Origin of the sequence: Dietzia sp. oral taxon 368 (genome assembly GCF_002999155.1) — a bacterium.
Lineage (GTDB): Bacteria > Actinomycetota > Actinomycetes > Mycobacteriales > Mycobacteriaceae > Dietzia > Dietzia cinnamea.
Genome location: NZ_CP027238.1, coordinates 113441 through 339669 on the forward strand (window position 1 = coordinate 113441; position 226229 = coordinate 339669).

At 70.3% G+C, this 226229-nt stretch carries 219 protein-coding genes, 3 tRNA genes, 3 rRNA genes and 1 pseudogene (2 of these 226 running past the window's edge); 73 read left to right on the forward strand and 153 right to left on the reverse strand.

All coding sequences use genetic code 11. The annotated features are described in order from the left end of the window. On the reverse strand, positions 1-14 hold the 5' portion of the coding sequence (locus C3V38_RS17305) for a hypothetical protein (protein ID WP_129591144.1). 253 nt of this gene lie to the left of the window's left edge; only the first 14 of its 267 coding nucleotides appear in the window; its start codon is at positions 12-14; its stop codon lies beyond the left edge, outside the window. Between the two features lie 196 nt (positions 15-210). Between C3V38_RS17305 and C3V38_RS00605 the strand changes: the two genes are divergently transcribed. Continuing rightward, positions 211-597: a hypothetical protein gene (locus C3V38_RS00605; protein ID WP_106384874.1), complete on the forward strand. Its 387-nt coding sequence runs from the start codon at positions 211-213 to the stop codon at positions 595-597. Here C3V38_RS00605 and C3V38_RS00610 read toward each other — a convergent pair. After that, positions 573-1886 carry an ISL3 family transposase gene (locus C3V38_RS00610; protein WP_106384875.1) on the reverse strand — a complete coding sequence of 438 codons (1314 nt, stop codon included), beginning with the start codon at positions 1884-1886 and terminating at the stop codon, positions 573-575. The two genes, C3V38_RS00605 and C3V38_RS00610, sit on opposite strands and share 25 nt — an antisense overlap. A 130-nt stretch (positions 1887-2016) precedes the next feature. Continuing rightward, positions 2017-3330, reverse strand: a complete 1314-nt coding sequence (locus C3V38_RS00615) for an ISL3 family transposase (protein WP_063935045.1) — start codon at positions 3328-3330, stop codon at positions 2017-2019. A gap of 177 nt (positions 3331-3507) precedes the next feature. On the opposite strand from C3V38_RS00615, the gene C3V38_RS00620 reads away from it, so the two are divergent. Both C3V38_RS00620 and C3V38_RS00625 read left to right on the forward strand, forming a co-directional pair. Further along, on the forward strand, positions 3508-3702 hold the full coding sequence (locus C3V38_RS00620) for a hypothetical protein (protein WP_106384876.1): 195 nt from the start codon (positions 3508-3510) through the stop codon (positions 3700-3702). Next, positions 3686-4084: a DUF6114 domain-containing protein gene (locus C3V38_RS00625; RefSeq protein WP_106384877.1), complete on the forward strand. Its 399-nt coding sequence runs from the start codon at positions 3686-3688 to the stop codon at positions 4082-4084. Before C3V38_RS00620 ends, C3V38_RS00625 begins: the two co-directional genes overlap by 17 nt. 370 nt (positions 4085-4454) lie before the next feature. Here C3V38_RS00625 and rrf read toward each other — a convergent pair. The 9 genes from rrf to C3V38_RS00665 all read right to left on the reverse strand — a co-directional run bounded on the left by rrf (position 4455) and on the right by C3V38_RS00665 (position 18870). Then, positions 4455-4571: ribosomal RNA gene (gene rrf / locus C3V38_RS00630) — 5S ribosomal RNA — on the reverse strand. A gap of 104 nt (positions 4572-4675) precedes the next feature. Continuing rightward, a 23S ribosomal RNA gene (locus tag C3V38_RS00635) occupies positions 4676-7776 on the reverse strand. Positions 7777-8126: 350 nt separating this feature from the next. Next, positions 8127-9646: ribosomal RNA gene (locus C3V38_RS00640) — 16S ribosomal RNA — on the reverse strand. The 16S, 23S and 5S rRNA genes sit together here, the layout of an rRNA operon. Positions 9647-10164: 518 nt before the next feature. After that, complete coding sequence (locus C3V38_RS00645; protein WP_129591145.1) at positions 10165-10650, reverse strand: hypothetical protein; 486 nt, start codon at positions 10648-10650, stop codon at positions 10165-10167. Positions 10651-10726: 76 nt separating this feature from the next. After that, positions 10727-14131 carry an ATP-binding protein gene (locus tag C3V38_RS00650; RefSeq protein WP_106384879.1) on the reverse strand — a complete coding sequence of 1135 codons (3405 nt, stop codon included), beginning with the start codon at positions 14129-14131 and terminating at the stop codon, positions 10727-10729. After that, positions 14124-14789 carry a DUF4194 domain-containing protein gene (locus C3V38_RS00655; protein WP_106384880.1) on the reverse strand — a complete coding sequence of 222 codons (666 nt, stop codon included), beginning with the start codon at positions 14787-14789 and terminating at the stop codon, positions 14124-14126. Before C3V38_RS00655 ends, C3V38_RS00650 begins: the two co-directional genes overlap by 8 nt. Further along, positions 14786-16219, reverse strand: coding sequence for a DUF3375 domain-containing protein (locus tag C3V38_RS00660; protein WP_106384881.1), 1434 nt, complete (start codon positions 16217-16219; stop codon positions 14786-14788). The genes C3V38_RS00655 and C3V38_RS00660 overlap by 4 nt, the downstream gene beginning before the upstream one ends. 309 nt (positions 16220-16528) lie before the next feature. Further along, complete coding sequence (locus C3V38_RS17310) at positions 16529-17584, reverse strand: HEPN domain-containing protein (protein WP_129591146.1); 1056 nt, start codon at positions 17582-17584, stop codon at positions 16529-16531. Further along, positions 17581-18870, reverse strand: a complete 1290-nt coding sequence (locus tag C3V38_RS00665; RefSeq protein WP_217354155.1) for a DUF262 domain-containing protein — start codon at positions 18868-18870, stop codon at positions 17581-17583. Before C3V38_RS00665 ends, C3V38_RS17310 begins: the two co-directional genes overlap by 4 nt. 487 nt (positions 18871-19357) lie before the next feature. On the opposite strand from C3V38_RS00665, the gene C3V38_RS17315 reads away from it, so the two are divergent. The 3 genes from C3V38_RS17315 to C3V38_RS00675 all read left to right on the forward strand — a co-directional run bounded on the left by C3V38_RS17315 (position 19358) and on the right by C3V38_RS00675 (position 22405). Beyond that, on the forward strand, positions 19358-19576 hold the full coding sequence (locus C3V38_RS17315) for a hypothetical protein (RefSeq protein WP_129591147.1): 219 nt from the start codon (positions 19358-19360) through the stop codon (positions 19574-19576). 791 nt (positions 19577-20367) lie between these two features. Next, a complete protein-coding gene (locus tag C3V38_RS00670; RefSeq protein ID WP_106384883.1) occupies positions 20368-20700 on the forward strand; it encodes a nucleotide pyrophosphohydrolase in 333 nt (110 codons plus the stop codon). Further along, positions 20681-22405 carry a DUF2075 domain-containing protein gene (locus C3V38_RS00675; protein ID WP_106384884.1) on the forward strand — a complete coding sequence of 575 codons (1725 nt, stop codon included), beginning with the start codon at positions 20681-20683 and terminating at the stop codon, positions 22403-22405. Before C3V38_RS00670 ends, C3V38_RS00675 begins: the two co-directional genes overlap by 20 nt. Here the strand turns inward: C3V38_RS00675 and C3V38_RS00680 are convergent. From C3V38_RS00680 to C3V38_RS00705, 6 genes are all read right to left on the reverse strand, one after another. After that, positions 22406-22479, reverse strand: a tRNA-Leu gene (locus C3V38_RS00680). It lies immediately after the preceding gene. Between the two features lie 52 nt (positions 22480-22531). Then, positions 22532-23512 (reverse strand): Ppx/GppA phosphatase family protein, encoded by a 981-nt coding sequence (locus tag C3V38_RS00685; protein WP_106384885.1) that lies wholly within the window; start codon positions 23510-23512, stop codon positions 22532-22534. After that, positions 23509-24060 (reverse strand): DUF501 domain-containing protein, encoded by a 552-nt coding sequence (locus tag C3V38_RS00690; RefSeq protein WP_106384886.1) that lies wholly within the window; start codon positions 24058-24060, stop codon positions 23509-23511. Before C3V38_RS00690 ends, C3V38_RS00685 begins: the two co-directional genes overlap by 4 nt. Before the next feature lies 1 nt (position 24061). Then, positions 24062-24778, reverse strand: a complete 717-nt coding sequence (locus C3V38_RS00695; protein WP_254426035.1) for a septum formation initiator family protein — start codon at positions 24776-24778, stop codon at positions 24062-24064. Positions 24779-24989: 211 nt separating this feature from the next. Continuing rightward, positions 24990-26267, reverse strand: coding sequence for a phosphopyruvate hydratase (gene eno, locus C3V38_RS00700; protein WP_106384888.1), 1278 nt, complete (start codon positions 26265-26267; stop codon positions 24990-24992). Between the two features lie 188 nt (positions 26268-26455). After that, positions 26456-26917, reverse strand: coding sequence for an OsmC family protein (locus C3V38_RS00705; RefSeq protein WP_106384889.1), 462 nt, complete (start codon positions 26915-26917; stop codon positions 26456-26458). Positions 26918-27231: 314 nt separating this feature from the next. Here C3V38_RS00705 and C3V38_RS00710 point away from each other — a divergent pair, with 314 nt between their 5' ends. Continuing rightward, complete coding sequence (locus tag C3V38_RS00710) at positions 27232-29019, forward strand: DEAD/DEAH box helicase family protein (RefSeq protein WP_106384890.1); 1788 nt, start codon at positions 27232-27234, stop codon at positions 29017-29019. Between the two features lie 297 nt (positions 29020-29316). On the opposite strand, the gene C3V38_RS00715 is transcribed toward C3V38_RS00710, so the two are convergent. Then, complete coding sequence (locus C3V38_RS00715; RefSeq protein WP_017838546.1) at positions 29317-29628, reverse strand: putative quinol monooxygenase; 312 nt, start codon at positions 29626-29628, stop codon at positions 29317-29319. Positions 29629-29736: 108 nt separating this feature from the next. Here C3V38_RS00715 and C3V38_RS00720 point away from each other — a divergent pair, with 108 nt between their 5' ends. Next, positions 29737-30678, forward strand: a complete 942-nt coding sequence (locus tag C3V38_RS00720; RefSeq protein WP_106384891.1) for a GlxA family transcriptional regulator — start codon at positions 29737-29739, stop codon at positions 30676-30678. A 414-nt stretch (positions 30679-31092) separates the two neighbouring features. Here C3V38_RS00720 and C3V38_RS00725 read toward each other — a convergent pair whose 3' ends face one another. The 4 genes from C3V38_RS00725 to C3V38_RS00740 form a co-directional block, all read right to left on the reverse strand. Beyond that, positions 31093-32910: an ABC transporter ATP-binding protein gene (locus C3V38_RS00725; protein ID WP_106384892.1), complete on the reverse strand. Its 1818-nt coding sequence runs from the start codon at positions 32908-32910 to the stop codon at positions 31093-31095. Then, entirely contained in the window at positions 32907-34595 is a 1689-nt protein-coding gene (locus C3V38_RS00730; protein WP_254426036.1) for an ABC transporter ATP-binding protein, read from the reverse strand. Before C3V38_RS00730 ends, C3V38_RS00725 begins: the two co-directional genes overlap by 4 nt. Before the next feature lie 307 nt (positions 34596-34902). Continuing rightward, entirely contained in the window at positions 34903-35652 is a 750-nt protein-coding gene (locus tag C3V38_RS00735) for a lytic transglycosylase domain-containing protein (RefSeq protein ID WP_106384894.1), read from the reverse strand. Positions 35653-35734: 82 nt separating this feature from the next. Further along, on the reverse strand, positions 35735-36325 hold the full coding sequence (locus C3V38_RS00740) for a TetR/AcrR family transcriptional regulator (protein WP_254426037.1): 591 nt from the start codon (positions 36323-36325) through the stop codon (positions 35735-35737). A gap of 45 nt (positions 36326-36370) precedes the next feature. Here C3V38_RS00740 and C3V38_RS00745 point away from each other — a divergent pair, with 45 nt between their 5' ends. From C3V38_RS00745 to C3V38_RS00770, 6 genes are all read left to right on the forward strand, one after another. Further along, positions 36371-37627 (forward strand): oxygenase MpaB family protein, encoded by a 1257-nt coding sequence (locus C3V38_RS00745; RefSeq protein ID WP_106384896.1) that lies wholly within the window; start codon positions 36371-36373, stop codon positions 37625-37627. 82 nt (positions 37628-37709) lie between these two features. Beyond that, positions 37710-38414 carry a hypothetical protein gene (locus C3V38_RS00750; RefSeq protein WP_254426038.1) on the forward strand — a complete coding sequence of 235 codons (705 nt, stop codon included), beginning with the start codon at positions 37710-37712 and terminating at the stop codon, positions 38412-38414. Further along, positions 38411-38851 carry a hypothetical protein gene (locus C3V38_RS00755; protein ID WP_106384897.1) on the forward strand — a complete coding sequence of 147 codons (441 nt, stop codon included), beginning with the start codon at positions 38411-38413 and terminating at the stop codon, positions 38849-38851. The genes C3V38_RS00750 and C3V38_RS00755 overlap by 4 nt, the downstream gene beginning before the upstream one ends. A 101-nt stretch (positions 38852-38952) precedes the next feature. After that, complete coding sequence (locus tag C3V38_RS00760; protein ID WP_174705748.1) at positions 38953-39528, forward strand: CueP family metal-binding protein; 576 nt, start codon at positions 38953-38955, stop codon at positions 39526-39528. Between the two features lie 68 nt (positions 39529-39596). Next, entirely contained in the window at positions 39597-40193 is a 597-nt protein-coding gene (locus C3V38_RS00765; protein WP_106384898.1) for a GNAT family N-acetyltransferase, read from the forward strand. A 75-nt stretch (positions 40194-40268) separates the two neighbouring features. After that, on the forward strand, positions 40269-41606 hold the full coding sequence (locus C3V38_RS00770) for an alpha-hydroxy-acid oxidizing protein (RefSeq protein WP_061913886.1): 1338 nt from the start codon (positions 40269-40271) through the stop codon (positions 41604-41606). 16 nt (positions 41607-41622) lie between these two features. Here C3V38_RS00770 and C3V38_RS00775 read toward each other — a convergent pair whose 3' ends face one another. The 6 genes from C3V38_RS00775 to mfd form a co-directional block, all read right to left on the reverse strand. Next, a complete protein-coding gene (locus C3V38_RS00775; protein WP_106384899.1) occupies positions 41623-42822 on the reverse strand; it encodes a putative toxin-antitoxin system toxin component, PIN family in 1200 nt (399 codons plus the stop codon). Positions 42823-42834: 12 nt separating this feature from the next. Then, positions 42835-43293 carry a helix-turn-helix domain-containing protein gene (locus C3V38_RS00780; protein ID WP_083961550.1) on the reverse strand — a complete coding sequence of 153 codons (459 nt, stop codon included), beginning with the start codon at positions 43291-43293 and terminating at the stop codon, positions 42835-42837. 212 nt (positions 43294-43505) lie between these two features. Further along, a complete protein-coding gene (locus C3V38_RS17775; RefSeq protein ID WP_007631220.1) occupies positions 43506-43637 on the reverse strand; it encodes a putative transporter small subunit in 132 nt (43 codons plus the stop codon). Positions 43638-43655: 18 nt separating this feature from the next. After that, positions 43656-45428, reverse strand: a complete 1773-nt coding sequence (locus C3V38_RS00785) for a sodium:solute symporter family protein (RefSeq protein ID WP_217354156.1) — start codon at positions 45426-45428, stop codon at positions 43656-43658. A gap of 490 nt (positions 45429-45918) precedes the next feature. Beyond that, a complete protein-coding gene (locus tag C3V38_RS00790) occupies positions 45919-46842 on the reverse strand; it encodes a MazG nucleotide pyrophosphohydrolase domain-containing protein (protein WP_254426039.1) in 924 nt (307 codons plus the stop codon). Next, positions 46839-50507, reverse strand: coding sequence for a transcription-repair coupling factor (gene mfd / locus C3V38_RS00795; protein ID WP_106384900.1), 3669 nt, complete (start codon positions 50505-50507; stop codon positions 46839-46841). The genes C3V38_RS00790 and mfd overlap by 4 nt, the downstream gene beginning before the upstream one ends. A gap of 178 nt (positions 50508-50685) precedes the next feature. On the opposite strand from mfd, the gene C3V38_RS00800 reads away from it, so the two are divergent. Genes C3V38_RS00800 through C3V38_RS00820 form a run of 5 tightly spaced genes read left to right on the forward strand, consistent with a single transcriptional unit; the run spans position 50686 to position 54637 of the window. Next, entirely contained in the window at positions 50686-51390 is a 705-nt protein-coding gene (locus tag C3V38_RS00800; protein WP_106384901.1) for a vitamin K epoxide reductase family protein, read from the forward strand. Positions 51391-51396: 6 nt separating this feature from the next. Beyond that, the gene (locus C3V38_RS00805) at positions 51397-52218 is read left to right on the forward strand and encodes a glycosyltransferase family 2 protein (RefSeq protein ID WP_106384902.1); all 822 of its coding nucleotides are present in this window, start codon (positions 51397-51399) and stop codon (positions 52216-52218) included. Between the two features lie 27 nt (positions 52219-52245). After that, entirely contained in the window at positions 52246-53280 is a 1035-nt protein-coding gene (locus C3V38_RS00810) for an acyl-CoA dehydrogenase family protein (RefSeq protein ID WP_371412132.1), read from the forward strand. Next, positions 53277-54068 (forward strand): PIG-L deacetylase family protein, encoded by a 792-nt coding sequence (locus C3V38_RS00815; RefSeq protein ID WP_106384903.1) that lies wholly within the window; start codon positions 53277-53279, stop codon positions 54066-54068. The genes C3V38_RS00810 and C3V38_RS00815 overlap by 4 nt, the downstream gene beginning before the upstream one ends. Next, the gene (locus C3V38_RS00820; RefSeq protein WP_106384904.1) at positions 54065-54637 is read left to right on the forward strand and encodes a class I SAM-dependent methyltransferase; all 573 of its coding nucleotides are present in this window, start codon (positions 54065-54067) and stop codon (positions 54635-54637) included. The genes C3V38_RS00815 and C3V38_RS00820 overlap by 4 nt, the downstream gene beginning before the upstream one ends. 13 nt (positions 54638-54650) lie before the next feature. Here the strand turns inward: C3V38_RS00820 and C3V38_RS00825 are convergent, their stop codons facing one another. Beyond that, on the reverse strand, positions 54651-55340 hold the full coding sequence (locus tag C3V38_RS00825) for a TetR/AcrR family transcriptional regulator (RefSeq protein WP_106384905.1): 690 nt from the start codon (positions 55338-55340) through the stop codon (positions 54651-54653). A gap of 117 nt (positions 55341-55457) precedes the next feature. On the opposite strand from C3V38_RS00825, the gene C3V38_RS00830 reads away from it, so the two are divergent. After that, positions 55458-56024, forward strand: a complete 567-nt coding sequence (locus tag C3V38_RS00830; RefSeq protein ID WP_106384906.1) for an HdeD family acid-resistance protein — start codon at positions 55458-55460, stop codon at positions 56022-56024. Positions 56025-56068: 44 nt separating this feature from the next. On the opposite strand, the gene C3V38_RS00835 is transcribed toward C3V38_RS00830, so the two are convergent. Next, positions 56069-56740 (reverse strand): TetR/AcrR family transcriptional regulator, encoded by a 672-nt coding sequence (locus C3V38_RS00835; protein ID WP_254426040.1) that lies wholly within the window; start codon positions 56738-56740, stop codon positions 56069-56071. Between the two features lie 204 nt (positions 56741-56944). On the opposite strand from C3V38_RS00835, the gene C3V38_RS00840 reads away from it, so the two are divergent. Continuing rightward, a tRNA-Gln gene (locus C3V38_RS00840) sits at positions 56945-57016 on the forward strand. On the opposite strand, the gene C3V38_RS17485 is transcribed toward C3V38_RS00840, so the two are convergent. Both C3V38_RS17485 and C3V38_RS00845 read right to left on the reverse strand, forming a co-directional pair. Further along, positions 57017-57184 carry a hypothetical protein gene (locus C3V38_RS17485; RefSeq protein WP_165001051.1) on the reverse strand — a complete coding sequence of 56 codons (168 nt, stop codon included), beginning with the start codon at positions 57182-57184 and terminating at the stop codon, positions 57017-57019. Continuing rightward, on the reverse strand, positions 57181-58986 hold the full coding sequence (locus C3V38_RS00845; protein ID WP_106384908.1) for a thiamine pyrophosphate-requiring protein: 1806 nt from the start codon (positions 58984-58986) through the stop codon (positions 57181-57183). Before C3V38_RS00845 ends, C3V38_RS17485 begins: the two co-directional genes overlap by 4 nt. A 134-nt stretch (positions 58987-59120) precedes the next feature. Between C3V38_RS00845 and C3V38_RS00850 the strand changes: the two genes are divergently transcribed. Continuing rightward, positions 59121-59732 carry a flavodoxin family protein gene (locus tag C3V38_RS00850; RefSeq protein ID WP_061229828.1) on the forward strand — a complete coding sequence of 204 codons (612 nt, stop codon included), beginning with the start codon at positions 59121-59123 and terminating at the stop codon, positions 59730-59732. Here the strand turns inward: C3V38_RS00850 and C3V38_RS00855 are convergent. Then, positions 59729-61012 (reverse strand): MFS transporter, encoded by a 1284-nt coding sequence (locus C3V38_RS00855; RefSeq protein WP_106386309.1) that lies wholly within the window; start codon positions 61010-61012, stop codon positions 59729-59731. The genes C3V38_RS00850 and C3V38_RS00855 overlap by 4 nt on opposite strands. A gap of 158 nt (positions 61013-61170) precedes the next feature. Here C3V38_RS00855 and glmU point away from each other — a divergent pair, with 158 nt between their 5' ends. The 4 genes from glmU (at position 61171) to C3V38_RS00875 (ending at position 64904) form a co-directional block, all read left to right on the forward strand. Continuing rightward, the gene (gene glmU / locus C3V38_RS00860; protein ID WP_061230078.1) at positions 61171-62652 is read left to right on the forward strand and encodes a bifunctional UDP-N-acetylglucosamine diphosphorylase/glucosamine-1-phosphate N-acetyltransferase GlmU; all 1482 of its coding nucleotides are present in this window, start codon (positions 61171-61173) and stop codon (positions 62650-62652) included. Further along, positions 62649-63626, forward strand: a complete 978-nt coding sequence (locus C3V38_RS00865; RefSeq protein ID WP_061230077.1) for a ribose-phosphate diphosphokinase — start codon at positions 62649-62651, stop codon at positions 63624-63626. Before glmU ends, C3V38_RS00865 begins: the two co-directional genes overlap by 4 nt. A 7-nt stretch (positions 63627-63633) precedes the next feature. Next, positions 63634-63975, forward strand: a complete 342-nt coding sequence (gene arsC, locus C3V38_RS00870) for an arsenate reductase (glutaredoxin) (protein WP_061230076.1) — start codon at positions 63634-63636, stop codon at positions 63973-63975. 296 nt (positions 63976-64271) lie between these two features. Further along, positions 64272-64904, forward strand: a complete 633-nt coding sequence (locus C3V38_RS00875) for a 50S ribosomal protein L25/general stress protein Ctc (RefSeq protein WP_061230075.1) — start codon at positions 64272-64274, stop codon at positions 64902-64904. A 315-nt stretch (positions 64905-65219) separates the two neighbouring features. On the opposite strand, the gene C3V38_RS00880 is transcribed toward C3V38_RS00875, so the two are convergent. Further along, a complete protein-coding gene (locus tag C3V38_RS00880; RefSeq protein WP_061230074.1) occupies positions 65220-65837 on the reverse strand; it encodes a LysE/ArgO family amino acid transporter in 618 nt (205 codons plus the stop codon). A gap of 68 nt (positions 65838-65905) precedes the next feature. Between C3V38_RS00880 and C3V38_RS00885 the strand changes: the two genes are divergently transcribed. The 3 genes from C3V38_RS00885 to C3V38_RS00895 are packed head-to-tail and all read left to right on the forward strand — an operon-like array spanning position 65906 to position 67900. Next, the gene (locus C3V38_RS00885) at positions 65906-66802 is read left to right on the forward strand and encodes a LysR family transcriptional regulator ArgP (RefSeq protein ID WP_106384909.1); all 897 of its coding nucleotides are present in this window, start codon (positions 65906-65908) and stop codon (positions 66800-66802) included. Between the two features lie 31 nt (positions 66803-66833). Further along, positions 66834-67436, forward strand: coding sequence for an aminoacyl-tRNA hydrolase (gene pth, locus C3V38_RS00890; protein WP_061229843.1), 603 nt, complete (start codon positions 66834-66836; stop codon positions 67434-67436). Continuing rightward, entirely contained in the window at positions 67433-67900 is a 468-nt protein-coding gene (locus C3V38_RS00895) for a DUF1990 family protein (RefSeq protein WP_061229844.1), read from the forward strand. The genes pth and C3V38_RS00895 overlap by 4 nt, the downstream gene beginning before the upstream one ends. On the opposite strand, the gene C3V38_RS00900 is transcribed toward C3V38_RS00895, so the two are convergent. Next, positions 67888-68355, reverse strand: a complete 468-nt coding sequence (locus C3V38_RS00900) for a DUF6508 domain-containing protein (RefSeq protein WP_129591148.1) — start codon at positions 68353-68355, stop codon at positions 67888-67890. The genes C3V38_RS00895 and C3V38_RS00900 overlap by 13 nt on opposite strands. Positions 68356-68730: 375 nt before the next feature. Here C3V38_RS00900 and C3V38_RS00905 point away from each other — a divergent pair, with 375 nt between their 5' ends. From C3V38_RS00905 to C3V38_RS00920, 4 genes are all read left to right on the forward strand, one after another. Next, entirely contained in the window at positions 68731-70404 is a 1674-nt protein-coding gene (locus C3V38_RS00905) for a peptide chain release factor 3 (RefSeq protein WP_106384910.1), read from the forward strand. A 45-nt stretch (positions 70405-70449) separates the two neighbouring features. After that, positions 70450-71394, forward strand: a complete 945-nt coding sequence (locus C3V38_RS00910; RefSeq protein ID WP_082767842.1) for an LLM class F420-dependent oxidoreductase — start codon at positions 70450-70452, stop codon at positions 71392-71394. Positions 71395-71461: 67 nt separating this feature from the next. Beyond that, positions 71462-73183: a hypothetical protein gene (locus C3V38_RS00915; protein WP_232302973.1), complete on the forward strand. Its 1722-nt coding sequence runs from the start codon at positions 71462-71464 to the stop codon at positions 73181-73183. Positions 73184-73250: 67 nt separating this feature from the next. Next, positions 73251-74990 carry a serine hydrolase gene (locus C3V38_RS00920; protein ID WP_061229848.1) on the forward strand — a complete coding sequence of 580 codons (1740 nt, stop codon included), beginning with the start codon at positions 73251-73253 and terminating at the stop codon, positions 74988-74990. A gap of 277 nt (positions 74991-75267) precedes the next feature. On the opposite strand, the gene C3V38_RS00925 is transcribed toward C3V38_RS00920, so the two are convergent. From C3V38_RS00925 to ppk2, 3 genes are all read right to left on the reverse strand, one after another. Continuing rightward, complete coding sequence (locus tag C3V38_RS00925) at positions 75268-76398, reverse strand: AI-2E family transporter (RefSeq protein ID WP_061229849.1); 1131 nt, start codon at positions 76396-76398, stop codon at positions 75268-75270. A 54-nt stretch (positions 76399-76452) separates the two neighbouring features. Then, positions 76453-77496 (reverse strand): enoyl-CoA hydratase/isomerase family protein, encoded by a 1044-nt coding sequence (locus C3V38_RS00930; protein ID WP_061229850.1) that lies wholly within the window; start codon positions 77494-77496, stop codon positions 76453-76455. Positions 77497-77579: 83 nt separating this feature from the next. Next, entirely contained in the window at positions 77580-78440 is an 861-nt protein-coding gene (gene ppk2, locus C3V38_RS00935; protein WP_061229851.1) for a polyphosphate kinase 2, read from the reverse strand. Positions 78441-78561: 121 nt separating this feature from the next. Between ppk2 and C3V38_RS00940 the strand changes: the two genes are divergently transcribed. Both C3V38_RS00940 and C3V38_RS00945 read left to right on the forward strand, forming a co-directional pair. After that, positions 78562-79206 carry a TetR/AcrR family transcriptional regulator gene (locus tag C3V38_RS00940; RefSeq protein ID WP_061229852.1) on the forward strand — a complete coding sequence of 215 codons (645 nt, stop codon included), beginning with the start codon at positions 78562-78564 and terminating at the stop codon, positions 79204-79206. Continuing rightward, complete coding sequence (locus C3V38_RS00945) at positions 79203-79907, forward strand: HAD family hydrolase (RefSeq protein WP_070720761.1); 705 nt, start codon at positions 79203-79205, stop codon at positions 79905-79907. The genes C3V38_RS00940 and C3V38_RS00945 overlap by 4 nt, the downstream gene beginning before the upstream one ends. Before the next feature lie 221 nt (positions 79908-80128). On the opposite strand, the gene C3V38_RS00950 is transcribed toward C3V38_RS00945, so the two are convergent. The 8 genes from C3V38_RS00950 to C3V38_RS00985 all read right to left on the reverse strand — a co-directional run bounded on the left by C3V38_RS00950 (position 80129) and on the right by C3V38_RS00985 (position 91060). Then, a complete protein-coding gene (locus C3V38_RS00950) occupies positions 80129-80908 on the reverse strand; it encodes an endonuclease domain-containing protein (protein ID WP_165001052.1) in 780 nt (259 codons plus the stop codon). 347 nt (positions 80909-81255) lie between these two features. Continuing rightward, positions 81256-83214, reverse strand: a complete 1959-nt coding sequence (locus C3V38_RS00955) for an ABC-F family ATP-binding cassette domain-containing protein (RefSeq protein ID WP_106384912.1) — start codon at positions 83212-83214, stop codon at positions 81256-81258. Positions 83215-83216: 2 nt separating this feature from the next. Then, a complete protein-coding gene (locus C3V38_RS00960; protein ID WP_106386310.1) occupies positions 83217-84218 on the reverse strand; it encodes a 4-(cytidine 5'-diphospho)-2-C-methyl-D-erythritol kinase in 1002 nt (333 codons plus the stop codon). A gap of 10 nt (positions 84219-84228) precedes the next feature. Then, a complete protein-coding gene (gene rsmA / locus C3V38_RS00965; protein WP_061229792.1) occupies positions 84229-85149 on the reverse strand; it encodes a 16S rRNA (adenine(1518)-N(6)/adenine(1519)-N(6))-dimethyltransferase RsmA in 921 nt (306 codons plus the stop codon). After that, complete coding sequence (locus C3V38_RS18160; protein ID WP_106384913.1) at positions 85146-86336, reverse strand: resuscitation-promoting factor; 1191 nt, start codon at positions 86334-86336, stop codon at positions 85146-85148. The genes rsmA and C3V38_RS18160 overlap by 4 nt, the downstream gene beginning before the upstream one ends. A 341-nt stretch (positions 86337-86677) precedes the next feature. Then, on the reverse strand, positions 86678-87544 hold the full coding sequence (locus C3V38_RS00975; protein WP_061229785.1) for a TatD family hydrolase: 867 nt from the start codon (positions 87542-87544) through the stop codon (positions 86678-86680). A 9-nt stretch (positions 87545-87553) separates the two neighbouring features. Continuing rightward, on the reverse strand, positions 87554-89407 hold the full coding sequence (gene metG / locus C3V38_RS00980; RefSeq protein ID WP_106384914.1) for a methionine--tRNA ligase: 1854 nt from the start codon (positions 89405-89407) through the stop codon (positions 87554-87556). Positions 89408-89485: 78 nt separating this feature from the next. Next, complete coding sequence (locus C3V38_RS00985; protein WP_061913828.1) at positions 89486-91060, reverse strand: BCCT family transporter; 1575 nt, start codon at positions 91058-91060, stop codon at positions 89486-89488. Positions 91061-91159: 99 nt separating this feature from the next. Here C3V38_RS00985 and C3V38_RS00990 point away from each other — a divergent pair, with 99 nt between their 5' ends. Beyond that, positions 91160-92389: an aminodeoxychorismate synthase component I gene (locus C3V38_RS00990; RefSeq protein ID WP_165001054.1), complete on the forward strand. Its 1230-nt coding sequence runs from the start codon at positions 91160-91162 to the stop codon at positions 92387-92389. 13 nt (positions 92390-92402) lie between these two features. On the opposite strand, the gene rsmI is transcribed toward C3V38_RS00990, so the two are convergent. Beyond that, positions 92403-93242, reverse strand: coding sequence for a 16S rRNA (cytidine(1402)-2'-O)-methyltransferase (gene rsmI, locus C3V38_RS00995; RefSeq protein WP_106386312.1), 840 nt, complete (start codon positions 93240-93242; stop codon positions 92403-92405). A gap of 68 nt (positions 93243-93310) precedes the next feature. Between rsmI and C3V38_RS01000 the strand changes: the two genes are divergently transcribed. Together C3V38_RS01000 and C3V38_RS01005 are read left to right on the forward strand one after the other, a co-directional pair. Beyond that, positions 93311-94822, forward strand: a complete 1512-nt coding sequence (locus C3V38_RS01000) for a dolichyl-phosphate-mannose--protein mannosyltransferase (RefSeq protein ID WP_061229788.1) — start codon at positions 93311-93313, stop codon at positions 94820-94822. A gap of 143 nt (positions 94823-94965) precedes the next feature. Then, the gene (locus C3V38_RS01005) at positions 94966-95994 is read left to right on the forward strand and encodes a mechanosensitive ion channel family protein (RefSeq protein WP_165001133.1); all 1029 of its coding nucleotides are present in this window, start codon (positions 94966-94968) and stop codon (positions 95992-95994) included. A gap of 81 nt (positions 95995-96075) precedes the next feature. On the opposite strand, the gene C3V38_RS01010 is transcribed toward C3V38_RS01005, so the two are convergent. From C3V38_RS01010 to C3V38_RS01060, 11 genes are all read right to left on the reverse strand, one after another. Beyond that, the gene (locus tag C3V38_RS01010) at positions 96076-96474 is read right to left on the reverse strand and encodes a DoxX family protein (protein WP_106384916.1); all 399 of its coding nucleotides are present in this window, start codon (positions 96472-96474) and stop codon (positions 96076-96078) included. A gap of 5 nt (positions 96475-96479) precedes the next feature. Continuing rightward, entirely contained in the window at positions 96480-97343 is an 864-nt protein-coding gene (locus C3V38_RS01015) for an SDR family oxidoreductase (RefSeq protein WP_106384917.1), read from the reverse strand. A gap of 134 nt (positions 97344-97477) precedes the next feature. Beyond that, complete coding sequence (locus C3V38_RS01020; RefSeq protein ID WP_063972839.1) at positions 97478-98731, reverse strand: NADH:flavin oxidoreductase; 1254 nt, start codon at positions 98729-98731, stop codon at positions 97478-97480. 134 nt (positions 98732-98865) lie between these two features. Continuing rightward, positions 98866-99183: a multidrug efflux SMR transporter gene (locus C3V38_RS01025; RefSeq protein ID WP_106386313.1), complete on the reverse strand. Its 318-nt coding sequence runs from the start codon at positions 99181-99183 to the stop codon at positions 98866-98868. Next, the gene (locus tag C3V38_RS01030; RefSeq protein WP_106384918.1) at positions 99183-99566 is read right to left on the reverse strand and encodes a multidrug efflux SMR transporter; all 384 of its coding nucleotides are present in this window, start codon (positions 99564-99566) and stop codon (positions 99183-99185) included. The genes C3V38_RS01025 and C3V38_RS01030 overlap by 1 nt, the downstream gene beginning before the upstream one ends. Then, entirely contained in the window at positions 99523-100815 is a 1293-nt protein-coding gene (locus C3V38_RS01035) for an alpha/beta hydrolase fold domain-containing protein (protein WP_106384919.1), read from the reverse strand. Before C3V38_RS01035 ends, C3V38_RS01030 begins: the two co-directional genes overlap by 44 nt. Positions 100816-100890: 75 nt before the next feature. Next, positions 100891-100963: transfer RNA gene (locus C3V38_RS01040), tRNA-Ala, on the reverse strand. Positions 100964-101086: 123 nt separating this feature from the next. Continuing rightward, the gene (gene glpR / locus C3V38_RS01045; protein ID WP_106384920.1) at positions 101087-102334 is read right to left on the reverse strand and encodes a gephyrin-like molybdotransferase receptor GlpR; all 1248 of its coding nucleotides are present in this window, start codon (positions 102332-102334) and stop codon (positions 101087-101089) included. A gap of 120 nt (positions 102335-102454) precedes the next feature. After that, positions 102455-103114, reverse strand: coding sequence for a GNAT family N-acetyltransferase (locus tag C3V38_RS01050; protein WP_106386314.1), 660 nt, complete (start codon positions 103112-103114; stop codon positions 102455-102457). Between the two features lie 17 nt (positions 103115-103131). Next, on the reverse strand, positions 103132-104391 hold the full coding sequence (gene glp, locus C3V38_RS01055) for a gephyrin-like molybdotransferase Glp (protein ID WP_106384921.1): 1260 nt from the start codon (positions 104389-104391) through the stop codon (positions 103132-103134). A 64-nt stretch (positions 104392-104455) separates the two neighbouring features. After that, positions 104456-105355 (reverse strand): UTP--glucose-1-phosphate uridylyltransferase, encoded by a 900-nt coding sequence (locus tag C3V38_RS01060; RefSeq protein ID WP_106384922.1) that lies wholly within the window; start codon positions 105353-105355, stop codon positions 104456-104458. A 65-nt stretch (positions 105356-105420) separates the two neighbouring features. On the opposite strand from C3V38_RS01060, the gene C3V38_RS01065 reads away from it, so the two are divergent. The 4 genes from C3V38_RS01065 to mscL all read left to right on the forward strand — a co-directional run bounded on the left by C3V38_RS01065 (position 105421) and on the right by mscL (position 107973). After that, the gene (locus C3V38_RS01065; protein ID WP_106384923.1) at positions 105421-106047 is read left to right on the forward strand and encodes a 5-formyltetrahydrofolate cyclo-ligase; all 627 of its coding nucleotides are present in this window, start codon (positions 105421-105423) and stop codon (positions 106045-106047) included. A gap of 37 nt (positions 106048-106084) precedes the next feature. After that, on the forward strand, positions 106085-106474 hold the full coding sequence (locus C3V38_RS01070; protein ID WP_063935143.1) for an FmdB family zinc ribbon protein: 390 nt from the start codon (positions 106085-106087) through the stop codon (positions 106472-106474). A 499-nt stretch (positions 106475-106973) separates the two neighbouring features. Continuing rightward, complete coding sequence (locus C3V38_RS01075; RefSeq protein WP_061229035.1) at positions 106974-107450, forward strand: hypothetical protein; 477 nt, start codon at positions 106974-106976, stop codon at positions 107448-107450. Between the two features lie 94 nt (positions 107451-107544). Next, positions 107545-107973, forward strand: a complete 429-nt coding sequence (mscL, locus tag C3V38_RS01080) for a large conductance mechanosensitive channel protein MscL (protein WP_007632160.1) — start codon at positions 107545-107547, stop codon at positions 107971-107973. Between the two features lie 130 nt (positions 107974-108103). Here mscL and C3V38_RS01085 read toward each other — a convergent pair whose 3' ends face one another. From C3V38_RS01085 to C3V38_RS01115, 7 genes are all read right to left on the reverse strand, one after another. After that, positions 108104-108316, reverse strand: coding sequence for a hypothetical protein (locus C3V38_RS01085; RefSeq protein ID WP_061229036.1), 213 nt, complete (start codon positions 108314-108316; stop codon positions 108104-108106). Beyond that, entirely contained in the window at positions 108313-108888 is a 576-nt protein-coding gene (locus tag C3V38_RS01090; RefSeq protein WP_061229037.1) for a molybdenum cofactor biosynthesis protein B, read from the reverse strand. Before C3V38_RS01090 ends, C3V38_RS01085 begins: the two co-directional genes overlap by 4 nt. Further along, on the reverse strand, positions 108885-109976 hold the full coding sequence (locus C3V38_RS01095) for a S1C family serine protease (RefSeq protein WP_254426041.1): 1092 nt from the start codon (positions 109974-109976) through the stop codon (positions 108885-108887). Before C3V38_RS01095 ends, C3V38_RS01090 begins: the two co-directional genes overlap by 4 nt. A 437-nt stretch (positions 109977-110413) precedes the next feature. Continuing rightward, the gene (locus C3V38_RS01100) at positions 110414-111790 is read right to left on the reverse strand and encodes a HAMP domain-containing sensor histidine kinase (protein WP_232302968.1); all 1377 of its coding nucleotides are present in this window, start codon (positions 111788-111790) and stop codon (positions 110414-110416) included. Between the two features lie 14 nt (positions 111791-111804). Next, on the reverse strand, positions 111805-112488 hold the full coding sequence (locus C3V38_RS01105) for a response regulator transcription factor (protein ID WP_061229039.1): 684 nt from the start codon (positions 112486-112488) through the stop codon (positions 111805-111807). Positions 112489-112668: 180 nt separating this feature from the next. Beyond that, positions 112669-112839 (reverse strand): 50S ribosomal protein L32, encoded by a 171-nt coding sequence (gene rpmF / locus C3V38_RS01110; RefSeq protein ID WP_007632786.1) that lies wholly within the window; start codon positions 112837-112839, stop codon positions 112669-112671. A gap of 53 nt (positions 112840-112892) precedes the next feature. Next, positions 112893-113153: a type B 50S ribosomal protein L31 gene (locus C3V38_RS01115; RefSeq protein ID WP_007632787.1), complete on the reverse strand. Its 261-nt coding sequence runs from the start codon at positions 113151-113153 to the stop codon at positions 112893-112895. Between the two features lie 372 nt (positions 113154-113525). On the opposite strand from C3V38_RS01115, the gene rpmB reads away from it, so the two are divergent. The 5 genes from rpmB to C3V38_RS01140 all read left to right on the forward strand — a co-directional run bounded on the left by rpmB (position 113526) and on the right by C3V38_RS01140 (position 115606). Continuing rightward, positions 113526-113762, forward strand: a complete 237-nt coding sequence (gene rpmB / locus C3V38_RS01120) for a 50S ribosomal protein L28 (RefSeq protein ID WP_007632788.1) — start codon at positions 113526-113528, stop codon at positions 113760-113762. Between the two features lies 1 nt (position 113763). Continuing rightward, positions 113764-113928, forward strand: coding sequence for a 50S ribosomal protein L33 (gene rpmG, locus C3V38_RS01125; protein WP_007632789.1), 165 nt, complete (start codon positions 113764-113766; stop codon positions 113926-113928). 3 nt (positions 113929-113931) lie between these two features. Beyond that, complete coding sequence (gene rpsN / locus C3V38_RS01130) at positions 113932-114237, forward strand: 30S ribosomal protein S14 (protein WP_007632790.1); 306 nt, start codon at positions 113932-113934, stop codon at positions 114235-114237. Between the two features lie 10 nt (positions 114238-114247). Continuing rightward, positions 114248-114505, forward strand: coding sequence for a 30S ribosomal protein S18 (rpsR, locus tag C3V38_RS01135; RefSeq protein ID WP_007632792.1), 258 nt, complete (start codon positions 114248-114250; stop codon positions 114503-114505). A 162-nt stretch (positions 114506-114667) separates the two neighbouring features. Then, on the forward strand, positions 114668-115606 hold the full coding sequence (locus C3V38_RS01140; RefSeq protein ID WP_061229041.1) for an AEC family transporter: 939 nt from the start codon (positions 114668-114670) through the stop codon (positions 115604-115606). Positions 115607-115631: 25 nt separating this feature from the next. Here the strand turns inward: C3V38_RS01140 and C3V38_RS01145 are convergent, their stop codons facing one another. From C3V38_RS01145 to C3V38_RS01185, 9 genes are all read right to left on the reverse strand, one after another. Next, on the reverse strand, positions 115632-116327 hold the full coding sequence (locus C3V38_RS01145; protein ID WP_232302967.1) for a CPBP family intramembrane glutamic endopeptidase: 696 nt from the start codon (positions 116325-116327) through the stop codon (positions 115632-115634). A 101-nt stretch (positions 116328-116428) separates the two neighbouring features. Then, on the reverse strand, positions 116429-117112 hold the full coding sequence (locus C3V38_RS01150; RefSeq protein WP_007632798.1) for a 3-oxoacid CoA-transferase subunit B: 684 nt from the start codon (positions 117110-117112) through the stop codon (positions 116429-116431). Continuing rightward, complete coding sequence (locus C3V38_RS01155; RefSeq protein ID WP_106384924.1) at positions 117112-117888, reverse strand: CoA transferase subunit A; 777 nt, start codon at positions 117886-117888, stop codon at positions 117112-117114. Before C3V38_RS01155 ends, C3V38_RS01150 begins: the two co-directional genes overlap by 1 nt. A 32-nt stretch (positions 117889-117920) precedes the next feature. Beyond that, on the reverse strand, positions 117921-119570 hold the full coding sequence (locus C3V38_RS01160) for an AMP-binding protein (RefSeq protein WP_106384925.1): 1650 nt from the start codon (positions 119568-119570) through the stop codon (positions 117921-117923). Positions 119571-119656: 86 nt separating this feature from the next. Then, the gene (locus C3V38_RS01165; RefSeq protein WP_106384926.1) at positions 119657-120520 is read right to left on the reverse strand and encodes a CoA ester lyase; all 864 of its coding nucleotides are present in this window, start codon (positions 120518-120520) and stop codon (positions 119657-119659) included. Beyond that, a complete protein-coding gene (locus tag C3V38_RS01170) occupies positions 120517-121026 on the reverse strand; it encodes a MaoC family dehydratase (RefSeq protein ID WP_106384927.1) in 510 nt (169 codons plus the stop codon). Before C3V38_RS01170 ends, C3V38_RS01165 begins: the two co-directional genes overlap by 4 nt. Further along, complete coding sequence (locus tag C3V38_RS01175) at positions 121023-122168, reverse strand: acyl-CoA dehydrogenase family protein (protein WP_106384928.1); 1146 nt, start codon at positions 122166-122168, stop codon at positions 121023-121025. Before C3V38_RS01175 ends, C3V38_RS01170 begins: the two co-directional genes overlap by 4 nt. Then, positions 122161-124248: an acetyl/propionyl/methylcrotonyl-CoA carboxylase subunit alpha gene (locus C3V38_RS01180; protein WP_106384929.1), complete on the reverse strand. Its 2088-nt coding sequence runs from the start codon at positions 124246-124248 to the stop codon at positions 122161-122163. The genes C3V38_RS01175 and C3V38_RS01180 overlap by 8 nt, the downstream gene beginning before the upstream one ends. A gap of 8 nt (positions 124249-124256) precedes the next feature. Then, positions 124257-125831: a carboxyl transferase domain-containing protein gene (locus C3V38_RS01185; protein WP_106384930.1), complete on the reverse strand. Its 1575-nt coding sequence runs from the start codon at positions 125829-125831 to the stop codon at positions 124257-124259. Positions 125832-126585: 754 nt separating this feature from the next. Between C3V38_RS01185 and C3V38_RS01190 the strand changes: the two genes are divergently transcribed. After that, entirely contained in the window at positions 126586-126876 is a 291-nt protein-coding gene (locus C3V38_RS01190) for a DUF1540 domain-containing protein (RefSeq protein ID WP_007629396.1), read from the forward strand. Between the two features lie 31 nt (positions 126877-126907). On the opposite strand, the gene C3V38_RS01195 is transcribed toward C3V38_RS01190, so the two are convergent. Next, positions 126908-127585, reverse strand: coding sequence for a hypothetical protein (locus C3V38_RS01195; RefSeq protein ID WP_106386316.1), 678 nt, complete (start codon positions 127583-127585; stop codon positions 126908-126910). Between the two features lie 147 nt (positions 127586-127732). Here C3V38_RS01195 and C3V38_RS01200 point away from each other — a divergent pair, with 147 nt between their 5' ends. The 4 genes from C3V38_RS01200 to C3V38_RS01215 all read left to right on the forward strand — a co-directional run bounded on the left by C3V38_RS01200 (position 127733) and on the right by C3V38_RS01215 (position 131540). Beyond that, entirely contained in the window at positions 127733-129199 is a 1467-nt protein-coding gene (locus C3V38_RS01200) for an amidase (protein ID WP_106384931.1), read from the forward strand. Between the two features lie 123 nt (positions 129200-129322). Beyond that, positions 129323-129754 carry a GntR family transcriptional regulator gene (locus C3V38_RS01205; RefSeq protein WP_106384932.1) on the forward strand — a complete coding sequence of 144 codons (432 nt, stop codon included), beginning with the start codon at positions 129323-129325 and terminating at the stop codon, positions 129752-129754. Beyond that, complete coding sequence (locus tag C3V38_RS01210) at positions 129751-130767, forward strand: ATP-binding cassette domain-containing protein (RefSeq protein ID WP_106384933.1); 1017 nt, start codon at positions 129751-129753, stop codon at positions 130765-130767. The genes C3V38_RS01205 and C3V38_RS01210 overlap by 4 nt, the downstream gene beginning before the upstream one ends. Next, positions 130764-131540: a hypothetical protein gene (locus C3V38_RS01215; protein WP_129591150.1), complete on the forward strand. Its 777-nt coding sequence runs from the start codon at positions 130764-130766 to the stop codon at positions 131538-131540. Before C3V38_RS01210 ends, C3V38_RS01215 begins: the two co-directional genes overlap by 4 nt. A gap of 85 nt (positions 131541-131625) precedes the next feature. On the opposite strand, the gene C3V38_RS01220 is transcribed toward C3V38_RS01215, so the two are convergent. Then, on the reverse strand, positions 131626-132093 hold the full coding sequence (locus C3V38_RS01220; RefSeq protein ID WP_106384935.1) for an Lrp/AsnC family transcriptional regulator: 468 nt from the start codon (positions 132091-132093) through the stop codon (positions 131626-131628). A gap of 167 nt (positions 132094-132260) precedes the next feature. Here C3V38_RS01220 and C3V38_RS01225 point away from each other — a divergent pair, with 167 nt between their 5' ends. Continuing rightward, positions 132261-135878: an indolepyruvate ferredoxin oxidoreductase family protein gene (locus C3V38_RS01225; protein ID WP_106386317.1), complete on the forward strand. Its 3618-nt coding sequence runs from the start codon at positions 132261-132263 to the stop codon at positions 135876-135878. 32 nt (positions 135879-135910) lie between these two features. Here the strand turns inward: C3V38_RS01225 and C3V38_RS01230 are convergent, their stop codons facing one another. The 6 genes from C3V38_RS01230 to sucC form a co-directional block, all read right to left on the reverse strand. After that, a complete protein-coding gene (locus C3V38_RS01230; protein ID WP_254426042.1) occupies positions 135911-136555 on the reverse strand; it encodes a TetR/AcrR family transcriptional regulator in 645 nt (214 codons plus the stop codon). Position 136556: 1 nt separating this feature from the next. After that, on the reverse strand, positions 136557-138113 hold the full coding sequence (purH, locus tag C3V38_RS01235; RefSeq protein ID WP_106384936.1) for a bifunctional phosphoribosylaminoimidazolecarboxamide formyltransferase/IMP cyclohydrolase: 1557 nt from the start codon (positions 138111-138113) through the stop codon (positions 136557-136559). Then, positions 138110-138739, reverse strand: coding sequence for a phosphoribosylglycinamide formyltransferase (purN, locus tag C3V38_RS01240; protein ID WP_106384937.1), 630 nt, complete (start codon positions 138737-138739; stop codon positions 138110-138112). Before purN ends, purH begins: the two co-directional genes overlap by 4 nt. 62 nt (positions 138740-138801) lie before the next feature. Continuing rightward, entirely contained in the window at positions 138802-140409 is a 1608-nt protein-coding gene (locus C3V38_RS01245; protein ID WP_254426043.1) for a DUF6350 family protein, read from the reverse strand. Positions 140410-140538: 129 nt separating this feature from the next. Next, a complete protein-coding gene (sucD, locus tag C3V38_RS01250) occupies positions 140539-141441 on the reverse strand; it encodes a succinate--CoA ligase subunit alpha (RefSeq protein ID WP_106384939.1) in 903 nt (300 codons plus the stop codon). A 21-nt stretch (positions 141442-141462) separates the two neighbouring features. Continuing rightward, the gene (gene sucC / locus C3V38_RS01255; protein ID WP_106384940.1) at positions 141463-142629 is read right to left on the reverse strand and encodes an ADP-forming succinate--CoA ligase subunit beta; all 1167 of its coding nucleotides are present in this window, start codon (positions 142627-142629) and stop codon (positions 141463-141465) included. Between the two features lie 423 nt (positions 142630-143052). On the opposite strand from sucC, the gene C3V38_RS01260 reads away from it, so the two are divergent. Beyond that, positions 143053-143841 (forward strand): M23 family metallopeptidase, encoded by a 789-nt coding sequence (locus C3V38_RS01260; protein WP_061913794.1) that lies wholly within the window; start codon positions 143053-143055, stop codon positions 143839-143841. 23 nt (positions 143842-143864) lie between these two features. Here the strand turns inward: C3V38_RS01260 and C3V38_RS01265 are convergent, their stop codons facing one another. From C3V38_RS01265 to C3V38_RS01275, 5 genes are all read right to left on the reverse strand, one after another. Further along, entirely contained in the window at positions 143865-144263 is a 399-nt protein-coding gene (locus C3V38_RS01265) for a TetR-like C-terminal domain-containing protein (protein WP_106384941.1), read from the reverse strand. Positions 144264-144278: 15 nt separating this feature from the next. Next, on the reverse strand, positions 144279-144452 hold the full coding sequence (locus C3V38_RS17490; RefSeq protein WP_157076953.1) for a hypothetical protein: 174 nt from the start codon (positions 144450-144452) through the stop codon (positions 144279-144281). A 97-nt stretch (positions 144453-144549) separates the two neighbouring features. Beyond that, complete coding sequence (locus C3V38_RS17495) at positions 144550-144720, reverse strand: hypothetical protein (protein ID WP_156482573.1); 171 nt, start codon at positions 144718-144720, stop codon at positions 144550-144552. 77 nt (positions 144721-144797) lie between these two features. Next, complete coding sequence (locus tag C3V38_RS01270; RefSeq protein ID WP_106384942.1) at positions 144798-147251, reverse strand: UvrD-helicase domain-containing protein; 2454 nt, start codon at positions 147249-147251, stop codon at positions 144798-144800. A 41-nt stretch (positions 147252-147292) separates the two neighbouring features. After that, positions 147293-148729: a sodium:alanine symporter family protein gene (locus tag C3V38_RS01275; protein WP_106384943.1), complete on the reverse strand. Its 1437-nt coding sequence runs from the start codon at positions 148727-148729 to the stop codon at positions 147293-147295. Positions 148730-148776: 47 nt separating this feature from the next. Here C3V38_RS01275 and C3V38_RS01280 point away from each other — a divergent pair, with 47 nt between their 5' ends. After that, a complete protein-coding gene (locus C3V38_RS01280; protein ID WP_061229061.1) occupies positions 148777-149058 on the forward strand; it encodes a chorismate mutase in 282 nt (93 codons plus the stop codon). A gap of 9 nt (positions 149059-149067) precedes the next feature. Here C3V38_RS01280 and C3V38_RS01285 read toward each other — a convergent pair whose 3' ends face one another. Then, entirely contained in the window at positions 149068-149763 is a 696-nt protein-coding gene (locus C3V38_RS01285) for a DUF5701 family protein (RefSeq protein ID WP_254426044.1), read from the reverse strand. 51 nt (positions 149764-149814) lie between these two features. Here C3V38_RS01285 and pgi point away from each other — a divergent pair, with 51 nt between their 5' ends. Further along, the gene (gene pgi, locus C3V38_RS01290; RefSeq protein ID WP_061229063.1) at positions 149815-151473 is read left to right on the forward strand and encodes a glucose-6-phosphate isomerase; all 1659 of its coding nucleotides are present in this window, start codon (positions 149815-149817) and stop codon (positions 151471-151473) included. Between the two features lie 330 nt (positions 151474-151803). After that, complete coding sequence (locus C3V38_RS01295; RefSeq protein WP_254426045.1) at positions 151804-153696, forward strand: HNH endonuclease signature motif containing protein; 1893 nt, start codon at positions 151804-151806, stop codon at positions 153694-153696. A 41-nt stretch (positions 153697-153737) separates the two neighbouring features. On the opposite strand, the pseudogene C3V38_RS01300 reads toward C3V38_RS01295, so the two are convergent. The 4 genes and pseudogenes from C3V38_RS01300 to C3V38_RS01315 form a co-directional block, all read right to left on the reverse strand. Next, positions 153738-154493: pseudogene (locus C3V38_RS01300) on the reverse strand (SDR family oxidoreductase). Then, complete coding sequence (locus C3V38_RS01305; protein WP_061228334.1) at positions 154490-155365, reverse strand: DNA-formamidopyrimidine glycosylase family protein; 876 nt, start codon at positions 155363-155365, stop codon at positions 154490-154492. The pseudogene C3V38_RS01300 and the gene C3V38_RS01305 overlap by 4 nt, the downstream one beginning before the upstream one ends. A 3-nt stretch (positions 155366-155368) precedes the next feature. Continuing rightward, positions 155369-156307 (reverse strand): cation diffusion facilitator family transporter, encoded by a 939-nt coding sequence (locus tag C3V38_RS01310; protein ID WP_106384944.1) that lies wholly within the window; start codon positions 156305-156307, stop codon positions 155369-155371. Between the two features lie 70 nt (positions 156308-156377). Continuing rightward, positions 156378-161114 carry an ATP-dependent helicase gene (locus C3V38_RS01315; RefSeq protein WP_106384945.1) on the reverse strand — a complete coding sequence of 1579 codons (4737 nt, stop codon included), beginning with the start codon at positions 161112-161114 and terminating at the stop codon, positions 156378-156380. A 111-nt stretch (positions 161115-161225) separates the two neighbouring features. Between C3V38_RS01315 and C3V38_RS01320 the strand changes: the two genes are divergently transcribed. The 3 genes from C3V38_RS01320 to C3V38_RS01330 all read left to right on the forward strand — a co-directional run bounded on the left by C3V38_RS01320 (position 161226) and on the right by C3V38_RS01330 (position 163350). After that, a complete protein-coding gene (locus C3V38_RS01320) occupies positions 161226-161966 on the forward strand; it encodes an inositol monophosphatase family protein (protein WP_106384946.1) in 741 nt (246 codons plus the stop codon). Positions 161967-162027: 61 nt separating this feature from the next. After that, positions 162028-162828 (forward strand): thymidylate synthase, encoded by an 801-nt coding sequence (locus C3V38_RS01325; protein WP_106384947.1) that lies wholly within the window; start codon positions 162028-162030, stop codon positions 162826-162828. 9 nt (positions 162829-162837) lie between these two features. Beyond that, positions 162838-163350, forward strand: a complete 513-nt coding sequence (locus tag C3V38_RS01330; protein WP_061228329.1) for a dihydrofolate reductase — start codon at positions 162838-162840, stop codon at positions 163348-163350. Here C3V38_RS01330 and C3V38_RS01335 read toward each other — a convergent pair. The 12 genes from C3V38_RS01335 to mftA all read right to left on the reverse strand — a co-directional run bounded on the left by C3V38_RS01335 (position 163347) and on the right by mftA (position 174200). Then, entirely contained in the window at positions 163347-163967 is a 621-nt protein-coding gene (locus C3V38_RS01335; protein ID WP_106384948.1) for a DUF1707 domain-containing protein, read from the reverse strand. The genes C3V38_RS01330 and C3V38_RS01335 overlap by 4 nt on opposite strands. A gap of 62 nt (positions 163968-164029) precedes the next feature. After that, the gene (locus tag C3V38_RS01340; RefSeq protein ID WP_106384949.1) at positions 164030-165151 is read right to left on the reverse strand and encodes an NDMA-dependent alcohol dehydrogenase; all 1122 of its coding nucleotides are present in this window, start codon (positions 165149-165151) and stop codon (positions 164030-164032) included. A 161-nt stretch (positions 165152-165312) separates the two neighbouring features. After that, entirely contained in the window at positions 165313-165696 is a 384-nt protein-coding gene (gene trxA / locus C3V38_RS01345) for a thioredoxin (protein ID WP_061228326.1), read from the reverse strand. A gap of 194 nt (positions 165697-165890) precedes the next feature. Continuing rightward, entirely contained in the window at positions 165891-166802 is a 912-nt protein-coding gene (locus tag C3V38_RS01350; RefSeq protein WP_061228325.1) for an alpha/beta fold hydrolase, read from the reverse strand. A 55-nt stretch (positions 166803-166857) separates the two neighbouring features. Next, positions 166858-168165: a mycofactocin system GMC family oxidoreductase MftG gene (mftG, locus tag C3V38_RS01355; protein WP_083961774.1), complete on the reverse strand. Its 1308-nt coding sequence runs from the start codon at positions 168163-168165 to the stop codon at positions 166858-166860. Beyond that, positions 168162-169688 carry a mycofactocin biosynthesis glycosyltransferase MftF gene (gene mftF / locus C3V38_RS01360; protein WP_082767656.1) on the reverse strand — a complete coding sequence of 509 codons (1527 nt, stop codon included), beginning with the start codon at positions 169686-169688 and terminating at the stop codon, positions 168162-168164. The genes mftG and mftF overlap by 4 nt, the downstream gene beginning before the upstream one ends. Then, positions 169685-170410, reverse strand: coding sequence for a mycofactocin biosynthesis peptidyl-dipeptidase MftE (mftE, locus tag C3V38_RS01365; protein ID WP_106384950.1), 726 nt, complete (start codon positions 170408-170410; stop codon positions 169685-169687). Before mftE ends, mftF begins: the two co-directional genes overlap by 4 nt. Positions 170411-170416: 6 nt before the next feature. Then, positions 170417-171232: a mycofactocin-coupled SDR family oxidoreductase gene (locus tag C3V38_RS01370; RefSeq protein ID WP_061228323.1), complete on the reverse strand. Its 816-nt coding sequence runs from the start codon at positions 171230-171232 to the stop codon at positions 170417-170419. A gap of 34 nt (positions 171233-171266) precedes the next feature. Then, positions 171267-172490, reverse strand: a complete 1224-nt coding sequence (mftD, locus tag C3V38_RS01375) for a pre-mycofactocin synthase MftD (RefSeq protein WP_061228322.1) — start codon at positions 172488-172490, stop codon at positions 171267-171269. Between the two features lie 63 nt (positions 172491-172553). Next, the gene (mftC, locus tag C3V38_RS01380; protein WP_061228321.1) at positions 172554-173789 is read right to left on the reverse strand and encodes a mycofactocin radical SAM maturase; all 1236 of its coding nucleotides are present in this window, start codon (positions 173787-173789) and stop codon (positions 172554-172556) included. Next, positions 173786-174112 carry a mycofactocin biosynthesis chaperone MftB gene (gene mftB / locus C3V38_RS01385; protein WP_106384951.1) on the reverse strand — a complete coding sequence of 109 codons (327 nt, stop codon included), beginning with the start codon at positions 174110-174112 and terminating at the stop codon, positions 173786-173788. The genes mftC and mftB overlap by 4 nt, the downstream gene beginning before the upstream one ends. A gap of 1 nt (position 174113) precedes the next feature. After that, positions 174114-174200, reverse strand: coding sequence for a mycofactocin precursor MftA (gene mftA, locus C3V38_RS18255; RefSeq protein WP_063971908.1), 87 nt, complete (start codon positions 174198-174200; stop codon positions 174114-174116). Between the two features lie 113 nt (positions 174201-174313). On the opposite strand from mftA, the gene mftR reads away from it, so the two are divergent. The 4 genes from mftR to C3V38_RS01410 all read left to right on the forward strand — a co-directional run bounded on the left by mftR (position 174314) and on the right by C3V38_RS01410 (position 176444). Next, the gene (gene mftR / locus C3V38_RS01395; RefSeq protein ID WP_254426047.1) at positions 174314-174910 is read left to right on the forward strand and encodes a mycofactocin system transcriptional regulator; all 597 of its coding nucleotides are present in this window, start codon (positions 174314-174316) and stop codon (positions 174908-174910) included. 65 nt (positions 174911-174975) lie between these two features. Next, positions 174976-175482: a hotdog fold domain-containing protein gene (locus C3V38_RS01400; RefSeq protein WP_106384953.1), complete on the forward strand. Its 507-nt coding sequence runs from the start codon at positions 174976-174978 to the stop codon at positions 175480-175482. 60 nt (positions 175483-175542) lie between these two features. Further along, positions 175543-176037, forward strand: coding sequence for a hypothetical protein (locus tag C3V38_RS01405; RefSeq protein ID WP_106384954.1), 495 nt, complete (start codon positions 175543-175545; stop codon positions 176035-176037). After that, positions 176034-176444 (forward strand): transcriptional regulator, encoded by a 411-nt coding sequence (locus C3V38_RS01410; protein WP_106384955.1) that lies wholly within the window; start codon positions 176034-176036, stop codon positions 176442-176444. Before C3V38_RS01405 ends, C3V38_RS01410 begins: the two co-directional genes overlap by 4 nt. Here C3V38_RS01410 and C3V38_RS01415 read toward each other — a convergent pair. Both C3V38_RS01415 and C3V38_RS01420 read right to left on the reverse strand, forming a co-directional pair. Next, entirely contained in the window at positions 176364-177230 is an 867-nt protein-coding gene (locus C3V38_RS01415; protein WP_061228317.1) for an ABC transporter permease, read from the reverse strand. The two genes, C3V38_RS01410 and C3V38_RS01415, sit on opposite strands and share 81 nt — an antisense overlap. Next, positions 177227-178279 (reverse strand): ATP-binding cassette domain-containing protein, encoded by a 1053-nt coding sequence (locus C3V38_RS01420; RefSeq protein ID WP_106384956.1) that lies wholly within the window; start codon positions 178277-178279, stop codon positions 177227-177229. Before C3V38_RS01420 ends, C3V38_RS01415 begins: the two co-directional genes overlap by 4 nt. Before the next feature lie 131 nt (positions 178280-178410). Here C3V38_RS01420 and C3V38_RS01425 point away from each other — a divergent pair, with 131 nt between their 5' ends. Both C3V38_RS01425 and C3V38_RS01430 read left to right on the forward strand, forming a co-directional pair. After that, on the forward strand, positions 178411-178806 hold the full coding sequence (locus C3V38_RS01425; protein ID WP_061228315.1) for a VOC family protein: 396 nt from the start codon (positions 178411-178413) through the stop codon (positions 178804-178806). Between the two features lie 99 nt (positions 178807-178905). Continuing rightward, on the forward strand, positions 178906-179736 hold the full coding sequence (locus C3V38_RS01430; protein ID WP_061228314.1) for a CoA ester lyase: 831 nt from the start codon (positions 178906-178908) through the stop codon (positions 179734-179736). A 24-nt stretch (positions 179737-179760) separates the two neighbouring features. Here C3V38_RS01430 and C3V38_RS01435 read toward each other — a convergent pair whose 3' ends face one another. From C3V38_RS01435 to eccCa, 5 genes are all read right to left on the reverse strand, one after another. Continuing rightward, entirely contained in the window at positions 179761-181119 is a 1359-nt protein-coding gene (locus tag C3V38_RS01435) for an NAD-dependent succinate-semialdehyde dehydrogenase (protein WP_106384957.1), read from the reverse strand. Positions 181120-181285: 166 nt separating this feature from the next. Next, positions 181286-181579 carry a WXG100 family type VII secretion target gene (locus C3V38_RS01440; protein WP_007628507.1) on the reverse strand — a complete coding sequence of 98 codons (294 nt, stop codon included), beginning with the start codon at positions 181577-181579 and terminating at the stop codon, positions 181286-181288. Positions 181580-181612: 33 nt separating this feature from the next. Further along, positions 181613-181933, reverse strand: coding sequence for a WXG100 family type VII secretion target (locus C3V38_RS01445; RefSeq protein WP_007628508.1), 321 nt, complete (start codon positions 181931-181933; stop codon positions 181613-181615). A 112-nt stretch (positions 181934-182045) separates the two neighbouring features. Beyond that, entirely contained in the window at positions 182046-182891 is an 846-nt protein-coding gene (locus C3V38_RS01450; RefSeq protein ID WP_106384958.1) for a hypothetical protein, read from the reverse strand. Next, the gene (gene eccCa / locus C3V38_RS01455; RefSeq protein ID WP_106386321.1) at positions 182888-186985 is read right to left on the reverse strand and encodes a type VII secretion protein EccCa; all 4098 of its coding nucleotides are present in this window, start codon (positions 186983-186985) and stop codon (positions 182888-182890) included. Before eccCa ends, C3V38_RS01450 begins: the two co-directional genes overlap by 4 nt. 190 nt (positions 186986-187175) lie before the next feature. On the opposite strand from eccCa, the gene eccD reads away from it, so the two are divergent. Both eccD and mycP read left to right on the forward strand, forming a co-directional pair. Next, on the forward strand, positions 187176-188696 hold the full coding sequence (eccD, locus tag C3V38_RS01460) for a type VII secretion integral membrane protein EccD (protein WP_061228309.1): 1521 nt from the start codon (positions 187176-187178) through the stop codon (positions 188694-188696). Continuing rightward, positions 188693-190144: a type VII secretion-associated serine protease mycosin gene (gene mycP, locus C3V38_RS01465; protein ID WP_082767655.1), complete on the forward strand. Its 1452-nt coding sequence runs from the start codon at positions 188693-188695 to the stop codon at positions 190142-190144. Before eccD ends, mycP begins: the two co-directional genes overlap by 4 nt. Before the next feature lie 65 nt (positions 190145-190209). Here mycP and eccB read toward each other — a convergent pair whose 3' ends face one another. Continuing rightward, positions 190210-191664, reverse strand: a complete 1455-nt coding sequence (gene eccB / locus C3V38_RS01470; protein WP_061228308.1) for a type VII secretion protein EccB — start codon at positions 191662-191664, stop codon at positions 190210-190212. Between the two features lie 149 nt (positions 191665-191813). On the opposite strand from eccB, the gene C3V38_RS01475 reads away from it, so the two are divergent. Further along, a complete protein-coding gene (locus C3V38_RS01475; protein ID WP_106384959.1) occupies positions 191814-193445 on the forward strand; it encodes a type VII secretion protein EccE in 1632 nt (543 codons plus the stop codon). Here C3V38_RS01475 and C3V38_RS01480 read toward each other — a convergent pair. Then, positions 193399-194484, reverse strand: coding sequence for a DUF695 domain-containing protein (locus C3V38_RS01480; RefSeq protein ID WP_061228306.1), 1086 nt, complete (start codon positions 194482-194484; stop codon positions 193399-193401). The genes C3V38_RS01475 and C3V38_RS01480 overlap by 47 nt on opposite strands. 155 nt (positions 194485-194639) lie before the next feature. Here C3V38_RS01480 and C3V38_RS01485 point away from each other — a divergent pair, with 155 nt between their 5' ends. Both C3V38_RS01485 and C3V38_RS01490 read left to right on the forward strand, forming a co-directional pair. Beyond that, positions 194640-195740 carry an NAD(P)H-binding protein gene (locus C3V38_RS01485; RefSeq protein ID WP_061228342.1) on the forward strand — a complete coding sequence of 367 codons (1101 nt, stop codon included), beginning with the start codon at positions 194640-194642 and terminating at the stop codon, positions 195738-195740. Beyond that, positions 195737-196456, forward strand: coding sequence for a CPBP family intramembrane glutamic endopeptidase (locus C3V38_RS01490; RefSeq protein WP_232302948.1), 720 nt, complete (start codon positions 195737-195739; stop codon positions 196454-196456). Before C3V38_RS01485 ends, C3V38_RS01490 begins: the two co-directional genes overlap by 4 nt. A gap of 34 nt (positions 196457-196490) precedes the next feature. Here the strand turns inward: C3V38_RS01490 and truA are convergent, their stop codons facing one another. Continuing rightward, positions 196491-197378 (reverse strand): tRNA pseudouridine(38-40) synthase TruA, encoded by an 888-nt coding sequence (truA, locus tag C3V38_RS01495; RefSeq protein WP_061228305.1) that lies wholly within the window; start codon positions 197376-197378, stop codon positions 196491-196493. 77 nt (positions 197379-197455) lie between these two features. Between truA and C3V38_RS01500 the strand changes: the two genes are divergently transcribed. Continuing rightward, positions 197456-198436, forward strand: a complete 981-nt coding sequence (locus tag C3V38_RS01500) for an SGNH/GDSL hydrolase family protein (RefSeq protein WP_106384960.1) — start codon at positions 197456-197458, stop codon at positions 198434-198436. Positions 198437-198510: 74 nt separating this feature from the next. On the opposite strand, the gene rplQ is transcribed toward C3V38_RS01500, so the two are convergent. The 31 genes from rplQ to rpsJ all read right to left on the reverse strand — a co-directional run bounded on the left by rplQ (position 198511) and on the right by rpsJ (position 217926). Next, the gene (rplQ, locus tag C3V38_RS01505; RefSeq protein WP_061228304.1) at positions 198511-199101 is read right to left on the reverse strand and encodes a 50S ribosomal protein L17; all 591 of its coding nucleotides are present in this window, start codon (positions 199099-199101) and stop codon (positions 198511-198513) included. A gap of 34 nt (positions 199102-199135) precedes the next feature. After that, positions 199136-200170 (reverse strand): DNA-directed RNA polymerase subunit alpha, encoded by a 1035-nt coding sequence (locus C3V38_RS01510; RefSeq protein ID WP_007628082.1) that lies wholly within the window; start codon positions 200168-200170, stop codon positions 199136-199138. 106 nt (positions 200171-200276) lie between these two features. Next, positions 200277-200882, reverse strand: coding sequence for a 30S ribosomal protein S4 (gene rpsD / locus C3V38_RS01515; protein WP_007628084.1), 606 nt, complete (start codon positions 200880-200882; stop codon positions 200277-200279). Between the two features lie 22 nt (positions 200883-200904). Next, positions 200905-201312 (reverse strand): 30S ribosomal protein S11, encoded by a 408-nt coding sequence (gene rpsK / locus C3V38_RS01520; RefSeq protein ID WP_043566757.1) that lies wholly within the window; start codon positions 201310-201312, stop codon positions 200905-200907. Then, positions 201312-201680, reverse strand: a complete 369-nt coding sequence (gene rpsM, locus C3V38_RS01525) for a 30S ribosomal protein S13 (RefSeq protein WP_061228302.1) — start codon at positions 201678-201680, stop codon at positions 201312-201314. The genes rpsK and rpsM overlap by 1 nt, the downstream gene beginning before the upstream one ends. A 168-nt stretch (positions 201681-201848) precedes the next feature. Next, positions 201849-202070 (reverse strand): translation initiation factor IF-1, encoded by a 222-nt coding sequence (gene infA, locus C3V38_RS01530; RefSeq protein WP_010541191.1) that lies wholly within the window; start codon positions 202068-202070, stop codon positions 201849-201851. Between the two features lie 136 nt (positions 202071-202206). Next, entirely contained in the window at positions 202207-203487 is a 1281-nt protein-coding gene (locus C3V38_RS01535) for a lipase family protein (RefSeq protein ID WP_082767653.1), read from the reverse strand. 136 nt (positions 203488-203623) lie between these two features. Further along, positions 203624-204427 carry a type I methionyl aminopeptidase gene (map, locus tag C3V38_RS01540; RefSeq protein ID WP_061228301.1) on the reverse strand — a complete coding sequence of 268 codons (804 nt, stop codon included), beginning with the start codon at positions 204425-204427 and terminating at the stop codon, positions 203624-203626. 8 nt (positions 204428-204435) lie between these two features. After that, the gene (locus tag C3V38_RS01545) at positions 204436-204981 is read right to left on the reverse strand and encodes an adenylate kinase (protein WP_061228300.1); all 546 of its coding nucleotides are present in this window, start codon (positions 204979-204981) and stop codon (positions 204436-204438) included. Between the two features lie 48 nt (positions 204982-205029). Continuing rightward, the gene (gene secY, locus C3V38_RS01550) at positions 205030-206352 is read right to left on the reverse strand and encodes a preprotein translocase subunit SecY (protein WP_061228299.1); all 1323 of its coding nucleotides are present in this window, start codon (positions 206350-206352) and stop codon (positions 205030-205032) included. A 204-nt stretch (positions 206353-206556) separates the two neighbouring features. After that, a complete protein-coding gene (gene rplO / locus C3V38_RS01555; RefSeq protein ID WP_061228298.1) occupies positions 206557-207006 on the reverse strand; it encodes a 50S ribosomal protein L15 in 450 nt (149 codons plus the stop codon). Between the two features lie 2 nt (positions 207007-207008). Further along, complete coding sequence (rpmD, locus tag C3V38_RS01560; protein ID WP_007628098.1) at positions 207009-207191, reverse strand: 50S ribosomal protein L30; 183 nt, start codon at positions 207189-207191, stop codon at positions 207009-207011. A 2-nt stretch (positions 207192-207193) separates the two neighbouring features. Beyond that, a complete protein-coding gene (gene rpsE / locus C3V38_RS01565; protein ID WP_007628100.1) occupies positions 207194-207853 on the reverse strand; it encodes a 30S ribosomal protein S5 in 660 nt (219 codons plus the stop codon). A gap of 43 nt (positions 207854-207896) precedes the next feature. Continuing rightward, on the reverse strand, positions 207897-208292 hold the full coding sequence (rplR, locus tag C3V38_RS01570; protein ID WP_007628102.1) for a 50S ribosomal protein L18: 396 nt from the start codon (positions 208290-208292) through the stop codon (positions 207897-207899). Positions 208293-208294: 2 nt separating this feature from the next. Further along, positions 208295-208831 (reverse strand): 50S ribosomal protein L6, encoded by a 537-nt coding sequence (gene rplF, locus C3V38_RS01575; RefSeq protein WP_061228297.1) that lies wholly within the window; start codon positions 208829-208831, stop codon positions 208295-208297. A 12-nt stretch (positions 208832-208843) separates the two neighbouring features. Then, positions 208844-209242 (reverse strand): 30S ribosomal protein S8, encoded by a 399-nt coding sequence (gene rpsH, locus C3V38_RS01580; RefSeq protein WP_007628106.1) that lies wholly within the window; start codon positions 209240-209242, stop codon positions 208844-208846. 271 nt (positions 209243-209513) lie between these two features. After that, on the reverse strand, positions 209514-210086 hold the full coding sequence (rplE, locus tag C3V38_RS01585; protein ID WP_043566766.1) for a 50S ribosomal protein L5: 573 nt from the start codon (positions 210084-210086) through the stop codon (positions 209514-209516). Positions 210087-210088: 2 nt separating this feature from the next. Beyond that, positions 210089-210403 carry a 50S ribosomal protein L24 gene (gene rplX, locus C3V38_RS01590; RefSeq protein ID WP_007628110.1) on the reverse strand — a complete coding sequence of 105 codons (315 nt, stop codon included), beginning with the start codon at positions 210401-210403 and terminating at the stop codon, positions 210089-210091. Position 210404: 1 nt separating this feature from the next. Further along, positions 210405-210773 carry a 50S ribosomal protein L14 gene (rplN, locus tag C3V38_RS01595; protein ID WP_007628112.1) on the reverse strand — a complete coding sequence of 123 codons (369 nt, stop codon included), beginning with the start codon at positions 210771-210773 and terminating at the stop codon, positions 210405-210407. 144 nt (positions 210774-210917) lie between these two features. After that, on the reverse strand, positions 210918-212357 hold the full coding sequence (locus C3V38_RS01600; protein ID WP_254426048.1) for an alpha/beta hydrolase family protein: 1440 nt from the start codon (positions 212355-212357) through the stop codon (positions 210918-210920). A 210-nt stretch (positions 212358-212567) separates the two neighbouring features. Beyond that, a complete protein-coding gene (gene rpsQ / locus C3V38_RS01605; protein WP_174521529.1) occupies positions 212568-212864 on the reverse strand; it encodes a 30S ribosomal protein S17 in 297 nt (98 codons plus the stop codon). Next, the gene (gene rpmC, locus C3V38_RS01610) at positions 212861-213091 is read right to left on the reverse strand and encodes a 50S ribosomal protein L29 (protein WP_007628118.1); all 231 of its coding nucleotides are present in this window, start codon (positions 213089-213091) and stop codon (positions 212861-212863) included. Before rpmC ends, rpsQ begins: the two co-directional genes overlap by 4 nt. After that, a complete protein-coding gene (rplP, locus tag C3V38_RS01615; RefSeq protein WP_007628120.1) occupies positions 213091-213507 on the reverse strand; it encodes a 50S ribosomal protein L16 in 417 nt (138 codons plus the stop codon). Before rplP ends, rpmC begins: the two co-directional genes overlap by 1 nt. Positions 213508-213509: 2 nt before the next feature. Continuing rightward, a complete protein-coding gene (gene rpsC / locus C3V38_RS01620) occupies positions 213510-214328 on the reverse strand; it encodes a 30S ribosomal protein S3 (protein ID WP_007628122.1) in 819 nt (272 codons plus the stop codon). Next, positions 214329-214757 (reverse strand): 50S ribosomal protein L22, encoded by a 429-nt coding sequence (gene rplV / locus C3V38_RS01625; protein ID WP_061228296.1) that lies wholly within the window; start codon positions 214755-214757, stop codon positions 214329-214331. It abuts the gene before it with no gap. Beyond that, positions 214754-215035 carry a 30S ribosomal protein S19 gene (gene rpsS / locus C3V38_RS01630; RefSeq protein WP_007628126.1) on the reverse strand — a complete coding sequence of 94 codons (282 nt, stop codon included), beginning with the start codon at positions 215033-215035 and terminating at the stop codon, positions 214754-214756. Before rpsS ends, rplV begins: the two co-directional genes overlap by 4 nt. A 14-nt stretch (positions 215036-215049) precedes the next feature. Beyond that, positions 215050-215886, reverse strand: a complete 837-nt coding sequence (gene rplB / locus C3V38_RS01635) for a 50S ribosomal protein L2 (protein ID WP_061228295.1) — start codon at positions 215884-215886, stop codon at positions 215050-215052. Between the two features lie 31 nt (positions 215887-215917). Beyond that, on the reverse strand, positions 215918-216220 hold the full coding sequence (gene rplW / locus C3V38_RS01640; protein ID WP_007628130.1) for a 50S ribosomal protein L23: 303 nt from the start codon (positions 216218-216220) through the stop codon (positions 215918-215920). Then, complete coding sequence (gene rplD / locus C3V38_RS01645; RefSeq protein WP_061228294.1) at positions 216217-216906, reverse strand: 50S ribosomal protein L4; 690 nt, start codon at positions 216904-216906, stop codon at positions 216217-216219. The genes rplW and rplD overlap by 4 nt, the downstream gene beginning before the upstream one ends. Then, positions 216903-217568: a 50S ribosomal protein L3 gene (gene rplC, locus C3V38_RS01650; protein ID WP_061228293.1), complete on the reverse strand. Its 666-nt coding sequence runs from the start codon at positions 217566-217568 to the stop codon at positions 216903-216905. The genes rplD and rplC overlap by 4 nt, the downstream gene beginning before the upstream one ends. 52 nt (positions 217569-217620) lie before the next feature. Continuing rightward, positions 217621-217926, reverse strand: a complete 306-nt coding sequence (gene rpsJ, locus C3V38_RS01655) for a 30S ribosomal protein S10 (protein ID WP_003938093.1) — start codon at positions 217924-217926, stop codon at positions 217621-217623. 563 nt (positions 217927-218489) lie between these two features. Here rpsJ and C3V38_RS01660 point away from each other — a divergent pair. Continuing rightward, on the forward strand, positions 218490-218762 hold the full coding sequence (locus tag C3V38_RS01660) for a hypothetical protein (protein WP_061228292.1): 273 nt from the start codon (positions 218490-218492) through the stop codon (positions 218760-218762). A 110-nt stretch (positions 218763-218872) separates the two neighbouring features. Here C3V38_RS01660 and tuf read toward each other — a convergent pair whose 3' ends face one another. From tuf to C3V38_RS01695, 7 genes are all read right to left on the reverse strand, one after another. After that, positions 218873-220063, reverse strand: a complete 1191-nt coding sequence (gene tuf / locus C3V38_RS01665; protein WP_061228291.1) for an elongation factor Tu — start codon at positions 220061-220063, stop codon at positions 218873-218875. Positions 220064-220239: 176 nt separating this feature from the next. Next, a complete protein-coding gene (gene fusA, locus C3V38_RS01670; protein WP_061228290.1) occupies positions 220240-222351 on the reverse strand; it encodes an elongation factor G in 2112 nt (703 codons plus the stop codon). Positions 222352-222547: 196 nt separating this feature from the next. Continuing rightward, positions 222548-223018 (reverse strand): 30S ribosomal protein S7, encoded by a 471-nt coding sequence (gene rpsG / locus C3V38_RS01675; protein WP_061228289.1) that lies wholly within the window; start codon positions 223016-223018, stop codon positions 222548-222550. Further along, the gene (gene rpsL, locus C3V38_RS01680; RefSeq protein WP_007628148.1) at positions 223018-223389 is read right to left on the reverse strand and encodes a 30S ribosomal protein S12; all 372 of its coding nucleotides are present in this window, start codon (positions 223387-223389) and stop codon (positions 223018-223020) included. The genes rpsG and rpsL overlap by 1 nt, the downstream gene beginning before the upstream one ends. A gap of 200 nt (positions 223390-223589) precedes the next feature. Continuing rightward, positions 223590-224240, reverse strand: a complete 651-nt coding sequence (locus C3V38_RS01685; RefSeq protein WP_061228288.1) for a TetR/AcrR family transcriptional regulator — start codon at positions 224238-224240, stop codon at positions 223590-223592. A gap of 11 nt (positions 224241-224251) precedes the next feature. Beyond that, positions 224252-225385: an NDMA-dependent alcohol dehydrogenase gene (locus C3V38_RS01690; RefSeq protein ID WP_061228287.1), complete on the reverse strand. Its 1134-nt coding sequence runs from the start codon at positions 225383-225385 to the stop codon at positions 224252-224254. 79 nt (positions 225386-225464) lie between these two features. Further along, positions 225465-226229 carry the 3' portion of an enoyl-CoA hydratase family protein gene (locus C3V38_RS01695; RefSeq protein WP_061228286.1) on the reverse strand. The gene runs 18 nt beyond the window's last position, so only the last 765 of its 783 coding nucleotides appear in the window; the start codon falls outside the window, past its right edge; the stop codon is at positions 225465-225467.

Genomic DNA, 226229 nt, shown 5'->3' on the forward strand with positions numbered 1-226229 from the left:
ATCTGTGCAGTCATTGCGTCCCCTCTGCCAGTCGCTTCTAGCCCGGCCACCCAGTACGACGGGCCGGTTACGCATCTGGTTCCACTCGATAGGGAAACGCGCTCGCGGTGCAGACCCCCCCGGATGAGAAACGTATGAGTACGCTCGGTAAGGCCGCGGACTCGTCCGCTCCAATCGACAACGTGACGGTGCTGAAGGAACGAGGACCGGGTGGGCCACATCAGGTACGGCAGGTTCGCCGCGCTGTCCGCGGCGGGCCTGTTGGTCGCCAGCGCCGGCGCGGTCGTCACCGCGCAGACCGGCCTCAACATCTCCGCGGGCGAACTGGTCGCGAGTGCCCAGGTGAGAGGTCTGAACGCCGGCCACACCTCGATCCAGGCAGGACACGGAATCCTCGATGCTGCGGAAGATCCTGTCGCGATGGTGATCATGGAAGACGTCCGCATGAACTACGTATGCGCGCGGATGAAGAGCGTCAACGTCCCGTTCCTTGGCACCGTCACCATGACGGCCGTCCTCCCCGAGGACGCGGACATTACCGGCGCTTCCGGATTTAGAGGGCTCTTCCGGAATCAGAGTGCATTGATCCGATCCTGAAGCCGGCCGGAGTGAATGAGTGACCGCAAGATGTAGTGCTTGAGGTTCCGGAAGCCCAGGGCGATCCCGCGCAGGTGCTCGAGGCGGCCGTTGATGGCCTCGACGGGGCCGTTGGAGGCACCCACGTCGAAGTAAGCGAGGATCTCGCGATGCCGTTTCCACAGCGACCGGCCCAGCTGGGCGAGCTCGGGCAACTCCGTTGGCACACCGGCCCGGATCGACTTGAGGAGCTTGTACATCGCGATCTTGCCCTCCCGCTTGCCCGAGGCCTCGTAGGCGGCGATGAGTCGCTGGTAGACGCCGTAGGTGACCTCCACCGCCGCGTGCGCATCATGGGCGGTGAACGCCTTGAACAGGCGGACCTTCTGCTTGTCGGTCAACAGCTCAGCGCGGGTGCGCAGGATGCGACGGATGCCGTACAGCGGATCGCCGGTGCGGCCCCGGTGCCCGGTGGTGGCCTGCTGGATCCGCTGGCGGCACACGGTGAGCTTGTCCGCGGCCAGGTGCACGACGTGGAACGGGTCCATCACCGTCCGTGCTGCAGGAACAGCTTTCGCCGCAGCGGAATGGTAGCCGGCGAACCCGTCCATCGTGACAACCTTGACTCGATCCCGAAACACCTGGTCACGGGCGTCCAGCCACTCGGTGAGCACCTTCGCCGAACGCCCCGGGACCATGTCCAGCAGACGAGACGGGCCAGTGCCGTCCACGACCGGGGTGAGGTCGACCAGCACGGTGACGAACGCACTGCTGCCGTCGCCGCGCACGTGCTTCCACTTGTGCTCATCGACACCGAGAACGCGGACGCCATCGAAGTGTCCGGGCTGCTCGTAGACCATCGCGCGAACCTCCGAGACCGCCAGGTCATTGACCAAATCCCACCCCAGCCCGAGGGCCTTGGCCACCGCGGACACGCTGGTGCGGTCGATCGCCAAGCGCTGCAGGATCCAGCGGCTGCAGCGGCGGGTGGTCTTGGCCCGCGGCTCGGCCAACGCCGGCATCCGCTGCTGGAAGATCCTCGTAGCGCACTCGGTGTTGTCGCAGGTGAAGCGCGGTACCCGCACGTGCAGTCTGGTCGGGTGCCCGACGATCGGTAGATCCGTGACCTTCCGCTGGACGTGGTCCCGCAAACGGCCCGCCATCCCGCACTCGGCGCAGATCGGGTCGAGTGTGACCGGGGCGCAGAACAGGTGCGTGAGCTCGTCAGCCACAGCGGCGTCGGTGATGGTCACCCCGAGCTCGACGGTGCGGCAGATGGTGTCGGCGAGCAGGCTGGCGGTAGCGTTCAAAGCGGGTCCTGGGGATGCGAAGTGCTGGTGTAGGAACTTGCATCTTCACACGCCCCAGGACCCCTACATCTTGTGCCTCACCGCATCACCGGCGAACCCCAGCTATGCACTCCGGATCCGGAAGGGCCATTTAGAGTGCGTTGATCTGGTTCTGGAGCTGTCCGGAGTGGATGAGTGATCGCAAGATGTAGTGCTTGAGGTTCCGGAAGCCGAGGGCGATTCCGCGGAGGTGCTCGAGGCGTCCGTTGATGGCCTCGACCGGCCCGTTGGAAGCGCCCACGTCGAAGTAGGCCAGGATCTCTCGGTGCCGCTTCCACAGGGACCGGCCGAGCTGCGCCAACTCGGTGAGGTGCTTCGGCACGCCAGTCCGGATGGACTTGAGGAGCTTGTACATCGCGATCTTTCCGTCCCTTCGCCGCGGCTGCTCGTAGGCGTTGATCAGCCCCTGGTAGACGCGGTAGGTGACCTCCACCGCGACGTGGGCGTCGTGGGCGACGAACGCCTTGAACAGGCGAGCTTTCTGCTTGTCGGTGAGCAGCTCAGCGCGGGTGCGCAGGATGCGGCGGATCCCGTACAGGGGGTCGCCGGTGCGGCCCCGATGTCCGGTGGTGGTCTGCTGTATTCGTTGTCGGCACACGGTGAGCTTGTCGGCGGCCAGATGGACGACGTGGAACGGGTCCATCACCGTCCGTGCCTCGGGGACGGCTTTGGCGGCGGCGGTGTGGTATCCGGCGAACCCGTCCATCGTCACCACCTTGACGCGGTCTCGAAACATTTGGTCACGGGCATCGAGCCACTCGGTGAGCACCTTCGCTGAACGGCCCGGGACCATGTCCAGCAGCCGAGACGGGCCGGCGCCGTCCACGACCGGTGTGAGGTCGACCAGCACGGTGACGAACGAAGAGGAACCGTCGCCGCGCACGTGCTTCCACTTGTGCTCATCGACCCCGAGAACGCGGACGCCGTCGAAGTGTCCGGGCTGGTCGTAGACCATCGTGCGGATCTCCGAGACCGCGAGATCGTTGACCAGATCCCACCCCAGCCCGAGGGCCTTGGCCACGGCGGACACGCTGGTGCGATCGATCGCCAGACGCTGCAGAATCCAGCGGGTGCAACGGCGGGTGGTCTTGGCCCGCGGCTCGGCCAGATTCGGCATGCGTTGCTGGAAGATCCTCGTGGCGCACTCGGTGTTGTCGCAGATGAAGCGCGGTACCCGCACGTGCAGCCTCGTGGGGTGCCCGACGATCGGCAGATCGGTCACCCGCCGCTCGACGTGGTCCCGCAGTCGGCCCGCCATCCCGCACTCCGCGCAGATCGGGTCCAGTGCGACCGGGGCACAGAACAAGTGCGTGAGCTCGCCGGCCACGGCGGCGTCGGTGATGGTCACACCGAGTTCGACGGTGCGGCAGATGGTGTCGGCAAGCAGGCTGGCGGTAGCGTTCAAAGCGGGTCCTGGGTGGTTCTGGGTGCAGGTGTAGGAACCGCAATCCTCACACCCCCAGGACCCCCAAATTCTCCGCCACGCCCCGCCTCACGGAACCCCAGCTACGCACTCCGGATCCGGAAGAGCCACATTACCGCGGACAAGCTGACCATCGACTCCGCGCTGCTCTCCGGGCCGATGGCGCTCGACGAGATGATCATCGGCGCGGGCGCCGCCGAGCCCACCCCGCGGTCCGGAAGCGCAGCGGTCGGCCTGTCCTCGGGCAGCCTCACCGCAGGGCACCTCGACGTGGAGCTCGCCGGCCTCCACGCCACCCGACTCACTTCCTCGACCATCGAGCTGCGGGCGGAGCGCGGTGAAGCCAGCTGCTGAGGCACCCGGTCGAGAGATCCACCGGGCACAGAAGGGCGCGGATCGCCCCGTAGCTGCAGCCGTACTCCAGATCGCCTCCGGGGTCGTCGTCCTCGCGGTCGTCCTGGGAGTCGCCTCCCTCGACGGCCTGGCGATCAGCTTCTCTGCCACGTCCACGCCGATGGCTCTCTTCATCGGCTGCGGTCTCATCGCCTGCGGGGTGTCGACCTGGGCTCAGCCCACGACCCGCATCCTGACCGGCCTGCTGGGTTTCGCCTTCTCCCTCGTCGCACTCCCGGGCGCGAACCTCGGCGGGTTCATCGCCGGGACGGTGTTGGGAGTGCTCGGCTCCGCGGCGGCGTTGGCCTGGGCCCCGGGCGATCGACCGTCGAACATGAAGTAGCCGTCTGCACGTCCGGGGAACACGATCTGGGCCGCTGCGCTGAACGACGCGACGGAGACGACGACGGCAAGGGCATCGATCGCCCAACTGGGAATCGCCCTACTCCCCCGTACTCGGAGAAGACGACGCCGCGCAGCGATAGGCGGCGAGTTCGCGTCACGTGACGCTGCGTGCGTGAGCTCCTGAGGGAGCCATGGCTGCCGTTCTCAGCTGAGTGTCCGTCGCCCCTCGAACTGGATCGCTCTTCCCGCAGCCCGTCTCCCGAGTGCGATGACCTTTCCGCCCGTCCTGGGACGCCCTGTGACGGGTGGGTGAAATGGCGGGAACCCCGAACCGTGGGGTTCGGGGTTCCAGCGTTGTGTGAAGTTGTGTTCGGCGGTGTCCTACTCTCCCACACCCTCGCGAGTGCAGTACCATCGGCGCTGGCAGGCTTAGCTTCCGGGTTCGGAATGGGACCGGGCGTTTCCCTGCCGCTATGGCCGCCGTAACTCTATGAAACAAGGCCCGCGTGTCTCGTCGACTGGTCGTCGAGACACGGGTGTGTTGTTTCAGATACTGCACAGTGGACGCGTTCATTCTTGAAAGGTGTTTGTGTGTAAGTCCTCGGCCGATTAGTACCGGTCACCTGCACGCATTGCTGCGCTTCCAGTTCCGGCCTATCAACCCCATGGTCTGTGGGGGGCCTTAACCACGCGAAGGTGGTGAGAAACCTCATCTTGGAACAGGCTTCCCGCTTAGATGCTTTCAGCGGTTATCCCTTCCGAACGTAGCTAACCAGCGATGCTCCTGGTGGAACAACTGGCACACCAGAGGTTCGTCCGTCCCGGTCCTCTCGTACTAGGGACAGCCTTCCGCAAGTTTCTTACGCGCGCGGCGGATAGAGACCGAACTGTCTCACGACGTTCTAAACCCAGCTCGCGTGCCGCTTTAATGGGCGAACAGCCCAACCCTTGGGACCTACTCCAGCCCCAGGATGCGACGAGCCGACATCGAGGTGCCAAACCATCCCGTCGATATGGACTCTTGGGGAAGATCAGCCTGTTATCCCCGGGGTACCTTTTATCCGTTGAGCGACACCGCTTCCACATGCCGGTGCCGGATCACTAGTCCCGACTTTCGTCCCTGCTCGACGTGTCAGTCTCACAGTCAAGCTCCCTTGTGCACTTGCACTCAACACCTGATTGCCATCCAGGCTGAGGGAACCTTTGGGCGCCTCCGTTACTCTTTGGGAGGCAACCGCCCCAGTTAAACTACCCACCAGGCACTGTCCCTAACCCAGATCATGGGCCGAGGTTAGACGTCCAATACGATCAGAGTGGTATTTCAACAACGACTCCACACACACTGGCGTGCATGCTTCACAGTCTCCCACCTATCCTACACAAACCGAATCGAACGCCAATACCAAGCTATAGTAAAGGTCCCGGGGTCTTTTCGTCCTGCCGCGCGTAACGAGCATCTTTACTCGTAATGCAATTTCGCCGAGTCTGTGGTCGAGACAGCAGAGAAGTCGTTACGCCATTCGTGCAGGTCGGAACTTACCCGACAAGGAATTTCGCTACCTTAGGATGGTTATAGTTACCACCGCCGTTTACTGGGGCTTAAATTCTCAGCTTCGCCTTGCGGCTAACCGGTCCTCTTAACCTTCCAGCACCGGGCAGGCGTCAGTCCGTATACATCGACTTACGTCTTCGCACGGACCTGTGTTTTTAGTAAACAGTCGCTTCTCTCTGGTCTCTGCGACCACCCCCAGCTCCCACCGCAAAGGGTGTTCACCGGGCGTGGTCCCCCTTCTCCCGAAGTTACGGGGGCATTTTGCCGAGTTCCTTAACCACAGTTCTCTCGATCGCCTTGGTATTCTCTACCTGACCACCTGTGTTGGTTTGGGGTACGGGCCGTGTATGAACTCACTAGAGGCTTTTCTCGGCAGCATAGGATCACTGAATTCCCCACAACGGGTACGCATCAAGTCTCAGCCTTATGTGTGACACGGATTTGCCTGTTGTCACGGCCTACACTCTTACACCAGTACAACCACTGACTGGCCCAGCTACCTTCCTGCGTCACCCCATCGCTTGGCTACTACCAGATCAGGTCCCGCGCATCCCCACCACGCGGTCCGAAGACCGTCTAGGTGGTTCTGGGCGGTTAGTATCACTGATTCACCATGGGCGCGCATACACGGGTACGGGAATATCAACCCGTTGTCCATCGACTACGCCTGTCGGCCTCGCCTTAGGTCCCGACTCACCCTGGGCAGATTAGCTTGACCCAGGAACCCTTGGTCATCCGGCGGACGAGTTTCTCACTCGTCATTCGCTACTCATGCCTGCATTCTCACTCGTGTGGCCTCCACACCTGGATCACTCCGGCGCTTCTATGGCCACACGACGCTCCCCTACCCACCCACACACCTGCCCGGAGGAGGTTCAACGTGTGAGTGCCGCGGCTTCGGCGGTGTACTTGAGCCCCGCTACATTGTCGGCGCAGGACCACTTGACCAGTGAGCTATTACGCACTCTTTCAAGGGTGGCTGCTTCTAAGCCAACCTCCTGGCTGTCTCAGCGATCCCACATCCTTTTCCACTTAGTACACGCTTAGGGGCCTTAGCCGGCGATCTGGGCTGTTTCCCTCTCGACTATGAAGCTTATCCCCCACAGTCTCACTGCCGCACTCTCACACCTCGGCATTCGGAGTTTGGCTGACGTCAGTAACCTTGTAGGGCCCATCGGCCATCCAGTAGCTCTACCTCCGAGGTGAAACATGCGACGCTGCACCTAAATGCATTTCGGGGAGAACCAGCTATCACGGAGTTTGATTGGCCTTTCACCCCTACCCACAACTCATCCCCTCAGTTTTCAACCTAAGTGGGTTCGCGCCTCCACGACGTCTTACCGTCGCTTCACACTGGCCATGGGTAGATCACTCCGCTTCGGGTCTAGAGCATGCCACTAACAACGCCCTATTCGGACTCGCTTTCGCTACGGCTACCCCACACGGGTTAACCTCGCGACATACCACTAACTCGCAGGCTCATTCTTCAAAAGGCACGCCATCAGCCCAAAAGGCCTCTGACGGATTGTAAGCACACGGTTTCAGGTACTATTTCACTCCCCTCCCGGGGTACTTTTCACCATTCCCTCACGGTACTAATCCGCTATCGGTCACCAAGGAGTATTCAGGCTTACCGGGTGGTCCCGGCAGATTCACAGCAGATTTCACGGGCCCGCTGCTACTTGGGTACACAAATCGCCCCGCCGCAAGGTTTTCAGGTACGGGACTCTCACCCTCTCCGGCCGACCCTTCCAAGTCGTTCCCCTAACCCGCGAACAATCGGCGCCCGGTCCGGCAGAACCAAGGACATCGTGCCCCACAACACCACACACGCAACCCCTGCCGGGTATCACACGCATGCGGTTTAGCCTCCTCCGCGTTCGCTCGCCGCTACTGACGGAATCACTATTGTTTTCTCTTCCTGCGGGTACTGAGATGTTTCACTTCCCCGCGTTCCCTCCACACACCCTATGTATTCAGATGCGGGTAACACGCCATCACGCGTGCTGGGTTCCCCCATTCGGACACCCTCGGATCACAGCTCGTTTGGCAACTCCCCGAGGCTTATCGCAGCCTACTACGTCCTTCATCGGCTCTTGGTGCCAAGGCATCCACCGTGTGCTCTTACACACTTACATTCACAAACAATTAAAGATGCTCGCGTCCACTGTGCAGTTCTCAAACAACACACACCAACCCCACCCACACCCCGGCCACGCATGGCGCATCAGGTGTATCGGGAATCAGTGCCACCAGAAACAACCAAACCCCTCATCGAGGTTCGATGGTGTTGTTTCAGACACCCAACAGTGTGTTTCGTCCCGGACACTCACTCCCCCACCCGAGGCCGGCCCTGAGCCGGCGCCAGTGAGATCACGGCGAGTCCTTAAGCGATAGTGTTCCACCCAATTGAGCGGCCGACCGGCCCACGAACGGGACCGCTACCGGCACTAGACTCTGACCACCAAAAGTGGTGAGCGCTCCTTAGAAAGGAGGTGATCCAGCCGCACCTTCCGGTACGGCTACCTTGTTACGACTTCGTCCCAATCGCCGATCCCACCTTCGACGGCTCCCTCCCCACAAGGGGGTTAGGCCACCGGCTTCGGGTGTTACCGACTTTCATGACGTGACGGGCGGTGTGTACAAGGCCCGGGAACGTATTCACCGCAGCGTTGCTGATCTGCGATTACTAGCGACTCCGACTTCATGGGGTCGAGTTGCAGACCCCAATCCGAACTGAGACCAGCTTTAAGGGATTCGCTCCACCTCACGGTATCGCAGCCCTCTGTACTAGCCATTGTAGCATGTGTGAAGCCCTAGACATAAGGGGCATGATGATTTGACGTCATCCCCACCTTCCTCCGAGTTGACCCCGGCAGTCTCTCACGAGTCCCCACCATAACGTGCTGGCAACATGAGACAGGGGTTGCGCTCGTTGCGGGACTTAACCCAACATCTCACGACACGAGCTGACGACAACCATGCACCACCTGTATACAAGCCACAAGGGAAACGACATCTCTGCCGCCGTCCTGTATATGTCAAGCCTAGGTAAGGTTCTTCGCGTTGCATCGAATTAATCCACATGCTCCGCCGCTTGTGCGGGCCCCCGTCAATTCCTTTGAGTTTTAGCCTTGCGGCCGTACTCCCCAGGCGGGGCGCTTAATGCGTTAGCTACGGCACGGAATCCGTGGAAGGACCCCACACCTAGCGCCCACCGTTTACGGCATGGACTACCAGGGTATCTAATCCTGTTCGCTACCCATGCTTTCGCTCCTCAGCGTCAGTTACTACCCAGAGACCCGCCTTCGCCACCGGTGTTCCTCCTGATATCTGCGCATTTCACCGCTACACCAGGAATTCCAGTCTCCCCTGTAGTACTCAAGTCTGCCCGTATCGCCCGCAAGCTCGGAGTTAAGCTCCGAGTTTTCACGGACGACGCGACAAACCGCCTACGAGCTCTTTACGCCCAGTAATTCCGGACAACGCTCGCACCCTACGTATTACCGCGGCTGCTGGCACGTAGTTGGCCGGTGCTTCTTCTGCAGGTACCGTCACTTGCGCTTCGTCCCTACTGAAAGGGGTTTACAATCCGAAGACCGTCATCCCCCACGCGGCGTCGCTGCATCAGGCTTTCGCCCATTGTGCAATATTCCCCACTGCTGCCTCCCGTAGGAGTCTGGGCCGTGTCTCAGTCCCAGTGTGGCCGATCACCCTCTCAGGCCGGCTACCCGTCGTCGCCTTGGTAGGCCATTACCCCACCAACAAGCTGATAGGCCGCGGGCTCATCCTGCACCGAAAAACTTTCCAACCACCACCATGCGGTGAAAGCTGAATATCCGGTATTAGACCCAGTTTCCCAGGCTTATCCCGAAGTGCAGGGCAGATTACCCACGTGTTACTCACCCGTTCGCCACTCGTGTACCCCGAAGGGCCTTACCGTTCGACTTGCATGTGTTAAGCACGCCGCCAGCGTTCGTCCTGAGCCAGGATCAAACTCTCCATAAAAGCTTCTCAGCACTACGAAAAGCACAATCCCAACAACAGAACAACCAAAACTGGCTGTTCCAAAAAACGCGACCCCCACGACAGGGATGTGAAAGGGTCGCAACCAAACAAAAAATTTGGCACTATCACAAACAAAACACACTGTTGAGTTCTCAAACAACACCCACACACCGCTCCCCGACGACCTCACAGTCACCGACTCGCGGGGCTCGCTGCCCATTTCGGGGCAACTTCTCCAGTGTAAGTCGCTCGCTCGCCCTAGTCAAAACCAGGCCAGCCGCTCTCCCACTCCGGATCGCCACCCGCTCGCTGGGCCCTCGCCTCTCGGCTCCGGCCCCGCTCCCTGGCGGCTCCGATAAAGTTACACGGCCACCGACAGAACACCTAATCGCCAGGTCAGCGAGGCTTTCGGTGTGTAGGCCCCAGCTTCGCCCCGACGCGCCTTCGGTTTGAAGTCTGCGGCGCAACCGGAAAGGGCAGGGAAGATCGCCGTCACCATCTGGGCGGGGCGGCCCGTCTCACTCATGGAGGGTGAGGTCATCCGCCACGGCCGATATATCGACGTTGACCATCCTCTGTCGACGCTGAGTCTCGAGTATGGCGTCGCGTAGACCCGGATCGATGTCGACCACGTGCAACTCGACGCCAAAGACGCCGGCGGCATGCTTGACCCAGCCGGTGATCGACGACCGCGCTTCCTCGCTCGCGAACACGATGATCGGCCGCACGTCGTTGTAGGCCGGTTCGCTCCGAAGAAGCGCGAGCTTCAGAACGTCCTGGGCGATCTTCTTCAGCTGGCCGCCCTTGAGCCTTCCCTGTCGCGCATACGCTTCCACCGCGAACTTGCCGTCTTCGCTCCGAGCGTCGAGGTGGATGCGCACTCCCCCGCTGAGCGTCAGCGATTCCCCACGGACCAGCGCCACTCCGAGCTTGGTCGCCAGTGCGTCGACGATCGCGCTCTCGGCATCCCGCTGGACTGCGGAGTCGCTCTGATGTGGGGCCATGAAGGCCAGCCTACTGCCGCCCACGGCCAGCTACTGCGCAACGAACTGACCGAGGATGGTCCTCACAGGCCGACCCTCAGCCCAGCCCGTTCTGGCGCTGGTACTCCTCGGTCGTCATCTGCACGAGCCGCGAGTAGCGGCCCTCCACGTTGTCCACGTAGCCGATCGTCCGCACGTAGGGCGCGATCACGTGCACCTTCTGCAGCGGCGTCACGATGAGCAACTGGATTCCGAGTTTGGCGAACAGCTCCAGCGCGAAGCGGGTGGAGGCGTCCGAGCCGCGGCCAAAAGCCTCGTCGATTACCGCGAACCGGAAGTCCCGGGCCTTGGCCGCTCCCCACTCCAGGCCGAACTGGTAGGCCAGCGAGGCGGCGAGAATGGTGTAGGCCAGTTTCTCCTTCTGCCCGCCCGACTTGCCGTCGGAGTCGCGGTAGTGCTCGAACTCGCGGTCCGTCTCGCGGTCGCGCTCGGAGGCGGAGAAGGTGAACCAGTTGCGCACGTCGGTGACGCGCAGGCGCCACGCGCGGTCCGACTCACTGTGGCCCTCGCGGCCGCGGAGCCGCTCGAGGATGGCGCGCACCTGCTCGTACCGGCTCTCGGAGTACTGCCCGTCGCCGCCGAACGCGTCGTCGGTGACCCCGCGTAGGTCGGCGCGGAACTGGCGCACCTCCTGGTTGACCGTGTTCTCGCAGTCCAGGCGGACGAACCGCCCCGGGTTGAAGTCGATCGCGCCCAGTGCCTCGTTGGTCTTCTCGATCTTCTGCCCGATGTCGTCGGCCTGACGCAGCAGCCAGTTGTGGAAGCCGGCGAGCTCGCGGATGGTGTTCTTGCGCAGCTGGCTCTCGAACTCGTCGACGAAGCGCGGGAGGTCGTCGTCGGCCAGTCGGGCGTGGAACCGCACGTACTCAGCGCGGGCGGCCACGGCCGCATCCATCTCCTTGGTCTGCTCCGGCCAGGTGCGACGAATCTCGGCCATGGCCTGGTGGATCCGCGTGGTGAGGCCGTTGAGTTCGCGCTGGGCGCGCTCGACGTCCGCGTCGATCGCATCCGACAGCGCCGCCTCGGCGGAATGGGCCTCGTCAGCGGTCTGTGCCAGCTCGGCGCCCGGGTCCTCGCCGTAGCCGAGCCGCTCGCGCAACCGCGGGTACACCTCGCGGGCGGACTCCAATAGAGCCTCGTCCAGCTCGTCGATCACCCGCTGGTCCCGGAGCATCTGGCGCTGCTCGTGGTCGATGCTGCTCTGCCAGCGGCTGCGGTGGTCGGACAGTTCCCGCTCGTCGTCGGCCACGGTGGCGGCGCGGGCGTCGAGGTCGGCGATCCGCTGGTCGATCTCAGACAGCTCGTCGCTGCCGCGGACAAGCCGCTGCCGCTCGGCCTCGGCGGAGTCGGCGCGCTGCTGGGCCTCGGCCCAGTCCAGGTCCCGCCAGGACGGGTACTCGGCCAGCCGCACCAGCGCGGTGCAGGCCTGGCCGGCCGCGGTCTGCTCGGCGGTGGCGGCGTCGAGCCGGGTGGCCAGTTCGACGACCTCGGCCTCGAGCCGGGCGCACCGGGCGCGCAGGGCGTCGACCTTGTCCTCGTTGCGCCAGCCCAGCACCCAGTTCCGGGCGTCGGTGGTGGCGGTGCGGTCGTCCTTGACGTGCCGGTTGCGGGAGCGGACCTGCCCCTGGACGGTCACGGCGCGGTCGGCGCCGCGGAACTGCTCCATGGTCTGCGCGCACAGGTGGTCGGCGCGGGCGTAGAGCTCCTTGGCGAGGTAGCCGCGCAGCGGCGAGTCGGCGATCTCCACCGTGTCCGCGAGCAGCAGCCCGTCGGTCTGCGGCCGCTGCAGCGGGACGTGCTTCTCGGGGACCCGCTCGTAGACCAGCCGCACGCCCACCTCGCGGCCGTCGGCGCGGCGCGAGGTGAGCCGGCGGGAGTCCACCCAGTCGGCCACGGCGGCGTAGTGCTCCTGCGGCACGAGCAGGGACAGGGCGAAGCCGCGTAGGACGCGCTCGGCGGCGCCGCGCCACTGGGCGTGCTCGGCGGCGATGTCCATCAGCTCGCCGGCGAAGGGCAGATCGGCGGCGTCCAGGCCGAGTTCAGCGCACAGCTGCGCGCGCACCTGCAGCTGCTCGGTGGGCAGGTTGCTGGTCCGCCCGGTCAGGCCGGTCAGCTCCTGCTGCACCTCACGCAGCTGGCGTTTGCGCTCGCCGTGCTCCATGACCAGCGCGTTGTGGCGGGTGGCCAGGTCGACACCGTGGGAGTCCAGCTCGGCCTCACGTGCAGCGATCGCCTCGGGTAGGCGGGTGAAGGCCGCCTCGTCGGTGACGGGGTCCAGGCCGGCGCGGGTCACCGCGTCGGTGAACCGATCCCGACGACGACGACGCTCCTCCAGCTGCTCCCGGGCCGCGGCGGCATCTCGCTCGAGGTCGCCTATGCGGTTGCCGCCGGATTCGGCGCGCGCGGTGACCAGGGCCTCGCGCTCGGTGGCCAGTTCTCTGGCCTTCTCCCGGAGGCGGACCACCTCGGTGTTGGCGGAGGCGACCTCGGTGGTCAGCGTGTCGATCTCAGCTTGGCGCAGGGAGATGCGGAGCTCGGCGAAGTACGGGCGCAGGGCCAGTCGCTCCTCGCGCAGCCGTTCGCGGCGCTCGAGCGCGGTGTCGTAGGTGTGGATCTGCTCGACCAGCGGTTCGAGGGCGGCGAGCTGGGTCCGGGCGCGGGTGACGGCGTCGTGCGCGCGGGTGAGGTCCTCGAAGTGGCGCAGGATGCCTTCGATGCGGGCGGAGGCGTCCACGGGTTCGAGCATGTGGGTGCGGACGAACTCGTTGAGGTCGCCGACGGACTTCATGGAGATGGTCTGGTGGAACAGTTCCATGGCCTGCTCCGAGCGGATGCCGAGCAGGCGTCGCATGGCGCGTCCGTAGGTCGGAAAGTCCTTGTCCACCACGGCCCCGCTGTCGCGCAGGCGGGTGATGAGGGCGCCGAGGTCGGAGCCGAAGCCGGTGAAGTCCGGGTCGATGGACAGCGCCCGGTCGGCGGTGATGAAGCGCCGCCACGGCTGGCCGGTGGCCTCCTGCTGCTGGAAGACCTGGGCGAGGGTGACCTCCTCGCCGTACCCCTCGTTGCGGAAGACGCCGAGGATCACCGAGTACGAGTGGCCGTCGCGCAGCCCGACCGAGCGGACGCTGCCGGTGGCCTCGTTGCGCTCGGTCTTGTGATGGCCCTCGACGTACGAGCGCAGGGTGCGTTCCTTGCGGGAGGCGCCGGCGGCCTTGTTGTAGTCGATCCGGTGCGAGGGCAGCATCAGCGTGCTCACCGCGTCCACCAGGGTGGACTTGCCGCTGCCGATGTCGCCGGTGAGCAGCAGGGTCTCCCCCGCCGGCTCGAGGTTCCACACCCGGGAGTCGAAGGTACCCCAGTTGAGGACCTCGAGGCGGGCCAGTCGGAAGCCGGGGCGCTCACCGCTGCCGAGCTCGACGGAGGAGAACAGGCCGCTAGTCATCCGTGTCTCCCGCGTCCGTGCTGGTGGGTTCAGGTGCGTCCGCGTCGGCGTACTCGGCGAGCTTGGCCGAGAAGTCCGAGAGCGTCTCGGCGTCCACATAGGCCTTGAGGATGCGGCGGACCTCCCACTCCCCCTTGCGGTCCTTGAGTTGGCGCAAGAAGCCCATGCCGACCAGCCGATTGATGGAGGCGTCGATCTGGTGCTGCTCGCGCGCCTCGTCGGTGCTGCGGTGAAGGAAGAGCTGGATCATCTCCACGATCTCGTCGTGGGTGAGCACCAGCTGGCCGGGGTCGCCGGCCGACTCGAACTCGGCCAGGCGCTTGCGCAACAAGACCAGCAGGAGGCTGTCGGCGTACGTCAGCGTTCGTCGCCGGATGACACGAGGAAGAGCGTTCTCGCCCTCCGGGGTGTCAGCGGTCCGCAGGTAGGCGTAGCCCTCGTCGTCGTCGACAACAACCTCGAGTCCCACGACGGCGAAGTGGTCACGGACGGCGCCCTGGTGACGCACCAGGTCGTCCCAGGCGTCGGACTCCTGGTACACGACACCCTGCATGAGGCGGATGGCGCTGACCGCCACGGCGCGCTCGGGGGTGACACGGCCGGTGGTGACACGGTCCCCGACGGCATGGTCGGAGGTGCTGGATCCGGAGGCGGTCATCGGCGGGTGACCTCCACCCGCGGCATCGTCGCGCGCATGTGCCTGCCTGCCTCGTGGTACTCGATCACGGTCTCCTCATGCTCGTGGGTGGTCACCTCGAGATCGTCCTCGTCCAGCGCCAGGTAGCCGACGATCTCCGCCGCGCCGTGCTGGAGCGGGTACAGGGAGATGATGTCCTCCAGCCGCGCGGTGCCGTGCACCGGGATCAGCGCACGGATGCGGGTGGCCAGGCGCGCGGGATCCACCACGACCTGGTTGGCCAGCACCGAGGTGTCGACCTCCTCCGCCTCGACCGGCTCCAGGTCGCTGTTGACCTCCGAGGCCGGCCGCACGGTGAACAGCGGGCGATCCGTCGGCAGGGCCACGTCGATGCTGGTCTCCTCCAGCTCCAGCCCGAAGCCCGGCAGCTCGCCCTCGCGCAGGTGGAGCGCGGTGGTCTCGATCTGGCGCACCAGGTCCAGCACGCGGCGGTTCTCCAGCCACACCTGGTCGTCGGTGAAGCGGCGCAGCTGCTCGGAGATGCTGCGGACGGTGTGCTGGGTGCGCTCGGCGGCCTCGGCCCAGCTGTGGTGGATGGTGCGCATCCGGCGATCCCCGGCCAGGTCCTCCACCCCGGACAACCGGTCCAGGAGCATGGACAGCTCCTCCTGGCCCGAGGTGGACAGCAGCAGGTCGTAGAACGCCTGGAAGCTACGGCCCTGATCGGAGGAGTCGATCATGCTGCGGCCGTGGACGAGCTCGGCCAGCAGCTCGCCCTTGCTGCCCCGCCACGTGGCGATGCGTTCGCGCGCCGAGCGGTCCAGGGCGCGGAAGTTCTCCTCCACCTGCCGGAAATCGGCCAGCAGGTCGCGGGCGGTGGCGGCGAACTGCTGGTAGCGCTCGCGGACCGCGGTGCGGTCCAGCAGGCCGGCCTGCGGATCCTCGCGGAGCTGGGCGATCTCCCGCTCGATGTCCTGCTTTCGGCGCTCGAGCTGGTCCAGGCGCTTGGCCGGATCGGACTCGGTGCCCTGCGCGATCTGGCGCAGCAGGTCCACCGCGGTCTGCAGGCGCGACTCGGTGCCGACGAACGACTGCTCTGCCAAGCCCTGCACCCAGGCGTAGGCCTTCTCCAGTGCCGGGGTGGCGTCGTAGTGGATCTCATCCGCGCCCAGCGGATAGAAGCGACGCAGGAAGCCCGACTCGGGCGCGGCCCAGTCGACGAGGTACTCCGCGGCCGTGCGCACGAATCGCGGGTTGGCCGGGTCCTGGGTGTTGATCGCGTACAGCTGGTCGTCCAGCGCCGCGACGAGCTCACTCTCCGGGCTCGCCCCGCGCCCCTCCTCCACGAAGAACCGGCCCAGCACCGTGAGCAGCAGCGGCGCGTGGGTGGCGCGCAGCATCCGCCAGGCGGGATGCCGCTCGCGCAGCGCCTCGATCTGCGCATACTCCACGTGGGGCTCCTCGCGGTGGGCGGACTGTCGGTACGGCGGCTCGTGCGCCGAGGGGACAGTCTAGGAGCGGAGGGTGAAACGTCCACGCGGGGGCGAGGTGGGATGGTCACTGAGCTGAGTGAAACGTCGATAACATTGAGTCGGCGGCTTTCAGAACCTAGGCCAACCTCAGCCGAACAGCGTCGACAGAGACGGGCGGCGCCAATATGCCTTCAGGAGACCTAATACAGGTCATTGACACCTCAGCCGCGACTACAACCCTACCGACCTCTCCTGGGTCCTCTACGGAGAAAGTGCGGAGAGACTAGATTAGGGCGAGGTGAGCCCCTGGGCCTCTGCGGGAAGAACGAAGAGGCGATGTCTCGGCGACAGTCGGAGGGCTAATCGAACCGATGCAGGGTATCCAGCCTCTGCGGATTCTACGCTTTCATGATCACGCTGGAGCTCTAGCGCCCGACCACAATGAACACCCTGGCCAGTCACGAGGGCAATAACGTCGCCCACCGCTACACCGTGGGCCAGGCTGTAGTAACCAGCGATGTGCTTTTGGTAGACCTTGTCCGGCCGACCGAGCTCTACACCCTTCAGCTTCACGAAATGTCCTGCAACAACGCTCGCTACCGCCTCGAATAGAGCCACGCAGAAGGCGCTGACAACTTCAATATAAGCTTGCATCAATTCGAAGGACAATAGCTCTGATTGCCAGCCGTGCGACGCTTCGTTTCGACGATGGGCGAGATCGTCAATAATCTGTGTCGAAGCAGCGGCGTCTGGGAAGAGTCGATCCATCGCTTTCACAAGTGCCTCGGCGGATTCAACTGTCCCCACTGGGATGCCTATCCGTTCGAACATGTTCCTAATGACAGGCCACCGGAAGTTAGCCGTATGGTGACTGAAAACGCCATTATTCAGCCTAACGGGCATGTAATCCCCGATAGCATGGTGAAGCCCCGCCACCAGGTCCCTCTCGCTCAGGGATCCGTGATACCGCCCCTCTTGAATTTGGAGCAACACTCCCGTAGTCAAGGACCGATGCGTTTGCTTCAGCTTGTCGGGTAGCTGACTGTAATCATCGCACGCGTTCGACATCAAGCGAGCGGCATCCTGCACGAGACCTTCAACATACTGCTCGAGCGCCGCGTAAAGACCGACCACAGCGCCCGTGTAATAGAATTTGTGCGTCGTTGCCGTGGGCGGCGCGGTAGACTGAATGGACCTAATGGCGGCGGCTGCGGAGAGCGGATTATCAGACTCGTCCTCCAACCCTTCATTCCGATTAACGAGACTGGCCACCGATTCGGCAAAAGCAAGATTGGCGCGAAGCTCGCTGGCCGAGGCGACAAACCGAGTCAAGTTGGCCCTCATGGCTTCGCCCGGTATTCGCCATGCAGCAGTACAGACGTGATCAAATCCTCGACAAGGGCGTCGCGTTCGCGCAGGTTCGACATGTTGGTCATGCGGGCGTCAAAGCTCGCAACGTGCTGCTGATAAAAGACCGGCATCGCTTCCCTGAACTCGCTCGCGCGCGCCCTCAGTTCCCCCGCATCAGCTAGGTGCTGACTAAAGGCGAACATGATCGCGTCGTAAGCGGTGGTTGTTGGTCTTTCTAGCCAACCCCAATGGCCGTGACGGTGGCGCCAAAGCCAAAAGGCCCGGTCTCCGAGGACTTCATGCACCAATTCAACCGTCGACACAAATAGATCGTCGAGATTTTTTAAGACCGGTTCAGCAAGAAGGTTTCCCTCCCGCAGATACCGGTCCAGATAAGTGCGTAAAGACCCGCCGCCTATGCGCCGTCTCTGGCGGTGAGCAAAAAAGCGCAATACCAGCTCAACGTCCTGCATTGTCCTATAGTGCTTATTGTCCCTAACTTCCGGCCTAGGCTCGCCGGTGGAGGATTCGAAAGGGTCCGGGCCGGGTATGCCCCACATCGAACAAAGATGTGCGTTGCGCGAAAGGCGGATACACATCCGGTTCAGCGGCCCATTATAAATAGCGTTGCGTGCCTCTTGTTCCTTAAGTGCTTCGCCCCCGCTATTAATCCTTTCGAAGACCATCTGCTTAAGTCGCTCTGCTTCCTCGGGAGTCTTTGCAGTTTCACGGAGAAGGATGATCGACGAGAGGTAGCGTCGGTCGATGCCTCGCCGAACCTGCTCCGGCAACTCCGAGTAGCTCCTACCTTCAAGCTCCGGCCACTCTGTCAAGTCTTTCAGTATCAACTGATCGCGATAGAAGGCAGAGATTGCCGTCAGCCTTTGGAGCCCATCCATGACCTCGTAATGCGAGTATTGATCTTCGTACAGGAAGATTGGGGGCACCGGCACGTTCATAATGAATGACTCAATTAACCGAGATTGCTTCTCTTCAGACCACCGATGGCGACGCTGAAACTCAGGGTTGAGTTCGTAGTCTCCACTTTCCACCATTGTCGTTATCGTTGAAAGCGGATAACGCGCCTGCTCGGTAACTATGCGAACTTCGCCGGAAGCGTACTTTTCGTCTATGGCGGCATCAGTAGGACTGCCCGACACCATCGGGTTCGGGTCGAAATCTAGTTTCTCCCCCTCAAACAGGACAGCGGTTGGAGGATTTGTATTCACTGGTTGAGCCTCAGTTCCATCCGGCGGATTTTCGCCACTCTGCGTTCCCACGTTGTCCTCCCGGATACGTTAAGCGGTGCGGACAGCGAATAGGAGCCAGCACCAGACGACCTAGGTCGTGACTCTACGACACCAGGGGCCCAAGGATGTGCGCTGGAACTGGAGGCTCACCCATGTATGAACTCTGGCATGAGTTTCACAAGGCGACGTCGTTCCCGGTTGCTACGGTCGGACTACTTCGAGGTCACGTGGTGAGAGCGTGGCGCGCGTGAGTAAGTGAGCGATACTAGGGGCGCGGGGCCTGAACGTGTTGCAGTTCAGGACCGCGTCCGTAGCTACCCGCGACTATTGGGAAACTGTCCGCGGACGGCTAGATGGTGACACACTCAGCGCCTCTCGATGCCACTGGCGAGCCCCACTATGCGGTTTGGATCCGGAAGAGCCCACGAGCGATAAGTCACTAATAGCGCCCGACGATCATGGACCGCCACGCCGTGGTGGCCCACCCGATCTGCAGCATGCCGAGCAGGCCTTCCGCATGACCGAGTCAGGCCCCGGGGCAAGTCCTGTCTTCCACTGGACCAGCCACTCCGACTGGGTACACCTGACCGTGGTGCTCGCCGAACTGGCGGTCGCCCGCTACCTGCAGCACCTCACGGGCGCACCAACTAAGAAAATCCTCGGAACCCTCGATCCCCTGCGCGCGGTCGTGGTCGCCATTGGAGACAAGGTACCGATGTCAAGCCACCAGCGATGAAGCGCTAGCGGACTTATCGACGCCGTCAACGCGGGTCGCTTGAAGTTCCTAGAGCTCAGGTCGGGCTTTAGGTAAACTGTCGCAGCATCTCCACCGCCGTCTACAGGCGCGACTCGGTGCCCCGAAGGACTTCTCGGACTGGCGCTGAGCTTAGGCGCAGGCCTTCTCCACGGCCGGGGTGGCGTCGCAGTGAATCTCGTCGGCGCCCAGCGGGCAGAAGCGGCGCAGGGAGCCCGCCTCCGGGCCGGCCTAGTCCGCCATGTACTCGTCGGCCGTGCGCAGGAACCGCGGGTTGCTCGGGCCCTGGGCGTTGCTGGCGTACAGCTGGTCGTCCAGCGCCGCCGCCAACTACCCCTACCCCTCCCAGCTGACACCCCCGGTCCTTCTACACGAAAAACAGGCCCAACACCGTGAGCAGCAGCGTCGCGTTCTTGGCGCGCAGCGTCCACCAGGCGGCGTGCCGTTCACGCAGCGTTTGCTCCGCGCATACTTTGCGTGCGGCTCCTTGAGGTGGGTCGGCTGTCGGTGACGGTGGCTCGTGCGCCGAGCGGGCAGTCTCGGAGCGGGGGCCGAGAAGCCCGCGGCGGGCCGAGGGCGGGGGCGAAGTTCACCTAGTCAGCGCGGTTCGGCGGCTCTCAGCTCCTGGAAACGCTGACCGACGCAGCGGCAGCTGCAAGAGATTGAGTGTCTGACTGCAGGTGACGGGGGACAATGTGCCGAGGACAGCGAACTCGAGATGACGACTTAGCCGACGAAGACCGCCAGTCGCCCAACACCGCCAGAAGGAACCGATGAGCACTAGTCTTGAATCTGTACGGGACGCCCTCCGTCAATTCGTAGCTGACCGAGAGTGGGGGCAGTTCCATACCGCAGGGAACCTCGCAAAATCCATTTCGATCGGAGCTGGGGAGTTATTAGAAAATTACCAGTGGTCGGATAATGCTGACACCGCTGCGGTCAAATACGAACTCGCCGACGTCCTCACCTATGCATATCTCCTAGCCGACAAAATCGGCCTTGACCCTCATGAGATCATTATTGAGAAGTTGGCGATTACCGATGAGAAATATCCCGTCGAACGCTCGCGAGGCAGGAGTGAAAAATATGACCGGCTTCCGGATTGAGCCAACACGTCTTGACGCCGAGTCAATCAAGGCCCTATCCACACTGGACCCAAAGATCTCTAATTGGCCAGTCGTCTACACTCTCGATAGCACAGGTGAAATCTATGTCGGCGAATCCATCAATGGATCTGGCCGACTCCACCAACACCTCGATAACCCGACCAAAAATCACCTAACTAACGTCCGGATCATAATCGGCGAGACATTTAACAAGTCCGTTTGCCTCGACCTTGAGTCGTATCTAATCCGCCTGTTCGCAGGCGATGGCAAATACGAAGTACTCAACCGCAACGACGGCATCGCTGACGCGGACTACTACGGTCGTCAACACTACCAGAACTCGTTCGAAGAAATCTTCGAACAACTCCGCAAGCTCGGCATGTTCACCCGCAGTGTTCGAGCAATCGAGAACACCGACCTTTTCAAATTATCGCCATTCAAGGCGCTGACTCCGGACCAAGCAATTGCTGTTGAAGACATTCTCAGCGGCCTATTCGACGATCTAGAGCACAAGACATCGAGTCGGATTATTGTGAATGGCGACCCAGGAACAGGAAAAACTGTCGTCGCGATCTATCTCATGAAACTACTTGCCGACATCAAACATCTTCGGAACTTCGAGACGAATGACGGCGATTCGATCCTCAGCGAGTTCTTCACTGAGGGCTATCCTGAGCTGTTAAAGAACTTTCGAATCGGCCTAGTCGTTCCGCAGCAGTCACTGCGCAGATCCATCCAATCGGTATTCAGAAAAACACCAGGGCTCGACCCAGACTCGGTCCTCACCCCCTTCCAAGTAGGTCTCGGCACCACCCCATTCGACCTATTAATAGTCGATGAAACGCACCGTTTAACTCAACGCGCTAATCAAACTTCCGCCGACCTAAATACTAAGTACCGCGTTATCAACGAAAAGCTATTTGGGGCCGACGACCCAAAGTACACCCAAATTGACTGGATAAACCACAGTAGTACGCATCAAATCTACTTGCTCGACGCGGACCAAAGTGTCCGCCCTATGGATGTGTCCGCAGAAACGCTAGAATCTTTATGGTCAACAGTAGATCCCACAAGCCGAATATACCCGCTGACTTCACAAATGCGCGTCAAGGCTGGGCAGAACTACGTTCAATATATAAAGGACGTTCTCTCACAGCGCCAAGATAAACCCGTGCGTTTCGAGGGTTACGACCTCCGGTTTTTCGACCATTTTCCCGCCATGCTTAACGAGATTCGCGCTCGCGAGGACGACACCGGGCTTTCTCGAATGCTCGCAGGCTACGCCTGGGAATGGAGATCCAGCAAGGACAGTGGAGTTTACGACATAACGATCGATGGGGTGCAGCTCAGGTGGAACAAAGTGATCGTCGACTGGGTTAATTCACCCTCATCGGTGAACGAAGTTGGGTCAATCCATACAATTCAAGGATATGACCTGAATTACGCGGGCGTTATCATCGGCCCAGACCTTCGTCTCGATCCGCGAACTGGATCGCTAGCGTTTGATCGGTCCAATTACTTTGACAGGAAAGGCAAGCAGAAAAACTCGGACGGCAGACCTGTTACGGACGACGAGCTATTGGAGTTCGTCAAGAACATCTATGCCGTGTTGCTGACCCGAGGTATGCGCGGCACCTACATCTACGCTTGTGACCCGCCGCTGCGAGAGTACCTACGAGGTTTCTTTCACAACTATTCCGGCTAGTGCCCCCAGTCGGACTCGAACCGACACTGAAACGGTTTTAAGCCGTCTGCCTCTGCCAATTGGGCTATGGGGGCTTGCTGGCGCCGCCGGTGCGGAACCGGGTGGCGCGCAGGGCGCCGTACCGGGCTAGCCGGCCAGGCGGGGCAGCGCCGACATCGCAATGCCGTCCAGGATGTCCTTCTCACTCACCGTGAGCTCCGACAGCCCCGCGCGCTCAAACATCTCATCACACAACGCCTGCACCACGATCGCTCCCCCACCGATCACGTCCGCGCGGCCCGGATGCATCGGCCCCAGGCTGCGGCGCTCGGTCACCGTCGACACCACCAGGCGGTCGCACACCTCTCGCATCCGGTCCAGCGGGATGACGCTGCCGTGGATCCGCTCGGGATCGTACTTCCCAAGTTTCTGCGCCAGCGCGCTCATCGTGGTGAAGGTGCCAGCCACGCCCACCCAGCGGGCGGCGCGGCCCACCGGAACATCGCCCGCCTCGGCCAGCGCCTCGGCGATCACCGCCCGAGCCTCGGCGATCTCGTCGGCCGTGGGCGGGTCCGAGTGCAGCACCCGCTCGGTGATCCGCACACAGCCGATGTCCAGGCTGCGCGCGCCCAACAACCGCACCTCGCCGCCGACGAGCTCGCCCACCACGATCTCCGTGGACCCGCCGCCGAGGTCGGTCACTACGAACGGCCCGTCGGCTGGCGAGAGATCCGAGACACCGCCGGCGAAAGTCAGCTCGGCCTCGGTCTGCCCGGAGATCACCTCGGCCACCGCACCCGGGAAGTGCGCGCCCAGCACCTCGGCGGTCATGCCGAAGAACTCGTCCTTGTTGGCCGCATCGCGGGTCGCGGAGGTGGCCACCATCCGCACCGACTGCACGCGGAGCTCGGCCATGGTCGCCGCGTAGTCGGTAAGGGCCGTGCGACAGCGGGAGATCGCGCCCTCGGAGAGTCGGCCGGTCGCGTCGACGCCCTCGCCGAGGCGGATGATCCGCATCTCGCGCACCACGTCGGTCAGCCCGGGCTCGCCGGGGATACCCTCGGCGACGAGCAGGCGGATGGAGTTGGTACCGCAGTCGATCGCGCCGACGCGCACAGCAGCGGTCACTGCTCGTCCATGGCGAGGTAGTCGGGCACACCCAGCTCCTCGGGAGTGGGCCAGTCGGAAGGCAGCGCGGTCCCGCGCAGCCCGGCCTCGCAGGCCAGCGCCACCGACTCATCGCCCAGCCGGACCACGCCCGGCCCCTCTGCCAGCGCGTACGCCATGAGCACGTGCAGGCACTTGACGCGCTCGGGCATGCCGCCACCGCTGAAGTCCGTGCCCAGGTCCTCGATCGCGTTCCGCTTCTCCAGGTACCGCCTGTGCGCCTGCAGATAGTTGGCGGCCAGCTCGGGCTCGTTGGCCAACCTCGTCGTCATCCCCCTCATGATCCCCGCGGATTCCTGACGGCTCGCCTCGGCGGTGAGCCGCGGATCGGTGAGGTAATACAGCGTGGGGAACGGGGTGCCGTCCTCGAGCCGCGGCGCGGTCTTGACTACCCCGGGCCGCCCGTCGGGGCTGCGGTAGGACACCTCCAGCACCCCGCGCGGCGGCCGGCCCAGCTGGGCGGCGATCGCGTCGAGGTCAACTTGGGACACGCTCTGTTCGGCGCTCACGCTAGGGGTTCTCCTGTGGTTGTTCCTGGACGCCGCCCGGGATGGGGGCGGCGGGGTCGTCACCGCCGGGCAAACCGTCAGGGACGACCGGTACGGCCGGGGTGTCGGGGCCGCCGGGGATGGACGTGCCCTCGAGCAACGCCGAGTCCTCCGGCATGATCGGGTCGGTCGGCTCGGAGATCGACCGCCACACCCGCGTCTGCCACGGCAGCGCCGCGATCTCCGCCGCCCGCTGCTCGGCCGCCGCCTGCTCCACCGGATCCACCATGGACACCCGGTACGGCGTCTCCCCCGGCTTCACGGCGCCGAAGCGGATGCGGGCCTGCTGCTCGATGTACGCCGGGTCGGACAGCAGTTCCTGCTCGGCCTCGAGCTCGGCGATCGTCGCCTCGATCGCGGCCCGCTCCTGCGCCACGGCCTTTTCGTCGCGCAGGAACTGGTAGTGGTTGCGCAACGGGAACGAGACGGTGACCAGGAGGATTATGGCGACGACGGCGAGGAGTCCAATCCGCCGCGGGGTGTAGTTCCGCGGCCCCAGCAGGGTGTCGGACAGGTCCGTGCGCGTGGTGAGACGGTGGGCCTCCGGATGCGCGGTGGTGCCGACCCGGCCGGAGCGGGCGGACGCCGGGACGGGCCGGTCGCGTTCGCGGCTCGGCGTCCGCCGGCGGGGCGGGTGCCGGCGAGTGCCGTCGCCGGGCTGGTCGGTCCCGGCTCCCACGGCGCCGTCATCGCCTGCACCGCGGCCGCCGGCGCCGCGCGCGTCGGCTCCGGTGCCGCGGCCGCCGGTGGTCCCACGGCCCGCCCCGGTCGCCCGGCGTCGGATGGCACCCGACGCCTCACCGGGCCGTCGGGACGACGCGCGATCGCGTGCGTCTCCCCGGCGGTCCGAGGGGCGCGGTGGGCGGGCCATGAGCCCTCCTCTCGACTACTCAGGCCTTGTAACGCGGGAAGGCGCCGGCGCCGGCGTACCGGGCGGCGTCGCCGAGCATCTCCTCGATGCGCAGCAGCTGGTTGTACTTGGCCACGCGCTCCGAGCGGGCCGGGGCGCCGGTCTTGATCTGGCCGCAGTTGCAGGCCACCGCGAGGTCGGCGATGGTCGTGTCCTCGGTCTCGCCCGAGCGGTGCGACATCATCGAGGTGTAGCGGTTGCGGTGGGCCAGGTCCACGGCGTCCAGCGTCTCGGTGAGGGTGCCGATCTGGTTAACCTTGACCAGCAGGGCGTTGGCCAGGCCCTTCTCGATGCCGTCGGCCAGGCGCTGCGGGTTGGTGACAAAGAGGTCGTCGCCGACCAGCTGGACCTTGTCGCCGATCATGTCGGTGAGGGTCTTCCAGCCGTCCCAGTCGTCCTCGTCGAGCGGGTCCTCGATCGAGACGAGCGCGTACTTGTTGACGAGCTCGGCGTAGACGTCGGCCATCTCGGCGGCCGAGAGCTGCTTGCCCTCGAAGTGGTACTTGCCGTCCTTGAAGAACTCGGTGGCGGCCACGTCCAGGGCCAGGGCCACGTCGGTGCCCAGCTCGTAGCCGGCCTTGCCGATGGCCTCGACGATCAGGTCGAGCGCGGCGGTCGTGGACTCGACGGAGGGGGCGAACCCGCCCTCGTCGCCCAGGCCGGTGGACAGGCCGCGGTCCTTGATGACGGTCTTGAGGTGGTGGTAGACCTCGGTGCCCATGCGCAGGGCCTCGCGGAAAGTCGGGGCGCCGATGGGGGCGATCATGAACTCCTGGACGTCGACGCCCGAGTCGGCGTGGGCGCCACCGTTGAGGATGTTCATCATGGGCACGGGCAGGACGTGCGCGTTGGAGCCGCCGATGAAGCGGTAGAGCTCGAGGCCCGAGGACTCGGCGGCGGCGCGGGCCACGGCCAGCGAGACGCCCAGGACAGCGTTGGCGCCGACGGTCGACTTGTTGGGCGTGCCGTCGGCGTCGAGCAGGGCCTCGTCCACGAGGCGCTGGTCCTCGGCCGGGATGCCGATCACGGCGGGGGCCAGCACGTCGAGGACGGCCTCGACGGCCTTGGTGACGCCCTTGCCCAGGTAGCGCTCGTCGGAGTCACGCAGCTCGACGGCCTCGTGGGCGCCGGTCGAGGCGCCGGAGGGCACGGCGGCGCGGCCGAACGAACCGTCGTCCAGAAGCACCTCCACCTCGACGGTGGGGTTGCCTCGCGAATCGAGGATCTCCCGGGCTCCGACCTGCTCGATAAGCGCCATCTGTGCTCCTTGGGGGAAGTTCGTGGGTTCGTGTGCGTGGCCGGCGCCGCTAGGAGGTGGGCGCAGTCCGGGGCCCATTGTTCCACGGACTGCGCCGGCTATCGCCGAGGCTGTACGGGGTTACCCCGATCCGCCCCGGTGAGCGCCCCGGCGGGCATTGCGTGAGGGAGCCGGGAGGGTTCCTCCACTCACGCGAGGGGCCGGTTGGTCCACTCGGTGGTCAGCTCCACACCCGAGCCACGGAACAGTGTGGCAATGGGGCACCGCCGCTCCACCTCAGCTGCGAACTCGGCGAAGCGGGCCTCGTCCAGGTTCGTCTGCACCGAAACCGTCACGGTCACATCGCGGAAGTTAGAGACCCCCTCCGCGCCGTAGACCAGGACAGAGTTGTCGAGGTGTGCCTTCAGGTCCACGTCCCACTCGCCGAGGGAGATGCTCTTATCGCCGGCTGCCACGATCTGCCCGGTGACCTGAGTGCACGACGCCAGCGCCGCCAGGGCGTAGTCCAGCGGGCTCGGCGCAGTGTCCTTACCACCGAACGCCGAATGCCCCTCGGCGCTGATCGAGTGCTCGCCGCCGACGATCTGGGTGGTGTGGAGAACCCCCGTTCCCGCGCCGTCGAGTCCGAATTCGAGAACGGTTCCGCTCATGGAGAGAACACCTTCCTTACGTGTCTGAACTGGCGTCTAAATAATGCCGAAACTCGCACCTCAGACAGATAAATCGCAACCCCATGGGGGTAGTCGCTGACTCGCTGCCATCACCCCGCTCGCCGGATGGTTCCCCGTTGAGCCGCCATCGCCGACGAACGAACTCCACAACGCGGCCCGTTGCCTGAGTGCCGGCGGCCACCCGGCGAGTCCGACCCAGTCCCTACAGTGAGGCCGACCAACGTCCGGACCGCCCAGGAGAACGCTGTGACCCGACCCGCCCTCGTCCCCTCCCCCGAACGGCCAGGAAACTGATGGCGACCCGGTCCCCACGCAAGACCTCCACCAGGCGCAAGACGAGATCCACGAGGGCTGCGTCGGCGAAGAGCGCGAGCTCCACGCGGGCGACGTCGGCCAAGAAGTCCAGCGCGGCGCCGGCGGTGCCGTCGATCCCGCCCGGGCAGCGGGTGTGGCTGCTGGAGCTCCCGTGGGGCGGGCTGGGCGGCGGGATGCCGGCCGGGGTGAGTTACTACAAGTCGCTCACGGCGCACGCGTACGTCGGGACCTCCCTGCCCGAGTCACTGGAGCCCTACGCCAGCAAGCCGTACTCCTACCTGCGGTGGCTCGAGGACGAACTCAACGGCAGCGAGGGTCCGGGCGCGACCGCCGCTCCGATGACGCTCCGGCCCGAGCAACGCGCGGACGTCGAGGCGATCACCGCGGCCGCCGAACGTGGGTTCCGGCAGGTGCACCTGGCCAACGACGTGGGCACCGGTAAGACCCTGGTGGCGGTGGCGGCAGCGAAGGCCATTGCGCGGGAGCGCGGTGCCCGCACGATCCTGGTGACGGTGGACCGGCCGGCGCGCATCACCATCCCGTCGTGGCGTCGCACCATCGCGGCGCTGGGAGACGACGACCTGCGCTGGATCATCATGTCCTCCGACAGCCTGAGCAAGCTGATGGCCCGGAACGGGCGGCCGCGGCTGAAAGTCGATGTCGCGGTGATCGACGAGGCCCACCAGTTCCGGCATGACAGCAAACGCACCAGCTATATGCGGCGACTGACCCGCATGGACTCGCCGCACGAGACGGCCCCCTTCGTCCTGACGATCACGGCCACCCCGGGGCATCACCCGGGCGAATGGGGTTACATGTCGTCGCTGTACGCCCAGGTGCACGGAGATCCGCCGGCCCAGTGGGCGGACTTCGGTCGAGCGCTGGCCGGCCGGGGTGTGCCCCTGGAACCCTCCTACGGGAAGTGGACGTGGAGCGCGGACGCGAAGGAGTCGCTGCAGACGCAGCAGGCCGCCATCAGCGACGTGCGCGACATCCTGCTGCGGCACGATCCGCCGCTCATGCTCACCCGTTCCGCGCCGTGGGGGCCGCCGCCCTTCGACGTTGACCTGGTGGAGCTGACCCCGGACCAGTGGCGGGCCTACGAGCTGGAGTGGGGCGATTTCCAGCGCGAGATGCAGCTGGCCCGCACGGGCAACAACGTCGCCCGCGGACTGGCCGCGCTGGTGCGGCTAAGGCAGAAGGCGTCGATGATCCGCGTCGAGCACACGGTGGCGGCGGCGAAGGCCGAACTCGCTCGGGGATACCAGGTGCTCATCGCCACCGAGATGGTGTCCACCGCCGCGCACCCGGTGGCCGAGATGCTCGAGGCGGACGGCATCCCGGTGGCGCGGATCTACGGCTCCAATCCGGAGGCCGAGGCCGAGCGCGTGCGCTTCCAGCGGGGCGAGGCGCCGGTGGTGGTGTTCAACACCCCCACCGCGATCAACCTGCAGGCGGGCGAGCAGTTCGCCGACGGATCGTTCGCGACCGACACCCCGCGCAGGGGCTTCTTCCACCAGGCCCGCTACTCGGGACTCCTCGCCGAGCAGACGATGGGCCGCGCCCACCGGAACCACCAGGTCTGTTCCTGGTCGCTCCTGGCGGCGGCGGGGACGATCGAGGAACGAGCGGGCACGGTTATGCTGTCCCGCCTGATCGCCTCCGCGACCAGCACCGACGCGGATGCGTCGACCTTCTCCGAGGTGGCCCGGGTCTTCGGGATCGACTGGATCCCCGCCGCGCGGCTGGCGGACGAGCTCAGCTAGGACAAGTTTCTCTCGCTGGCACGTAGCTGCTCGGGGCGGCGCTGGCGGCTCCTCCGGCGACGAGCGGGCCGGTTCTGGGGCCGTCGCCGTCACCCACGATGCGTGGGCGTGCTGGTCGCCGCGCGCACTCCGAAGTACAACAAGGCTCGGCTCCTCTGAGAGAGCCCTCGCCGGCTGAACGCTCGGACATCCTGTCCGTGTGCCGATAGGCCTCGCACCGCTCGGCAACGCAGCGTGGCGCTGCGTCGCGACCTGGCGACGGCTCGGCGGGGCGCGATCGTCTCGTGCGTTGGCGGACTACGGGAGCTTGGACGCGAGGACGTCGGCCGCCAGGATCTCGGGTGCTGCGCCGAGGAGGTGCTGGTTGTCCATCAGGGCTGCGACGATGGCGCCGTTGGCGTGGGCGTCGCGAGCGGCCTCGTCGGGGAATGCATCGAAGATCCAGAAGGTGTCGGCGTGGGTCCTGACCGCGAACCAGACAATCGTTCCTGCTTCTTCGTTGGCGAGTGCGACAGCGCCGGCGAGCAGATCGGCGAGCGCGTCGTGCTGTCCATCGGCCGCGACGATCTTGGCGACGAAGGCATACGGAAGTGATGCGGGTGTGGACATGAGGGGTTCTCCTAGGTGTCGAGGTTTCTTGGTGAAGCGAGTTCAGCGTATGACGAGCAAGGGCATGTGAGAAGTGGCGTATACGGCAGTATTGCTATTGTTCGCGCCATGCGTATCGGACTGATCGCGATCGACGGCTGCTTCGGTTCGGCTGTCGCGTCGATCATCGACATCGTGCGGGTGGCCGACGGAGCCCGCAGCGATATCGACCCGCGGATCGACGCGATCGAACTCGCCATCCTCGGACCGAAACGGCGAGTGACCACGACGGCATCGATGACCCTGTCGGTGGACCACCCGCTGTCGGAGTCCGGAGAGTTCGACGTGGTCGTCGTCCCTGCGCTTGGAACCCTCACGGCCGCCGCGACCCACGACGCCCTCCAGAGCCGAGATGCTCGTTCGGTCATCGCCTCGCTCGGGCGCCTCGACGAGGCGACCACCCGGATCGCCGCGGCGTGCACCGGCGTGTTCGCTGTCGCCGAGACCGGACGGATGCATCATCGGCGGGCGACGACCAGTTGGTTCCTGGGGCCGGAGTTCCTGAAGCGCTATCCGACCGTCGCCCTCGATCTCGACACCATGGTCGTGGTCGACGGGAACCTCGTCACCGCCGGCGCCGCGTTCGCCCACATCGACCTCGCGCTCTCACTCGTGCGATCGATCAGCCCCGACCTGGCCCAACATGTCGCCAAGCTCCTCATCATCGACGAGCGCCCGTCGCAGGCGGCCTTCGTCGCCTACGAACATCTCCGGCACGAGGACCCGATCGTCGTCGAGTTCGAACGCTTCGTGCGCGCCCGCCTGGACGAACCGTTCAACGTCGCCTTCGTCGCGCAGTCGCTCGGCACCAGCCGGCGCACCCTCGAACGACGAGTCCGTGCGGCGCTCAACCTCACTCCGCTCGGCTTCGTCCAACGGCTTCGCATCGAACGAGCTCGGCACCTCTCAGCAACCACGGACCTCACCTCCGCCGAGATCGCGCTACGTGTCGGCTACGCGAACGCCGAGACTCTGCGCTCCCTCCTGCGCAGGGAGCGACGCCGTTCCTGACCTATCGGCATGCCTGTAGCCAGTGTCCTAGCGCTCGGTTGGAACCACCTCTCAGCACGTCGCGTCGACGCTCCTGCGTCGCCCCTGGACGACCCACTCGACACGCCCGCAGCACAGGCCGTGTGACGTGCCCCAGCTTCCCGGACGGTCGGGGTTGGGTGGCTGTGATGTCGCTGCGTTCTCGTCGAGGGGGTCAGCAGACCCGATCAGGGTCGATTGGGATGAGCCGCGAAGGCGGTGAGGTCAGGGCGGCCGAAGCCGGCCGGCGGGGTTGTGTCGGTCACGTCGAGGTCTTTCGGATGGGTGGCGTAGGAATCTCCATCGTCGGGAGACCTCGACGTCTATCTGCGGACCGACGCGCCCGACCGACCTACACCCCCATCTGGGAAGAGCCGTTATCGCCTCGCGGCACCCTCACACCCCGAACCACGCCCTTGCCAGCTCCGCGTAGCGGCCGTCCGCGCGCAGCAGCTCGTCGTGCGTGCCGGACTCCACCACCCGGCCGTGCTCCATCACCAGAATTCGATCGGCGGACACGGCCTGGCTCAGCCGGTGCGCCACCACCAGGCCCGCGCGCTCGCGCAGGACTGCGGCCGCGGCGTCGTCGAGGCGGCGAGCCCCCGCGGATCCGGCCTCGGCGGTGGCCTCGTCGAGGATCACCACATCAGGGTCGGCCAGCTCGACGCGGGCCAGGGCGATCATCTGGGACTGCATGGGATCGAGCGGGTGGCCGCCCTCGCCGATGACCGTGTGGATGCCGTCGGGCAGGTCGTCCACCCAGTCGGCGCCCACCGTCCGCAGGGCGGCGCGGACCTCGGCCTCGGGGGCCTCGGGGCGGGGCGCCCGCACGTTCTCGGCGATCGTCGCGGCAAAGGAGTGCACCTCCTGCGAGACCATCGTGATGCGCTGGCGCAGCGCCACGGGATCGACATCGGCCAACGGCACCCCGCCCATGCGGACGCTGCCGCCCGACGGCGTCAGGGTTCCGGCCGCGACCAGGGCCAGGGTGCTCTTGCCGGCGCCGGTCGAGCCGACCACCGCGACGACCTCGCCGGGAGCCAGCGTGAGGTCCACGTCGATCAGCGCCGGGGCGGCCACGCCGGAGGACGCCCCGCCGGAGGAAGCGTCGCCGGAGGCCTTGCCGTACGAGTGGGAGACGCCGGTCAGCTCGAGCGGGCCGGGCTCGAGAGTGGCGGTGCGCTCGGGCAACGGCATGGTGATGACGCCGACCATCCGCACGAGCGAGGCGCCCGCCGACTGCACCTGGTCGACCATCCCCACGAGCGCGCCGATCGGATTGAACAGCCGGTGGAACAGCAGCGCGGCGGTCGTGACGGCGCCGGAGGTGATGATGTCGGCGTCCACGAGGACAAAGCCCACGACCAGTAGCAGCCCGAGGACCGTGACCTCGGCCCGGTTGTTACGGGAGAAGGCGCGCGTGACGAAGTAGAACACCCGGATCGACAGGTCCCGCGCCTCCGCCGACGCGGCGGTGATGCGGCGCAGCTCGGCGTCCTGGGCGTCGTACGCGTGCAGAGTCCGTGAGCCGGTGATCCCGCCGAGCAGCCGGCTGGCGCGGGTGCCGAACGCAGCGCGCTCGGCGGCGTAGATCGGGCCCGACCGGGGCAGGTACCAGCGCAACGTCGTCCAGTACATCGGCAGCGCCACCAGGCCCACGAGGCCGAGCCGCCAGTCGACCGTCGCCAGGCCGACGCCGGAGACGATCACCGTGAACAGCGACTGCACCACCAGCGGGATCACGGCGGTCGCGGCCTGGCTGATCTCGCGCGCGTCCTCGGCCACGCGCGAGACCAGATCGCCGGTCTCGGTGGTCTCCATCTGCGCGGCGCCCAGGCGCAGGGAGCGGTCCATGACCATCTCCCGCAGGCGCGCCACGGTCGGCTCGGTGAGCCGGGCCAGCCACGCCTGGCCCGCCCACGTGCAACCCGCGCCCACCACGCCGGCCACGGCGATCGCGCCCGCCGCCGCCCACACCGTGGAGTAGTCCTGGCTGCCGGGCAGCACGTCGACCAGCCTGCCGATCACCCACGGCGCCACCAGGCCGGCGACCGCGCCGACCAGGCCGGCCACGGCCACCAGCAGCAGGTAGCCGCGGCGGTCGCGCAGCAGCGGCCACAGCACGGCGAGCGACTCGCGGCCGCTGGCCAGGGGCAGGGCCGCGTCCGGAGCCGCCTGCGCGTCCTGGGTGGCGAGAGTCTCGGTGTGGCTCATCGGTCGACCGCCGTCCGGTAGGTGGCTGACGCCTCGCGCAGCTCGAGATGGGTTCCCGTGCGCACGTCGCCGCTGCGGGGCAGGTGGACCACCCGGTCGGCGGTCGCGAGGAACGGCGGCGACGACGTGACGATGAGCGTGGCCTGCCCCGGGCGACTCGTCCGCAGTCGACGCACGGCCTGCGCGATCTCCCACTCGGTGACCGCGTCGACGGCACTGGTCGGCTCATGCAGGACCAGGACGTCGGGATCGGCGTGCAGGGCCCGGGCGAGCGCGATCCGCTGTCGCTGGCCCCCGGACAGGTTCCGGCCGCCCTCCCGGACCGGGTGATTCAGGCCGTCGGGGAGGTTCTCGAGGATCTCCGCGACCGCCGAGGCCTGCAGGACCGCCTCGGAGATGGGCTCCTCGTCGTCGTCGTGACTCATGGTGATGTTCGAGCGGACGGTACCCACGAACAAGTCCACGCGGTGCGGCGCGGCCACCAGGTGCTCGGCGATCGCGGGGGCGAGCTGGCTGCGGCGGTGACCACCGACGAGCACGGCATCGGCCCCGTCACCGTGACCCGCGATCGCCAGGGTGACGGCATCGGCGGCGGCCGGCTGATCGGCGACGAGCGCCACCACCTCGCCCTCGGCCACCTCCAGGTCGAACGCGCGGCCGTCGGGCAGTGCCAGGCCCTCCACGCGCAGCTCGGCGCCGGCAGGGACCTCGGAGCCGGAGTCGTCGACCGGCGCGGACTGCAGGAGGTCGACCAGGCGCTGCGCGGCGCCGTGGGAGCGGGCGAAGACGGCGACCATCTGGGTGATCATCCGGACGGGTTCCTCGAAGAACACCGCCACGCCCACCACGGAGACGAGCGTGCCGATCTCCATCTGGCCCTGGATCACGCGGTACCCGGCGGCCAGCAGGACCAGCGCCAGGACCACGGCCATGCCGAGCGAGCCGATGCCCTGCACGCGCCCCGAGCGCTCCGCGGTGATGATCCCCGCGGCGGCCGCGTCCTCGGAGGCAGTGCGATACTGCTCGGCCGCCCAGCGCTCGCCGCCGCCGGCCTTGAGCACGCGCAGGCCGGCCATGATGTCGGTCGCGCGGCTGCTCGCCATGCCGATCGCGGCCTGCTGCGCGGTGCTGTGGCGGGAGATGGCGCGGCTGGGCAGGGCGACCAGCACCAGGCTGAGCGGCACGCCGATGAGCACGATGAGCCCCACCACCCAGTCGGTCCACAGCAGATAGACGGAGATCCCCACGATCCCGATCACCGCCGACCCGCCGAGCGCGATCTGCCGGAAGACCAACGCGGCCACGTCGGCGTCGGCCGAGCACACCGAGAGCACGTCGCCGGAGCTGGCGCCGTCCATCGCGCGGCGGCGGGTCAGCGGCACGCGCGTGGCCTCCACCCGTAGGTCGTGGGCCTCCTCCTGCAGGGCGCGGTTGCTCATGCGGGCGCCGAAGCGGTACCCCAGACTGAGCACGGTGAACAGTCCGATCAGGCCGACCACCGACCACAGCATCGCCCAGCGGTCGAGCGGGATGATCGCGGCGTCCACGATCACGCCGATCGCGATGGGCACCAGCGCCTCGCACAGCTGCCACAGCGTCATGAGGACCAGCCCGGGCGCCCAGAGGTGCCGGCGGCGGCCGACCGCGCGGAGCAGGAGCCCGTTGGCCGTGGTCGGGGCGTCCACGCCCGGGGTGTCCGCGGCGCGGCGGCGCGGCCGAGCCGATGGAGACGTCGGTGCTGACATAGGTGTGCGACTCCCGCTGTAGGTGAGGTCGGCCCAGGGTGGGTGAGGCCGGCCCAGGGGCCCCGACGACTCTATGCCAGCGGCCGATTTCGTCGTCGACCTCACCGGACGGCGGTGCTGGATTTCAACGTCTCAGGCCTGCACGGGGAGCGGCGAGAGGAGACCACTGCGCTACTCGATCAACATCACCCTCGACGGGTGCGTCCACCACGAGGCCGGGGTCATGCCGGACCCGCCGGGTGACGGTTTACGGCGCGGTCGTCCCCACCGAGTACGCGGCCGCGGCGTCGCGCACGTCCATGACGTATTCGCGCGAGGCGTTGTAGGCGAGCACGGCGCGCTGCCAGTTCTCGGCCACCGAGAGGTCTCCCCCGGTCTCGCACAGCAGGCGCGCGGCGGCCACGGCGGCGTCGTCGATCTGGTTGGGGTCGGCCACCCCGTCGCCGTTGGCGTCGCGGCCGTACTTGTTCCACGACTCGGGGATGAACTGCATGGGTCCCACGGCGCGATCGTGTTCGGTGTCGCCGTCCCAGCGCCCGCCGTCGGTGTCGGGGATGTCGGCGAAGCCCGGCGATCCGTCGAGCTTGATCCCGATGATCGGGGGCAGTGCGTAGCCGTCGTCGTTCAACATCGCCCCGCGGTACCGGCCGTGCCGCGTCTCCACGTGCCCGATGCCGGCGAGCGTCGTCCAGGCGAGGTTGCACTCGGGGCGGGTCTGGCGCATGGTCTCGGCGGCGTTGCCGTAGGCGGCCAGGGCGGCGACGGGAATGTTCATCGGCTCGTTGATGCCGGCCGCCCACTCGCGCAGCTGATCGGACGTCCGGCCGGGGGCGTTGATGTCGATGGTCGGCACCGGGGCGCCGGCGGCCGGGGGGATGCCCGGGGGGATGGGGATGGGCGCCTCGCGGGTGGCCTCGTAGGAGCACGACGACGACAAGACGACGGTCGCGAGCAGGCCCGCGAGGCTCGCGGTGGCGCGGGGGGTCAGGGTGGGCATCGCCTACCATCCTGCCGGAGCCCGGTTCCGCAGCGCGTCAGGGTATCCCCCGATTCGTGGCGGGCCGGCCGTGACGTTCCCCTCACCCGGACCCGAACCCGCCGGCGAGCGCGGTGAGCTCGTCCAGCAGTGCGTCGCGGCTGATGGCGGGCCGGTCGAGGACCCAGCGGACGGCGATGTTCTCCACGGCCATGACGATCACCCACGCCCGCGCCGCCGGATCCGCCGAGCGCAGTCCGGCCGCGGAGAGGTACACCGCGAGCAGTTCGCGGACCCGGGTCTCCAGCGCGTGCTGCGCGGCCCGGTGGCGGACCGCGGGCAACTCCTCCCACACGATCCGCAGCAGCCCGGCGTCCGCCTCCAGGGCGGACAGCAGCGCGTCGGCGATCCCGCGGACGGCGGCCGGGTCCTGCACGTCGACCGGGCCGGAGGCGGCGAGCGAGGCGGCCACGCGGTCGGAGATCTCCGCCGACCAGCGGTCCATCACCTCTGTGACCAGCGCCGACTTGTCGGGGAAGTACTGGTACAGCGATCCCGGGCTCACCTCGGCCTCGTCGGCGACGCGGTTGGTGGTGAAGGACTCGTAGCCGTCGCGCACGAGCACGACGCGAGCCGCGGCGATGATCCGCTCGACCATCGCGCGGGATCTGGCCTGCTTGGGGACCCTTCTCATGAACGCGAATTGTATGCGAGTAAATACTCGCGTCATAGTCGTGTCATGACCGCAGCGCCTGAACGCCCCACCACCGCCACCGGTTCGCCGGCCGGCGAACCGGCCCCGCCGTACCCCACGCGCTTCCGCGAGGCCGAGGACCGCTCCCGCCGCATCGGCCGCACTCTCAAGGCCGTCGCGCGCGTGGACGAGGTCGACGAGCAACTCATGGACCGCCTCGGCCGCGGCTACCTCGAACGCGACGAGCTCGGCAACAGGCTGGCCGCCGCGATGCGCTTGCGCTCGGGCGAGCCCGGCGCCGTGAGCCGCCGGCAGCTCGACGAGGCCCTGACCACCGGCACGGCCGGCCTGCCCGAGGACGCCGCCCCCGTCCTGCGCGAGTACATCGCGCGGCTAGAGGACACCCCGGACTGGGTCGACTGGGCCAGGATCGAGCGCGGCCAGAAGGTCTATCTGCGGATGGGTCAGAACGCCGCCGACATCCTGCTGCAGCTCTCGCTCATCGGCGGCTACCGCTTCGGCGGCCCCACCGACCTGCTCGTGGCCACCGGTGGGCTGACCGGCAACACGACCCTGCGTCGCCTGGCCGAGACCAGCCACTGGACCATGTCGCTGTCGATCCCCGACGGGCTGCGCCCGGGCGGCGAGGCGTGGCGACTGACCGGCCACGTGCGGGCGATGCACGCGGTGGTCAACCACGCCATGGAGCCCCGCTGGGACACGGGCCGCTGGGGCCTGCCGATCAACCAGAGCGACCTCGCCGCCACCCTGGGCCTGTTCGACGCCGTCGTCCTGCTGGGCGTGCGGACGCTCGGCGTGCCGGTGAGTCGGCAGGACTCGGCCGACGTCATGCACGTGTGGCGCTACGTCGGCTGGCTGCTCGGGGTCGACGACGACTTCCTCGTCGAGCGCGAGAGCGAACGCCACCGCATCAACTACCACATCCTCCTGGCGCAGGCCGGGTTGTCCGAGGCGGGCCCGCAGCTCACGCAGGCGCTGGTGGAGGCGCAGCGCACGCGGCATCGCAGCGGCCCGTTCCCCCGCCTGCGGGCCCGCGTCGGCCACGAGCGACTGCTCAGCATGCTCACCATGCTGCTGGGTCGTGAGTCGATGCGCGAGTTCGGCCTGCCCGTCCGGCCGCCGTGGGCGCACGCCTATCTCGTCGCGCTCAACACGCTGCGCTACCGCACGCCGTTCGGCCGCGCCCGGCTCGACGCGTGGGGCGAGCGGGTGCGCGATCGCGAGCGCAAGGAGACCTTCGGCGACGCCCGCCCGGACATCGGCCGCCCGGCCACCGCCTGACCGCTACTCAGAAGACCCCCGCTCGATGAGCCGTTTTCGCCTAATCCGGCCCAATTAGGCTGTTCGACCTAATGTCAGCGATATGTGGCACGATCACCTCATGTACGTGGTGACCATCGACCAGCGCCGCAGTCGCACCAGCGCCGACCGGGTGCCCGCGCTCCTCGACGCCCTGAACGAGATCCCGGTGGCGGCGGCGTTCGAGCGCACCGCCGGCGACGAGGTTCAGGGCCTGCTCGACGACCCCGCCGCGGTGCGCTCGGCGCTGCTCATCGCGCTGCGCGAAGGTGACTGGCACTGCGGCGTGGGCGCGGGAGATGTCGACGACGAGTCCTACTCCTCCGGCACCCGGGCCGGTCGCGGGGACGCCTATATCGCCGCCCGCTCCGCCGTCGACGCCGCCAAGGGGCTCCCCGGCTCCGTGGCGATACGTGTCCCCGACAGTCCCGGGGTGCTCGACGGGCCCGCCACCGCCATGGCGTGGGCCGCCGACTGCGAGGCGGTGTGGGCCCTGGTCGCGCCGCTCGTCCTCGGCCGCACGGAGGCGCAGTGGCGGGTCGTCGACGCCGTCGACCGCTCCCCCACGCAGGCCGCGGCCGCCGACGAGCTGGGCATCACGCCCGCCTCCGTCACGGGCGCGCTACGGGCGTCGCGGATCCGTGACGAGCGGGCGGCCTACCCCGCGCTCGACCGACTCCTCGCGGGCGCACACGCGGCAGCCACCGGCGAGAGCCCGACCCGCGGTGACCGCCCGGCCACCGACTCGAACGGGGAGGACGACCGATGAGCACCTGGCCCGACTGGATCGTCGTCGCGATCGTGGTGGCCGTCAGCCTCCTCGCCTCCGCCGGGCTCGGATCGCCGATCGCGTCTCTAGTCCTGCGCTCCGCGCGGGTGCCCGAACCCCCGACCGTCGAGATCAGCGGCGACGCTCGCCAGCCCGTGATGCGCCGACGCGACGACCCCGCCCCGCAGGTGCGGGAGGTGTTGCGCGGCGGCATGTGGATCGGGATCCTCGAACGCCTCGGCCTGACCGCCGCGATCCTCGCCGGGCGCTTCGAGCTCGCCGCCGTGGTCGTGGCGATCAAGGCCCTCGGCCGCTATCCGGAGATCCGCGAGAACCCGGCGGTGAGCGAGCGGTTCATCATCGGCACCCTCGCCTCCCTGCTCGTCGCGGGCGCGTGCGGCGCCGCCGGCCTCGCGGTTCTGCACGCGCTGGGTTGAATGGCGCGCTGGGTGCGCCCGGACGCCCGAGGGGGTCGTCGGACGTGAGATGCACTCGCGATGTGAGAATTGCTGCGAGTACAAACGAGGAGCCGCCACCGATGACCACCACATTCGCCCCGCGACACCGCGCGCTGGCCGCGGCCCTGACCGCGAGCGCGCTCGCCCTCTCCGCCTGCGGCAGCACGCAGCCCGGATCGACCGTCCTCGAGCAGCACGGGCTGGCCGGCATGGACGCCACCGAGGTCGTCGAGCACCTCGACACGATGGCAGTCTCCGACCGCCCGGACACACTCATCGCGTCGGTCCAACCGACCGAGCTCGTGCTCACCGACACCACCGGGGGCTCCACCGCGACCCTGCCGATGCCGGACGACACGTTCTACCTCTCCGTCGCGCCGTACGAGGCCGAAACCCACGACTGCACCTTCCACAGCCTGACCACCTGCCTGGGCGAGATGCCCGGCGAATCCGTCGACGTCACCGTCACCGACGCCGCGGGCCGGACGATCCTCGACGAGACCCGCACCACCTACGACAACGGCTTCGTCGGCCTCTGGCTCCCCCGCGACATCACCGGAACGATCCACATCGAGCACGACGGCAAAGCCGCGAGCACACCGATCGCCACCGGCGCCGACGATCTCACCTGCCTGACGACCGTGCAGCTCACCTAGAGCGCTGACCGCGCCCACACGTACCGCGCCACGCTCCTCACCCGCCCACCTCGTCAGAAAGCCCGCCCATGGTGACAGTCCGCACAGCCACCCGCGCCGACGCCCCTGCGGTGGCCCGCATCCTCAGCGAGGCGTTCCGCGACGACCCCGCGTGGTCGATCACCCTGCCGGTGGACGAGACCCGGCTGGCGAAGCTCGCCGCGTACTACCGCCGTCGCGTACGGCGGCGCCCCGGATGGGTGGACGTGGCGGTCGACGACGGCGAGGTGGTCGGAGCTCTCCTGTGGGAACCCCCTGCCGACCCGGGCGCGCTGGCCACGGTCCGACGGGCGATCACGGGCGGGACCCGCTGGGTCCTCGGTCGGCTGCCCATCGGCCGGGGCGCCCGCCACACCCTGCAGATCGAGGCCTACCGGCCCACCGCACCGCACTGGTACCTGCGCGACATCGGCGCCGGGCCCGAGGCCCGGGGCAAGGGCGTCGGCACAGCCCTTCTCGAGCACCGACTGGCCATCGTCGACCGCTCCCCGACCCCGCTCGCGTTTCTGGAGGCCACCACCCCTGGCAGCCGACGCCTCTACGAGCGGTTCGGCTTCGAGGCCATCGGCTCGGTGGCCACGCTGGGCGAGGCGTCCTCGACCGCGATGGTGCGCCGATTTTCTTGACGTCGCCGGCCCGGCAGTAGCGAGGGTTAGCTCCTCTCGCTCTGCCGTCGACCCGCCCGCAGTACGCTCACCGCTATGACGGCAGACTCAGTGACCCCCGCCACAGCCAGCCCCGCGCCGGACCCCCTCGGCCGCGCGCGACAGAACGTCATCTACCGCTCCGGCATCTCCGGCATCACGCCCACGGTTCCGACCAGCGCCGAGAAAGTCGAAGCCGCAGCCCGACGCGCGCTCCTGCGTCGGCCCGGCGGCGCCAAGGCGTGGGCCTACATCTACGGCGGCGCCGGCTCCGGGACGACCATGGACGCCAATCGCGAGGCCTTCGACCGTCGCCCACTCGTCCCCCGCATGCTGCGCAACACCTCCCGGCGGGACCTGGCGACCACCGTGCTCGGGCAGAGACTCCCCGCCCCGGTGCTCGTCGCCCCCATCGGCGCGGCCGGACTGGTCCGCCGCGAGGCGGACCTCATGGTCGGGCGGGCCGCCGCACAGCGCGGGATCCCGTACATCCTGTCCTCCCAGGGTTCTTCGCCGATGGAGGAGACCGCCCGCGCGATGGCCGGCGGCCCACGCTGGTACCAGCTGTACTGGAGCAGCGACGAGCAGCTCGTCGACAGCTTCATCGCCCGCGCCGAGGCGATCGACGCCGGTGCCCTGGTCGTCACCCTCGACACCACCACCCTCGGCTGGCGGCCCTGGGACCTCGACCTCGGATCACTGCCGTTCACCCGCGGAGTCGGCATCGCCCAGTACGTCTCCGACCCGCGCTTCACCGAGATGGTGGCCGAACGGGTCGCGCGCGAGGCCGCGGCCGGCCCCGGCGCGGACCCCGACGCCATCAAGGTCACCCCACGGGCCGCGCTGACGCTGCTGGAGATGGCGCGGAACCGCCCCGGCCGACTGCTCGACAACCTGCGCGCGCCCGAGACACGCGCCGCCGTGCAGACCTTCCTCGACACCTTCTCCAACCCGGCGCTGAGCTGGGAGCACCTCGCGGCCCTGCGGGACCGGACCCGGTTGCCGATCGTCCTCAAGGGCGTCCTGCACCCGGACGACGCCCGGCAGGCCTTCGACTCGGGCGTCGACGCGGTGATGGTCTCCAACCACGGCGGCCGCCAAGTCGACGGATCGATCGGCACCCTCGACGCCCTCGTCCGCATCCGCGAGGCCGTCGGACCCGAGCCGACCGTGCTGCTCGACTCCGGCATCCGCAACGGCACCGACGTCGTCAAGGCCATGGCCTGCGGGGCGAACGCGGTGACGATCGGGCGGCCCCACATCTACGGCCTGGCCATCGCGGGCGAACGGGGCGTCGGCGAGGTGCTCGACAACCTCCTCGCCGAGATCGACCTCACCCTCTCCCTGTGTGGCGCCAGCTCGTGGGACGAGGTCGACCGATCACTCCTGGCTTAACCCCGCTTCGGATCGATCACATCGCACCGGTGGGATCGGCTTCGGGTCCGAGATTGCGCACAAGCCATCGCCCCTCGACTAGATTCATGAGGATCGGGAAGACGTGCCGAGGCGTGTTGGGCTCCCAGACGCCGTCCTCCAGCGTTGAGGTGTCATGGACATAGAGAACTTCCAAGTCGGGGCCGACCAACCGTGTTGACGCTCCAATTCCCCACGTCGCGGGAGGCGGAACGAGTTCTCGAAGAGAGCGCACGTGAACGCGTTCGAAGTGCACCCACAGGGGGTGTTCCGACGTCGCGTTGGATAGTGCTTCCGCGACAGCCTGTTCGTCGAAACCGTCGGCCTCGATGGAGCGCTGGTTGTCGCGAACCCACTGTTGAGTGAGTGCCAGCCTCAGGTCGGGATGCACATTCGGCCATACCGAACGGAGGTCACCATCTACACAAACCGGGCTCAGGAACGCCCACGCGGCTTCGACCAACTTGACGTGCCCGAGAAACCGCACCCGCTCCGCATGGTCCATTGTCCGTAGACGTTCGTAGGCTTCTCTCGCGTCAGGCGAGAGGGTCTTTAGTTGCTCGTCGTCCAACTCGACGAACTCGTGCGGCGCGAGGTCAGCGGCACCCATCGACTCCCCTGACGGTTCGTCCGGAGCGATGAGATGCCTCCGGACGGCGTCGACGAATCGTGGCACCTGCCGCTCGAGGGATACGAGGAGCTCTCCGACCGTGCGAGGAGGGTGCGCATTCCTCATCACTACCACCTCCATGCACTCGAACACAATGCCGGTATGGAGATCGAGAAGGTCGCAGAGAAACTCGTCGGGGTGGATCGCTTCCACATCGAACTTCTCGAGCGCGCTTCTCGGGAAGTCCTTGAGGTTCGCCGTGACTATCAGGCCCGCTCCGGACCGAACGGCTGCCGCTAAGACGTGGCGATCCTTGGGATCGTTAACCATCGACGAAATCAGTTCGCGGTACCCGCTGGAAAACTCCTCGGCGAATGGGAATGCAGTTCGCATGCGCAGAACACGCTGCTTCGCCTGCTCTGGTGTCTTCCCAAACCTGGAGCCGGTGAGATTCCGCTCCACTTCCTCGAGCAGATCCGGAGTCCATACCGGAACGAAAAGTTCGGCATCCGCAAGCGTGAGCAAAAGGTTGGCGAGCGTCTGCGGCAGCATCACGCAGGCGTCGAGAACTACTCGGAATCCAACCATTTCCGACGCCGGTCAGCGGGTTCTGGTGAAGCCGTCTCCAGCCTCTTCCGGGTCTGGTTCTTCCTCGCGGGCCATCTCGCGGAGCACCCGGCCCCGACGTTCACGCTCACGCTCTTGAAACGCGAGCACATCCGCCAGCTTTACTCGCCGGTGCCGCCCCGGAGTCGTGTACGGAATTCTTCCCTGCTCCAATAATCTGACCAGTGTCGGTCTGGAGATTCCCAGGCGCTCAGCTGCTTCCTGAGTCGTCAGGGTTGTCCGCTGTGGCTCTACGGTCACGGCCTGCCCGTGAGCCAACGCCGTCACGGCATCGACGAGTACCGACCGCACACTTTCGGTGAGCCCGAACGTGCCATCCTCTGTCGATATTGACACCGCTCGCCCACCAGCCAATGCCTCTTGCAAGCCAAGAAGCGTCTCTTGCTCGTCAGCATCCGACGGAAGCACAGTGTGATTTTTCATGGCAGCCATAGACAAGGGTAAAACGAAAAATTCGAACACGCAATACGAAGGGCCCCTGCTTGGAAGGCAGGATACGAAGCTGTCCTCGATGTGTGTGCACCGGCTCGACCCCTGGCCCGACTCGACGGCGGCCGGTCAGCCCCGACACGACACGGCCCCCGATCGGCGACTGCCGACCGGGGGCCGTGGACTCGCGGGCGCTCGCCTCGCGCGCGCGGGCGTTAAATGATCGGGGCGCCTTCCCTCTTGGCCTCCGCGGCCTCCTTGACGAAGCCCCGCACGATCACCGCCAGGGTGCCCGCCACCAAGACAGGCCAGATGAGCACATAGATCGTCAGCAAGATCGGTGACATGAGTAGTCGTCCTCCTTCTCAGACCCGAACGAGGTCGTCGTCGTTGTCGTCGTCATCGCGTCGGCGACGGTCCCTACCGGCGGTGACCACCTCGGACTCGTCACCGACGTCGGCGGTCTCCGCCGCGTCGGACTCCGCCTCGAGAATCTCTGCGACCTCCTCGGTGTCGTAATCGGCGGTGTCCCGCGCGATCGTGGCGAAGTCGAAATTCGTCGAGCTACGGAACGACATGCCCGCACACACCAGCGTGCTCACCGCGTACGCCACCAGCGAGGCGGTCAGCGTGTCGTAGTCACGCAGGAAGCCGAAGATGAGCGGCGCACTGGCCAGCCCACCGACCGCGCCGACGATCAACGCCACCCGCAACCCGAGGAAGCCGAAGACCATCAGGCCCAACACCACCGCCACGCCGACCACGGCCAACGCCTCCGTCACGACAGGCAGCACGCCCGTGTCCGGGACGAGCCCGAAGCGCGTCGGCAGGAACGCCGCCAGCGCCACGATCACCGACACCGTGAACGCCGAGTTGGTGACCTTCTTCCAGTAGAAGCTCGCGATCACCGGGAAGACCAGCGCGCCCCACAGCGCACCCACGAACACCAGCAGGTCGAGGATGTTGAACCGCATGTTGGCGAAGAACAGAGCCGCGACCGTCGCCAGGATCATCGTCACCCGGCCGATCGTCAGCATCATCCGCGGATTGGGGATCTGGCCCCGACTGCGCATGCTCTGCCCGTACATATCCGTCATCGCGATCGAGGACATGGCCGCCAGATCCGAGTCCGCAGTCGACGACAGCGACCCGATGATCATGATGAAGAACACCGCGACCAGCACGCCCGGCAGGTACTCCGCCGCGACCTGCGGGAGCAGGTTGTTGGGATCGCCCTCCACCGGCTGGATGCCCGCGTAGAGCCCCAGCACACCGATCATGCCGATGCCGATGATCGTGGCGCCGTAGCCGACCGTCGCCGTGATGAACGTCGGCTTGATGAGGTCCTCCCGCACCGCGAACAGCCGCTGCGCGATGGTCTGGTTACCGATCGCGTACGCCAACACCGCCGCGATGTACGGCGCGCCCTGGTTGAGGAACGCCTCCGACGAGAAGAACGACTGCTGCTGCTGGGTGAGGTTCTGGGCGCCGGTCTCGAAGAGTTCAGTGCCGCCGAGGAAGAAGAACATGGCCGGCACGATGATGACCACCGCGCCGAGCATCGCCAGCACCTGCGCGAAGTCCGTGAGCACCGAGGCGCGGAAGCCCGACCACAGCGTGTACAGCAGCACGCCGGCGGCGATCACGATCACGCCCTGGATGAAGCTGAACGGGCTCAGCATGGAGATCAGTGCGCCACCAGCGATGAAGTTCGACGTCAACGAGATGACGGAACCGAGGATGTTGGATCCCGCCAGCATGAGCTGGGAGGACCGGCCGTGGCGAGCGAACATGACCTCCGCGAGCGTGTGAGCCTGCGGGGCGACCTTCCGGATCCGGCGGCCGAAGGGGTAGATGAACAGGATCATCAGGGCACCCCAGAGCCCGTAGTGGATCGGGCCCGACACGCCGTAGAGGTAGCCCGAGTTCACCGAGGCGTACATCGACGACGCCCAGATCCAGGTCGCGGTCATCGACGCCGCCGAGATCCCGAAGCCGATCTTGTGACCAGCAGTCATGTAGCTATCCGCGTTCTCGTCCTTGCGTGCGATCCGCATGGACATGACCATCGTCCCGCCATAGAACAGCAGCAGAAGGAGAACGACAGCAGTAGCGCTCAGCGCAGTGTATTCCAGCAAATTTCTCTGCCCTTTCGCTCTTCACTTATCTGACCAACGTGACGAGCATAGTGAAGTTGGGAGGAAACTGAGAATCCACGGTTGTCGGAGTGTCCAACGAGCGGCCGGTTCGACCCACGAATCGGGCCCGAAAATCGTCCCGCCGATGGAGGAAAAGTCCAAAGTGAGCGGGACGCTCAGGTTTCGCTGTGGGGGAGCGTTCGTGGAGCGCACAGCGCCACACTCTTGCGCCTGATCGCAAAAAAACACCGCCGATAGGCTGGGCGCATGCCGCACACGTGATCCACGTCACCGAACGCTAGTCCGCCTGGGCGGGCGCGACCCGGAGCGCGAGGAACGCGTCAACATAAGAGCGCGGCCATCTCACACAGGCACGTGCCGGCGAGTGGCAGGAAAGGCAGCGGTGGTCAGACCCCGTCCAGGGGCGAAGTGACCGGCTTCCGCCACTCGGCGCGGGGTGAGCGCCGCGAGGTGCCGGCCTCGGAGCGCCTCAGACGGGCCAGGCCGCGCGCCAGTCGGCGTCCGTGGCGTCGACAGCGGGCACCGGGAGCCGCGACTCCGCGGCCCGGACAGTGGCCGCGAACCGCCGGACCGCCTGTCGGTACTCGACCTCCGCCGAGCCGGAAGCACCGGCGGCGGAGTCACGCGCGTCGGCGGCGTCGGCGGCGTCGGTGTTGGCGCCGCCCGCGTCAGAGGGCGCGTCTCGGAACAGGCCGGTGGCATCGATGTGCACGACCCGCATCTCGGCGGGCACCAGGTCGTCGGGAATGCCGGCGGAGCGGGCGCGGGACAGCACTTTCTGCCCCAGCGCCAACGCCGGCATGTCCCACGAGATGCCCTCGACCACGCCGCGCGGCGGGCGGCCCGCGCGCTCGGCGGCCTTGGCCTGCTGCCACAGGCGGTCCTGCTCGTCCGCGTCCAGGGCCGCTGCGGACGGGACGCGGGCGGCGGCGTTGTCGTCGTCGTCGTCGTTGTCGAACCAGTACGGCGCGCGGCGGCGGAGCTTGTCCAGGAGCGCGCCCGCGACGTCCTGGATATCGAAGGGCGCGTCGCCGCGCTCGGCACCGATCGCGGCGTGGAACAGCACCTGGAGCAGCAGGTCACCGAGCTCGGAGACCAGTTCATCGCGGTCGCCGTCGGCCACCGCGTCGACCAGCTCCCACGACTCCTCGATCAGGTATGGCAGCAGCGAGGCGTGGGTCTGGGCGGACTCCCACCGGCCGTCGCGGCGGATGCGGGCCATCACCGCGACGGCCTCCGCCAGCCGGTCGCCGGAGGAGTCCGCGCAGCGGCCCGCTCCGGCGCCGACCGCCGTCGAGAAGACAGTTTCGCCCGCATCGGCCGAGTGGTCTCGTGCGGAACTGTCTTCTCGATGGGGACGGGGGGCGTCGGCGGCCGGACCGCGCTCACTCATCGCGCGGGAGCCGTCTCCGGCTGGATCACCGGGTTCGAACCCTCCGGGTCCCCGGCCATCGCGGTGAGGAAATCGGCGGCGTACTGCAGCATCTCGTCGTCGCGCGCCTTCTCCCCACCCGCACCCGCGCGGGCACCGGCGGCCTTGGGCAGCGGCAGCAGCACGGTCTTCTGCGTGGCCCGGTACTGCGCGGCCGGGTACATGCGCTTGAGCCGCATCTGCTGCGAATCCAGCAGGTCGAGCGGGCCCACGCGCAGCCGCGAGCCGGCCAGGACGATCTCCCGCACCCGGTACTTCTGCGCGACGAGCCGCAGCCGCGCCACGGACACCACGCGGCGGGCCTCCACCGGCAGGGGCCCGTAGCGGTCGAGCAGTTCTTCCACGACGGCGTCGATGTCGCCGGGCTCGCGCGCCTGCGAGAGCTTGCGGTAGGCCTCGAGCCGCAGCCGGTCGCCGTCCACATAGTCGGGCGGGATGAACGCGTCGACGGGCAGCTCGATGCGGATCTCACCGAGCTCCTCCTGGGTCTCGACCTTCTCGCCGTCGGCGATCGCGCGGTACGCCTCCACCGCCTCGCCGACCAGACGGATGTAGAGGTCGAAGCCCACGCCCGCGATGTGGCCGGACTGCTCGGCACCCAGCACGTTGCCGGCGCCGCGGAGCTCAAGGTCCTTCATCGCCACGGCCATGCCGGCGCCGAGGTCGTTGTTCTGAGCGATGGTCGCGAGCCGGTCGTAGGCGGTTTCGGTGAGCGGCTTCTCCGGGTCGTAGAGGAAGTAGGCGTACCCGCGCTCGCGCGACCGGCCCACGCGGCCGCGCAACTGGTGCATCTGCGACAGGCCCAGCTGGTCGGAGCGGTCCACGATGAGCGTGTTGGCGTTGGAGATGTCCAGGCCGGTCTCGACGATGGTCGTACACACCAGCACGTCGTACTCGCGGTTCCAGAACCCGCCGACGGTCTGTTCGAGCTGCTCCTCCCCCATCTGCCCGTGCGCCACCACCACGCGCGCCTCGGGCACGAGGTCCCGGATCCTCGCGGCGGTGGAGTCGATGGTCCGCACCCGGTTGTGGACGTAGAAGATCTGCCCCTCGCGCAGCAGCTCGCGCCGGATGGCGGCGGCGACGTGCTTGTCCGAGTACGCGCCCACGTACGTGAGCACGGGCAGCCGCTCTTCGGGCGGGGTGAGGATCTGGCTCATCTCGCGGATGCCCGCCAGCGACATCTCGAGCGTGCGCGGGATCGGCGTGGCGGACATGGTGAGCACGTCGACGTGGGTGCGCAGGGAGGTGATGTGCTCCTTGTGCTCCACGCCGAAGCGCTGCTCCTCGTCCACGATCACCAGTCCGAGGTTCTTCCACCGCACGCCGGTCGCGAGCAGCCTGTGTGTACCGATCACCACGTCGACCGTCCCGTCGGCCAGGCCCTTGAGGACCTCTTTCGCTTCGGCGTCCGAGGTGAACCGGCTGAGCCCCTTGATGGTGACGGGGAACCCGGTCATGCGCTCGGTGAACGTCGCGAGGTGCTGCTGCGCGAGCAGCGTGGTGGGCACGAGCACGGCGACCTGGGTGCCGTCCTGGACGGCCTTGAACGCGGCGCGCACGGCGACCTCGGTCTTGCCGTAGCCGACGTCGCCCACCACGACGCGGTCCATGGGGGCGGACTTCTCCATGTCCCCCTTGACCTCCTCGATCGCGCTGAGCTGGTCTACGGTCTCGGTGAACGGGAACGCGTCCTCCATCTCCCGCTGCCAGGGCGTGTCCGGCCCGAAGGCGCGGCCGGGCGCGGACTGCCGCTTGGCGTAGAGCTGGACGAGTTCGGTGGCGATCTCGCGGACGGCCTTGCGGGCCTTGCGCTTGGTGTTCTGCCAGTCGGCGCCGCCCATCTTGGACAGCGTCGGTGCCTCGCCGCCGACGTAGCGGCTGAGCTGGCCGAGCGACTCCATCGGCACGTAGAGCCGGTCGCCGGCCGCACCGCGCTTGCCGGGCGCGTACTCGATCACCAGGTACTCGCGCCGCGACGAGCCGTCGCCGCCGCGCACCTGCCGCTCGACCATCTCCACGAACCGGCCGATGCCGTGCTGGTCGTGGACGACGAGGTCGCCGGCCTTGAGGGCGAGCGGGTCGACCTGGTTGCGGCGCTTGGAGTGGCGGGCCTTGGGGCGCGCCGTGGAACCGAGTCGGTTGCCGGTGAGGTCGGTTTCGGAGACGACGACGAAGTCGCCGGACGCCCCGTCGGCGCCGCCGGTGAGCGCGAACCCGGCGTGCAGGACCGCCTCGTAGACCGTCACGAGTCCGTCGGCGGGCTCGGATCCCGCCTGCGCGGCGGTGGCGGGGACCTCGGCCTCGGACAGGCGTTCCAGGATGCGGGTGACGGTGCCGTGGCCGGGGACCACCATCGCGGCCCGGCCGCCGGCGCCGACGAGCGCGCGCAGCTGCACGAACATGGCCTCCATCTCGGAGTCCTTGCCGCGCGGGGCGGGCGGGTCGCCGGCCTCGACGGTCACCACGAGGCCGTCCTCGGGGTCGGTGAGGAATCCGGGCGGGACGAGCTGCCACCAGGCGCGGCCGGCCCCGGTGGCCTCCTCGCGCACGGAGGAGAAGGTGCGGTAGCCCGAGCCGGACAGGTCCAGGGTCTCGCTGTCGACGGGGGCGTCGCCGCCCATGGTCGCGGCGGTCCACGAGGCCTCGAGGAACTCCCGGCCCGCCGAGGCGAGGTCGGCGGCGCGGCGGCGCACCTTGTCCGGGTCGCACACCACGACACGGGTGTCGGCGGGCATGAGCATCGGCAGGGTGGCCATCTCGCCCGGCACGAGCACGGAGGTCAGGGCCTCCATGCCGTCGCGCGGGATGCCCTCGGCCAGCGAGTCCAGCAGCTCGGCCAGCGTCGGGTTGGCGCGGTGCTCGGCGGCCAGCTGACCGGCCCGGGCGCGGACGTCGTCGTCGAGCAGCAGCTCGCGGCACGGGTACAGCACGACCTGCTCGACCTCGCCGTCGGGCAGCGAACGCTGGTCGGCGACGGAGAACTCGCGGATCTCGGCGATCTCGTCGCCGTCGAACTCGATGCGCAGGGGGTGGTCGGCCGTGGTCGGGAAGACGTCCACGATGCCGCCGCGCACGGCGATGTCACCGCGGCGGGCGACCATGTCCTCGCGGGTGTAGGCGAACTCGGCCAGGTGGGCCATGAGGTCGGTCGGGTCGACCTCGGCGCCCCGGGTCAGGCGCACGGGCTCGCGGCGGGCGGCCGCCGGGGAGATGGGCTGCACCACCGATCGCGCCGCCGCGACGATGATCCTCGGCGCCCGTCCGGCCATCACAGCGGACAGCACCTCGAGGCGGCGACCGATCGTGTCGGCCGCCGGCGACAGACGCTCGTGCGGCAACGTCTCCCAGCTCGGGAACTGCGCCACCTCGCCGTCGTACATCCCCGACAGCTCGTCGGCGAGCTCCTCGCACTCGCGCTCGGTGGCGGTGACCACCAGCAGCGGCGCGCGCTCGGCCAGCGCACCCACCAGGAACGGCCGCAGCGACTCCGGCGCGCGCACCACGGCGGTGTCGCGGTCCAGGCCCGCGCGCAGATCGGCCAGCGCCGGGTTGGAGATGACCGCACCGGCCAGACCGGACAGCGCGGCGGTCGTGGAGGTGACGGCGGGGGCGGTGGAGGTCACGCGTGAGGGTCCTTCAGGGTCGGGGCGAGGTGGTCGGACTCGGTCTGGGCGGGCGCGGGCGCACGACACGCGCGGGCCGGCCGTGATCGGACCGGCGGTGCGCAGCGGGGCGCGGCAGGCGGATCGGCGTGCCGGATGCTCCACTCTAACGGCGCGGCGGCCCCGGTAGCCTGTGCGTATGCGCGAGACCACAGACGCCGCCGCCGGGGACACCGCCGGTGAGCCCGCCGCCCCGGTGACGATCGCCCCCGGCCCCCGCGACGACGGACCGGACGCTGGCGCGACGATCGTCGGCTCGCGGGTGTTCACCGACCGGTGGATCGGCGTGCTGCTGGCGATCGGCTCGGCCATCGCGCTGGTCGCGTCGTTCCAGCTCAGCCTGGACAAGATCCGGCTGCTGGAGAACCCCGACTACACGCCCGCGTGCAACTTCTCCATCCTCATGAGCTGCAAGAGCGTCATCAACTCGGAGCAGGGCGCGGCGTTCGGCTTCCCCAACCCGTTCATCGGGCTGATCGGCTACGGCATCGTGATCGCGATCGGCGTGGCCGCCGCGTCCGGCGTGCGGTTCCCGCGCTGGTACTGGGTGGGCGCGCTGCTCGGCCTGACGTTCGCCGCAGGGTTCGTGCACTGGCTGGCGTTCCAGTCGATCTTCGAGATCCAGGTGCTGTGCCCGTGGTGCATGGTCGTGTGGGCCACCACCATCCCCATGTTCTGGTACACACTGCTGCACGTACTGGCCAAACTCACGGCGGCCCGCTGGGTGCGCACGCTGCAGAGCTGGCACCTCGTCCCGGTGGTGGTGTGGTTCCTCGCCGTGGCGGGCGTCATCCTGTGGGCGTTCTGGGACTTCTACTGGGCCGACTTCTTCGCCAACCTCTGACCGGCCGTGGAGTACACCGGGGTCGACGTCGTGATCCCCGCCCACGATGAGCAGGACCTGCTGGCGGGCTGCCTCGACGCGCTCGAGGACTGCATCGCCGCCACCCCGGTCCCGGTGACCGTGACGGTCGTGCTGGACTCCTGTCGTGATGCCACCGAGGAGATCGCGCGGGGGCGGGCTCGCATCGTGCGGACGAGCGCCCGCAACGTCGGCATCGCCCGCGCGCGCGGGTTCGACTCGCTGCGGCGGCCCTCGTCGTCGTCGTTGACAACGAGGACATCATCGACGTCGTCTCCCCTCCCGCCCGGTCCCACTGCACCGCCGGGAGCCGCCGCGTCCCCCTCGCGGCGCTGGTACGCGACCACCGACGCCGACTCCCGCGTGCCCCGCACGTGGCTCACCGACCAACTGGCGGTCGCCCGCTCCGGCGCCGACGTGGTGGCGGGCCTGATCGCGGTCGACGACTGGTCGGACTGGACCCCCGCCACCCGGCTGAGCTACCTCGAGGGCTACCACCCGGGTCCCGGACACCGGCACATCCACGGCGCCAACATCGGCATCTCCGCCCGCGCCTACCGGCAGCTCGGCGGCTTCGACCCGCTCCCCGTGCACGAGGACGTCCAGCTGGTCCGGCGCGCGCAGGCGGCCGGGCTGACGGTGGCGTGGTCCACCGCCGCGCCGGTGATGACCTCGGCCCGCCGGACCGCGCGCGCCCCCGGAGGCTTCGCCGGTCACCTCGCCGCCACGGAATGCGCCACCAGGGAATCCGCCACCGCCGCGCGCGCCGTTAGCGAACGCGCCGCCAGCGCAGGGACCACCGCGTCATGACCGCGTGTCCGCGAGCAAGGAGGCCCCGTGAGCAACACTGACGTGCCCCCCGGCGGCTCCCCGGACGCCGCTTCGTCCGCCGACCTGGCCCGCGAATGGGTCCGCGCCGGCCGCGCCGACCTGCCCCTGCCCGCCCGCGGCGACACCCGCACGAGATGGTCCGAGCTCACCGCGATGTGCGCCCTGGACGTCTCCGCCGGCCGCCTGGTCGAGGCCCACGCCGACGCCGACGCGATCCTCGCCGAGATCTCCGGCACCCGCGTGGGGCGCGACGAACTGTGGGGCGTGTGGGCTGCCGAACCGCCGATGCCCGTGCTCCGCGCCCGGCGCGTGGGCGGGGGCTCGGGCGGGGGCTCGGGCGGAGACGAGGGCGGCGGGTGGGTGCTCGACGGGGTCAAGGCCTGGTGCTCCGGCGGCGACGTGTGCACGCACGCCCTGGTCACCGCGTTCGACGACGACGAGCCGCGCCTCTTCGCCGTCGACCTGCGTCAGCCCGGTGTCGCGCCCCGGGCGGGCGGCTGGGCGCACCCGGGGATGGCGGGCAGCCGTACCACCTCCGTCGAATTCACCGACGTGCCGGCCCGCTCCGTCGGGGACCACCGCTCCTACCTCGAGCGGGCCGGGTTCTGGCACGGTGGGATCGGGGTTGCCGCCTGCTGGCTGGGCGCCGGGATCGCCGTGGCCCGGCCCCTGATCGCGCGGGCGACCCGGCCCGACGTCGACCCCCACGCGCTGGCCCACCTCGGCGCCGTGGACGTGGCCCTGGGAGGGGCGTCGTGGGCGCTGGACGCCGCCGCCGCGGAAGTCGATCGCGACGGACCCGGCGCCGACCTCACCGTCGCGCGCCACCGGGCCGTGCGCGTGCGGGCGATAGTCGAGGCCGCGGTGGACGAGACCATCCGACGCGTCGGCCGGGCGCTCGGCCCGGGACCGCTCGCGATGGACCCGCGCCACGGGCAGAACGCCCTCGACGCCGAGGTGTACATCCGGCAGTTCCACGCCGAGCGTGACCTCGCCGGGCTGGGCGCCACCGCCCGCACCCACGGCGGGTGGGCGCGATGACCACCGATCCCGCCGAGGGCGGTTCCACCCACTGGACCGGCATCGGGCTCGACGACCGCGGCACTCCCCACGCCGCCTGGGACGCCTGGTTCGGCGGGCGTGCCGCCGACCCGGAGCTGACCGTACCGTCCGGGGTCCGGCGGGTGGTCGTGGTCGCGCCGCATCCCGACGACGAGATCCTCGGCGTGGGCGTCACCGCCGCCCGGTTCGCCGCAGCCGGGGTGGAGGTGGTGATCGTGGCCGTCACCGACGGCGACGCCTCGCACCCCGACTCCCCCACGGTGACGCCCGCGCGGCTCGCCGCGCTGCGGATCTCCGAGAGCCGGCGCGCCTGCGCGGCCCTGGGCCTTCCCGAGCCGGTGCGGGCCGGACTGCCAGACGGCGGGGTCCGCGGGCACGAGACGCGTCTGGCCGACGCGATCGCCGAGGCGATCGGTGACGTCCCCGGCGAGGACTGCGTGGTGCTCAGCACGTGGCGCGGAGACGGCCACCCCGATCACGAGGCCTCCGGACGCGCGGCCGCCCGGGCCTGCGCCGCCACCGGAGCGCGCCTGGCGGAGTACCCGGTGTGGACCTGGCACTGGGCCGAGCCCGGCGATCGGCGCGTGCCCTGGAACCGGCGGCGCCGCGTCGTGCTCACCGACGCCGAACTCGCCGCCAAGCACGCTGCCGTCGCGGAGTTCGTCACCCAGGTCGCTCCGCTGTCCGATCGGCCGGGGGACGAGGCGATCCTGCCCGACTGGATCCTCGACCGCCTGGTCACGCGCTCCGAGACGGTGTTCTGGTGAGCACCCCGGGCCACTACTTCGAGGAGATGTACTCCGGGTCGGCAGACCCCTGGGACTTCGCCGGCTCGTGGTACGAACTGCGGCGCTACGGGCTCCTCGTCGCCTCTCTCCCCGAGCAGCGGTACCGCGTGTGCTTCGAGCCCGCCTGCTCGGTGGGGGTGCTCACCGAGATGCTCGCCGAGCACTGCGACGAGGTGCACGCGGTGGACGTCGTCGACACCGCCGCCGAGCAGGCCCGCGCGCGCATCGACCGCGCGGGGTTGGACCACGTGCACGTGCGCACCGCCGACGCGTTGGACCCGTGGCCCGGGCGGTCCTGCGACCTGTTGGTGCTCTCGGAGTTCCTCTACTACACGCCGGTCGACGGGCTCGACGACCTACTCACGGCGCTGCTGCGGCTGGCCGAACCCGGCGGGACCGTCGCGGCCTGCCACTGGCTGGGGCGGTCGGACGACCACGCCTGCCACGGCGAGGACGTCCACGCCGCACTCGCACGCCGCGTCGATCTCACGCGGCTCGTCCACCACCGCGAGGAGCACTTCGTCCTCGAGGTCTTCCGCCGCACCTGATGGCCGGCTGCAACTAGTCCGCCTGCGTCTCCCGCGTCGACTCCGCCTGCGGTTTCGAAGCCGACTCGGACGCCGACGCCTCAGCCTCCGCCTCGGCCCGAGTGACGAGGTGCACTATCGCCTCGGCATGGAGCCGGAACAGTTCGGTCACGTCGGCGTCCCCGGTCAGGGACGCGAGGAAAATCCCGTCGCCGCCGGCGAGTGCATAGGTGGCGAGGACCCGGGCATCCGCCTCGGGTAGCCGCGGACGGACCCGCCGGAACTCCGCCGCGATGCGCTCCAGGGCGTCCCCGCGCAGGCGCAGATAGATTCCCCGGGCGGCCGGCTCCACGGGACGCTGCTCCAGCGTCAGCATCAGGCCCAGCCGGAGGAAGTCCGGGGACTCGCGGAACGTCCGGGCCACGCCCAGGCAGAAGGCGGTCACGCGCTCCCGCAGGGCTTCACCCTCCCCGCGGGTGACCTGGCCCAGCCACAACTCGACGCTCTCCTCGACAACCGCCGCCAGCAGCGCGTCCTTGTCCGCGAAATGCCAGTAGATCGAGCTCGCCGGGAGCCCGCTCGCCTTACTGACCTGCGCGATCGAGGTCCCCTCGTACCCGCGTTCACCGGCCACCGCGGCGGCCGCCTCGATGATCCTTTGCCGGGACTCCCGGCCCTTGGCACGGGTGCGCCTGCCAGTGGACCCCGTCGGCTTCCCCGCCATCCGCTCCCCCGCTCCCTGTGTCCGGCGACTCATTGCGAATCGCCCCGGATCACACTTACCGTAGTGATCACTACAGTACCACGCGGCGGCAGACGCCAGCGCAGGAAAGGTGGAGAAATGATCGAATCACTGACCCGTAACTGGTGGGTCCAGCTCATCCGCGGAGCACTGGCGATCGCCCTGGGCGCGACCGCACTGGCCTCCCCCACCACGGGCATGACGCTCGCGGTGTTCCTCGTGGCGGCCTTCGCCCTCGGTGACGGCGCCATGACGATGACGACCGGAGTGGCGCTTCCGGACCGGACCCCCGGCCGCGGTGGCCTCATCCTCGCCGGCGCCGGATTCATGATCCTCGGGCTGGTCGTCCTGTTCTGGCCCGGCATCTCGGCCACCGCGTTGATCCTGATGTTCGCCGCCTGGCTGGTGGCCTCCGGCGCCCTCGTCGCCTACGGAGCCCAGACCCTGCACTCCGAGATCCCCGACTCGTGGGTCATGGTGACGCTCGGCGTCGTCCTGGCGGTGGTGGGACTCGGGCTGGGCGTCGTGGGCCCGGCGGCGGTCGACACGGTCGTCACCTTCGCCGGCTGGTTCGGTCTCGCCGTCGGCGCGGTCATGGCCGCTGTGGCGTTCCGCCTCCGCGCCGACTCCGACCGGCTCGAGCGCCGGGTGGCCGTCGCAGCCTGAACCGCGCCACCCTCATCCCCCGGCAAGGGCCGGGGAGCGACCTACTACGGGCTTCCGGGCCCCGGGCGCATGTCGCGCCCCTGCGGCGTGCCACCGGGGTGGCTCGGCCCGCCGTACTTCTCGAGGACGTCGACCCCGAGCGTCGGCGAGGGATCGAGATGCGAGAGGCCGTTGAAACAGAGGTTGACGATGTGCGCGGCGACCTCTTCCTTGGGCGGCGTGCGGGCGTCGAGCCACCACTGGGCGGTTCCGGAGACCATTCCGACCAGGGCCTGCGCGTACACACTGGTGGTGATGGGGTCGAACCCGCGGGCGACGAACTCCTCCTCGAGGATGTAGGTCACGCTGGCGGTGGCGTCGTTGAGCAGGGTCGAATACGAACCCCCACCCACGGGGGACGATTCGCGCACGAGAATACGGAAGCCGTCCGTGCGCTCCTCGACGTAGCGCAGCAGCGCCATCGCCGCGCGCTCGATGCGCCGCCGCGACCCCTCGCCCTGCAGCGCCTCGGTGATCTCCGCGCCGAGGTAGGCGAGCTCGCGGTCGCACACGACCGCGTAGAGCCCCTCCTTGCCTCCGAAGTGCTCGTAGACCACCGGCTTGGACACCCCCGCCGCGGCGGCGATGTCCTCCACCGTCGCGGCGTCGTAGCCGTTCTCGGCGAAGATCCGTCGGCCGACCTCCACCAGCTGCTGCCGCCGCTTGGCGGCGGACATCCTGGTCCTCGGTGTCGGTACGCCCGCGCCCGTCATGCCCCACCCCTTTTTCTGATACCCCGAGGATAGCCACGCGCGAATTCCGCTCCCCCCGACCGGCGGCAACACTGCTGCTCACGGCGGCCAGGGCCCATCGGTGCGCAGGTGCGCACCGATGGGCCCGATCTCATGTGCCAGACTGGTGACGGCCCGTTCGCGGGCCGTTCCCCCGTGGTGTAATTGGCAACACTCCTGATTTTGGTTCAGGCATTTCAGGTTCGAGTCCTGGCGGGGGAGCTAGAAGATCCCGCCGAAGATCCCCACCGCCAGCACGAGCAGCAGGATCGCCACCACTGCCAGCACCGTCAGCGCGGGCTGCCGCGAGCGACGCGGCGTGCGCTCCACCTCGGCGTCGGGCCGGAAGTCCGGCTCGTCGGGCTGGCCTGGTCCGTTTGTCCCCGTCACGTGAACCGCTCCTCCTCCATCCGTGCATATGTCTCCAGTAGATCGAGGGCGTGCTCGCCCGCGGCGCCCTCCGCCTGCAGGCCGGTGCGCATCGACTCGAGCATCTCGCGGCCGTGCGGGAACGGCGGCAGCAGCGGGACGTCCGGATCGGTGATCGCGTCGATGACCGTGGGCCGGCCCGCGGAGAACGCCTCCTCCAACGCCGGCGCCAGCTGATCGGGCTCCTCGACCCGGATCCCCCGCAGGCCGAGCAGCTCGGCGTAGGCGGCCATGTCGAACTCCGGCACCTCCTGCGACCGCGCGTACCGCGGCTGCGACTCGCTCTCCCGCTGCTCCCAGCTCACCTCTGCCAGATCGCGGTTGCTGAGCACCACGATCACCATGGTCGGGTCCTCCCAGCCGGGCCAAGCCTCGGCCACGGTGATCAGCTCGTTGATACCGAGCATCTGCACGGCGCCGTCGCCGGCCAGCACGGCCACCGGCTTGGCGGGTGCGGCGGCCTTGGCGGCGATGGCGTACGGGATACCGCAGCCCATCGAGGCCAGCGTCGACGACAGGTGCGCGTGCACGGACGTGGGTAGATCTATCTGCCGCACGTAGTGGTAGACGCTGCTGCCCACGTCCACGGCGAGGCGCGCGTCGTGCGGTATGTGTTCGGCCAGCCGCCGGGCGACCAGCTCGGGGTTGAGTCCGCGTGTGGGCACCTCGGAGCGCATCCGGGAGATCTCCCGCCACTGGCGCACCCATTTCTCGACGTCGCCACGCCAGGCGGAGCGGTCCTTCTCGGCCACCCGCCCGAGCAGCTCACGCAGCGCGAGCGCGGCATCGCCGACCAGGCCCACCTCGATCGGGTATCGGTTCGCCAGGTGCACCGGGTCCAGGTCGATCTGCACGGCCCGCGCCTGCCCGGGCTCGGGGTAGAACTCCGTCCAGGGGTCGTTCGAACCGACGATCAGCAAGGTGTCGCAGTTCTGGAGGATCCGCGCACTCGCCGTCGTCCCCAGATGCCCCATGGTCCCACCCACCAGCGGTGACGATTCGTCGACGTAGGGTTTGCCGAGCAGGCTCATCGTGACGCCCGCGTCCAGGCACTTGGCCAGCTCCATGAGTTCGTCGCGCGCCCCGGCCACCCCGCGCCCGGCCAGGATCGCGATCCGCTCCCCCGCGTCCAGGACTTCTACGGCGCGGGCCACGTCGTCGTCACGCGGCGCGGTGACCCCGTGGGTCCACTCGGGCGTGGTCACCACCACGCCGTGCTCCTGGCCGAGCTCGCCACCGAACTCCGGCGCCGGCAGGTTCTGCACGTCGTGGGGAAGGATGACGACCACGGGGGTGCGGTGCGTGAGCGCGGACCGGAACGCCCGGTCGAGCACCAGCGGCACCTGCTCGGCAGACGAGACGGTCTGCAGGTACGGGCCGGCGACGTCCGCGAACACGTTGCCGAGGTTGATCTCCTGCTGATAGCCGGAGCCGAGCACGCTGGTGTGCTGCTGCGCGACCAGGGCCACCACCGGAACGCTGTCGAGTTTGGCGTCGTACAGGCCGTTGATCAGGTGCATCGCGCCCGGGCCCTGGGTGGAGGTCACCACGCCGACGGCGCCCGAGTACTTGGCGTCGGCCACCGCCATGAACGCGGCGGACTCCTCGTGGCGCGCGCGCCCGAACGCCGGGGCGATGTCGGAGCGGCGCAGCGCGCCGAGCAGGGGGTTGTTGCCGTCCCCGGCGTAGCCGTAGACCCGTTCGACGTCCCAGGCCACCAGTCGCTCGACGACGAGGTCGGCCACCGTCCTGTCCGTGCTCATACGCGTGCCCTCTCCACCCGTCGGTCCGTGAGTGGCCCCCACCGTAGGGGTCGCCTCCGACACGCTCCACCGGTCTGGTGGCGGTCCCGGGACAGCGGTTGTCCGGCGCGCGGGGCGGGTCTACCGTGCGCGGCATGGACACGGACCTGAAAGCCCTCGCACTGGTGTGCTCGCTCAAGGCCTCTCCCGCCGAGTCGAGCAGTGACCTCATCGCCCGGCAGATCCTCGACGAGTTGGCCGGTCACGGCGTGACCGGTGAGACCGTCCGCGTCGCCGACTACGACGTACGCCCGGGTGTCGACGACGACATGGGCGACGGCGACCAGTGGCCCGCCATCCTCGAGAAGATCAGGGCCGCCGACATCCTGGTTTTCTCCACACCCACCTGGGTCGGCCACATGTCGAGCATCGCGCAGCGCGTGCTGGAGCGTCTGGACGCGCAACTGTCCGCCACCGACGACGACGGCCGGCCGGCGATGTTCGGCAAGGTCGCCGTGGTCTCGGTGGTGGGCAACGAGGACGGCGCGCACAAGATCATCGCCGACACGTTCCAGGGGCTCAACGACATCGGCTTCACGATTCCTGCCCAGGGCGGCACCTACTGGAACCACGAGGCGATGAACCCCAAGGACTACAAGGACCTCGACGAGACGCCGTCGGCCGTGGCCTCGACGATCACCACGCTCTCGTCCAACGCGGTACATCTCGCACGCTTCCTCAAGGGCACGCAGTACCCGGCGGTCTAGCCCTTCGCACCCCGCTCGACCGCGCTGCGGACGGTGTAGCGCAGGAACGCCGGGAACGCGACCGCGCAGATCACCACGCCGACCACGACGAGCACGCCGCCGCCGGCCGCCGCGACCGCGGTGCCCACCGACGCCGCCGCCACGCCGTGGGCGACGTCGCCGATGCGGGGGCCGCCGGCCACCACGACGATGAACACGCCCTGCAGGCGCCCACGCATCTCGTCTGTGGCCGACTCGAGCAGGATGGCCTGACGGAACGCGGCCGAGACCATGTCCACGGCACCGCCGAACGCGAGGGCCGCGAGCGCCAGCCACAGCCACCAGGCCGAGCCCTCGGGTGAGGCCGCAGCGACGAACACGCCGAACGCGACCATCGCCAGACCCCACAGCGCCACGCACACCAATACCGCCAGGCCCTGCCGTCGCACACGCGGGATCCAGCCGGAGAAGACGCCGCCCAACACGGCGCCGACGCTCATCGCGGCGAACAGGAGCCCGAGCGCGGTCCCGCCGGTCGGGGGGTCACCGAAGGACTCGGTGGCGATCTGTGGGAAGAGCGCCCGAGGCATGCCGAAGACCATGGCGATGATGTCCACGAGGAACGAGGCCAGCAGGATGCGGCGGGTGGCCAGGTAGGCGAACCCGTCGATCACCGACCGCAGCCCGACCGAGGGCCGCTCCCCCGCCACCGGCTGGGGTGGGAGCCGGTAGACGGCGTACAGCGTCACCAGGAGCGCCACCGAGTCCAGGAGATACAGCGACTCCAGCCCGAGCACCGGGATGAGGATGCCCGCCGAGAGCGGTCCGACGATCGCGCCGAACTGCATGACGGTCATGTTGAGCGCGGAGGCGGAGGCGAGTTGGTCGGACGGGACGAGTCTCGGGATGATCGCCGACCGGGTGGGCTGGTTGACCGCGAAGAACGCCTGCTGTACGGCGAGCAGCCCCATCACCAGCCACACGTTCTGGTTCCCGGCAGCGGCCTGCAGCCAGAACAGCGCAGCGGTCGCGATGAGGCCGGTGGTGGTGATCATGAGCAGCGTGCGCCGGTCGAACGCGTCGGCCAGCGCCCCGCCCCACAGGCCGAACACGATGAGCGGCACGAGCGCGAACACGCCGGTGAGCCCCACGTACGCCGAGCTGCGGGTGATCTCGAAGACCTGCTGCGGCACCGCGACGAGGGACAGCTGCGCGCCGATGACCGTGACGATGTTGGCGAGCCACAGTCTGCGGAAGTCTGGCTGCCTCAACGGCCGGGTATCGGCGAGCTGGCGCCTCAGAACTGACACCCGGGGCAGGCTACTCGGCTGCGAGACGGTCCGGATCGTCGGAGTGACCCTCTATCCTCAGACGCGAACGTCCAACACTGTCGGCGGTTGCACATATGTTGCGCAGCCGCCCATCCCCCACAGGGCGCTGCCACGCCCGAGGAGATTTGATGACGACACCGCAGACCGATCGCACCCAGACCGCGGTCATCGTCCTGGCCGCCGGCTCCGGCACCAGGATGAAGAGCGCCACCCCCAAGATGCTGCACCGCGTGTGCGGGCGGACCATGCTCGGTCACGCCCTGCACGCCGCGGCGGGGATCGAGCCGGACGCGATCGTCGTGGTGGTGGGCCATCAACGCGAGCAGGTCTCCGCCGCGGTGGACGAGTTGTCATCCGAGCTCGGTGTGCCGGTCTCCACCGCCGTCCAGGAGGAGCAGAAGGGCACCGGTGACGCGGTCGCGGCCGGGATGTCGGGGTTGCCCGCCGACTTCTCCGGCACGGTCCTCGTGACCACCTCCGACATCCCGCTGCTCGATAGCGAGACGTTGCGCGAGGTGGTGAGCCGCCACGACATGCGGCCGCGGGCGGCGGTCACCGTCCTGACGTCGACGGCGCCCGACCCCACGGGGTACGGCCGCATCGTGAGGAACGACGACGGCGAGGTGCTCAGGATCGTCGAGCACAAGGACGCCTCGGAAGACGAGAGGGCGATCAACGAGGTCAACTCCGGCATCTACGCGTTCGACGCGCAGGTCCTGCGGGACAAGCTCGGGCAGCTGAGCACCGACAACTCGCAGGGCGAGCTGTACCTCACCGACGTCATCCAGTTGGCCCGGCAGGCCAACGGACTCATCCGCGGGCACCGCGTCGAGGACGCGGACCTCGTGGCGGGCGTCAACGACCGTGTGCAGCTGGCCGCCCTGGCCAGCGAGATGAACCGCCGGCTGTGCGAGTCGGCCATGCGCGCCGGGGCGACCATCGTCGACCCGTCCAGTACGTGGCTCGACGTGGGCGTGGAGATCGGCCGCGATGTGACGATCCTTCCCGGTGCCCACCTCGCGGGCGCGACCGTCGTCCACGACGGCGCGACCATCGGCCCAGACACCACCCTGCAGGACACGACCGTCGGCGAGGGGGCCTCGGTCGTGCGTTCACATGCGGTGAGCGCCACAGTCGGGGATGGTGCCGAGGTGGGCCCGTTCGCGTATCTGCGGCCCGGGGCGGACCTCGGCGCCAACACCAGGATCGGCACGTTCGTCGAGGTCAAGAAGTCTACGATCGGCGCCAACACCAAGGTGCCGCACCTGACCTACGTCGGTGACGCGACCATCGGTGAGCACACCAACATCGGGGCGTCGAGTGTGTTCGTCAATTACGACGGGGTGAACAAGAACCGTACAGTGATCGGCGATCACTGCCGCACCGGTTCCGACACCATGTTCGTCGCACCGGTGACCGTCGGAGACGGGGCCTATTCGGGCGCGGGTACCGTGATCAAGGACGACGTCCCGCCGGGTGCCCTCGCGGTGTCCGGAGGACGGCAGAGGAACATCGACGACTGGGTGATCAAGAACCGGCCGGATTCCGGTTCGGCAGAGGCTGCCCGTCGTGCCCGGAACGACTCCCAGAAGGACGGACTCACACAGTGAGCGACTGGATCGCCAACCAGAAGAACCTGATGTTTTTCGCGGGGCGCGCACACCCCGAACTCTCCGATCAGGTGGCCGCGGAACTCGGCGTCGAGGTCACCCCCCAGACCGCCCGTGACTTCGCGAACGGCGAGATCTTCGTCCGTTTCGAGGAGTCCGTCCGAGGCTGCGACGCCTTCGTGATGCAGAGCGCCCCGGCTCCGCTGAACAAGTGGATCATGGAGCAGCTCATCATGATCGACGCGCTCAAGCGCGGCAGCGCCAAGCGCATCACCGCGGTTCTGCCGTTCTACCCGTACGCCCGCCAGGACAAGAAGCACCGCGGCCGCGAGCCCATCTCGGCCCGCCTCATCGCCGATCTGCTCAAGACCGCGGGCGCTGACCGGATCATCACGGTCGACCTGCACACCGACCAGATCCAGGGCTTCTTCGACGGCCCGGTCGACCACATGCACGCCCAGGGCCAGCTGTCGGACTACGTCCGTCAGCACTACGGGACGGACAACATCGTCGTGGTCTCCCCCGACGCCGGCCGCGTCAAGGTGGGCGAGAAGTGGGCCGACGCCCTCGACGGCGCCCCGCTCGCGTTCGTCCACAAGACCCGCGATCCCAACGTGCCCAACCAGGTCAAGTCCAACCGCGTGGTCGGTGACGTCGAGGGCAAGACCTGCGTCCTCATGGACGACATGATCGACACCGGTGGCACCATCGCCGGCGCCGTCAAGGTGCTCAAGGACGCCGGTGCCGGTGATGTCATCATCGCCACCACCCACGGCATCTTCTCCGACCCGGCCGCCGAGCGTCTCGCCACCTGCGGGGCCAAGGAGGTCATCACCACCGACACGCTGCCCATCCCGCCGGAGAAGCGGTTCGAGAACCTCACCGTGCTGTCCATCGCGCCGCTGCTGGCCCGGACCATCCACGAGGTGTTCGAGAACGGCTCGGTGACCAGCCTGTTCAACGGTTCCGCGTAGGCCGACCATGGGCGCGACGATCTACCACAACCCCCGCTGCTCCAAGTCGCGGCAGGCCCTCGAGCTGCTGCGCGAGCGGGGTGTGGAGCCGACGATCATCAAGTACCTCGACACCCCGCCCACCGTCGAGGAACTGCGCACACTGATCGCCGACGCCGCGCTCACGGTGCGGCAGGCCGTCCGCGTCAAGGAGGCGGAGTTCACCGAGCTCGGCCTCATCGATGCCTCGGATGACGAGCTCCTCGCCGCGATGGTCGCCCACCCGCGACTGATCGAGCGGCCCTTCGTCGTCACCGACAAGGGCACCCGCCTCGCGCGTCCCACGGCGGAGGTCGAGGAGATCCTCTGACCCACCGCCCCGGCTGACCCACTGCACCTGCTGGCCCACCTAGCCGGGACAGCGCCCGACCCGCCGCCCCACACCCGGGGCGGCGGGTCGGGCGATTTTGGGCGCCGCACCCCGCAGCGCTAGGCTGGTCGGGTCATCTCGGCGAGGGAGGACCCGCATCAACCCGGGTCACTCCGTTATCGACGCGATCATTGTCGGTGTGGTTCCCAGTGGACCGGCCTCGACGATCGTCTCGATCGCCGAGGAGGTACCACTCGTAGAGCGTCACGCTCTCCCACTCCGACGAAAAGGCAGTCATGGCCAAGGAAATCAACAACCTCAAGACCGTCACCCGCACCGAGTTCGGCAAGGGCTCCGCCCGCCGCGCCCGTCGTGAGGGCCAGGTGCCGGCGGTGCTGTACGGCCACCACACCGAGCCCCGCCACCTCCTGCTCAACGCGCTCGAGTTCGCCGCCGTGCTTCGTGCGCACGGCACCAACTCCCTGCTCACCCTCGACATCGAGGGTGAGGAGCAGCTCGCGCTGCCCAAGCAGATCGATGTGCACCCGCTGACCCGCGTCATCGAGCACACCGACCTGCTCGTGGTGAAGAAGGGCGAGAAGGTCGTCGTCGAGGTCGCCGTGATCCTCACCGGTGAGGCCGCCCCCGGCACCCTGGTCACGACCGACGCCGACTACATCGAGATCGAGGTCGAGGCGACCGACATCCCCGAGGAGTTCGAACTCTCGCTCTCCGGTGTCGAGGCCGGCACCCAGTTCACCGCCGCGGACATCACGCTGCCCTCCGGCGCGACCCTGGTCTCCGATCCGGAGACCCTGCTGGTCAACGTCATCGAGGCGCCGTCCGAGTCCGACCTCGAGTCCGACGAGGAGTCCGCGCCGCAGGGCGAGGCCGCCGAGGACGCCGCGAAGGCCGCCGAGGAGGACTGATCCCCTTACCGCCGTCCTACAGCGGCGAGGAGGCCACGGGCCCGGAGGCGACCAGAGTGTCGTCCCGGGCCCGTTCCATTTCCCCACCCCAACACGCTTCCCCGTCTGGCGTATCGCTCCAGCGAATGGCTCCTCGCCCCCGTGCCTGGCGTCTCGCCCCAGTGCCCGGACGCTCGAATCCGTCGCCGCTCCCCGGGATGGCGTCTGGCCGGCCCGCCGGCGCGCGCGAGATGCCATGCCGGCGCGCGGCTGCGACGGGCCCTGCGGATTCACACGGCGCGCGGCTGCGACGGGCCCGGCGCGCGAGCGAGCGGATCAGCCGCGGATGAGCCCCGCCGCGAGCACGAACATCATCACGGCGATCGCCCCGTCGAGCACACGCCACGCCCCCGGCTTGGCGAACAACCCGCGGAGCGCCTTGCCGCCGAAGCCGATGAGCGAGAACCACACTGTGCCGGCGAGGAACGCCCCGGCTGCGAACACCCACCGCAGGTCCCCGCCCTGCTGGTTGGCGATGGTGCCGAGGAACACCACGCAGTCGAGATAGGCGTGCGGGTTGAGCCAGGTGAACGCCGCGCACGCCGCCACCGCCCCCATCGTCGACGGCACGCGGCCGGAGCCGTCGGCCCGCAACCCTTCCCCCGGCCGGATCGCGCGGACCGCCGCGAACGTCCCGTAGGCCACGAGGAACGCCACTCCGATCCACGTCATCACCGTGAGCGCACCCGGCGCCGTCTCGATGAGCGCACCCACCCCGGCTACTCCGAGCAGGATGAGCGCCGCCTCGGAGAGCACGCAGAACACGACGATCGGCACCATCGACACGTCCCCGCGGATCGAGCGCTGCAGCACATACGCGTTCTGCGCGCCGACGGCCGCGATGAGTCCGAGGCCGATGCCTGCGCCCATGAAGAGAGTGGAAGTGGTGGTCACCCCCTCAATCTAGGCAAGCGTCCACCAGTAGTGCGACTGCAGTTTCTGCTCTAGCATCAGCTGTACTTATGAACCCTCTGCAGCTGGACCAGCTCCGCACGCTCGTCGCCGTGGTGGATCTCGGATCGTTCGAGGCCGCCGCCGCGCACCTGCACATCACCCAGTCCGCGGTGTCCCAGCGGATCCGCGCTCTCGAGGAGTCCGCCGGCCGCATCCTCGTGCGCCGCGACCGACCCGTCACCGCCACCGAATCCGGCGAGACCGTCCTGCGCACGGCCCGGCAGATGCTGCACCTCGAGGAGTCGCTGGCCGGTGAACTCGACGATCTCGGCTCCGGGCAGGGCCCGGTCGTCCTGGCCGTGGCGTGCAACTCCGACTCCTTGTCCACCTGGTTCCTCGACGCCATGACCGGGGTCCACGACGGCGGCCGGGTCGTCTTTGACATCCGCCGCGAGGACGAGTCCCTGTCCAGTGAGCTCCTGCGCCGCGGCGAGGTGATGGCCGCGGTGACCAGCCAGTCGCGCCCGGTCCAGGGCTGCCGCGCACTCCCACTGGGGTCGATGCGGTACCTCGCCTGCGCCAGCCCGGGGTTCGTTGCCCGGCACCTGCGGAAGGGTACGACGACCGCCGCGCTCGGGCGGGCCCCCATAGTGGACTTCGACCGCAGCGACGGCCACCAGAACCACCACTACCGCCGGCTGGCCAGACGCGAGCCGACCGGGCCCCGGCACTTCATCCCCAGCTCGCACGACCACGTCCGCGCGATCGTCGCCGGGCTGGGCTGGGGCCTCATCCCCGAGCAACTGGCCACGCCGTGGCTGGTCTCCGGGGAGATCGTCGAGGTCTCCCCGGATCGCCCACTCGACGTGCCCCTGTTCTGGCAGCACTGGAAACTCCAGTCCCCCGATCTGGACGCCCTCACCGCCGCCGTGCTCGACACCGCGCGCACCGAGCTGCGGATATGAGCCCTCGCCCGGCGTCTGGGATCATGGGCGCGTGACTACCGCCGACCAGCCGTCCGGCCCCACTCTCGTGGTGGGCCTGGCCAACCCCGGACCCGACTACGAGGGCACCCGCCACAACATCGGCTGGGACGTCCTGCAGGAGCTCGCCTCGCGGGCGCTGCCCATGCCGGCGAGCTTCTCCACCCACAAGAAGACCAACTGCGAGATCGCCCAGACGCGACTCGCCGACACCCCCGTCGTGCTGGCGCGTCCCCGCAGCTACATGAACCTCTCCGGCGGCCCGGTCGCGGCGGTGGCCAAGTACTTCTCCGTGGCGCCCACCGACGTGATCGTCATCCACGACGAGATCGACATCGACTTCGGCCAGGTCCGGCTCAAGCGGGGCGGCGGCGAGGGCGGCCACAACGGTCTGCGCTCGGTGTCCAGCTCGCTCGGCACCCGCGACTACATCCGGGTCCGCGCCGGGGTGGGCCGCCCACCGGGCCGGATGGCGGTGGCCGACTTCGTCCTCAAGCGCTTCTCCAAGCTCGAGGAGCCCGACGTGCCGTTCCTCATCCAGGACGCCGCCGACGCCGTCGAACTGCTCCTCAAGCACGGGCTCGACACCGCCCAGAACCAGGTCCACTCGGCGTGAGCCGGGTCCGGCGGTTCGAGCGCGACGCCCACCTGGGCTCCGGGGCCGCTCTCTTCGATCGCGCCGGCGACCAACTCATCAACTGGCAGATGCATCGCCGCGCCGGCCTCGTCGTCGTCGCCGACGGACCCGCCACCCCCGGCCGGACGGTGACACTCCGGCCCCGCACCGGACCCGCGGCGTGGCTCCGACTCGCCGCACCGTGCGAGGTCACCGAAGTCACCGACCGGCCCGACGCGCACGGCTTCACCTACCGCGCCCTGCCCGGCCACCCTGAACGCGGATGGGAGCGCTTCCTCGTGCGGCGCGACCCCGCCACGGACGCCGTGTCCCTGACCATCACCGCCGAGTCCGCCCACGCCACCCTGTTCGCCAGGCTCGGCGCACCCGTGGCACGCGCAGAGCAGAACCGGCTCACGCGCCGCTACCTGGCGGCGCTGCGGCCCGACGGTCACAGATCGTAGAGCTCGAACAGCCGGTCGAGCAGCACCACGAGCGTGCCCTCCCTCAGCGCTTCGGCCATCCCACCACCCTCAAAGCGCTCGGAACGGGCCACCCACGTGATGAGCGCCCGTGTCAGCTCCTCGTCCGCCGCCTCCGCCAGCCCGGCGAGGTCGGTCAACCCGCCGTGAGACAGGCCCCGCCGCGCGAGCTGCTCGAGGTGCCCGTGCCGGGTGAGAACGCCTCCGTCGAACGCCGCCATCACCGCCCGGGCGTCGTCCTCGACACCCGGATAGCGCAGAAGTGACCGGTGCGCCGCCCACGCGCCACCGGGCCGCCCGGCCTCGGAAAGCCCGCGCAGTCGCTCGACCGCCGGACGCAGCCGGCGGAGCGCCTCCCTTCGCTCCTCCCGCTGCCCCCGGCCCTCCTCGCCCACCGGATAGCGACTGTCGCCCTCCCCCATCTCGCCCTCCCCCATTTCGCCCTCCCCCTTCGGTTCGTCCCTGATCCCTGTCCCGCGCACCGTAGCGGCCGGGTCCGACACCCGCGAACTACGACACCTGCCTAAATAATCGGACTTTTAGCCGCTCGCCGTTACCGATCCACCGCCGCACCCCGAGATGTGAACGGCGACAACAGTACTCATTCGACCCGCGTCCCCGAGGGCGCGACCGGGTCGGCCGCCCGTGTCGGACGAGCCGCGCCGCCGGCGCGCCGCGCGCCACGTCTGACCTCGCTTTTCGCGAGCCCGGCCGGGCTCGGGGGGTGACGTGGGCGGATTCGGTGCGCGGACGAGGGCGGACGTACCCTGGGTGACGACGACGAGGGCCGTCGACTGCTGTGAGGAGTGCGCGTGACCGAGACCGCCGAGGACACCGGAACGGGCGGACACGCCTCGGGTACGGACACCGCCGAGGACGTCGCGTCCGAGGTCGCTCGCCGCAGGACGTTCGCCGTCATCGCACACCCGGACGCCGGTAAGTCGACGCTGACCGAGGCGCTCGCGCTGCACGCCCGCGTGATCACCGAGGCCGGGGCCGTCCACGGCAAATCGGGCCGCCGCTCGACCGTGTCGGACTGGATGGAGATGGAGAAGGCCCGCGGCATCTCCGTCAGCTCCACCGCACTGCAGTTCACGTACGCCCCCGAGGGCGCCGACCCCGCGGACGAGCCGTACGTCATCAACCTCGTCGACACCCCCGGCCACGCCGACTTCTCCGAGGACACCTACCGCGTCCTCACGGCCGTCGACGCGGCGGTCATGCTCATCGACGCGGCCAAGGGCCTCGAACCGCAGACGCTCAAGCTGTTCCAGGTGTGTAAGCACCACGGCCTGCCGATCATCACCGTGATCAACAAGTGGGACCGCCCCGGCCGCGCGCCGCTCGAGCTGCTCGACGAGATCACCGAGCAGATCGGCCTCGTGCCCACTCCCCTGTACATGCCGGTCGGCATCGCGGGCGACTACCGCGGTCTCCTGCGGCGCGGTGAGGACGGCACACCCGAGGAGTACGTCCACTTCACCCGCACCGCCGGCGGTTCGACCATCGCGCCCGAGGAGCACTACGACCCGGACGCCGCCGCCGCGAGAGAGGGCGACGTGTGGGAGACCGCGGTCGAGGAGTCCGAGTTGCTGTCCGCGATGGGCCAGGACCACGATCAGGAGCTGTACCTCGCCGGGGAGACGAGCCCGGTCATCTTCGCCTCCGCGATGCTCAACTTCGGCGTGCACCAGATCCTCGACGCGCTCGTCGAACTGGCGCCGCCGCCGCGGGAGTGGCCCACCGTCTCCGGTGAGCCGCGCCGGACCACCGACCCGTTCTCCGCCGTGGTGTTCAAGGTGCAGGCAGGCATGGACGCGGCCCACCGCGACCGGCTGGCGTTCATGCGCGTGGTCTCGGGCGAGTTCGAACGCGGCATGGTGGTCCAGCACGCGCAGACCGGCAAGCCGTTCACCACCAAGTACGCGCTGACCGTGTTCGGCCGCGACCGCAACACCGTCGAGACCGCCTACCCCGGCGACGTGGTGGGCCTGGTCAACGCCACCGGGCTCGCGCCCGGCGACACGCTCTACACCGGCAAGAAGGTGCAGTTCCCGCCGATCCCGCAGTTCGCGCCCGAGTTCTTCGCTGTGGTGCGCGCGCAGTCGCTGGGTAAGTACAAGCAGTTCCGCAAGGCGATCGATCAGCTGGCCGCCGAGGGCGTGGTGCAGATCCTGCGCAACGACACGCGTGGCGACGCGAACCCGGTCATGGCCGCGGTCGGCCCCATGCAGTTCGAGGTCGTCACGGCCCGCATGAAGGCCGAGTTCAACGTCGAGGTGATCGTCGACAACCTGCCGTACTCCATCGCCCGGCGGACCGACGCCGAGTCCGCCGACGAGCTGGGCCGCCAACGCGGGGTCGAGGTGTTCCAACGCACCGACGGCGAGCTCCTGGCCCTGTTCGGCGACAAGTGGCGCCTGCAGTACATCTCCAAGGAGATGGACCACCTCACCATCGAGCCGCTCGTCGCGGACACCAACTAGCCCCGGGGCTGGCGCGCAGCCGCGGGCCGCGGGCAAGCTGGACCCATGCCCAGTGATTCCCGCGTGTCCCTCCGCGTCTTCGTCGAACCGCAGCAGGGCGCGACGTACGCCGACCAGCTCGCCGTCGCCCGCGCCGCCGAGGACCTCGGCTACGAGGCGTTCTTCCGCTCCGACCACTACCTCAAGATGGGCGACGTCAGCGGCCTGCCCGGCCCCACCGACGCCTGGCTCACGCTCGCCGGCCTGGCCCGGGAGACCTCCTCCATCCGCCTGGGCACGCTGCTGACCTCGGTGACGTTCCGGCACCTCGGCCCCCTGGCGATCTCCCTGGCCCAGGTCGACGAGATGTCCGGCGGCCGCCTGGACGTGGGCCTCGGCGCCGGGTGGTACGAGGACGAACACACCGCGTACGGCATCCCGTTCCCGCCGCTCGGCGAGCGGTTCGACCTGCTCGAGGACACCCTCGGTGCGCTCGAGCAGCTGTGGTCGGCGCCCGCGGGTGAGACGCTGACGGTCCGCGGCAAGCGCATCGATCTCGTCGACTCCCCCGGCCTGCCCAAGCCCGTGCAGTCGCCGCCGCCCGTGATCGTCGGCGGCCACGGCAAGAAGCGCACCCCCGCGCTGGCCGCCCGGTTCGCCGACGAGTTCAACGTCCCGTTCGCCGACGTCGACACCGTCGCCACCCAGTACCGACGCGTCGACGAGGCCTGCGCCGAACGCGGCCGGGCCCCCGAGGAGATCATCCGCTCGGCGGCACTCGTCCTGTGCTGCGGACGCGACGAGGCCGAGATCGCCCGCCGCGCCGACGCCATCGGCCGAGAGGCCGACGAACTGCGCACCAACGGGGCCGCCGGCACCCCGGCGGAAGTCGTCGAGAAGATCGGCCGCTACGCGGAGATCGGCGCCCGCCGCATCTACCTGCAGCTGCTCGACATGTCCGATCTCGACCACCTCGACCTCGTCGCCTCGGAGGTCGCCCGCCAGCTCTGATCGGGCGGCAGCCGCCCGGCAGGCGAAAAGCCCTCGTCAGGCCGGGCGGCGGGGCTAGTGTCGGGCCATGACGGCGCACCCAGGCCCCTCTGCACGACCCGCCCATCCCGGCCGGCGAACGACGGGGGCGCCGCCGGTCCTCGTCGTCGTCCTCGTCGTCGCCCTCGTCACCACCCTCACCACCTCCCTCGGCGCGGGGACCGTCGGCGGCGGACAGGCCCACGCCGCTGAGCCGAGCGCCCACGCCGCCACGCCGGACGGCGCACCGCCCATCCGCGGCATGGTCGACGCCCACGCGCACATCGCCGCCTCCCAGGCCTTCGGCGGCGGCCTGCGATGCGGCGAGCCGTTCGCGCCCGGCGGCATCGCCGAGGCCCTGGCCGACTGCCCGACGCACTCCGGCACCGGTCACTTCGCCCTGCTCGAATCCGTGCTCGGCGGAACCGACCTGCCCGGCGGCAACCAAGGGCCCCCGACGTTCGCGCAGTGGCCGTCCCACGACTCCCAACTCCACGAACAGGCCCACTACAGCGGTATAGAACGTGCGTGGCGCGGCGGTCTCCGTGTGCTCAACAACCACCTCGTCGCCAACCGGGTGCTGTGCGAGGCGCTCGTCGCGCTCGGCGTCCCCGCCCGCACCTCGTGCGACGAGATGGCACAACTGCGCCACCAGGTCGACTACCTCGACCGCATGGAGGCGCACATCGACGCCGAGCACGGCGGACCAGGACGGGGCTGGTTCCGGATCGCGCGGTCGCCCGAGGACGTCCGCGCGATCGCCGCCGAGGGCAAGCTCGCCGTGACGCTCGGCGTGGAGGCCTCCGAACCGTTCGGGTGCCGGGTCGTGGACGACGCGCCGAGGTGCACTCCCGAGGACATCGACCGCGGCCTCGACGAGTTCGCCTCCTGGGGCGTGTCCACGGTCTTCCCCGTGCACAAGTTCGACAACGCCCTCGGCGGGGCCCGCATGGACGAAGAGCTCGCCGGGCTCGCGGTGAACATCGGCAACAAGCTCGGCACCCAACGGTTCTGGGAAACCGAGCCGTGCGCCGGCCCCGACGCCGACCACGCCCAGCCGCTCGCCAGCACGCCGGTCGCCGACGGGCTCGCCGCCGCGTCCTCCGGCGCCCCCGCCGGCGCGGCCCTGCCCGTCTACCCCGAACAGCCGCTGTGCAACGTGCGCGGGTTGACGGCGCTGGGCGGGCACGCGATCCGTGGGATGATGGCGCGCGGCATGGTCATCAACATCGACCACATGGGCGTCAAGACCGCCCACCGCGCGCTCGACATGGCCGCCGAGGCGGGATACACCGGCCTCGTCGTGGACCACGCCTGGGCGACGCAGGGCAACACTCGGCGCGTGCACGAGCAGGGCGGATTCGTCGCCGCGTTCGCCTGGCCCGCCGACGAAACCGACAACTTCGAGGTGGGCTTCCTCGAGCAGTGGCGCACCAACACGGCCGGCACGATCCGGCCCGTCGACGGGTACGGCTGGGGCTCGGACGTCAACGGCCTCGCACCGCTGGCCGAACCCCGCCCGAGCGCCGCGTCCGACCCGCTCGTCTACCCGTTCACCGCGCCCAGCGGCGAGGTGATGGACCGCTGGCGGTTCGGCGACCGCGTCTACGACCTCAACCTCGACGGCGTGGCCCAGTACGGCCTGTACGCCGACTGGGCCGCCGACGTGCTCCACCGCGCCGGGCCCGACCGCGCCGAGCTGGAGCGCCAGCTCATGGGCGGCGCAGAGGCGTGGACGGCCAACTGGGAACGGGCTCGCGGCGGCGCCTGAGACCGGGCAGGCGACCCCCGCTGCGTTGCTCCCGCGGTCCCGCCCTCCGGACGACTAACCTGGGGCAATGACCCCGAACCCGGCCCCGCGACGCCAGACCCGACCGCGCCTCGCTGCCGCAGCGGCGATCGGAGCGGCGGTGGCCGTGGTCCTCGCCGCGTGCGGCCTCCCGCTGCCGGATCCGGTGCCCGGGCAGAGCCCCGCCGCGTACTCCGGGCTCGAGGTCTCGGAGGACCGCATCGAGTACGCGATCGGGAAGGTCACCGACATCGTCGAGGAGGAGCTCGAGGCCTCCGGCGTGCCGGGCGCCGCGGTGGCCGTGGTGCACAGCGGCGAGGTCGCGCTGGCCGAGGGCTTCGGGGTCCGCAGCACCGAGACCGGCGAATCGGTCGACGCACGGACGGTCTTCCCCCTGGCCTCGATCTCCAAGCCGGTCAGCGCGACTGTCGTGGCCGCCGAGAGCGCCGGCGGCCGGGTCGGCTGGGACACCCCGGTCCGCGAGTTCCTGCCGTGGTTCGCACTCTCCGACCCCCGCATCTCGGACGTCGTGACGGTGGGCGACATGTTCGCCCACCGCTCGGGGCTGCCCGAGCACGCCGGCGACGACCTCGAGGACCTCGGCTACGAGCGCCCCGCGATCCTGCACGGCCTGCGCCACCTGCCGCTCGAGCCGTTCCGCACCTCGTACGCGTACACCAACTTCGGGCTCACCGCCGGGGCTGAGGCCGTGGCCGCCTCGGCCCGCACCCCGTGGGCCGAGCTGGGCCGCGAGCGCCTCTTCGATCCCCTCGGCATGTCGGACTCCTCGTTCTCGTACGACGAGCTGCTCGATCGCGACAACCGCGCGGTCGGCCATGTACGCGCACCGGCCGCCGAGTCCGGTGAGTCGTCCGGCGAGTGGATCCCCGCGGACCCCGCGCGCGACCCGGACGCCCAGGCCCCGGCGGGGGGCCTGAGTTCGTCGGTGGCCGACATGGCGCGGTGGATGTCCATGGTCCTTGACGACGGCAAGGGGCCCGGTGGTGCCCAGGTGGTCCCCTCCGAGGCACTCCGGCAGGCCCTGACCCCGCAGTCCGTGTCGGCGCCCCCGCGGGACGCGGCGGACCGCACCGGGAGCTATGGCTATGGCTTCAACATCGGCACGAGTTCCTCGGGCCGCGTCCAGTGGAGCCATTCGGGTGCGTTCGCGCTCGGCGCGGGGACGGCGATGCTCATGATGCCGTCCCTCGATCTGGGCATCATCACCCTGACCAACGCCGCGCCGACGGGGATCGCGGAGACGATCAACGCCCGGTTCTCCGACTACGCACAGTACGGCGACCCCTCACTGGAGTGGCGGGAGTTGTACACCGAGCAGTTCGGCCCGCTGCTGGACCCGGTGGGAGATCTGGTCTCCACGCGCCAGCCGTCCGCGCCGGCACCGCCCCGGCCCGCCGAGGAGCTGCTCGGCTTCTACCGCAATGACTACTTCGGGGAGATCGAGGTCCGGCCCACGGTGGCCGACGAGTCCTCGGACACCGAGTCCTCGGACACCGGGTCCTCGGACGCCGGCTCTCCAGGCGCCGGCTCTCCAGGCGCCGGCTCCTCAGGCCCCGAGCTCGCGTTGGCGGTGGGTCCGGGGCCGCTGGTCTGGCCGCTCGAGCACTGGGACGGGGACACGTTCGCCGTGAGCCCGGTGGGCGAGAACTGGCCGCGCGGGTCCCGGGGCAGCGTGACTTTCGAGGGCGACACCGTCACAGTGGAGCTGCTCGACGCCAACGGGTGGGGCACCTTCACGCGCGTCGACGCCGACGAACCCGCCGACTAGCGAGCCGACGCCCGCCGAGCTCGACGCGCACCACGGGCTTCCGCCGCGCCCGCGTGCTTCCCGCCGCGGACCCCGGCCCGCGTGCCGCGTTGATCTGCCCCCACGCGCGCACCAGGGCCGGGACCCGAGCGCTCACCCGCGCCCTGCGCACAGCCCCACGGTGAGCGGTCACACCCGTCCACGTTTTCCCAGGGAGCGAGCCGCTCGGGCCAGCATTTGCGACCACTCGCCGAAACAGGCGGGCGACAGATCGCCGGCAGCGCTAGACGAGGCCCGGTCAGCGGGTCGCGGCGCCCCGTTTCTCCCCGCGGCGCCTTCCCCGCCGGCCGTCCGCTTCCGGTGCCGTGAGGAACGTCGAGAACCACGCCGTCCGCGGGTCGGCGTCCACGAGGAACGCCTTGACCATCAGCGTGAGCGGGACCGCGAGGATCGCACCGAGCGGGCCGGCGACCGCCGACCAGAACACCAACGACAGGAACGTCACGGTGGGCGTGAGCCCGACGGCGTCACCGGTGAATTTGGGCTGGATGAAGCTCTGCATCACGAGGTTGATGGCGCTGTAGATCACCACCACCCAGATGGCATCGCCCGGCCCGCCGGTGAGCAGCGCGAACAGCGCCGGCGGCACCAGGCCCAACACGAAGCCGATGTTCGGGATGTAGTTGGTGACGAAGGCGAGCACGCCCCACACCAGGGCGAGCGGCACTCCGAGAATCCACAGGGCGACCGCGTCCATCACCGCGACGATGAGCCCGAACACCGTGGAGACGATCCAGTACGACTTCACCCCGTCGGTGAACGAGCCCAGGGCGTCGGCCAACCGGGGCCGCTGGCGGGCGATCGCCGCCCGGCGGCGGAAGATGCCGGGGATGTCGAACACGAGGAAGGTCAGCGCGATGATCAGGACGGTGAGCTGACCGCCGGCTGCGGACAGTTGGCCTGCGACGTTCTGGACCGTGCCGATAATGGTCCCCGGGTCCAGGACGCCCTGCAGGCTCGACGCGACCTGGTCCTGGCTCACGCCGAACCCGCCGAGCAGCTCAAGGCTCTGCTCGTAGAGGGCGACGAACTTGTCCTGGTACTGCGGGATCTCCTCCGCAGCGACCCACAACGCCCACACGAGCGAGCCGATCAGGGCGAGGAGCACGACGTACAGGACGAGCAGGACGATGATCGTCCCGCCCCAGCGCGGCACTCCGGACCGTTCGAGGAGCCGCTGCAGTGGCTGCGCCGCGATCACCAGGTTCAGGGCGAGGAACGCGGGCATGAGGATGCTCGAGTGCTCCGAGATCCCCCAGATGACCACGACCGCGGCGGCGAGCGACACGACGGTCACGCCCGCGATGCCCCAGCCCCTGGGCTCCTCGTGAGGTGCTGATGTCGCGGGGCCGTCACCGGTCGTGGTCATGGTCCTCCTCGTGGGCGGCGTCCTGCGCGCCGGACGCCGCCCAGAGTAGCCGGGTCAGTTCCCGGCCAGCGCCACCCGGATCCCGTCGACGTCCACCGCGTCGAGATCCGCGGGATCCCAGGTGGGGTTGCGGTCCTTGTCGATCACCACGGCGCGTACACCCTCGACGAAATCCGGGCGGGCGGTGATCCACGCGCCCAGCGCCAGCTCGTTGTCCAGGCACTCCCGCAGATCCGCGGCCTCGGCGCCGGCACGCAGCAGCTCGATGGTCGCCACGATCGACGTGGGGCAGTGCGAGCGCAGCATGCCGAGCGTCTCCGTGGCCCACTCGTCCTGCTCGCCGGACTCCAGGGCCGCGATCATCTCCTGCGCGGTCCCGCGGGAGAAGACGTCCTCGATCCGCTCGATCCGCGCCTCGACAGCCGACTCCCCCGCTGCGGAGCGCTCGAGACCGAACCTCCGGAGCGCCTCCGGCAGACCATGCGCACCGATGGCGTCGACGAAGGCGTTGCGCTCGTCGTCGTCGATCAGGTCCGTCGCCAGACCGGTGTAGAGGGCGTCGGCGGAGTTCATCCGCACGCCCGTCGTGCCCAGGTAGATCGCCACCGCCAGGCCGCGCGCGCCGCCGCCGCACAGGCGCGGCAGGAAGTGGCTCGCGCCGACGTCGGGGATGAAGCCGATCGCGGTCTCCGGCATCGCCATCATGACCTTCTTGGTGACCACGCGGTGCGAGCCGTTGATCGAGATGCCCAGGCCGCCGCCCATCGCCACGCCGTGGATGACGGCCACCGTCGGCACGCGGTGCGTGTGGTACGCCAGATCCATCTCGTACTCCTCCGAGAAGAACTCCCGGTTGGCCGCGTGATCCCCCGACGCCGCCGCGTCCCGCAGCGCTCGGATGTCACCGCCCGCGCAGAACGCCTTCTCGGACGTGCTGGTGGTGACCACGGCCTCCACACCCGGATCCTGCGCGGCCTCGTCGAGTGCCGTGTGCAGCGCCCTACACATGGGCAGATCCAGCGAGTTCAGGGCCTTGGGGCGGTCCAGGACGATGTGCTGCATCCGGCCTTCGCGCCGGGAGATGACGTATTCACTCATGGCCCCAGTGTGTCAGGCCGCGCGCCGATCGACCCGCAGATACTAGGAACTCCTACCTCAATGCCCCCCACGCCCCGGCGACCTCACCCCTTCAGCAGACGCGCGGCCACGTCGGGGACGTACTTGAACTCCTCGCGCGGCGGGCGCTCGTAACATTTGCGCTCCGGCCTCTCGGGGATCTCCAGCTCCGGCGGCTCGAGCTGCTCCCACGGCACCGTGGACAGCAGGTGCGAGATGACGTTGATCCGCGACCGCTTCTTGTCCTCCGACTCGACGGTGAACCACGGGGCTTCGGGGATGTCGGTGTGGATGAACATCTCGTCCTTCGCCCGGCTGTACTCCTCCCACCGCGTGATGGACTCGAGGTCCATCGGCGAGAGCTTCCAGCGGCGCAGCGGGTCGGAGTGCCGCGAGCGTAAACGGCGCTCCTGCTCCTCGTCGGACACCGAGAACCAGTATTTGCGGAGCATGATCCCGTCCTCGACCAGCAGCCGCTCGAAGATCGGGGCCTGGTGGAGGAACCGGCGGTACTCGTCGGTCGTGCAGAAGCCCATCACCCGCTCGACCCCGGCCCGGTTGTACCAGGACCGGTCGAAGATCACGATCTCCCCGGCCGCCGGCATGTGCTCGATGTAGCGCTGGAAGTACCACTGGGTCCGCTGCACCTCCGTCGGTGCGGGCAGCGCCACCACCCGGGCGTGCCGGGGGTTGAGGTACTGGGTGATGCGCTTGATCGCCGAGCCCTTGCCCGCGGCGTCGCGACCCTCGAACACGACCACCAGCCGGTTGCCGGTCTCGCGCAGCCACGCCTGCATCTCCACCAGCTCGGCCTGCAGCCGCTTCAGCTCGGACTCGTAGGCCTTCTTCGGTAGCTTCTCCAGCCCGCTCGGCAGCCGGTCCTTCTTCTTGGCGCCGCCCTTGCCCGACGACTTCTTGTCGCTCATGGGCACGATCCTACGGGCCCGCGGCCACCGGGCCACCCGATTCACCGAGCCGATCGACGCCGAGAGGTCCCTCGACCGAATCGTGCGACGCGACGTCGGCTTTGTCTTCTAAGGTAAGAAGATGCGGTCCCGTGATTCGATCCTCGAGGCCGCCCGAGAAGTGATCGGGCGGGCCGGCTTCGGCGGCGTCACGATCGCGGCGGTCGCCAAGCAGGCGAATGTCAGCCGCCAGACCATCTACTCCATCTTCGGCTCCCGCGAGGAACTCGTCTCCGAGGCCGTCGCCGAGCGGCTCACCATGATGACCGGCGCCTTCGCGGACCTGTTGAACAACTCGGACTCGCCGCTCGAGCTGATCGTGGGGATCGCGGTGGAGGTCCGCAACCGAATTCTCGGTGACCCGCTCCTGCGCGTGCTCGCGGTGGGCGGGGGCACCGACCCCGTGTCGGACCCGGGCGCGGCCGCCCGCACGCATGAGTACTGCATCGCGCTCCTCGCCCCCGCCGCCGAGCGCTTCCCGGAGCTGGCCGGGAGGCTGGGTTTCGTCACCGATGTCGGCATCCACGTCGGATGGTCGGTCCTGTGTCTCGACTCGCCCGCCGCCCGTTCCGACGACGACCTGCGCGCCTTCCTCAACACCTGGCTCGCGCCGCTGATGCAGACGTTCACGAAGGCGGGGTCGGACAGCGTCGGCCGGGATGGTGCGGCGTGGGGCGCCGGGTCGGGCGGAGCGGGGTCGGGCGGAGCGGGGTCGGGCGAGGCGTGACCGCCGTGCTGGTCCTGTGGGACCTCGACCTCACCCTGCTCGACCCGGCCGGCTTCGGCACCCGCATGATCACACCGACCCTCGCCGACTTCCTGGGTCGCGAGCCCGTACTCGGCGCGTCGTTCGCCGGGCGGACCGACCGCGCGATCCTCACCGACCTGCTCGAGTTGAACGGGATGAGCGGGCACGACGACGAGGTGGTCACCTCCCTGATGGACGCCGTGGCCCGGCGGTGCGAGACCTTCTCCGGCGATCTCCTGGCCGGTGGGGGCGGTCCCCTGCCCGGAGCCCACGAGGCGGTCGCCGCGTTGGCCGCGGACCCGCGGCTGCACCAGGGGATCGTCACGGGCAACATGCGCCGGACCGCGCTGCTCAAACTGCGGCTCTGCGGGTTCGACGGGCTGCCCGACCCCGACCTGGGCGCCTTCGGTGATCACCACGCCGACCGCGCGCACCTCGTGAGGGAGGCGGTCGCCGCGGCCGGGGATCGCGGGCTCGACGTGTCGCCGGCACGCGCGGTGGTCGTGGGCGATCACGTCCACGACGTCCGGGGCGCACTAGACGCGGGAGCCGGCTGCGTGGCGGTCGCGACCGGTCGGGTGACCGCTGACGACCTCGCCGCCGCCGGAGCCCACACCGTCCTGTCGGATCTCACCGACACCGACGACCTCCGGGAGGCGATCCTCTCCGCCGCCGGCTGACCCCTGCTCGAATCCGCCGCCGTTCACCGACCCCTCGCAACACGCTCTTGCTCTTGGTCGTAGTAGTCGATGCGACGGTCGTACTGGTCGTGCTCGGAAGCGCCCCGGAGCACGATGAGTACGACCGAATCGCTGTGCGCCTCGGCCCGCCACCGCTGTGCGCCTCGGCCCGCCGCCGCTGTTCGCCTCGCTCAGCCGGTGCCCCGCCACTTCGGCGTGTCTCACGGCAGGGACAGGCCCCGCGCCAGTGCTGCCTCGATCTGGCGGATCAGCGTGCGCGGGCCCCTCAGCATCTGCGCCGTGACCCGGATGACCTGCCATCCGAGCTCCGCCAGCTCGGCGTTCACCCGAGCGTCGTGCTCCCATGTGGATTTGCGACGATGCACCTTCCCGTCGTAGAAGATCGCGACTCTCGCCTCGGGATACGCGAAGTCAGCCACCGTCACCTTCGCGCCGTACTCGTTATAAATGGTCACCTGCGGGATCGGATCCGGCAGATGTGAGCGGGTGAGGACGAGTCTCAGCCTGGTCTCGCGTGGCGAATCAGCCCGGTGGTCGCAGTCGCTCAGCAGCCCCCGCACGCGTTGCAGCCCGTGCAATCCGCTCAGCTCCGAAGCCAGCGCCCGGACCTCTGAGACGGGCGTTTGCGACCTGTTGCAGACGGCATCGATCTTGGCGATGGCCCTCTCGTCGTCGTCTTCCCACCTCGCGATGTCGATCGCGGTGCGCGCCGGTGTGGTCACCGCGAGTCCGTCCCGAATGGCCAGCTGGTCGGGCGCGATCGGCCTCCTCAGGCGACGCACGCGGATCCCGGAGGGAGGCTTCGGCGTACCCACCGCGTAGATCTCGACCTTGCGCGGGACCGCCTCGGGCGCATACCAGCGTTCGCCGTGCAACAGGGCTGCCGCGAGTCCGCACACAACCGACCCGCCGGGTGCCCACAGCACGGCGCCTCGGACCAGGGTGAGCGGTTCGAGCGGAGCGGACTTCTCGGCGTACACGTCGGGGAACAATCTGCGGTACGAGGAACTGAGTCGGAACTCGGAGACTTCCCGCGCCGCCCTCGCGCGGCTGCCGAGGAACGGTGGCCTGCTGTCGGATGTGCTCACGCGGCCATCTTCGATCGCGGTGGGGTCGGCAATCACTGCTCGGGCGCCGTCTGTGGACGAGGTCGACGACCATCCACAGGCTGATGCCCGCGGACGCCCCGCCGACGGAGATTGGGTCGTAGTGATCGAGGCGAATCCGGGATTCGACCCCGATGAGTACGACCGACTCCGCGACGGTTACGACCAACCTCGGGGGTGGCGGCGCGTCGTCCAGCGGTCCCGTCCGGGCGACGTACGACTCAGCCCTCGAGTTGCTCGCCCAGCTCCATCCACCGCTCCTCGAGCGCGTCCTTCTCCGCGGAGACGTCCTTGAGCTCGCGATCGAGGGCTGCCAGTTTCTCGGTGTCCATGACGCCCTCGGACACCGCCGCCATCGCGCGGTGGAGTTCGGCCTCGCGGGAGTCCAGCTTGCCCATCTGGCGCTCGATCTTTGACATCTCCTTGGTCAGCGCGCGTTCCTCGGCCGAGCTGAGGCCGGAGCCCGCGCCGCCCGCCGAGCCCGCGCCGCCGGGACCGGCCGCCGAGCCCGCGCCGCCCGCCGAACCCGCGCCGCCGGGACCGGTCGCCGGGCCGGAGCCGCCGCCGGAGCCGCCGGAGCCGGACGCCGAACCTGCACCCGATCCGCTGCCGGTGGGCGAGGACACGGAGCCAGCGGACACCTCGCGACCGACCTTGCCCGAGTCCCCCGCCGCCCCGGCGGCGCGACGGCGCTCGAGGTACTCGTCGATCCCCCGCGGCAGGTTGGTCAGCCGGCCGTCGCCGAACAGCGCCCATACGGAGTCACAGATGCGCTCGACGAGGTAGCGGTCGTGGGAGATCACGACCATCGTGCCGGGCCAGCCGTCCAGCAGGTCCTCGAGCTGCCGCAGGGTGTCGATGTCGAGGTCGTTGGTGGGCTCGTCGAGCAGCAGCACGTTGGGCTCGTCCATGAGCACCCGCGTGAGCTGCAGCCGCCGCCGCTCCCCGCCGGACAGGTCACCAACGGGCGTGCGCTGGCGGGCGGGAGAGAAGCCGAGCCGCTCGGCGAGCTGCGACGCGGTGAGCTCGTCCTTGCCGAACGCCACGCGGGTGGCGACGTCCTCGATCGCCTCCAGCACGCGCTGGTCGAGCGGCAGGTCGTCGAGCTCCTGTTTGAGCCAGCCGATGCGAACGGTCTTGCCCTCCTTGCGCCGGCCGGCCGCCAGCGGAGCCGCCCCCGCGAGGGCGCGCAGCAGAGTGGTCTTGCCGGAGCCGTTGACGCCGACCAGGCCGATGCGCTCGCCGGGCGCGAGCCGCCAGGTGAGGTCGTCGACGAGGGTGCGCCCGTCGGGGGCGTCGAGGCGCGCGTCCTCGAGCTCCACCACGACCTTGCCCAGCCGCCGCGCCGCGAAGCTCGACAGCTGTAGGGAGTCGCGCGGCGGCGGCACGTCCTTGATGAGCGCCTCGGCGGCCTCGATGCGGTAGCGGGGCTTGGAGGTGCGGGCGGGGGCGCCGCGGCGCAGCCAGGCGAGCTCCTTGCGCATGAGGTTCTGCCGCCGCGACTCGGTGGCGGCGGCCTGCCGGTCGCGCTCGGCGCGCGCGAAGACCCAGTCGTTGTAGCCGCCCTCGTACTGCTCGACGCGGCCGTCGACGACCTCCCAGGTGCGGGTGGCCACCGTGTCGAGGAACCACCGGTCGTGGGTGACGACGACGAGCGCGCTCGATCGCCCGACGAGGTGGTCCGCGAGCCACTGGACGCCCTCGACGTCGAGATGGTTGGTCGGCTCGTCGAGGACCAGCAGGTCTAGGTCCTGCACGAGGGCCGCGGCCAGCGACACCCGCCGTCGCTCGCCGCCCGACAGGTCCGCGACGGGGGTCTCGAGCCCCAGGTCGTGGATGCCGATGCCGTCGAGGACCGCGCGGACGCGGGCGTCCCCCGCCCACTCGTGGACGGCCAGCCCGAGCCCGCCGACGACGGCCTCCCCCACCGTGTCGGCGGCGAGTTCGGTGCGCTGCGTGACCACGGCCATCCGCAGGCCGGAGACGCGGGAGACGCGCCCGGAGTCCGGTTCGGCGACGCCGGTGAGGATCTCCAGGAGGGTGGTCTTGCCGCCGCCGTTGAGGCCGACGACGCCGATGCGGTCGCCGGCGTTGACGCCCAGGGAGACGTTGTCGAGAACCTGGCGGATGCCGAAGGAGATCGATCCCTGCTCGAGGTTGATGAGGTTGGTGGGGGCCATCTCTACTTTCCTGTGGAGTCGACGCCGGGGCCGGTGACGCCGGACGGGTCGTCGCTGATGATGTGGGCGCCGCCGACCGGGCCGCGGGTGACGCGCACCTCGCGGGCGACGCCGGACTCGCTGATCTCCGCGGCCACGGCGATCGCGTGGTCGCGGTCGGAGCAGAAGAACAGGCAGGTGGGGCCGGAGCCGGAGACCATGCCGTGCAGGGCGCCGGCCTCCTGCCCGGTGCGCAGCGTCTTGCGCAGGGCGGGCCGCAGCGAGAGTGCGGCGGGCTCCAGGTCGTTGGCCAGCAGGGCGGCGACGGCTGCGGGGTCGTCGCCGGCGAGGGCCTCGACGAGCGGCTCGACGCCGCCCGCACGCGGCACGGACCGCTCCGCGCGGAGCCGGTCGAGCTCGGCGAACACCGTCGGGGTGGACAGTCCGCCGTGGGCGAGTGCCACCACGACGTGCTGCTCGGCGCGCGCGTGCAGCAGCGTCGCGAGCTTCTCGCCGCGCCCGGTGCCCAGCGCGGTGCCGCCGCGCACACAGAACGGCACGTCACTGCCCAGCCGCGCGGCCCGCTCCTCCAGCGCCGCCCGGCCGAGTCCCAGACCGAGCAGCCGGTCCGTGGCCACCAGGGCGGCCGCGGCGTCCGCGCTGCCGCCGGCCATCCCGCCGGCCACGGGGACCCCCTTGTGTATCCGGATGGCGATCCGGGCGTCCGACCCCGCCTCCTCGCGGAGCAGATCGACCGCCCGGGCGGCGAGATTGGTCCGGTCCGTGGGCACCTGCGGGGCCCCCGGCCCGGTGACGGTGATCTCGTCGTCGTCGCCAGACCCGGCGGCGCCGCCGGCGAACGACACGGTGACGCGCTCCCACATGTCCACGGCGCGATAGACGGTGAGCAGGTCGTGGAAGCCGTCTGGGCGGGCGTCGCCGACGCCCAGGTGGAGGTTGATCTTGGCGGGGGCGACGGCCGTCACGGCGCGCGCGCCGTCGGGGGTGAACACGTCGCGGGGCATGACCACCAGCCTACGGCTCGCGGTGCCCCGGCCCGATCCCGAGCCGCGCCGCCGCCTCCGCGACGCGCACGAAGTCGGCGGTGGTGAGCTGCTCGCCGCGGGCGCGCGGGTCGACCCCGGCCTCGGTGAGGGCGAGTTCGGCGTCCGCGCCGGAGCCCGCCCAGCCGGACAGCGCGGCGCGCAGGGTCTTGCGCCGCTGCGCGAACGCGGCGTCGACCACGGCGAACACCCGCCGGCGGTGCTCGGCGCCCAGGTCCCACGGCGCCTCGGGGTACGCGTCGATGCGCACGAGGCCGGACTCGACGTTGGGCACGGGCCAGAAGACGTTGCGGCCCACCACCCCGGTGCGGCGGACGGTGCCGAAGAACCCTGCCTTGACGCTGGGCACCCCGTACACGCGGGAGCCGGGCGCGGCGGCCAGGCGGTCGGCCACCTCGAGCTGCACCATGACGAGCGCCGTGCGCAGGGTGGGCACCTCGGCGAGCAGGTGCAGGAGCACGGGCACCGACACGTTGTACGGCAGGTTCGCCACGAGCGCGGTGGGCGACGGCTCGCCCAGGTCGGCGGCGGACACGGCCAGGGCGTCGGCGCCCACGACGGTGAGCAGCTCGGCCAGCCGCGGCGCCCGCTCGGCGACCGTGCGCGGCAGCCGCGCGGCGAGGACCGGATCGATCTCCACGGCCACCACGCGTCCGGCGGCGTCGAGCAGCGGCAGGGTCAGCGACCCGAGACCGGGGCCGACCTCGATCACGGTGTCGTCGCGGCCCACACCGGACGCGGTGACGATCTTGCGGACCGTGTTGGCGTCGTGAACGAAGTTCTGTCCGAGGGTCTTGGTGGGCTTGATGCCCAGTTCCCCGGCGAGCGCGCGCACCTCCTGCGGGCCGAGTGGGTCGGCCTGCCCGCGGAAGGTCGCGTCCGGGCCGGTCAGCGCAGGCCCAGCTTGGAGGTGCAGGCGGGCCAGGCCCCCCAGCCCTGCGAGGCCCGGACCTTCTCGGCGATCGCGATCTGCTGCTCGCGCGTGGCGAGATGCGCGCTGGGCGCGTACTGGCCGCCACCGTGGCCGGTCCAGGTGCCGGCGGCGAACTGCAGCCCGCCGGAGTACCCGTTGCCGGTGTTGATGCTCCAGTTCCCGCCCGACTCGCACTGGGCGATCGAGTCCCACACGCCGCCGTTCGAGACGGCCGGCGCGGAGGGCTTCGGCTTGGTGCCCACGCGGATGACGGCGGGGCGGGCCTCGGTGAGGACCTTCTCCGCGCCGCGGGCGCGCTCGGTCTCGACGCCGTTGACGCGGGTGATCGTGTAGACGACCTCGCGCTCGCCGGGAGCACCGGGATCGACGACCGTGCGCTCGCCCTCTGTGGCCTCGGGGTCCTCGGTGGTCTGTTCGGGGGCCTTGAACTGCTCGACCGCGGTCTCCTCGGCGACGGCCACGCGGGTGATGGTGACCTCGGTGCCGGGCTCGACGGGGGCGTCCGGGGCCGGGGTGACAGTGTCCAGCGGGCCGAGGGTGATGCCGGCGCGCTCGAGGAACTGCCCGACCGTCTCACCGGGTGAGGCCATCGGCGTGGCCGGGCCGCCGTGGTCGGACAGGAGCAGCTCGCGCGGGGTCACCACCGAGACGGTCGCGCCGTCGAGCGGGACGTCGGTGTCGATACGCGGGGTGACGTAGCTGCGCGGCGGGATATCGCCGCGCTCGGCGACGAGGTCGGCCACGGTGGTGGCGGTGGTCCACACCTGCTCGCCGCGGCCGTCGACCTCGAGGGTGACGGGGCGAGCGCGCAGGAGGGTGACCGTGTCCCCGTTGCCGAGCCGGTCGTGGGGCGCGATCACGACGTCGCGCTCGTCGACGCTGTAGCCGGCCTCGGCGAGGGCGGCGTGGACGTCGGAGGTGAAGGTGACGAGCTCGACGGGCGAGCCGTCGACCTCGAGGGTGTAGGTGGTGTGCTGTTCCAGCGCCGCGACGCCACCCACGACGAGGGTGGTGAGCATCCCGGCCACGGACAGCCGCAGCATGGTGGAGCGGGATCCGTGGAGGCGGTGAATGGGGTCGAGCAGGCCCCGCGTCCCGTCGGGTCGGGCGCCCGTGGGGGTGCCGGTCCGTGCGTCGTCAGCCACTGGTCGTTCTCTCCTCGTATCGCGCGTGAACGACCGTACGGCCGTCCGCGTTTCATCACGGTAGCGTAACGAGGCGGTGGAGCGTCGGCAACGCGCCACCCCCTGACGTGCATTGATGTGACGACGACGACAAGGTGTTCAGGTCACGTTTCGTTACACAATCCCCGCGAGTCCCGTTCGTACCTCGAGTCACACGGGCCCCTCCCGGCAGCCCCTCCCACCTAACCCCGCAGGGCAGGCCCTCCCGGCAGCCCCCTCGAGATCCGCTACCCGGACTCGACAACCGCTACCCCTGTAGGACTAGCGGATCCCGGCGGAGGGTAGCGGATTCGAAAAGGGGGTCAGACGGTGAGGCCGAACACGGCGCGGGCGGTGTCGGCGACCTCGGCGACCAGGTCCTCCGGCGACTGCCCGCGGACCTCCGCGATCGCCCGGACGGTGTATCCCACCAGACCCGGCTCGTTGCGAGCCCCCCGGAACGGCTCCGGGGCCATGTAGGGGGCGTCGGTCTCCACGAGCAGCTGTCCGGGGGGCGCCAGGCGGGCGGCCTCGCGCAGGTGCTCGTTGGCCTTGAACGTCACGTTGCCCGTGAAGGACAGCACGTACCCGCGCGCCAACGCCTCCTCCGCGACGTCCAGCGGCGAGGAGAAGCAATGGAGCATGACGTGCGGGATGCCGGAGTCGGGGCCGGCGACCTCGCCCAGGACGTGCATGAGGTCGGCGTCGGCCTCGCGGTTATGGATCATCAGGCACTTGCCCAGCTCGGCGGCCAGCCCGGCGTGCCAGCGCAGGGACTCCTCCTGCTCGGCCGGGTCCGCGCAGTCGTCCATCTTTCCCACCCAGTAGTGGTCGAGGCCGGTCTCTCCCACCGCCACGACGCGGGGGTGGGCGGCGAGCTCGCGCAGGCGCTCGCGCACCTGCTCGCCGTGCTCGGGATCGGTGGCCTCGCGGGCGCGGGTGGGGTGCACGGCGACCGCGGCGTAGACCCGCTCGTCGGCCTCGGCGGCGGCGACCGCCGCCTCGGACTCGGCGAGGTCGTCGCCGACGGTCACCATGGCGGCCACGCCGGCGAGCGCGGCCCTGTCGGCGGCCGCGCGCACCTCGTCGGCGGTGCGGTGCCCGCAGGAGTACAGGTGCGTGTGCGCGTCGACGAGCCCGGGCAGCCGCTCGGGCAGGACAGGGGTCGGGCGGGACTTGCGCTTACCCATGGCGGGCGCTCAGCCCTCCCCACCGTCGGTCGGATGCTGGATGGGCGCCCAGGTCGGCCCGGTCTCGGCCAGCTCGGGATCGACCTTCGCGAAAAGCGGGCTCGGCTTGGCCAGCGGCGTGCCGGGGGCGATCGCGGTGCGTCCCCAGCGGGCCTGCTCGGCGGCGTAGTCCCCCATGATCACCGGGTACGTGCGTCCGGCGGCGGGCAGGCCCTCGCCGACGAGCTCGACCGGCATGTCGTCGGTGACCTCGTGGACCTGCGGCGCGGCGGCCCACACGCCCTGCCCACCGATCGCGCCGTGGATCTGCTGCGCGGCGGACGGCAGGTACGGGGTGAGGAGTGTGTTGGCGTCGGAGACCACCTGCAGCGCGGTGTGCAGGACGGTGCCCAGGCGCTCACGCTGCTCGGGCTCCTTGGCCAGCTTCCACGGCTCGGTGGCGGCGATGTAGCGGTTGGCCGCGCCCACGATCCGCATGGCCTCGGTGACGCCGGCCTTGAACCGGGAGCGCTCGAGGTGCGCGCCGACGGTGGCGAACGCGGACTCGGCGTCGCGCAGCAGCTCGGCGTCGAGGTCGGTGAGGGTGCCCGGCCGCGGGATCTCGCCGAAGTTCTTGTGCGCCATGGACACGGTGCGGTTGACGAGGTTGCCCCAGCCGCCCACGAGCTCGGCGTTGGTGCGGCGCACGTACTCGTCCCAGGTGAAGTCGGTGTCCTGGTTCTCCGGCCCCGCCACGGCGATGAAGTAGCGCAGCGCGTCGGGGCCGAACTCGGCCAGGAAGTCCCGGACGTAGATCACGACGCCGCGCGAGGACGAGAACTTGGACCCGGACATCGTGAGGAACTCGCTCGAGACCACCTCGGTGGGAAGGTTGAGCGCACCCAGCGCCCCCGGCTCACCGCCGCGGGAGCCCCGGCCGTCGTAGCCGATGAGCTCGGCCGGCCAGATCTGGGAGTGGAACGTGATGTTGTCCTTGCCCATGAAGTAGTGGGACACGGCCTCGGGGTCGGTCCACCAGCGGCGCCACGCCTCGGGCTCACCGGCGCGCCACGCCCATTCGATGGACGCGGACAGGTACCCCACCACGGCGTCGAACCAGACGTAGAGCTTCTTGTCGCCGCGGTCGGACCAGCCGTCCACGGGGATGGGGATGCCCCAGTCGATGTCGCGGCTCATAGCGCGGGGGCGCAGGTCCTCCAGCAGGTTGAGGGAGAACTTGAGGACATTGGGCCGCCACTCCTCGCGCCCTTTGAGCCAGTCCCCCAGCGAGTCGGCCAGCGCCGGCAGGTCGAGGAACCAGTGTTCGGTCTCGATGAACTTCGGAGTCTCTCCGTTGATGCGCGAGCGTGGGTTCTTCAGGTCCGCCGGGTCGAGCTGGTTGCCGCAGTTGTCGCACTGGTCGCCGCGTGCGCCGTCGTCGCCGCAGATGGGGCAGGTGCCCTCGATGTAGCGGTCCGGCAGGGTGCGCCCCGTCGACGGGCTCACCGCGCCAGTGGTGGTCTTGGCGACCATGTAGCCGTTGCGGTGCAGCCCGCGGAACAGCTCCTGCACCACCGCGTAGTGGTTACGCGTGGTGGTGCGGGTGAACAGGTCGTAGCTCAGGCCGAGCCCGGCCAGGTCGTCGACGATCACGCGGTTGTAGCGGTCGGCGAGTTCCTGGACGGGCACGCCCTCCTTCTCGGCCTGCACGAGCAACGGGGTGCCGTGCTCGTCGGTGCCGGAGACCATGAGCACGTCGTTGCCGGCCATGCGCTGGTAGCGCGAGAAGACGTCCGACGGCACCCCGAACCCCGAGACGTGTCCGATGTGTCGGGGGCCGTTCGCGTACGGCCATGCGACCGCGGTGAGGACTGTCTTCGCCATACCTACAGACTAGTGGTCACGTCCGCGGGGGCCGTGCCGGGCGTACACCCGCACGCCCGGCGCGCCCCCGGGGTCGCGTCAGGCCGCCTCGGCCGCGGGATCTCGCGAGAGCGATTTGTGGATGGACACGCACAGCGCGATCAGCACCAGCACGAACGGCGAGGCGGCGATGATCGTCATGTTCTGCAGGCTCGACAGGGCGTCGCCGCCACCGTCACCGGCCACGAGCATGATGATCGCCACGGCGGCGGTGAACGACCCCATGAGCATGACGAGCCAGCGGGTCGGCTCCTCCACGCCGCGCTGAGCCATGCCGCCCATGACGATCGACGCCGAGTCCGCGGAGGTGATGAAGAAGATGGCGATGAGGACCATCGCCACCACCATGAGCACGGGCGCGAGCGGCAGCTCGCGGAGCAGGTTGAACAGCTGCGGCTCGAGTGACCCGTCGCCGAAGACGCTGCGTCCGGCCTCCTCGAGATAAAGCGCGAAGCCTCCGAAGATGGAGAACCAGATCACCGACAGGGTGCTGGGGATCAGGACCACGCCGATGATGAACTCGCGCACGGTGCGCCCACGGCTGATGCGGGCCAGGAACATGCCCACGAACGGCGACCAGGAGATCCACCACGCCCAGTAGAAGACCGTCCACCCGGAGAGCCATTCGGCGGCCTCACCGTTCTCGCTCACCGCGGTGCGCGAGGCCATGTCGAAGAAGTTCGAGAAGTAGGTGCCGATCGTGGTGGGGATGAGGTCGAGCATGAAGAACAGGGCGCCGGAGAAGATCGCCACGAACAGCGCGAGCGACACCGCCAGGATGAGGTTGACGTTCGACAGCAGTTGGACGCCGCGGCTGATTCCGGAGGCAGCCGAGGCGAGGAACACCAGGCCCAGGACCACGATGACGCCCACGACCAGGGCGATGCCGCCACCGCTGACCGCGCCGGTCTCGTTGAGCCCGGCGCGGATCTGCAGGGCGCCCAGGCCGAGCGAGGCGGCGGTGCCGAAGATCGTCGCGAGGATGGTCGCGATGTCGAGGACTCTCCCCATCCACCCCGCGGCCCGCTTCTCGCCGATGAGCGGGACGAAGGCCTGGGAGATGAGGTGGCCGCGCTTGAAGCGGTAGGCGGCCAACGCGAGCGCGAGCCCGACGATCGCGTACATCGACCACGGGTGCAGGGTCCAGTGGAACGTCGTCGTGGCCATGGCCACGTCGTACTGCTGCTCGTGCCCCGGCGGCGGCTCCTGGAAGTGGGTGAGCGGCTCGGACACGCCGTAGAACATCAGCCCGATGCCCATACCCGCGGCGAACATCATGGCGATCCACGACCGCGTGGAGAATTCCGGCTTCTCGTCGTCACCGCCCAGGCGGATGCCGCCGAACCGGGACAGGGCCAGGTAGATCGCGTAGACCACGACTGTGGTCGAGACGAGGATGAACAGCCATCCCACCGTGTCCACCACCAACGAGAACGCCTCACCGGCGGCGTTCTCGAACGAATTCGTGTAGAACGAGCCCCAGAGCACCACGATGAGCGCGATGATCGTGGTGGGCACGAGGACCGCGAAGTCGACGCCCGGACGGGGCCCGCGCACAGGGTCCTCTGGGGCGTCATTCGACGCGTCGAAAGCTTTCTCTCGTGACTTAGGCATACGTCGAACCCTGTCAACAATCTAAGGTGAGCGCAAGATAATAACGCGCTTATCGGACCCTGGCGCGGGTTCGACGCCCCGGGGTGGCACGATCGGACGGTGCCCGATTCCACCCCCACCGTGCCGGCGCTCCTCCGCGCCCTCCACGAGCGGTCGCGGGCCCTCGGGATCGGTCCCCCGGCGGCGTTCCTCGGCGACTGGCGCGACTCCCCGGCGGTGATCATCCCGTCCGTGGACCTGCGGCCGACCCGGCCCGAGCAGGTCTTCTCGGTGGCCGGCGACCTCGTCGTCGTCGGGTTCCGCTCCTTCCCCGACCACGTACCGGACGACGCCCCCCTCCTGCCCGCGGCGGTCCGCGGCACGGCCACCGGCAGGCTCACGCTCGCCCCCGACGGCCGGTGGCGGGGCGACGGCACCGCCCCCGACCCGCACGAGGTGGTCCGACGGTACGGGCCGCCGTCATCCGGGGGCACCGGTGACGACGAGGGCGTCGGCGACGACGGTGGCGACGACGACGAGGTCGGCATCCCCCTCACCTGGGCCGCCCCCGACCGACGCGCGCACAGACGTGCCGTGGTGGACTGCCTCGAGGCGATCCGCGCCGGCGAGGTCTACCAGACCTGCCTGAGCACCCGCCTCGACGGCAGGCTCCGCGCGGACCCGCTCGAGACCTTCCTCTCCCTGGCCCGCCGCGCCCCCGCCGCGCGGTCGGCGTACCTCGAGGGCGAGTGGGGCGCGGTGCTGGCCTTCTCCCCCGAGGAGTTCCTCGTACGCACCGGCGACGACGTCCGCACCAGCCCCATCAAGGGCACGGTGCCCGCCGACCGCGACCCCGCCGAGCTCCTCGCCTCCGCCAAGGACGTCGCGGAGAACATCATGATCGTCGACCTCGCACGCAACGACCTCGGACGTGTGGCGGACGTGGGTTCGGTGAGGGTGTCCGACCTGCTCGCCGTCCGTCCCGCGCCCGGCGTCCACCACCTGGTCTCCACCGTCACGGCGCGGACCTCGGTGGACCACGACGCCCTCGTGGCCGCCACCTTCCCGCCCGCCTCGGTCACCGGGACCCCCAAGCAACGTGCCCGGGAACTCATCGCCGGCTGGGAGCCGCGGTCCCGCGGCCTGCACTGCGGCACCTACGGGTTCGCGACCGCCGACACCCTCGACCTGGCGGTGGCCATCCGCACCCTCGAGGTGGCGCCGGACGGCCGCTGCGAACTCGGGGTGGGCGGCGGGATCACCATCGACTCCGACCCGGACGCCGAATGGGACGAATGCGTGCACAAGGCGGCGTTCACCTGGGGCGGCGGGCCCGCGCCCTGGCTCTGAGCCGCCCCGCCCCTCAGGCGCGTGAGTCGAGCACGGCCTGGTAGAGGTCCCGCTTGGTCACCGCAGACCCCTCGGACACCGCCGCGCACGCGTCCTTGAGCCGCTCCCCCGCCTCGACCCGCTCCTCGACGATCTCCACGAGGTCCTCGAGCGTCGCGGCGGAGTCGGCCGCGTCCGCCCCGGCCACCACCACGACGATCTCCCCCAGGACACCGGGCGCCGTGCGCTCGGCGAGCTCGCCGAGCGTGCCGCGCAGGACCTCCTCATAGGTCTTGGTCAGCTCGCGACACACCGCCGCCCGGCGGTCCGCGCCGAGCACCTGCGCGGCCTCGGCGAGGGTGTCGGCCAGCCGGTGCGGGGACTCGAAGAACACGCACGTGCGCTCCTCCGCCGCCAGCCGCGCCAACCAGGTCCGGCGGCGGCCGGCCCGCCGCGGCGGGAACCCGTCGAAGCAGAAGCGGTCGACCGGCAGGCCGCTGAGCACCAGCGCGGTGGTCACCGCCGACGGCCCCGGCAGGCACGTCACCGGAAGGCCCGCCTCGATGCACGCCACCACCAGCGAATACCCGGGATCCGACACCGCCGGCATGCCCGCGTCGGTCACCACGGCCACGGTGTCGCCCGCGCGCACGCGGTCGATCAGCTGGGGCACGCGGCCCGCCTCGTTGTGCTCGAAGAAGCTCATCACGCGGCCCCGGATGGTGACCTCCAGTGCCGTGGCGAGGGAACGCAGGCGACGGGTGTCCTCCGCGGCGACGATGTCCGCCGTGGCCAGCACGTCGCGCAGGCGAACCGAGGCGTCACCCGGGTTCCCGATGGGGGTGGCCGCCAACACGACACGTCCGGACGTCATGCCGACCACCCTATCCGCCGGGTGAGGCGTGTCCCCTGGCGGCGCGGGGGCCACACTATGCTCGGCTCGTGACCTCGACCCCCGGCGTGCGGTCCCCCGGACGTCCGCTGCCCGCCCCCGACACCGGCCCGGTCGACACGGCCCGCGACTGGATCGTCACCGGCGTCGTCCTGGTCCTGGCGTTCGTCTCGCGGTTCTGGGGACTGGCCTCGGCAACCGACAAGGGCACCCCGGTCTTCGACGAGAAGCACTACGCGCCGCAGTCGTACGACATCGCCCGGCTGGGCATCGAGGAGAACCCCGCCTACGGCCTCGTCGTCCACCCGCCCGTCGCCAAGCAGATCCAGTCCCTCGGCGGGCTGCTCTTCGACTACACCCCCATGGGCTGGCGGTTCACCGCCGCGCTGGCGGGGGTGCTCGTGGTGCTCATGGTCATGCGCATCACCCGGCGGCTGACCCGCTCCACCCAGCTCGGCTTCGTCGCCGGCCTGCTGCTGTGCCTGGACGGCGTCACCTTCGTGACCTCTCGCATCGGCATGCTGGACATCTACCAGGTGCTCTTCGTCGTGGCCGCCGCCGGCGCACTGCTGGTGGACCGCGACCAGATGCGCGGTCGCATGCACCGCGCCGCCGTCGAGGGCCGGCTTCACCTCTCCGAACTCGGCCCCCGCCTGGGATTCCGCTGGTGGCGTTTCACCGCCGGCGTGATGCTCGGCCTCGCGCTCGGCGTGAAGTGGTCCGGCCTGTACTTCATCGCCTTCTTCGGCCTCATGACCGTCGCCTGGGACTGGGCCCTGCGCAGCCGCTACGGCATCCACCGCCCGCTCGCCGGCGCGCTGCTGCGCGACGCGGTGCCCGCCTTCCTCACCCTGGTGATCTGGCCCGCGATCCTGCACCTGTTCACGTGGCTCCCGTGGTTCGCGGGCGAGAACTCCGTGTACCGGCACGCCGTCCCCGAGAAGGTCGCCGATACCTGGCTGCCCGATGCGCTGCAGTCGTGGCTGTACTACCAGTCATCGGTCCTGGACTTCCACTCCTCGCTGACCACCTCCGCCGGCAACCGGCACCCCTGGGAGTCCAAGCCGTGGACCTGGCCCATGAGCCTCCGGCCGATGCTCTACTACGTCGAGCAGGGCGAGGGCGTGGCCGGGTGCGGTGAGGCCACGTGCGTCCGCGCGATCATGCTGATCGGCACGCCCGCGATCTGGTGGCTGGCGATTCCGGTGCTGGCGTGGGCGTTCTGGCGCGCGGTCGTCTCCCGCGACGGGCGCTACGCTTTCCCGCTGGTCGGTTACATGGCGGGGTATCTGCCCTGGTTCTTCCAGCACGACCGGCAGATGTACTTCTTCTACGCCTCCGTCATGGTGCCGTTCTTCGTCATGCTCATCGCGCTCGTGCTCGGCGAGATCGCCGGGAAGGCCACCGACTCCCGCCGGCGCCGGCTCCTCGGGCGCGGGATAGTGAGCGTGTACCTCGCCCTTGTGATCGTGAACTTCATCTACATGTTGCCGATCCTCGCGGGGCTGCCGATCACGCAGACCGAATGGAATCACCAGCTCTGGTTGCCGTCCTGGCGCTGACCGGCCGCCTCGGCCCGCCCCGGCCGTCCTGAGCAGCGGCTGTGCATCGCGCCCGGGCCCCCATTTCGTGGTGACGGACCCGCCGGGCCGTCAGTAACGTCGCGGAGGTGAACGAGCGACCCATTCCCTTCGCCGATCTCCCGATGAGCGACGTGACCCAGCAGTGGCTGGTCGAGAAACCGGTCACGATCGCCATCTACATCGTGCTGGCCCTGGTGGTGCGCTGGCTGCTGCACCGCGGCATCGACCGGGTCACCGCCCCCTCCCGAGACGGGTCGGTCTCCGCGTGGCGGCGACGCCGTCAGGAGAGGGCCGACCGGCGCGACGACGAGGCCGGGTCGGCGCACGACCCGGACGGCCACGACGGCGACGTCAGCGCGGACGAGAGCGGTGGCCTCACCGCCGCGAGGCTGAAGAGGCACGACCGCCGCCGCGACGCCGAGCACGTCAGGGCCGAGCAGCGCCGTGCGCAGCGGCGGGCCCAGCGGATGGCCACCATCGGCTCGGTGCTCAAGTCGCTCGTGTCGTTCGTCGTCCTGGTCTGGGTGGTCCTGCAGACCCTGGCGATACTCGGCGTCAACGTCGCGCCGTTCATCGCCTCCGCGGGGATCGTGGGCGTCGCCCTCGGCTTCGGCGCCCAGACCCTCGTCCGCGACTTCCTGTCCGGGCTGTTCATGCTCTTCGAGGACCAGTACGGCGTCGGCGACTGGGTGGACCTCGGCGAGGCCGAGGGCACCGTCGAGCACGTGGGCCTGCGCATCACCTCGCTGCGCGACCTGCACGGCACCCTGTGGTACTGCCGCAACGGCGACATCGCCCGCGTCGGCAACTACAGCCAGGACTTCGGCGTGGCGTTCCTCGAGATCCCCGTGTCCTACACCGCCGACGTCGACCGGGCGTGCACCGTGGCGATCGAGACCGCCAAGCAGGCGGCGGCCGAGGAGCCCATCGCCTCGAACCTCATCTCCGGGCCGGAACTGCAGGGCGTCAACGCGCTGGACGCGGACTTCTGGTCGCTGCGGATGACCGCCGTGACGCAGGCCAACGCGCAGTGGGCCACCGAGCGGGAGCTGCGCCGACGGATCCGCAACGCCTTCGACGAGGCCGGGATCGACGCGCCCTACCCCGAGGGCCTGCCGGTCTCGGCGATGCGGGCGATGGCGGCCGAGTGAGGCACCGCTGAGCGACCTCCTGCGGCCGCGGCGGCGCCGGCGGCGCGGGGTGCGGCGGCGCGGGACACCCCGCCGCCGGCGTCAGCCGCCCAGCACCCTGTCGATACTGAACCTGCCGGCGCCGACCGCGGCGATGAGCAGCGCCCCCACTCCGAGCGCCATGACGAGCTCCCAGCCGTTCTGGGTGACGAACGGGCCGTGGGTCGCGTGGACGAAGTACAGGGCGCCGGCCATGTCCACTCCGAGCAGGATCCCGGCGAGCGGGGTGAGCAGTCCCGCGACGAGAGCGACCCCGGCAACGAGTTCGACCCCGGCGACGATCGCCGCGGTGACCTCCGGCTGAGGGATGCCGTAGCCCGCGAACTGCTCCCCCACCCGCGCCAATCCGAGCGTGAAGAACTTCTGCCACCCGTGCGCGACGAACACCACGCCGATGCCCACGCGGGCCAGCAGGATGGCGGCGTCGCGGAGGGTCTCCATCCCCCTCACGGGAGGATGCCCTGTCCGACCTTGGTGATCCGGCGGTTGAGAAGCGTCATCGCCAGGTTGTACAGCGGCGGGGCGAACCTCTGGGCCGCGAACCCCACGCGGACGTCCGGCGAGGTGTAGACGATGTAGCGGCCCTTCCGCACCCCCTCGAGCATCTTCTCGGCCGCCTCGTCCGGGGTGACCGCGTGACGCCGGAACTGGTCGACTGTCTTGGCGACCTCAGGGGTGGAGCGGTCGACGCCCGCGATCTCGATGGTCTCGACGAGCGGGGTGTCGACGCCGCCGGGGCAGACCAGGTGGACCCCGATGTCGTAGGGCGCCAGGTCGAAGCGCAGCACCTCGGCGATCCCGCGGATGCCGAACTTGGCGGCGCTGTAGGCGGCGTGCCACGGGAGTCCGAGAAGTCCGGCGGCCGAGGAGACCAGCGCGAGGGCCGAGGGCTTGCCGGCCGTCATCATGGCCGGCACGAACGCCTCCACCACGTGGACGGTGCCCATGAGGTTGACCTCGACCATCGACCGCCACACGCGCTGCTCGAGCAGGTCTGGTCGACCCCATGCCGAGTTGCCCGCGACGTGGAAGACCGCGTCGGGGGCCCCGTGCGCGGCGATGACGCGCTCGCCGAAACCGAGGACGGCGTCGTGGTCGGTGATGTCGAGCGCCTCGGCGGCCAGGACGGGCGCACCCGCGTCGCGGCAGGCCTGCTCTGCCGAAGCCAGTCCGTCGGCGTCACGGTCGGTGAGGACGAGCCGGGCGCCCTCACGGGCGAGTCGGATCGCCGTCGACCGACCGATCCCGCTGGCCGCGCCCGTCACCACGCAGACCTTGCCTCTGTACTCCCTGATGCGTCGCCTCGGCATGTGCTCCCCTGTCCCGGCCCGCGTCGTCGGCAGCGGACCGCCTGATGTGCTCACCGTAGCGGCCTGCAGGTGCCGTCGAGGCGGTGTCGGTCGGGCGCGTCCCCTCTCTCGGGCCTCCTCTCAGACCTGCTCTCTCAGACCTGCGGCGTGAGCTTGGTCGCCTGGAGCGTGTCGTGGCCGCCGCGCGGCGGGATCGGCGGCACGTACTCGCGCAGCACGCATCGGCTCCCGCTGTAGATGGTGGCCATGCACCGGTTGCAGTGGACACACAGCGAGCGACGACGCTCGTCCTCCCTGAGCGTGTTGGGGAAGTCGGGCTCGCGCAGCAGAGCGCGGCCCATGGCGACGAACTCGAAGCCCGCGTTCATCGCCTTGTCGATGGACGGTCGGTCGACGATGCCGCCGAGCAGCATCATCGGCAGGTCGACGGCCTCGCGGATCTGGCGGGCGTCGTCGAACATGTACGCGTCGGTGTAGGGGTACTCCTTGAACATCTTCGGTCCGACGACCTTCATGCCCATCTTGATCACGGGCGGCTGGGTGGCGGCGAACTCCTCCAGCGGCGCGTCACCCTTGAACAGGTAGATCGGGTTGAGCAGGGAGCTGCCGACGGTCATCACCAGCGCGTCGGCCGAGCCGTCCTGCTCCAGCCACCTGGCGACCTGCCGCGCCTCGTCGATCCAGAAGCCGCCGGGCACGCCGTCGTCCATGTTGAGCTTCATGGTGACGGCGATCGTGTCGCCCATGGCGTCGCGGATGGCACGGCCGATGCGGCGGGCGAAGCGGGCGCGGTTCTCCAGCGACCCGCCGTACTCGTCCTTCCGGCGGTTGAGCCTCGGACTGAGGAACTCACTGACGAGGTAGTTGTGACCGAAGTGCACCTCGATGGCGTCGAAGCCGGCCTCGTAGGCGCCACGCGCGGCACGGACGTGGTCCTCGACGATCCGGTCGATATCGGCAAGGGTGCACGCCTTGGTGATGGCCAGGCCGGTGGGCGCGGGGATGCGCGACGGACCGAGCGGGGTCATCCCGTTGGAGGCGCCGTTGGCGACCGCACCGGCGTGGCCGACCTGGGCGGAGATCGCGGCACCCTCGTTGTGGACCGAATCGGTGAGCTTGCGCAGCATCCCGCCGTCGTCCATACCCCAGTGGTATTGGTGCTTATCGGTGCGACCTTCGGGCGACGTGGCGAGGTAGGCCACGGTCGTCATACCGACCCCGCCTCGGGCGTACTCGGTGTGGAACTCGATGAGCTCGTCGGTGATCCGCCCACGGGGACACCGGCCCTCGAAGGTGGCGGCCTTGACGATGCGGTTCCGCAGCGTGACGTTGCCGATCTTTCCGGGGCTGAAGACGTCGGGGGCGGGGGTTCCGGGCGCGAGAGTCATGCGCAGACTGTAACCCGTTCTAATGGCGCTGTCACGGCCTTGGCCTGCGCTTATGCACACCGTGTGCAGGTTTCTCGACGGGCGCGTGCGGCACACCCCGCCTACCTGCGGGGGATAGGGTCGCCTAACCGCGGTCAGGCGTCCGCGCCGAGTTCGACGAGCAGCACGCCGCAGGCGATGAGGACGATCCCGGCACCCATCAGCGGCGTGAGCGGCTCGCGGAACAGCAGGCGGCTGAACACCGCGGCCAGGGCGACACCGGCGGCGGTCCAGATGCCGTAGGCCACGCCGAGCGGCATGCCGGCGGCCAGGGTGAGGGACAGGAACACGAACGCCACCAGGTACCCGGGCGCGACGGCGGCGTACCACCGGGCGTCGTCGACGGCCTTGCGGAGGGAGAGGGTCGCCGCGAGCTCACAACAGATGGCGACGACGAGGTAACCCCATGCCATCACGCGGCCCCTGCCGCCCGGGCGCGAGCGCGCTGGGATCCGAGTTCGACGCACAGGACGCCGGCGATGATGACTGCGATACCGGCCCCCGTCAGCGGGGTCAGTGGCTCGGCGAAGATCAGCGCGGACAGACCGGCGGTGAGCGCGACCCCGGTGGCTCCCCAGATGCCGTAGGCCACGCCCAGCGGCAGCCCCGCCTTCAGGGTCCGGGCGAGGAACACGAAGGCGCCGAGGTAGCCGATCACCACCACGACGTAGAGCGCGGGCCGGTCCAACGCGCCCTTGAGCGCGAGCGATCCTGCGACCTCGCAGACGATCGCCGCGGCCAGGTTCAGCCACTTACCGGTCGGTCGTCTCCCGGACGCGATAGTCCCCTCGGTCACGGGGGCCAACTGTATCGGCGTCCACCGCGGTCGCCATCACCGCCGTGCGGATGTGTCCGGCCAGCACGGCGAGCGCCGACGCGCCCTCGGGCGTCCCGGCGACCACGGGGAAGCAGTGGACCATCCCGGGCCACACCCGCAGATCGACGGTCGCTCCCCGCGCGGTGCTCGCGTCGACGAAGCCGCGGACGTCGTCGACCACGAAGTCGTCTCCCCCGCAGACGATCGCGACCGCCGGCGCACTCGCGTCGAGCGGCCGGCGGGCCGGGGAGATCCCCGGGTCGTCGACCGGGGTGTCGCCCGCGTAGGCGTCGCGACAGTCGGCGGCGATGGACGGGGGCGTGAGCGGATCGAGGGCACCGCCGGATCGCTCCCCGCCGAGGGGCTCGGTGAGGTCGACCCAAGGGCTGATCAGGGCCAGAGCAGCCGGTCGTTCGCCGCCTCCGCGAAGACGGTCGAGCAGTCCCAGCGCGAGGCCGCCGCCCGCCGAGTCGCCGGCGATCGCGACCCTCTCGGCGCCGCCGACGTGCTCGGCGAGGTGCCGGAACGCGGCCTCCGCGTCGTCGAGTGCCGCCGGGTACCGGTGCTCGGGCGCCAGCCGGTAGTCGGGCACGTACGTGGTCGCCCCGGCGAGGCGGGCCAACGCCTTCGCCATGGTGGCGTGCGTGTCCGACGAGCCGGCGACATAGCCGCCCCCGTGCAGCACGAGCAGGCCGGGCGCGTCGTCCGCCCCGTCGATCCACAGACCCGGCACCGGCGCACCGTGCGCGGGCCGCGTCCGCCGGCGCGCCCCCGTCGCCCGGGACGCGGTCGTCGCGACCGCCCGCAGCGCCCGGATCCACTTCTCGTCGAAGGGCGCGATGGTCAGGACGGGCCGGACGACCAGTTGCAGGCCGGCGCGCTGGAACCGTGCCGGCAGGCTGGGCCGACGGGTGACGGCGATCCGCCGGTCGGCCTCGGTGACGAGCCGCCGCGCGAGCAGTGAGAGGATGGCCCGTAGAACCGGCCGCGGGAGCCCAGCGGTGGGCCGCGCCGGCAGGCTCCACTCGAGTTCTCCGCCGCCGTCGGGACGCGCGCGGACCGTGACGCGGCCCAGGTGCCGGTGCACCCACCAGATCGGGATCGGGCCCGCCCATTCGCGCCACCGTGCGGGGTCGGCGGCGAGTGCGAGGACGTCGGCGGGGTCGGCCGAGAACCGCGCGCGGACCGGAGCCGCCCGGCCGACCGCACTGCCATCTCGACGTGCCACTACCGCACCTCCCCGGATAGCGGAAAGGCCGTCCCCGCTTGCGCGGAAACGGCCTCTGAACTCGAAGTCCTTGGGTGGAGCTAAGGGGAATCGAACCCCTGACCTTCTCGATGCGAACGAGACGCGCTACCAACTGCGCTATAGCCCCTCGCCGCCCTCGCGGGCCGCGATGCCCCTCTTCCGAACTCTTCCAAGAGGCTGTGCCGCCCTCTCGAGCAGCGTGGAATACCTTACCAGCATGGTCGGGCAGCCGACCAAATCGGGGGTCCGATCAGCCCACCGCGCGCCGCAGCGGCTCGCGGTGATGACGCCGCTGATCGTGGTGACCGGGGTCGGTGTCCAGGTCCACGCGGTGGGTGTCGAGCACGTCGAACGCAGGGTCCTCGTCGTCGATCTCCAGCACCACCGCACCGGGCCGGCGCAGCCGCGGCGGCACGATCGACAGTTCATCGTCCTCGCGGGACTCCACGCCCAGCCGGGCGCGACGCATGCGCTCGATGCGGCGGCGGCGCAGGCTCTCCTCCAGCTTCACCTGACGGCGCAGGTACATGAGGTAGGCAGCGAGCAGCAGGACGGAGCCGCCGGCGAACCACCACACGGCGGGGACGGTGAGAAGGGCCAGGACCACGGCGACCACCGAGAGGCCCACGAGGATGAGGGCCGTACGCTGCCGGGCGTGCGCGCGCTGCTCGGCGGCCTGCCGGTCCGCCATCGGGTCGTAGGCCCCGCGCCCACGACGCCGCTCGGCGAAGTCCAGATCGGCGTCGGTGAGCTCCACCTCGGGCGCGGCGGGCCGCCGACGACCCCGGTGGGTGTGCACGGCCTCCTCGTCGATGCCCGCCGCGTCCTCGGCGTGACCCGTCGGCCCGGCCGGCCGCTCCCCCGCGGAGCGTTCGACCAGCTCGCCGTCGACGACCACGGGCCTCCGCGCGTCCTCGTCCGCGCCCTCGTCCGCGTCCACGCCGGCGTCTCCCGCACGGACGTCGGTTCCGACTCGCACGTCACCGACCTCGGCGGCCACCACCGACGCGCTCCGCTCCGACACGGAGGCCACCGCGCGCACGGAGTCGCTCTCGTCCGCCACCACGACCGCAGGGATCTCCGAGGTGATCTCCTCCGAGGTCTGCTCGCCGCCGTGGGCACGCTCGCCCGCGGTCGCGGCGGCGCGCCGCTCCTCCATGGCGCGGCGCACGGCCTCGCCACGGCGGCCCGCGGCCTCGCAGCGCAGGGTCTGCTCGAGCAGGTGCTCCCACGTCTCGGTGTCGAGCAGCTCGGCGTCCGTCGCGCCGGCCCCGGTCGGCAGTCCGAAAACGGACTCCTCGGACTCGGCCTGCACTGGATCGGCCGCGGCGCGCCCGCGACTGGGCACCAGGCGGCGGGAACCGCCGGAGTACAGCGTGCGCGTCTGCGCCAGAGCGTCACCGGTGCGCCGGATGGGATTGCGCGACCGGATGAGCATTGGCGCGAGGACGAACAGCCAGACCACCACCAGCAGGATGATCAGCAGCGAGCTCGACATCGATCAGGCCTCCTCGAGCGTCTACCCCGACTCGGGACGTCGTGGTGAGGATCCAACCGTAACGGCGCGCGAGCCCCGCGAAGCGGCGGCGCGCCGCAGGTCACGATGCTCAGGACATCCTCAGACGCGCCGTGCGCGGCCGGCCTCGACAAGCGCGGCCACCGCGCCCCGTCCGTGCTCCTCGCGGGTGCGGGCGACCAGGAGATGATCGCGCCACGCTCCGTCCACGTGGAGGTAGCGTCGCAGCAGCCCCTCCTCGCGGAATCCGCACCTCTCGAGCACCACGCGGCTGGCCGTGTTCTCCGGTCGGACGGTCGCGTCCACGCGGTGCAGAGCACCCGGCCCCAGGGCGTGGTCCACGCCCAACGCCAGAGCCGCGGTGGCCACCCCGCCGCCGACGAACGGGCGGCCGACCCAGTAGCCGATCCACCCGGAGTGCAGGGCGCCGCGGACGATGCCGCCCACGGTGATCTGCCCGCAGAAGCGGCCGTCGAGCTCGATGGCGGCGGGGAGGGTCGCTCCGGCGCGGGCGTAGCGTCGGAGCTGGGCATGGATGGGCGGCCAGGCGCGCGGGGAGTTGTTCTCGTGCCACCGGCCCTCGACGGTCGGCTCCCACGGTTCGAGGTGATCCCTCTCGAACAGCCGCAGCGCCGACCACGCGCGCGCGTCCCGCCGACGGACCGGCCGCAAGGTGACGACGCCGGCGGGCACGCACAGCGGCCCCGCCTCGAGGGGCCACCCGGGGTGGGCGGCCGTGTCGGCGGTCAACGCGTCCCACACGCCGCTCACGCCCCGGTTCACCCCCGCTGGGCGAGGAACATCACGTCGACCTCGTCACCCGCCCTCACGGCGGTGACGCCGGGATCGATCACGACGAGGCAGTTGGCCTCCGCGAGCGACGCGAGCAGGTGCGTCGAGGACCCCTGGGCACCGCCGAGGGCGCGGACCAGGTACTCGCCCGTGTCCGTGTCGCGCATGAGCTGCCCGCGCAGGTAGCCGCGACGCCCCTCGACCGACGAGATCGGCGCCACCGTGCGGGCGCGGACGGTGCGGCGCATGGGCTGACGCTTGCCCAGCGCGATGCGGATGAGGGGCCGCACCATGATCTCGAAGACCACCAGCGCGCTCACCGGGTTGGACGGCAGCAGGAAGGTGGGGACCTCGTCGCGACCGAGCCGGCCGAAGCCCTGCACCGACCCGGGGTGCATGGCGACACGGTTGACCTCGATCTGCCCGAGCTCGGCCATGACCTGGCGGATCCGGGTGGTGGCCTCTCCGCCGGCGGCGCCGGAGACCACGACGAGTTCACTGCGGACGAGCTGACCCTCGAGCACCTCGCGCAGTCGTGACGGCTCGGTGCTGGCGATGCCCACCCGGTGGACGTCGGCACCGGCGTCACGGCCGGCGGCGGTGAGGGCGTAGGAGTTGACGTCGTAGACCTGCCCGGTGCCGGGTCGGCCGTCGACGTCCACGAGTTCGTCGCCCACGGAGATGACCGACATCCGCGGCTTGGGGTGCACGAGCACCTTGGCGCGGCCGACGGAGGCGAGAAGGCCGACCTGGGCGGGACCGATGATGCTGCCGGCGCGGACGGCCACGTCGCCGGGCTGGACGTCGTCGCCGATGCGGCGGACGTAGTCACCGGTGCGGACGGTGCGGGTCGGGACGATCTGTCGGCCGTCGGGGGTGGCCCAGCCCACCGGCAGGACGGCGTCGGCGAGGGTCGGGAGCGGCGCGCCGGTGTCGACGCGCACGGTCTGACCGGGTTGCAGCCGGATGGGCTGGCGGGAGCCGGCGGAGATCTGGCCCACCACGGGCAGGGCCACGGGGCCGTCCGGAGCGTCACCGCCGCGGTCGCCGGGGCCGTCGGGCCGGACGTCGACGCTACGCACCGCGTAGCCGTCGATCGCGGCCTGGTCGAACGACGGGAGCGGGCGCTCGGCCACGACCTCCTCGGCGCACAGCAGACCCTGCGCCTCGGAGATCGCCACGCGCACGGGGCGCGGGGCGACCGCGGCCGCCGTCACCAGAGCCAGCTGTTCCTCGACGGAGCGCACCAGGTGCTCCTTTCCCGTACCCGTCACCCGCGCGAGCGGACCCGCCTCACCAGTGGAAAAGGGGTTACGACCCCAGTCGGCCCGAGAGCCACTCGCGGAGGTCGTCCGCGTACGCCGGGTTGTCCAGCGCGAAGTCCACGCACGCCTTGATGTAGCCGCCGGGGTTGCCCAGGTCGTGGCGGGTGCCGTCGTGGACCACCACGTGCACGGGGTGGCCCTCGTCGATGAGCAGGTCGATCGCGTCGGTGATCTGGATCTCCCCGCCGGCGCCCGGCTCGGTCCGGCGCAGCGCGTCGAAGATCGCGCGGTCGAGCACGTACCGCCCGGCCGCGGCGAGGTTGGAGGGCGCGTCCTCGGCGGCCGGCTTCTCGACCATGCCGAGCACCTTCTTCACCGACGGGTCGTCGGTGTCCTCCACCTCGAACACGCCGTAGGAGGAGACGTTGTCCGGGTCCACCTCGAACGCGCACAGCACGCTGCCGCCGCGCTCGGCGCGGACGGCGTTCATCTGTCCGAGGATCCCGAACGGCAGGACCAGGTCGTCCGGCAGCAGCACCGCCACGGCCTGCTCCTCGTCGCCGAGCACCGACTCGACCTGCGCGATCGCGTGTCCCAGCCCCAGGGGCTCGTCCTGACGGACGTCGACGACCTCGATGAGCCCGGGCGCGCGCTGGACCTTATGCAGGAGGACGTCCTTGCCGCGGTCCTCGAGCGTGTCCTCGAGGACGGTGTCCTCGGCGAAGTGTGCCATCACGCCGACCTTGCGCTCGGAGGTGACGATCGCGAGCCGCCCGGCCCCCGCCTCGGTGGCCTCCTCGGCGATGAGCTCGATCCCCGGCGTGTCCACGACGGGCAGGAGCTCCTTGGGCACCGTCTTGGTGGCGGGCAGGAACCGGGTCCCGAGACCGGCCGCCGGGACGACGGCGGTCCGGAACTGCGGCGCGGGTGAGGTGTCGGACGTCATGGCGACCACCTTAGACCGCGCACCCGGCACCGACGTGTGACGCCACGCGCGGCAGACTGTGGCTCATGTCGCAGGACGAGCCCGACGTCGGCGCGGGGCCCACCACCGACGCGGCCGTGAAGGCACGGTTGCGCCGGGAGGTGCTCGCGCGCCGCGCCGCCGTGCCCGCGCCGGTGCGCGCCCGGCGTGACCGGGCGATCCTCGACCACCTGGCGGGGATCGTCACCTCGGGGATGGTGGTGTGCGCCTATGTACCCGACGACGACGAGGCCGGCGGACGGGGTCTGCCGGAGGAGCTGGCGAGCCGCGGTGCGCGGGTACTGCTGCCCGTCTCCCCGGCGCGCGGCCCGGTGGAGTGGGCGGCGTACGCCGGGCCGGCGGACCTGGTTCGGGGCCGGTTCGGCATCCTCGTGCCGTCGGCACCACCGGAGGGCCCCGAGCGCATCGCCGACGCCGATCTCGTGCTGGTGCCCGCCGTGGCCGTCGACCGCTCCGGCACGCGACTCGGGCGGGGCGGCGGCTACTACGACCGCTCGCTCGCACTGGTCGGTCCCCGCACCCGACTCCTCGCGCTGGCCGACACGGAGAACGTCCTCGAGCACATCCCCGCCGAGACCCACGATCGGCCCGTACACGGCGTGATCACGCCGGAAGGGCTTCTCGACTTCGGAACTTGGCACTCGCCGGAGTAGAGTGCCAACGACAATCCGATCCGTCTCGGGAGGCCAGATGCCCACCTACTCCTACCGGTGCCGCGACTGTGACGTCGCCTTCGACATCCAGCAATCCTTCGACGAGGACTCGCTGACGGTCTGCCCGCAGTGCGACGGCGGCCTGCGCAAGCTCTTCAACACGGTCGGTGTCGTCTTCAAGGGCTCCGGCTTCTACCGCACGGACAGCCGCGGCGCCGGCGAGGGCGGCTCGTCCGGCTCGGCCTCGTCCGGGTCGGGTTCCCCGGGCGGCAACTCGAACGGCAGCTCCTCGAACGGCTCGCCGAGCGGCGACTCCTCGTCCACCGGGTCCTCGGGATCGGGGTCCGGTTCCGGCTCGAGCGCGACCGCCGGTGCCGGAAAGTCGTCGGGCTCGTCCGGCTCGTCGTCGTCCTCGTCGTCGTCGTAACCGGCCTCGTAGTCGACCTCTCCCCCGCCGCAGCCGCTCCCCGGCATGGCGTCTCGCTCCCGCGCCTGCACACCCCCAAAAGCAGCCGCTCCCCGGCATGGCGTCTCGCTCCTACGCCTGAACACCCGCAACGCAGCCGCTCCCCCGCATGGCGCCTCGCTCCTACGCCTGAACACCCGCAACGCAGCCGCTCCCCCGCATGGCGTCTCGCCCGCTCTTCGGGGAGGGCGAGACGCCATGGCGGGGGCGGCTGTGTTCGCGACGTTCTGCATCAGAAGTCCGCTACCCACCTGCCCCGGGCTCGTAGCCCCGCTGCTTCCCGACCCGACGGTCGTGACGGGGCGTTTCTCCACACCCCCGTCCGCCTCCACAGGTCTCTCGCGTGGACGCTCGCGGCGCGGCCGTCGCCCGGAGCCTGCGGCTACGGTCTGACCGACACCGCCGGGCGACGGCGGCATCGCTGTTCGCGCCGCGGGCGCGCCGACCGACGGGGGACCCCATGCGCCGCACCATCGCCTCGGTGACCACGCCCGGGCGATGGCGGCGGCGACGCACGGCCCGGATGGCGTTCGCGGCCGCGCTCGTGGTGGCAGCACCGTTCGTCGGACGGTCCGATCCCGCGGAGACCCCCGGTCCCCCGCCCGACGTCGCCGCCGCGGTCACCGCTGCCCCCGGCGGCGGCCCGGCGCGACCTGTGCGGGTGGTACCCGTCGCCCTCGCCGACCCCGCCGTGGCCGACCTGCTGAAGCCCGGAGACCTTGTGGACCTCGTCTCCACGATCGACGCCGACGCCCACGACCCCGGTGCTCACGCCGCTGCGGCCGATCTCGTCGTCGCGCGGGCGGCCCGGGTGCGCGACACCCCGGCCGGACGGTCGGGCGCCCGGTCCGTGCTGGTCGAAGTCCCCGAGGAGCTCGCCTCCCACCTCGCCGCGACGGCCGCCACGAGCCCACTGGCCGTCGTGGTGCACGGCTGAGCCGCCGCGCGCGGGTATTCCACGGTGGCGTGTCCTGCTAATATCGTCCGTGCCGATTCGGCAGCACGGTGACTACATCTGACAGGGGCGAGCGATGCTCAAGGGTTTCCGCGATTTCATCATGCAGGGCAACGTGATCGACCTGGCCGTGGCCGTCGTGATCGGCACCGCCTTCGCGTCCATCGTCGACGCGTTCACCAGCGCGATCATCAACCCGCTCATCGCCCTGCTCGGCGGGGACAAGGAGATCGGCTTCGCCGTGCAGCTCCTGGAGAACAACCCCGAGACGCTGATGGACTTCGGGGCGCTCATCTCGGCGGTCATCAACTTCCTGCTCATCGCCGCCATCATCTACTTCGTGCTGGTGGGCCCCATGAACAAGATGAAGGAGGCCGCCGCCCGCCGAAAGGGCATCGAGGCCCCCGCCACGGATAACGAACTCCTCGTGGAGATCCGTGACCTGCTCGCCGGGCGGCCGCTCGCCCACCCCTCCGACCCTGATAACCCGACCAACGAGTCCTGACGGCGTCGCTCGGGCGCCGGAGCGGTGGAGCGCCTGAGGGGCGCAGCCGGGCGGGCCGCCGATCCGCGCTGCCGGCCCTGCCGGGTGAGGCCAGTCGCCGCGGGACGGGCTCAGTCGCGGAGGGACGGGCTCAGTCGTGGTGAGGCGGGCGTTGCTCGCGCCACCAGTCGTCCCGGAGTCGGGTGTCGCTCCCGCGCGCCTCGTCCGAGGTGGTCTCCGGCAGCGTGTCGCCGAACACCTCGTCGATGCGCCTGCGGTCCGCGGCGCGGCGGTCGGCGCTCCCGGGAGTGGTCCCCCAGGTGCCGGCCCGCCGATCGCCCTCGGAGCCCCGCGCGCCGGTCACAGACCGTCGAAGCCCGACAGCTGCGCGACCACGTATGACACGAGCGGGCACAGCGTGGCCATCCCGTCACGGATGGCGGCCCGGCTCGGCGCGAGGTTCGCGACCACCGTGCTGCCGGAGACGCCCACGTGCCCGCGGGAGACGATCGAGTCGACGGCTCCCGCGGTGAGGCCGGATGAGCGGATGGCCTCGGCGATGCCGGGCAGTCGCTGGTCGAGGATCTCCTCGGTGACCTCCGGCGTGATGTCGCGGGGGCCGACGCCGGTCCCGCCGATGGTGACGACGAAGTCGAACCCGCCGACGACCGCGGTCTCGAGCGCCTTGCGGACCTCGGACTCGTCGGCCGCCACGCCGACGACGCCGCCCACGAGGAAGCCCTCCTCCTCGAGGAGCTCGGTGACCAGCGGACCGATGAAGTCCTCCCGCTCGGGCATACGGTCCGTAACCACCACGACCATCGCGCGGCCGGCGATCGCCGGCTCCGGCGGCTCTACGGCCGTCGGGTCGAAGTCCACGTTCGTGGGGAGCTTGCGGCCTCCGGGCAGCGCCCTCGGATCGAATCTGGTGCTCATCTGGCCTCTCCCAGTGCAACGTCGACGGTGTTCGGCGGTTCGCCCTCACGAGAAGCATAGGTGACGGACACCGTCTCCCCCGGAGCGCGGGACCGGATCGCCGCGACGAGCGCGTCCCCGTTCTCGATGAGCCGCTCGCCCACCCGCGTGACGATGGCGCCCTCCTCGATGCCCGCACGGTCAGCCGGGCCGCCCGGCTCGACCGACCGCACCAGCGCGCCGTCTCCGGCCGGGGAGTCACTCACCGTCACGCCGAGCACGGCCCGGGTGGCGAAGCCCTGCTTGATGATCTGGTCGGCGATCCGGCGGGCCTGGTCCACCGGGATCGCGAATCCCAGCCCGATCGAGCCCGAGTTGCCCGAGCCCAGCGACGCGATGGCCGAGTTGATGCCGATCAGCTCACCGTTCATGTTCACCAGGGCGCCACCGGAGTTGCCGGGGTTCACCGCGGCGTCGGTCTGGATGGCGTCGATCACCGTGCTCTGATCGGACTGCGCGCCACCGGCTCGAACCGGGCGCTCCAGTGCCGAGACGATGCCGGTCGTGACAGTCCCGGACAGCCCGAGCGGCGAGCCGATGGCGGCCACGGCCTGGCCCTCGTTCAGGTTGGCGGACGTGCCGAGCGCGACCGGCGTCAGCGGGCGGGGAGCCTCGGCCTTGATGACCGCGATGTCCGTCGCTGGGTCGGTGCCCACGATGCTCGCGGGCGCCTTGGAGCCGTCATCGAAGCGCACCTGGATGCTGCCGCCGGCGCTGGCCATCGCGATGACGTGATTGTTGGTGATGATGAGCCCGTCCGCGGTGAGCACGACCCCGGACCCCTCGCCCCGCCCGGTCTGGGAGCGCACGTCGATCGAGACGACGCTCGGCAGTACCTTGTCGGCGACCGCCTCGACCGTGCCGTCCGGCGCCTGACCCACCGGCTGGGTGGCGCTGATGGGCGAGGACAGTCCTTCTCCCGACCCTCCGGCCACCGTCGCGCCGATCCACCCGCCCAGTCCGCCCGAGACGAGCATCGCGGCCACGATGCCGGCCACGACGAGCCCCCTACCGGACTTGTTTGACGCCGACCCGGGCTCGCCGCCCACGTGCTCCGGTCCACCCGCGAAGGGCGCGCCCGTCGCGGGCCCGGCGCCCGCGGGGCCGGCCTGACCCGGCGCCTGCTGCGGGGGGAACGCCGCGGTGGCGCGGGCGCCGTCGCCCCATCCCTGAGGCCGGCCAGCCGCCCCGGCCGGGCCAGCCGGCCCACCGGGTCCGGGCGGACGCTGCTCGCCGAGGGGAAACCGGCCGGCATTCGGGTCGCGGCCCGTGTACGGGTTCTGTCCTGGCTGCCACTGAGGGGATCCGCCGAGGCCTGCGCGCGATCCGGGCGCCCATTCGTCTCCGGGGCCCCGGTCTCCCGGGCCCCGACCGTTCTCGTTCTCCATGGCCACCATGATCCCCGACCACGCTGTGCTTCCGCTGAACCGCCCTGTGTGTCCGCTGAAACCCACCCGGGCCGGGCGGCGAGAGCATCCGACGTCGGTCAGTTGGGGAACTGCTCGTTGCCCGGCAGGGTGAGGCGCACCTGCGCGCCACCGCCCTCGGCGTCACCGATCTCAACCGTCCCGCCGTGCCGGGTCGTCACCTGGCGCACGATCGCCAGCCCCAGACCGGAACCCGGCATGCCGCGGGCCTCGCGGGACCGGTGGAACCTCTCGAACACGAGCTCCCTGTCCTCCTCGGGGATTCCGGGGCCCTGGTCCGACACCGTCAGCTCCATCACCGCGTCGGACACGAGCCGCATCCGCACGGTCACCGTGCCGTCCGGGGGGCTCCACTTGGCCGCGTTGTCGCACACGTTGAGCACCGCACGCTCGATCCCCGCAGAGTCGCCATACGAATACCAGGGCGTCAACTCGACGTCGAATTCCACGTCGTGCCGACGGCGGCGCACCCTTTCGAGTGCCCGCTCGACGGCCTCCGACACGGCGACCGGCTCCAGCTCGACCTCGCCGGAGTCCTCCCGGGCGAGCTCGACGAGATCCCCGACCAGTTGGCTGAGCTCGGAGATCTGGCCGATCACGTCCACCTCGAGCGCACTGCGATCCGCGTCCGGGATGGACGGCGCGCCGGGGCGGCTCGCGGCGATGAGCAGTTCGACGTTCGTCCGGAGGCTCGTCAGCGGGGTCTTGAGTTCGTGGCCCGCGTCCGCCACGAGGCGGGCCTGGCGTTCGCGGCTCTCCCCCAGGGCCACGAGCATCTGGTTGAAACTGCTCGTGAGGCGCGCGATTTCGTCGTCACCGGCCACGGGGATGGGCCGCAGGTCGTCCGTCCGGGCGATGCGTTCCACCGCCCGGGTAAGGCGCGCGACCGGTGCCAGCCCGGTGCGACCCACGGCCGTCCCGGCCACGGCGGCGAGGGCGATGCCCGCCGCGCCGACGAGCGTCAACACGATCGCCAGTCGGTTGAGCGCCGCGCGCGTGGGGCCGAGATCCTGCGCGAGGATCAGCGTCGAGCCGTCCCGGACGCCGACAGCGTAGATCTGTTTGCCGCCGGAGGTCCGCAGGCTCGAATCGGACTCACCTCGTACCACCGAGATCTCCGGCCCGCCGATCTGGAACGGCTCGCCGGTCGCGGTCCGTACACCGGAGGGGGCCACGATCTGGGCGTCGAGGTTGGGGTTGAACGCACGCAGCGCGATGAGGGTGCTGCGGGACTGCAGTGCGAACTCGGAGGCCAACTGACTGTTCACCAGCTGATCGGCCTGCTGCTGCAGCCGACTGTTGACATCGCTGTACATCGACCCCGACACGACGAAGTAGGCCGCGACGGCCATCAGGGCCACCGCGACCCCGACCGAGCTCGCGGCCAGCAACGTGACCCGCTGGTGCAGAGAGATCGGGGCGGTTCTCGTCCGCATCGCGCGGGCCGGCACTACGGCGTCTCGCGCAACACGTATCCCACACCGCGGACGGTGTGGATCAACCGGCTCTCGCCCTCACCTTCGGTCTTGCGACGCAGGTAGCCGATGTAGACCTCGAGCGCGTTACCCGACGTCGGGAAGTCGTAGCCCCACACCTCCTCGAGGATGTGGCTGCGGGTCAGCACCCGGCGCGGGTGGTGCATGAGCAGTTCCAGCAGGGAGAACTCGGTGCGGGTGAGCTGGATACGACGTTCGCCCCGGCTGACCTCACGGGTCGCCAGATCCATGCGCAGGTCCTCGAACTCGAGGACCTCGTCGGCTTCCCCGGAGTCGGGGCCTCGGCGACGCAGAAGCGCGCGCAGGCGGGCCAGGAGCTCCTCGAGCGCGAACGGCTTGGGGAGGTAGTCGTCAGCACCGGCGTCCAGACCGGCGACACGTTCGGAGACCGCGTCCCGCGCGGTGAGCATCAGCACGGGGAGGTCGTCGCCGCGGCTACGTAGGATTCGGCAGACCTCGAGGCCGTCGCGACGCGGCATCATGACGTCGAGGATCACGGCGTCCGGCCGGTTGGCGTCGACCCGCTCGATCGCCTCGACCCCGTCGCCCGCCAGCTCCACGTCGTACCCGTTGAACGTGAGAGAGCGTCGGAGCGATTCGCGTACGGCCTGGTCGTCGTCCACCACGAGAATCTTCATGGAGGCAAGTTTCGCCCACCCGCCTGAATCCCGGCTGAGGAACCGCTCAGCCGGACGCGGACCCGCTGTCGACGCGGACGAGCCCGGCAGGTCCGTGGGGACCTGCCGGGCTCGTGACCGGCGTGTGCGTGCGGCGCTTGCCAGCGCCGCAGTACTCGACTGACAGCGCTCAGGGGCGACTCAGCGGTCGAGGTCGATCAGGCCGAGCTTGGCGGCCTTGACCAGCCGACGCGGCAGCGCCACGGGGCGGCCGTCGATCTTGGTCTCCTGGAGGGCGACGTTGTCGGCCTTCCACTGGGAGCGGCGGGAGTGGGTGTTGGCGCGCGAGAGGCGGCGCTTGGGAACTGCCATGGTTATCGTCCTCGGGGTCTAGGAGGTGTACCGGGGCGCGGACGCCCCGCGTCTCACTTGGCGCGACGGGCGCGGTTGCCGTAGCGGCGCTGGAACTTCTCGACGCGGCCGGCGGTGTCCATGACGCGCTGCGCACCGGTCCAGAAGGGGTGCGACTCGCTGGTCACGTCCACCACGATGAGCGGGTAGGTCTGTCCGTCCTCCCACTCCACCGTGCGGGAGCTCGTCGCGGTGGAACGGGTGAGGAACTTGGTGCCCGTGCCCGAGTCCTGGAAGACCACCGGGTGGTAGTCGGGGTGGATGTCGTTCTTCATACTGGATCCCTCTAGCTCGGTAGAAGTCTGTGGGTCTGGCGCTCGCCCCGGCAGGGGCGCGCAAGTGCCAGTGGCCGAACCGGGGATTCCGGTGTCAGCACACGCATCGAAAGATCGTACCCGTAGGATGGCCGGGCACCCAATTCGAGCGTCACGCGACGGCATCCCCGGGCGCCGAATGCGGCGCTGACGTGCCGATTACCGTTTCAGGCGGTCGGGCCGTAAACTAGACCATCGCTGTTGTCTGCACGTTTGCTATCGCCCCTCACGGTGTTCGCGACGTGGCGGTACGCCCCCGCACGGCTCAGGCCGTGTCGGGACGCGAACCCCGCCGCGCGCCACCGATGGACGGGGCGGAAGGAGAACCACGCCATGTCGGCGCATTGCCAGGTAACGGGACGGAAGCCGGGTTTCGGCAAGTCCGTCTCGCACTCACACCGCAGGACCAACCGTCGCTGGAACCCGAACATCCAGCGTCGTAGCTACTTCCTGCCCTCGGAGGGTCGTCGCGTCACGCTGACCGTCTCCACCAAGGGCATCAAGACCATCGACCGCGATGGCATCGAGGCCGTCGTGGCCCGCATCCGTGCCCGTGGGGAGAAGATCTGAGATGGCCCGTAACGACATCCGCCCCATCATCAAGCTGAAGTCCACGGCCGGCACCGGGTACACCTACGTGACCCGCAAGAACCGTCGTAACAACCCGGACCGCATCGTCCTCAAGAAGTTCGACCCGGTCGTCCGTAAGCACGTCGAATTCCGAGAGGAGCGCTGACCCGTGGCCAAGAAGTCCAAGATCGCGCGCAACGAGCAGCGCAAGGCCAAGGTCGCCCGGTTCGCCGAGCGCCGCGCCGAGCTCAAGGCAATCATCAAGAACCCGGAGACCACGGACGAGGCCCGTCTCGAGGCCCAGACCGCTCTCAACAAGATGCCGCGTGACGCCTCGCCCGTGCGGGTGCGCAACCGCGACGTCGCCGACGGCCGCCCGCGCGGCTACATCCGCAAGTTCGGCCTCTCCCGCGTCCGTATGCGCGAGATGGCCCACCGGGGCGAGCTCCCCGGTGTCACTAAGTCGAGCTGGTGAGTAGGTAACCATGGCTAAAGCACGTAGCACCCCGTCCAAGAAGATCCGTGCCCAGGAGGGCCGTCGACCCAAGAAGAACCCGTTGAAGGTCGCGGGTATCGAGACGGTCGACTACAAGGACGTCAACACCCTCCGCACGTTCATCTCCGACCGCGGCAAGATCCGTTCGCGCCGCGTCACCGGCCTCACGCCGCAGCAGCAGCGTCAGGTCGCCGTCGCGGTCAAGAACGCCCGCGAGATGGCCCTGCTGCCGTTCACCAGCCGCTGAGTCACAGCTCGGCGCGGTCGAACCGAACCGCCCGTCCCGCCCGCGGCGCCTAGCCGCCGACTCAGGCAACAGCAACCCGATCGGGGTCGTGTCTCCTTTTCGAGAAGGAGCGCACGACCCCGATCGGCGTTACCGCCCCTCCCCCGATCTAGGAGTCCGCCAGTGGCCGGCGTCCTCAACGGCTTCGCCGTCATCGTCGCGCTCGTCGCGCTGGGTTGGTTGCTCGCCCGGACCCTGGTCCTCGGCACGGACGCGCGCCTGGTGCTCAACCGGCTCGTCTTCTTCGTCGCGACGCCGGCACTGTTGTTCGACTCCCTCTCCCGCACCACCCTCGACCAGGTCTTCACCGGCGTGTTCGTGGTGTCCGCGGTCTCGGCGATCATCATCGCCGCCCTCTACATGGTGATCGCCCGGCTCTGGCTCAGACGCCCGGCCTCCGATCTGGTGGTGGGTGCGCTGTCCGCCGGGTACGTCAACTCGGCCAACCTCGGCATCCCGATCGCCCTGTACGTCCTCGGCGACCTGGGTTTCGTCATGCCGCTGCTGCTCTTCCAGGTGGTGGTGCTGCAGCCGATCGCCATCGCGGTGCTGGAGCGGGCCGCCCGCGCGGAGGGCGCGGAAAGCGGGGGCGGTGCACTCGGCGCGCTTCTCCAGTCGGTGAGGTCGCCCATCGTCCTCGCCGCGCTCGCCGGCGTCGTCGTGGCCGCGCTGCCCTGGACGCCGTCCGATTCCCTTCTGGAGCCGGTGCACCTCGTCGGCCAGATCTCCGTGCCCGGCGCCCTGCTGGTGTTCGGGATGTCGCTCTACGGCGTCAAGGTCCTCGAGGCCGGCGCCTCCCCGCGGCGGGAGATCTTCCTCGCGAGCGGGCTCAAGCTCATCGCCCACCCGGTGCTGGCGTACGCGATCGGTGTGTGGGTGCTGGGCATGCGGGACCACGAACTCCTCACCGTCGTCGTCGCCGCCGCGCTCCCCACCGCGCAGAATGTGCTGGTGGTGGCCACCCGCTACGGACATGGGACGCTGCTGGCCCGCGACTCCGCGGTGTTGACGACCCTCGGCGCCCTGCCCATCCTGCTGCTCGTCTCCGCTCTCCTCGCCTGAAGGCGCCCGCCGCGGCCAGTCGCGGTCAGGCGGCGCCGGCCGCTGCCAGCACCCCGGCGAACACGGTCGCGTTGTTCACGCCGTGCAGTACCATCCCTGGCACGATCGAGCGGTACCACTCCGCCATCGCGCACAGGGAGACCCCCAGGACGAACAGGTACGGCAGCGCGGGCGGCATCAGATGCACCACCGCGAAGACCGCCCCGGCGAGCGTGATGCCGGCGCCGGCCCGAAGCCTCGCGCGCACGGCGGGCAGCACGACGCCGCGGAAGACGACCTCCTCCGCGACGGGGACGAGCACGGCCACGGTGAGCAGTCCGAGCACCGCGAGGACTGGCCCGCCGGCGATGAAGTCGGCGGCGATCGCGTGTCCGCCCGGGTCGTCCGCCTCGTCCGGCCCGGCGCCGAGCGGGAGGAGCACGAGCATCGACGCGGCGACGCCGGCGGCCGTCACCGCCGGGATCTGCCACGCCAGATGCCACGGCGAGCGGTCCGGCCGCCGCAGCCCCACGTCCGCCCAGGCGAGCCCCCGGCGTCGGAGGAGATGGACCCGCACCGCGCCGAGCGCGGCCACCGCGGTGCCGGCCAGGACGACGAGGGCGAGGCTCGCGGGCTCGGGTCGGCCGGCGCCCGTGGCGCGCACGGCCAGGAGTCCCAGGATGACGACGACGACGAGGACCGCCACGTAGCCGAGCACCCACGCCAACGCCGACAGCGCCACCCGGCCGCGGACCGGTGTGGTCCACAGTCCGGGGGCGCTGTGGCCGCGTGGGGCACGTCCGGGCGGGGGCCCGGTGTGCGGTCGGCGGTGCGGTGGCGTCGTCACTTCAGGTGGTCGGCCACCCTGAACGGGGCGTCGGTGGCGGCGGTGATCTGCTCGAGGGTCACGCCGTCGACCAGTTCGATGAGCGTGAGCCCGTCGGCGTCGCGGTCGAAGACGCCGAGTTCAGTGATGATCCGGTCCACGCAGCCCAGGCCAGTGAGCGGGAGGGTGATCTCGGAGACGATCTTCGACGAGCCGTTCTTGGCGACCTGGTCCATGACCACGACGATGCGGCGCGCGCCCACCACGAGGTCCATGGCGCCGCCCATGCCCTTGACCATCGCCCCGGGCACCATCCAGTTGGCGATGTCACCGGCCGGGTTGACCTCCATCGCCCCGAGGATCGCGACGTCGATCTTGCCGGAGCGGATCATGCCGAAGCTCGTCGCGGAGTCGAAGATCGCCGACCCGGGCAGGGTCGTGACGGTCTCCTTGCCGGCGTTGATGAGATCCGGGTCGACATGGTCGGGGTGCGGGTACGGCCCGATACCCAGCAGCCCGTTCTCGGACTGCAGGGTCACCGTCACCCCCTCGGGCACGTAGTTCGGCACCAGGGTCGGCAGGCCGATCCCGAGGTTGACGTACTGGCCGTCCTCCAGCTCCAGGGCCGCGCGGGCGGCCATGGCCTTGCGGTCCCGGCCCAGCCGGGCGGGGGTGGACTCCGGCGTGGCGGCGGTGCTCATCAGGGCTGTCCTTCCGAGGGCGGGTTGGTGGTCATCTTCTCGATCCACTTGGTCTGCGCGACCTGCTCCGGGGTCAGCTCGACCAGCCGGTGCACGAAGATCCCGGGCAGGTGGATGTCGTCGGGCGCGAGCTCGCCGACCTCGACGACCTCCTCTGCCTCGACGATGCACACGCGCCCGGCCATCGCGGCCAGCGGCGAGAAGTTGCGGGCGGTGAGGTTGAACCGCAGGTTGCCGCTGCGATCGGCCACCGCGGCCCGCACCAGCGAGTAGTCCGCCTCGATCGCCTGCTCGAGCACGTACGTCTCGCCGCGGATCTCGCGGGTCTCCTTGGGCGGGGACGCCACCGCCACGCCGCCGTCGGAGTCGTACTTCCACGGCATGCCGCCGTCGGCGACGAACGTCCCCACGCCCGTGCGGGTGAAGAACGCCCCGATCCCCGAGCCGCCGGCCCGCATCCGCTCGGCCAACGTCCCCTGCGGGGTGAGCTCCACCTCGAGCTCACCGGCCAGGTACTGCCGGGCGAACTCCTTGTTCTCCCCCACGTAGGAGGAGACGATCCGCCGCAGCTTGCCGGACTCCAACAGGATCCCCAGACCCTTGCCGTCGACACCGGCGTTGTTGGAGAACACTTCGAAGTCCCCCACGTCACGCGCGGCGAGCGCCTCGATGACGATCTGCGGGATCCCGCACAGGCCGAACCCGCCGGCGGCGATCGACGCCCCGTCGGGGATGTCCGCGACGGCCTCCGCCGCGGTCATGAGTTTGTTGGACATTCACGCACTCCTTGGATTGGACGGGCGGTCGGTCAGGCGATGCCGAGGATCTCGACGGCGGTCTTGCGCATGTCGACCTTGCGGACCTTGCCGGTCACGGTCATGGGGAACTCGTCTACGACGTGGACGTACTTGGGGATCTTGTGCCGGGCGAGCTTGCCGGTGGCGAACTCGCGGACCTCGTCGGCGGTGAGATCGTCGCGTCCGGGCTTGAGCCGGACCCACGCCATGAGTTCCTCGCCGTACTTGGGGTCGGGCACACCGATCACCTGGGCGTCGAGGATGTCCGGGTGGGTGTAGAGGAACTCCTCCACCTCACGCGGGTAGATGTTCTCGCCGCCCCGGATCACCATGTCCTTGATGCGGCCGGTGATCTTCACGTACCCGTCGGCGTCCATCTCGCCGATGTCGCCGGTGTGCATCCACCCCGCCTCGTCGATGGCCTCGGCCGTCTTGTCGGGCTGTTCCCAGTACCCCAGCATGACGCTGTAGCCCCGGGTGCAGAACTCGCCGGCCTCCCCGCGCGGCAGGGTCTCCCCGGTCGAGGGGTCGATGATCTTGATCTCCAGGTGCGGGCCGACCCGGCCCACGGTGGACACGCGCCGGTCGAGGGAGTCGTCGGCGCGGGTCTGTGTGGACACCGGCGAGGTCTCGGTCATGCCGTAGCAGATCGACACCTCGTCCATGTTCATCCGGTCGATCACCTGACGCATGGTGGCCTCCGGGCACGGCGAGCCGGCCATGATGCCGGTGCGGAGCGTCGACAGGTCGTAGGAGTCGAAGTCCTCGAGCGCGAGCTCGGCGATGAACATCGTCGGCACGCCGTACAGGCTCGTGCACTTCTCCTGCTCCACCGCCTTCAGCGAGGCGACCGGGTCGAACGCGGGCGCCGGGATGACCATGCACGATCCGTGGGTGGTGCACGCGAGGTTGCCCATCACCATGCCGAAGCAGTGGTAGAAGGGCACCGGGATGCACACCCGGTCGACCTCCGAGTAGCTGATGAGCTCACCGACGAAGTACCCGTTGTTGAGGATGTTCGAGTGCGAGAGCGTCGCCCCCTTGGGGAACCCCGTGGTGCCGGACGTGTACTGGATGTTGATCGGGTCGTGGTTCGTGAGCCCCGCCCGGATCTCCGCGAGGACGTCGGCGTCGGTGGGACCGGAGACCATCGACTCCCACTCCTCGTCGCCGAAGAGCACCACCAGCTCGAGGTCCGGGCAGTTCGGCTGCACCTGCGCGAGCATCCCGGTGTAGTCCGAGTCCTTGAACTGCGGGGCCGCGATGACCGCCTTGATCGCGGCCTGCTTGAGGACGAACTCGAGCTCGTGGACGCGGTAGGACGGGTTGATGTTGACCAGCACCGCGCCGATCTCGGCGGTGGCGTACTGGACCATCACCCACTCCCACCGGTTGGGCGACCAGATCCCCACCCGGTCCCCGGCGCGGATCCCGAGACGGTGCAGGCCCGAGGCGAGCCGGCGCACGTCGGCGAGGAACTCGCTGTAGGTCCAGCGCCGGCCGGCATGCACGTCGACGAGCGCGTCGCGGTCGCCGAACTCCTCGACGGTCGCCGCGAGGTTCTCGGGGATCGTCTGGGTGAGGAGGGGGACGTCGGTCTCCCCGCGCGTGTGCGACAGCGCGGGGTCGAGGGGGGTGGCATCGAGATCGGTGGTGGTCATCTCGCTACTCCTTGAGGGCGGGGCCGGGCGGCCCACGAAAAGGGAACTGCGGTGTCAGGTGGCGGCGGTATCAGGTGGCGGCGGTTTCAACTGGCGGCCGCGGCGCGACGCATCGTCGCCTCGGCCTGGCGGAAGACGGGACCGTCGACCATGCGACCGTCCAGCTGGAACACGCCCTGATTGTGCTCCGCGGCGGCGAGTACCTTCCGGGCCCAGGCCACCTCGTCGTCGTCGGGCGCGTAGGCCTGTCGCACCACCGCCACCTGGGACGGATGGATGCAGGCGGTACCCACGAACCCCAGCGCGACGGCGTCGAGGGCCTCGGCGCGCTGACCGGCCTCGTCGCCGATGTCGAGGTGGACGGAGTCCACCGCCCACCGACCGAACGCGGCCGCGGCGAGCGCGACCCGCGCGCGGGCGTGACGCGGCACGTCGCGGTACTCGCCCGCCGCGCGGGGGCCGCCCGCCTCGGCGGTCGAGAAGCGGCTGGTCGAGCCGCCCATCGCGGCGAGCAGATCCTCGGCGCCCCACATCATCCCGGTGCACCCGGGCGCGGAGGCGATCTCCTCGGCTCGGACCACCCCGAGCGGCGTCTCCACGAGCGCGAGGACCGCCGCCCCGGTCGCCGTGTGGACGTCGGTCACCTGGGCGGCCGACTCGCTCTTGGCGAGCATGATGCAGCGGTACCCGGTCTCCGCGACGGCCTCGAGGTCCGCCGCGTGGTCCTCGGTGCCCACCGGGTTGACGCGCACGATCGTGCGCTCAGGGTCCAGTGCCGAGGCGCGCAGGGCGTCCCGGGCGGCCGGGCGGTCGGCCGGCGCGACGGCGTCCTCGAGGTCGAGGATCACCACGTCCGCCCGGTCGGCGGCCTTGCCGTAGCGCTCAGGCCGATCGGCCGGGCAGAACAGCAGCGCGGGCCCGGGCGGGACCCAGGTCGGGGCGGGGGTCATGCCGTCCCCTCCCCCGCCGGCCGCTTGCGCACGAGGGTCTTGCGGACCGCGCGCGCCACGATGTCGCCGTGCTGGTTGCGGCCGATGTGCTCGAGCGTGACGATGCCCTCGCCCGGCCGCGACTTCGACTCGCGCTTGTCCGTGCAGACGGTCTCCGCGTAGAGCGTGTCACCGTGTAGCACCGGCTTGGGAAAGCTCACCTCGGAGAAACCGAGGTTCGCCACGATCGTCCCCTGCGTGAGCTGCGCGACCGACAGGCCGACGAGCGTGGACAGCGTGTGCATGGAGTTCATGAGCCGCTCCCCGCCGAAGCCGGGCTGCTCGGCCGCCCACGCCGCGTCCAGGTGGAGCGCCTGCGTGTTCATCGTCAGCGTGGTGAACAGGACGTTGTCCGCCTCGGTCATCGTGCGGCCCGGGCGGTGCAGGTAGGCGGTGCCCACCTCGTACTCCTCGAACCACAGGCCGCGCTGGACGATCTCCTTGCGTTCCGGTCGCTGCGCGCTCATAGCCCGAGCCCCCGGGCGATCAGCATGAGCTGCACCTCCGTGGTGCCCTCGCCGATCTCGAGGATCTTCGAGTCGCGGTAGTGCCGCGCCACCGGGTATTCGTTCATGAAGCCGTAGCCGCCGTGGATCTGCGTGGCGTCGCGTGCGTTGTCCATGGCCGCCTCCGAGGCGACCATCTTGGCGATGGCGGCCTCCTTCTTGAAAGGCTTGCCGGCCAGCATGAGGCGCGCGGCGTCGTGGTAGGCGCAGCGGGCCGTGTGGGCGCGGGCCTCCATACGGGCGATCTTGAACGAGATGGCCTGGAACTTGCCGATCTTGCGGCCCATCGACTCGCGCTCACGCGCGTACTTCACCGACTCGTCGACGCAGCCCTGCGCGGCACCGGTCGCCACGGCGGCGATCGCGATGCGGCCCTCGTCGAGGATCGACAGGAAGTTCGCGTACCCGCGGCCCTCCTCACCGAGCAGGTTCTCCACCGGCACGCGGGCGTCGGCGAACGTCAGCGGGTGGGTGTCCGAGGAGTTCCAGCCGACCTTGTCGTAGGCCGGCTCGGCGGTGAAGCCGGGGGTGCCGGCCGGGACGATGATCGTCGAGATGGCCTTCTTGCCGTTGTCCCGCGTGCCGGTCACGGCCGTGACGGTGACCAGCGACGTGATGTCGGTCCCCGAGTTGGTGATGAACTGCTTGTTGCCGTTGATCACCCACTCGTCGCCGTCCCGCTTGGCGGTGGTCTTGGTGGCGCCGGCGTCCGATCCCGCGCCGGGCTCGGTGAGGCCGAACCCGGCCAGCTTCCGGCCGGCGGCCAGGTCGGGCAGCCACTTCTCGCGCTGCTCGTCGGTGCCGAAGTGGTAGATGGGCATGGCGCCCAGTCCCACGCCGGCCTCGAGGGTCATGGCCGTGGACTGGTCCACGCGGCCCAGTTCCTCCAAGGCCAGCGCCAACGCGAAGTAGTCGCCGCCCATCCCGCCGAACTCCTCGGGGAAGGGCAGACCGAACAGGCCCATCTCGCCCATCTGGGCCACGACCTCGTACGGGAAGGTGTGATTGCGGTCGTGCTTGGCGGAGGCCGGGGCGACCACCTTGTCGGCGAAGTCGGCGACCGTCGACTTGAGGTCCGCGTAGTGCTCTTCCAACTCAGGCATCGCCTGCTCCTTCGGATTCATCAGTGGAGGGGTGGGGCTCGACGGTCGCGAGCAGGTGGTCGGCGGGCACCTGCTCGCCGGTGGTGACATGCACCCGGACCACGCCGTCGATCGGCGCGGTGAGCGAGTGCTCCATCTTCATGGCCTCGACGGCCAGGATGTTCTGCCCGGCCGTGACCTCGTCGCCGTCGGAGACGAAGCAGGCGATCACGGAACCGGGCATGGGGCTGAGGATCTGGCCGTCCGCCGCCCCGGCGTCGTGGATGCGCGAGTCGATGAGCGGCAGCAGCCGCAGATCCCAGGTGCCACCGTCGCCGGCCACCCAGAACGTGTCCGACGCCTTCGGGTCGCGCGAGCGCACGACGGTCCATCGCTGCTGCGTGCCGTCGACCGTCAGCCTCAGGGCGGCGCCGTCGCGCGCGACCCGGGCGTGATGGCGGGCCGCGACCCTCGGCTCCTCGGTGGAACCGATGGTGGCGTCGGTGATGGTCACCTCGGCGTCGTCGGGCGTTCCCTTCAGTCCCACGGTGACGGCCTCGGAGCCGGCCCCGGAATTGAGCCGCGTCCACACCTCCGCCCGGCCGCCGATCCGCCAGCCGTTGGGCACGTCCCACGGACCGCGGCGCCGCGCGGGCACCCGGGCCCACCGCTCCTCGGTCCGGTGCATCGCCACGGCGACCAGCGCTCCCTCGGGCGCCGGGGTCGCGACGTAGTCGTCGACCGACCGATCGAGCAGACCCGTGTCGAGGTCCCCCGCGATCACCTCGGGGCGGGAGAGCAGGAAGCGGCAGAAATCGACATTCGTCCGCAGGCCCAGCACGTGGGTCCCGGCCAGCGCCGCGTCGAGCCGGGCCAGCGCCTCGGCCCGGTCGGCGCCGTGGGCGATGACCTTCCCGAGCATGGGGTCGTAGTCACTGCCGACGACCGTGCCGACCCGCAGCCCGGAGTCCACGCGGATCCCGTCCCCGGACGGCTCCTCGAGGCCGAGCACCGTGCCGCCGGTGGGCAGGAAGCCCCTCGCCGGGTCCTCGGCGTACACGCGCGCCTCGATCGCGTGTCCCGTAAGGGTGATGTCGGACTGGCGCAGCGTCAGCTCCTCGCCCGCGGCGATGCGCACCTGCCAATCGACGAGGTCCACGCCGGTGACCATCTCGGTGACCGGGTGCTCGACCTGGAGGCGGGTGTTCATCTCCATGAAGAAGAACTCGTCCGGGGCGTGGGCCGAGACGATGAACTCGACCGTGCCCGCGCCCACGTAACCCACCGACCGCGCCGCGTCACACGCCGCCTGACCGATCCGCTCGCGGGTCGCCTCGTCGAGCAACGCGCTGGGCGCCTCCTCGATGACCTTCTGGTGGCGCCGCTGCAGCGAGCACTCGCGCTCACCCAGATGGATGACGTTGCCGTGGGTGTCCGCCAGGACCTGCACCTCGATGTGGCGCGGGGTGTCGACGAACCGCTCGAGGAACAGGGTGTCGTCGCCGAACGCGCCCGCGGACTCCCGCCGGGCGGACTCGAGCGCGGCCGGCAGCTCGGCGGGATCGGAGACGCGGCGCATCCCCTTGCCGCCTCCACCCGCAGAGGGCTTGACGAGGACCGGGTACCCGACCGCCTCCGCGCCCGCGATGAGCTCGTCGTCGGTCAGGCCGGGCCTGGAGACCCCCGGCACGGTGGGCACGTCACGCTCCGACACCGCCGCCTTGGCGGTGATCTTGTCTCCCATGGTCTCGATCGCCGACGCCGGCGGCCCGATGAAGATCAGGCCCGCCTCGTCGAGCGCGCGCGCGAACCGCGCGTTCTCCGACAGGAAGCCGTAGCCCGGGTGCACAGCCTGCGCGCCGGTACGGCGGCAGGCGTCGATGACCTTGTCGATGTCGAGGTAGGACTGTGTGGCCTGCGCCGGTCCCAGGCGGACCGCGGCGTCGGCCATGCGCACGTGCAGCGCGTCGGCGTCGGCATCGGAGTAGACGGCGACCGAACGGATCCCGGCCGCCCGCAGCGAGCGGATCACGCGGCACGCGATCTCACCCCGGTTGGCCACCAGGACGGTGTGGAGTTTCTGTGACAGTTTCTCTGACATGGCGCTGCTCACATCCTGAAGACGCCGTTGTTGACCGGCTCGAGGGGGGCGTTGGCCGCGGCCGCGAGGGCCAGGCCGAGGACGGTACGGGTGTCGGCGGGGTCGATGATCCCGTCGTCCCACAGGCGGGCCGTCGAGTAGTACGCCGTCGACTGCTCGTCGAACTGCTCACGGATCGGGGCCGTGAACTCGGCCTGCTGCTCGTCCGTCCACTCCCCTCCCGCCTTGGTCACCTGCGCGGCGCGCACCGAGGCAAGGGTGTTCGCCGCCTGCGGGCCGCCCATCACGGCGATGCGCGCGTTGGGCCACATCCACAGGAAGCGCGGCGAGTAGGCGCGGCCGCACATCGAGTAGTTGCCGGCGCCGAACGACCCGCCGACGACGACGGTGAACTTGGGCACCCGGGCACACGCGACCGCGGTGACCATCTTGGCGCCGTTCTTGGCGATGCCCCCGGCCTCGTACTGCCGGCCCACCATGAAGCCCGTGATGTTCTGCAGGAAGACAAGAGGGATCTTGCGGCGGTCGCACAGTTCGATGAAGTGCGCGCCCTTGAGCGCGGACTCGGAGAAGATGACGCCGTTGTTGCCGATGATCCCCACCGGGTGCCCGTGGATGTGGGCGAACGCGGTGACCATCGACGTGCCGTAGTTCTCCTTGAACTCCGTGTACTCGCCGCCGTCGACGATGGTGCCGATGATGTCGCGGACGTCGTACGGCTTGCGGGAGTCGACGGGGACGAGGTCGTAGAGGTCGCTCTGGGGGCGCGCGGGCTCGCGGGGCTCGAGCACCTCCCAGTCCGGCTCGGGGGCCGGCGGGCACGTGGCGACGATCTCGCGGACCTTCATCAGTGCGTCGTAGTCGTCGTCGGCCAGGTGGTCCACGACACCCGAGGTCTTGGCGTGCAGGTCGCCGCCGCCGAGCTCCTCGGCGGTGACCTCCTCGCCCGTCGCGGCCTTCACCAGCGGCGGCCCCGCGAGGAAGATGGTGCCCTGGTTGCGGACGATGACGGCCTCGTCGCTCATCGCCGGCACGTAGGCGCCACCCGCGGTGCACGAGCCCATGACCGCGGCGATCTGCGGGATGCCCTTGGCGGACATCGTGGCCTGGTTGTAGAAGATCCGGCCGAAGTGGTCGCGGTCCGGGAAGACCTCGTCCTGCTGCAGCAGCATGGCCCCGCCCGAGTCCACGAGGTAGATGCACGGCAGGTTGTTGGCCAGCGCCACCTCCTGGCCGCGCAGGTGCTTCTTGACGGTCATCGGGTAGTAGGTGCCGCCGGAGACCGTCGCGTCGTTGGCGATGATCAGGCACTCACGGCCGGAGACCCGCCCGATCCCGGCGACGACACCCGCAGCGGGCGCCTTGCCGCCGTACATCTCCTCGGCGGCCAGGGGCGAGAGCTCGAGGAACGGGCTGCCCGGGTCGAGCAGGACGTCCACGCGCTGCCGGGCGAGGAGTTTGCCCCGCTCGAGATGGCGCGCGCGGGCCTTCTCCCCGCCGCCCTGCGCGGCCCGCTCGAGGCGCTCGCGGAGGTCGGCGAGCAGTTCCTCGTGGGCCTGGCGATTGGTGGTCGCGGAAGTCATCAGCGCCGCTCCCTTTCAGTTAAGTCGGATTAACTGAAAACGACGATAGTGCCGCGGCTCACAAAAGTCCAGAGCTGCCGGCGGTTGGCCCGGGACAACTTGGCGCGACTCGAGGGCAGCCGCGCGGCACCGGCCCGGACAGCCCCCGCGACCGGCCGAGTCGCAGCCGCGCGCGGCCAGCCCGGCCACAGCCGCGCGCCGCCTGCACAGACAGACCCGCGGCCGGCCCGGGTACAGCCGCACGCGGCCATGGCGTCTCGCGCGCCCCGATGCGCAGGCCGGACGCCATGCCGAGGGGCGGCGATGGCTCAGCCGTGCATCCGCAGGGGCAAGGCGCCATGCAAGGGAGCGGACGTCAGGAGCGAGACGCCATGGAGAGGAGCGAGGCGCCAGGCACAGGAGCGGATGCCAAGAGCGGCGCGGCGGGAGCGCGGGCGAGACGCCGCGAAACGGGGCGAGACGCCAGGCACAGGAGCGGCCGCATCCATTGCGAGCCCCCGGCGGCGCGGCGGCGAGTTCCGGCCGAACGACGGGCGAGTTCCGGCCGGACGGCGAGGGGCGGGCCTGCCCCGAGACGAACCCGGACAGAGCGATCACGGAATGCCGTGAGAACATGCCATCTGCCACATACGTGCAGGTAGAGAGCTTAGGCTTGCCTGAATTAGCACAGCCTCAACTTGCTTGCAAGCCCGCACCGTTCGGTGTTGACTCTGAGGCATACCGCCCAGTCACAGCCACACGAGGAGCGATCGTCATGGCCACTCTCACCGGAATCAGCACCTGCACCGTCACCGCGTGCTCGTTCAACAGCGATCAGAGCTGCAACGCGGGCGCGATCACCGTGGCGGGCGCCCCCGACCACGCCGAGTGCGGCACCTTCATCTCGCTGGACGTCCGCGGCGGCCTGCCCACCGCGAGCGCTCACGTGGGCGCCTGCCAGCGCGTCGAGTGCACCTACAACAAGGACCTGCTCTGCTCCGCGGAGTCGGTCAAGATCGGCGCCGGCGCCGACACCGCCGACTGCCTCACCTACACCCCGGCTTGACCGGCGTGGTGCCGCGCCGGCGAATCGCCTCTCAGCTGGCGCGGGCCACGTACTGACCCATCTCGCGGACGACGTCGTTGACGCACTCCGCCCGGGTCACGAACGGCAGGTGGATGACATCGGCATCGGTGCCGAGGGCGGTCAGCAGATGCAGACCGTCGGCATCGACGCCCAACACATACGGCGGCTGAGCTGGGTCCCCGGACCCGGCCAGCATCGCCAGGTCAGAGCCGAAGCGCGCCCGGATCTCGTCCGCGAGACCGGGCGTCTCGCATGCCAGGGGGTCCGACGGGACTGCGTCCAGATGGGCCGCGTCGACCGTGCCCTCATGCCCCAGCCGGCGCACGTTGACCTCACCCAGCTCGATCTCGATCTCGACGATCCAGCCCTCGCCCTGACGCGCCGCGCGCGCCACCCCGAAGCCGTAGAGGCTCGCCACGTGGACCTTGGCCTCGACGATCGGGGCGAACTCGTCGATCATCACCACGACCTCGACCGAGTCGCCGGGCGCGACCATCAGGCCGGACCAGGGCGCCGGGGTCCCCGTGACGACGATCGTCCCCTCCCCGATCCAGCGATGCCCCGCCGAGACCATCACGTCCGAGCGATCCTTGGTGCCGCGAACGGCGACGGTGGCGATGCCCGATCCGTCGAGAAGACGACGCGCGCCCGTGGTGACCGGATTCGACACGATCGGGTGCGCTGTCATCGATGAGACCTCCAGATTCGGATCCTGATGCGAGTACCGCATTAGGTGATCCTTGCCTTAGTTAGCTCCTCCTAAGATCCACGGCCGCGCAGGATCTGTCAAGAGGTGGACACGAAATTCCAGCCCGCACCGCCCTACAGTGGGGGCGTGACCGACGCCACAGACCCGGCCGATCCGGCAGCCGACCCGTCCGTCGGCCCACGGCGACGGCACGCCTTTCGCGACGACGCGCTCGGTTACGACGACGCCACGGCCCTGGCGGAGAGGGTGCGAAGGCGCGAGGTCTCGCCCACCGAACTCCTCGAGGCGGCGATCGATCGCTGCGCAACGGTGGACCCCGCGCTCGGCGCTCTCGTCCACACCGATTTCGACCGCGCCCGCGCGCGGGCCGCCCGGCACGATTCCTCCGAGCTGTCCGCCCCGTTGGCCGGCGTCCCGAGCGCGTTCAAGGACGCCGTCCGGGTGGCCGGTTCACCCATGCGGATGGGCTCGCTCGCCGTGCCCGCCACCCCGGCCCTGCGGGACGGCCCCTACGCGCCGCTGTTCCGCGCGACGGGACTCAACCCGGTCGGGACCACCGCGATGCCACCGTTCGGCTGGACCGCCGCCACCGAGAGACAGGGCGGGCTGGTCACCCGGAACCCCTGGAACACCGGCCGGACCAGCGGCGGCTCCTCGGGCGGATCCTCCGCCCTCGTCGCCGCCGGCGCGCTGCCGATCGCCCACGCCAACGACGGCGGCGGATCGATCCGCATCCCGGCCGCGGTCACCGGGCTCGTCGGCTTCAAACCGAGCCGGGGCCGACACCCCGACGAGTCGTTCTCCGCCTCCATGCCCATCAAGCTCATCTCCCAGTCGGTCGTCACCCGGTCGGTGCGGGACACCGTCGCCTTTCTTACGGCATTCGAGTCCGCGTATCGCACGGTCGGCGTCCCGCCGATCGGCCACGTCCGTCGCGCGCCGCGGCGGCGCCTGCGGATCGGGATGGTCGAGACGAGCCCTGCCGGCGGGCCGACCGACGCCGCGGGCCTCGCGGTACTGCGGCAGACCGCCGAGAGACTGTCCGCACTCGGCCACGAGATCATCCCCGCGGCCGCGCCCGTCGCCGCGTCGTTCCGCGACGACTTCATCGCCTACTGGGGACTACTCGCACTGAGCACCGCCGCGGGCGGGAAGCGCCTGTTCGACCCGCTGTTCGCCCACGACCGGCTCGACCCGTTCACCCTCGGACTGGCCGCGATGGCCAGGCGGAACCTGCCGACCCTGCCCCTCCGACTCGCGCGGCTGGCCAGAGTTCGCCGCCGGTTCGACGCGAGCTTCGGTGACCTCGACCTCTACCTCAGCCCGGTGGTGGCGCACGAGACCCCGGAGGTCGGATACCTGGACGCCGACCAACCGTTCGAGACCCACCTCGAGCGGGTCTCCGACTGGGTCACCTTCACCCCGCTGCAGAACGTCGCCGGCTCCCCCGCCGTGTCGCTGCCCACGGGCCGGGCGCCGGACGGCATGCCGATCGGCGTCCACCTCTCGGCACGCCGCGGGCACGACCGCGTCCTCCTCGAACTGGCCTCCGAGTACGAGGCGGCCCACCCCTTCGCCCGCATCTGGGACTGACGGCCCCGCCCCGCGGCCACAGCCCCGCGCCCGCACCGACAGCCGAAGCGGCCATTGACGTCGGCGCAGGTCAAATGGTTCACTAGTTGAGTAACTAACCCACCAACCCGAGGGGACGCCCAGGTGGACGACGGCAGACCGCTCTTCGTGCAGATCGCCGAACAGATCGAATCGTCGATCCTGGACGGCTCTCTCACCGAGGGCGAGCGTGCGCCGTCCACGAACGAACTCGCCGCCTTCCACCGCATCAACCCGGCGACGGCCGCCAAGGGGATCAACCTCCTGGTCGACCGCGGCATCCTGACCAAGCGCCGCGGACTCGGCATGTTCGTCACGCCCGGGGCCCGCGACCTCCTACACGCGGAACGACGACAGCGGTTCACCGACGACGTGGTGGCCGCGATGGTCGCCGAGGGCCGCGCCATCGGGCTCGACGTCGAGGAGATCGTCGACATGGTCCGCGCCGCCTACTCGCACACCGACACATACCCGCACCCCGACACGTTCTCGCGCTCCGCCGCACACCCCAGCCCACCCAAGGAGAGGGCGCAATGACCAACGCCATCGACATCACCCATCTCTCGCGCCATCACCGCGACGCCACGGCCCTCGACGACGTGACCGTCTCGTTCGAGGCAGGAGTCATCCACGGCCTGCTGGGCCGCAACGGCGCCGGCAAAACCTCGCTCATGTCGATCGCCTCCGGCCAGGACTGGCCGAGCACCGGCGACGTCCGCGTGTTCGGCCTGCGTCCCCACGAGAACGAGCAGGTGCTCCCCCGCATCTGCTTCGTCCGCGAGGACCAGCGCTACATCGAGGACTCCTTTGCCCGGCACGCGTTCAAGGCCGCGGCGATGGCCTATCCCAACTGGGACGCCGACCTCGCCGAGCGCCTCGCCGAGGACTTCCGCGTCCCCGCCCGGACGCGGATCAAGAAGATGTCGCGGGGCCAGCGCTCCGCCGTCGCGGTGATCCTGGGAATCGCCTCGCGCGCGGACGTGACCTTCTTCGACGAGCCCTACATGGGCCTCGACGCGGTCGCCCGCCAGCTGTTCTACGACCGTCTCCTGCAGGACTACACCGAGCATCCCCGCACGCTCATCCTGTCCACGCACCTCATCGACGAGCTCGCCCACCTCCTCGAGAACGTGGTGGTGATCGACCGGGGCCGGATCCTGCTCGACGAGCCCGTCGAGTCGCTGCGCGGGCGGGCGGTCACGCTGGTCGGCCCCGCCGACGCCGTGCGCTCGCTGGCGGGATCGCGGCGGGTGCTCCACTCCGAGTCGATGGGGCGGACCCTCCGGGCGACCGTCCTGCGCGCCCCGGGCCAGACCGAGGGCCCCTTCGAGGACCAGCGCGCGCGGGCTGACGGCGTCGAGGTCCTGCCCGTCTCGCTCCAGCAGCTGATCGTCCACCTGACGTCGGCGGGCGCCTCGTCGTCGTCGCCCTCGTCGTCGTCCTCTTCACCGCAAGCACCGTCACCACCGCCACCACCGTCACTGACCGGACCGGGGCCCGACGTCCCGGCCGTCACCACCACCGGACCCAGCTCGGAGGTCTCGTCATGATGTCCGCCACCGCCGAGGCCGCCGCCTCCACCGGCACCACCACGCCGTCCGCCACCTCCTCACGGATCCTGTCCGCGTTCCGGCTCCAGTTCATCGTGCGAAGCAACTTCGTCGTGGTGCCGGTGATGGTCTTCCTGTTGTCGTGGGCGGTGTCCGTGGGCATCACGTTCTGGATCGCCGCGATCGCCGACGGCCGCACAGCAGGCGAACCGATGTACAGCGGAGCCGCCCAGTCCGCGATCTGGACGCTCGGATTCATGGCCGCCTACACGGTCACCCAGACCATGCCGTTCGCGATGGCGTTGAGCTTCAGCCGGCGCACGTTCGTCCTCGGCGCCTACCTGGCGTTCGCGGTGGTGTCGGCGGCGTTCGGCGTCGCCTTCATGGCCGGGACCGCGATCGAGCGGGCCACGGACGGGTTCGGCATCCACGCCTACCAGTTCGACCTGCCGTTCATCACCGGCAGTCACGGCCTGGCGGGTGCGGGCCTGCTGGCCGGGACGCTCACCCTCGCCGTGATGCTGGTGGGCTTCCTCGCGGCCGCGGCGTTCCGGCGCCTGTCCCTCATCGGATTTTGGACCGCGGTGATCGCGGTCATCGCCGGCCTCGCCGTCGCGCTGCTGCTGGCCGTGCAGAACATCGGCTGGCCGCGGATCGCCGAGTGGTTCGCGGCGCAGACCGCCCTCAGCGCGAGCGCCTACCTGATGGTCGTCGCCGTGCTCGCCGGCGCCCTGGCCTACCTGGTCCTGCGGCGGGACACCCCGGCGAGCTGAGCGTGGCGCGCGGGCGGGCGGGTGCTCGCGCGCGGGCGGGCGGGTGCTCGCGCGCGGGCGGGCGGGTGCTCGCTCGCCCCGCGGCTCAGTCGCCGAGCAGCTGCGTGGCGCGCGGCCCCACGCGCTGACGCAGGATCACCTCGGTGCGCGTGCGGAGAACCCCCGCGGTCGAGATGATCGCGCTGAACACCTCCTCGAGGTGCGCGTGGTCGCGGGCCACCACTCGGCAGACGAGGTCGAACTCCCCCGCCACGCTCATCACCTCGAGCACCTCGCGGACCTCGGCCAGGCCCGCGCACGTCGACTCGAGCTCCGCCTGCGCCAGCTGGATGTGGACCAGCGCGCCGAGCGGGTAGCCGAGCGCGGCGGGGTCGAGCCGGGGCGCCCAGGAGGCGAGGACCCCGCGGGCCTCCAGCTTGTCGAGCCGCGCCTGCGCGGTGCCCCGGGCCACCCCGAGCCGTCGGGAGAACTCGCGGACGCCGACCCGGGGGTCGGCCATGACCACCCGGAGAAGGCGTCGGTCCGTATCGTCCAACTGCGGTGCGTGTTCCATGTGTCCACGGTAGACGACGACGAGAGGGCAACTGGCCCAGTTGGTTTAGGAACCGGTGCTTCCGGTTGTGCAGAGTGTGCGCCCGATCGATGGCCGCGTGACGCGACTCACATTCGGCCCTAGCCTGAGGGGGAGACCTACGACGTCACACAGGCCAGGTGTTGATCATGACCTCTCTTCTCGGACCCTCTAACGGCACACATGACGACCTCCCCCGGTTCGGCCGGGCGGACGCCGGATCGTTCTCCCTCTCTGACCGCTACACCCGCGAGAGCGGCACCATCTACCTGACGGGTATCCAGGCGCTCGTCCGGACGGTCCGGGACCGCGCCCGGCTGGACCGACGCCAGAACCTGCTCACCGCGAGCCTGGTGAGCGGCTACGAGGGTTCCCCTCTCGCCGGCTACGACCTCGAGCTGGCCCGGCGTGCGGAGTTCCTCGACCCGTTCGACATCGTGCACCGTCCGGCCCTCAACGAGGAGGCCGGCGCGACGGCGGTGATGGGCTCGCAACTGGCGCGCCGCACCGGCACCCTGCGCGCGACCGCCCACACCCGCGGCACCCCGCTGCAGGGCGTGGTGGGTTACTGGTACGGCAAGGCGCCCGGCCTGGACCGGGCCACCGACGCCCTCCGGCACGCCAACCTCATCGGCACCGACCCCAACGGGGGGGCCGTGGTGATGGTGGGCGACGACCCGGGGGCCAAGTCGTCGACGGTGCCGTGCGCGTCTGAGCTCGCTCTCGCCGACCTCTACATGCCCACCCTGTATCCCGCTGACTCGCAGGACGTGTTGGACTTCGGCGTACATGCGGCGATCCTCTCCCGCGTCTCCGGACTGTGGTCGGCGCTGAAGATCTCCGCGCACGTGGCGGACGCCTCGTCGACCGCGCTCGTGGACCCTGACCGGATCCTGCCGGTCTACGGCGATCTCGGCACCAGTCCGCACGTGCCCTCGGGGCACCTCCTTGGCTCGAACCTCATGGAGCTCGAGCAGAACCAGCTCACCATCCGCCTTCCCCGCGCTCTGGAGTACGCACGCCTCAACCGGCTCAACCAGATCGTGCAGTCGACCGCCGACGACCGGATCGGAATTGTCGCGGCGGGCAAGACGTACCTCGACGTGCGGGAGTCGCTGCGCAGGCTCGGGATCGGCGACGACGAACTGGGCCGACGGGGGATCCGGATCCTCAAGCTCGGGATGATCTACCCGCTCGAGCGCACGATCCTCGACGAGTTCATGTCCGGGCTCGACGAGGTGATCGTCGTGGAGGAGAAGCGGGACTTCATCGAGACCATGATCCGGGACATCCAATTCCGTAAACCCGGGGTGGCGAACGTCGTCGGCAAGGCACACGAGGACGGGGCGACGCTGTTCAGCCGCTTCGGCGAGCTCGATGTGGACTCGGTGACCCGCGGACTCGCGCAGCGGCTCGGCACCGTCCACGGGATCACCTCCGCCGGCGCCTGGCTCGACGGCCCGGGCCGCGCCCGCACCCGCATAGCGCTGCCGCTCGCGGCGTCGCGCACCCCGTATTTCTGTTCGGGGTGCCCGCACAACAGCTCGACCAAGGTCGCCGACGGGACGCTCGTCGGCGGCGGGATCGGCTGCCACGCGATGGTTCTCATGATGGACGAGCAGCAGGTCGGCCACGTCACCGGCGTCACCCAGATGGGCGGCGAGGGGATTCAGTGGACGGGGATGGCGCCGTTCCTCGACGAGCGGCACATGGTGCAGAACGTCGGTGACGGCACATTCATGCACTCGGGGTCGCTGGCCCTGCGGGCGGCGGTGGCCTCCGGGGACAACATCACCTACAAGCTGCTCTACAACGGCACGGTCGCCATGACCGGCGGGCAGGACCCGGTCGGCGAGATGAGCCTGCCCGAGATCGTGAGCCTGCTGCAGGCGGAGAAGGTCGCGAAGATCGTCGTCACCACCGACGATGTCAAGGCGACCCGGGCCCGCGGACTGCCGCGCGGCGTGGAGGTCCGCGACCGCACGGAGACCCTCGAGGTCCAGCAGGAACTCGCCGCGGTGCCCGGTGTGACGGTGCTGGTCCACGATCAGTACTGCGCCGCGGAGAAGCGCCGCCACCGCAAGCGCGGCGACTACCCCACGCCGGAGCGGCGCGTGGTGATCAACGAGCGCATCTGCGAGGGGTGCGGCGATTGCGGCAAGAAGTCCAACTGCCTGTCCGTCCACCCGGTCGACACCGAATTCGGGCGTAAGACCCAGATCGACCAGTCGACGTGCAACTTCGACTTCTCCTGCCTGCAGGGCGACTGCCCTGCGTTCGTCACCGTCGTGCCCGGCGCCCGCACCGAACGGGTGGCCACTGCGCCGTCCCTGGGCGGGGCGGACCTTCCCGAACCCGAGCGGGCCGACATCGACGCGGGGCGCGGATTCTCACTGCGGCTGACGGGCATCGGCGGGACCGGGATCGTCACCGTATCGGCGGTGCTGGCCACCGCGGCCGTACTCGACGGCAACTCTGCCAGGACACTCGACATGACCGGCCTCGCCCAGAAGGGCGGCGCGGTCGTCTCGGACGTCCGCGTCTCCCGGTCGCCCGTGGAGCAACCCCCCAAGATCGGCGCCGGCGACTGCGACCTCTACCTGTGCTGCGACGGGCTCGTGGGTGCGGACGACAAGCACCTCAAGGTCGCCCACCCCGAGCGCACGACGGCGGTCGTGTCGACCACGCGGATCCCCACCGGGAAGATGGTGATCGACACCTCCGAGCACTACCCCGCCACATCGGACATCCAGGCCGCGATCAGCCGAGCCTGTGCACGCGGCATCTACTTGGACCCGGGTGAGCTCACGGAGAAGCTCTTCGGCTCCACGCAGACGGCCAACATGTTCATGGTGGGCGCGGCGTACCAGAGCGGTGCCCTGCCCATCTCGGCCGAGTCGATCGAGCGGGCGATCGAGCTGAATGGTGTCGCCGTGGAGGCCAACATCCAGGCGTTCCGTCGCGGGCGTCAGGCCGTCGCCGACGCGGACGCCCTGGACGCGCTCATCCGCGACCTGCACCGGCCCGTCGCCGCGGTCCCCGCGGCGCCGGTCGCCGGCTCGCCCGCGGCCCGGCGTGCCCTCGCCGCGCTGGGCGCGGGCGCCTCTGCCGAGCTCCGCGACACGGTGGCGCTACGGGTCGACGAGCTCATCGGGTACCAGGATGAGGCGTACGCCGCCGACTACGTCCGGCGGGTGGAAGCGGTGCGCCACGCCGAGACGCTGCATCACGGCACCCCGGCGGGCCCGGCGTCCGAGCCGCTCGCCCTGGCGGTGGCGCGGAACCTGTTCAAGCTGATGGCCTACAAGGACGAATACGAGGTGGCCCGCCTCGCACTGGACCCCGAGTTCGCCGCCCAGCTGGACGAGGACTGGGGCGAGGGGGCGGTGGCCAGGCTGCAGCTCCACCCGCCGGCTCTGCGGGCCCTGGGGATGAAGAAGAAGATCTCGTTCGGCCCGAAGGCCATGCCGGCGATGCGGGCGCTGGCCCGGATGAAGCGGCTGCGCGGCACCCCGCTGGACGTGTTCGGCTACGCCGTGGTCCGCCGGGTCGAGCGGGAGCTGCTGGACGAGTACCGCGCCCTGGTCGACGAGCTCGTGGACGACCTTCGGCGGACCGGCCCCGCGGGTCGGGACGCGACCTGGCGCGGCACCGCCGTGGCGCTGGCCGAGCTGCCGGACATGGTGCGCGGCTACGAGGAGGTCAAGCTGGCGAACGTCGAGCGCTACCGCGAGGAGATGGCCCGCCTCCGGCTCGCCCTGGGCTGACGCCCGACCCGCCGCCGCGCCCCACCCCGCGGTCAGGACCGCAGGGCCGCCGACGCCATCGTGGTGAGGACGGCGCGCAGGTCGGCCTCGGCCATCGCCGGCAGTCGCGGGCTCGAGTTGAGCAGCCCGAACACCGCATGGACGTGAGCGCGCGCCTGCGTGGAGGACAACTCGGGCCGCAGGCGCACGAGGGCGTCGACCCACAGTTCGGCGTACTCACGCTGCAGGGTCCGCACCTCGTGTCTGGGCGCGGCCGGGAGTGATCCGAGGTCTCGGAACTGGACGCTGATGAGGTCGGGCTCAGTGGCCACGAAGTCGACGTGGACGGCGAGCAGGGCGTCGAGGACCTGCGCCGGGTCGCCGCCGCGCTCCACCGCCGCGCGACCGCCGTCGCGCAGCCGCCGGGAGATGTCGAGCAGCATCTCGGCGAGCACGTCCTCTTTGGAGGAGAAGTAGCGGTACATGCCGGGGCCGGAGATTCCCACTTCGGCGCCGATGTCATCGAGGCGCACGGCGTGGAATCCGCGGCGGGCCATGAGTCGGGCCGCGGCGGCGAGGATCTCGCCCCGCCGTCGCGCCTTGGCCTGGGCGCGCGGGGTCAGCGGGGCCGCACCGACTGCCCCGTCGACTGCCCCGCTGCCGCCCGCCCCGCTGCTCGCCGCACCGGTGCCCGCCATGTCAGTGGAAGAAGTGCCGGGCGCCGGTGAAGTACATGGTGATCCCGGCCTTCTCGGCGGCCTCGATCACCTCCGCGTCGCGCACGGAGCCGCCGGGTTGGACCACCGCGCGGACGCCGGCCTCGGCGAGCACCTGGAGCCCGTCGGCGAAGGGGAAGAACGCATCCGAGGCGGCCACGGAACCGGTGACCCGCTCCCCCGCGCGCTGTACGGCGAGGCGAGCCGAGTCGACTCGGTTGACCTGGCCCATGCCCACGCCGACGGTCGCGCCGGACTGCACGAGCAGGATCGCGTTGGACTTGACCGCGCGGCAGCCGCGCCACGCGAACAGCAGGTCCCGCAGGGTCTGCTCGTCGGCGTCCTCGCCGCAGGCCTTGGTCCAGCCGACCACCACGTCGCCGTCGGCGTCGAGGGAGTCACGCTGCTGCACGAGCACGCCGCCGGAGATCTGCTTGCGCTCGATCTCCTCACCGGCGGGCGGCTGCGCTTCGAGGATGCGGATGTTCTTCTTGCGCTGAAGGATCTCCACGGCGCCGTCGGCGTAGGACGGGGCGATAATGACCTCGGTGAAGATCTCGGCGACCTGCTCGGCCATCTCGACGCTGACCTCGCGGTTCGCGGCGATCACACCGCCGAAGGCGCTGACCGGGTCGCACTCGTGAGCGGCGCGGTGAGCGGCGGCGATGTCGGTGCCGATCGCGATGCCACACGGGTTGGCGTGCTTGATGATCGCCACGCACGGCTCGGCGTGATCGAAGGCGGAGCGCCACGCGGCGTCGCCGTCGACGTAGTTGTTGTAGCTCATCTCCTTGCCGTGCAGCTGGCTGGCCTGCGCGAGGCCCGGCGCGGCAGCGGCGTCGGTGTAGAGGGCGGCACTCTGGTGCGGGTTCTCGCCGTAGCGCAGGGCGGCCACGAGGTCGAGGCTCTGGCCCTGCCAGACCGGGTAGCCCTCGTCCGCGCCGGTGGTCTGCTCGGTCATCCAGGTGGCCACGGCGACGTCGTACGCGCCGGTGTGGCGGAAGGCGGCGGCGGCGAGGCGGCGGCGCTGCTCGAGGGTGAACCCACCCGCGGCGACGGCCTCCAGCGCGTCGCCGTAGCCGGCGGGGTCCACCAGGACCGCGACCGAGGGATGGTTCTTGGCCGCCGCGCGGACCATGGAGGGTCCGCCGATGTCGATCTGCTCGACGCAGGCGTCGTGGTCGGCGCCGGAGGCGACGGTGTCGGTGAAGGGGTAGAGATTGACGACGACGAGCTCGAACGGTCGCACGCCGAGGCCCTCGATCTGCTCGAGATGCTCGGGCTTGCGAGTGTCGGCGAGAATGCCGGCGTGAACCCGCGGGTGCAGGGTCTTGACCCGACCCTCGAGGCATTCCGGGAACCCGGTCAGCGCGTCGACGGGCGTCACGGCGATCCCGGCGTCCGCGATGCGCTGGGCGGTAGAGCCGGTGGAGACGATCTCGACCCCGGCGTCGGCGAGCCCCCGGGCGAGTTCTTCCAGCCCGGTCTTGTCGTAGACGCTGATGAGGGCACGGCGGACGGGCCTGCGGGAGTCGGTCACTTCAGGTGCACCTTTCGACCTTCGATGTGGAGTCGGCCGCGGGCGGCGGCCGCGAGGACGTCGACGAGCAGTTCGCGCTCGACGACCTTGATGCGTTCGTGGAGGGTGGGCTCGGTGTCGTCGGGGAGGATCTCGACGGCGCGCTGGGCGATCACCGGGCCGGTGTCGACCCCGACGTCGACCAGGTGCACGGTGCAGCCGGTGACCCGTACCCCGTACGCGAGCGCGTCGCGGACGGCGTGCGCGCCGGGGAACGACGGCAGCAGCGCGGGGTGGGTGTTGACGACGCGGTCGGCGAAGCGACCCAGGAACTCGGCGCCGAGGATGCGCATGAACCCGGCCGACACGACCCAGTCGGGCGCGAACCGTGCCACGGCCTCGGCGAGGGCGAGGTCCCAGGCGGCGCGGTCCGGATGGTCACCGGGACGGAGGACGGCGGTGGGTATGCCGGCGCGGTCGGCGCGGGCGACGGCCTCGCAGGCGCGGTCGGAGACCAGCGCGATGACGCGGTACGGGCAGTCGCCCGCCGCGGCGGCGTCGAGGACACTCTGGGCGAGAGTGCCGGAGCCGGAGGCCAGCAGCACGATCCCGCAGGACCCGTCGCCGGAGGACTCGGTACCCGCCACCTGCTGCGCTCCCGCCCGTCGATTCGGCGGCCCGCCGGTCGCGCGGGCCTCGTCAGGGCAGTCTAGTCGGCCGGTGTCGGCTTCTCGTCAGGCAGACCGGCCGAATCGTCCTCGGCAGCCTCCGCGGCGGGATCCTCGGCATCCCCGGCCGGGCGCTCCGCGGGGGCCGGCTCCCCTGCCGGCTCCCCTGCCGGCTCCTCGCTGGGCTCCCCCGCAGCGGGCGGGTCCTCGGCCGCGGCCTCTGCTGGCGGGTCCGAGTCCACCGCGGTGTCGGTGTCCGGGGCCTCGTCGAGGTCGGCCGACGCATCCTCGGGGTGGTCAGTTTCGGCTCCGAGGTGATCGACCTCGTCGTCGTCGTCGGCCTCGTCGGCGTCCTCGTCGTCGACCTGCCCGGCTTCGTCGTACCCGCCTGGGCGAACGTCCACGCCGACGCCGACCGGGGCCACCACGTCGTCTGACATCGTCCCGGCGCGGCGGCGGCGACGCTCGAGCTCGCTCTCCGCGCGCTCACGGCGCCGCGTCAGACCCGCCAGGGACAGGGCGATGGTCGCCGACCCGATGATGCCGAACAGCAGCAGGCCCATCGCCGCCGCGATGAGCGACCCCGTGCCCACCGTGCCGAGAACACCGAGCTCGCCCCCGGCCACGACCGGACTCAGAGCGATCACCAGGGCCACGATCGCGGCGGCCAGCCACGCCGCCTTCACCGCGTCGCCGGTCGTCCGGAACCAGTGCGCAACCGACCGCGCCAACGCCGCCGCCACGACCACCGTCACCAGCAACAGCCCCTGCACCGCCCAGTGCGGGTTGGTGGTGGGCAGCACGGCCGCCAGCGGGACGTCCGGCATCGGGCCGCGCGACACCGCGAAGACGCTGTACGAGGCCTGGCCCAGGTGAGCTTCTCCGCCCACGAGCACGGACACCGCGCCGATCACCACGTTGGGCAGATACGCCGCCGAGATCGCGGTGAGCGCAGCCGTCCCCACGACGTCCTTTCCGATCCCCAGCGCCGCCGCGACGGGCTCCCACGCCGCCACGAGGCCGACCAGGACCAGCAGGGTCGCGACCGCCGAGGCCGCGGCGACGAACGCCGCGCCCAGGTGGACGCCGCCGCGAACCCACAGCGGAACGACCTCGCGCAGGCCGCGCCGGAAGTACAGCCACACACCCAGGCCCGCCCCGGCGATCGCCACGGCCGCCGTCCACCCCAACGCCGACGGCAGGGACGACTCCCGCACCGCGAAGTCCGACGCCGCGGAGCCCACGAGTAGCGTCGCCAGCCCGGTGAGCAGCAGACCCGCCACCGTCACGCCGGCCACCGCCGCTCCGGCCTCGCGCGCGCCCGGCTGCTCCACGTCCGCCAGCACCGCGCGGGTCTGCCGCGCCAACACCGCCGCGTAGAGCACCGGCGGCAGCAGCGGGAGGAATCCTAATTCGATGGTGTCCACCACCAGCGGGACGCGGTTGAGCACCAACCACTCCACCGCGACCACCGGGAACAACGAGTCGAACCCGTCGGAGGTGAACACCAGAATCGCCAGGGTCGAGGCGGCCAACACGAGCACGGTGACGATGACGGGAAGTGCCGCAGCCGCCGCCGTCCACAGCAGCGAACGGGCGCCCGCGGGAGACCGTCGGGCGGCGGGCCGGATGACGCGTTGGGGACTCACGCTGACCACCGTAGAGAGCCGGTCCGACATGCCCACCCCCGGCACGCCGCGACCCCCGCCATCCGGGGATGACGGGGGTCGCGGGAACCCTCACGCACGGCCGCCCCTCACGGGGCCGCCGCGGGTGGATCACAGGGCGTCGAGGATCTCCTTGGCGAGCTGGGCGGTCTCGGACGGCGTCTTGCCGACCTTCACGCCCGCGGCCTCGAGGGCCTCCTTCTTGGCCTGCGCGGTGCCGGCCGAGCCGGACACGATCGCGCCGGCGTGGCCCATCGTCTTGCCCTCGGGGGCGGTGAAGCCCGCGACGTAGCCGACGACCGGCTTGGTGACGTTGGCCTTGATGTAGTCGGCCGCACGCTCCTCGGCGTCGCCGCCGATCTCGCCGATCATCACGATGACCTTGGTCTCCGGGTCGTTCTCGAAGGCCTCGATGCAGTCGATGTGCGTGGTGCCGATGATCGGGTCGCCGCCGATGCCGATGGCGGTCGAGAAGCCGTAGTCGGCCAGCTCGTACATCATCTGGTAGGTCAGGGTGCCCGACTTGGACACGAGACCGACCGGGCCCTTGCCGGCGATGTTGGCCGGGGTGATGCCGACCAGCGACTCACCCGGTGTGATGATGCCCGGGCAGTTGGGGCCGATGATGCGGGTCTTGCCGCCCTTGGCGAGGTTGTAGTTCCACGCGGTGGCGGTGTCCAGGACCGGCGCGCCCTCGGTGATGACCACGGCGAGCGGGATCTCCGCGTCCACGGCCTCGATGATGGCGTCCTTGGTGAACGGCGGCGGTACGAACAGGATCGTCGTGTCGGCACCGGTGGCCTCCATGGCCTCCTTCACGGAACCGAAGACGGGCAGCTCGATGTCGTTGCCGTCGGCGTCCTTGTGGGACACGGTGGTGCCGGCCTTGCGGGCGTTGACGCCACCGACGATCTGGGTGCCGGCCGCGAGCATGCGGGCCGTGTGCTTGGTGCCCTCGCCGCCGGTGATGCCCTGGACGATGACCTTGCTGTCCTTGTTGAGGAAGATCGACATGTGTGTAAGGTCCTCTGCTTCTTACTTGGCGGCCAGCTCGGCGGCCTTGTCGGCGCCGGAGTCCATATTGTCGGCCAGGGTGACGAGCGGGTGGTTCGCCTCGGCGAGGATCTTGCGACCCTCCTCGACGTTGTTGCCGTCCAGACGCACGACGAGCGGCTTGTTGGCCTCGTCGCCCAGGATCTCCAGGGCCTTGACGATGCCGTTCGCCACCGCGTCGCAGGCGGTGATGCCGCCGAAGACGTTGACGAACACGCTCTTCACCTGCTCGTCGCCGAGGATGACGTCGAGACCGTTGGCCATGACCTCGGCGGACGCGCCGCCGCCGATGTCGAGGAAGTTGGCGGGCTTGACGCCACCGTGGTTCTCGCCTGCGTAGGCGACGACGTCGAGGGTCGACATGACCAGGCCGGCGCCGTTGCCGATAATTCCGACCTCGCCGTCGAGCTTGACGTAGTTGAGGCCGTTCTCGGCGGCCTTCTGCTCGAGCGGATCGGTGGTGCCCGCATCGGCGAAGTCGGCGAAGGTGTCCTTGTGACGGAACTCGGCGTTCTCGTCCAGCGTCACCTTGCCGTCGAGCGCGAGGATCTCGTCGTTCGGCGTGCGCACGAGCGGGTTGACCTCAACCAGGGTGGCGTCCTCCTTGACGAAGACCTCGTACAGCTTGGCGATGGTCACCGCGGCGGCGTCCAGCACCTCCTCCGGCAGGTGGCCGGCCTTCGCGATCTCGCGGGCCTTGGCCTCGTCGACACCGACCGTGGGGTCGATGTTGATCCGGGCGAGGCGGTCCGGGGACTCCTCGGCGACCTGCTCGATCTCGACGCCGCCCTCGACCGAGCACATGGCCAGGTAGTTGCGGTTAGCGCGATCGACAAGGAAGGAGATGTAGTACTCCTCCGCGATGTCACTGGCCTCGGCGACCAGCAGCTTCTTGACGATGTGGCCCTTGATGTCCAGGCCCAGGATGTCCTCGGCCCGGGCTCGAGCCTCCTTGGCATCCTCTGCCAGCTTCACGCCGCCGGCCTTACCACGGCCACCGACCTTCACCTGCGCCTTGACGACAACAGGCTTGCCGATCTCGGCCGCGACCTTCTCGGCCTCCTCCGCGGTGTCCGCGACGCGCCCCGGGGTGGTGGGCACGTCATGCTTCGCGAAAAGAGCCTTTGCCTGGTATTCAAAGAGATCCATCAGCTCACCATCTTGACGTGGGTAGATTCGCCCGGCCCTGTTGTAAAGCCGAGTCCTGCCTCATCCTAGGCGCGCGGTGTGTCGCCCGTCGCACCCCGGGGGTATGTGTGTGTATGTATGTGCACTGAATCACAGCGCGCGTCAGCCCGGGCGCGATTGCCGACGCCCTCTGGGTCCCCTCGGGATCCTTCAAACCCCTCGAACCACGCGAGTCACACCGGTGTGATGCACTCCTCTCCCGCGGGGCGGTCGCCGCCTTGCGAGGCCGTTGCCGGTCCGTTACCTTGGACGACGTTCATCACGAAAAGATCACGGCGCGACGACAGAGGGGAAACGACCACGGTGAGAGAGTCGCATCAGGAAGTAGCAGCGACTCCTGTCGTCATTCCTCCGGCCGGTGCGCATCGCGTCGGCCGCCACCGGATGCCCGCGCCGCCGACCGCCCTGCGCGGTCGCGCCGCCGTCCTCGCCGTGGCCGCGGGCGCGGCGGTCTCCGCCGCCTCGGCGGGCTCCGCGCTCAACGCTACCGGCACGCACTCGGCCGAGGCCGGCGACATCGCCCTGCTGGCCAACGGCGAGCCGGCCCCCGCCACCACGAGCCCCGCGGCGCCCGGCACCTCCACGCCGGCGACACCGTCCGCACCCGCGCCCGTCGTGGTCCCCGCCTCCGTCGGGGAAACCGACACCGAGAACATCCAGTCGGCCATGCTCTACGCGGGCACGGAGATCAACGCGCAGCGTGAGATCGCCGAGGAGCAGGCCCGGCGGCCGAAGGTCTCCCTCCCCGCGTTCGGCTCGTTCACCTCGCCGTACGCGATGCGCTGGGGCACGATGCACCAGGGCATCGACATCGCCAACGTCAACGGGACGCCGATCCTGGCGGCGACCGACGGCGTCGTGATCGACGCTGGTCCCGCGCAAGGCTTCGGCAACTGGATCCGCATCATGTCCGACGACGGCACGATGACCGTCTACGGCCACATGGAGCGGCTCGACGTCCAGAAGGGCCAGCGCGTGTACGCCGGCCAGCAGATCGCCGGAATGGGTAACCTCGGGTTCTCCACCGGCACCCACCTGCACTTCGAGGTCCTGGTCAACGGCGGCAAAGACTACGTCGACCCGGTCGTGTGGCTCGCCCAGCACGGTCTCGACCTGGCCACGGGCAGCCTCGCCGGCTCCCACGACCACGCCCACGGCTCGCTCGGCAACTGAGCACACCCGCCCTCGCTGCCCGGCTACCAGGCCCGCGATCCGCTGAGCAGTAGGTCGACCAACGCGTCCACCTCGGGCGCGTCCATCGGGCGGCGCATCGCCAGGGGCGTGAAGATGATCGGCGCGAGGAGTGTGTCGACCACCGTGCGCAGGTCGAGCCCCTCCGCGACCTCGCCCCTCTCCGCGGCGACGTGCACCAGTCGATGCCGCGACTCCATCGCCGGCCGCCACAGATCCAGCACCGTCTGGTTGAACTCCGGATGCTGGCCGCCCGCCATGATCGCGGCGATCGCGCCCTCGACCGGCCCCGCGGCGAACTCAGCGAGCCGGTGCGCGAGCGCCCGGAGATTCTCCTCCCACGAGCCGGAGGCTTCGACGACCGGCGCCCGCCGCCCATGGGTCCGCAGGGCCTCGACGAGCAGATCGTGACGAGTCGGTCACCACCGGTAGACCGTCCGCCGACCCACCCCCGCTCGCGCCGCGACGTCGACGATACTGAAGGTCAGATGCCCCTCAGCCAGGTAGCCGAGTGTCGCCTCCCCCACCGACTGACGCACCTTCTCGCTGCGCCCACCTGCGCGTACCCGCGCCCGTCCTTTCTCGGTCTCCACCCGGCCGCACCTCCGCCCCCGATCGAGTGATAAAAGCGCTTACACATTCTTATCGACACAATCCGGGCTTCCAAAACCACCTGCATGACATTCTCCGCTAGGACAGGTCACCGGCGCACCGGGAGGGGAACCCGCTCACGAGGACACGACTCATCCCGACGTCGCCGTGGTCGGCGCGGGCCCGATCGGCGCCGCGACCGGTCGCCATGACCAGCGTCGGCGCCACCGTCGTCCTCGCGGAGGTGGAGGGCGCGCAAAGCCTGGACATGCGACCCTGGTGCTGCTGAAGTACCGCGACGGTGAGCGCCCGGTGGTCCCCCTTCCGCGTCAGAGCTCCTGCGGCGCTCAGAGCTTCTGCATGGGGACGCCCCCGATGAGCATGAGCCGCACCTTCCCGGAGGCACCGAAGTCGATGGTCGCCGTGGCGCGCGGACCGCTGCCGTCGCAGGAGAGCACCTTGCCGAGGCCGTACTTATCGTGCGTGACCCGGTCACCCGGCGCCAACTCCAGCGCGGGCGCGGACGGCTTCGCGCGCGGGATCCCGGGCGACCGTCCACCGGAGCCGCCGCCGGAACTGAATCCACCGGAGCTGCCGCCGAAGCGCCGCCGCGGGGCGTACGAGTCGTCGTCCCCGAACCCGGCCCCGCCGGCGGGCTCCTCCCGCTGCCACTCGATCGCCTCGGAGGGGATCTCCTCCAGGAACCGCGACCCCGGGTTGGTCATGGGCTGGCCCCACGACGAGCGCATCATGGCCCGCGTCAGGTACAGACGCCGCCGGGCGCGGGTGATGCCGACGTAGGCCAGCCGCCGCTCCTCGGACAGCTCCGCTGGATCGCCCAGCGCCCGCATGTGCGGGAACAGTCCGTCCTCCATACCGATGAGGAACACCACCGGGAACTCCAGGCCCTTTGCGGTGTGCAGGGTCATGAGTGTGACCTGCCCCTGATCGTCGTCGGGGATCTCGTCCGCGTCGGCCACCAGCGACACGCGCTCCAGGAACGCCGCCAGCGACCCCGGCTCGGCCAGCCCCTCGTCCAGGTCCGGGTCCGCGTCGGCCTCCTCCACGAAGCCCTGCTCGCGGGCGGAGCGTTGGAGCGCCGCCTCGGACGAGAACTCCCGCCCCACGCCCACCAGCTCGTTGAGGTTGTCGAGTCGCGCCGCGTCCTGCGGATCGTTGGACGCCTCCAGCTCGGCGCGGTAGCCGGTGCGCTCGAGTACCGCCTCCACGAGCGCGCCCACGTCGGGCGCGGAGTCGTGCCCGCCGGCGTGGTCGTCGCCGTCGAGGCGCCCGCGCAGGTCGTCGAGCATCTCGACGAACCCGGCGATCGCCTTGACCGAACGCGAAGGCAGCAGCGAGACCTTCCCCTCCGCCGCGTCGCGCAAGGCCTGCGCGAAACCGATCCCGCGCTGCTCGGCGTGGACCACGACGCACGCCTCGGCCCGGTCGCCGATTCCGCGCCGCGGGGTGTTGAGGATACGCCGGATCGCCACCGCGTCGTCCGGGTTGTTCAGCACCTTGAGGTAGGCGACCACGTCGCGCACCTCCTTACGCTCGTAGAAGCGCGTACCGCCGACGACCTTGTACGGCAGGCCGAGGCGGACGAACACGTCCTCGATCACGCGTGAGGAGTTGTTGGTCCGGTAGAACACCGCGACGTCGGAGTACGAAGCCTCCCCCGCGTCCACCAAGCGGTCGATCTCCCCGGCGATGAACCTCGCCTCGTCGTGCTCGTTGTCCGCGACGTACCCCACCAGCAGCTCGCCGGCGCCCTCGGCGGTCCACAGGTTCTTCTCGCGCCGCCCGGCGTTCCGCGCGATCACGGCGTTGGCGGCCGAGAGGATGGTCTGGGTGGAGCGGTAGTTCTGCTCCAACAGGATGGACCGGGCGTCGGGGTAGTCGTGCTCGAAGTCCTCGATGTTCCGGATCGTGGCCCCGCGGAACGCGTAGATCGACTGATCCGCGTCACCCACCACACAGAGTTCGGCCGGGGGGACGCCCACCTCGTCGTCGTCGGACGCCGTGCCGCCCACGAGGGTGCGGACCAGGACGTACTGCGCGTGGTTGGTGTCCTGGTACTCGTCCACCATGACGTGGCGGAACCGCCGCCGGTAGTACGCGGCGACCTCCGGGTGCGCGCGTAACAGGGCGACGGTCTCACCGATGAGATCGTCGAAATCGAACGCGTTGGCCGCCTGCAGCCGCGCCTGGTACTCGGTGAACACGGCGGCCACGGTCTGCGCGGTGCGGTCCGAGTCCTCGAGCGCCCGGTCCATGGCCTCAGCCGGGTCGCGCAGCTCGTTCTTGTGGCTGGAGATGGCCGAGGCGAGCATGCGCGGGGTGAACTTCTTGACCTCGAGCTGCTGCTCCTTGGCGATCATCCCCAGCAGACGCCGGGAATCGTCCGAGTCGTAGATCGTGAAGTTCGAGTTGCGGGTCCCGAGCAGCGCGGACTGGGCCCGGAGGATGCGCACGCAGATCGAGTGGAAGGTGGCCACCCACATCCGCTCGGCGTGCGGGCCGACCAGCGCCGCGACGCGCTCCCGCATCTCCGCCGCGGCCTTGTTGGTGAACGTGATGGCCAGGATCTGCCCCGGGTGCGCACCGCCCTCGGCCAGCAGGTAGGCGATCCGCCGCGTGAGCACGCTGGTCTTGCCCGACCCCGCGCCCGCGACGATCAGCAGCGGGCCGCCGCGGTGGGTGACCGCGGCGGCCTGCTGCGGGTTGAGCCCGTCAAGGAGGGCTGAGTGGGCTGAGTGGGGCGAGTGCTGGCGGGCGGGGGCGGAGGCGGTGTCGGTCATCGTGGGTCCAATCTACCCACCCGGTCCGACACGGCCCGTGGTCAGCGCGTGCGGGCCCCCATGAACTCCTCGACCTGCGAGGCAGTGGCGTCCAGACGCGGGTCATTGTCCAGGTAATGACGCGTCTCGCGGACGATCAGCCCGGACAGTACGAGCAGGCCGATGAGGTTCGGGATGGCCATGAGGCCGTTCATCACGTCGGCGAAGTTCCACACCACCTCGAGTTCGGTGACGGCGCCGATGAACACCACGCAGGTGAAGACCATGCGGTACGGGATGACGCCGCGCGCGCCCACGAGCCGCTCCATGCACCGCTCGCCGTAGTACGACCAGCCGAGGATGGTGGAGAAGGCGAAGAACGCGATGGACACCGCGACGAGCTTGTCGCCCTCGGGGATCGCCGAGGCGAAGGCGTCGGCGGTCATCGTGCCCGCGACGTCACCGCCTCCCTGCCACACGTCGGTGGTGACCAGGACCAGGCCGGTGAAGGTGACGACGATGATCGTGTCGATGAACGTCTGCGTCATCGAGACCAGACCCTGCCGGGTGGGGTGGGTGGTCCGGGCCGCCGCGGCCGCGATCGCCGCCGAACCCATGCCGGACTCGTTGGAGAAGATGCCGCGGGCGACGCCCATCTGGATGGCGTACAGGATCGCGGAGCCGGCGAAGCCACCGACGGCCGCGGTGCCGGTGAAGGCGTCGGTGAACACCAGGGCGAACGCGGCAGGGATCTGCTCGGCGTTGACGACCAGCACCACGAGCCCGCCGATGATGTAGAGCAGGATCATGAGCGGGACGAACCCGGCGGTGACCCGGCCGATCGACTTGATGCCGCCGAGGAGCACGGCGCCCGTCAGGACGAAGAGGACGATGCCGGTGGTCACGTGGGAGACACCGAACGAGTTCTCCAGCTGGGTGGCCACGGCGTTGCCCTGGGTCATGTTGCCGATGCCGAAGCTGGCCAGGACGGCGAACACCGCGAACACGATTGACAGGACCAGGCCGACCCGCCCGCCGGTACGGCCGAAGATCTCGGCGAAGCCACGGTGGAGGTAGTACTGCGGGCCGCCGGATTGCTCGCCGCGCGCGTCGGTGACGCGGTAGCGCACGCCCAGGAAGGCCTCGGAGTATTTGGACGCCATGCCGACGAGCGCGGTGATCCACATCCAGAACAGCGCACCCGGCCCGCCGAGCGCGATCGCGGTGGCGACGCCGACGATATTGCCGACGCCGACCGTGGCCGCCAGCGCCGTGGTGAGCGCCTGGTACTGCGAGATGTCGCCCTCGCCGCCGTCGTCCTTCCGCTTGACCAGGCCGAGCCGCAGCGCGGGGGCGAGCTTGCGGAACTGCAACGCCCGCAGTCGGATGGTGAGGAAAAGGCCGGTGCCCAGCAGCAGCGGGATGAGGACGAACGGCCCCCAGATCACCGATCCGATGTCGGCGAGAAACGTGTTGATTTCTTCCACGGGCGCAAACATTAGACGGTTGTTCGGTCGCGCCGGGGTGCAGTGGGATAATTCGCTCCATGAGCACCGACCCCGCCGGCACCGACGATCCGCTGTCCGAGGCCGAGATCCAGGAACTGCGGCTGGAGATCGACCGTCTGGACGCCGAGATCCTCGACGCCATCACCCGCCGCAGCGAGATCTCCCGCCGCATCGGCCGCACGCGTATGCAGTCGGGCGGCACCAAGCTCGTGCACACGCGCGAGCTCAAGGTCTACGAGCGCTTCGCATCCCTCGGCGAGGAGGGCCAGACGCTCGCCGGGATGCTCCTCCGCCTGGGCCGCGGCCGGTTGGGGTACTAGGCGACCCGCCTATTGAACCGGTCCCCGCCTGCCGGACGTCGACGCGAAGCCCAGCCATGTGTGGTGGTTGCCCGCCCAGCACCACCCCACCTTGGGCGCGCCCTTGTTCTCCTTGCCGTCGCGTCCGGTGCCGCCGCTGATCCACAGCGCGGGAGTGCGGGAGTCGAGCCCGCCGGTCGGCTTGGGTTTGCGCGAGCCGATGCACATGAAGCACGCGCCCGGCTCGAGCGCGTCGGGTTGCTGCAGGACCCAGCTGATCCCCTCGGAGACGGTCAGCGGTGTGCGTCCGCGGGCGGTCAGTTCCGCGTGCGCGTCGGTGGGGGTCCAGTCCAGCATGTCGTCACCGCGGGTGACGTCGTCGAGAAGGTACAGCGGCGCGTCGGGGAGTGTGATGTCGTCGGTGGGTGTGAAGTCGGCGAGGTCGGTCATGTCGACGACGACGAAGCCCGCCTTCCCGTCGCGGCGCATGAGGGCGGCCAGTCGCGCGGCCGACAGGAGTGAGGGGTGGACGGCCAGAACTGCTCCGCCTTCGTCCCGCCCGTCACCGGATTCGGCGACCAGCGTGCGGGCGTGGTCCCGCAGCTGATCGGCACCGATCCCGGCGAACTCCGGCACGCGGAGTGCGACGAGGCGCTCGGCCTGCGCGGTAACAGAGGAGGCGATGGGGAAGGCCGGTGCAGAATCGGCTGGAGTTACGGGGGTCACATCCCCTGAACAGTGGGCAGCGCGTTCGTATTCCCGGCTAATCTCGCAGCCATGACCGACATCAGCACGACGGAGCAGTGGGCAGCGGTCGAGGGTCTGGTCCCCTCGATCGGCGAGGTGACGTTGCGCGAGTTGTTCGACGCCGATCCCGAACGCGGTCGCCGGATGTCGGTCACGGCGGGCGACCTGCACGTGGACCTGTCCAAGCACCTGGTCACCGACGAGATCCTGCACGCCCTCACCGAACTGGCCCACGCCGCCAGGCTTCCGGCGCAGCGAGCGGCAATGTTCCGGGGCGACCGCATCAACACGACCGAGGACCGGTCCGTCCTCCACACGGCGCTCAGGCTCCCGGCCGATGCCGAGCTCGTCGTCGACGGCTCCGACGTGGTGGCCGACGTCCACGCGGTCCTGGCGCGCATGACCGATCTCGCCGACCGCGTCCGCTCGGGCGAGTGGACCGGGTACACGGGCGAGCGGATCGACACGGTGGTCAACATCGGCATCGGCGGCTCGGACCTCGGCCCGGTGATGGTGGACGCCGCGCTACGCGATCTCCAGACCGCCGGGATCCGCGCGCGCTACGTCTCGAACGTCGACCCTGCGGACCTCACCGCCACCCTCGCCGAGATCAATCCGGCCACCACACTGGTCGTGGTCGCCTCCAAGACGTTCACCACGCAGGAGACGATGGCCAACGCGCATGCGGCGCGGCGGCACTTCATCGAGGCCCTGAGGTCGGAGGACGCGATCGCCTCTCACTTCGTCGCTGTGTCGACCGCCGCGGACAAGGTGGCCGACTTCGGCATCGCCCCGGACAACATGTTCGGTTTCTGGGACTGGGTCGGCGGCCGCTACTCGGTGTCTTCCGCGATCGGCCTGTCGGTGATGATCACGGCGGGCCCGGCGGCGTTCGTCGAGATGCTCGAGGGCTTCCACACCATGGATCTGCACTTCGCGACCGAGGCGCCCGAGCACAACGCGCCGGTCCTCATGGCGCTGCTCGGGATCTGGTACACGTGCTTCCTCGGCGCGCAGTCCAAGGCCGTCATCCCCTACTCCCAGGACCTCCACCGGTTCCCCGCCTACCTGCAGCAGCTCACCATGGAGTCCCTCGGCAAGTCCGTGCGCCTCGACGGTTCGGACGTTACTTATCCGACCGGCGAGGTCTACTGGGGCGAGCCCGGCACGAACGGACAGCACGCCTTCTTCCAGCTGCTCCACCAGGGCACCCAGCTCGTGCCCGTCGACTTCATCGGCGTGGCACGGCCGGCCGCGGACCTGGCCGCCGACGTCCCCGGCTCAGCGGAACCCGTCTCGATGCACGACATGCTCATGGCCAACCTCTTCGCCCAGTCGCGGGTCCTGGCGTTTGGCAAGACCGAGGAGGAGGTCCTCGCCGACGGCGTCGATCCCGCCCTCGCCCCGCACAAGGTCATGCCCGGCAACCGGCCCTCGACGACGATCCTCGCGCCGTCCCTGTCCCCGAGCGTCGTGGGCCAGCTCATCGCGCTGTACGAGCACATCGTGTTCACCCAGGCGGCGATTCTCGGCATCAACGCGTTCGACCAGTGGGGCGTCGAACTGGGTAAGGCACAGGCCGGTGAGCTCCTCTCCGCCCTCACCGCCGAGACCCACCCCGAGCCGGGCTTCGACTCCTCCACGGACTCACTCGTCGAGATCTACCGAGAGGCCCGCGGGCGGCGCTGACGCCGGCCCGGCCGGCGCTGCCGTGGGCCCGGCCAGCGCTGCCGTAGTTCCGGCCGGCGCTGCCGTAGTTCCGGCCGGCCGAACCACCGGCCAGCTCTTCACCGCGGGCGACCCCGGCTCGCACCGGCGTGTCCCGCGCCGCGCGCGGGTCCGCGAACCCTCTCCCCTGTTGGCCGTCGGCCCTCGTCACCGCCCAGAATCTCCCAACGCACTGTCGCCGCCTTCGCCTGACACGTACCTCTTGTGGTGTCGAACACGTGGACGTAGAATAGAACACGTATTCGAGACATGGCGCGGCACGGCCGCACGGTCGACCACGGGGGGTGGGGCATGGACGGCGATCCCGAGCGCACGGCCGGTGGCTCCGCGTCCTCTTCCGGCCCTGCCGGCTCCACTGGCTCGTCCGGTTCTGTCGGCTCGTCCGGTGACGGCGCTGCCGCGGCGTTGACGGGGTTGACGGCGGCGGCGCGGGACGGCTGGGCGACCGAGAACCGCGCGGCCGCGCAGCGCCTGGTCGCCTGCTACGCCCTGCTGCAGGAGTGCTGGCGCGAGTACGGGCACGGTATCGACGGCAGTCACGAGGCCCGCCCCGGCCACGCCGTGGTTGACGGCCTCGTCGCTGCGGCCGGCTATGTGGTAGCGGCGATGTCCATCTCCGCCAGGCGCGCGGAGAAGATGCTGTCCTTCTCCTGGGAACTACACACCCGCTACCCGGCCATCCTGGAGGCCATGGCCGCCGGGCTGATGGAACAACGCGTCGCCGAACTACTCGCCCGGCAGATGGCCACCGTCCGCGGTGATGTCCTCGAGCAGGTCCAACGCCAGGTCGTCGACGACTACCTGAACGGCATCGCCGCCGGTATCCGGCTGGGCGACAAAGCCCTACGCGATGAGATCGATGCCGTCATCGGCCGCCACGACCCCGACGCCATCCGCCTGCGCAAAGAAGACGCCAGCCGCACCCGCGGCGTGCGCATCGGCAAAGGCGTCGACGGCATGTCCACCGTCTCCGCCCTGCTGGCCACCGAGGAAGCCGCCGTGTTGGCCGAAGCCCTCGACCAACGCGTCGCCGAACACCAGGCCGCCGACGACGACGCCACCGCCGCTGCTGCCGCGCGGACCGCCGACCCCGATACCGACCCGGACGAGCCGGAGCCGAACTACTCCACAGCCGAACGCCGCGCCGACGCCCTGATGTCCCTGATCTGCGGCGACACCCCCACCCACCCCGACGCTGCCGACACGTCCAATGACGCTCACGGCGCCGCGGGCGCGCCCGCCACCGCGGGCGGTCGGGCTCCGGTGTTGCGGCCGAAGGTCACCGTCATCGCCACCGGAGACAACGGCCGCGACGAACACGGCGCCCGAGTGGAGTTCACCCGCACCGGCGAAGCGGCCCTGCAGACCCTGCTGGAGATGCTCGCCACCTCGGATGGGGCCTCGTTCGAGCAGGTCGACCCGCACATCGGCGCCGCCGACGACACAGATGCGGCCCTGAGATATCGGCCGAGTGCCCAGTTGGCGCGCCGGGTCCGGCTCCGCGACGGCACCTGCCGCCACCCCGGATGCGCGATCCCCGCTGATGATTGTGACCTGGATCATGTGGTGCCGTTCAACCACGCCGACCCCGCCGCCGGTGGCCTGACCATCGAGGCGAACCTGGTGGCCCAATGCCGGCGCCATCACCGGTTCAAAACGTTCTCCGACTGGACCTACAAGCTCCAGCCCGACGGCACCTTAATCGTGACCACCCCCGACGGCACCGTCATGCTCACCCGCCCCGACGGGCCGCTGGCCCAGTACCGACGCGAACAACAACGCGACGAGGCCGATGCCTGGGCGCGTCAGCAACGCCGCAACCCCAGCCCCGTCTACGGGGCCGGGGTCCTGGACGAGGCGACCTACTTCGCCCGCCGCGCCCAACGCCTGGCCCGCGAACGCGCCCGCACCGCCGCCCGCAACGCCGCCGAAGCCACCGACGCCGCACCGACCTCGCCGCCACCCGACACCGGCGCCGAGGCAGCCGAGACCGCCCCAGACCCGAACGCGGGTCCGGACTCGAACACGGCCCCGGGCCCGGCCCCGCGTGAGCGTATGACCCCCGCCGCGGCCAGCCGCTGGTGGGAACGCAACAAACCCACCGACAGCACCCTGGAAAAAGCCATCCTCCACGCCCTCCACCAACACCTCGACGAACTCCTCCAACCACCACCACCCTTCTAAGGCGGGTGGAAGTGCAAGCTCGAGATGATTCCGCGGCGACCTCAGACGAAGCGGCGGCTGACCTTCTCCGGGAGCAGCGTGAGCAGCGGGCCGATCACCTTCCAGGGCTTGGCCGGGACGAGCGCGCGGACGGGCTCCGCATCGATCGTCTTGACCAGCGCGTCGACGCCTTCGTCGAACTCCGTCATCAGCGCGGTCTTCACCGATCGGTTGATGTCCGTGCGGATGTAACCGGGGAGGATGTCCGTCACCTTGATACGGCTTCCGGCGCTGTCGAGTTCGGCGTACATCCCCTGCGCCAGGGACGAGACGAAAGCCTTGGTGGCGCCGTACGTGTTCTGCGCCTTGGGCATCCCCCGCAGCGCACTCACAGACGAGATGAACACCAGGTGCCCCTCCCCTCGCGCGAGCAGCAGCTGAGTCGCCGCCTCGGCCTGGTTGAGAGTGCCGATCACGTTCACCATCGCGGTCTCGCGATTGGCGTGCGCCTTGCCCGTGCCGATAGAAGCGCCCTTGCCCAGCCCGGCGTTGAGCACGAACCTGTCGATCCCACCGAGCTCCGCGTCCAGCTCGCGGAAGACCCGCTCCACCGCCTACCCGTCGGCCACATCAAGCTCGCGAACGGCGACGGTGATCGACGGGTTGGCGGCCACCAGCTCGGCGCGCAGCTCCTCGAGGCGGTCGAGACGCCGTGCGCACAGTGCCAGGTTCTTGCCGTGCGCCGCCCAGCGGCGGGCCATACCCTCGCCGAGCCCGGAGCTGGCCCCGGTGATCAGGATCGTCTTGCGGTCGGTCACGAGTTCTCCTCAGTTGGCGATGCGCCCAGTGTGGCACGGCTCGGCTGGCAGGACGGGCAGCGGTACGCGATGCGGTCGAGCGAATCACTCGGCTCATCGGGGTTCGCGAGGCCGCCGAGGCGGAAGGTCTCCACCTCGGTCCCGCACCGTCTGCACGGTTTGCCGTCGCGGCCGTACACCCACAACTCGCGACCACGCCGGGCCTCGCCCGTGGTCACCCGGACGACACGGTCGGCGTTCGCCACCAACATCCTGCGTGCGAGCCTCACCATCGCCGGGAGATCCCGGACCGTCTCGACGGGATCGCGCGGGTCCACTCCCCGCACGAAACACAACTCGGCGCGGTAGACGGTGCCGATGCCCGCGAGGTTGCGCTGGTCGAGGAGCGCCTCGCCGATGGTGCGGGTGGGACGTTCCTCGATGCGCCGCACGACCTCGGCCACGCTGGCCGCCGGATCCCAGTCGGCACCGAGGAGGTCGGGCCCGAGGTGCTCGACAGCGACGTCGGCTTCGGCGGGCGACAGGGCGCGCAGGAAACCGAGTTCGGTCCCCACCACCTCGACGTCGTCCGCGCGCAGGACGAGCCGGGCGGTGTGTGCGGGGAACCGCCACCTCTCCCCGGCGCGGAGCACGAGGACCCGGCCCTCCATCTTGAGGTGGAGGTGGAGGGTGACGGGGTCACGCCCCTGGTCGTCGGGCCCGATGTCGACGAAGAGGTGCTTGCCCCGCGACCGGGCAGCCTTCACGGTCCTCCCGCGCAGGTCGACCGCGGCGAACCTCGGCACCCGGAGTTCGCCCCGGTCCAGGGTCCGCCCGGCGAGTGCGGCGTCAACCCGCGTGGCCGCGCGGTGGACCGTGTCTCCCTCGGGCACGGCTCACCACCCCAGTTCGCGGCAGCCGCCGACGCCCGCGGTCTCGATCTGCACGGTCACGTGCTCGATCCCGTGCTCGTCGAACAGGACACGTCGGGCATCGTCGAGCACCTCGGCGTGGTCCGCGTCCGGGGCGACGACCAGATGGACGGTCCCCACGTCCATCCCGGACGTGAGTGTCCAGAGGTGGAGGTCGTGCACCTCCTTCACGTCGCGCAGGACGCCGAGCTGGGCCTCGACCGCGGCGGGTTCAACACCGGCCGGGGCGTGCTGGGCGAGGACTGCGAGGACCTGCCGGCCGAGCGCCACCGCGCGGACCACGATGAACACCGCGATCGCCGCGGCCACCACGAGGTCCCAGACCGTCGACCCGGTGGTACGTATCAGCAGCGCGGCCGCGATCACCCCGACCGACCCGGCGGCGTCGGCGAGGACCTCGAGGTAGGCGCCACGTACCGCGAGGCTCTCGTCGGACCCGCCACGGAGCAGCAGGAGGGAGATGACGTTGACGACCAGGCCGAGCACGCCGACGACGAGCATCGTCCCGGTGGCGACGGGCGTATCGGAGCCGAGGCGGCCGAGCGCCTCGACCAGAACGTACACGCCCATTCCGAGCATGATGAGCACGGCGAGGCCGGAGGCGAAGATCTCCACGCGGTAGCGGCCGAACGTTCGCCGGCCGGTGGAGTCGGGACGGGTGGCGATGATCGTCGCGAGGAGAGCCGCACCGAGAGCGACGACGTCTGCCCCCATGTGGCCGGCGTCGGAGAGCAGGGCGAGGGAGCCGGAGAGCAGGCCGGCGACCAGTTCGACGACGAAGAACGCTGCCGTCAGTGCGAACGCGATCGCCAGCCTGGCGCGGTGGCGCCCACCGGCATGTCCGGCGGGACGAGCGTGGGTGTGCCCCGAGCCGTGTGCACCGTGCGCGTGACCCACTCCCATCCGGCTACCCCCTCTGACATATGCACCAATGCGCATATTCTAACTAATCGGGCGTGGGGTCTCAAGGGCGTCAGCGCCGGATGCGCACCCCCTTGGGGGTGATGCCGAAGCCCGCCGCCTCGAACGCGGCGGCGTGTGGAGAGCCGTGCACGGGCTCGCCGCCGAGAGTGGTGACGGTCAACGGACCGACCGCTCCCGAGCGGACGGCGTCGACGAGCGCGCCCGCGGCGAGAGGCACCGCACCGGCGCGGTCGTCGAAGATGAGGACGGTGCGTCCGCCGCGCTCGACGAACAGCACGCAGATCCCGTCGACCAGAACCACGAGCGCGCCCGCCTTCCGACCGGGCCGGTGACCCGAGCCGCCCGTGGCCGCTGCGTCGCCTCCGCCCGCCGCGTCGCCTCCGCTGGGCGCGGTGGCGGGCCAGGGCAGAGCGGCACCGTAGGGGTTGGCGGGGTCGGTGGCGGCAAGAACCCGGACGGTGGGTTCGTCGGTTCCGGAGGGCCAGTGGGCGTCGTCGGCGGTGTCGTCGAACGTGCGCAGTCTGTCGATCGTGTTGCCGGCCGCGAACTGCGCTGCGCCGAGACCGTCGACGAAGTACCCGCGGCGGCAGCGGCCGGAGTCCTCCATCTGCGCCAGCACCTTGTACACGGCGGCGAACCCGCCGGGGATCTCTTCGGCCTCGACCGCGCCCCGGGTGACGACGCCGTGGCGCAGCAGAAGGGTCTCGGCCCAGGCGTGCGCCCGCAGCGTGGCGTCGCTGATCGGCTCCGGAACGAGGGACCAACGGCCCGCCAACACGGGTGGCGTCCTCGTCCCCGCGGCGACCGCACCGTTGAGCTGCGCCATCGCGGTGCGGCCGAACCGGGCGCGACGTGGGCGGGCGGAGGCGCGGGGCGACCGGTGCGCGGTCCCCGACCCGGACGAGCCACCGCCGGCGAGCACCGCGCGCAGCGGTGAGAGCGTGTCGTTGGTGACGACCCCGTCCCACACCAGGTCCCAGACGGCGTCGCGCACCGCAGCCTCGGGGACGGCGGGTGCGGGGTCGGAAGGGGCGGGGTTCACGGGCCCAGCGTCGGTAGGGGCGGTGAGTGCGCTCCTCACCGTGGTGACTATGTCGCGGAAGAACAGGGCTCCGCCGCGCAGGGAGTCGACGACGGCGAGGTGGACCGGCCCCTCCGGCTGCGGTCGCCCCAGGGGCAGGGTGGCGCCGGCGGAATCGGCCGGGTGCAGGGAGATCCAGCCGTCGCGGGATCCGGCACGTCCACGCCCGCTCCAGATGACCTCTCCCCCGGCGAGGAGTTCGTCGAGCATCGCCGGAGAGTAGTCGCTCACCCGGGGCGCCAAGACGAGTGGTTCGAGGGCGGAGGCGGGAAGCGCGAGCCCGTCGAGCTGCTCGATCACTGCGAGCAGCCCGTCGACACCGGATTCGGCACCCGCCCGCGCGCCACCGCCAGCGCCGCCACCTGACCCCAGGCTCTGCCACCCGGGCAGGAAGCGGCCCAGCGCGGACTGGGACACCGGCTCGATCTGCGAGCGCAGAGCGGCCAACGATCGACGGCGGATGTGGCGCAGCACCTCGGCGTCGCACCACTCGGGACCCGTCGCGCCGGGGCGGAACTCTCCGGCCAGCAGTGTGCCCGAGGAGGTGAGCCTGTCGAGCACGCCGCGAACGACCGCCACGCCGAGTCCGAACCGCTCGGCGACCGCCTCGACCGAGAAAGGGCCGTGGGTGCGCGCGTAGCGGCGGATCAGCTCACCCAGCGGGTCGCCCACGTCGCCGAGGAAGGCCGACGGCACGCCGGGTGGAGGCGGGACTCCGAGGCCGTCGCGGAGCCGGGCCACGTCCTCGACCCCGGCCCACCAGCTGCGACCGGAGTGCTCCACCGGCACGATCCGCCACGTCCGAGCCAACTCGTCGAGCCAGCCCGGGACGGCGCCGGGCTCGGCGGAACGTTCGGCGATCTCGTCGACGGTGAGCGGGCCGAGCAGCCGGAGCAGGTCGACCACCGCCTCGGCGTCGCGTGCCGCGCGCTCGGGCTCGAGGTGCTGAAGGCGTCGCTCGATCGAGTCGAGGACCTCCACGTCGAGCAGTTCGCGCAGCTCGACGCGGCCCAGCAGCTGACCGAGCAGGCCGGGATCGATGCTCAGTGCGGCGGCCCGCTTCTCGGCGAGCGGGGAGTCACCCTCGTAGAGGAAGGCGCCGACGTAGTCGAAGAGCAGCGACTGCGCGAACGGCGAGGCGCCGGGCGTATCCACCTCGACGATCCGCACGCTGCGCGACTCGATCTCCCCCAGCAGCCGCTCGAGCGCGGGCACGTCGTAGACGTCCTGGAGGCACTCGCGCACCGCCTCGAGGATCATCGGAAAGTCCGGATACCTCCGCGCGACGTCGAGCAACTGCGCGGACTTCTGCCGCTGCTGCCACAGCGGGGCCCGCCGGCCCGGATCCAGCCGGGGGAACAGCAGGGCGCGTGCGGAACACTCGCGGAAGCGTGAGGCGAACAGCGCCGACCCGCCCACATGCCGGGTCACCAGATCGACCGCCTCCTCCGCAGAGATCGCGAACGTCTCAGCCCCCGGGCGCGCGCCCCCCTCGCCGTCGTCACCCGTATCGGGGACCCGGAGGATGATGCCGTCGTCGGACACCACCGGCACCGCGTCGAAGCCGTGCGCGGCGGCCAGCCGGGCGCGCACGGCCTCCGCCCACGGCCAGTGCACGCGCGCGCCGAACGGCGAGTGCAGCACGATCCGCCAGTCCCCCACCTCGTCGCGGAACCGCTCCACGACCAGGGTCGTGTCGCTGGGCACGTGGCCGGTCGCCTCGCGCTGATCGGTCAGGTACCGCCGGAGGTTGGCGGCGGCGTAGGTGTCGAGGCCGGCGGCGTCCAGGCGCGCGGTGACCTCCGCCTCCGACCCGGACGACACCTCGCGCAGGAACCCGCCGAGCGCGCGGCCGAGTTCAGCGGGGCGGCCCTGGTCGTCGCCCAGCCAGAACGGCAGCCGGCCGGTCCCGCCGGGCGCGGGCGAGACGAGGACGCGGTCGTGGGTGATCTCCTCGACGCGCCAGCTGGAGGCCCCGAGCGCGAAGACGTCACCGACCCGCGATTCGTAGACCATCTCCTCGTCCAGCTCGCCGACGCGGGCGGCCTTCTCCCCCACCATGAACACGCCGAACAGGCCGCGGTCCGGGATGGTGCCGCCGGAGGTGACGGCCAGTCGCTGGGCGCCGGGGCGGCCGGTGAGGGTGCCGGCGTCGCGGTCCCACACCAGGCGTGGCTTGAGCTCGGCGAAGTCCGCGGACGGGTACTTGCCGGCGAGCATGTCGAGGGTGGCCTCGAACGCGGACCGCGGCAGACCGGCGTACGGGGCGGTGCGCCGGACGGCCGAGAACCACTCCTCCACGTCGATCGGCTCGAGTGCGCACGCGGCCACGGTCTGCTGCGCCAGCACGTCGAGCGGGTTGGCGATCACCGTGAGTTCCTCGATCGCGCCGGCGAGCATCCGCTCCACCGTGACCGCGCTGTGCACGAGGTCAGCGCGGTGCTTGGGGTAGACGACGGCCCGCGACACCTCGCCGACCTGGTGTCCCGCGCGCCCCACGCGCTGCAGCCCCGAGGCCACCGACGGCGGGGACTCGACCTGCACGACCAGATCCACCGCGCCCATGTCGATGCCCAGCTCGAGCGAGGAGGTCGCCACCACCGCGCGGAGCCGGCCGGACTTGAGCGCGTCCTCGATGATCGCCCGGCGTTCCTTGGACACCGACCCGTGGTGGGCCATGGCCAGTTCCGGCGGCGCCCCGCGCGAGACCTCTGACGGCACCATGAGCTGCGCGGGCGGCCGGGCGGGGGGCTCGGGGAGCGAGCCCGGGTCGGTGTCCTCGGCGTAGATCTCGTTGAGCCTCGCGGTGAGCCGCTCGGCCAGGCGCCGGGAGTTGACGAACACGATCGTCGAGCGGTGGGCGGTCACGAGGTCCACGACCTGACGCTCCACATGCGGCCAGATGGAGCCCTGACCCGGGGTGCCGGGCGGCGCGGTGACCGCCGGGGCCGACGAGGACAGGTCCGCCATGTCCTCGACCGGCACGCGCACCGAGAGCTCGAAGCCCTTGTCCGACCCCGGCGCCACGATCGTGGTGGGACGCTCCCCCGCGAGGAAGCGGGCGACCTCGCTGTGCGGCCGCACCGTCGCCGACAGCCCCACCCGCTGCGCGGGCGTGTCGAGCAGCTCGTCGAGCCGCTCGAGGCTGAGAGCGAGATGCGCGCCGCGCTTGCTGCCGGCGACCGCGTGGATCTCGTCGATGATCACCGTGCCCACCGTGGCGAGGGTCTCCCGCGCGGCGGAGGTGAGGAGCAGGAACAGCGACTCCGGCGTGGTCACGAGGATGTGCGGTGGCCGGGCGCGCTGGCGGCGACGCTCGTCAGGCGGGGTGTCACCGGTGCGGATCCCGACGGTGACGTCCGGCGTCGGTACCCCCATCGACGCGGCCTCACGGGCGATCCCCGCGAGCGGCGCGCGCAAATTGCGCTCGACGTCCACCGCGAGGGCCTTGAGCGGCGAGACGTAGAGGACGCGGGTGCCGGGCCCGGGGTCCGGCGCGCCGCCCCGGTCACCCAGGAGCAACCCGTCGAGCGCGGCGAGGAACGCCGACAGGGTCTTGCCGGAGCCGGTAGGGGCCACGACGAGGGTGTGCGATCCGCCGGCGAGCGCGGTCCACGCCCCTTCCTGGGCCGCTGTGGGCGCGTCGAACGCGCCTCGGAACCAGGAAGCGGTGGCCGGGTGGAACCGGTCCAGGGCGGCGGGCATGAAGTCATGATGGCCTACGACTACGACAGAGCGGCCGACGACAGCACGGTCCAGGACAGCGCGGCCGACGACACAGGCCGCCACGCGCCGCCTGCTCCGTAGAGTGAGGGCATGCGCGAACTCAGCGACCACGACCTGGCCTACCACCTCGCCACGGGCATCGGGGACATCGTCCGGGGCACCCGGGCCGGCGGGTTGCTGCACGGGCGGTCGCTCGCGCGGGTCGCCAACGAGGTCGCCCAGAGCTGGACCGACGAGGTGCTCGCGGTGCACCGGCCGGACGACGGCACCCTCTCGGAGGGCGTCTCCGACGACCTGAGCCGCCTGGACAAGGCGCGCGTGTGGATCATCGATGTGATCGACGGGACCAAGGAGTTCTCGACCGGCCGCTCGGACTGGTCGGTGCACGTGGCGCTCGTGGTGGACGGCCGGCCCGCGCTCGCCTCGGTGGGCCTGCCCGACGCGGGCAGGGTGTTCCGGTCGGACCAGGTCGACCACGTCGACGGGCCGTTCTCCGGCACCATGGTGATCAGCCGCAACAACCCGCCGGCCGGCGTGCACGAGATCGCCGACGAGCTCGGGCTACGCGTGCGTCCGATGGGCTCCGCCGGGGCCAAGATGCTCTCGGTACTGCTCGGCGACGCCGACGTCTATCTCCACGCCGGGGGGCAGTTCGAGTGGGATCAGGCCGCGCCGGTCGCGGTGGCGCTGGCGTCCGGGTTGCACGCGTCCCGGCCCGACGGCTCGCCGATCGAGTTCAACAAGTCCGACGCCCACTCCCCGGACATCCTCGTCTGCCGGCCGGATCTCACGGAGAAGGTGCTCGCCGCCACGGCGGGCTGGTCGGTGTGACGGAATGGGTCGCTGAGAGCCCCAGTGGGTCGGCCCCCGGATTTTCAGTAGACTCCGCCTCATGACCGTCCCCACCCCGTACGAGGATCTGCTCCGGCTCGTCCTGGAAGAGGGCACCCCGAAGGCGGATCGCACGGGAACGGGAACGCGCAGCCTGTTCGGTCACCAGATCAGGTACGACCTCGCCGCCGGCTTCCCCCTTCTCACGACCAAGCGGGTCCACTTCAAGTCGGTCGCCTACGAGCTGCTGTGGTTCCTGCGCGGCGACTCGAACGTGCGGTGGCTGCAGGAGCACGGCGTGAGCATCTGGGACGAGTGGGCGGACCAGGCCGGCGAGCTCGGCCCCGTCTACGGCGTCCAGTGGCGGTCGTGGCCCACCCCGGACGGCCGGCACATCGACCAGATCGCGGCGGCCGTGGACCTGCTGCGTACGGACCCGGACTCGCGGCGCAACATCGTCAGCGCGTGGAACGTCAGCGAACTCTCGCAGATGGCGCTGCCACCGTGTCACCTGCTGTTCCAGTTCTACGTGGCCGACGGCAAGCTCAGCTGCCAGCTCTACCAGCGCAGCGCCGACCTCTTTCTGGGCGTGCCGTTCAACATCGCCTCCTACTCCCTGCTCACGCACATGGTCGCGCAGCAGGTAGGCCTCGAGGTGGGCGAGTTCATCTGGACCGGCGGGGACTGCCACATCTACGACAACCATGTCGAGCAGGTGCGCACCCAGCTGGAGCGTGAGCCGTACCCGTACCCGGAGCTACGGCTACGGAAGGCGGAGTCGATCTTCGACTACCGTTTCGAGGACTTCGAGGTCGTCGGTTACGAGCACCACCCGGGCATCAAGGCCCCGGTCGCGGTCTGAGCCGGGGCCGTGGCGGTGCGGATGGTGTGGGCGCAGGCCCGCGGCGGGGTGATCGGTGACGGCCGGGACATGCCGTGGCATATCCCCGAGGACCTGGCCTTCTTCAAGCAGGCCACCGTCGGACGCCCCGTGGTGATGGGCCGCGCGACGTGGGACTCCCTGCCGGAGCGCTTCCGCCCTCTGCCGGGACGCCGCAACATCGTGTGCACGCGGGACCCCGGGTGGGCGGCCGACGGCGCCGAGCGCGCCGGGTCGGTGGACGCCGCGTTGGCCTCGGCGGGCCGCGACGCGGTCGTGATGGGCGGCGGTCAGGTCTACGCCGCCGCGCTGCCCGCGGCCGACGAGTGCCTGGTGACCGAGATCGACGCCGACGCGCCCGGGACCGTGCTGGCGCCCACGTTGGACGCGGCGTGGGAGCGGGTGGAGGTCGGCGAGTGGATCACCGATCCACGGAGCCGCGTCGACGGGTACGACGACGAGGTGCGGCACCGGCACACCGTGTGGCGTCGCCGGGAGCGCTAGAACCACTTCCAGGTCTTGGGGATCTTCTCCCCCGCGGCGAGGATCTTGATCTTGGCGTTGGCCATGAAGCCGTTGATCTCGATGTCCAGATGCGGGCCGCCGTGGACCTCGTAGCGCCCCTCGTCGATCTTGAGATCGGTCATCGTCCGGTTCCCGGTGATCGTGACCGAGACGCCCGGCGGGAGCAGTACCCGGGCGTTGGCGGCCCACAGGTCCAGCTGGAGGTGGGTGCGGGGGCGGTCGACGACGGCCTCGCGGGCGTCGAGATAGATCTCCCCCATCCACGAGGTGAGCCGGTAGTCGTCCGGCAGCATCCATCTCCCCTCGCGCCTGAGGGTGTCAAAGATCGAGGTGGTCTTCTGGCCCTCGTCCACGACGATGGCGGCGCCGGGGCGGGGGGCCGGCGGGCCCGGGCGGTGCGCGGCGGGCGGGGCGGCCGGGTCGGACCCGGCGGGCAGTCCGCTCAGCGCCACCTCGAGTTCGGCGGGGCAGGTGGCCGCCCAGATCTGGGCGGCGCGGTCGGAGAACTCGGCGAGCGAGAGCTCACCGCGCCCCACCATCGCCTCCAGTCGCCGTTGGGCCAGTGCTCTGGGGTCGTTGTCCTGCTCCGGATCCATGGCCTCAGATTACCCAGCGACCGGGTGCCCGTTGGGAGGGCCCGGAACGCGAGACCCCGCGGTCAGTCCTCGTGCACGATGATGCCGCGCACCATGCCCTCGCCGCCCGCCTCCATCATCTCGTAGCCCTCGTTGACCTGGTCGAGGGTGAAGCGGTGGGTGACGAGCTCGTCGAGCTTGAGCTGCTTCTCGTCCCACAGACGCAGGATGTTGGGGATGTCGTGGAACGCGTTGGCCGACCCGAAGAGCGACCCCTTGATGACCTTCTCGTACTGGGAGACGAACAGTCCGGTGAGGGTGATCGACTGGTTGTCGAGGCCGCCCATCGAGGTGAGCACCACGACACCGCGCTTGCCGACCATGTCGACGGCGTCGGCGGTGACCTTGGCGTCGGCCACGCCGATCGTGATGATGGCCTTCTCCGCCATGAGGCCCCAGGTCAACCCGGGCAGCTCTGCCTTGGCCTGCTCGACGTCCGTGTAGACGTGGGTGGCACCGAACTCTCTGGCCTTGGCGAGCTTGGTCTCGTCGGTGTCGATCGCGAGGATGAAGCGGGCGCCGGCGTGCCTGGCGCCCTGGATCGCGTTGATGCCGATGCCACCGATGCCGAAGACCACGACGGTGTCTCCGGCCTTGACGTCGGCGGAGTAGACCGCCGAGCCCCACCCCGTGGTGACACCGCAGCCGACGAGCGCGGCGACCTCGAAGGGGATCCAGTCCTGGATCTTGACCACCGAGTTCATGTTGGCGACGGTGTACTGGGAGAACGTTCCGAGCGTGCACATGGCGCCGGCGGTCTCGCCATTGTCCAGGGCGAAGGGGTACCGGCCGTCGGCCATGACGCCGAAGGTGCCGTTCAGGCCGCCGTCGCAGAGGTTGGACACGCCACGGGCACACGCCGGGCACTTGCCGCACGCGGGGATGAACGAGCCCACCACGTGGTCACCGGGCTGGACGTGGGTGACCCCCTCACCGACGGCCTCGACCACGCCCGCACCCTCGTGCCCCAGGACGATCGGGAGCCGACCGGGCAGGTCCCCGGTCCGCATGTGCAGGTCCGAGTGGCACAGGCCGGCGACCTTCCACTTGACCAGCACCTCACCGAAGTGGGGTCCGTCGAGCTCGGCCTCGACGATCTCGAACGGCTTGCCGAGCTCACGGGCGATTACGGCCTTGGTCTTCACTGCGACTCCCTCCGGGCGCGACGGTGGTAATCACCGTCACTGGAACGTGTTCTCGTCACACTAACCCCGGTTCTGACATCTGTGGGGTGGCTACAAGAACGTGTTCTCCCCCCGGAGGGAGCGCGGTGCGGACCAGAGGTCCCGGATCCGCGCGCGGGGATTCAGGCCTGGGCGTCGCCCTGCTGGGCCTGCGCCTCCTCGACGGCCTTGCGGACCTCGTCCATGTCGAGTCCCTTGATCTGCTCGACCAGGTCGTCCAGGGCCTGCTCCGGGATCGCACCCGAGTGACGGAAGACGGCGATGCCCTCACGGAACGCCATCAGCGTCGGGATCGACTGGATCTGCAGCATCGCACCGAGCTGCTGCTCGGCGTCGGTGTCGACCTTCGCGAAGGTCACCTCGGGGTGCTTGCCCGACACCTTCTCGTAGACCGGGCCGAAGGCCTTGCACGGGCCACACCACTCGGCCCAGAAGTCCACCAGGACGATGTCGTTCTCGGTGACGGTCTTCTCGAACTCGGCGGTCGTGATGTCGACGGTGCTCATACGAATGCCCTCCTTGCGCGTACGGGGCGACTCTCGACCCGTCTGCTTGTCGCCAGCCTACGGATCGCGCGGGCCGGCGACGAGATTCCCCGGCCACCGATACCCGGACGGGTATCGACGACCGCTCATCCAGGGCAACGTACACGGAGTGGGGTTATTCCCCGGACGCCCCCGCGCCGCGGCTCGTCGGGGACTCAGCGGAGGGGCGGCGAATCGAGCACCTCGGCCAGGAACCACTCGAGCTGGTCGAGGAAGACGGCGTTGTCGTCGCCGGCGACCATGTGACCGGCGTCGGCGACCTCCGTGGTGTGGGCGTGCGGGAGCAGCTCGAGCAGATGCTGCACGGAGTCGTCGCTGACGATGTCCGAGGCCGACCCGCGGATGAGCAGGGTGGGCTGGGTGATCCTCGGGACGAGCTCCTCGAAGAAGGCGTTGCCGATCTCGGCGTTGTCGGCGGAGGCCCCGCCGGCGAACTGCGGGTCCCAGTGCCAGTGCCAGCGCCCGTCCTCGCGCAGCCGCAGGTTCTTGCGCAGTCCCTCGGGGTTCGGGGGCCGCTTGCGGTGGGGCTGGTAGGCGGCGATCGCGTCGGCGGCCTCCTCGAGACTCGCGAACCCGTCGAACCCGGACCGCATGAACTCCCCCACCCTCTCGACGCCCGCGGCCTCGAGCCTGGGGGTGACGTCGACCAGGACGAGCGCGCGGGCGACGTCCTTGCCGGTGCCCAGCGAGAGCATCGCGGTCATCCCGCCGAGCGACGCACCGACGACGACCGGACGCCGCTCGGGGAACCGCTCTGCGACGATCGCCTCGAGATCGGCGGCGAGGCGATGGATGTCGTAGTCACCCTCCGGGTCCCAGTCGCTGTCCCCGTGTCCGCGCGCATCCATCGCGGTGACGCGGTAACCCTCGGCGGCCAGGCGGCGGGAGGCCCGGCTCCAGGCGTGGCGGGTCTGCGCACCGCCGTGGAGCATGAGGATCTCGTCGACGGGCTCGGTGGGCCGGCCGTCCGGTCCGTGCGGCTCCCAGACCTCGCCGACCAGCCGGACGCCGTCCTCGCGCTCGACCGCGAACTGCTGTGGCTCGACGGTGGTCTCAGTACTCGGCATGCGCGCCTCCCGGGCCGCCGCCCACCCTCTCGGTGGAACGTGTTCTATCTGTGTTCTACCACGCCCGCTCGGCGACCATCCGCGCGGCGAGGTCCTCGGCCACCGCCAGGACGGTGTAATACGGACCGCATAGCGGCAGCGACGGCAGGACCGACGCGTCGGCCACCCGCACTCCCTCCACCCCGAGCACCCGACCGGAGTCGTCGAGCACCTCCCCGACCCGCGCCGCGCCCGACAGGTGGTGGGAGGTCGAGCGGGTGACGGTGCCGTCGATGCCCAGGCGTTCCGCCACGAACGCCGTCGCCTCGGCCAGCGCCGTCGCGTCGCCCGGGTCGTCCGGGAGGTCCACGCTCCCGTCGGCGTGCACCCGCCCCCGTCCGAGGGGGTTCATCAGTGCCACCCCGATACGGTGCGGCACCTCGCCGAGGCCGGGGATCGCGCGGTGCATCGGGACCGCGTAGGGGCGCACCTCGATCTCCGGCACCCACCCGCGCTCCCGCACAGGGAGGTCGAGCCGCACCACGTGGGAGAGCAGGGGCGGCAGCCCGCCGGCCGCGTCAGCCCCCGTGCCGAGCCCGGCACCGGCCCCGGCGGCCGGGTCCGCGGGGACGTCCAGCAGGAGCTCGGGATGCTCCTGCACCCCGTGGCCGACCGGGTGGCCGCCGGCCCCGTCGATACCGGAGCCCAGAAGGAGAACGGTCGTCCCGATCGTCCCCGCGCACAGCACCACCTGGCGGGCGGCGATCGCCTCGTCGTCGTCGAGGACCACGCCCACACACCGCCGGGCGCCTCCCGTTCCGCCGACGGCCCCGCCCGCCCACGACAGTTCACGTACCGCGGCACCGGTGCGTACCCGCACGCCAGCGCCGGCGGGGTCCCACGCGTCGAACGCCGTCACCCTCCGCCCGTCGCTGCGCGCCTGCGGGACGGCCGCTACGCGTCCGGGGAACGCGGCGGCGACCCACGCGGCGACCGGCCCCATCGGCGCCAGGCGGGGGCGCAGGCGCTCGGCCGCCCGCGCCAACCCCACCGCGTAGCGCCGGGGCCAGCCCTGTCCCCACGCCTCGAGATCCGCCGGCCGGGCCGGCGCGCAGTACCCCCCGTTCACCGCGCCCGACCCGCCGACCGCCCGGCCGCGGGGCAGCTCAAGGGCCGTGTCCCCGAGCGTGGCGGGGTGGCGTGCGACCACGCGGGAGCCGGGGCCGATGTCGAGCAGGCCCGCGAGCGGGGTGGCGGCGGCCGTACCGGCCTCGAGCAACAGGACGTCCGCGCCGGCGTCGGCGAGCCGCCGGGCCACCACACACCCGGCGGCGCCCGCACCGACCACCACGACATCGGCGTCCCCGCCCGGGCCGCCGGTCATCGCGTGAGTTCCGGGCGCAGGGCGGCCGGGGAGCGCTCCGTCACCGCAGAGCGCCAGACCCCCGCGCCGTAGGCCAGGTCGTCCAGGCGGTGCAGCAGGACGTGCCCGACCGGCTCGTCGGCCGGCCATCGGCCCGGTTCCCGCGCGCTCCACCAGTGCCACAGCCCCTCCGCGGCGGCCGCGACCGCGAGGCGCCGGCGCAGCGCCCGCGCGATCCGGCCCCGCGACCCGGCGGTGAGCGCCAGCGCGGTCGCGGTGACCGGCCCATACGGGCGTAGTAACGCCTCCGGCAGCTGCCTGATCGAGGCCCCGGCGCCGCGGGCGACGAGCTCGGCGGCCGCGCGTCCGTCGCCGGTCAGCGCGCGCGTCCGCCACCACGCCCTGGCCACCGCGCCGAGCGCGACCACCGTGCCGAGCGGGCTCGCGCTCCATACCCCGACCGCCACGGCCAGCGACCACGGCGCGGCGACGGCGGGCGCGACGTCGGCGCCGTGCCGCGCTGCCAGAGGTGCGGCTCCACGTCCGTAGTAGGCGCGGCGGGTCAGCAGGGCGCGAAACCCGGTGCGGTGGCGGTGGGCGACGCGGGCGGCGGGCTCGTAGCGGATCCGGCCCCCGGCGTCGTCGATGCGCCAGCACAGGTCCACGTCCTCCGCGACGTGCATGCGTTCGTCGAACGGTCCGGTGCCCCCTCCGGCCGGGACCGGGGGCAGCCGGTCGGGGCGGACCGCGAGCGCGGCACTGGGCACGTACGCCACGCGCGTTCGCGGCCTCACCCGCGCCGGTTCGGGCCCCATGTCCAGCGCCGAGCGCGCCGTCTCGTAGCCGCGCACCCAGAACCGGCCGGGCTCGGCGGCGACGACGCGCGGCGCGACCGCCGCGACCAGCGGATCGTCGAGGCGGGCGAGGAGGATGTCGAGCCAGCCCGGTAGTGGGAGGACGTCGGCGTCGAGGTACACCACCACCTCGGCGCCGGAAGCGACCGCCGCGGACGTGCCGGCGTTGCGCGCGGCCGCCGGGCCGCGGGAGCGGTCGTGGCGCAGGACGGTGACGGGCGGATCGGGGGCCCGCGCGGGACTGAGAGGCACCGTCAGCGGCGGGGTGGAGCCGTCGTCGACGACGACGAGGTGGACGCCGCGCGCGAGTTCGGGGGCGAGGGTCCGCGCGAGGGCGGCGACCCCGTCCGCGTCGTCACGGACGGGGACCACTACGGCGACGCCGTCCAGCGGGCGGTCCGCCGACACCGGGCCGGCGGGATGGGCCATCCCGCGATCGGTGAGAGCGCGGGCGAGCGCGGCCCCCGCGGGAGTGTCCGTCGCGACGGCCCGGCCCCCGTCCAGGAGGCCCGCCACCGACGGCGCGGGCGTGATGAGCGTGACCGGGTCGCCGCCCAGGACGCGCACGACGCCGCCGCGTCGCAGGATCCGGGTCCGGCGGTCGAGCAGCACGTGCGGCCGGTCGGTGGCGGGCGGGGTGGGTGCGGCGGGCGGGGCAGGTGAGGGCGCACGGTGTCCGGCTGGTCTCATCGGAGCATCCCGTCGTCGTCCGGGCGCCACCCGTCGAGGCGCGCGCGGGCGTCGGCCACCAGCGAACCCCACAGCCGCTCGCCGTCCGCGGCCGTGGCGGTGGTGGGATCCCCCAGGACACCGGACGGGCTCACCGCGGCGACCCCGCCGTCGCGCACGGCGGGCAGGATCTGCGGCAGCGGCCGGACACAGCCCCGGGTCGCGAGATCGGTGCGGACGAGGTCCGCGTGCAGGTGCAGCATGAGCGAGGTCTCGGCGTGCCCGGCGTGGGTGTCGCGGGCGTCCTCGGCGGTGCGGCAGGACAGCCAGGCGGCGTCGCGGCCCTCGCTGCGCAGCCGCGGGACCGCGCGGCGGAGGGCGTCGACGTTGCCGCCGTGACCGTTGACCACGAGCAGTCGGTCCGCCCACGAGGACACGGACCTGCCCAGCTCGAGGAGCACCTCGGCGAGCGCCCCGGTCCCGATGGAGACGGTCCCCGCGAACGACTGGTGCTCCCCGCTCGAGCCGTAGGCCAGGGCCGGGAGCACGCGGACGTTGTCGCCGGTCGCCGCGTGGGCCGTGGCACCGGCCGCCGCGTCGGCGACGGCGCGGGCCGCGGCCTCCGCGAGGAGGGTGTCGGTCTCCTGCGGCAGGTGCGCACCGTGCTGCTCGGTGGCCCCGAGTGGCAGCACCGCCAGCACGCCGCCGCCCGGCCGTCCGTCCGCGCCGGTCGCGCCCGTCATGTCGGGTCAGACCTTGATCGCGCCCATGTCGACGGTGAAGGTCGAGGCGGTGATGGTGCGCGAGGCGTCCGACGCGAGGAACATCACCGAGTCGGAGATGTCGTCGGTGCTGGCCATGCCCATGCCCAGGATCGGGGTGAAATGCGGCAGGAACTGCGGCATGTTGTTGAACACCTCGAGCGCGTCGGGGTCCTCGGCACCCATCGGCGTCCGCACGCCGTAGGGGTGGATCGTGTTGACCCGGATGCCGTGCTCACCGAGCTCCTTCGCGGCGGTCTGCGCGAGGCCCACCACGCCGTACTTGGAGGCCGAGTACGGGGACTGCACCGGCATGGCCTTGAGGCCCGCCACCGAGCTGACCAGGATGATCGAGCCGCCGTTACCCGCGTCGAGCATGTGCGGGATCGCCGCACGCAGCGTCTTCCAGTACCCCGTGAGGTTGATGTCGAGGGTGTCCTGCCACTGCTGCTCGTCGAGCTCCCAGACCTTGCCCCAGTTGCAGATGCCCGCGTTGGCGATCACCACGTCCAGGCGGCCACCGAAGCGCTCCAAGCCGCGGGCCACGAGGGCCTGCTGGAACGCCAGGTCGCGGACGTCACCGACCTCGGCGAGGATCTCCCCTCCCTCGGCCTCCACGCGCTCGATGGTGGTGGCCAGGTCGTCCTCGGTGGCGGCCCGGTACTTCACGTACTCGGACGGCGAGTCACACAGGTCCAGGCCGATGATCCTGGCGCCCTCGCGCGCGAAGCGGATCGCGTGCTTGCGGCCCTGGCCGCGGGCCACACCGGTGATGTAGACGACCTTGCCGTCGAAATCTCCCATTACAGGGGGTGTCCTTCTCTTCCGTGGTGGTGGGTCAGACGCCGAGACGGCGCATGAAGTCGTCGGGGATGACGTAGTCGTCGCGGTTCAGCTCGGAGATCGAGGACTTGCTCAGCCCGATGAGGCTCGAGTCGAGTCCGGAACGCATGATGTCGAGGACGTTCTCCACTCCCGCCTGGCCGTTGGCCCCGAGCCCCCACAGGTACGCGCGACCGATCATCACGGCCCGGGCACCGAGCGCGAGTGCCTTGGCCACGTCCGAACCGCGACGGATGCCGCCGTCGAGCAGGACCTCTACCTGATCGCCCACCTCGTCGGCGATCGGCGCGAGGCACCGGATGGACGCCGGGGTGGCGTCGAGGTTGTTGCCGCCGTGGTTGGAGACGGAGATCGCGGTGACCCCGGCGTCGACGGCCCGCTTGGCGTCGTCGACCCGGATGATGCCCTTGAGCATGACCGGTCCGTCGTAGTTCTCCACGACCCAGGCGATGTCCTCCCACGTGGCCGGCGGGGTGCCCATCCACTCGCCGTAGGCACCGAAGAACGTCGGGCCCATCTCGCCCTTGCCCACCAGGTTGGGGGTCGTCAGATCGGGGAACCGCTTGTTGACCACCACGTCGCGGGCCCACTCGGCGGCCCAGCGGGGACGCACGGCGATCTGCGGGGCGAGGGTGATCATGGCCCTGGCATCGAGCTTCTCCGGGATGGCCGGGCTGCCCCAGTCACGGCCCATCGAGAACGACCAGTCGGTGGTGAGGATGACCCCCGCCGCCCCGGCGGCCTTGGCGCGCTCCAGCCGCTCCAGCACCTTCTCCTTGCCGCCGAGCCAGTACACCTGGAAGAAGGTCTGCGGGTTGGCCGCGATGACCTCCTCGATCGGCTTGGACGCGAACGAGCTCAGTCCCATCGCGGTGCCGCGGGCGGCCGCGGCACGGGCCACATCCACCTCGCCGTCCGGCGTGACGGCCTGGACACCGGTCGGCGAGATCATCACCGGCAGGCTGATGGGCTGGCCCATCACCGTGGTGGCCATGTCACGGTCCTGCTTGGCGCCGATCACGTGGGGCTTGGGCTCGAGCTCGGTGAAGGCGTCCATGTTGTCGCGGATGGTCACCCCCGCCTCGCTGCCGCCGACGAGCGCCATGTACACGCTCTTGGGCAGCTTCTTCTTCGCGCGGCGCTGGGCCTCCGCGACAGACTCGAACCACGGGTTCTGGCGCCAGGGGTTGGCCTCGGCGATCTTCGACAGGCGGGACACGGTGGTGGCTGCTCCTTCTAGGGGGTTGGTCCGGGCCAGCGGGGTTCGTCCGGGCGGGCCGGCTCAGATCGGGGACTCGTCGCACAGGCTGGTGGGCCTGCGCGGCGGTGTCGTGACGAGGGTCAGCGGCACCGGGCCGGTGGGCTGCTTACGCGCCGCGAGCCCCATGGGCCGCGTGTGGTCCTGCGAGGGGTCGGGGATGCTGCGCTCAGCCGCGAGCAATCCCTCTCCGTAACCCTGGACGCACTCGGGGTCCGGGCCGTCCATCGGCAGCCCGGTGAAGAACTTGGCCGCCATGCAGCCACCCCGGCAACTGTCGTAGAAGTCGCAGGACGCACACGCCCCGGCCGACTGCGGCTCGCGCAGCTCACGGAACAACTCCGAGGTCTGCCACACCGTCTCGAGCCCGCCGTCGGCGACGACGTTGCCGGCGAGGAACTCCTCGTGGATGGCGAACGGACAGGCGTAGACGTCGCCGATCGGGTCGATCAGGCACACCACACGGCCGGCGCCGCACAGGTTGAGCCCGGGTAGCGAGCCCTGCGCCTGTCCTTCACCGAAGGGGGTCAGGTGGAAGAAGCTGTCGCCGGTAAGCACATCGGAGCCGTTCGCGACCAGCCAGTCGTACAGGTCCTTCTGCTGCTCGGGCAGGGGATGCAGGTCGTCCCACACGTCGGCGCCGCGGCCCGACGGACGCAGGCGCGTGATGCGCAGGGTCGCGTCGTACTTGTCGGCCAGCGCCTTGAACTCGTCCAGCTGGGTGACGTTCTCGCGCGTCACCACCACCGAGATCTTGGCGTCGGTGAAGCCGGCGTCCTTGAGGTTCTGCAGCGCACGGCAGGCCATGTCGAAGGACCCCGGGCCGCGGACCGCGTCGTTGACCTCCGCGGTCGCACCGTCGATGGAGATCTGGACGTCCACGTAGTCGCTCGCGGCCAGGCGCCTGGCGACCTTCTCGTCGATACGGACACCGTTGGTGGAGAACTTCACGCCCACCTGGTGGCTGGTGGCGTAGTCGACCAGCTCCCAGAAATCGGAGCGGACCGTCGGCTCGCCTCCGCCGATGTTGACGTAGAAGACCTGCATCTTCTGCAGCTCGTCGATGATCGACTTGCACTGCTCGGTGCTGAGCTCGCGCGGGTCACGGCGACCGGAGGAGCTCAGGCAGTGCACGCAGGCGAGGTTGCAGGCGTAGGTGAGTTCCCAGGTCAGGCAGATCGGCGCGTCGAGCCCACGCTCGAACTGGTCGACGAGGCGGCCGACGGGCGCCGGGGCGGGACGGTCGAGCATGCTGGTCATGAGGTCTCCTCGATCATGCGCGAGGCGGCGAGCTGGCCGAGCGCGTGCAGGTACAGCCGCGCTGTCGCCGGATCATCGATCGACACCCCGGCGGCGGCACAGGCGGCGCGCGCGGTGGGGTGGTCGGCGAGGGTGCTGACCACCTCGACGATGGTCGGCGACTTGAGAAAGCTGAGCTTGCGGGTGTGGAAGTGGTAGAGCAGGGCCCCGAACGGCTCGGGCCGCAGGGCGACGCCCGGGTGCAGGCGCCAGCCGGCGTCGAGATCGAATGCCGCCGGGGCGGCCGTCTGCCCGGCGCCGGCCGGCGCTGCTGCGGAGGTCATCTCAGTAGACCCCGCACATGCCGTCGATCGAGACCTCCTCGATGAGGGCCTCCTCCAGCACGACCTCGGTGTTCTGCGCGTTGTCCATCTCGCGTCCTTCCCTCCGGAAACTGCGGGAACCCCACCACGGGCGTGGTGAGACCCGAATCATATTGGCACTTGGTGCCAGTGGCAAGGATCACTGATCTAGGCTCTCGTGTCATGGGAATGACGGGAATGACCTCGGGACGGACGCCCGGACGTCGCCCGTCGACCACCCGCGCCTCGATCGTCGACGTGGCTCTCGACCTGTTCGCGCGCCAGGGGTACGAGGCCACGAGCGTCGACCAGATCGCCGAGGCCGCCCACATCTCGCGGCGCACCCTGTTCCGCTACTTCCCCGGCAAGGCCGCCATCGCATGGGGCGAGTTCGACGAGCAGATCCAGCTCATGCTGGAGTACCTGGCCGACGTCCCGGAGAACACCCCACTGCGCGACGCGCTGGCGGACGCCCTCATCGCGTTCAACACGTTCCCGCCGTCGCAGACCGAGGTCCACCGCCTGCGGATGCGCCTCCTCCTCGGCGTGGACGAGCTCCAGGCCCACTCGACGCTCGTGTACGCCGACTGGCGCCGGGCCGTGGCCGGATTCGTCGCCGACCGGCGGGGCGAGACGGTGGACGACCTCGTACCCGCCGCCACCGCGCACGCCGCACTCGGGATAGCGCTGTCCGCCTACCGCATCTGGGTGGCCGAGCCCGGGGCGGACCAGGATCGCCTCCACGAGCTCCTGCGCCGCGGGACGCTGATCCTCGCCTGACGAGGTGAGCACTCGCGCGCACCGGGTGGCCGCGGGACAACTTACCGACGGGTAACCTCGTCGTCGTGACCGAAACCCCGCCCCGCCCCACCGCCGACACCTCCACCTACCGCCTGTGGAAGACCGCCACCCGCCTGCCGTTCGGGTCCCGCCTGTTCAGCGCGGCGGTGAGCCTCAAGGCCCCGTACTTCCGCACCGCGTACCCGCACGTCACCGAGCTCCGGCCCGGACGCTGCGTCGTGCGCGGGCCGGGCTGGTGGGGCAACCGCAACCACATCGGCACCTTCCACGTGATCGCCGCGTGCAACCTCGCGGAGATGGCGATGGGCATGCTCGCCGAGGCCACCGTGCCCGCGACCCACCGCTGGATCCCCGTGGGCATGAACGTGCGCTACCCCGCGAAGTCGACCGGCGGGATGACCGTCACGGCCGAATGGACCGAGCTGCCCGACTTCGCGTCGATCACCACCGGGCAGGACGTCGAGGTGCCCCTGCGGTTCGTCGACGACGCGGGGGTCGAGCCCGTGGTCGGCAGCATCACGATCCGGGTCTCGCCCAAGAAGAAGGCGTGAGCCTGGACCACTTTAGTTTTTCCGTTGCGGAAACGGAAAGAGACCCCTATCGTTTCCGTCATGGAAAATAACGCGTCTCCGCCGTACGATCCCGCCGCCGCCCTCGCCGACGTCGACTCGGCCCGCCGCTCCGTGGCCGACAGGCTCACCACCCCGTGGTGGTACCACCCCGCCCTCGGCGCGATCCTCGCCGCGATCATGCTGGTGGGCGCTCTCGACCTCCACGACGTCGTCCGCCTCGTGGTCTCCCTGTGTGGGGCGATCGGCATCGGACTGCTGGTCGGGGCCTACCAACGCACCACCGGCCTGTGGGTCGACATTCGCAACCTCGGTCCCACCTCCCGCAGATGGTGGTTCGCCTACGCGATGATCGTGCTGGTGGTGACCGGCTCCTCGCTCCTCCCCACCGCCTCGGGCCGGGCGCTTCCCGTCTGGCTGGCCGTCCTGCTGGCCGCCGTGGCCGTGATCGCGACGATCGTCCTGGGCCGGCGGGTCGACGACGCCATGCGCGCGGAGATCCGTTCCGGCGCCGCCGCGATCCCTTCTCGCCGATGAGGGCCGGACGCCCCGCACCGCGGTTCGACGAGATCATCCACGCCCCACACCGCCTGCGGATCTGCGCCCTGCTCTCCCCCGTGGAGTCGATGGAGTTCGGGACCGTCCGCGACGAACTCGGGGTGGCGGACTCGGTGCTGTCCAAGCAGTTCAAGGTCCTCGTGGACGCCGGATACGCCACCACATCCAAGGCCGCCGGCGCCACCGGGCGGGCCCGGACCTGGCTGGCCCTCACCCGGGCAGGCCGCAACGCGTTCGGCGGGCACCTCGAGGCGCTGCGCGACCTGGCCGCCGCTGCGGAGGGCGAACCGCTCGCCCCGAGCGGGTCAGTCGCGGGTGCGGGCGTCGAAGGCCTTGATCGCGATCGGGGCGATCACCACCGTCAGGCCGACGATCCACAGCAGTGACGCCAGCACCGGGTGCTGCAGCGGGAGGGCGGCGTCCGGGCCGACGGCCGGGGCGTTGCCCCAGAGTTCCCGCATCGCCTGCACCACCGAGGAGAGCGGGTTCCACTCCGCGATCGCCCGCAACCACACGGGCATCGACTCCGGCGGGGCGAAGGTGTTGGCGACGAACGTGATGGGGAACGTCGTGGTGAACATGACGCCGTTCACCGCCTCGATCGTCTTGAGCCGCGAACCGACGACGATGCCGATCCAGATCATGACGAAGCCGAAGCCCAGCAGGATGAGGTATCCGAGCAGCGCGTCGATGATCCCGCTGCGGATCCGCCACCCCACGATGAGGCCCGTCAACGACATGACCACGACGCCGATCGAGGAGTGGATGAGGCTCGACGCGCTCCGCGCGATGAGGATGGACGCCCGCTGGATGGGCAGCGTCCGGAAACGGTCGATGATGCCCTTGTTGAGGTCGTTGCACAGTCCCGAGGCCACGACGAACGACGAGAACGCCATGGTCTGCGCCATGATCCCGGGAAGCAGCCACTCGCGGTAGTTCCCGCTCCCCGCCACGGCGATCGCACCGCCGAAGACGTACGCGAACAGCAGCACGAACATCACCGGCTGGATGGTGACGTCCGCGAGGTTCTCCGGCTGCCGCCGGATGTGGAACAGATTGCGGCGCACCAGCGCCGAGACCTGCCGGCCGAACGACGGGCCGTCCGGGCGGGCCGGGACGACGAAGCCGTCCGCGCTGGTGGTTCCCACGGCGGGGTCCGCGACGGTGCTCATACCCGGTACTCCTCCTCGGTGGTGCCGAGACCGGCGGTCTCGGATCGGGCGGTGTCGGATCGGGCGGTGTCGTCTCCGCCGGACTCGAGTCGGGGGTCCTCCGCCTTACGCCCCGTCAACGAGAGGAAGACGTCGTCCAGGCTCGGGCGCTGCAGGCCGATGTCGTCCAGCTCGATACCGGCCTCGGTGAACGCCGCGGCGATCCCCGCGAGCGCGGAGACACCTTCCGACGGCGCGGTGAGGCGGCGCGCGTCCCGGTCGACGTGGAAGTCGGCGATCCGGGTCGTCAGCACCCGCGCGGCTTCGTCGACGTCCTCCGGACGCGACACCGTGATCACCAGACTCGCCACCCCCGAGCGATCCTTGAGCTGCAGCGGCGTGCCCTCCGCGATGACGCGTCCGTGGTCGATCACGATCACCCGGTCGGCGAGCTGATCGGCCTCGTCGAGGTACTGGGTGGTGAGCAGCAGCGTGGTGCCGTCACGGACCAGTCCGCGCAACACGTCCCACAATTCGTTGCGCGACCGTGGGTCCAGACCGGTGGTCGGCTCGTCGAGGAACAGCACCGGCGGGGCCGCCACGAGACTGGCCGCCAGGTCCAGGCGGCGCCGCATCCCGCCGGAGTAGCTCTTGGCGACGCGGGTCGCCGCCTCGGTGAGCGAGAACTTCTCCAGCAGTTCGTCCGCCCGCGCCTTCACCGCCTTCTTCGGCAGCCCGTACAGGTCACCGACTAGCCGGAGATTCTCCCGCCCGGTGAGCAGTTCGTCCACCGTCGCCGATTGGGCGGTCAACCCCATCTTCTTGCGCACCAGTGCGGGTTCGGAGACGACGTCGTGGCCGGCCACCCGGGCGGTTCCCGAGGTCGGCGGACTCAGGGTGGTCATCATCCGGATCGTGGTGGTCTTGCCGGAACCGTTCGGGCCGAGCAATCCGAGGACCGTCCCGGTGGGGACGGTGAACGAGATGTCGTCGACAGCGGTGAAGTCACCGAATCGCTTGACGAGGTGTTCGGCCTCGATCGCCGGTGCGGACGTGGATCGGGTACTCACCCTCAAAGGGTGGCCTCCACCCGTGGAGTAGTCAACAGTCCCGCCGCGCCGTGCGGACAGATCCTGTCAGCAATGCGGTCCGCGGCGCCGGATCGGATGCCGACGAGCCCCGACCGACCTACCGTCGTTCCATGCCCCGCATAGCCATCACCTCCGTCCACGTCGACGACCAGTCGCGTGCGCTCACCTTCTACACCGAGGTCCTGGGGTTCGTCCACAAACACGACTTCCCCGCAGGCGACTTCCGCTGGCTCACGGTGGTCGACCCGGGTGACCCGAACGGCACCCAGTTGCTGCTCGAGCCCGATCAGCACCCCGCCGCCCGGGCCTACGCCACCGCGTTGCACGCCGACGGCATCCCCGCCGCCCAGTTCGAGGTGGACGACATCCACCGGGCGCATGCCGAGCTGCAGGAACGGGGCGCGCGGATCGTGCAGCCGCCCACCGAGGCGGGTCCGGTGTGGACGATGATCCTCGACGACACCTGCGGCAACCTCGTCCAACTCGTCACCGCCGCGGACGTCTGAGGTCCGGTCGCCGGAGCCGTACCCGGCTCGTCGACGTATCGTGGGGAGGCCGCGCCAGCGCCTTCCGACGCCCCCACGACCAAAGGATGACCGGTACCCGTGAGCCCCCAGTCGACCATCCCGCCGACCATCGCCCGTTCGTGGCTCCTGCTGCCCGCGGACAAGTCCGAGCGTTTCGACGACGCCGTGGACTCCGAGATGGACGTGGTGGTCCTCGACGTCGAGGACGGGGTGCGGCAGTCCGAGAAGGAACGCTCGCGCCGTGAAGTGCGCCAGTGGCTCGAGGCGGGCAACCACGCGTGGATCCGCATCAACGACGTCCGTTCGCCGGAGTGGGAGAAGGACCTCATGGCTCTGGGCCACTGCCCCGGGCTGGACGGAGTGATGCTGGCCAAGACCGAGAACGCCGAGCACGTCGCCCTCACCGCGGCCCGCCTGGCCGAGGGCACCCCGATCGTCGCCCTGGTCGAGTCCGCGGACGGCCTGGCACAGGCGGCGGAGATCGCCAAGACCGACCAGGTCGTGCGCCTGGCGTTCGGCGTCGGGGACTACCGCCGCGACACCGGGATCGGGTCCTCTCAGATCGCCCTGGCCTACACGCGCTCGCAGTTCGTGGTGGCCAGCCGGATCGCGCGCGTCGCCCCGCCGATCGACGGGCCGACCATCTCCAACGACACCCGGGTCCTCATGGACGCGGCGGAGCACGCCGTCGAGATGGGCATGACCGGCAAGCTGTGTCTCCGGGTCGACCAGGCGCCGTACATCAACGAGGTCCTCTCCCCCTCCGCCGCGGACGTCTCGTGGGCCGAGTCGGTCATCGACGAACTCGGGAACGGCGGCGAGCGCTGCCGCGACGGTTCCGACCTGCCGCGTCTGGCCCGCGCGCAGAAGATCGCCCGGCTCGCGCAGGCGTACGCCGTCGCGCGCTGACGGAAGCCGCGGAAACCTCGCGCGTCAGCTGACGCGCTGGAGCCGCACGTTGGCGAACTCGGTCAGGCCCCATCGTCCCAGCTCGCGACCGTATCCGGAGCGTTTGACGCCGCCGAACGGCAGCCCCGGGAGGGTGGTGCCGTGTTCGTTGACGTAGGCCATGCCCACCTCGAGCCGCTCCGCCACCTCGGAGGCGCGCTCGGTGTCGGTGCCCCACACTGATCCGGAGAGGCCGAAGGGCGTGTCGTTGGCGATGCGCACCGCCTCGTCGACCGAGTCGTAGGTGTACACCATCGCGACGGGGCCGAAGATCTCCTCGCGGTAGGCGTCCATCTCCTCGGTGATGCCGGTGAGGATGGTGGGCTGCATGAACGCGCCGGGCCGGTCGATCGCCGCGCCGCCCGTGACGAGCGTCGCGCCCTGCCGGACGGCCGTCTCGACCTGCTCGACGACGCCGTCGCGGGCGTCCTCCGACGACAGGGGCCCGAGCTCGGTGCCCTCGTCGGCGGCGGGCCCGACGGTCAGCTCCTCGTAGAGGTTCTTCAGCCGGCCGAGGAAGTCCTCCTCGAGCTGCGTCGGGACGAAGATCCGCTTGGGCGAGTTGCACGCCTGCCCGCAGTTCGACAGCCGCGCCCGACCCACGGTCTCGGTGAGCTCGTCGAGGTCGTCCGCGTCGAGGATGATGAGCGGGTCGGACCCGCCGAGCTCCAGCACGCTGGGCTTGAGGTTCTCCGCGGCCACCGTGGCCACCGCGGCGCCGGCTCCCTCGCTCCCGGTGAGGGAGACGCCCTTGATCCGGGGGTCGGCGATCATCTCGGCGACCGTGTCGCTGGAGGCGTAGACGTTGACGAAGACGTCCTCGGGTAGGCCCGCCGCGCGCTGCACCTTCTCGATGGCCGCGGACGACCGGGCACAGATGCTGGCGTGCTTGAGCACGACGGTGTTGCCGAGCAGCAGATTGGGCGCGGCGAACCGGGCGACCTGGTAGTAGGGGTAGTTCCACGGCATGATCCCCACCAGCGGCCCGACGGGCTCGTAGGTGACCCGGTTGAGACGCGCCTCGGGCACGTCCAGCGACTCGGGCTCCAGGAGGGCGGGACCGTGCTCGCCGTACCAGCGGTAGATCGACGCCGCGAGCTCCACCTCGCCCTGCGCCTGGTCGGGCAGCTTGCCCATCTCGGTGGTGATCGCCTTACCGAGTTCTTCGCGGTGCTCGTCGAAGGCGTCCGCGATCGCCACCAGGATGCGGGCCCGCTCGGCCAGGTCGGTGGCGCGCCAGGTGGCGAATCCCCCGGTGACCGTGTCCAGGACGCCGTCGACGTCGCGGATCTGTTCGTATTCGCGGTCGGTCCGACCGGTGGACGGGTCGTGCGTGACGTACATGCGGTCCTCCCTCTTCTCGCGGCGGCCGGTGGTGGTGCCCGGTCGTGTCCCGCGACGGTAGGCGGCGGGTCGGACCGGTGCATCCGGTCGGTGCGCCCCGACCCCGCCGCCGCGGTGGTGCGGGACGGGGTCGCAGGAGGTCGGACGTGGGCGTCGGGCCGGTGGGTCAGCCCCAGCCCTGGGCGGCACGACGATCCGCGTCGGCCATGCCCTGGTTGCCCTGGGCGGCGGCGCGGGAGATCTCGGCGAGCATCGCCTGCAGCGCTGCCGCGGCCTGGTCCCAGTCGTTCTGGTGCGCCTGGTAGGCGACCGCGGCGTCGCCCTCCCACTCTGCGACCAGCGGGGCGAGGTAGGCCTTGAGGTCGTCGAGAGTGGTGCGCAGGTTGGTGGACGCCTGCGCGACCTGGCCGACGAGGGCCTCGATCGGGCCGTGGTTGTAGGTGATCTGTCCAGAGGTCATGACGGTCCCTTCCGGTGGTGGTGGTGTCGGCGATCAGAGGTTGAGCGGGCCGGTGCCGCCGGCCCGGGTGATGAGGGCGGCCGAGTCCTGGTCCGCGGCGTCGAACGACGAGCTGTTGGTCCGCATCGTCTCCGAGATCCCGGCGAGGGCGTTGTTGAGCTTGGCACTCTGCTGCTGCCACTCGGTCATGATCTGGGTGAAGCGTGCCTGCGCGGCGCCGCGCCACACCGAGCCGCCGAGCTGGGACACCGAGTCGCGCACGGTGCCGAGCAGCCGGTCGATCTCGAGGTTCACGTCGTCGACCCTTCTGGCCGCCGTGTCCATGGTCCCGATGTGGGTGTTGAACCCGGTCATCTCGTCCTCCCCTGTGGTCGCTGCGGACTCCCGTTCTGGGTCCGTCACAGTGTTCGACGCGGCCGGGAGGCCGTTCGGTTCCACGGGATCGGGAGAATCTCCGTCGGGGTCGTCAGGAGGTGGCGTAGAGCCGGGCCGCCGCCTCGACCGGCGCGACCTCGGGTACGACGAACGACAGCAGGCGGGCCCGGTCGCACGCGTCGACGACCCGTTCGGCGACCCTGCCGCGCGCGAGGACCTCCGAGGACCCGGTGGCCGCCTCGCGCCGGCGGCGCCGCAGGACGGCGACGGCGTCGAGGATGCGCGGCACCTCGTCGTCGACGGCGGTGTCGCGGAACGGGTCGCGGCGCTGCACCACGGCACGGTCGACCAGGGTCAGTCCGCCGCGCGCACGTTCGACGAGCGAGACCGTGGTGCGCGTGCGGGAGGCTTCCACACATACCGCCCAGCGCGCCGACGACGACGGCAGCGCCTCGGCCGTGACCAGGGCTGAGCGGACCACGCGGGCGGCGACCCCCACGCCCCGGGCGGCGGCCACGAGCCGGGTGGTGCGGCTCGTCCCCCAGTCGCTGGGCACCACCAGCACCGCGGCGTCGCCGTCACCGTCACCGGAACCGTCGCCGGGCCCGGTCCCGGCCCAGCGCAGTGCGCGCGCGACGGGCGCCGCGAGGAGCTCGGGAACGGGCACCGAGAGGCCGGCGACGTCCACGCGATCGCGGTGCGCATGGGCGACGGGGTCCGCGAGACACCGGTCCGGGAAGCGGGCGGCGACCGCGTCGGCCCGATCCGAGCACTCGATGCGGTCGCCACCGGGCGGGAGCGCAGATCCGTCGAGGCCGGCGAGGACGGAGGCGGGGGCGACCACCGGGGACAGCACCGCCGAGGCGGACGCCGCCGCGACGGCCAGCCCTGAGCAGGACAGGTCGACGGCCAGGGTCGCCGCCCGAGCGTCGGTCACGGGTCGGACAGGGCGGTCTGGACCAGCCGCACGCCGCCGTCGCGGGTGACGAGCCGTCCTCGCCCCGCCGGCAAGGGGCCGGGTCGCACGCCGCCGAGCAGCGGTCCCTCCTCGCGGCTGCCGGACATGAGGAACCCGGCGCCGCCCAGGTCGCGGATCCGGGCCACGAAGGGGTCGAAGAGCGCGCGCGAGGCGCCGGCGCTGCGCCGGGCCAGGACGACCGACAGGCCGATGTCCCGGGCGTGCGGCAGGAAGCGCGCCAGGGGCTGCAGCGGGTTGCCCCCTCCTGTGATGACGAGGTCGAGGTCGTCGACGAGGAGGTAGATCCCGGGCCCGCTCCACCACGACCGCGCGCGCAGCTCCTCGGCCGTGACGTCGGCGCCGGGCATGCGCTCGTCGAGGACCTGCGCCAGGTGCTCAACCATGGGCACGAGGGCCGTCTCGGTGGGCGCGTATCCCGCGAGGTGGTCCCCGGTGACCTCGCCGAGCATCGTGCGCCGGTAGTCCACCACGATGAGCTTGGCGTGTTCGGGGGTGTTCCCCGCGACCAGCCCGCGGGACAGCGACCGCAGAAGGGAGGTCTTCCCGCACTCCGAGTCGCCCAGCACCAGCATGAGCGGGTCGCCCTCCAGGTCGGCGTAGACCACCGTGAGGTCGGCCTCGTCCACGCCGAGCGGGAGGCGGGTGCGACGACCGTCGGCGTCGGGACGGGCCAGGCTCGCGACCTGCGCGTAGGGCAGCACCTCGGGCAGCATCCGGACGGGGGCGGCGCCGACGTCGCCCACCCGGGCGCGCCACCGCCGGGCGAGGTGACGCGAGGCCTCGGCGGTCGCGTCGGCCATACCCTCCGGGTCGACCCGACCGTCGAGCCGGGGCTGGTAGACCAGCATGTGATCGCGGGTGCGGGTGAGTCCCCGCCCCGGGGCGGCCGGGACCGTCATCGCCGCGCGCCGGTCGATCATGGAGTCGGTGGGATCGCCCAGCCGCAGCTCGACCCTCGTGCCCAGGGCGTCGCGCAGCGCCGGCCGCAGGTCCGCCCAGCGGGAGGCGGACAGCACCACGTGGATGCCGTAGGACAGCCCGTCCGCGGCCAGGCCCAGGACCACGGCCTCGAGGTCCTCGAACTCGGTGCGCAGGGCCTGCCACCCGTCGAGCACCAGCAGGACGTCGGGGTATTCCGTCACGGGGCGCCCGTTCCGCTCGACGACCCGGAGGCGCGCCTGGTCGACGGAGGTGATGCCCGCCTCACGGAAGGCGGCCTCGCGACGGCGACGCTCGGCGTCCACCTCGGCGATCGTGCGCCGGATCCTCTCCTCCTCACCGCGGCGGGCGACCCCGCCCACGTGCGGCAGGTCCGCGACCGACTGCAGCAGTCCGCCGCCGAGGTCCACGACGTATACCGACAGCCGGTCGGGCTCGGTGGTCGCGGCCGCGGACAGCACGAGGGTGCACAGCGTCGTCGACTTGCCGGAGCGGGTGCCGCCGACGACGGCGACGTTGCCGTCGGCCCCGGACAGGTCCACGTACCAGGTGTCGCGGCGCTGCTCGAACGGAAGATCCACCTCGCCGAGCGGGAACCGCAGCCCGATCGGCCGGACGCCCGCGATCGCCGTCCCGTCCTCCACGACACCGACCGCACCGCCCGCGGCCGCGGCGTCCGTCGCTGCGGCGTCCCTCGATGCGGTGCCCGCCGGCTCGGTGCCCACGGCCGAGTCCAGCGGTGCCCCCTCCCCCAGAGGGGCCAGCCACACCTCGTGCGCGGGTCGGCCGTGCCCGGCGAGCCGGCCCACCAGGACGTCGAGGAGGCTCGCCGCCCCCTCCGCGCCGTCGGTGTCCGCGCCGTCCCCGGGAACGAGGTCCTCCTCGTCGTCGCCTCCGATCACCACCGGTGGGGTCGGCACCGGCATGTACCAGGCGGTGAACGGCCGCACCGCGGCCCGGGCGGCGACCATGGCCACCGTGGAACCGTCGAGGCGTCGGTCCTCGGTGTACGGACCGGAGACATAGGCGGCGTCGAACCGCACCGGGTCGCCGGCGTCCACCTTGAGGTAGCCGGCGCCCGGGGTCGCGGGCAGGTGGTAGGCGTCGGTCACGCCCAGAACCGTGCGGGACTCGGTGGCCGAGAACGTCTTGAGCGCGATCCGGTAGGACAGGTGGCTGTCCAGCCCGCGCAGCCGTCCCTCCTCGAGGCGCTGGGAGGCGAGCAGCAGGTGGATGTGCAGGGACCGCCCGAGGCGCCCGATCGTGAGGAACAGCTCGGCGAACTCGGGCTTGGAGGACAGCAGTTCGGAGAACTCGTCGACCACGATCACCAGCGCGGGGAGCGGGTCCAGCGGGGCGCCCTTGGCGCGGGCGGCCTCGTACTCCGCGACGTTCGAGTAGTTGCCGGCCGCGCGGAGCACCTCCTGGCGCCGGGTGAGCTCCCCCTCGAGGGCGTCCCGCATGCGGTCCACCATGGTGACCTCGGCCTGCAGGTTGGTGATGACCGCGGCGACGTGCGCCAGCGACTCCAGCCCGAGGAACGTGGCGCCGCCCTTGAAGTCCACCAGCACGAGATTGAGCGAATCGGGGTCGTGGGTGGCGACGAGGCCCAGCACGAGGGTGCGCAAAAACTCGGACTTGCCGGATCCGGTCGCGCCGATGCACAGCCCGTGCGGACCCATGCCACCGTGAGCTGCCTCCTTGAGGTCCAGCTCCACAGGCGCGCCGTCAGGACTAACCCCCACGGGCACGCGCAGCCGGTCGCGCTCGCCGCGGCGTCGCCACGCGACCGCCGGGTCGACCTGGGTGGCCACGCCGATCCCCAGCAGGTCGGGCAGGCCGGGCGCGCGGCGGGTCGAGGTGGAGCCGTCGGCGTGGGTCACCGTGTCGGCGGGCCGGTAGCGCGACAGCGCCATGGCCAGGCGTTCGGCCTCCGGCGGGCTCATCGCGTCGACACACGCGACCTCCTCCTCCCCCGCCTCGGTGCGGACGCGCGCCACACGATCGTCGTCGACGCGGATGCACAGACCCCGGCGCAGCGCGAGGTCGCGCAGCTGCCCGGCGCGGCTGCCGGAGACCTCGAGCACCGTGACGCCGTCGAGACCGTCCTCGGCCAGGAGACGCTCGGCGCCGGTGACGCCGACCCCGTCGACGACGACGACGAGGTGCGCCCGCCCCGGGACACCGGCCGCGCTCGGGGAGAAGGCGGGACGGTCCGAGAGGTCGGTCCCGAGCATCGACTCGACCCCGGCGAGCGAGAACTCGGTGAGCCGGACCCGCCCGCCGCCGTCGGTGTAGACGGGGTGTTCGTGGTGCGGGAGCCATTTGAGCCACTCCCAGGCCCGGCGGGCGTCGCCCTCGCTCGCGGCCACCGCGACGCGGACCCGGTCGGGACCGTGGGCCACCACGAGGCCGGCGATCATGGCGCGTACGGCGGCGCGTACGCGGTCGACGTCGCCGTCGAGGGACAGGGCGGCGAACGCGCGCAGTTCCAGCGCGACGGGCAGCTCGTCGACCACCGAGTGCACGCGGACGAAGCGTCGCATGCTCACCACCGACACCGGCTCCAGGTCGTCGACGGGACCGGCGTCCGGGGCCTCGAGCCGGGTCGCGAGCGACTGGCGGCCGGGGCCCACGCGGATGGTGAGGTCGTCGGGATCCGACTCGTCGCGCTCCCACATGCGGGGCGTACCGACGAGCGCGGGCAGCTCGACGGGGTCCGGGTGGCGCCACAGTGCGGCCGCCCGCTGCGCGGCCGCGGTCTCACGGACGATGTCCCTGGTCTGACCGAGGTAGCGCAGGTAGTCCTTGCGCAGTTCGTCCGTCTCGGCGGTCTTGCTCCCGCCGGTCAGCGTGCCGGCGAGCATGCCCACCGCCGAGACGGCCATCATCACGGGGAAGAGCATGAACACGGGGTTGCGCATCATTCCCGTGCGCATCATCACCACGACCATCCCGCCCACGGCCACCACCAGGACGATCGGCAGCACGATCTGGATGAGCGGACGCGGGGTCGGCCGCGGCAGGGCGGGCGGCGCCTGCAGCGCGATCTCGCCGCCGGGTATGGGCGGGGCGTCGAGCTTCTCGGCGCGCGCGAACACGACGTCACCCATCAGCGGCACCCGTGTGCGTCATCTGCGATCGTCCCCTCCACTGCCGACGGGCGCGCGGCGCGCCGCCGGGAGTTGGGGCCCCCACGAGCGCCCTTCCGCCCCGAAAATGATCGGCGTATCGGGTGGCGATGTTAGGGCAGTACACGTCCTGGCGGGGGCACCAACCGGGAACGAGCAGGAGGTCGGTGAGATGTCGGCGGACAGTGAGATCAGGGGCGTCGCCGCGGGCGTCGAACCCCTGGACCAGCGCCGGGTGTCGGTGGTGTGCCGCTCCACCCGGGTGGATCTGAGTCTGCCCGCCCACCTCGAGCTGGTCGCGGTGATCCCGGAGGTCGTGGACCTCGTCCGCGACCACATCCGCGCGGCCGCGGGCCCGGCGTCGGGGGTGGACGTCGACGCCCGGATGGGCGGCGGCACCGGCGGGTCCTGGCAGCTGTCCCGACTGGCCGGCGGCCCGCTGGCCGTGTCGGAGACCCTCGCCCAGCAGCGCGTCCACGACGGCGAGATACTCGTGCTGGACCACCGCCCGGTGCCGACGCCCGCCCCGCTGTTCGACGACGTCCTACAGGGACTGACCGAGCCGGACGTGGCCCGCTCCGCCTCGTGGGACCGCCGTGACGCGGTCACCACCGCGACCGCCGCGACCGCTGTCGTGGCGGTCGCCGCCGCGGTGGCGGCGACACGGCAGTGGTGGCTCGACGGCGGGCTCACGACCCCGCTGGTGTCGTTTCTGCTCGGGCTGCTCGGCCTGGCCGCGGTCCTCGCCCTGCGTCGCGCCTCGGTGCACGGGTCCGCGGACGCCGTCGCGGGTGCGTGTGCAGTGGGCTTCACGGTGCTCGCGGGGGCCACCGTGGGTGGCCCTCCCGTCGGCGCCGGGCATCTCCTGGGCGGGCTCACGGCCGGGTCGGTCCTCGCCGCGTTGTTGCGGTCGACCGTCTTCCGCCCCGGGCCGGCCCTCGGCTACGACACCGCCGCCGGGTACCTCGCGGCGTGCGTGGCGCTCGCGACGGGCGCGGTCGGTGCGCTCGTGGCGGCGACGACCCCCACGCCGGCCCCCGCGGTGGGCGCCGGTGCCGTGCTCGTCGGGCTCCTCGTGCTCACCGCGGCCCCGCGGATCGCCGTCTGGGCCGCCCGCATCCCCATCCCGCCGGTGCCCGCCCCGGGCGAGGACGTCGAGGCCGGCGACCTCGAGGACATCGACCACGACGTGCGCGGTAGGGCCCGCGGCCCCCTGCCCACGCCGGGCGTGTTGCGGCACCGGTTCCTCACCTCGCGGTCCTGGCTCACCGGCCTGTTGGCCGCGGCCGGCGCGGTCTGCACCGCCGGGTCGCTGACGTCCCTGACCGGCGACGGCGACACCACCCGCTGGTCGGCTCCGCTGGCGCTGGTCCTCATCGTGGTGCTGGTGCTGCGCGGGCTGGGCTACGCCGACCGGGTCCACACCGCCGTGCTGCTCATCTCGGCGCTCGTGCTGACCGCCAGTGTACTGGTGGGCGCGGGCCTGACCGTCGACTCGCCGGTGGGGGTCGTCGTCCCGGCCGCGGTGGCCGTCGCCGCGGCGGTCATCGTGGCCGCGTCGGTCCTCCCGCACGTCGACCTCTCCCCCGGGGCGCTCCGGGCCGTGGGCGTGGTCGAGGCCGTCGCCCTCTGCGCGATCGTCCCCCTCGCGGTGGGTGCCATGGAGGTCTACTCCCTCGTCCGCCAGCGATGACCGACCCGGGACCGGCCGCGCGCCCCGCCCACGGCCGCCGTGCCGCCCGTGTCGCCCGTGCCGTCCGGCGGACCGCTGCCACGGCAGCCGTGGCAACGGTGGTGGCCGGTCAGCTGCTCGCCCACCCGGCGGGGACGCCCGCCGCGTCCGCGGTGGAGCGCCCGTCGATCGACGGCCCGGTCCCCGAGGGCTCAGGGCTGGACTCCGGGCCGCTTCGCCTGGACGGCCCGTGCCGCACCACCGCCGCCGTCCTCGACCCGACCGCCCCACCCGCCTCGGCGACCGCCGCCGAGCTGGCCGACGCATGGATCCACGGCCGCGGGGAGGGCCAGGTCGTGGCGGTCATCGACACCGGGGTCAACCCCGGGCCGCGGCTGCCCCGGGTCCGCGGCGCCGGTGACGTGGTGCCCGGCCGGGACGGTACAGAGGACTGTGACGCCCACGGCACGCTCGTGGCCGGGGTGCTCGCGGGCACCGAGGACGCCACCGGACACTCGGGCATCGCACCCGGCGTCGAGATCGTCTCGATCCGCCAGTCCAGCAGCGTCCTCCGGGCCGAGAGCCCCGGCCCCGACGGCCCGACGGTCGGGGCCGGGGTCGGCACCCTGTCCACCCTCGCCCGGTCGATCCGGGCCGCCGTCGACGCCGGCGCCGGCGTCATCAACATCTCCGAGGTCGCCTGCGTCCCCTCCGGCACCGTGCTCGCAGACGCCACCCTCGGCGGTGCGATCCGCTACGCCGCCGTCGACCACGACGTCGTGGTCGTCGCCGCCGCCGGGAACGTCGGCGAGGCGTGCGGCGAGCAGAACCCGCCCTCCGCCGACCCGTCCGTACCGGGCGACGACGGTTGGGACGACGTCCTCACTATCGCCTCCCCCGCCTGGTACGACGACCACGTGCTCACCGTCGGTGGCGTCGACGCGGACGGCGCCCCCGCGGAGTTCTCGTTGCGCGGCCCGTGGGTGGACGTCGCCGCGCCCGCCGTGGGGCTGCGGTCCGTGGGCGCCGACGGCGCGGGCGTGTCCGACTTCGTCGTGGCCGGCGACGGCTCCCGCACCCCGATCAGCGGCACCAGCTTCGCCGCGCCGTTCGTCGCCGGCACCGCCGCGCTCGTCCGTCAGGCCCACCCCGGACTCACCGCACGTCAGGTGATCGCCCGGATCGAGGGCACCGCGATCCCTGCCGCGGGCGGGCACGACCACGCGATCGGCCACGGGGTGGTGGACCCGGTGGCGGCCGTGACCGGCGTCCGTAGAGCCGGCCGTCCCGCCCCGTCGACCACCACGATCGCCGCTCCCCCGCCCGATCCCGGCCCACCGGGTGCGGGCGCCGGCGCGGGCGTGGCGGCGGGCGCTCTGGCCCTGGGCGCGATGGCCCTCGTCGTCGTCACCCTGCTCGGGTCCCGCGACACCGGGCGCCGCGACGACCGACACACCCTCGCCGACTGACGGCGCCCCGCCGCCCGTCGCGCACCTCCCACCCGTCACGGGCCACCGCCCGCCACGCGCCCGGTTCAGCGCGTCGCGTCGTCCGGACCCGCCGGCTCCAGATCCGAGCCGTCCCGGGCGACCAGCGCCGACCCGCGGTCCAGGCGCGGTCCGGCCGGGAGGCGGTCGAGAATCGCGGTGTCCACGGGCACCGGCGCGCCACCCAGGCCGAGCACCGCGGCGGTCGGTGCGTCGGGGACGTCGAACCGCACGCCGGTGTCGGCCACGATCGTCGTGACCGCGGTGCGCGTCGTCGTGCCCCGTCCCGTCGCCGCGACGAGCAGCCCGCCGCCCGGCACGCCCACGGCGTCGACCGCCGGGCCTCCGCCGTCGGCGCCGGCCACCGCCCGGGCCTCCCCGGGGCCCGGAGCCGGCGCGCCCGCCACCAGGGACACCCGGCGCGCGGCGGGGCCCGGCCCGCCCGCGTCGCGCACGCACATCACCGGCGAGGCGGACGTCTCCAGCACCGTCGGGCGCTCGCCGGGGAAGGCCTCCACGTCCAGCGCCACCGACCGCGGCACGCCCATCCGGTCCGGCGGCACCTGCGCGACCGTCCCGACCGTCGCGGTGGACCGGATCACGTCGGCGAGGACCGGTCCGACCTCCTGCACACCGTCGGCCAGCGCGACGTGGGTCCGCGTCCCCGTGGCCGTGTCCACGGTGAACACCTGGCCGATCCGCAGCCCGTGGAGTCCGTAGTCGACCGGTTCGCCCGCCATCTCGATCACCGGCCGGCGCACCGGGTCCACCTCCGGCAGCGGGTCCACCAGGGCCGCCGTGACCGGACGCGGGTCGACCCCGCCGAGGCCGAGGATCTCCAGCAGGTCGCCGTCCCCGAGGTCGATGCGCGCGCGGGTGCCGTCGCGGAGCAGCCAGCCGGTGCCGTCCTGGTCCGCCAGCACGATCTCGTCCGGGCCCGTCTCGCGACCGGACGCGGCCCCGGCGTCAGCGTCCTCCCGCGCGACGATGCTGGTGCCGGTGACGCGCGGGCGTCCGCGGTCGGCGTCGACGACCTCGTCGCACACCGTCCACGACACGGCGGCCGCCGCCTCGGCGTCCCGGTGACCCGGTAGCGCCGAGGGCGCGCCGGGGATGCCGAGCAGCCCGCCGCGCGGGGTGCCGGCGATGTCGGCGTCGCGCACGGTCCGCGGCTCCGCCGGCTCTCCTGACACGAGGCGCGCGGACGCGAGGTTGCGCACGGGGTGCACCTTCTCACCGGCGCGCACGTACATCTGACCGGAGTCCCGCCCGACCATGATCATCGTGCTCCCGACGTCCGGGGCGGGGTCGAGCAGGGCCAGCACCGCGGCCCCGGCCACACCGAGCACAGCCGCGACCACGCCCACCGTCAGCCCCGTCGACTGACGCCTGAGCGGATCGTGCAGCATCCGGACGTCCCGGGCGACCACGGCGTGGCGGGCCCGGCGGGCGAGAAAGCGGTGGCCGTCCACCTGCGCCCTGGTCGTCGGCTTGAGCGGCACCGGCGCGGCCCCCTTTCCACGGATGTGGGACCCCCGCGGCCGGGGGCACCGGGGGTAGGGTACGCCAGGATCCGGCCCCCGTGGCCGGTCTTCCGGGCGCCGTCCGCACGCGCCCGAGTGCTCGGGACAGGCGTGGAGGAGGCGGGTGGATGACGGCGGTTCCCACCCTGGCCGGGCTGCTCGCCGCGCTCGTGGCGACGGTCGTTCTCACCGTGGTCTGCCCGCCGCAGGCGCAGCCGTGGGCCCAGTTCGCGACGGTCGCGCTCGTCGCCACCGTGATCACCGCGCGCCGCGGCGGCCGCCCGGTGCTGGCGCGCCCGGGGACCGCGCGTCAGCGGCCCGTCGACGTGGTGGACCTCGTCGCCCCGGACCGCTCCCCCGTCGGATGCGTGGAGGGCGAGCGCGTGGTGACGACCGCCGTGGAGATCTCGGCTGGCGCGCTCGTGACCACCGAGGTGGGGCGCGACGACCCGGCCGCGCATCGTGGTGTCCGCCTCCCGCTGGCGGTGGTGGCGCGCCAGCTCGAGCAGGGCGGGGTGCGCCTCGAGGGGATCGACGTGGTGGTCGACGGTCGCCGCGCCGCGACGGGTGGCGACGGCGAGGTGTACGACGCGCTCGTCGGCCCGCTCGCCCTGATCTCGCACCGGCGCGTCCACCTGCTGCTGCGGTTCGACATCGCACGGCTCGCGCTGGGGCCCGCCGGACGGGCCGACGGCTCGCTGGAGCAGGTGGTCACGGTGGCCACCGAGCGGTTGCGCCGGTCGCTGGTGCATCACGGGGTGCCGTGCCGGGTCCTCGACGCGGCCGGACTCGCCGGCCTCTACCTGGACGCCGAGGGCGACCCGGGGCCGGGCGTCGGGGTGGTGGTGCGCCCGTCCGCCGACCCGCGAGCGGTCATCGACGGACTCACCACCGTGCGGGCCGCGCGCGTCACCGAGGTGCTCCGCCTGCGGCGCGTCGAGGGCCGCGACGACGTGGTGGACGTGGTGACCACCGTGGGGCTGACCGGCGTGGCCGCGGAGGCGGTGGCCGAGCGGGTCCTACCGACCACCGCCGACACCTGCCACCGGCTGCCTACGGCGGGCGTCCTGCCCGTCCCCGGCGAGGAGATGCCCGTGGCCGTGGCCGGATCCCTGGTCCGGCGACGTGTCGATGACCTCGCCGCCCTCGCCCCGCCGGCGCACGGCTGCGGGCAGATCCTCGGCGCGACCCGCACCGGGGGCGCGGCGGCGGTCCAGCTGGCCGGCCCGCACCTGCGGTCGGTCCTGCTCGCCGCGCGACCCGCGGTCTGTCGACAGGTCGCGTTCCGCGCGGTCGCGGCCGGGTACCGGGTCGCGGTGGTCACCGACGTCCCCGACCGGTGGCGGCCCCTGACCGCGATCGGCGACGAGTCCCGCTACCGGATCGTCGACCCCGACGCCTCCGACGCGGGAGCCCCGGTCGACGCCGTGATGTGGGATGTCGACGGCCCGTTGACCGAGGGGCGCATCGACGCCCTCGCCGGGCCGGGCGGGCCGGACGTCACCCCGCCCACCGTCGTCCGCGTCGACGCCGACTGGGACCTGCGGGGCGAGCGGCACGCGGACACCGCGGCCCCGCCGGACCTCGTCCTGGACGGGCGGATCGACGGGTGGATCTCGATCGAGCCGCGCGCGGGTGAGTCCCGCCGCGTCTCGGTGGTGGCCGGGCCAGGCGAGGAGGCGTTCGTCGGCCCCCTCACCGTGCCGGGCGAGCTCACACCCGCAGGTGCTGCACCTTCCGCCAGCCCGGATCGTCCGTGACGGTCACCGTCACCTCGCCCTGATCCCAACCGGACGCCGCCACCCGCAGCTGCTCGTGGGCGGGGGTCGTGGAATCGACGTAGAAGTGCAGCAGACGGCGCCCGTCGCAGCTCTCCGCCCCGACGCACTCGCCGTCGCCCTCGAGGCGCTCGACGAGGTGGTCCTCGAGATCCCGCAGGCCGGGCAGCGAGCGAGAGCCGGGCAGGCCCCCGTCCTCGACGTCCGTGTACGGCACGTCGACGGCGACGTGGCGGTCGAATTCCGGCGCCGACAGGGCGACCAGCGGGACGCGGACCACGGCCACGAGCGGGCCCCGGTCGGTGTCCCCGTGGAGGATCTGCCACGCCGGGTCGCCCAGCTCGTCGGTGTTGTCCGCGGCGAGCTCACGCAGGATCCGGGGCAGGTCGGCGAGCGGCACCGCGTCGACGCCAGGCGCGGTGGCATTGGCCCTGATGAGCCCGACCCACGTCTCGACCTGCTCCTCGCCGCACAGGGCGTCCAGCAGGAGGTAGGCGGCGATCGACGAGTCGGCCCCGGTCAGCGCGGTGAACGCCGGGTGGTGGACGGTGACGTCGGCCCGGGACAGCCCCAGGTCCACCACGACCTCGGCGTCATCGAACCCCAGCCGGTGATCGCGGAAGTACATCGCGCAGCCCCGGACCGGCTCACGCAGGTCGGCGAACGACCACGTCTCGTCGGCCCGCGGCGCGGCGGCCAACCACCGGCGCGCGGCGCCCCGCAGCTCGGGCACTCCGGCCGCGGTGACGGTCAGCCGGTGGGGCACCTCCTCGCAGCCCGGGACGAACTCCCACGACAGGCCGGGATCGATGGCCTCGATGAGCGAACTGAGCTCCGCGACCACCCGCCCGGTGACGCCGGAGTCGATCGCCGCGGTGGCCCGGCGCCTGCCGTCGGCGGACCACCAGCGCCAGAAGGTGGTGATGGCCCGGTCCGATCGCGAGCGGGCCGTCTCGATGCGCACGCCGGAGAAGTCCAGCGATCGCGAGAGCTGCCGGGGTCGAGCCGCGCGAATCGCCATGTGTTCTCCTCCCGTGGCCGCGGTCCGTGAATGCGTGTCTCACCCCAGTATCCGGATTACCCGCCGATCGCGCCCGCGCCGACACACCCGGACAGGTCGTAAGGCTGATCGCGGTGCGGGTGCGGCGGGACGGTGACGGTGGCATGGTCGGAGCCATGACCTCCTCCCAGGACCTGGCCGGGCTGTCTTCCGGAGCGCAGCACGGCCGGCGGGTGCTCGTGATCGGCGCGACCGGATACATCGGATCGCGGCTGGTACCCCGGCTCATCACGGACGGTGCCGAGGTCTCGGTGCTCGCGCGCACCCCCGCCAGACTCGACGACGTGCCGTGGAGAGACGAGGTGACCATCCACGAGGGTGGCCTGGGCGATGCCGACGCTCTCCTCGCCGCCCTCCGCGAGACCGACGTGGCCTGCCACCTCGTGCACTCGATGGGTGGCTCCAGGGACTTCGAACGGGAGGAGCGCGAGACCACCGAGCAGTTCGTCCGCGCCGTCGAGGAGGCGGGTGTCGAGCGCATCGTCCACCTGTCCGGCCTCCATCCGGAGGGCGAGGAGGAGCTCTCCCCCCATTTGCGGTCCCGCGCCGAGGTCGCCCGGATCATGCTCGAGTCAACCGTGCCCGCGCTCGTGATCCAGGCCGGGGTGGTAATCGGCTCCGGCTCGGCGTCATTCGAGATGATCCGGCACCTGACCACCCGGCTCCCGGCCATGGTCACGCCCAAGTGGGTGAGCAACCACATCCAGCCCATCGCGATCCGCGACGTCCTGCACTACCTCTCCGCGGCCACCACGGTCCCCCTGTGCGGCGAGCTGGCCCACGGCCGGGCCATCGACGTGGGCGCGCCGGACTTGCTCACCTATGGCGAGATGATGCAGGTCTACGCCGAGGAGGCCGGACTGCGGCGCCGGGTCATGGTCCCCGTACCGGTGCTCACCCCCAAGCTGTCCTCCCACTGGCTGGGACTGGTCACACCCCTCGAGACCGGCCTGGCCAAGCCGCTCGTGGAGTCTCTGCGCTGCGAGGCCGTCGTCGCCAGGGACGACGCCGACGAGGTGCTCGGGCCCCCGCCGGGCGGGCGCACGACCTACCGCGACGCCCTGCGCGAGGCGCTCCGGGTCCCGCACGGTCCGGCGCGGCCACCCCTGTGGGAGGGCGCGGATCCGCTCGGCGACCCCGCGCGCCTGCTGCCGTCCGACGCCGACTGGGCCGGGGTCCGCCCGCCCACCCTCGGGCGCACGCGATCCCGGCCGTGACGTCCGGGCAGCGGGACCGGGACACGCCCACCGGCCGCTACCTGCGGGCGCTGCGGACCGGTGACATGGACACCGCGCCGTCGCACCCGTCCCGGCGGCGCGTCCTCGTCGTCGTCGTCACCCTCGTCGTCGGCGCGGCGGTCGGCGCGTGGGCGCTCCGGATCCCCGCCGGGGACGCCCTCTTCTACCCCGCCACCGCTCTCCTCGCCGCGGTGTGGCTGACCGGCGCGTTCGCCTCGGGACCGATCCGGGTGGGCTGCGAGCCGTACCGCCCGCGCCGGCCGGTGCTGTCCTCGGTGCTCACGGCCGCCGCGCTCGCGGTGGTGTTCTGCCTGGGGGCGCTCGTCGTGGCGCGTATCGAGCCACTCCGCGACCCGGTCGACGCGCTCCTCGCCCACGCGACCGTGGGGAACCTCGCGCTGGTCGCAGCCCTCACGGCGGTCAACGGGGTCGCCGAGGAGTGCTTCCACCGCGGTGCCGTGTACTCGGCCGTCGCCAACCTGCGGCCGATCCTCACGACGACGGTGATCTACGCGACCGTCACGGCCACCGCCGGGATCCCCCTGCTGGTGCTCGCGGCCGTCATCGTGGGTGTCGTGACGGCGCTACAGCGGCGCGCCACCGGCGGCGTCCTCGGGCCGGCGATCACGCACGTCGCGTGGTCGATGGTGATGCTGTTCGCGCTCGGCCCGATCCTCGACGCCGCGCGGGCCTGATCCCCGCAGGACCACGCGGCGCGGCCCGGCCCCGCTATCCCCCGCAGCACCCCGCCGCGCCGCCGCCCGGGCCCGGCCGCAGCTCGCGCGTGACGAGGTTCCGCGCGGCGAGCTCGTCGTCCGCCGGGTAGTCGACCCCGATCAGCGACAACCCGCGCGCGGGCGCCACGGGCACCGCGGAGGACCGCTCGGTCTCCGCCAGCAGCCCGCTGATCCAGTCGAGGCTGCGCCGGCCCTCCCCCACGGCCATCACGGCGCCCACGAGGCTGCGCACCATCGACCAGCAGAACGCGTCCGCGCTGACCGACGCCGTCCACACCTCGGTCGCACCGGGCGCGTCCGCACCGCGCGGATCCGGCTCGGTCCGCCACTCGAAGCGCTGCAGCTCCCGGATGGTGGTGGCACCCTCGCGGCGGCGGCAGAACGCGGCGAAGTCGTGCAGGCCCAGCAGCCGCTCCGAGGCCGCGCGCACCGCCTCGAGGTCCGCGGTGCGGGTCCACGCCGCCGTGTCGCGGGCGCGGGTGGGTTCGGCGCCCCACGGCGCGGTGGTGAGGCGGTACTCGTAGTGACGGCGCAGGGCGGAGAAGCGGGCGTCGAACTCGTCCGGCACCCACCGCGCGTCCATCACGGCGATGTCCGCGGGCAGCAGCCGTGCGAGCCTCCGGACCAGCGCCTCAGGGCGCCCGTCCAGCGAGCGCTGGTCGAGCCACGCCGGGTCCACGTCGACGTGGCAGACCTGGGCGCGGGCGTGCACCCCGGCGTCGGTCCGGCCCGCGACGGTCAGCGTGACCGGGTTCCGCAGCACGGTGCCGAGTTCGGCCTCGAGCACCCCGCACACCGTCCGCAGCCCGGGCTGACGCGCCCACCCGGAGAAGTCGGTGCCGTCATAGGCGACGTCGAGGCGGATCCGGCGGGTGCTCACGGCCTACAGACGCTAGACCACGCCCGCGCGCGCCCGCCACACCAGCCCACCGCCGCCCGGTCCGGCACGATGGCCCCATGTCGTCGCCGCGCCCACCGTCGTCCCCGTCCCGACCGGCGCCGGGGTGGCCCGCCCCGTCGGTCCGTCCCCCGCACCGCGCCGCGCGTAGCCGCCCACGCAATGCCGCGCTCCTCGCCGTCGGCGTAGCCGTCGCCCTCACGCTGGGGGCCTGTTCCGGGAGCGACGACGAGGCCCCGCCCCCCGCGTCCCCTCCCGCGCCCACCGACATCGCAGGACCGCCCGACACCGCCGTGGCCCGGTACGTGGCACTCGGCGACTCGTTCGCCGCCCTGGGTCCGACCAACGCCCCGACGAGCGGGCCGGAGGCGTGCCTGCGCTCCACCCGCAACTACCCGTCTCTGCTCGCCGGCGACATCCGGCCGGGCGAGTTCATCGACGCCACCTGCGGCGGAGCGCGGACGGTGGACATGACCGCACCCCAGATCCCCGAGACCCCGCCGCAGTTCGACGCCCTCACCGCCGAGACGGACCTGGTGACCCTGTCGATCGGCGGCAACGACATCGGGTTCGGCGACATCGTGGGATGCGTGATGCGGACAGCCCGAGTCGCCGACGGTGCGCCCTGCCGCGAGCGGCTGGACGGCGTCACCTCGGACGCGCTGGCCGGGCTGGCGGGCCGACTGGATGACGTGTACGCCGGCATCCGCGAGCGCTCGCCCGATGCCCGGATCGTCACCACCGCGTACCTCCCGCTGGTGCCCGAGCTCGACAGCTGCGACTTCGTGGACCGGATGAGCCCCGGTGACGTGGACTGGACGCGCTCCGTCACCGAGCGGATCAACCGGGTCGTCGTGGACGCCGCGGACCGCGCGGGCGCCGCGGCGGTCCTGCCCGACGACGCCGCGAGCCGCCACGCCTGCGCGCCGGTGGCGGGGCGTTACACCGACTTCACCGGCATCGAGACCGCCTCGCACCCGACGCACCCCACGGCTGCGGGGCACCGGGCGATGGCCGAGGCGGTCGCGGACGTGCTCTGACCGGAGGCGTGTACGACGAGGGCCCCGTCTCCGCGGGTGCGGTGACGGGGCCCTGCATCTCGTACCGGGGCGGATCAGGCCTTGTCGGCGTCCGAACCCTCGGCGTGGGTCGCGTCCTCGGACACGGCCTCGGCGGTCTCCTCAACGGCGTCCACCTGGGCGTCGTCGGCGCCCTCGACCTGGTCGGCGATCGGGCTGTTGGCCTCGGCCTCGGCGGTCACGTCATCGGTCGACTCGGCGGCGGCCGGGGCGGCGGCGGCCTTGGAGGCGGCGGCGCGGGTGGCGCGGGAGGCCTCCGCGGAGGCGAGCTCCTCGGTCACGAGCGCGATCATCGCCATGGGCGCATTGTCGCCCTTGCGGTTCTCGAGCTTGACGATCCGGGTGTAGCCACCGTCGCGGTTGGCCGCGCGCGGGCCGATCTCGGCGAACAGCTTGTGCAGGACGTCCTTGTCGCGGATGACCTTGGCGGCCTCACGACGGTCGGCCAGCGTGCCGCGGCGGGCCTTGGTGATGAGCTTCTCCGCGTACGGGCGCAGCAGCTTCGCCTTGGTCTCCGTGGTGCGGATGGCGTCGTGCTCGAACAGCTGGGTGGCCAGGTTCGAGAGGATGAGCCGCTGGTGGGCGGCGGATCCGCCGAGGCGGGCGCCCTTCTTGGGCTTGGGCATCAGATTCTCCTAGGAATGGTGTTCCGGGCGCTCGTCAGAGCTGCTCGGTCTCGGCGTAATCCTCGCCGCCCTCGTCGGTCCACGTCCCGGTCTCGGCGTCGTAGCCGGCGACCGAGGCGGGATCGAATCCGGGGGGCGCGTCCTTGAGCGACAGGCCCAGCTCGACGAGCTTGACCTTGACCTCGTCGATCGACTTCTGGCCGAAGTTGCGGATGTCGAGCAGGTCCGACTCGCTGCGGGCCACGAGCTCGCCCACCGTGTGGACGCCCTCGCGCTTGAGGCAGTTGTAGGACCGGACCGACAGGTCCAGGTCGTCGATGGGCATGCCGTAGGCGGCGATGTGGTCGGCCTCGGCCGGGCTGGGCCCGATCTCGATCCCCTCCGCCTCCTCGTTGAGCTCACGGGCGAGACCGAAGAGTTCGACGAGGGTCTTACCGGCGGACGCCAGGGCGTCACGGGCGGTCATCGAGTTCTTGGTCTCGACGTCCAAGACCAGGCGGTCGAAGTCCGTGCGCTGGTGCACACGGGTCGCCTCGACCTTGTAGGTCACCTTGAGGACGGGCGAGTAGATCGAGTCGACCGGGATCCGGCCGATCTCGTGGCCGGCGTCCTTGTTGAGCCCGGCGGGCACGTAGCCACGGCCGCGCTCGACGACCAGCTCGATCTCCAGACGGCCCTTCTCGTTGAGAGTGGCGATGTGCAGGTCCGGGTTGTGCACCTCGACGCCGGCGGGCGGGACGATGTCACCGGCGGTGACGGCACCCGGCCCCTGCTTCTTGAGGTACATGGTGACCGGCTCGTCCTCGACGGACGAGACGACCAGGCCCTTGAGGTTGAGGATGATGTCGGTGACATCCTCCTTGACGCCCGGCACGGTGGTGAACTCGTGCAGGACGCCCTCGATGCGGATGCTGGTCACGGCCGCGCCCGGGATGGACGACAGCAGCGTGCGCCGCAGCGAGTTGCCGATGGTGTAGCCGAAACCGGGCTCGAGGGGCTCGAGCACGAACCGCGAGCGGTTCTCGGAGACGACCTCCTCGGTGAGGGTGGGCCGCTGGGAGATGAGCATGTGCTACCTCTTTCGATTCTCGGCGCCCGCTATTTGACGCCGTGGGAACCCACCGTCGCCGGGCGGGCCGCGGTGTGCGGCCCGCCCGGCGACGAGGGAGGACAGATCACTTCGAGTAGAGCTCGACGATCAGCTGCTCCTGCAGCGGCACCTCGATCTGGGCGCGCTCGGGGAGCTGGTGGACGAGGATCCGCAGGGTCGTGGGGACGACCTGCAGCCACGCCGGGACGGGACGCTCACCGAGCGTCTCCTGGGCGATCTCGAACCAGTCCATCTTGGTGGACTTGGGACGGACATCGATGATGTCGTACTGCGAGACGCGGTAGCTCGGGATGGTCACCTTCTGGTCGTTGACCAGGAAGTGGCCGTGCGCCACGAGCTGACGGGCCTGGCGGCGCGTCCGCGCGAGACCCGCGCGGTACACGACGTTGTCCAGCCGCGACTCGAGGATCTGGAGGAGGTTCTCACCGGTCTTACCGGCGCGGCGGTTGGCCTCCTCGTAGTAGCGACGGAACTGCTTCTCCATCACGCCGTAGGTGAAGCGGGCCTTCTGCTTCTCCTGCAGCTGGGTGCGGTACTCGGACTCCTTGATCCGCGCACGGCCGTGATGACCGGGCGGGAAGGGCCGACGTTCGAATGCGGTGTCTCCACCCACGAGGTCCACGCCGAGACGGCGGGACTTGCGGGTGACGGGGCCGGTGTAACGTGCCATGGTCTAGTGCGTTCCTTCCGGCTCAGACTCGACGCCGCTTGGGCGGACGACAGCCGTTGTGGGGCTGGGGGGTGACATCGGAGATCGTGCCCACCTCGAGGCCGGCGGCCTGGAGGGAGCGGATCGCGGTCTCACGTCCCGAGCCGGGGCCCTTGACGAACACGTCGACCTTCTTGACGCCGTGCTCCTGCGCCTTGCGGGCCGCGTTCTCGGCGGCGAGCTGGGCGGCGAAGGGCGTCGACTTACGCGAGCCCTTGAAGCCGACGTGGCCGGAGGACGCCCATGCGAGGACGCCACCGGACGGGTCGGTGATCGAGACGATGGTGTTGTTGAACGTGCTCTTGATGTGGGCCTGGCCCAGGGGCACGTTCTTCTTATCCTTGCGACGGCCCGTCTTCTTCGGGCCCGCAGCGCGTGACTTGGGGGGCATTACTTCTTCTTTCCGGCGACGGTCTTCTTCGGACCCTTACGGGTACGGGCATTGGTCTTGGTGCGCTGACCACGGACGGGCAGGCCACGACGGTGACGCAGTCCCTGGTAGCTACCGATCTCGATCTTCCGGCGGATATCGCCCTGGATCTCGCGGCGGAGGTCACCCTCCACCTTGTAGTTGCCCTCGATGTCGTCACGAAGGACGGTCAGCTGCTCGTCGGAGAGGTCCTTGGTGCGCAGATCGGGGCTGATACCCGTACGCTCCAGGATCTCCAGCGACCGGGTGCGACCGATGCCGAAAATGTAGGTGAGCGCGATCTCCATGCGCTTGTCGCGTGGGAGATCGACGCCGGCAAGGCGTGCCATGTGGCGTATCTCTTTCGTCGTGCGGTAGGTCTGCTCCCCGACCGTCCCCGATCCGGATGGTCATCTCTCGATGAGCAACCGTCCGGGGCCCCGGCCTCCGCAACCGGGGGTACGAACCCGCCGACCCCTTTCGCGGAGGCGGCGGCTGGTACGGGGAGTTGAGCGTCTTTACTTGTAGCGGTAGACGATCCGTCCACGCGTCAGGTCGTAGGGCGAGAGCTCCACGACCACGCGATCCTCCGGGAGGATGCGGATGTAGTGCTGCCGCATCTTCCCGCTGATGTGGGCGAGGACCTTGTGCCCGTTCTCGAGCTCGACGCGGAACATTGCGTTCGGCAACGGCTCGACGACACGGCCCTCGACCTCGATGGCTCCGTCTTTCTTTGCCATGCTGGTTACGGTCCTCCACGATTCCCCGGATGACGTCTACCGGATTGTGGTGCACTGGTGGGCACACCGACGTATAAGCCTACGCGAGGTCGCTGGTCAGCGCCAATCGCGACGAACCGGCCCGCCCGGCCACCTGTCAGACGTAGCAGGCGCGACCGGCGGGGGCGCCCTCGAACCGCTGCTGTAGCCAGTTCATGGCCGCCGGCAGCTTCTCCACCGCGCCCAACAGATGCTCGGGCGCAAGGCCGGGTTCCCAGGTGACCGGCGCCCCCTCGCGGCAGTACCGCTTCGCCGTCTCCTCCGCGTCCCAGAACGGCACGAGAGGATCGGTGCCGGAATGCCACATGAACACCGGCACCCGCGGCACATCCGGACTGAGGCGGACGCTGTTCTCGGCGAATGCGCGCATGAGCCCCTCCTCCGCCATGAGGTCGCCGCCACGCAGGACCATCGGGACCGACCGGAACGCGCCGAAGGTCAGCAGCGTCGCGGTACACCGGCCCTTCAGCTGGTGGTAGAGATGCCAACCGTCAGGGGTGAGCTTCTCCTCGAGACGGATCGCTTCCGGGTACTCACGGGCCATCCCCACCGCGGCGGCGAACGCCAACCCGAACGCCGGGTGCGGCTGGTTGCCGATCATCCGCGCCATCGTGGTCATGTCCGTCGGGACGCCGCCCTTCGCAACGCCCACCAGGTTCACGTCGGGGGCGTAGTCGTCGTGCAGGAGCGAGACCCAGGCACTGGCGATGCCGCCCCCCGAGTACCCCAGCGCGCCGAACCGGCTGTTCCGGGAATCGAAACGAGGGTCATCCCGCACCGCCCGCATGCCGTCGAGGACGATGCGCCCGGACAGCTGTCCCCCCGGGTATGCGACCTTGGGTCCCAGATGGTCCGGGATGATGACGGTCCAGCCCTGGTCCAGACGGGACCGGAGGAAGACCATGGCGTTGTCCTGCACGGTCTCGAGGGTGGGGTGCACGAGGGTCTCGGTGGGCGCACACCGCTGCCCCAACGCGTTGAGGTAGTGCTGGTAGCTCAGGACCGGGCCGTCGGGGCGGGCGTGATGGGGCCGGACCACGGTCGCGGTGGCCAGCAGCGGCCGGTCCCGAGTGTCCGTGGACCGGTACGCGATCTCGGTGACGCCGTACCCGAGGAATACCGGCATCGTCACGGTCCTGGAGTTGATGACCCGGCCCGGCGCCGCATCCGCGAGCGCCTGCGGGTCAGCGTGGTAGAAGGGTCCGGGCTGCGGGTCCTCCGCGATCGACCCCGCGCCGCCCTCCGCAACGGATTGTGCGGCGGCTCCCTGCGTTACGAGCAGGGCCTGCGCTAGCACGAGGGAGAGCATCACCAGGACCGCGACCGCGGGACGCACTGACGTGGGGAGTTCCCGGGGAACGCGGACGGGTGTTGGCATGCCCTGACCTTTCAGGCCGATCTGAACCGAGAGAACATGCTAACCCGACCGCGGTCGTCCGCGGCCGGCCCCCCGGGCCCGAGCGACGCCGGCCCCCGGGCCGGCCTGCGCCCTCCGGGGCGCGGGACGACCCGCCTCAGCCGAGTGGACGGGGGGTGAGGATCCGGGGCCCGTCCGCTGTGACGGCGACGGTGTGTTCCCAGTGCGAGGCCGGCGAGCCGTCGACGGTGACGACCGTCCAGTCATCCGACAGGGTCCGCGTGTCGGTCTCTCCGCCGAGAACCAGCATCGGCTCGATCGCCAGGACCGACCCCTCCTGGAGGCGCGGTCCCCTACCGGGCTTGCCCTCGTTGGCGAGGAACGGCCATTCGTGCATCTCACGGCCGATGCCGTGGCCGCCGAAACCGTCGACGATCCCGAGTGAGACGCCGTGCCGTTCCTCGGCCCGCCGGGTGGCCACCTCGAGCGCGTGCGACACGTCGGTCAACCTGTTCCCCGGGAGCATCGCGCGCATGCCCACCTCGAGGACCTCACGTGTCGCGTCGTTGAGGGCGGCGACATCGGGCGCGAGGGAGCCCACGCCGAACGTCCACGCCGAGTCCCCGTGCCATCCCTCGAGGATGGCTCCGCAGTCGATAGAGACGAGGTCCCCTTCCCGCAGCACCGTCTCCGGTCCGGGGATCCCGTGCACCACGACCTCGTTGACCGAGGAACAGATGGAGCCGGGGAAACCCTCGTACCCCTTGAAGGACGGTATGGCGCCGGACTCGCGGATCACCTGCTCAGCGACCTCGTCGAGATCACCTGTCGTCGCGCCCGGGACGGCGGCGTCCCGGACCGCGATGAGCGTGCGGCCGACGATGCGCCCCGCCGCCTCCATCGCGTCCAGTTCCCCCGCTGTGCGGGCGGCGACGACGCCCTTGCGCGACCGGCCGAGCACGGCGGGCGTCAGCGACCCAGCGCGGCGAGCGCGCGGGCGTTGATCTCCTCGACCGAACCGACGGCGTCGATGCTCTTGACGTCGCCCGCGTAGTACTCGAGCAGAGGGGCGGTCTCGGACCGGTACACCGACATGCGGTTGCGGATGACGTCCTCGGTGTCGTCCTCGCGACCGCGGGCCAGCATCCGCTGGACGACCGTGTCGTCGTCGACCTTGAACTCCAGCACCGCGTCGAGGGAGCACCCCGCCTCGGAGAGCATGTCCTTGAGGGCGTCCGCCTGCGCGACGCTGCGGGGGTATCCGTCGAGCAGGAAGCCCTCCGCGGCGTCGGGCTCGGCGATCCTGGCCTTGACCATGCGGTTGGTCAGCTCGGCCGGGACCAGGTTTCCGGAGTCGATGTACCCCTTCGCCTCCTTGCCCAGATCGGTGCCCTGCGAGATGTTGGCGCGGAAGAGGTCACCGGTCGAGATGTGGGGCACGCCGAGCTTCTCCGACAACAGAGCCGCCTGGGTTCCCTTACCGGCACCGGGAGGGCCGAGGAGGACGAGACGCATGGTGGGGACCTGCCTTTCTACAGTGGGGTTGCTCGGACGAGGCCGCGGCTACTTGAGGAAGCCCTCGTAGTTGCGCTGCATCAACTGGGCTTCGATCTGCTTCACCGTGTCGAGGCCCACGGAGACCATGATGAGCACGGCGGTGCCGCCGAACGGCATGTTCTGCATGTCGCCACCCCCGCTGCCCATGTCGAGGAAGATGTTCGGGAGCACGGCGATGAGGCCGAGGTACAGCGAACCGAAGAGCAGGATCCGGTTGAGGACGTAGCCCAGGTACTCGGCGGTCGGGCGACCGGGACGGATCCCGGGGATGAATCCGCCGTACTTCTTCATGTTCTCGGCCTGCTCCATCGGGTCGAACTGGATGGCCACGTAGAAGTACGCGAAGAAGATGATGAGGGCGAAATACAGGACGATGTAGCCCCAGCTCGACGGGTTCTGGAGGTACTGCATCACGTAGCGCTGCCAGAAACCGTCACCCGACGGCTCGGGGCCCTGCACCAGCTGGGTGATGAGGATCGGCACGTACATGAGCGACGACGCGAAGATCACGGGGATGACCCCCGCCTGGTTGACCTTCAGCGGGAGGTAGGTCGAGGTCCCGCCGTACTGACGGCGACCGACCATCCGCTTGGCGTACTGGACGGGGATCCGGCGCTGTCCCTGCTCGACGAAGACGACGGCGACGACGATGAGCACGACCGCGAACATGACCGCGGCGAACTTCATCGTCGAGGAGTTCTGGTAGATGTTCACGCCCTCTGCGGGGATACGGGACGCGATGCCGGCGAAGATGAGCAGCGACATGCCGTTGCCGACGCCGCGATCGGTGATGAGCTCGCCGAACCACATCACCAGGGCCGCACCGGCGGTCATGACGATCACGATCGTGATGAGCGTGAGCACGTCGTCGTCCATGAGAACGGACTGCCCGTTACCGAGGAGCTGTCCCCGGTCGGCCAACGCGACGATGCCGGCGGACTGGAGCACGGCCAGCGCGATGGTCAGATAGCGCGTGTACTGCGTCATCTTGGCCTGGCCGGACTGCCCCTCCTTCTTCAGCTGCTCGAAGTAAGGGATGACCACGGTGAGTAGCTGGACGATGATGCTCGCCGTGATGAACGGCATGATGCCGATCGCGAAGACGGACAGCTGCAGCAGCGCGCCACCGGAGAACAGGTTGACCAGGGAGTACAACTGGGCGTTGTCCCCGGTCATCGCGGTGTCGAGCAGGCCGCGCAACTTGGGGTAATCGACGCCGGGCGACGGGATCTGCGCGCCGATCCGGTAGAGGATGATGATCCCGAGGGTGAAGAGGATCTTCTTCCTCAGGTCCCGGTCCTTGATCGCGGACGCGAGTGCGGAGAGCACATGTCCTCCTGGTCGTGGTCGGCCGTGGGCCGCCGGTCGTCGTAAGCAGATGCGCCGGGCGCGGGTCACATGGACCGCACGGCGGATGCCGGGCCCGGAGCGCACAACGGGAAAACTCTATCAAGACGAGGGCAGGGGCCGGATCCGAGACTCTCGGACCCGACCCCTGCGCACCTCAGCGGCCCTCGGCGGGCCTACCGGGGATCAGGCCCCGGCCTCCGACACGCTTCCGCCCGCGGCCTCGATCTTGCTCTTGGCCGACGCGGAGACCTTGTCGACGGTCAGTGTGACGGCGACGGAGATCTCCCCGTCACCGAGAACCTTGACCGGCTGGTTCTTGCGGACAGCGCCCGCGTCGACGAGCTCGGTCACGCCGATCTCGCCGCCGTTGGGGAACAGCCGCTGGATGTCGGACACGTTGACGACCTGGAAGACGACCTTGTTGCGGTTCTTGAAGCCCTTGAGCTTCGGGAGCCGCATGTGGATCGGCATCTGGCCGCCCTCGAACGCCGCGGGGACGTTCTTACGCGCCTTGGTGCCCTTGGTACCGCGACCGGCCGTCTTGCCCCGCTTGCCGCCTTCACCGCGACCAACGCGGATCTTGTCGGTGTGGGCGCCCGGCGCGGGACGCAGGTGGTGCAACTTGATGGTCATTCTCACTCCGTCTCTTCGACCACGACGAGGTGGTTCACGACGTTGATGAGACCCCGGGTCTGCGCGTTGTCCTCACGCACGACCGACTTCCGGATGCCCTTGAGGCCGAGCGTACGCAGGGAGTCCCGCTGGTTCTTCTTGGTCCCGACGGTCCCACGGACCTGGGTGATCTTGAGGTTCGCCATGGTCAGGCCCCCTGTCCGGCACGCGCGCGGAGCATGCCCGCGGGCGCGACGTCCTCGATCGGCAGGCCGCGACGGGCCGCGACCTCCTCTGGACGGTGCAGACCCTTGAGGGCGGCCACGGTCGCGTGAACGACGTTGATGGCGTTGTCCGACCCGAGCGACTTGCACAGGATGTCGTTGACGCCGGCGGCCTCGAGCACGGCGCGCGCGGCGCCACCGGCGATGACACCGGTACCCGGGGACGCCGGACGCAGCATGACGACACCGGCGGCGGCCTCACCCTGGATGGGGTGCGGGATCGTGGAGCCGATGAGCGGGACGCGGAAGAAGTTCTTCCGGGCCTCCTCATTGCCCTTCTGGATGGCCGCGGGGACTTCCTTGGCCTTGCCGTAGCCGACGCCGACCATACCGTTGCCGTCACCGAGGATCACGAGCGCGGTGAAGCTGAAACGCCGACCGCCCTTCACGACCTTGGAGACGCGGTTGATGGTGACGACGCGCTCGATGTACTGCGACTTCTCGTCGTCGTGGCGGCCACGACGGTCGTCGCGGCCCCGCCCGCGGCCGCGGTCGCCGCCGCGCCCCTGGGCGTTGTCGTTGGTGTTCTTGTTGTCTGCGGCGGGTCCGTTGCCTCCGCCGTCACGACGCTGACGTCCCGGCATCAGACGGTCCTTCCATTCGCGGTCAGTGCAGTGGTGTTGATCATCAGAACTCCAGCCCACCCTCGCGGGCGGCGTCGGCGAGCGACGCGATCCGGCCGTGGTACTTGTTGCCGCCACGGTCGAACACGACGGCGTCGATGCCGGCGGCCTTGGCGCGCTCGGCCAGGAGCTGGCCGACCTTCGCGCTGCGGGCCTTCTTGTCGCCCTCGAGGGACCGCACATCGGCCTCGATGGTCGACGCGGCGGCGAGCGTACGGCCCGCCAGGTCGTCGACGATCTGGGCGTGGATGTGGCGCGAGGAGCGGTTGACGACCAACCGCGGACGCTCCGGCGTGCCGGAGACCTTCTTGCGGAGGCGGTAATGGCGCCGGGCCCGACCCTCGCGACGTGCGGTCGAGGCGTCGGTTCCCAGCGGGGAACGCTTCTTGGTGCTGCTCATGATCACTTACCCGTCTTTCCGACCTTGCGACGGACCTGCTCGCCGGCGTAGCGGATGCCCTTGCCCTTGTACGGGTCGTGCTTCCGCAGTCGCTTGATGTTGGCGGCGATCTGGCCCACCTGCTGCTTGTCGATACCGGAGATCGAGAACTTGGTCGCACCGTCGACGGCGAACGTGATGCCCGCCGGGGCGGCGACCGGCACCGGGTGCGAGTAACCGAGGGCGAACTCGAGGTCCGAGCCCTTGGCCACGACGCGGTATCCGACGCCGAAGATCTCCATGTCCTGCTTGTAACCCTCGGTCACGCCCACGACCATGTTGTTGACCAGCGAGCGGGAGAGGCCGTGCAGGGAGCGGTTGTCGCGGTGGTCGTCGGGACGGTTCACCGTGAGGGTGCCCTCCTCGACTGTCACCGAGATGGGCTCGGGCAGCACCTGGGTGAGCTCACCCTTGGGGCCCTTGACCGTGATGGTCTGGCCGTCGACCTTGATGTCGACACCGGACGGGACTGTGATCGGAGCCTTGCCGATACGTGACATTTCGTCGCCCCCTTACCAGACGTAGGCGAGGACTTCCCCGCCCACCTTCTTGTTGTTCGCCTGACGGTCGGTGAGCAGACCCTGGGACGTCGAGATGATCGCGACGCCCAGCCCGCCGAGGACCTTGGGCAGTTCGGTGGACTTGGCGTACACACGCAGACCCGGCTTCGAGATGCGCTTGATGCCCTGGATGCTCCGCTGGCGGGACGGGCCGTACTTCAGATCGATGGTGAGCTTCTTGCCCACCTCGGCGTCGGAGACGGCGTAGTCGGCGATGTAACCCTCCTGCTTGAGGATCGCCGCGATGTTGCCCTTGAGCTTGGAATGCGGCATCGACACGGTGTCGTGGAACGCCGAGTTGGCGTTACGCACACGCGTCAGCATGTCCGCGATGGGATCGGTCATCGACATGGATGGACCATGTTCCTTTCTCGTAACGGTTCCCATGCAACACGCCCGCCCGGCGACCTGTGGGTCGCCCGCGAACGCCGTGGGCCTATCACGAAGAGTGCGAATGTTCTCTTGTATGGGATCCGGCTCCCCGTGGGGCGCTCGGGTGTCCCGCCGTTCACAGTGCTCTTCTCACTGTTCACGACCAGACGACTGGGCCGTCTGCCCGTCGCCGGGGACCCGCGATGCGGTGCCCCGGCGAGGACGGCCGGTCCGGCCTGTCAGGAGAGGATCAGTTCTCCTTGAAGGGGAATCCGAGGTGCTTGAGAAGCGCCCGGCCCTCTTCGTCGTTCGTCGCGGTGGTGACGACAGTGATGTCCATACCGCGCGGACGATCGACCTTGTCGACGTCGATCTCGTAGAACATCGTCTGCTCGTTGAGACCGAAGGTGTAGTTGCCGTGACCGTCGAACTGCTTGCCGGAGAGGCCGCGGAAGTCGCGGATACGCGGCAGGGCGACGGTGGTCAGACGGTCCAGGAACTCCCACATGCGGTCGCCACGGAGGGTGACGCGCGCGCCGATGGGCATGCCCTCACGCAGCTTGAACTGCGCGATGGACTTGCGGGCCCGCCGGACCTCCGGCTTCTGGCCGGTGATCAGGGTGAGGTCGTTGATCGCGCCGTTGATGAGCTTGGCGTCGCGAGCGGCGTCGCCGACGCCCATGTTGACGACGACCTTGACGACGCCCGGGATCTGCATGACGTTCGCGTATTCGAACGTCTCGTTCAGCGCCGGCTTGATCTCGCTACGGTACTTCGCCTTGAGGCGCGGGGTGTAGCCGGTGGGAAGAGCGGTATCGGTCATGGTCACAGGTCCTTCCCGGTCTTACGCGAGACACGGACGCGCTTGCCGTTCTCGTCGGTGCGGATTCCGACCCGGGTCGGGGTGCCGTCGGCGTCCACGACCATCACGTTGGACACGTGGATCGGGGCCTCCTGGGTGACGATGCCGCCGGAGGAGGCGCCACGCTCGGCAGCCGAGTTGGAGGTGTGCTTCTTGATGCGGTTGACGCCCTCGACGAGGACCTTCTCCTGGGCGGGGAAGGCCTGGATGACCTTGCCCTTCGCGCCCTTGTCCTTGCCCGAGATGACGAGCACGGTGTCGCCCTTGTGAACCTTCATGTCAGAGCACCTCCGGAGCCAGCGAGACGATGCGCATGAACTTCTTGTCGCGCAGCTCGCGGCCGACGGGCCCGAAGATGCGCGTGCCACGCGGGTCGTTGTCGTTCTTGATGATGACGGCGGCGTTCTCGTCGAACTTGATGTACGACCCGTCCGGGCGACGGCGCTCCTTGGCGGTGCGCACGATGACGGCCTTGACGACCTCACCCTTCTTGACGTTGCCGCCGGGGATGGCGTCCTTGACGGTGGCGACGATGATGTCGCCCACGCCCGCATAGCGACGCTTGGACCCGCCGAGAACGCGGATGCAGAGAATCTCCTTGGCACCCGTGTTGTCGGCGACCTTCAGCCGCGACTCCTGCTGGATCATGGTTCTCCTGACCAGGTCTGTTCGATGTGTGCCGGATACCGACCCGACACACGCGGTCATGCCGCCCGGGCGCGCGAAAGGTGCGCGACAGCTCGGGCAACTGTTCCAGTGTAGGGTGCGGCTGCTCCGCGGCCCAAATCCCGGTCAGCTGCCGCCCGACCCCGCCGAGCCGCCGCCCACCGTGCGGAGCGATCCGGAGGCGCCGGCCGAGCCCGTCCCGCCCGAAGAGCCGGCCGAGCCGGCCGAGCCCAGGGAGCCGAGCGGGCTGTGCTCGCGATCCGCCACTCCCCCGGTCGTGGCCCGCGAGTTGGGAACGGCGGCATCGAGCCCGGAGAGGATGTGCTGCAGCCCCGGAAGCATCTGCGGGACGAAGGTCGGCCAGTTGTGGATACCCGCGTCCATGTAGACGACCTGCAGATCGACATCCGGGACCCCGCGCAGTGCGCCCTCGAGCGCGCGGGTGCTCTCGTAGGACCCCTTCTCGAGGATGTGGCCGTCGAGCAGCACGACTTCGTTACTCCCGAAGTACCCCAGCTCGGTCGATCCGACGAGCCCGGTGGCAGCGCTGAGGAACACGGACTGTCCGGCCAGCCCGCTCGGGTCGGCGACCGTGTCGTGGTCCTCCCACGCCTGCGATCCCCGTGGTCCCCACATGTTGGTCACCTCACCGTGGCGGGCGGCCACGGTCAGACGGGCGTACTGGTACCCGAGCTCGTCCAGTGTCGAATAGGCACCCGACACTCCCCCGGCCCCGCTGAACATCTCCGGAGTGGAGTTGGCCAGGTGGAGCGCCGACGCCGCCCCCATCGAGACGCCCAACACGCCCCAGTCCACGTTGTGCGCGAGCCCGTCGGCGGTGCCTTCGAGACCCTGCTCGAGCAGCGGCGGCAGCTCCTCGGTCAGGAACGTCTCCCAGCTGTTGGGGCCGAGGACCGGATCGTCGGTCCGCCAGTCGGACCACATCGATGACGGAGCGCCGGTCGGCGCGATCACGTTGACGTCGAGGTCGCGCACGGCCGGATCGCCCCAGCCCATGCCACCGCTCCAGCCCGAGGGGGACTCGCTGCCCACACCGTCGAGGAAGTAGACGTTGGGGGCGTCGACGCCCGCGGGAGCGCGGTAGACCTCCACCCGCACGACCCGCTGCATCGTCGCCGACGTGACCGTCCAGACCTCGGCGCGCCCGTCGACCTCGTGTGGGGACGCGGGGAAGAGCGGATCTATGCTCCGCACCTCGGACCGGGTGATCGACTTGTCGCGGACCGCTATCGGCTGCCCGGGCGGCAGCGAGCTGCCGGGGCGGGCGAAATCCCCGGACCCGGCGTCCGCGAGTGATCCGAGGACGCCCGTCAACGGGATCGGCGCGCCGAGATGGGTCGAGGCGGCAATACTCAGCGACGGTACCCCGAACAGGCTCCCGGGCACGACGCTCGGCGCCAGGGACGCAGGGTCGACGGACCCCGGCCCGATCGATCCGGCGTCGGGGCTCTGCGCGGCGGCCGGCACGGCCCCGCCGGCGATCAGAGCCACCGCGGCTGCCGACGCGGCGAGGGCGCGCAATCCGCGGGCGGCCCCGGCTCGCACTTCCTTCCGCTGGTGATTATCCACTCGTACGGTCATGTGGCGTCCTGTCCTGGCTGGGCGATGTCGCTGTCGTGTGTGAGGCTCCGGTCCGTACCCGGGCCGATGACACAGTACGTTCCCCGTCGTATCAGCGTCTACTCATGTGACAAATGCGAACAACCCGCCCCCGGGAATCCCAGGGGCGGGTTGCTCGTGTGGAGCGGGGCGGACCTACTTGGCGCGCTCCAGGACCTCCACGAGGCGGTACCGCTTCGAGGCGGACAGCGGGCGGGTCTCCATGATCCGCACGCGGTCGCCGACACCGGCGGTGTTGGTCTCGTCGTGCGCCTTGACGCGCTCCGTACGTCGCATGATCTTGCCGTACAGCGGGTGCTTCACGCGGTCCTCGAGCTCGACGACGATGGTCTTCTCCATCTTGTCGGACACGACGTACCCGATCCGCACCTTGCGGCTGTTGCGCTCGGTGTTCTCGTTGGACTCAGTCACAACTGCTTCCTTGTCACTCACTTGGCATCACCCGGCGCCGCCGACAGCCCGAGCTCGCGCTCGCGCATGACAGTGTAGATGCGAGCGATGTCGTGACGGACGACACGCAGGCGACGGTTGTTGGTCAGCTGACCGGTGGCCATCTGGAAGCGCAGGTTGAACAGCTCTTCCTTGGCCTCACGCAGACGCGCGGTCAGCGCTTCCGCGTCGAGCTCGCGCAGCTCGGGGGCGGTGGTTCCACTAGCCATCAGAACTGCTCCTCCCGGGTCACGATGCGGGTCTTACAGGGGAGCTTGTGCTGCGCGCGGCGAAGCGCCTCGCGAGCGGTCTCCTCGTTCGGGTACGACATCTCGAAGAGGATGCGCCCCGGCTTGACGTTGGCGACCCACCACTCGACCGAGCCCTTACCGGAACCCATGCGGACCTCGGCGGGCTTCTTGGTCAGCGGACGGTCCGGGTAGATGTTGATCCAGACCTTGCCACCACGCTTGATGTGGCGGTTGATGGCGATACGAGCGGACTCGATCTGACGGTTGGTGACGTACGCCGGCTCGAGGGCCTGGATGCCGTAGTCACCGAACGTCACCTTGGTGCCGCCCTTGGCCGCACCGCTGCGGCCGGGGTGGTGCTGCTTGCGGTGCTTGACGCGCTTCGGGATCAGCACGGTCAGGCCTCCTTGTTTTCTGCGGGCGCCTCGGCCGGGGCAGCCGAGCCGGCGCGGCCGGTCTCGGTGCTGGTGGCCGTGGTGCCCTGGGCGCCGGAGCGACGGGGCCGGCCGGCACCGCGCTCGCGGCGCGGGCCACGGTCAGCGCCACCGCGGTTGCTGGACTGGGCGTACTGGTCGGACTCGCGGCGACCGCCCACGACGTCGCCCTTGTAGATCCACACCTTGACGCCGATGCGACCGAAGGTCGTCTTGGCCTCGTAGGTGCCGTAGTCGATCTCGGCACGCAGGGTGTGGAGCGGGACGCGGCCCTCGTGGTAGCGCTCCGAGCGGGACATCTCGGCACCGCCGAGACGGCCCGAGCAGACCACCTTGATGCCCTTGACCTGCGGCTGGCGCATGGCGGACTGGATGCCCTTGCGCATCGCGCGGCGGAAGGCGACGCGGTTGGACAGCTGCTCGGCGATGCCCTGGGCGACGAGCTGGGCGTCGGCCTCGGTGTTCTTGATCTCGAGGATGTTGAGGTGGACCTGCTTGCCGGTGAGCTTCTCGAGCTCGCCACGCAGGCGGTCGGCCTCGGCGCCACGACGACCGATCACGATGCCGGGACGGGCGGTGTGGATGTCCACGTGGACTCGGTCACGGGTACGCGAGATGTCCACGCCCGAGATGCCGGCCCGCTCCATGCCCTTCGACAGGAGCTGGCGGATCTTGATGTCCTCGGACACGTAGTCGGCGTACTGCTTGTCGGCGAACCACTTGGACGTCCAGTCCGAGGTGATGCCCAGACGGAAGCCGTGCGGATGGATCTTCTGTCCCATTTAGCGGGCACCTCCCTGGTTACGACGTCCCCGGCCGGATCCGGCCTTCTCGGGCACGCTGGTCACCTCGACGGTGATGTGGCTCGTGCGCTTCCGCACGCGGAAGGCCCGGCCCTGGGCGCGCGGACGGAACCGCTTCAGGGTCGGCCCCTCGTCGGCGTACGCCGTGGTGACGACCAGGGTCCGGGGATCCAGATCCAGGTTGTTCTCGGCGTTCGCGATCGCCGACGCCAGAACCTTGGCGACCGGCTCGCTGGCGGACTGCGGGGCGAACCGCAGGATGTCCAGCGCGTCAGAGGCGTCCTTGCCTCGGACCAGGTCGATCACACGACGCGCCTTCATGGGCGTGACGCGGACGAACTTAGCGGTGGCGCGGGCGGTGAGCTTCTGCTCGGCCTGCGCGTCGTTCTTCTGGGTGTCAGTGCTCATCGACGCTTACTCTTCCGATCGTCCTTGATGTGCCCCTTGAACGTGCGCGTCGGCGCGAACTCGCCGAGCTTGTGACCCACCATCGAGTCGGACACGAACACGGGCACATGCTTGCGGCCGTCGTGGACGGCGAACGTGTGGCCGATGAAATCGGGCAGGATCGTCGAGCGACGCGACCAGGTCTTGATGACCTGATGAGTGCCCTTGTCGTTCTGCACGTCCACCTTCGCGAGGAGGTGTTCGTCGACGAACGGACCCTTCTTGAGACTACGAGGCATCCTAGTTTCCCTCCTTAGCGCTTCTTACCGGTGCGACGGCGACGGACGATGAGGCTGTCGCTCGCCTTGTTGGGCTTGCGGGTCCGGCCCTCGGGCTGGCCCCACGGGCTGACGGGGTGACGTCCACCGGACGTCTTGCCCTCGCCACCACCGTGCGGGTGGTCGATGGGGTTCATGACCACACCACGGACGGTCGGGCGGACGCCCTTCCACCGCATGCGGCCGGCCTTACCCCAGTTGATGTTGGCCTGCTCGGCGTTGCCGACCTCGCCGATCGTGGCGCGGCAGCGCACGTCGACCCGGCGGATCTCACCGGACGGCATACGCAGGGACGCGTAGGTGCCCTCCTTGCCGAGCAGCTGGATACCGGCGCCGGCCGCGCGGGCCATCTTGGCGCCGCCGCCCGGGCGCAGCTCCACCGCGTGCACGACCGTGCCGGCGGGGATGTTGCGGAGCGGCAGGTTGTTGCCGGTCTTGATGTCGGCGCCTGCGCCCGACTCCACCTTCATGCCCTGCTTGAGGTTGCGGGGGGCGAGGATGTAGCGCTTCTCGCCGTCCGCGTAGTGCAGGAGCGCGATGTTCGCGGTGCGGTTCGGGTCGTACTCGATGTGCGCCACGGTGGCGAGCACGCCGTCCTTGTCGTTCCGACGGAAGTCGATGACACGATACTGACGCTTGTGCCCACCGCCCTTGTGGCGGGTGGTGATGCGGCCGTGGCCGTTACGGCCGCCGGTCTTGCTGAGCGGGCGCAACAGCGACTTCTCGGGCGTCGAGCGGGTGATCTCGGCGAAGTCCGAGACGCTCGAGCCGCGACGACCGGGGGTCGTGGGCTTGTACTTGCGGATAGCCATGAGGTTCTCTCGTCCTTAACTCTTCCCGCCCTCAGGCGGTCAGACCCGGGATCTCGATGGGCTTGCTGTCGGCCGCGAGGGTCACGATGGCGCGCTTGGTGCTCTTGCGCTGTCCGTACCCGGTGCGGGTGCGCTTGCGCTTGCCCTGACGGTTAGCGGTGTTCACGGACTCCACCGTGACGCCGAAGATCTCCTGGATGGCGATCTTGATCTGCGTCTTGTTGGCGTCCGGGGCCACCAGGAACGTGTACACGCCCTGCTCGAGCAGGCCGTATGCCTTCTCGGAGACGACCGGGGCGAGGATCACGTCCCGGGGATCGGCGACGGTGCTCACTTGTCGGCCTCCTTCGCAGCCTTGCCGGCGAGCGAACGGCTCGCCTGCGTGACGAACGCGTCCAGAGCCTCGACCGAGAACACGACGTCGTCGGCGTTCAGGACGTCGTAGGTGTTGAGCTGATCCGGAGCGATCGGGTGGACATGATCGAGGTTGGCGGCGGAGCGCCACGCGGCGAGGTCCTCGCGGCCGACGACGATCAGGAACTTCTTCCGGTCGGACAGGGTGCCGAGGAAGTCACGGACACCGGAGGTCGACGGCTTCTGGCCCTCGACGAACTCGGTGACCACGTGGATACGCTCGCTGGCGGCCCGGTCGGACAGGGCGCCACGCAGAGCGGCGGCCTTCATCTTCTTGGGCGTGCGCTGCGAGTAGTCGCGCGGCTTGGGGCCGTGGACCGTGCCGCCGCCGGTGTAGGCGGGGGCGCGGGTCGAGCCCTGACGGGCGCGGCCGGTGCCCTTCTGGCGGAACGGCTTACGACCGCCGCCGCGGACCTCGCCGCGGGTCTTGGTCGAGTGGGTGCCCTGGCGCGCCGCGGCGAGCTGGGCCACCACGACCTGGTGCATCAGGGGCAGATTGGGCTCGACGCCGAAGATCTCGGCGGGGAGCTCGACCGAGCCGTCGGTCGAGCCGGCCGGGGTACGGACATCCAGCTTGAGGTTCACGGTGTTCTCCGTCGTGGTCATGCGCGCGCACCGCCCTTCACAGCGGAACGGACCATCACGAGGCCGCCGTTGCGACCCGGGATGGCTCCCTTGATGAGGAGGACGCCGGCCTCGGCGTCAACCTTGTGGACCTTGAGGTTCATGGTGGTCACACGCTCGTTGCCCATGCGGCCGGCCATGGCCTTGCCCTTGAAGACGCGGCCGGGCGTCGAGGCGCCTCCGATGGAACCGGGCTTACGGTGCACCGCCTGGGTACCGTGCGAGGCGCCCTGACCAGCGAAGCCGTGGCGCTTCATGGTGCCGGCGAACCCCTTGCCCTTCGACGTGCCGGTGACGTCGACGAAGGCACCGTCCTCGAACACGTCGGCGCCGATCTCCTGGCCGATCTCGAAGCCGGAGGCCTGCTCGGCGTTGTCGAGCCGGATCTCGGCGATATGCCGGCGCGGGGTGACCCCGGCCTTCTCGAACTGACCCGCGACCGGCTTGGTGACCTTGCGGGGGTCGATCGCGCCGAACGCGATCTGGACGGCGTTGTAGCCGTCGTTCTCTTCGGTACGAATCCCGGTCACGACGCACGGCCCGGCCTTCACGACGGTCACCGGGACCACCCGGTTGTTCTCGTCGAAGACCTGGGTCATGCCGAGCTTGGCGCCCAGGATGCCCTTGATCTCGGTGTTACTCATCTGTTCACTGTCTCCGCTGCACGTTGCTTGCTGACCGCTACGCGGTCGGAGGTCACTGGATGTTGACGTCGACGCTGGCAGGCAGGTCGATGCGCATGAGCGCGTCCACGGTCTTCGGCGTGGGGTCGAGAATGTCGATCAACCGCTTGTGGGTACGCATCTCGAAGTGCTCACGCGAATCCTTGTACTTGTGCGGCGAGCGGATGACGCAGTAGACGTTCTTCTCGGTGGGCAGCGGCACGGGGCCGACGACACGAGCACCCGTACGGGTCACCGTCTCGACGATCTTGCGCGCCGATGCGTCGATGGCCTCGTGATCATAGGCCTTGAGCCGGATGCGGATCTTTTGTCCCGCCACTTCGTCCTCTTCTCCTCCCGCCCGTGAAGGCGGCTGTCGTGAGCGCCCTCGCCGCGCGGGGACACTACTGTGTTCGCTTGTCATACGTGACACCGTCAGACCGTCGATAACCCGGTCCCGTGCATCGGTGCCCGTCGTGGAGGGCTCCCCCGTGCACACACGTGACACGACTACGAGACCCCCAGAGGACGGGATGCCGCACACTCGCGCGAGGCGAGGATGACGGCGGACCGATCCGCTGCCGCTGTTGACGTGTCACGACGCGTCCACGCAGTCGGGCGTGTCGCCCTCCCGCTTTCCCGGCGGGTGATCGCTCACCCGCCACTGTCGTGCTCGCCCGGCCAACCCGACCCAGCGCACCGATCCCTGAGGACCCATACGCAGACGCCGCCTTGTCCGGGCAACTCGACCAGTATGCAGTACATCGTGGCCGAGGGCAAAATCGGCGGGCCCGACGCCTTACTCCCGCACCGCCTCGGCCCGGACATCGCCGCGTCGGGCATGCTGATGTGGGTACCGTCGGGGAGATCAACGACCGCGTCCGCCCACTAGGAGATCTGCCCGTGAACAGTCGACGTGAACCCCGTGACCCGGTCGCCTATCGAAGGGACAGGCGGCAGGCCGTCCTCCGCCATCATCCCGACAAGGGCGGCGATCCCGACGCGCTCCTGCGCGCTCTCGAAGAGGTCGACAGGCGACACGGCGTGGTGGGCGCCGGTCGCGGCGATCACGGCGCCAGCGCCGAACAGGTCGCCGCGGTCGCCGTCACGGCGTTCGCGGGGGTCGCCGCGGTCGGCCTGTCCGTCGCCATGAGCATCCTGGGCCGCCGACGATGATCGACTCGGGACCACCGCCGCCAGCGAATGCGTGAAGGGCGCCCCACCTCTTGGTGGGACGCCCTTCACGAGTAGCGCGAGTTGCTCACCCGCGCCGTGGGATCACTCGATCACTTGATGATCTTCGTGACCTGGCCGGCGCCGACGGTGCGGCCACCCTCACGGATGGCGAACCGCAGGCCCTCGTCCATCGCGACCGGCTGGATGAGCTCGACGCTCATCTCGGTGTTGTCGCCCGGCATGACCATCTCGGTGCCCTCGGGGAGGGTCACGACGCCGGTCACGTCCGTGGTACGGAAGTAGAACTGCGGGCGGTAGTTGTTGAAGAACGGCGTGTGACGGCCACCCTCGTCCTTGGACAGGATGTACGCCTGACCCTCGAACGTGGTGTGCGGGGTGTAGGCGCCCGGCTTGATGACGACCTGGCCGCGCTCGACGTCCTCGCGCTTGAGGCCACGCACCAGCAGACCGACGTTGTCGCCGGCCTCGCCGTAGTCGAGCAGCTTACGGAACATCTCGATGCCCGTGATGGTGGTCTTGGTGGCCTTGTCGCGGATGCCGATGAGCTCGACGTCCTCGTTGACGTTGATCCGGCCACGCTCGATACGACCGGTGACGACGGTGCCACGGCCGGTGATCGTGAAGACGTCCTCGACGGGCATGAGGAACGGCTTGTCCGTCTCACGCTCGGGATCGGGGATCGAGTCGTCGCAGGCCTGCATGAGGTCACGAACGGCCTGGACCCACTTCTCGTCACCCTCGAGCGCCTTCAGCGCCGAGATGTGCACGACGGGGGCGTCCTCGTCGAACTCCTGCGAGGCCAGCAGCTCGCGGACCTCCATCTCGACGAGCTCGAGGATCTCCTCGTCGTCGACCATGTCGCACTTGTTGAGGGCGACGAGGATGTAGGGCACGCCGACCTGACGGGCGAGCAGCACGTGCTCACGGGTCTGGGGCATCGGGCCGTCGGTGGCCGCCACGACCAGGATCGCGCCGTCCATCTGGGCGGCACCGGTGATCATGTTCTTGATGTAGTCGGCGTGACCGGGGGCGTCGACGTGCGCGTAGTGACGCTTCTCGGTCTGGTACTCGACGTGGGAGATGTTGATCGTGATGCCACGAGCCTTCTCCTCCGGCGCCTTGTCGATCTCGTCGAACGCGAAGGCGTCGTTGAGCTCGGGGTAGGTGTCCGCCAGAACCTTGGTGATGGCCGCGGTGGTGGTGGTCTTACCGTGGTCGACGTGACCGATGGTGCCGATGTTAACGTGCGGCTTCGTCCGCTCGAACTTCGCCTTCGCCACTTGTTGTCCTCCTGGACTGGTCTGTCCCCACCCGTCGAGGTGGGCACTGCATTGTGTGGGGTCTGATCTTACTCATCGTGCCGTGAGGCACGAACCGGCGGCCACCCGGAGGTTCGACCGTGCGCCGCCGGCATCGGCCCCGGCGCGCCTTCACAGACGCACCGGAGCCGTACCGGTCACTCGCCGGTCGCCTTGGCGATGATCTCCTTGGCCACGCTCGCCGGGACCTCGGCGTAGTGGGAGAAGACCATCGAGTAGTTGGCCCGGCCCTGCGTCTTCGACCGGAGGTCACCGACGTAGCCGAACATCTCGGAAAGCGGCACGTTGGCCTTCACGACGCGGGCGCCGGAGCGCTCCTCCATCGCGTTGACCTGGCCGCGGCGGGAGTTGAGGTCGCCGATGACGTCACCCATGTAGTCCTCCGGCGTCACGACCTCGACGGCCATGAGCGGCTCCAGGATCACGGGCTGGCACTTACGGGCGGCCTCCTTGAAGGCCATCGAACCCGCGACCTTGAACGCCATCTCGGACGAGTCCACCTCGTGGTACGCGCCGTCGACCAGGGTGGCCTTGATGTTGACCATCGGGTACCCGGCGAGGATGCCGTACTGCATCGCGTCCTGGATACCGGCGTCCACGGAGGGGATGTACTCCTTGGGGACGCGGCCACCGGTGACCTTGTCGCTGAACTGGTAGGTCTCGCCCTCTTCGACGGCCTCCTGATCGAGCGGCGCGAGCGCGATCTGCACCTTCGCGAACTGACCGGAACCACCGGTCTGCTTCTTGTGGGTGTAGTCGTACTTGTCGATCGAGCCCTTGATGGTCTCACGGTACGCGACCTGCGGCTTGCCGACGTTGGCCTCGACCTTGAACTCGCGCTTCATACGGTCCACGAGGACGTCCAGGTGCAGCTCGCCCATGCCGCCGATGACCGTCTGACCGGTCTCCTCGTCCAGGCGCACGGAGAAGGTGGGGTCTTCCTCGGCGAGCTTCTGGATGGCGGTCGACAGCTTCTCCTGGTCGGCCTTGGTCTTGGGCTCGATGGAGACGTCGATAACCGGGTCCGGGAACGTCATCGACTCGAGGACGACCTGGTCGTTCAGGTCGCACAGCGTGTCACCGGTGGTGGTGTCCTTGAGTCCGATGAAGGCGTAGATGTTGCCGGCCACGGCCTCGTCGACCGGGTTCTCCTTGTTGGCGTGCATCTGGAAGAGCTTGCCGACACGCTCCTTCTTGCCCTTGGTCGAGTTGGCGACCTGGGCACCCGGCTCGACCCGACCCGAGTAGACGCGCACGAACGTGAGCTTACCGAAGAAGGGGTGCACGGCGATCTTGAACGCCAGCGCGGAGAACGGCTCGTCCTTGGACGGCTTCCGGAGGATCTCGGTCTCCTCGTCGCCGACCTTGTGGCCGTGGACCTCGCCGATGTCGAGCGGGGTCGGGAGGAAGTCGATGACCGCGTTGAGCATCGGCTGGATGCCCTTGTTCTTGTACGCGGAACCGCACAGGACCGGGTACACCTCGGAGTTGACGGTCATCTTGCGGATGGCCGCCTTGATCTCGTCGAGGGTGAGCTCTTCGCCGCCGAAGTACTTCTCCATGAGCTCTTCGCTGCTCTCGGCGACGGTCTCGAGGAGCTTCTCGCGGTACTCCTCGGCCTTCTCCTGGAGCTCGGCCGGGATGTCCTGGATCTGCGCCTCGGCGCCGATCTCGGTCTTACCCGGCCAGACGTGGGCCTTCATGGTGAGCAGGTCGACGATGCCGTCGAACTGGTCCTCGGCACCGATCGGCAGCTGCAGGACCAGCGGCTTGGCGCCGAGACGGTCGATGATGGTCTGGACCGTGTAGTAGAAGTCCGCACCCAGCTTGTCCATCTTGTTGACGAAGCAGATGCGGGGGACGTCGTACTTCTCGGCCTGGCGCCAGACCTGCTCGGACTGGGGCTCGACGCCCTCCTTGCCGTCGAAGACGGCGACGGCGCCGTCGAGCACGCGGAGCGAGCGCTCGACCTCGACTGTGAAGTCGACGTGACCCGGGGTATCGATGATGTTGATCTGGTTGTCGTTCCAGAAGCAGGTCACCGCGGCCGAGGTGATCGTGATGCCGCGCTCCTTCTCCTGCTCCATCCAGTCGGTGGTCGACGCGCCGTCGTGGGTCTCGCCGGCCTTGCGGTTGACACCCGTGTAGAACAGGATGCGCTCGGTCGTGGTGGTCTTACCGGCGTCGATGTGCGCCATGATGCCGATGTTTCGGACCTTGTTGAGGTCGGTCAGCACGTCCTGTGCCACGGATTCTCCCGATTGTGAGTCGTCGGTGGCCCGTGCGGTCGGTGTCGACCGTCCGAACCGGGTCGGTGTTACTGCCGGTACCCGCACTCGGTGCGGCCGGTACGGGCCTTGTTCAATGATGCCACCCGGCGGGTGACCGCGGGACCCTGGCCGGGGGGGTCGTTCCCGACACCGCCCCGGCCACGGCCCCACCGGATCACCAGCGGTAGTGCGCGAACGCCCGGTTGGCCTCGGCCATCTTGTGCGTGTCCTCGCGACGCTTGACCGCGGCACCCAGGCCGTTGGCGGCGTCCAGGATCTCGTTGGCGAGACGCTCGACCATCGTGTTCTCGCGACGCTGCCGGGAGAAGGTCACCAGCCAGCGCATCGCCAGGGTCGTCGAACGCCCGGGGCGGACCTCGACGGGCACCTGGTAGGTGGCGCCGCCGACACGACGGGAGCGGACCTCGAGGGCCGGGCGGACGTTGTCCAGGGCCTTCTTGAGGGTGATGACCGGGTCGGTTCCGGTCTTCTCGCGGCAGATCTCCAGCGCCGAGTAGACGATGCGCTCGGCGGTGGTCTTCTTACCGTCGAGGAGGATCTTGTTCACGAGCTGGGTGACCAGCGGCGACCCGTAGACCGGGTCGTTGATGAGCTGGCGCTTCGGGGCGGGACCCTTACGAGGCATTACTTCTCCTTCTTGGCGCCGTAGCGGGAGCGGGCCTGCTTGCGGTCCTTCACACCCTGGGTGTCGAGCGAGCCGCGGATGATCTTGTAACGGACACCCGGGAGGTCCTTCACACGACCGCCGCGCACGAGCACCATCGAGTGCTCCTGCAGGTTGTGGCCCTCGCCGGGGATGTAGGCGGAGACCTCGACGCCGCTGGTCAGGCGCACACGGGCGACCTTACGGAGCGCGGAGTTCGGCTTCTTGGGGGTCGTGGTGTACACGCGGGTGCACACGCCGCGACGCTGAGGCGAACCCTTGAGGGCAGCCGTCGACGTCGCCGACTTCTTGTCCTGGCGGCCCTTGCGGACCAGCTGGTTGATGGTTGGCATGAACCGACTTTCTCTAGCTGGCGGCCTCCGTCGAGGGCGACCACCGGTCTCTGGGACATGGCTCGTATCCGGACTCTCGCGCACCTGTCGCCGCGCACGGGCGACCTCGTCAGCCGCTCTCGCTGGCCTACAGGGCACGATCCTCCAGCTCGCATACTGCGAGCACGATGGTCAAGCCTAACCGCCCGGAGGAGTGACGGTCAAAATGAGGCGTTCGCGACATCCCCGGACGGCGACTCGGGGGTCTCCTCGAGGACGCCGTCGAGGGTTTGCGCCCAGAACCGCACGATCTTCTCACGCCGCTCGGAGTCGTCCGAGAGGACGTCGGCGAGGCCGAGCCCGCGGGCGAGGTCGAGGGTGGTCTGGAGCCCGCGTCGCACGCGGACGTCGGCGGCGTCCCGACCGAGTGCCGCCGCGGCGATGGCCAGCACCTCGCGTGACATGTGGTTCTCGAGGGGCAGGACCCGGTCACGGAGCGCCGGATCGCTCGCCGCGGCGGTCCACACGTGCAGGGCGGCTTTGAACAGGTTCGAGGTGTAGTGCTGAACGATGAACCCCACCACGGCGACGGTCCGCTCGGGCCCGGGCTCGGGCAGATCGAGCCCGCCCCGTCGGACGTCGGAAATGCGCTGCTCGATCATGTGACCGAGCGCGGCCGTGATGAGGTCCTCGCGGGTCGGGAAGTGGTGCTGGGCGGCGCCCCGTGAGACGCCGGCGGCGGCGGCCACCGCTCCGACGGTGGTCGCCGCCCACCCCTGGGTGGCGAGGAGGTCGATGGAGGCACCGAGCAGTCGCTCCCGCGTGATGCGGCTGCGGTCCTGCTTGGGCACGCGCTGCTCTGGTGCCGTCATGCGTCCTCCTATTACCAGTCCTGCTCGTCGTAGATGATCACACCGCGAAGATTCTTGCCGTCGCGCATGTCCTGGTAACCCTGGTTGATCTCCTCGAGCCGGTACGTCTTGGTGATGAGTTCGTCGAGTTTGAGGTTGCCCGCCCGGTACTGGTGCAGCAGGTGCGGGATCTGCTTGCGCGGGCCGGTGCCGCCGAAGATGGCCCCCTGCAGGGTCTTCTGCTGCATCGCCAGGTCAAGTATTGAGATCTGGGCGTCGACCGCGTTCATGTCGCCGAGCCCCACCACCACGCACCGTCGCCCCTTGCCGGTGAGCAGCAGCCCCGGGAGCAGATCCTTGCCCTCGACAACGCCCATGGTGAGGATGACGAGGTCGGCCATCCGGCCCCAGCTGATCTCCCCCACCAGCCCCATCGCCTCGTCCATCGAGGCACAGGTGTGGGTCGCGCCGAATTCCACGGCCTTCTCACGCTTGAACTCGACGGGGTCGACCGCGACGATGGCGCGCGCTCCGGCGGCCGCCGCGCCCTGCACGGAGTTGACGCCGATGCCGCCCACGCCGACGACGACGACGATGTCGCCCTCCTTGGCGCCGCCGATCTCCGTGGCCGATCCCCAGCCCGTGCACACGCCGCACCCGAGCAGGGCAGCCTTGTCCAGGGGGATGTCCTTCTCGATTTTGATGACCGACGACTGGTGCACGGTGACGTGGGGCGCGAACGTGCCGAGGACACACATCGTGGCGACATCGGTTCCGTCGGCCGTGTGGACCCGGTACCCGCCGTCGCTGATGGCCCGCCCGCTGAGCAGGCCGGCGCCGTTGTCACAGAGGTTCTGCAGGCCTTCGGAACAGGGCGGACAGGTACCGCAGGCGGGGATGAAGGCCAGGACCACGTGATCGCCCTCCTCGAGTCCGATCACCCCCTCCCCCACCTTGGTGATCACACCGGCACCTTCGTGACCGCCCATGATCGGATACGACTCGAACTGCAGGTCCCCCGTGAGCAGGTGCTCGTCGGAGTGGCAGAGACCTGACGCTGCCAGCCTGATCTGGACCTCCCCGGCTTGGGGATCGTCGATGTCGACGTCGACGATCTCCCAGCCGTCCTGCTTCGGCTCCCGGATGATGGCGGCCTTGGTGCGCATTCGCGCCTCCTCAGAAGAGAAAGGGTGAGTGAGAAAGAGTGACGTGGCACTAGTCACGTGACCAGTGTCACAGTTCAACCTACTCCGACTCCGCCTCCCAGGAGGGCCGTCTGCGTTCCAGGAACGCCGTCATCCCCTCGGCGACCTCGGGGGTGCCGAACAGGCGGGCCGTGACGCCCGCCAGGTCCTCGCCCCGTGCATCCAGCTCGGCGAGCAACGGTGCGCTGAGCAGGGCCTTGTTCTCCTCGAGGCCTTGTGGGGAGCAGGGCCCGAACGCCGCGACGAGCTCGGCGACGGCGGCGTCGAGATCGTCGACCGCCTCGGAGAGCAGACCGATGGAACGCGCGTGGGCGGCATCGAACTTCTCCCCCGTCAGCAGTGCCCGGGTGAGGTCACGCGAGTTCACGCGCGCGGCCAGCGGTACCGAGATCATGGCCGCGGCGAGGCCGAGGCGGACCTCGGTCAGTGCGAACGTCGAAGCCGGGCCGGCCAGCGCGAAGTCGCATGCCGCCACCAGCCCCATCCCGCCCGCACGGACATGACCGTCGACGGCCGCGATCACGGGTTTGGGATGGGACACGATCGCCCGCAGCAGGCCCAGGAAGATCCGGGTCCGCTCGGCCGCCTGCTCCTGCGGACTGCTCTCCGGAGCGGCGGCCGAGGCCTCCGAGAGGTCCGCCCCGGCGCAGAACGTGCCGCCCGCGTGCCCGAGCACGACCACCCGCGCGGCGTCCTCGCCGGCCGCGCGTTCGAGCGCGGCGTGGAGTTGCTCGACGAGAGCCGTGGAGATGGCGTTCCGGTTGTGTTGCGAGTCGAGGGTGAGGCGGGCGGCACCGCCGGAGAC

What these genes read in the sequence shown, in the direction of transcription:
- C3V38_RS01445 (WP_007628508.1), bottom strand. Translation starts at nt 181,933, where the DNA reads ATGACCGGGTTCAACACCCACATCGGGACCATGGACACGGCGGCCAGA.
- C3V38_RS00750 (WP_254426038.1), top strand. Translation starts at nt 37,710, where the DNA reads ATGTGGCACGATCACCTCATGTACGTGGTGACCATCGACCAGCGCCGC.
- rpsG (WP_061228289.1), bottom strand. Translation starts at nt 223,018, where the DNA reads ATGCCTCGTAAGGGTCCCGCCCCGAAGCGCCAGCTCATCAACGACCCG.
- eno (WP_106384888.1), bottom strand. Translation starts at nt 26,267, where the DNA reads ATGGCGCTTATCGAGCAGGTCGGAGCCCGGGAGATCCTCGATTCGCGA.
- C3V38_RS00775 (WP_106384899.1), bottom strand. Translation starts at nt 42,822, where the DNA reads ATGGTTGGATTCCGAGTAGTTCTCGACGCCTGCGTGATGCTGCCGCAG.
- C3V38_RS01025 (WP_106386313.1), bottom strand. Translation starts at nt 99,183, where the DNA reads ATGGCATGGGGTTACCTCGTCGTCGCCATCTGTTGTGAGCTCGCGGCG.
- C3V38_RS00920 (WP_061229848.1), top strand. Translation starts at nt 73,251, where the DNA reads ATGACCCCGAACCCGGCCCCGCGACGCCAGACCCGACCGCGCCTCGCT.
- C3V38_RS00940 (WP_061229852.1), top strand. Translation starts at nt 78,562, where the DNA reads ATGCGGTCCCGTGATTCGATCCTCGAGGCCGCCCGAGAAGTGATCGGG.
- rpmC (WP_007628118.1), bottom strand. Translation starts at nt 213,091, where the DNA reads ATGGCTAGTGGAACCACCGCCCCCGAGCTGCGCGAGCTCGACGCGGAA.
- C3V38_RS01310 (WP_106384944.1), bottom strand. Translation starts at nt 156,307, where the DNA reads ATGGGAGTGGGTCACGCGCACGGTGCACACGGCTCGGGGCACACCCAC.
- mftE (WP_106384950.1), bottom strand. Translation starts at nt 170,410, where the DNA reads ATGACGGGCGCGACCGGCGCGGACGGACGGCCGGGCGGCGGCGTGCTG.
- mscL (WP_007632160.1), top strand. Translation starts at nt 107,545, where the DNA reads ATGCTCAAGGGTTTCCGCGATTTCATCATGCAGGGCAACGTGATCGAC.
- glmU (WP_061230078.1), top strand. Translation starts at nt 61,171, where the DNA reads ATGACGACACCGCAGACCGATCGCACCCAGACCGCGGTCATCGTCCTG.
- C3V38_RS01280 (WP_061229061.1), top strand. Translation starts at nt 148,777, where the DNA reads ATGAGCACCGACCCCGCCGGCACCGACGATCCGCTGTCCGAGGCCGAG.
- C3V38_RS01155 (WP_106384924.1), bottom strand. Translation starts at nt 117,888, where the DNA reads ATGTCCAACAAACTCATGACCGCGGCGGAGGCCGTCGCGGACATCCCC.
- rpsL (WP_007628148.1), bottom strand. Translation starts at nt 223,389, where the DNA reads ATGCCAACCATCAACCAGCTGGTCCGCAAGGGCCGCCAGGACAAGAAG.
- C3V38_RS01275 (WP_106384943.1), bottom strand. Translation starts at nt 148,729, where the DNA reads ATGTTTGCGCCCGTGGAAGAAATCAACACGTTTCTCGCCGACATCGGA.
- C3V38_RS00650 (WP_106384879.1), bottom strand. Translation starts at nt 14,131, where the DNA reads ATGACTAGCGGCCTGTTCTCCTCCGTCGAGCTCGGCAGCGGTGAGCGC.
- C3V38_RS01020 (WP_063972839.1), bottom strand. Translation starts at nt 98,731, where the DNA reads ATGACTCTCGCGCCCGGAACCCCCGCCCCCGACGTCTTCAGCCCCGGA.
- rplB (WP_061228295.1), bottom strand. Translation starts at nt 215,886, where the DNA reads ATGGCTATCCGCAAGTACAAGCCCACGACCCCCGGTCGTCGCGGCTCG.
- C3V38_RS01150 (WP_007632798.1), bottom strand. Translation starts at nt 117,112, where the DNA reads ATGAGCACCGCCGCCACGCCGGAGTCCACCCCCGCCCGGCTGGGCCGG.
- C3V38_RS00670 (WP_106384883.1), top strand. Translation starts at nt 20,368, where the DNA reads ATGAGCACTAGTCTTGAATCTGTACGGGACGCCCTCCGTCAATTCGTA.
- mftA (WP_063971908.1), bottom strand. Translation starts at nt 174,200, where the DNA reads ATGGACAACGCGCAGAACACCGAGGTCGTGCTGGAGGAGGCCCTCATC.
- C3V38_RS01690 (WP_061228287.1), bottom strand. Translation starts at nt 225,385, where the DNA reads ATGCGCACCAAGGCCGCCATCATCCGGGAGCCGAAGCAGGACGGCTGG.
- rplN (WP_007628112.1), bottom strand. Translation starts at nt 210,773, where the DNA reads ATGATCCAGCAGGAGTCGCGGCTGAAGGTCGCCGACAACACGGGTGCC.
- rpsC (WP_007628122.1), bottom strand. Translation starts at nt 214,328, where the DNA reads ATGGGACAGAAGATCCATCCGCACGGCTTCCGTCTGGGCATCACCTCG.
- C3V38_RS01115 (WP_007632787.1), bottom strand. Translation starts at nt 113,153, where the DNA reads ATGAAGAACGACATCCACCCCGACTACCACCCGGTGGTCTTCCAGGAC.
- C3V38_RS01060 (WP_106384922.1), bottom strand. Translation starts at nt 105,355, where the DNA reads ATGACGTCCGACACCTCACCCGCGCCGCAGTTCCGGACCGCCGTCGTC.
- C3V38_RS00875 (WP_061230075.1), top strand. Translation starts at nt 64,272, where the DNA reads ATGGCCAAGGAAATCAACAACCTCAAGACCGTCACCCGCACCGAGTTC.
- C3V38_RS01425 (WP_061228315.1), top strand. Translation starts at nt 178,411, where the DNA reads ATGCCCCGCATAGCCATCACCTCCGTCCACGTCGACGACCAGTCGCGT.
- C3V38_RS01075 (WP_061229035.1), top strand. Translation starts at nt 106,974, where the DNA reads ATGCGCCGCACCATCGCCTCGGTGACCACGCCCGGGCGATGGCGGCGG.
- C3V38_RS00985 (WP_061913828.1), bottom strand. Translation starts at nt 91,060, where the DNA reads ATGCCTAAGTCACGAGAGAAAGCTTTCGACGCGTCGAATGACGCCCCA.
- rplQ (WP_061228304.1), bottom strand. Translation starts at nt 199,101, where the DNA reads ATGCCCAAGCCCAAGAAGGGCGCCCGCCTCGGCGGATCCGCCGCCCAC.
- C3V38_RS01535 (WP_082767653.1), bottom strand. Translation starts at nt 203,487, where the DNA reads ATGCCAACACCCGTCCGCGTTCCCCGGGAACTCCCCACGTCAGTGCGT.
- C3V38_RS00930 (WP_061229850.1), bottom strand. Translation starts at nt 77,496, where the DNA reads ATGAGTGAATACGTCATCTCCCGGCGCGAAGGCCGGATGCAGCACATC.
- C3V38_RS01260 (WP_061913794.1), top strand. Translation starts at nt 143,053, where the DNA reads ATGCCCGCGCCGCCGACCGCCCTGCGCGGTCGCGCCGCCGTCCTCGCC.
- C3V38_RS17775 (WP_007631220.1), bottom strand. Translation starts at nt 43,637, where the DNA reads ATGTCACCGATCTTGCTGACGATCTATGTGCTCATCTGGCCTGTCTTG.
- mftB (WP_106384951.1), bottom strand. Translation starts at nt 174,112, where the DNA reads ATGACCTCCGCAGCAGCGCCGGCCGGCGCCGGGCAGACGGCCGCCCCG.
- C3V38_RS01225 (WP_106386317.1), top strand. Translation starts at nt 132,261, where the DNA reads ATGACCTCTCTTCTCGGACCCTCTAACGGCACACATGACGACCTCCCC.
- C3V38_RS00790 (WP_254426039.1), bottom strand. Translation starts at nt 46,842, where the DNA reads ATGAGTGAGCGCGGTCCGGCCGCCGACGCCCCCCGTCCCCATCGAGAA.
- C3V38_RS01090 (WP_061229037.1), bottom strand. Translation starts at nt 108,888, where the DNA reads ATGAGCACCAGATTCGATCCGAGGGCGCTGCCCGGAGGCCGCAAGCTC.
- C3V38_RS00725 (WP_106384892.1), bottom strand. Translation starts at nt 32,910, where the DNA reads ATGAGCCACACCGAGACTCTCGCCACCCAGGACGCGCAGGCGGCTCCG.
- C3V38_RS01005 (WP_165001133.1), top strand. Translation starts at nt 94,966, where the DNA reads ATGAGCGACGTGACCCAGCAGTGGCTGGTCGAGAAACCGGTCACGATC.
- C3V38_RS00830 (WP_106384906.1), top strand. Translation starts at nt 55,458, where the DNA reads ATGATCGAATCACTGACCCGTAACTGGTGGGTCCAGCTCATCCGCGGA.
- C3V38_RS00755 (WP_106384897.1), top strand. Translation starts at nt 38,411, where the DNA reads ATGAGCACCTGGCCCGACTGGATCGTCGTCGCGATCGTGGTGGCCGTC.
- C3V38_RS00845 (WP_106384908.1), bottom strand. Translation starts at nt 58,986, where the DNA reads ATGAGCACGGACAGGACGGTGGCCGACCTCGTCGTCGAGCGACTGGTG.
- C3V38_RS00675 (WP_106384884.1), top strand. Translation starts at nt 20,681, where the DNA reads ATGACCGGCTTCCGGATTGAGCCAACACGTCTTGACGCCGAGTCAATC.
- rplF (WP_061228297.1), bottom strand. Translation starts at nt 208,831, where the DNA reads ATGTCACGTATCGGCAAGGCTCCGATCACAGTCCCGTCCGGTGTCGAC.
- C3V38_RS00955 (WP_106384912.1), bottom strand. Translation starts at nt 83,214, where the DNA reads ATGGCCCCCACCAACCTCATCAACCTCGAGCAGGGATCGATCTCCTTC.
- C3V38_RS00780 (WP_083961550.1), bottom strand. Translation starts at nt 43,293, where the DNA reads ATGGCTGCCATGAAAAATCACACTGTGCTTCCGTCGGATGCTGACGAG.
- C3V38_RS01175 (WP_106384928.1), bottom strand. Translation starts at nt 122,168, where the DNA reads ATGCCTGAGTTGGAAGAGCACTACGCGGACCTCAAGTCGACGGTCGCC.
- rpsK (WP_043566757.1), bottom strand. Translation starts at nt 201,312, where the DNA reads ATGCCCCCCAAGTCACGCGCTGCGGGCCCGAAGAAGACGGGCCGTCGC.
- C3V38_RS00975 (WP_061229785.1), bottom strand. Translation starts at nt 87,544, where the DNA reads ATGGGTAAGCGCAAGTCCCGCCCGACCCCTGTCCTGCCCGAGCGGCTG.
- C3V38_RS00645 (WP_129591145.1), bottom strand. Translation starts at nt 10,650, where the DNA reads ATGGCCCCACATCAGAGCGACTCCGCAGTCCAGCGGGATGCCGAGAGC.
- C3V38_RS01410 (WP_106384955.1), top strand. Translation starts at nt 176,034, where the DNA reads ATGAGGGCCGGACGCCCCGCACCGCGGTTCGACGAGATCATCCACGCC.
- rpmG (WP_007632789.1), top strand. Translation starts at nt 113,764, where the DNA reads ATGGCCCGTAACGACATCCGCCCCATCATCAAGCTGAAGTCCACGGCC.
- C3V38_RS01685 (WP_061228288.1), bottom strand. Translation starts at nt 224,240, where the DNA reads ATGACGGCACCAGAGCAGCGCGTGCCCAAGCAGGACCGCAGCCGCATC.
- C3V38_RS01405 (WP_106384954.1), top strand. Translation starts at nt 175,543, where the DNA reads ATGGAAAATAACGCGTCTCCGCCGTACGATCCCGCCGCCGCCCTCGCC.
- C3V38_RS01165 (WP_106384926.1), bottom strand. Translation starts at nt 120,520, where the DNA reads ATGACCCCCGCCCCGACCTGGGTCCCGCCCGGGCCCGCGCTGCTGTTC.
- C3V38_RS01010 (WP_106384916.1), bottom strand. Translation starts at nt 96,474, where the DNA reads ATGGAGACCCTCCGCGACGCCGCCATCCTGCTGGCCCGCGTGGGCATC.
- sucD (WP_106384939.1), bottom strand. Translation starts at nt 141,441, where the DNA reads ATGTCGATCTTCCTCAACAAGGACAGCAAGGTCATCGTCCAGGGCATC.
- mftC (WP_061228321.1), bottom strand. Translation starts at nt 173,789, where the DNA reads ATGACCAGCATGCTCGACCGTCCCGCCCCGGCGCCCGTCGGCCGCCTC.
- C3V38_RS01510 (WP_007628082.1), bottom strand. Translation starts at nt 200,170, where the DNA reads ATGCTCATCTCCCAGCGGCCCACCCTCACCGAGGAGGTCGTCTCCGAG.
- C3V38_RS17315 (WP_129591147.1), top strand. Translation starts at nt 19,358, where the DNA reads ATGACCGAGTCAGGCCCCGGGGCAAGTCCTGTCTTCCACTGGACCAGC.
- mftG (WP_083961774.1), bottom strand. Translation starts at nt 168,165, where the DNA reads ATGACCGGCGGCCCGGGCGGGGACGCCGATGTCGTGGTGGTCGGTGCG.
- rplR (WP_007628102.1), bottom strand. Translation starts at nt 208,292, where the DNA reads ATGAGCAGCACCAAGAAGCGTTCCCCGCTGGGAACCGACGCCTCGACC.
- C3V38_RS00735 (WP_106384894.1), bottom strand. Translation starts at nt 35,652, where the DNA reads ATGCCCACCCTGACCCCCCGCGCCACCGCGAGCCTCGCGGGCCTGCTC.
- C3V38_RS00900 (WP_129591148.1), bottom strand. Translation starts at nt 68,355, where the DNA reads ATGGGGGAGGGCGAGATGGGGGAGGGCGACAGTCGCTATCCGGTGGGC.
- C3V38_RS01195 (WP_106386316.1), bottom strand. Translation starts at nt 127,585, where the DNA reads ATGACAGCGCACCCGATCGTGTCGAATCCGGTCACCACGGGCGCGCGT.
- rpsM (WP_061228302.1), bottom strand. Translation starts at nt 201,680, where the DNA reads ATGGCACGCCTTGCCGGCGTCGATCTCCCACGCGACAAGCGCATGGAG.
- glpR (WP_106384920.1), bottom strand. Translation starts at nt 102,334, where the DNA reads ATGTCGAGCTCGCTGCTGATCATCCTGCTGGTGGTGGTCTGGCTGTTC.
- mftR (WP_254426047.1), top strand. Translation starts at nt 174,314, where the DNA reads ATGGGAATGACGGGAATGACCTCGGGACGGACGCCCGGACGTCGCCCG.
- C3V38_RS01170 (WP_106384927.1), bottom strand. Translation starts at nt 121,026, where the DNA reads ATGAGCGCGCAGCGACCGGAACGCAAGGAGATCGTCCAGCGCGGCCTG.
- rplV (WP_061228296.1), bottom strand. Translation starts at nt 214,757, where the DNA reads ATGAGCACTGACACCCAGAAGAACGACGCGCAGGCCGAGCAGAAGCTC.
- C3V38_RS01100 (WP_232302968.1), bottom strand. Translation starts at nt 111,790, where the DNA reads ATGCGGACGAGAACCGCCCCGATCTCTCTGCACCAGCGGGTCACGTTG.
- C3V38_RS01545 (WP_061228300.1), bottom strand. Translation starts at nt 204,981, where the DNA reads ATGCGTCTCGTCCTCCTCGGCCCTCCCGGTGCCGGTAAGGGAACCCAG.
- C3V38_RS01315 (WP_106384945.1), bottom strand. Translation starts at nt 161,114, where the DNA reads ATGCCCGCCGCCCTGGACCGGTTCCACCCGGCCACCGCTTCCTGGTTC.
- C3V38_RS01220 (WP_106384935.1), bottom strand. Translation starts at nt 132,093, where the DNA reads ATGGAACACGCACCGCAGTTGGACGATACGGACCGACGCCTTCTCCGG.
- C3V38_RS01070 (WP_063935143.1), top strand. Translation starts at nt 106,085, where the DNA reads ATGCCCACCTACTCCTACCGGTGCCGCGACTGTGACGTCGCCTTCGAC.
- C3V38_RS01370 (WP_061228323.1), bottom strand. Translation starts at nt 171,232, where the DNA reads ATGGGAGATTTCGACGGCAAGGTCGTCTACATCACCGGTGTGGCCCGC.
- sucC (WP_106384940.1), bottom strand. Translation starts at nt 142,629, where the DNA reads ATGGATCTCTTTGAATACCAGGCAAAGGCTCTTTTCGCGAAGCATGAC.
- C3V38_RS01180 (WP_106384929.1), bottom strand. Translation starts at nt 124,248, where the DNA reads ATGTCAGAGAAACTGTCACAGAAACTCCACACCGTCCTGGTGGCCAAC.
- eccCa (WP_106386321.1), bottom strand. Translation starts at nt 186,985, where the DNA reads ATGGGTGACGTCGTGTTCGCGCGCGCCGAGAAGCTCGACGCCCCGCCC.
- rpsD (WP_007628084.1), bottom strand. Translation starts at nt 200,882, where the DNA reads ATGGCACGTTACACCGGCCCCGTCACCCGCAAGTCCCGCCGTCTCGGC.
- C3V38_RS01065 (WP_106384923.1), top strand. Translation starts at nt 105,421, where the DNA reads ATGTCGCAGGACGAGCCCGACGTCGGCGCGGGGCCCACCACCGACGCG.
- C3V38_RS17310 (WP_129591146.1), bottom strand. Translation starts at nt 17,584, where the DNA reads ATGAGGGCCAACTTGACTCGGTTTGTCGCCTCGGCCAGCGAGCTTCGC.
- C3V38_RS00800 (WP_106384901.1), top strand. Translation starts at nt 50,686, where the DNA reads ATGCGCGAGACCACAGACGCCGCCGCCGGGGACACCGCCGGTGAGCCC.
- rpsR (WP_007632792.1), top strand. Translation starts at nt 114,248, where the DNA reads ATGGCTAAAGCACGTAGCACCCCGTCCAAGAAGATCCGTGCCCAGGAG.
- C3V38_RS00745 (WP_106384896.1), top strand. Translation starts at nt 36,371, where the DNA reads ATGACCGCAGCGCCTGAACGCCCCACCACCGCCACCGGTTCGCCGGCC.
- C3V38_RS01215 (WP_129591150.1), top strand. Translation starts at nt 130,764, where the DNA reads ATGATGTCCGCCACCGCCGAGGCCGCCGCCTCCACCGGCACCACCACG.
- C3V38_RS01480 (WP_061228306.1), bottom strand. Translation starts at nt 194,484, where the DNA reads ATGGCGATTCGCGCGGCTCGACCCCGGCAGCTCTCGCGATCGCTGGAC.
- C3V38_RS00655 (WP_106384880.1), bottom strand. Translation starts at nt 14,789, where the DNA reads ATGACCGCCTCCGGATCCAGCACCTCCGACCATGCCGTCGGGGACCGT.
- metG (WP_106384914.1), bottom strand. Translation starts at nt 89,407, where the DNA reads ATGGCGAAGACAGTCCTCACCGCGGTCGCATGGCCGTACGCGAACGGC.
- C3V38_RS01485 (WP_061228342.1), top strand. Translation starts at nt 194,640, where the DNA reads ATGACCTCCTCCCAGGACCTGGCCGGGCTGTCTTCCGGAGCGCAGCAC.
- rpmD (WP_007628098.1), bottom strand. Translation starts at nt 207,191, where the DNA reads ATGGCGAACCTCAAGATCACCCAGGTCCGTGGGACCGTCGGGACCAAG.
- C3V38_RS01015 (WP_106384917.1), bottom strand. Translation starts at nt 97,343, where the DNA reads ATGCCGAGGCGACGCATCAGGGAGTACAGAGGCAAGGTCTGCGTGGTG.
- rsmI (WP_106386312.1), bottom strand. Translation starts at nt 93,242, where the DNA reads ATGACGTCCGGACGTGTCGTGTTGGCGGCCACCCCCATCGGGAACCCG.
- rpmB (WP_007632788.1), top strand. Translation starts at nt 113,526, where the DNA reads ATGTCGGCGCATTGCCAGGTAACGGGACGGAAGCCGGGTTTCGGCAAG.
- C3V38_RS01105 (WP_061229039.1), bottom strand. Translation starts at nt 112,488, where the DNA reads ATGAAGATTCTCGTGGTGGACGACGACCAGGCCGTACGCGAATCGCTC.
- eccD (WP_061228309.1), top strand. Translation starts at nt 187,176, where the DNA reads ATGTCGGCGGACAGTGAGATCAGGGGCGTCGCCGCGGGCGTCGAACCC.
- C3V38_RS00835 (WP_254426040.1), bottom strand. Translation starts at nt 56,740, where the DNA reads ATGTCCGCCGCCAAGCGGCGGCAGCAGCTGGTGGAGGTCGGCCGACGG.
- infA (WP_010541191.1), bottom strand. Translation starts at nt 202,070, where the DNA reads ATGGCAAAGAAAGACGGAGCCATCGAGGTCGAGGGCCGTGTCGTCGAG.
- C3V38_RS17495 (WP_156482573.1), bottom strand. Translation starts at nt 144,720, where the DNA reads ATGTCCAGGCTTTGCGCGCCCTCCACCTCCGCGAGGACGACGGTGGCG.
- C3V38_RS01230 (WP_254426042.1), bottom strand. Translation starts at nt 136,555, where the DNA reads ATGGCGGGCACCGGTGCGGCGAGCAGCGGGGCGGGCGGCAGCGGGGCA.
- rplO (WP_061228298.1), bottom strand. Translation starts at nt 207,006, where the DNA reads ATGACCATCAAGTTGCACCACCTGCGTCCCGCGCCGGGCGCCCACACC.
- C3V38_RS01295 (WP_254426045.1), top strand. Translation starts at nt 151,804, where the DNA reads ATGGACGGCGATCCCGAGCGCACGGCCGGTGGCTCCGCGTCCTCTTCC.
- C3V38_RS01500 (WP_106384960.1), top strand. Translation starts at nt 197,456, where the DNA reads ATGTCGTCGCCGCGCCCACCGTCGTCCCCGTCCCGACCGGCGCCGGGG.
- ppk2 (WP_061229851.1), bottom strand. Translation starts at nt 78,440, where the DNA reads ATGAGCGACAAGAAGTCGTCGGGCAAGGGCGGCGCCAAGAAGAAGGAC.
- rplD (WP_061228294.1), bottom strand. Translation starts at nt 216,906, where the DNA reads ATGACCACGACGGAGAACACCGTGAACCTCAAGCTGGATGTCCGTACC.
- C3V38_RS00715 (WP_017838546.1), bottom strand. Translation starts at nt 29,628, where the DNA reads ATGTCCACACCCGCATCACTTCCGTATGCCTTCGTCGCCAAGATCGTC.
- C3V38_RS00720 (WP_106384891.1), top strand. Translation starts at nt 29,737, where the DNA reads ATGCGTATCGGACTGATCGCGATCGACGGCTGCTTCGGTTCGGCTGTC.
- C3V38_RS00915 (WP_232302973.1), top strand. Translation starts at nt 71,462, where the DNA reads ATGACGGCGCACCCAGGCCCCTCTGCACGACCCGCCCATCCCGGCCGG.
- C3V38_RS00765 (WP_106384898.1), top strand. Translation starts at nt 39,597, where the DNA reads ATGGTGACAGTCCGCACAGCCACCCGCGCCGACGCCCCTGCGGTGGCC.
- arsC (WP_061230076.1), top strand. Translation starts at nt 63,634, where the DNA reads ATGGGCGCGACGATCTACCACAACCCCCGCTGCTCCAAGTCGCGGCAG.
- C3V38_RS01320 (WP_106384946.1), top strand. Translation starts at nt 161,226, where the DNA reads ATGCGCGAACTCAGCGACCACGACCTGGCCTACCACCTCGCCACGGGC.
- rpmF (WP_007632786.1), bottom strand. Translation starts at nt 112,839, where the DNA reads ATGGCAGTTCCCAAGCGCCGCCTCTCGCGCGCCAACACCCACTCCCGC.
- rpsS (WP_007628126.1), bottom strand. Translation starts at nt 215,035, where the DNA reads ATGCCTCGTAGTCTCAAGAAGGGTCCGTTCGTCGACGAACACCTCCTC.
- C3V38_RS00850 (WP_061229828.1), top strand. Translation starts at nt 59,121, where the DNA reads ATGGACACGGACCTGAAAGCCCTCGCACTGGTGTGCTCGCTCAAGGCC.
- C3V38_RS01190 (WP_007629396.1), top strand. Translation starts at nt 126,586, where the DNA reads ATGGCCACTCTCACCGGAATCAGCACCTGCACCGTCACCGCGTGCTCG.
- rplE (WP_043566766.1), bottom strand. Translation starts at nt 210,086, where the DNA reads ATGACCGATACCGCTCTTCCCACCGGCTACACCCCGCGCCTCAAGGCG.
- mftF (WP_082767656.1), bottom strand. Translation starts at nt 169,688, where the DNA reads ATGAGACCAGCCGGACACCGTGCGCCCTCACCTGCCCCGCCCGCCGCA.
- C3V38_RS00910 (WP_082767842.1), top strand. Translation starts at nt 70,450, where the DNA reads ATGCCCAGTGATTCCCGCGTGTCCCTCCGCGTCTTCGTCGAACCGCAG.
- rpsE (WP_007628100.1), bottom strand. Translation starts at nt 207,853, where the DNA reads ATGCCGGGACGTCAGCGTCGTGACGGCGGAGGCAACGGACCCGCCGCA.
- rpsH (WP_007628106.1), bottom strand. Translation starts at nt 209,242, where the DNA reads ATGTCGATGACCGATCCCATCGCGGACATGCTGACGCGTGTGCGTAAC.
- C3V38_RS01160 (WP_106384925.1), bottom strand. Translation starts at nt 119,570, where the DNA reads ATGACCACCACCGATCTCGATGCCACCCCCCTCGACCCCGCGCTGTCG.
- C3V38_RS00710 (WP_106384890.1), top strand. Translation starts at nt 27,232, where the DNA reads ATGGCGACCCGGTCCCCACGCAAGACCTCCACCAGGCGCAAGACGAGA.
- C3V38_RS00770 (WP_061913886.1), top strand. Translation starts at nt 40,269, where the DNA reads ATGACGGCAGACTCAGTGACCCCCGCCACAGCCAGCCCCGCGCCGGAC.
- C3V38_RS00705 (WP_106384889.1), bottom strand. Translation starts at nt 26,917, where the DNA reads ATGAGCGGAACCGTTCTCGAATTCGGACTCGACGGCGCGGGAACGGGG.
- C3V38_RS01185 (WP_106384930.1), bottom strand. Translation starts at nt 125,831, where the DNA reads ATGACTTCCGCGACCACCAATCGCCAGGCCCACGAGGAACTGCTCGCC.
- C3V38_RS00925 (WP_061229849.1), bottom strand. Translation starts at nt 76,398, where the DNA reads ATGACCACGACCGGTGACGGCCCCGCGACATCAGCACCTCACGAGGAG.
- C3V38_RS01440 (WP_007628507.1), bottom strand. Translation starts at nt 181,579, where the DNA reads ATGACCTCTGGACAGATCACCTACAACCACGGCCCGATCGAGGCCCTC.
- C3V38_RS00815 (WP_106384903.1), top strand. Translation starts at nt 53,277, where the DNA reads ATGACCACCGATCCCGCCGAGGGCGGTTCCACCCACTGGACCGGCATC.
- rplX (WP_007628110.1), bottom strand. Translation starts at nt 210,403, where the DNA reads ATGAAGGTTCACAAGGGCGACACCGTGCTCGTCATCTCGGGCAAGGAC.
- C3V38_RS01270 (WP_106384942.1), bottom strand. Translation starts at nt 147,251, where the DNA reads ATGACCGACACCGCCTCCGCCCCCGCCCGCCAGCACTCGCCCCACTCA.
- C3V38_RS00740 (WP_254426037.1), bottom strand. Translation starts at nt 36,325, where the DNA reads ATGAGAAGGGTCCCCAAGCAGGCCAGATCCCGCGCGATGGTCGAGCGG.
- C3V38_RS01335 (WP_106384948.1), bottom strand. Translation starts at nt 163,967, where the DNA reads ATGGATCCGGAGCAGGACAACGACCCCAGAGCACTGGCCCAACGGCGA.
- trxA (WP_061228326.1), bottom strand. Translation starts at nt 165,696, where the DNA reads ATGAGCACCGTCGACATCACGACCGCCGAGTTCGAGAAGACCGTCACC.
- rplC (WP_061228293.1), bottom strand. Translation starts at nt 217,568, where the DNA reads ATGAGTAACACCGAGATCAAGGGCATCCTGGGCGCCAAGCTCGGCATG.
- C3V38_RS00760 (WP_174705748.1), top strand. Translation starts at nt 38,953, where the DNA reads ATGACCACCACATTCGCCCCGCGACACCGCGCGCTGGCCGCGGCCCTG.
- mycP (WP_082767655.1), top strand. Translation starts at nt 188,693, where the DNA reads ATGACCGACCCGGGACCGGCCGCGCGCCCCGCCCACGGCCGCCGTGCC.
- C3V38_RS01475 (WP_106384959.1), top strand. Translation starts at nt 191,814, where the DNA reads ATGACGGCGGTTCCCACCCTGGCCGGGCTGCTCGCCGCGCTCGTGGCG.
- C3V38_RS01415 (WP_061228317.1), bottom strand. Translation starts at nt 177,230, where the DNA reads ATGAGCACCGTCGCGGACCCCGCCGTGGGAACCACCAGCGCGGACGGC.
- C3V38_RS01350 (WP_061228325.1), bottom strand. Translation starts at nt 166,802, where the DNA reads ATGCCGAGTACTGAGACCACCGTCGAGCCACAGCAGTTCGCGGTCGAG.
- C3V38_RS00620 (WP_106384876.1), top strand. Translation starts at nt 3,508, where the DNA reads ATGGCGCTCGACGAGATGATCATCGGCGCGGGCGCCGCCGAGCCCACC.
- C3V38_RS01210 (WP_106384933.1), top strand. Translation starts at nt 129,751, where the DNA reads ATGACCAACGCCATCGACATCACCCATCTCTCGCGCCATCACCGCGAC.
- C3V38_RS00825 (WP_106384905.1), bottom strand. Translation starts at nt 55,340, where the DNA reads ATGGCGGGGAAGCCGACGGGGTCCACTGGCAGGCGCACCCGTGCCAAG.
- C3V38_RS01325 (WP_106384947.1), top strand. Translation starts at nt 162,028, where the DNA reads ATGACCGTCCCCACCCCGTACGAGGATCTGCTCCGGCTCGTCCTGGAA.
- C3V38_RS01435 (WP_106384957.1), bottom strand. Translation starts at nt 181,119, where the DNA reads ATGTACGTCACGCACGACCCGTCCACCGGTCGGACCGACCGCGAATAC.
- C3V38_RS00960 (WP_106386310.1), bottom strand. Translation starts at nt 84,218, where the DNA reads ATGCCCCGCGACGTGTTCACCCCCGACGGCGCGCGCGCCGTGACGGCC.
- pgi (WP_061229063.1), top strand. Translation starts at nt 149,815, where the DNA reads ATGACCGACATCAGCACGACGGAGCAGTGGGCAGCGGTCGAGGGTCTG.
- C3V38_RS00885 (WP_106384909.1), top strand. Translation starts at nt 65,906, where the DNA reads ATGAACCCTCTGCAGCTGGACCAGCTCCGCACGCTCGTCGCCGTGGTG.